General features: G+C 54.7%; 200 protein-coding genes, 2 tRNA genes and 5 pseudogenes (2 of these 207 running past the window's edge). 132 read left to right on the forward strand and 75 right to left on the reverse strand.

Annotated features, from left to right (window positions below; all coding sequences use genetic code 11):
• Together paaK and paaI are read right to left on the reverse strand one after the other, a co-directional pair.
• On the reverse strand, positions 1–806 hold the 5' portion of the coding sequence (gene paaK, locus ACT2B1_RS19455; RefSeq protein WP_171125008.1) for a phenylacetate--CoA ligase PaaK. The gene continues 505 nt to the left of window position 1, outside the view; 806 of the gene's 1,311 nt are visible here — the first part of the coding sequence; the start codon lies at positions 804–806; its stop codon lies off the left edge, out of view.
• A 12-nt stretch (positions 807–818) separates the two neighbouring features.
• Positions 819–1,244 (reverse strand): hydroxyphenylacetyl-CoA thioesterase PaaI, encoded by a 426-nt coding sequence (gene paaI, locus ACT2B1_RS19460; RefSeq protein ID WP_171125010.1) that lies wholly within the window; start codon positions 1,242–1,244, stop codon positions 819–821.
• A gap of 187 nt (positions 1,245–1,431) precedes the next feature.
• Here paaI and paaZ point away from each other — a divergent pair, with 187 nt between their 5' ends.
• The 5 genes from paaZ to ACT2B1_RS19485 all read left to right on the forward strand — a co-directional run bounded on the left by paaZ (position 1,432) and on the right by ACT2B1_RS19485 (position 7,268).
• Positions 1,432–3,477 carry a phenylacetic acid degradation bifunctional protein PaaZ gene (paaZ, locus tag ACT2B1_RS19465; RefSeq protein WP_481669195.1) on the forward strand — a complete coding sequence of 682 codons (2,046 nt, stop codon included), beginning with the start codon at positions 1,432–1,434 and terminating at the stop codon, positions 3,475–3,477.
• Positions 3,478–3,558: 81 nt separating this feature from the next.
• Complete coding sequence (locus ACT2B1_RS19470) at positions 3,559–4,296, forward strand: hypothetical protein (protein ID WP_171239319.1); 738 nt, start codon at positions 3,559–3,561, stop codon at positions 4,294–4,296.
• Positions 4,297–4,408: 112 nt separating this feature from the next.
• Positions 4,409–5,422, forward strand: coding sequence for a TRAP transporter substrate-binding protein (locus tag ACT2B1_RS19475; RefSeq protein WP_481669196.1), 1,014 nt, complete (start codon positions 4,409–4,411; stop codon positions 5,420–5,422).
• On the forward strand, positions 5,419–5,925 hold the full coding sequence (locus ACT2B1_RS19480) for a TRAP transporter small permease (protein WP_171125018.1): 507 nt from the start codon (positions 5,419–5,421) through the stop codon (positions 5,923–5,925). Before ACT2B1_RS19475 ends, ACT2B1_RS19480 begins: the two co-directional genes overlap by 4 nt.
• A 5-nt stretch (positions 5,926–5,930) precedes the next feature.
• Positions 5,931–7,268, forward strand: a complete 1,338-nt coding sequence (locus tag ACT2B1_RS19485) for a TRAP transporter large permease (RefSeq protein WP_481669197.1) — start codon at positions 5,931–5,933, stop codon at positions 7,266–7,268.
• Between the two features lie 63 nt (positions 7,269–7,331).
• Here ACT2B1_RS19485 and ACT2B1_RS19490 read toward each other — a convergent pair whose 3' ends face one another.
• The 7 genes and pseudogenes from ACT2B1_RS19490 to ACT2B1_RS19520 form a co-directional block, all read right to left on the reverse strand.
• Positions 7,332–9,086 (reverse strand): SulP family inorganic anion transporter, encoded by a 1,755-nt coding sequence (locus ACT2B1_RS19490; RefSeq protein WP_481669198.1) that lies wholly within the window; start codon positions 9,084–9,086, stop codon positions 7,332–7,334.
• Positions 9,086–10,766, reverse strand: a pseudogene (locus tag ACT2B1_RS19495) (bifunctional protein tyrosine phosphatase family protein/NAD(P)/FAD-dependent oxidoreductase). The gene ACT2B1_RS19490 and the pseudogene ACT2B1_RS19495 overlap by 1 nt, the downstream one beginning before the upstream one ends.
• 20 nt (positions 10,767–10,786) lie before the next feature.
• Positions 10,787–11,671 (reverse strand): MBL fold metallo-hydrolase, encoded by an 885-nt coding sequence (locus tag ACT2B1_RS19500; protein ID WP_171125026.1) that lies wholly within the window; start codon positions 11,669–11,671, stop codon positions 10,787–10,789.
• A gap of 24 nt (positions 11,672–11,695) precedes the next feature.
• Positions 11,696–12,133 (reverse strand): DUF6691 family protein, encoded by a 438-nt coding sequence (locus ACT2B1_RS19505; RefSeq protein WP_171125028.1) that lies wholly within the window; start codon positions 12,131–12,133, stop codon positions 11,696–11,698.
• A 3-nt stretch (positions 12,134–12,136) separates the two neighbouring features.
• Positions 12,137–12,571 carry a YeeE/YedE family protein gene (locus ACT2B1_RS19510; RefSeq protein WP_254449136.1) on the reverse strand — a complete coding sequence of 145 codons (435 nt, stop codon included), beginning with the start codon at positions 12,569–12,571 and terminating at the stop codon, positions 12,137–12,139.
• Positions 12,568–12,780, reverse strand: a complete 213-nt coding sequence (locus ACT2B1_RS19515; RefSeq protein ID WP_481669199.1) for a YgaP family membrane protein — start codon at positions 12,778–12,780, stop codon at positions 12,568–12,570. The genes ACT2B1_RS19510 and ACT2B1_RS19515 overlap by 4 nt, the downstream gene beginning before the upstream one ends.
• A gap of 107 nt (positions 12,781–12,887) precedes the next feature.
• Complete coding sequence (locus ACT2B1_RS19520; RefSeq protein WP_481669200.1) at positions 12,888–13,556, reverse strand: Crp/Fnr family transcriptional regulator; 669 nt, start codon at positions 13,554–13,556, stop codon at positions 12,888–12,890.
• Positions 13,557–13,740: 184 nt separating this feature from the next.
• On the opposite strand from ACT2B1_RS19520, the gene ACT2B1_RS19525 reads away from it, so the two are divergent.
• The 7 genes from ACT2B1_RS19525 (at position 13,741) to ACT2B1_RS19555 (ending at position 27,266) form a co-directional block, all read left to right on the forward strand.
• The gene (locus ACT2B1_RS19525; protein ID WP_481669201.1) at positions 13,741–15,051 is read left to right on the forward strand and encodes a glycosyltransferase; all 1,311 of its coding nucleotides are present in this window, start codon (positions 13,741–13,743) and stop codon (positions 15,049–15,051) included.
• A 95-nt stretch (positions 15,052–15,146) separates the two neighbouring features.
• The gene (locus tag ACT2B1_RS19530; protein ID WP_481669202.1) at positions 15,147–16,307 is read left to right on the forward strand and encodes an acyl-CoA dehydrogenase family protein; all 1,161 of its coding nucleotides are present in this window, start codon (positions 15,147–15,149) and stop codon (positions 16,305–16,307) included.
• A gap of 94 nt (positions 16,308–16,401) precedes the next feature.
• A complete protein-coding gene (locus ACT2B1_RS19535) occupies positions 16,402–17,550 on the forward strand; it encodes a HupE/UreJ family protein (RefSeq protein WP_171125038.1) in 1,149 nt (382 codons plus the stop codon).
• Complete coding sequence (locus ACT2B1_RS19540) at positions 17,550–19,067, forward strand: amino acid adenylation domain-containing protein (RefSeq protein ID WP_481669203.1); 1,518 nt, start codon at positions 17,550–17,552, stop codon at positions 19,065–19,067. Before ACT2B1_RS19535 ends, ACT2B1_RS19540 begins: the two co-directional genes overlap by 1 nt.
• A complete protein-coding gene (locus ACT2B1_RS19545) occupies positions 19,048–19,314 on the forward strand; it encodes an acyl carrier protein (protein WP_171125042.1) in 267 nt (88 codons plus the stop codon). The genes ACT2B1_RS19540 and ACT2B1_RS19545 overlap by 20 nt, the downstream gene beginning before the upstream one ends.
• Positions 19,315–19,318: 4 nt before the next feature.
• A complete protein-coding gene (locus ACT2B1_RS19550; RefSeq protein WP_481669204.1) occupies positions 19,319–23,431 on the forward strand; it encodes an amino acid adenylation domain-containing protein in 4,113 nt (1,370 codons plus the stop codon).
• 1 nt (position 23,432) lies between these two features.
• Positions 23,433–27,266, forward strand: coding sequence for an amino acid adenylation domain-containing protein (locus tag ACT2B1_RS19555; protein ID WP_481669205.1), 3,834 nt, complete (start codon positions 23,433–23,435; stop codon positions 27,264–27,266).
• 24 nt (positions 27,267–27,290) lie between these two features.
• On the opposite strand, the gene ACT2B1_RS19560 is transcribed toward ACT2B1_RS19555, so the two are convergent.
• Positions 27,291–29,150 carry an adenylate/guanylate cyclase domain-containing protein gene (locus ACT2B1_RS19560; RefSeq protein WP_171125048.1) on the reverse strand — a complete coding sequence of 620 codons (1,860 nt, stop codon included), beginning with the start codon at positions 29,148–29,150 and terminating at the stop codon, positions 27,291–27,293.
• 287 nt (positions 29,151–29,437) lie between these two features.
• Positions 29,438–30,256, reverse strand: a complete 819-nt coding sequence (locus tag ACT2B1_RS19565) for a DUF2189 domain-containing protein (RefSeq protein ID WP_171125050.1) — start codon at positions 30,254–30,256, stop codon at positions 29,438–29,440.
• 173 nt (positions 30,257–30,429) lie between these two features.
• On the opposite strand from ACT2B1_RS19565, the gene ACT2B1_RS19570 reads away from it, so the two are divergent.
• The 3 genes from ACT2B1_RS19570 to ACT2B1_RS19580 are packed head-to-tail and all read left to right on the forward strand — an operon-like array spanning position 30,430 to position 32,843.
• On the forward strand, positions 30,430–31,254 hold the full coding sequence (locus tag ACT2B1_RS19570; RefSeq protein WP_171239306.1) for an ABC transporter substrate-binding protein: 825 nt from the start codon (positions 30,430–30,432) through the stop codon (positions 31,252–31,254).
• Positions 31,255–32,115 carry an amino acid ABC transporter permease gene (locus ACT2B1_RS19575; protein WP_171125054.1) on the forward strand — a complete coding sequence of 287 codons (861 nt, stop codon included), beginning with the start codon at positions 31,255–31,257 and terminating at the stop codon, positions 32,113–32,115. It begins immediately after the preceding gene.
• Positions 32,112–32,843 carry an amino acid ABC transporter ATP-binding protein gene (locus ACT2B1_RS19580; RefSeq protein WP_171239305.1) on the forward strand — a complete coding sequence of 244 codons (732 nt, stop codon included), beginning with the start codon at positions 32,112–32,114 and terminating at the stop codon, positions 32,841–32,843. The genes ACT2B1_RS19575 and ACT2B1_RS19580 overlap by 4 nt, the downstream gene beginning before the upstream one ends.
• A 90-nt stretch (positions 32,844–32,933) precedes the next feature.
• Here the strand turns inward: ACT2B1_RS19580 and ACT2B1_RS19585 are convergent.
• Positions 32,934–33,018: transfer RNA gene (locus ACT2B1_RS19585), tRNA-Leu, on the reverse strand.
• Between the two features lie 376 nt (positions 33,019–33,394).
• On the opposite strand from ACT2B1_RS19585, the gene ACT2B1_RS19590 reads away from it, so the two are divergent.
• The 12 genes from ACT2B1_RS19590 to ACT2B1_RS19645 all read left to right on the forward strand — a co-directional run bounded on the left by ACT2B1_RS19590 (position 33,395) and on the right by ACT2B1_RS19645 (position 49,074).
• A complete protein-coding gene (locus ACT2B1_RS19590; RefSeq protein WP_174825885.1) occupies positions 33,395–33,802 on the forward strand; it encodes a hypothetical protein in 408 nt (135 codons plus the stop codon).
• Between the two features lie 2 nt (positions 33,803–33,804).
• Positions 33,805–35,817: a dynamin family protein gene (locus ACT2B1_RS19595; protein ID WP_481669206.1), complete on the forward strand. Its 2,013-nt coding sequence runs from the start codon at positions 33,805–33,807 to the stop codon at positions 35,815–35,817.
• A gap of 8 nt (positions 35,818–35,825) precedes the next feature.
• A complete protein-coding gene (locus tag ACT2B1_RS19600; RefSeq protein WP_481669207.1) occupies positions 35,826–37,511 on the forward strand; it encodes a dynamin family protein in 1,686 nt (561 codons plus the stop codon).
• Positions 37,512–37,541: 30 nt separating this feature from the next.
• Positions 37,542–37,943, forward strand: a complete 402-nt coding sequence (locus tag ACT2B1_RS19605) for a hypothetical protein (RefSeq protein WP_171123262.1) — start codon at positions 37,542–37,544, stop codon at positions 37,941–37,943.
• Positions 37,944–37,968: 25 nt separating this feature from the next.
• On the forward strand, positions 37,969–38,814 hold the full coding sequence (locus ACT2B1_RS19610; protein WP_481669208.1) for a hypothetical protein: 846 nt from the start codon (positions 37,969–37,971) through the stop codon (positions 38,812–38,814).
• 67 nt (positions 38,815–38,881) lie between these two features.
• Complete coding sequence (locus tag ACT2B1_RS19615; RefSeq protein WP_481669209.1) at positions 38,882–40,924, forward strand: dynamin family protein; 2,043 nt, start codon at positions 38,882–38,884, stop codon at positions 40,922–40,924.
• The gene (locus ACT2B1_RS19620; RefSeq protein ID WP_171239302.1) at positions 40,921–42,207 is read left to right on the forward strand and encodes a dynamin family protein; all 1,287 of its coding nucleotides are present in this window, start codon (positions 40,921–40,923) and stop codon (positions 42,205–42,207) included. Before ACT2B1_RS19615 ends, ACT2B1_RS19620 begins: the two co-directional genes overlap by 4 nt.
• A gap of 338 nt (positions 42,208–42,545) precedes the next feature.
• The gene (locus ACT2B1_RS19625) at positions 42,546–44,678 is read left to right on the forward strand and encodes a protein kinase domain-containing protein (protein ID WP_171125070.1); all 2,133 of its coding nucleotides are present in this window, start codon (positions 42,546–42,548) and stop codon (positions 44,676–44,678) included.
• Positions 44,679–44,886: 208 nt separating this feature from the next.
• Positions 44,887–45,882 (forward strand): FHA domain-containing protein, encoded by a 996-nt coding sequence (locus tag ACT2B1_RS19630; RefSeq protein ID WP_481669210.1) that lies wholly within the window; start codon positions 44,887–44,889, stop codon positions 45,880–45,882.
• A 3-nt stretch (positions 45,883–45,885) separates the two neighbouring features.
• Positions 45,886–46,674, forward strand: coding sequence for a PP2C family protein-serine/threonine phosphatase (locus tag ACT2B1_RS19635; protein WP_481669211.1), 789 nt, complete (start codon positions 45,886–45,888; stop codon positions 46,672–46,674).
• A 19-nt stretch (positions 46,675–46,693) separates the two neighbouring features.
• A complete protein-coding gene (locus ACT2B1_RS19640) occupies positions 46,694–47,923 on the forward strand; it encodes a transporter substrate-binding domain-containing protein (protein WP_171239300.1) in 1,230 nt (409 codons plus the stop codon).
• A 44-nt stretch (positions 47,924–47,967) separates the two neighbouring features.
• On the forward strand, positions 47,968–49,074 hold the full coding sequence (locus ACT2B1_RS19645; RefSeq protein WP_171125077.1) for a transporter substrate-binding domain-containing protein: 1,107 nt from the start codon (positions 47,968–47,970) through the stop codon (positions 49,072–49,074).
• Between the two features lie 163 nt (positions 49,075–49,237).
• On the opposite strand, the gene ACT2B1_RS19650 is transcribed toward ACT2B1_RS19645, so the two are convergent.
• The 5 genes from ACT2B1_RS19650 to ACT2B1_RS19670 all read right to left on the reverse strand — a co-directional run bounded on the left by ACT2B1_RS19650 (position 49,238) and on the right by ACT2B1_RS19670 (position 55,811).
• Complete coding sequence (locus ACT2B1_RS19650; protein ID WP_481669212.1) at positions 49,238–51,451, reverse strand: NADP-dependent isocitrate dehydrogenase; 2,214 nt, start codon at positions 51,449–51,451, stop codon at positions 49,238–49,240.
• A 207-nt stretch (positions 51,452–51,658) separates the two neighbouring features.
• Complete coding sequence (locus tag ACT2B1_RS19655) at positions 51,659–52,684, reverse strand: trans-3-hydroxy-L-proline dehydratase (RefSeq protein WP_171239298.1); 1,026 nt, start codon at positions 52,682–52,684, stop codon at positions 51,659–51,661.
• Positions 52,685–52,693: 9 nt separating this feature from the next.
• Positions 52,694–53,932, reverse strand: a complete 1,239-nt coding sequence (locus ACT2B1_RS19660) for an NAD(P)/FAD-dependent oxidoreductase (protein WP_481669213.1) — start codon at positions 53,930–53,932, stop codon at positions 52,694–52,696.
• Positions 53,929–54,861: a 4-hydroxyproline epimerase gene (locus tag ACT2B1_RS19665; RefSeq protein ID WP_171125085.1), complete on the reverse strand. Its 933-nt coding sequence runs from the start codon at positions 54,859–54,861 to the stop codon at positions 53,929–53,931. Before ACT2B1_RS19665 ends, ACT2B1_RS19660 begins: the two co-directional genes overlap by 4 nt.
• Complete coding sequence (locus ACT2B1_RS19670; protein ID WP_171239296.1) at positions 54,852–55,811, reverse strand: dihydrodipicolinate synthase family protein; 960 nt, start codon at positions 55,809–55,811, stop codon at positions 54,852–54,854. The genes ACT2B1_RS19665 and ACT2B1_RS19670 overlap by 10 nt, the downstream gene beginning before the upstream one ends.
• A 263-nt stretch (positions 55,812–56,074) precedes the next feature.
• Here ACT2B1_RS19670 and ACT2B1_RS19675 point away from each other — a divergent pair, with 263 nt between their 5' ends.
• From ACT2B1_RS19675 to ACT2B1_RS19690, 4 genes and pseudogenes are all read left to right on the forward strand, one after another.
• Positions 56,075–56,755 (forward strand): IS6 family transposase, encoded by a 681-nt coding sequence (locus tag ACT2B1_RS19675; RefSeq protein WP_353392075.1) that lies wholly within the window; start codon positions 56,075–56,077, stop codon positions 56,753–56,755.
• A 55-nt stretch (positions 56,756–56,810) separates the two neighbouring features.
• Positions 56,811–57,287, forward strand: a pseudogene (locus ACT2B1_RS19680) (transposase); the annotation flags it as partial.
• 345 nt (positions 57,288–57,632) lie between these two features.
• Complete coding sequence (locus ACT2B1_RS19685; protein ID WP_353392078.1) at positions 57,633–57,962, forward strand: helix-turn-helix domain-containing protein; 330 nt, start codon at positions 57,633–57,635, stop codon at positions 57,960–57,962.
• A gap of 1 nt (position 57,963) precedes the next feature.
• A complete protein-coding gene (locus tag ACT2B1_RS19690) occupies positions 57,964–59,217 on the forward strand; it encodes a type II toxin-antitoxin system HipA family toxin (protein WP_353392080.1) in 1,254 nt (417 codons plus the stop codon).
• A 94-nt stretch (positions 59,218–59,311) separates the two neighbouring features.
• Here ACT2B1_RS19690 and ACT2B1_RS19695 read toward each other — a convergent pair whose 3' ends face one another.
• Positions 59,312–59,548 (reverse strand): WGR domain-containing protein, encoded by a 237-nt coding sequence (locus ACT2B1_RS19695; protein WP_353392082.1) that lies wholly within the window; start codon positions 59,546–59,548, stop codon positions 59,312–59,314.
• A gap of 886 nt (positions 59,549–60,434) precedes the next feature.
• On the opposite strand from ACT2B1_RS19695, the gene ACT2B1_RS19700 reads away from it, so the two are divergent.
• From ACT2B1_RS19700 to ACT2B1_RS19725, 6 genes are all read left to right on the forward strand, one after another.
• A complete protein-coding gene (locus ACT2B1_RS19700; RefSeq protein WP_481669214.1) occupies positions 60,435–61,100 on the forward strand; it encodes a hypothetical protein in 666 nt (221 codons plus the stop codon).
• Between the two features lie 362 nt (positions 61,101–61,462).
• Positions 61,463–61,942: a hypothetical protein gene (locus tag ACT2B1_RS19705; RefSeq protein ID WP_481669215.1), complete on the forward strand. Its 480-nt coding sequence runs from the start codon at positions 61,463–61,465 to the stop codon at positions 61,940–61,942.
• Complete coding sequence (locus tag ACT2B1_RS19710) at positions 61,929–62,252, forward strand: DUF5983 family protein (RefSeq protein WP_481669216.1); 324 nt, start codon at positions 61,929–61,931, stop codon at positions 62,250–62,252. Before ACT2B1_RS19705 ends, ACT2B1_RS19710 begins: the two co-directional genes overlap by 14 nt.
• Before the next feature lie 481 nt (positions 62,253–62,733).
• Positions 62,734–64,428 carry a hypothetical protein gene (locus ACT2B1_RS19715; protein ID WP_481669217.1) on the forward strand — a complete coding sequence of 565 codons (1,695 nt, stop codon included), beginning with the start codon at positions 62,734–62,736 and terminating at the stop codon, positions 64,426–64,428.
• Positions 64,395–64,925, forward strand: a complete 531-nt coding sequence (locus ACT2B1_RS19720; protein ID WP_481669218.1) for a hypothetical protein — start codon at positions 64,395–64,397, stop codon at positions 64,923–64,925. Before ACT2B1_RS19715 ends, ACT2B1_RS19720 begins: the two co-directional genes overlap by 34 nt.
• Positions 64,926–65,014: 89 nt before the next feature.
• A complete protein-coding gene (locus ACT2B1_RS19725; RefSeq protein ID WP_481669219.1) occupies positions 65,015–66,886 on the forward strand; it encodes an HsdM family class I SAM-dependent methyltransferase in 1,872 nt (623 codons plus the stop codon).
• Positions 66,887–67,511: 625 nt separating this feature from the next.
• Here ACT2B1_RS19725 and ACT2B1_RS19730 read toward each other — a convergent pair.
• Positions 67,512–68,411: a LysR family transcriptional regulator gene (locus ACT2B1_RS19730; RefSeq protein WP_171241280.1), complete on the reverse strand. Its 900-nt coding sequence runs from the start codon at positions 68,409–68,411 to the stop codon at positions 67,512–67,514.
• 96 nt (positions 68,412–68,507) lie between these two features.
• On the opposite strand from ACT2B1_RS19730, the gene ACT2B1_RS19735 reads away from it, so the two are divergent.
• On the forward strand, positions 68,508–69,155 hold the full coding sequence (locus tag ACT2B1_RS19735) for a class I SAM-dependent methyltransferase (RefSeq protein ID WP_171105638.1): 648 nt from the start codon (positions 68,508–68,510) through the stop codon (positions 69,153–69,155).
• A 66-nt stretch (positions 69,156–69,221) separates the two neighbouring features.
• Positions 69,222–69,695: a GNAT family N-acetyltransferase gene (locus ACT2B1_RS19740; protein ID WP_171091915.1), complete on the forward strand. Its 474-nt coding sequence runs from the start codon at positions 69,222–69,224 to the stop codon at positions 69,693–69,695.
• Here ACT2B1_RS19740 and ACT2B1_RS19745 read toward each other — a convergent pair.
• The gene (locus ACT2B1_RS19745) at positions 69,662–70,669 is read right to left on the reverse strand and encodes an AraC family transcriptional regulator (protein ID WP_481669220.1); all 1,008 of its coding nucleotides are present in this window, start codon (positions 70,667–70,669) and stop codon (positions 69,662–69,664) included. The two genes, ACT2B1_RS19740 and ACT2B1_RS19745, sit on opposite strands and share 34 nt — an antisense overlap.
• A gap of 137 nt (positions 70,670–70,806) precedes the next feature.
• On the opposite strand from ACT2B1_RS19745, the gene ACT2B1_RS19750 reads away from it, so the two are divergent.
• The 5 genes from ACT2B1_RS19750 to ACT2B1_RS19770 all read left to right on the forward strand — a co-directional run bounded on the left by ACT2B1_RS19750 (position 70,807) and on the right by ACT2B1_RS19770 (position 75,537).
• Positions 70,807–71,634, forward strand: a complete 828-nt coding sequence (locus ACT2B1_RS19750; RefSeq protein WP_171241276.1) for an NmrA family NAD(P)-binding protein — start codon at positions 70,807–70,809, stop codon at positions 71,632–71,634.
• A 28-nt stretch (positions 71,635–71,662) separates the two neighbouring features.
• The gene (locus ACT2B1_RS19755) at positions 71,663–72,067 is read left to right on the forward strand and encodes a DUF4345 domain-containing protein (protein ID WP_171241275.1); all 405 of its coding nucleotides are present in this window, start codon (positions 71,663–71,665) and stop codon (positions 72,065–72,067) included.
• Between the two features lie 361 nt (positions 72,068–72,428).
• Positions 72,429–73,001 (forward strand): carboxymuconolactone decarboxylase family protein, encoded by a 573-nt coding sequence (locus tag ACT2B1_RS19760; RefSeq protein ID WP_481669221.1) that lies wholly within the window; start codon positions 72,429–72,431, stop codon positions 72,999–73,001.
• Between the two features lie 221 nt (positions 73,002–73,222).
• Positions 73,223–74,002 carry a methyltransferase domain-containing protein gene (locus ACT2B1_RS19765; RefSeq protein ID WP_282121514.1) on the forward strand — a complete coding sequence of 260 codons (780 nt, stop codon included), beginning with the start codon at positions 73,223–73,225 and terminating at the stop codon, positions 74,000–74,002.
• A gap of 521 nt (positions 74,003–74,523) precedes the next feature.
• Positions 74,524–75,537: a LysR family transcriptional regulator gene (locus ACT2B1_RS19770; protein WP_481669222.1), complete on the forward strand. Its 1,014-nt coding sequence runs from the start codon at positions 74,524–74,526 to the stop codon at positions 75,535–75,537.
• A 122-nt stretch (positions 75,538–75,659) separates the two neighbouring features.
• Here ACT2B1_RS19770 and ACT2B1_RS19775 read toward each other — a convergent pair whose 3' ends face one another.
• Entirely contained in the window at positions 75,660–76,580 is a 921-nt protein-coding gene (locus tag ACT2B1_RS19775) for a sulfurtransferase (RefSeq protein WP_282121516.1), read from the reverse strand.
• Positions 76,581–76,846: 266 nt separating this feature from the next.
• Here ACT2B1_RS19775 and ACT2B1_RS19780 point away from each other — a divergent pair, with 266 nt between their 5' ends.
• Positions 76,847–78,127 carry a tetratricopeptide repeat protein gene (locus ACT2B1_RS19780; RefSeq protein WP_481669223.1) on the forward strand — a complete coding sequence of 427 codons (1,281 nt, stop codon included), beginning with the start codon at positions 76,847–76,849 and terminating at the stop codon, positions 78,125–78,127.
• Positions 78,128–78,331: 204 nt separating this feature from the next.
• Here the strand turns inward: ACT2B1_RS19780 and ACT2B1_RS19785 are convergent, their stop codons facing one another.
• Positions 78,332–78,550 (reverse strand): tautomerase family protein, encoded by a 219-nt coding sequence (locus tag ACT2B1_RS19785; protein ID WP_282022462.1) that lies wholly within the window; start codon positions 78,548–78,550, stop codon positions 78,332–78,334.
• A gap of 74 nt (positions 78,551–78,624) precedes the next feature.
• Here ACT2B1_RS19785 and ACT2B1_RS19790 point away from each other — a divergent pair, with 74 nt between their 5' ends.
• From ACT2B1_RS19790 to ACT2B1_RS19855, 14 genes and pseudogenes are all read left to right on the forward strand, one after another.
• Entirely contained in the window at positions 78,625–79,098 is a 474-nt protein-coding gene (locus ACT2B1_RS19790; RefSeq protein WP_481669224.1) for an acyl-CoA thioesterase, read from the forward strand.
• Between the two features lie 639 nt (positions 79,099–79,737).
• Positions 79,738–81,654, forward strand: coding sequence for an adenylate/guanylate cyclase domain-containing protein (locus ACT2B1_RS19795; protein ID WP_481669225.1), 1,917 nt, complete (start codon positions 79,738–79,740; stop codon positions 81,652–81,654).
• A gap of 376 nt (positions 81,655–82,030) precedes the next feature.
• A complete protein-coding gene (locus tag ACT2B1_RS19800) occupies positions 82,031–82,387 on the forward strand; it encodes a cupin domain-containing protein (protein WP_282022465.1) in 357 nt (118 codons plus the stop codon).
• A 149-nt stretch (positions 82,388–82,536) separates the two neighbouring features.
• Positions 82,537–84,264 (forward strand): adenylate/guanylate cyclase domain-containing protein, encoded by a 1,728-nt coding sequence (locus tag ACT2B1_RS19805; RefSeq protein WP_481669226.1) that lies wholly within the window; start codon positions 82,537–82,539, stop codon positions 84,262–84,264.
• A 170-nt stretch (positions 84,265–84,434) separates the two neighbouring features.
• Positions 84,435–85,824: pseudogene (locus tag ACT2B1_RS19810) on the forward strand (IS1182 family transposase).
• A gap of 342 nt (positions 85,825–86,166) precedes the next feature.
• A complete protein-coding gene (locus ACT2B1_RS19815; RefSeq protein ID WP_481669227.1) occupies positions 86,167–86,460 on the forward strand; it encodes a hypothetical protein in 294 nt (97 codons plus the stop codon).
• A gap of 162 nt (positions 86,461–86,622) precedes the next feature.
• Complete coding sequence (locus tag ACT2B1_RS19820; protein ID WP_481669228.1) at positions 86,623–86,877, forward strand: hypothetical protein; 255 nt, start codon at positions 86,623–86,625, stop codon at positions 86,875–86,877.
• A gap of 195 nt (positions 86,878–87,072) precedes the next feature.
• Positions 87,073–87,522: a hypothetical protein gene (locus tag ACT2B1_RS19825; RefSeq protein ID WP_481669229.1), complete on the forward strand. Its 450-nt coding sequence runs from the start codon at positions 87,073–87,075 to the stop codon at positions 87,520–87,522.
• Positions 87,523–87,550: 28 nt separating this feature from the next.
• The gene (locus tag ACT2B1_RS19830) at positions 87,551–87,853 is read left to right on the forward strand and encodes a hypothetical protein (RefSeq protein ID WP_481669230.1); all 303 of its coding nucleotides are present in this window, start codon (positions 87,551–87,553) and stop codon (positions 87,851–87,853) included.
• A gap of 670 nt (positions 87,854–88,523) precedes the next feature.
• Positions 88,524–88,967 (forward strand): lipocalin-like domain-containing protein, encoded by a 444-nt coding sequence (locus ACT2B1_RS19835; RefSeq protein ID WP_481669231.1) that lies wholly within the window; start codon positions 88,524–88,526, stop codon positions 88,965–88,967.
• 362 nt (positions 88,968–89,329) lie between these two features.
• Positions 89,330–90,748 carry a circularly permuted type 2 ATP-grasp protein gene (locus ACT2B1_RS19840; RefSeq protein ID WP_170464173.1) on the forward strand — a complete coding sequence of 473 codons (1,419 nt, stop codon included), beginning with the start codon at positions 89,330–89,332 and terminating at the stop codon, positions 90,746–90,748.
• A gap of 2 nt (positions 90,749–90,750) precedes the next feature.
• Positions 90,751–91,692 carry an alpha-E domain-containing protein gene (locus tag ACT2B1_RS19845; RefSeq protein ID WP_171125968.1) on the forward strand — a complete coding sequence of 314 codons (942 nt, stop codon included), beginning with the start codon at positions 90,751–90,753 and terminating at the stop codon, positions 91,690–91,692.
• 3 nt (positions 91,693–91,695) lie between these two features.
• Complete coding sequence (locus ACT2B1_RS19850; RefSeq protein ID WP_170464169.1) at positions 91,696–92,493, forward strand: transglutaminase family protein; 798 nt, start codon at positions 91,696–91,698, stop codon at positions 92,491–92,493.
• An 11-nt stretch (positions 92,494–92,504) separates the two neighbouring features.
• Positions 92,505–93,254: a proteasome-type protease gene (locus ACT2B1_RS19855; RefSeq protein ID WP_170654239.1), complete on the forward strand. Its 750-nt coding sequence runs from the start codon at positions 92,505–92,507 to the stop codon at positions 93,252–93,254.
• Positions 93,255–93,403: 149 nt separating this feature from the next.
• Here ACT2B1_RS19855 and ACT2B1_RS19860 read toward each other — a convergent pair whose 3' ends face one another.
• On the reverse strand, positions 93,404–93,901 hold the full coding sequence (locus ACT2B1_RS19860) for a lactoylglutathione lyase family protein (RefSeq protein ID WP_481669232.1): 498 nt from the start codon (positions 93,899–93,901) through the stop codon (positions 93,404–93,406).
• 579 nt (positions 93,902–94,480) lie between these two features.
• Between ACT2B1_RS19860 and ACT2B1_RS19865 the strand changes: the two genes are divergently transcribed.
• Entirely contained in the window at positions 94,481–95,002 is a 522-nt protein-coding gene (locus ACT2B1_RS19865; protein WP_481669233.1) for a glutathione peroxidase, read from the forward strand.
• Between the two features lie 138 nt (positions 95,003–95,140).
• Positions 95,141–96,040 carry a hypothetical protein gene (locus ACT2B1_RS19870; protein ID WP_254449147.1) on the forward strand — a complete coding sequence of 300 codons (900 nt, stop codon included), beginning with the start codon at positions 95,141–95,143 and terminating at the stop codon, positions 96,038–96,040.
• Positions 96,041–96,224: 184 nt separating this feature from the next.
• Here the strand turns inward: ACT2B1_RS19870 and ACT2B1_RS19875 are convergent, their stop codons facing one another.
• A complete protein-coding gene (locus ACT2B1_RS19875; protein ID WP_299902282.1) occupies positions 96,225–96,443 on the reverse strand; it encodes a tautomerase family protein in 219 nt (72 codons plus the stop codon).
• Positions 96,444–96,564: 121 nt separating this feature from the next.
• On the opposite strand from ACT2B1_RS19875, the gene ACT2B1_RS19880 reads away from it, so the two are divergent.
• Both ACT2B1_RS19880 and ACT2B1_RS19885 read left to right on the forward strand, forming a co-directional pair.
• A complete protein-coding gene (locus ACT2B1_RS19880) occupies positions 96,565–96,990 on the forward strand; it encodes an acyl-CoA thioesterase (protein ID WP_299902285.1) in 426 nt (141 codons plus the stop codon).
• The gene (locus ACT2B1_RS19885; RefSeq protein WP_481669234.1) at positions 96,969–97,601 is read left to right on the forward strand and encodes an alpha/beta fold hydrolase; all 633 of its coding nucleotides are present in this window, start codon (positions 96,969–96,971) and stop codon (positions 97,599–97,601) included. The genes ACT2B1_RS19880 and ACT2B1_RS19885 overlap by 22 nt, the downstream gene beginning before the upstream one ends.
• Before the next feature lie 225 nt (positions 97,602–97,826).
• Here the strand turns inward: ACT2B1_RS19885 and ACT2B1_RS19890 are convergent, their stop codons facing one another.
• Positions 97,827–98,729, reverse strand: a complete 903-nt coding sequence (locus ACT2B1_RS19890) for a LysR family transcriptional regulator (protein ID WP_481669235.1) — start codon at positions 98,727–98,729, stop codon at positions 97,827–97,829.
• A gap of 90 nt (positions 98,730–98,819) precedes the next feature.
• Between ACT2B1_RS19890 and ACT2B1_RS19895 the strand changes: the two genes are divergently transcribed.
• A complete protein-coding gene (locus ACT2B1_RS19895) occupies positions 98,820–99,548 on the forward strand; it encodes a pirin family protein (protein ID WP_481669236.1) in 729 nt (242 codons plus the stop codon).
• Between the two features lie 18 nt (positions 99,549–99,566).
• Complete coding sequence (locus ACT2B1_RS19900) at positions 99,567–100,157, forward strand: isochorismatase family protein (RefSeq protein ID WP_481669237.1); 591 nt, start codon at positions 99,567–99,569, stop codon at positions 100,155–100,157.
• A gap of 204 nt (positions 100,158–100,361) precedes the next feature.
• Here the strand turns inward: ACT2B1_RS19900 and ACT2B1_RS19905 are convergent, their stop codons facing one another.
• The 9 genes from ACT2B1_RS19905 to ACT2B1_RS19945 all read right to left on the reverse strand — a co-directional run bounded on the left by ACT2B1_RS19905 (position 100,362) and on the right by ACT2B1_RS19945 (position 109,982).
• Positions 100,362–101,288, reverse strand: coding sequence for a DMT family transporter (locus ACT2B1_RS19905; RefSeq protein WP_481669238.1), 927 nt, complete (start codon positions 101,286–101,288; stop codon positions 100,362–100,364).
• Positions 101,289–101,485: 197 nt separating this feature from the next.
• Positions 101,486–102,499, reverse strand: coding sequence for a GlxA family transcriptional regulator (locus ACT2B1_RS19910; protein WP_282121520.1), 1,014 nt, complete (start codon positions 102,497–102,499; stop codon positions 101,486–101,488).
• A gap of 343 nt (positions 102,500–102,842) precedes the next feature.
• Complete coding sequence (locus ACT2B1_RS19915) at positions 102,843–103,547, reverse strand: SDR family NAD(P)-dependent oxidoreductase (RefSeq protein ID WP_282121521.1); 705 nt, start codon at positions 103,545–103,547, stop codon at positions 102,843–102,845.
• 593 nt (positions 103,548–104,140) lie between these two features.
• Positions 104,141–104,794 carry a DUF3299 domain-containing protein gene (locus tag ACT2B1_RS19920; RefSeq protein WP_481669239.1) on the reverse strand — a complete coding sequence of 218 codons (654 nt, stop codon included), beginning with the start codon at positions 104,792–104,794 and terminating at the stop codon, positions 104,141–104,143.
• Positions 104,795–104,812: 18 nt separating this feature from the next.
• A complete protein-coding gene (locus ACT2B1_RS19925; RefSeq protein WP_481669240.1) occupies positions 104,813–106,306 on the reverse strand; it encodes an ABC transporter permease in 1,494 nt (497 codons plus the stop codon).
• The gene (locus ACT2B1_RS19930) at positions 106,306–106,992 is read right to left on the reverse strand and encodes an ABC transporter ATP-binding protein (RefSeq protein ID WP_481669241.1); all 687 of its coding nucleotides are present in this window, start codon (positions 106,990–106,992) and stop codon (positions 106,306–106,308) included. Before ACT2B1_RS19930 ends, ACT2B1_RS19925 begins: the two co-directional genes overlap by 1 nt.
• Positions 106,993–107,021: 29 nt before the next feature.
• Positions 107,022–108,176 carry an HlyD family secretion protein gene (locus ACT2B1_RS19935; RefSeq protein ID WP_481669242.1) on the reverse strand — a complete coding sequence of 385 codons (1,155 nt, stop codon included), beginning with the start codon at positions 108,174–108,176 and terminating at the stop codon, positions 107,022–107,024.
• Positions 108,177–108,214: 38 nt separating this feature from the next.
• Positions 108,215–109,669: a guanitoxin biosynthesis MBL fold metallo-hydrolase GntH gene (gene gntH / locus ACT2B1_RS19940; protein WP_481669243.1), complete on the reverse strand. Its 1,455-nt coding sequence runs from the start codon at positions 109,667–109,669 to the stop codon at positions 108,215–108,217.
• Between the two features lie 4 nt (positions 109,670–109,673).
• A complete protein-coding gene (locus ACT2B1_RS19945; RefSeq protein WP_481669244.1) occupies positions 109,674–109,982 on the reverse strand; it encodes a hypothetical protein in 309 nt (102 codons plus the stop codon).
• A 144-nt stretch (positions 109,983–110,126) separates the two neighbouring features.
• Here ACT2B1_RS19945 and ACT2B1_RS19950 point away from each other — a divergent pair, with 144 nt between their 5' ends.
• Complete coding sequence (locus ACT2B1_RS19950; protein ID WP_481669245.1) at positions 110,127–111,452, forward strand: tetratricopeptide repeat protein; 1,326 nt, start codon at positions 110,127–110,129, stop codon at positions 111,450–111,452.
• 412 nt (positions 111,453–111,864) lie between these two features.
• Here ACT2B1_RS19950 and ACT2B1_RS19955 read toward each other — a convergent pair whose 3' ends face one another.
• From ACT2B1_RS19955 to ACT2B1_RS19975, 5 genes are all read right to left on the reverse strand, one after another.
• Complete coding sequence (locus tag ACT2B1_RS19955; protein ID WP_481669246.1) at positions 111,865–113,145, reverse strand: carbohydrate porin; 1,281 nt, start codon at positions 113,143–113,145, stop codon at positions 111,865–111,867.
• A 13-nt stretch (positions 113,146–113,158) separates the two neighbouring features.
• Positions 113,159–113,560, reverse strand: coding sequence for a hypothetical protein (locus ACT2B1_RS19960; RefSeq protein ID WP_170567597.1), 402 nt, complete (start codon positions 113,558–113,560; stop codon positions 113,159–113,161).
• Between the two features lie 69 nt (positions 113,561–113,629).
• Positions 113,630–115,309 (reverse strand): amidohydrolase family protein, encoded by a 1,680-nt coding sequence (locus ACT2B1_RS19965; protein WP_481669247.1) that lies wholly within the window; start codon positions 115,307–115,309, stop codon positions 113,630–113,632.
• 73 nt (positions 115,310–115,382) lie between these two features.
• On the reverse strand, positions 115,383–116,894 hold the full coding sequence (locus ACT2B1_RS19970) for a metal-dependent hydrolase family protein (protein WP_481669248.1): 1,512 nt from the start codon (positions 116,892–116,894) through the stop codon (positions 115,383–115,385).
• Positions 116,895–116,960: 66 nt separating this feature from the next.
• A complete protein-coding gene (locus ACT2B1_RS19975) occupies positions 116,961–118,352 on the reverse strand; it encodes an amidohydrolase family protein (protein ID WP_170567591.1) in 1,392 nt (463 codons plus the stop codon).
• 183 nt (positions 118,353–118,535) lie between these two features.
• On the opposite strand from ACT2B1_RS19975, the gene ACT2B1_RS19980 reads away from it, so the two are divergent.
• The 4 genes from ACT2B1_RS19980 (at position 118,536) to ACT2B1_RS19995 (ending at position 122,545) form a co-directional block, all read left to right on the forward strand.
• Positions 118,536–119,567: a helix-turn-helix domain-containing protein gene (locus tag ACT2B1_RS19980; protein WP_481669249.1), complete on the forward strand. Its 1,032-nt coding sequence runs from the start codon at positions 118,536–118,538 to the stop codon at positions 119,565–119,567.
• The gene (locus tag ACT2B1_RS19985) at positions 119,564–119,929 is read left to right on the forward strand and encodes a DoxX family protein (protein ID WP_481669250.1); all 366 of its coding nucleotides are present in this window, start codon (positions 119,564–119,566) and stop codon (positions 119,927–119,929) included. The genes ACT2B1_RS19980 and ACT2B1_RS19985 overlap by 4 nt, the downstream gene beginning before the upstream one ends.
• Before the next feature lie 971 nt (positions 119,930–120,900).
• The gene (locus ACT2B1_RS19990) at positions 120,901–121,800 is read left to right on the forward strand and encodes a hypothetical protein (RefSeq protein WP_174834589.1); all 900 of its coding nucleotides are present in this window, start codon (positions 120,901–120,903) and stop codon (positions 121,798–121,800) included.
• Positions 121,801–122,044: 244 nt separating this feature from the next.
• Entirely contained in the window at positions 122,045–122,545 is a 501-nt protein-coding gene (locus ACT2B1_RS19995) for a hypothetical protein (protein WP_481669251.1), read from the forward strand.
• A 10-nt stretch (positions 122,546–122,555) separates the two neighbouring features.
• On the opposite strand, the gene ACT2B1_RS20000 is transcribed toward ACT2B1_RS19995, so the two are convergent.
• The 3 genes from ACT2B1_RS20000 to ACT2B1_RS20010 all read right to left on the reverse strand — a co-directional run bounded on the left by ACT2B1_RS20000 (position 122,556) and on the right by ACT2B1_RS20010 (position 127,425).
• Positions 122,556–125,300, reverse strand: a complete 2,745-nt coding sequence (locus tag ACT2B1_RS20000; RefSeq protein WP_481669036.1) for an AsmA family protein — start codon at positions 125,298–125,300, stop codon at positions 122,556–122,558.
• A gap of 112 nt (positions 125,301–125,412) precedes the next feature.
• Positions 125,413–127,038: a L,D-transpeptidase family protein gene (locus ACT2B1_RS20005; RefSeq protein WP_481669037.1), complete on the reverse strand. Its 1,626-nt coding sequence runs from the start codon at positions 127,036–127,038 to the stop codon at positions 125,413–125,415.
• A gap of 129 nt (positions 127,039–127,167) precedes the next feature.
• Positions 127,168–127,425, reverse strand: coding sequence for a helix-turn-helix transcriptional regulator (locus ACT2B1_RS20010; RefSeq protein WP_481669038.1), 258 nt, complete (start codon positions 127,423–127,425; stop codon positions 127,168–127,170).
• Between the two features lie 92 nt (positions 127,426–127,517).
• Here ACT2B1_RS20010 and ACT2B1_RS20015 point away from each other — a divergent pair, with 92 nt between their 5' ends.
• The gene (locus ACT2B1_RS20015) at positions 127,518–127,658 is read left to right on the forward strand and encodes a hypothetical protein (protein ID WP_481669039.1); all 141 of its coding nucleotides are present in this window, start codon (positions 127,518–127,520) and stop codon (positions 127,656–127,658) included.
• Between the two features lie 260 nt (positions 127,659–127,918).
• Here ACT2B1_RS20015 and ACT2B1_RS20020 read toward each other — a convergent pair whose 3' ends face one another.
• Positions 127,919–129,226: a tetratricopeptide repeat protein gene (locus ACT2B1_RS20020; protein WP_481669040.1), complete on the reverse strand. Its 1,308-nt coding sequence runs from the start codon at positions 129,224–129,226 to the stop codon at positions 127,919–127,921.
• A gap of 169 nt (positions 129,227–129,395) precedes the next feature.
• On the opposite strand from ACT2B1_RS20020, the gene ACT2B1_RS20025 reads away from it, so the two are divergent.
• The 4 genes from ACT2B1_RS20025 to ACT2B1_RS20040 all read left to right on the forward strand — a co-directional run bounded on the left by ACT2B1_RS20025 (position 129,396) and on the right by ACT2B1_RS20040 (position 132,957).
• The gene (locus ACT2B1_RS20025) at positions 129,396–129,638 is read left to right on the forward strand and encodes a hypothetical protein (protein ID WP_029622278.1); all 243 of its coding nucleotides are present in this window, start codon (positions 129,396–129,398) and stop codon (positions 129,636–129,638) included.
• A 21-nt stretch (positions 129,639–129,659) separates the two neighbouring features.
• Positions 129,660–131,300 carry a sulfatase-like hydrolase/transferase gene (locus ACT2B1_RS20030; RefSeq protein ID WP_481669041.1) on the forward strand — a complete coding sequence of 547 codons (1,641 nt, stop codon included), beginning with the start codon at positions 129,660–129,662 and terminating at the stop codon, positions 131,298–131,300.
• 64 nt (positions 131,301–131,364) lie between these two features.
• Positions 131,365–132,114 carry a hypothetical protein gene (locus tag ACT2B1_RS20035; protein WP_029622277.1) on the forward strand — a complete coding sequence of 250 codons (750 nt, stop codon included), beginning with the start codon at positions 131,365–131,367 and terminating at the stop codon, positions 132,112–132,114.
• A 27-nt stretch (positions 132,115–132,141) separates the two neighbouring features.
• The gene (locus ACT2B1_RS20040) at positions 132,142–132,957 is read left to right on the forward strand and encodes a hypothetical protein (RefSeq protein ID WP_481669042.1); all 816 of its coding nucleotides are present in this window, start codon (positions 132,142–132,144) and stop codon (positions 132,955–132,957) included.
• Between the two features lie 570 nt (positions 132,958–133,527).
• Here the strand turns inward: ACT2B1_RS20040 and ACT2B1_RS20045 are convergent.
• Positions 133,528–135,441, reverse strand: a complete 1,914-nt coding sequence (locus tag ACT2B1_RS20045) for a DUF3604 domain-containing protein (protein ID WP_481669043.1) — start codon at positions 135,439–135,441, stop codon at positions 133,528–133,530.
• A gap of 300 nt (positions 135,442–135,741) precedes the next feature.
• Here ACT2B1_RS20045 and ACT2B1_RS20050 point away from each other — a divergent pair, with 300 nt between their 5' ends.
• Positions 135,742–136,488, forward strand: coding sequence for a 6TM ABC transporter family protein (locus ACT2B1_RS20050; RefSeq protein ID WP_481669044.1), 747 nt, complete (start codon positions 135,742–135,744; stop codon positions 136,486–136,488).
• 418 nt (positions 136,489–136,906) lie between these two features.
• Here the strand turns inward: ACT2B1_RS20050 and ACT2B1_RS20055 are convergent, their stop codons facing one another.
• Together ACT2B1_RS20055 and ACT2B1_RS20060 are read right to left on the reverse strand one after the other, a co-directional pair.
• A complete protein-coding gene (locus tag ACT2B1_RS20055; RefSeq protein ID WP_481669045.1) occupies positions 136,907–137,599 on the reverse strand; it encodes a histidine phosphatase family protein in 693 nt (230 codons plus the stop codon).
• A gap of 261 nt (positions 137,600–137,860) precedes the next feature.
• Positions 137,861–138,658: a GNAT family N-acetyltransferase gene (locus ACT2B1_RS20060; protein WP_481669046.1), complete on the reverse strand. Its 798-nt coding sequence runs from the start codon at positions 138,656–138,658 to the stop codon at positions 137,861–137,863.
• A 93-nt stretch (positions 138,659–138,751) separates the two neighbouring features.
• Between ACT2B1_RS20060 and ACT2B1_RS20065 the strand changes: the two are divergent.
• A pseudogene (locus ACT2B1_RS20065) lies at positions 138,752–138,850 on the forward strand (hypothetical protein); the annotation flags it as partial.
• Between the two features lie 233 nt (positions 138,851–139,083).
• Here ACT2B1_RS20065 and ACT2B1_RS20070 read toward each other — a convergent pair.
• From ACT2B1_RS20070 to gntH (ACT2B1_RS20080), 3 genes are all read right to left on the reverse strand, one after another.
• Positions 139,084–140,367 (reverse strand): HupE/UreJ family protein, encoded by a 1,284-nt coding sequence (locus ACT2B1_RS20070; RefSeq protein ID WP_481669047.1) that lies wholly within the window; start codon positions 140,365–140,367, stop codon positions 139,084–139,086.
• The gene (locus tag ACT2B1_RS20075) at positions 140,360–142,138 is read right to left on the reverse strand and encodes a hypothetical protein (RefSeq protein ID WP_481669048.1); all 1,779 of its coding nucleotides are present in this window, start codon (positions 142,136–142,138) and stop codon (positions 140,360–140,362) included. The genes ACT2B1_RS20070 and ACT2B1_RS20075 overlap by 8 nt, the downstream gene beginning before the upstream one ends.
• Positions 142,139–142,238: 100 nt before the next feature.
• Positions 142,239–143,435, reverse strand: coding sequence for a guanitoxin biosynthesis MBL fold metallo-hydrolase GntH (gene gntH, locus ACT2B1_RS20080; RefSeq protein ID WP_282170937.1), 1,197 nt, complete (start codon positions 143,433–143,435; stop codon positions 142,239–142,241).
• A gap of 114 nt (positions 143,436–143,549) precedes the next feature.
• Here gntH (ACT2B1_RS20080) and ACT2B1_RS20085 point away from each other — a divergent pair, with 114 nt between their 5' ends.
• Together ACT2B1_RS20085 and gntH (ACT2B1_RS20090) are read left to right on the forward strand one after the other, a co-directional pair.
• Positions 143,550–144,119, forward strand: coding sequence for a TetR/AcrR family transcriptional regulator (locus ACT2B1_RS20085; protein ID WP_481669049.1), 570 nt, complete (start codon positions 143,550–143,552; stop codon positions 144,117–144,119).
• 206 nt (positions 144,120–144,325) lie between these two features.
• Complete coding sequence (gntH, locus tag ACT2B1_RS20090) at positions 144,326–145,453, forward strand: guanitoxin biosynthesis MBL fold metallo-hydrolase GntH (RefSeq protein ID WP_481669050.1); 1,128 nt, start codon at positions 144,326–144,328, stop codon at positions 145,451–145,453.
• 685 nt (positions 145,454–146,138) lie between these two features.
• On the opposite strand, the gene ACT2B1_RS20095 is transcribed toward gntH (ACT2B1_RS20090), so the two are convergent.
• A complete protein-coding gene (locus ACT2B1_RS20095) occupies positions 146,139–147,545 on the reverse strand; it encodes a metal-dependent hydrolase family protein (protein ID WP_271950340.1) in 1,407 nt (468 codons plus the stop codon).
• A 170-nt stretch (positions 147,546–147,715) separates the two neighbouring features.
• Between ACT2B1_RS20095 and ACT2B1_RS20100 the strand changes: the two genes are divergently transcribed.
• The 3 genes from ACT2B1_RS20100 (at position 147,716) to ACT2B1_RS20110 (ending at position 151,338) form a co-directional block, all read left to right on the forward strand.
• Positions 147,716–148,780 (forward strand): AraC family transcriptional regulator, encoded by a 1,065-nt coding sequence (locus ACT2B1_RS20100; RefSeq protein ID WP_271950342.1) that lies wholly within the window; start codon positions 147,716–147,718, stop codon positions 148,778–148,780.
• 200 nt (positions 148,781–148,980) lie between these two features.
• Positions 148,981–149,757, forward strand: coding sequence for a 2-keto-4-pentenoate hydratase (locus tag ACT2B1_RS20105; RefSeq protein ID WP_481669051.1), 777 nt, complete (start codon positions 148,981–148,983; stop codon positions 149,755–149,757).
• 129 nt (positions 149,758–149,886) lie between these two features.
• Positions 149,887–151,338 (forward strand): DUF2779 domain-containing protein, encoded by a 1,452-nt coding sequence (locus ACT2B1_RS20110; RefSeq protein ID WP_481669052.1) that lies wholly within the window; start codon positions 149,887–149,889, stop codon positions 151,336–151,338.
• Positions 151,339–151,422: 84 nt separating this feature from the next.
• Here the strand turns inward: ACT2B1_RS20110 and ACT2B1_RS20115 are convergent, their stop codons facing one another.
• Complete coding sequence (locus ACT2B1_RS20115) at positions 151,423–152,397, reverse strand: adenylate/guanylate cyclase domain-containing protein (RefSeq protein ID WP_171239239.1); 975 nt, start codon at positions 152,395–152,397, stop codon at positions 151,423–151,425.
• Positions 152,398–152,862: 465 nt separating this feature from the next.
• Here ACT2B1_RS20115 and ACT2B1_RS20120 point away from each other — a divergent pair.
• Positions 152,863–152,956: transfer RNA gene (locus ACT2B1_RS20120), tRNA-OTHER, on the forward strand.
• A 19-nt stretch (positions 152,957–152,975) separates the two neighbouring features.
• Complete coding sequence (locus ACT2B1_RS20125; RefSeq protein WP_171123486.1) at positions 152,976–153,515, forward strand: hypothetical protein; 540 nt, start codon at positions 152,976–152,978, stop codon at positions 153,513–153,515.
• A 364-nt stretch (positions 153,516–153,879) separates the two neighbouring features.
• Here ACT2B1_RS20125 and fcl read toward each other — a convergent pair whose 3' ends face one another.
• Together fcl and gmd are read right to left on the reverse strand one after the other, a co-directional pair.
• Positions 153,880–154,857: a GDP-L-fucose synthase gene (fcl, locus tag ACT2B1_RS20130; RefSeq protein ID WP_481669053.1), complete on the reverse strand. Its 978-nt coding sequence runs from the start codon at positions 154,855–154,857 to the stop codon at positions 153,880–153,882.
• Between the two features lie 10 nt (positions 154,858–154,867).
• A complete protein-coding gene (gene gmd / locus ACT2B1_RS20135) occupies positions 154,868–155,992 on the reverse strand; it encodes a GDP-mannose 4,6-dehydratase (RefSeq protein ID WP_171123490.1) in 1,125 nt (374 codons plus the stop codon).
• Positions 155,993–156,149: 157 nt separating this feature from the next.
• Between gmd and ACT2B1_RS20140 the strand changes: the two genes are divergently transcribed.
• A complete protein-coding gene (locus tag ACT2B1_RS20140) occupies positions 156,150–157,454 on the forward strand; it encodes a UDP-glucose dehydrogenase family protein (protein ID WP_171123491.1) in 1,305 nt (434 codons plus the stop codon).
• Positions 157,455–157,461: 7 nt separating this feature from the next.
• Here ACT2B1_RS20140 and ACT2B1_RS20145 read toward each other — a convergent pair whose 3' ends face one another.
• The gene (locus ACT2B1_RS20145; RefSeq protein ID WP_171123493.1) at positions 157,462–158,346 is read right to left on the reverse strand and encodes a phytanoyl-CoA dioxygenase family protein; all 885 of its coding nucleotides are present in this window, start codon (positions 158,344–158,346) and stop codon (positions 157,462–157,464) included.
• A 105-nt stretch (positions 158,347–158,451) separates the two neighbouring features.
• Between ACT2B1_RS20145 and ACT2B1_RS20150 the strand changes: the two genes are divergently transcribed.
• Positions 158,452–159,342, forward strand: a complete 891-nt coding sequence (locus tag ACT2B1_RS20150) for a LysR family transcriptional regulator (RefSeq protein ID WP_171123495.1) — start codon at positions 158,452–158,454, stop codon at positions 159,340–159,342.
• Here the strand turns inward: ACT2B1_RS20150 and ACT2B1_RS20155 are convergent.
• The gene (locus tag ACT2B1_RS20155) at positions 159,315–160,397 is read right to left on the reverse strand and encodes a helix-turn-helix domain-containing protein (RefSeq protein WP_171212417.1); all 1,083 of its coding nucleotides are present in this window, start codon (positions 160,395–160,397) and stop codon (positions 159,315–159,317) included. The two genes, ACT2B1_RS20150 and ACT2B1_RS20155, sit on opposite strands and share 28 nt — an antisense overlap.
• Before the next feature lie 291 nt (positions 160,398–160,688).
• Here ACT2B1_RS20155 and ACT2B1_RS20160 point away from each other — a divergent pair, with 291 nt between their 5' ends.
• Together ACT2B1_RS20160 and ACT2B1_RS20165 are read left to right on the forward strand one after the other, a co-directional pair.
• Entirely contained in the window at positions 160,689–161,711 is a 1,023-nt protein-coding gene (locus ACT2B1_RS20160; protein ID WP_171123499.1) for an Ldh family oxidoreductase, read from the forward strand.
• A gap of 64 nt (positions 161,712–161,775) precedes the next feature.
• Positions 161,776–164,082, forward strand: coding sequence for a Tex family protein (locus ACT2B1_RS20165; RefSeq protein WP_481669054.1), 2,307 nt, complete (start codon positions 161,776–161,778; stop codon positions 164,080–164,082).
• A 29-nt stretch (positions 164,083–164,111) separates the two neighbouring features.
• Here ACT2B1_RS20165 and ACT2B1_RS20170 read toward each other — a convergent pair whose 3' ends face one another.
• Complete coding sequence (locus ACT2B1_RS20170) at positions 164,112–165,371, reverse strand: replication initiation protein (protein ID WP_171123503.1); 1,260 nt, start codon at positions 165,369–165,371, stop codon at positions 164,112–164,114.
• Positions 165,372–165,949: 578 nt separating this feature from the next.
• Here ACT2B1_RS20170 and ACT2B1_RS20175 point away from each other — a divergent pair.
• From ACT2B1_RS20175 to glnT, 9 genes are all read left to right on the forward strand, one after another.
• A complete protein-coding gene (locus tag ACT2B1_RS20175) occupies positions 165,950–167,335 on the forward strand; it encodes an AAA family ATPase (RefSeq protein ID WP_171124973.1) in 1,386 nt (461 codons plus the stop codon).
• Complete coding sequence (locus tag ACT2B1_RS20180; RefSeq protein ID WP_171124904.1) at positions 167,328–168,395, forward strand: ParB/RepB/Spo0J family partition protein; 1,068 nt, start codon at positions 167,328–167,330, stop codon at positions 168,393–168,395. The genes ACT2B1_RS20175 and ACT2B1_RS20180 overlap by 8 nt, the downstream gene beginning before the upstream one ends.
• Before the next feature lie 263 nt (positions 168,396–168,658).
• Positions 168,659–169,339 carry an IS6 family transposase gene (locus ACT2B1_RS20185; RefSeq protein WP_481669055.1) on the forward strand — a complete coding sequence of 227 codons (681 nt, stop codon included), beginning with the start codon at positions 168,659–168,661 and terminating at the stop codon, positions 169,337–169,339.
• Between the two features lie 164 nt (positions 169,340–169,503).
• Positions 169,504–170,211, forward strand: coding sequence for an IS6 family transposase (locus tag ACT2B1_RS20190; RefSeq protein WP_142638726.1), 708 nt, complete (start codon positions 169,504–169,506; stop codon positions 170,209–170,211).
• A gap of 186 nt (positions 170,212–170,397) precedes the next feature.
• Positions 170,398–171,048, forward strand: a complete 651-nt coding sequence (locus ACT2B1_RS20195) for a helix-turn-helix domain-containing protein (protein ID WP_142638724.1) — start codon at positions 170,398–170,400, stop codon at positions 171,046–171,048.
• Between the two features lie 167 nt (positions 171,049–171,215).
• Complete coding sequence (locus ACT2B1_RS20200) at positions 171,216–172,112, forward strand: class II glutamine amidotransferase (RefSeq protein WP_142638722.1); 897 nt, start codon at positions 171,216–171,218, stop codon at positions 172,110–172,112.
• A gap of 1 nt (position 172,113) precedes the next feature.
• A complete protein-coding gene (locus tag ACT2B1_RS20205) occupies positions 172,114–172,797 on the forward strand; it encodes a GltB/FmdC/FwdC-like GXGXG domain-containing protein (protein ID WP_142638720.1) in 684 nt (227 codons plus the stop codon).
• Between the two features lie 19 nt (positions 172,798–172,816).
• Entirely contained in the window at positions 172,817–174,145 is a 1,329-nt protein-coding gene (locus ACT2B1_RS20210; RefSeq protein ID WP_142638863.1) for an FMN-binding glutamate synthase family protein, read from the forward strand.
• Between the two features lie 78 nt (positions 174,146–174,223).
• A complete protein-coding gene (gene glnT / locus ACT2B1_RS20215; protein WP_142638718.1) occupies positions 174,224–175,552 on the forward strand; it encodes a type III glutamate--ammonia ligase in 1,329 nt (442 codons plus the stop codon).
• 101 nt (positions 175,553–175,653) lie between these two features.
• Here the strand turns inward: glnT and ACT2B1_RS20220 are convergent, their stop codons facing one another.
• The 4 genes from ACT2B1_RS20220 to ACT2B1_RS20235 are packed head-to-tail and all read right to left on the reverse strand — an operon-like array spanning position 175,654 to position 179,576.
• Positions 175,654–176,256 (reverse strand): amino acid synthesis family protein, encoded by a 603-nt coding sequence (locus ACT2B1_RS20220; protein ID WP_010443804.1) that lies wholly within the window; start codon positions 176,254–176,256, stop codon positions 175,654–175,656.
• A gap of 13 nt (positions 176,257–176,269) precedes the next feature.
• Positions 176,270–178,378: a CoA transferase gene (locus tag ACT2B1_RS20225; RefSeq protein WP_481669056.1), complete on the reverse strand. Its 2,109-nt coding sequence runs from the start codon at positions 178,376–178,378 to the stop codon at positions 176,270–176,272.
• Positions 178,375–179,142 (reverse strand): alpha/beta fold hydrolase, encoded by a 768-nt coding sequence (locus tag ACT2B1_RS20230; protein ID WP_245223750.1) that lies wholly within the window; start codon positions 179,140–179,142, stop codon positions 178,375–178,377. Before ACT2B1_RS20230 ends, ACT2B1_RS20225 begins: the two co-directional genes overlap by 4 nt.
• Positions 179,143–179,174: 32 nt before the next feature.
• On the reverse strand, positions 179,175–179,576 hold the full coding sequence (locus ACT2B1_RS20235; protein WP_170418304.1) for a RidA family protein: 402 nt from the start codon (positions 179,574–179,576) through the stop codon (positions 179,175–179,177).
• 143 nt (positions 179,577–179,719) lie between these two features.
• Here ACT2B1_RS20235 and ACT2B1_RS20240 point away from each other — a divergent pair, with 143 nt between their 5' ends.
• The 4 genes from ACT2B1_RS20240 to ACT2B1_RS20255 are packed head-to-tail and all read left to right on the forward strand — an operon-like array spanning position 179,720 to position 184,008.
• On the forward strand, positions 179,720–181,201 hold the full coding sequence (locus ACT2B1_RS20240) for an aldehyde dehydrogenase (RefSeq protein WP_170568169.1): 1,482 nt from the start codon (positions 179,720–179,722) through the stop codon (positions 181,199–181,201).
• A gap of 11 nt (positions 181,202–181,212) precedes the next feature.
• Positions 181,213–182,253, forward strand: coding sequence for an LLM class flavin-dependent oxidoreductase (locus tag ACT2B1_RS20245; RefSeq protein ID WP_170486588.1), 1,041 nt, complete (start codon positions 181,213–181,215; stop codon positions 182,251–182,253).
• A gap of 4 nt (positions 182,254–182,257) precedes the next feature.
• Positions 182,258–183,061 (forward strand): carnitinyl-CoA dehydratase, encoded by an 804-nt coding sequence (locus ACT2B1_RS20250; protein WP_170418313.1) that lies wholly within the window; start codon positions 182,258–182,260, stop codon positions 183,059–183,061.
• Complete coding sequence (locus ACT2B1_RS20255) at positions 183,061–184,008, forward strand: 3-hydroxyacyl-CoA dehydrogenase NAD-binding domain-containing protein (RefSeq protein ID WP_170486587.1); 948 nt, start codon at positions 183,061–183,063, stop codon at positions 184,006–184,008. The genes ACT2B1_RS20250 and ACT2B1_RS20255 overlap by 1 nt, the downstream gene beginning before the upstream one ends.
• Here ACT2B1_RS20255 and ACT2B1_RS20260 read toward each other — a convergent pair.
• Positions 183,990–185,060 (reverse strand): GlxA family transcriptional regulator, encoded by a 1,071-nt coding sequence (locus tag ACT2B1_RS20260; protein WP_170418318.1) that lies wholly within the window; start codon positions 185,058–185,060, stop codon positions 183,990–183,992. The genes ACT2B1_RS20255 and ACT2B1_RS20260 overlap by 19 nt on opposite strands.
• A 119-nt stretch (positions 185,061–185,179) precedes the next feature.
• Here ACT2B1_RS20260 and ACT2B1_RS20265 point away from each other — a divergent pair, with 119 nt between their 5' ends.
• From ACT2B1_RS20265 to ACT2B1_RS20305, 9 genes are all read left to right on the forward strand, one after another.
• On the forward strand, positions 185,180–186,070 hold the full coding sequence (locus tag ACT2B1_RS20265) for a beta-keto acid cleavage family enzyme (protein WP_120981302.1): 891 nt from the start codon (positions 185,180–185,182) through the stop codon (positions 186,068–186,070).
• A complete protein-coding gene (locus ACT2B1_RS20270) occupies positions 186,063–187,064 on the forward strand; it encodes an ABC transporter ATP-binding protein (RefSeq protein ID WP_029622289.1) in 1,002 nt (333 codons plus the stop codon). The genes ACT2B1_RS20265 and ACT2B1_RS20270 overlap by 8 nt, the downstream gene beginning before the upstream one ends.
• A 76-nt stretch (positions 187,065–187,140) precedes the next feature.
• Positions 187,141–188,247: an extracellular solute-binding protein gene (locus ACT2B1_RS20275; protein ID WP_170418321.1), complete on the forward strand. Its 1,107-nt coding sequence runs from the start codon at positions 187,141–187,143 to the stop codon at positions 188,245–188,247.
• Between the two features lie 65 nt (positions 188,248–188,312).
• Positions 188,313–189,161 carry an ABC transporter permease gene (locus ACT2B1_RS20280; RefSeq protein ID WP_010443824.1) on the forward strand — a complete coding sequence of 283 codons (849 nt, stop codon included), beginning with the start codon at positions 188,313–188,315 and terminating at the stop codon, positions 189,159–189,161.
• Positions 189,158–189,955, forward strand: coding sequence for an ABC transporter permease (locus ACT2B1_RS20285; RefSeq protein WP_170486585.1), 798 nt, complete (start codon positions 189,158–189,160; stop codon positions 189,953–189,955). Before ACT2B1_RS20280 ends, ACT2B1_RS20285 begins: the two co-directional genes overlap by 4 nt.
• 11 nt (positions 189,956–189,966) lie before the next feature.
• Positions 189,967–191,127 (forward strand): acyl-CoA dehydrogenase family protein, encoded by a 1,161-nt coding sequence (locus ACT2B1_RS20290; protein ID WP_170463741.1) that lies wholly within the window; start codon positions 189,967–189,969, stop codon positions 191,125–191,127.
• Positions 191,124–193,214 carry an acetate--CoA ligase family protein gene (locus tag ACT2B1_RS20295; RefSeq protein WP_481669057.1) on the forward strand — a complete coding sequence of 697 codons (2,091 nt, stop codon included), beginning with the start codon at positions 191,124–191,126 and terminating at the stop codon, positions 193,212–193,214. The genes ACT2B1_RS20290 and ACT2B1_RS20295 overlap by 4 nt, the downstream gene beginning before the upstream one ends.
• The gene (locus tag ACT2B1_RS20300) at positions 193,211–194,353 is read left to right on the forward strand and encodes a serine hydrolase domain-containing protein (RefSeq protein ID WP_481669058.1); all 1,143 of its coding nucleotides are present in this window, start codon (positions 193,211–193,213) and stop codon (positions 194,351–194,353) included. The genes ACT2B1_RS20295 and ACT2B1_RS20300 overlap by 4 nt, the downstream gene beginning before the upstream one ends.
• 407 nt (positions 194,354–194,760) lie before the next feature.
• Entirely contained in the window at positions 194,761–195,525 is a 765-nt protein-coding gene (locus tag ACT2B1_RS20305; RefSeq protein ID WP_170724910.1) for an SDR family NAD(P)-dependent oxidoreductase, read from the forward strand.
• Here the strand turns inward: ACT2B1_RS20305 and gcvA are convergent.
• A complete protein-coding gene (gene gcvA / locus ACT2B1_RS20310) occupies positions 195,513–196,442 on the reverse strand; it encodes a transcriptional regulator GcvA (RefSeq protein ID WP_170570577.1) in 930 nt (309 codons plus the stop codon). The two genes, ACT2B1_RS20305 and gcvA, sit on opposite strands and share 13 nt — an antisense overlap.
• Before the next feature lie 108 nt (positions 196,443–196,550).
• Here gcvA and ACT2B1_RS20315 point away from each other — a divergent pair, with 108 nt between their 5' ends.
• The gene (locus tag ACT2B1_RS20315; protein WP_254451556.1) at positions 196,551–197,750 is read left to right on the forward strand and encodes a serine hydrolase domain-containing protein; all 1,200 of its coding nucleotides are present in this window, start codon (positions 196,551–196,553) and stop codon (positions 197,748–197,750) included.
• Between the two features lie 7 nt (positions 197,751–197,757).
• On the opposite strand, the gene ACT2B1_RS20320 is transcribed toward ACT2B1_RS20315, so the two are convergent.
• Genes ACT2B1_RS20320 through ACT2B1_RS20330 form a run of 3 tightly spaced genes read right to left on the reverse strand, consistent with a single transcriptional unit; the run spans position 197,758 to position 201,361 of the window.
• Positions 197,758–199,545 carry an ABC transporter ATP-binding protein gene (locus ACT2B1_RS20320; protein WP_481669059.1) on the reverse strand — a complete coding sequence of 596 codons (1,788 nt, stop codon included), beginning with the start codon at positions 199,543–199,545 and terminating at the stop codon, positions 197,758–197,760.
• Positions 199,542–200,417, reverse strand: a complete 876-nt coding sequence (locus ACT2B1_RS20325; protein ID WP_481669060.1) for an ABC transporter permease — start codon at positions 200,415–200,417, stop codon at positions 199,542–199,544. The genes ACT2B1_RS20320 and ACT2B1_RS20325 overlap by 4 nt, the downstream gene beginning before the upstream one ends.
• A complete protein-coding gene (locus tag ACT2B1_RS20330; protein WP_170418369.1) occupies positions 200,414–201,361 on the reverse strand; it encodes an ABC transporter permease in 948 nt (315 codons plus the stop codon). The genes ACT2B1_RS20325 and ACT2B1_RS20330 overlap by 4 nt, the downstream gene beginning before the upstream one ends.
• A gap of 194 nt (positions 201,362–201,555) precedes the next feature.
• On the opposite strand from ACT2B1_RS20330, the gene ACT2B1_RS20335 reads away from it, so the two are divergent.
• From ACT2B1_RS20335 to ACT2B1_RS20400, 14 genes and pseudogenes are all read left to right on the forward strand, one after another.
• Positions 201,556–203,154 (forward strand): fatty acid--CoA ligase, encoded by a 1,599-nt coding sequence (locus tag ACT2B1_RS20335; RefSeq protein WP_481669061.1) that lies wholly within the window; start codon positions 201,556–201,558, stop codon positions 203,152–203,154.
• A 16-nt stretch (positions 203,155–203,170) separates the two neighbouring features.
• Positions 203,171–204,355, forward strand: a complete 1,185-nt coding sequence (locus ACT2B1_RS20340) for an acetyl-CoA C-acyltransferase (RefSeq protein ID WP_481669062.1) — start codon at positions 203,171–203,173, stop codon at positions 204,353–204,355.
• Between the two features lie 120 nt (positions 204,356–204,475).
• On the forward strand, positions 204,476–206,053 hold the full coding sequence (locus tag ACT2B1_RS20345; protein WP_481669063.1) for an ABC transporter substrate-binding protein: 1,578 nt from the start codon (positions 204,476–204,478) through the stop codon (positions 206,051–206,053).
• 103 nt (positions 206,054–206,156) lie between these two features.
• Complete coding sequence (locus ACT2B1_RS20350; protein WP_481669064.1) at positions 206,157–207,260, forward strand: glycine cleavage T C-terminal barrel domain-containing protein; 1,104 nt, start codon at positions 206,157–206,159, stop codon at positions 207,258–207,260.
• 372 nt (positions 207,261–207,632) lie between these two features.
• Positions 207,633–208,313 (forward strand): IS6 family transposase, encoded by a 681-nt coding sequence (locus ACT2B1_RS20355; protein WP_481669055.1) that lies wholly within the window; start codon positions 207,633–207,635, stop codon positions 208,311–208,313.
• A gap of 350 nt (positions 208,314–208,663) precedes the next feature.
• A pseudogene (locus ACT2B1_RS20360) lies at positions 208,664–208,753 on the forward strand (IS5/IS1182 family transposase); the annotation flags it as partial.
• A 96-nt stretch (positions 208,754–208,849) separates the two neighbouring features.
• Positions 208,850–209,976, forward strand: a protein-coding gene (locus ACT2B1_RS20365; protein WP_480721046.1) for an IS3 family transposase whose coding sequence is annotated in 2 segments (ribosomal slippage) — positions 208,850–209,114 and positions 209,114–209,976 — 1,128 coding nt in all. Because the reading frame shifts where the segments join, the coding sequence is not laid out codon by codon here.
• A 46-nt stretch (positions 209,977–210,022) separates the two neighbouring features.
• A complete protein-coding gene (locus ACT2B1_RS20370; RefSeq protein ID WP_481669065.1) occupies positions 210,023–210,379 on the forward strand; it encodes a VOC family protein in 357 nt (118 codons plus the stop codon).
• 144 nt (positions 210,380–210,523) lie between these two features.
• Positions 210,524–210,907 carry a nuclear transport factor 2 family protein gene (locus ACT2B1_RS20375; RefSeq protein ID WP_171123467.1) on the forward strand — a complete coding sequence of 128 codons (384 nt, stop codon included), beginning with the start codon at positions 210,524–210,526 and terminating at the stop codon, positions 210,905–210,907.
• A gap of 136 nt (positions 210,908–211,043) precedes the next feature.
• Positions 211,044–211,547, forward strand: coding sequence for an aggregation factor core (locus ACT2B1_RS20380; RefSeq protein ID WP_171212948.1), 504 nt, complete (start codon positions 211,044–211,046; stop codon positions 211,545–211,547).
• 13 nt (positions 211,548–211,560) lie between these two features.
• The gene (locus ACT2B1_RS20385) at positions 211,561–212,013 is read left to right on the forward strand and encodes a TspO/MBR family protein (protein ID WP_171123463.1); all 453 of its coding nucleotides are present in this window, start codon (positions 211,561–211,563) and stop codon (positions 212,011–212,013) included.
• 11 nt (positions 212,014–212,024) lie between these two features.
• Entirely contained in the window at positions 212,025–212,579 is a 555-nt protein-coding gene (locus ACT2B1_RS20390; RefSeq protein WP_171212949.1) for a CIA30 family protein, read from the forward strand.
• A 124-nt stretch (positions 212,580–212,703) separates the two neighbouring features.
• Positions 212,704–213,876 carry an adenylate/guanylate cyclase domain-containing protein gene (locus ACT2B1_RS20395; RefSeq protein ID WP_481669066.1) on the forward strand — a complete coding sequence of 391 codons (1,173 nt, stop codon included), beginning with the start codon at positions 212,704–212,706 and terminating at the stop codon, positions 213,874–213,876.
• A gap of 44 nt (positions 213,877–213,920) precedes the next feature.
• Positions 213,921–214,688, forward strand: a complete 768-nt coding sequence (locus tag ACT2B1_RS20400; protein WP_371808205.1) for a hypothetical protein — start codon at positions 213,921–213,923, stop codon at positions 214,686–214,688.
• 37 nt (positions 214,689–214,725) lie between these two features.
• On the opposite strand, the gene ACT2B1_RS20405 is transcribed toward ACT2B1_RS20400, so the two are convergent.
• The 5 genes from ACT2B1_RS20405 to ACT2B1_RS20425 form a co-directional block, all read right to left on the reverse strand.
• Positions 214,726–215,175 carry a MarR family winged helix-turn-helix transcriptional regulator gene (locus ACT2B1_RS20405; RefSeq protein WP_171123457.1) on the reverse strand — a complete coding sequence of 150 codons (450 nt, stop codon included), beginning with the start codon at positions 215,173–215,175 and terminating at the stop codon, positions 214,726–214,728.
• Positions 215,165–216,265 (reverse strand): Acg family FMN-binding oxidoreductase, encoded by a 1,101-nt coding sequence (locus ACT2B1_RS20410; RefSeq protein WP_481669067.1) that lies wholly within the window; start codon positions 216,263–216,265, stop codon positions 215,165–215,167. Before ACT2B1_RS20410 ends, ACT2B1_RS20405 begins: the two co-directional genes overlap by 11 nt.
• 213 nt (positions 216,266–216,478) lie before the next feature.
• Positions 216,479–217,156, reverse strand: coding sequence for a GntR family transcriptional regulator (locus ACT2B1_RS20415; RefSeq protein WP_171123453.1), 678 nt, complete (start codon positions 217,154–217,156; stop codon positions 216,479–216,481).
• Entirely contained in the window at positions 217,153–218,184 is a 1,032-nt protein-coding gene (locus ACT2B1_RS20420; RefSeq protein WP_171125200.1) for a Gfo/Idh/MocA family protein, read from the reverse strand. Before ACT2B1_RS20420 ends, ACT2B1_RS20415 begins: the two co-directional genes overlap by 4 nt.
• Positions 218,181–219,269, reverse strand: a complete 1,089-nt coding sequence (locus tag ACT2B1_RS20425; RefSeq protein ID WP_171239264.1) for an isocitrate/isopropylmalate dehydrogenase family protein — start codon at positions 219,267–219,269, stop codon at positions 218,181–218,183. Before ACT2B1_RS20425 ends, ACT2B1_RS20420 begins: the two co-directional genes overlap by 4 nt.
• A gap of 135 nt (positions 219,270–219,404) precedes the next feature.
• Here ACT2B1_RS20425 and ACT2B1_RS20430 point away from each other — a divergent pair, with 135 nt between their 5' ends.
• From ACT2B1_RS20430 to otnC, 7 genes are read left to right on the forward strand one after another with little or no spacing between them, the layout of a single operon-like run.
• The gene (locus tag ACT2B1_RS20430) at positions 219,405–220,412 is read left to right on the forward strand and encodes a Bug family tripartite tricarboxylate transporter substrate binding protein (RefSeq protein ID WP_481669068.1); all 1,008 of its coding nucleotides are present in this window, start codon (positions 219,405–219,407) and stop codon (positions 220,410–220,412) included.
• A 57-nt stretch (positions 220,413–220,469) separates the two neighbouring features.
• On the forward strand, positions 220,470–221,219 hold the full coding sequence (locus ACT2B1_RS20435; RefSeq protein ID WP_171123447.1) for a hypothetical protein: 750 nt from the start codon (positions 220,470–220,472) through the stop codon (positions 221,217–221,219).
• 4 nt (positions 221,220–221,223) lie between these two features.
• Complete coding sequence (locus tag ACT2B1_RS20440; protein WP_171125196.1) at positions 221,224–222,735, forward strand: tripartite tricarboxylate transporter permease; 1,512 nt, start codon at positions 221,224–221,226, stop codon at positions 222,733–222,735.
• A complete protein-coding gene (locus ACT2B1_RS20445; protein ID WP_171123443.1) occupies positions 222,735–223,022 on the forward strand; it encodes a putative quinol monooxygenase in 288 nt (95 codons plus the stop codon). Before ACT2B1_RS20440 ends, ACT2B1_RS20445 begins: the two co-directional genes overlap by 1 nt.
• Positions 223,019–223,816: an N-acyl homoserine lactonase family protein gene (locus tag ACT2B1_RS20450; protein WP_171123441.1), complete on the forward strand. Its 798-nt coding sequence runs from the start codon at positions 223,019–223,021 to the stop codon at positions 223,814–223,816. The genes ACT2B1_RS20445 and ACT2B1_RS20450 overlap by 4 nt, the downstream gene beginning before the upstream one ends.
• Positions 223,813–225,090, forward strand: a complete 1,278-nt coding sequence (otnK, locus tag ACT2B1_RS20455) for a 3-oxo-tetronate kinase (RefSeq protein ID WP_171123439.1) — start codon at positions 223,813–223,815, stop codon at positions 225,088–225,090. The genes ACT2B1_RS20450 and otnK overlap by 4 nt, the downstream gene beginning before the upstream one ends.
• Positions 225,087–225,728: a 3-oxo-tetronate 4-phosphate decarboxylase gene (gene otnC / locus ACT2B1_RS20460; RefSeq protein ID WP_481669069.1), complete on the forward strand. Its 642-nt coding sequence runs from the start codon at positions 225,087–225,089 to the stop codon at positions 225,726–225,728. The genes otnK and otnC overlap by 4 nt, the downstream gene beginning before the upstream one ends.
• Positions 225,729–225,867: 139 nt before the next feature.
• Here otnC and ACT2B1_RS20465 read toward each other — a convergent pair whose 3' ends face one another.
• From ACT2B1_RS20465 to ACT2B1_RS20485, 5 genes are all read right to left on the reverse strand, one after another.
• Positions 225,868–226,380, reverse strand: coding sequence for a hypothetical protein (locus ACT2B1_RS20465; protein ID WP_254429200.1), 513 nt, complete (start codon positions 226,378–226,380; stop codon positions 225,868–225,870).
• 8 nt (positions 226,381–226,388) lie between these two features.
• Positions 226,389–226,805: a DUF2793 domain-containing protein gene (locus ACT2B1_RS20470; RefSeq protein WP_481669070.1), complete on the reverse strand. Its 417-nt coding sequence runs from the start codon at positions 226,803–226,805 to the stop codon at positions 226,389–226,391.
• A gap of 231 nt (positions 226,806–227,036) precedes the next feature.
• Complete coding sequence (galU, locus tag ACT2B1_RS20475; RefSeq protein ID WP_171125188.1) at positions 227,037–227,930, reverse strand: UTP--glucose-1-phosphate uridylyltransferase GalU; 894 nt, start codon at positions 227,928–227,930, stop codon at positions 227,037–227,039.
• Positions 227,931–228,245: 315 nt separating this feature from the next.
• Positions 228,246–230,051, reverse strand: a complete 1,806-nt coding sequence (locus tag ACT2B1_RS20480; RefSeq protein WP_481669071.1) for an ABC transporter ATP-binding protein — start codon at positions 230,049–230,051, stop codon at positions 228,246–228,248.
• Position 230,052: 1 nt separating this feature from the next.
• A protein-coding gene (locus ACT2B1_RS20485) for an ABC transporter permease subunit (protein WP_170389022.1) crosses the window boundary here: on the reverse strand, positions 230,053–230,686 show its 3' portion. 296 nt of this gene lie beyond the right edge of the window; the window shows 634 of its 930 coding nt (coding positions 297–930); its start codon lies off the right edge, out of view; the stop codon is at positions 230,053–230,055.

The following is a 230,686-nucleotide window of genomic DNA, read 5'->3' on the forward strand; positions in this document are numbered from 1 at the left end:
AAATGATCCTCCCAGATGTGTAGGCCGTCCTTGGTCTCGACGCATTCATTGGCCACACCGGGACCCATGATTTCCGACAGGCCATAGATATCAACCGCATGCATGTCAAACGCGGCCTCGACCTCGGCTCGCATCGCGTTGGTCCAGGGTTCGGCACCAAAAATACCAACTTCCAGCGAACTGTCCCGCGGGTCTATTCCGGCGGCATGAAACTGTTCAAGGATGTTGAGCATATAGGACGGGGTCACCATGATCGTACTGGGTTTAAAATCCTGTATCAGCATCACCTGCCGTTCTGTCATTCCGCCCGAAACAGGTACGACCGTGCAATTCAATTCCTCAGCCCCGTAATGAGCGCCAAGCCCGCCGGTGAACAGGCCATAGCCATAAGCAATATGGACGATGTCACCGGGCTTGGTTCCGCTGGCCCTCATCGACCGTGCGACCAGCTTTGCCCAGTTGTCGATATCCCCGCGCGTATACCCGACAACTGTCGGTTTGCCCGTTGTCCCTGATGATGCGTGCACACGCACGATCTGTTCACGCGGGACAGCAAAAAGGCCAAAGGGGTAGTTAGCCCGCAGGTCATCCTTGTAGGTGAATGGGAACTTCGACAGGTCCGCCAGCGATTTCAAATCATCCGGGTGCACCCCTGCGGCATCAAACCTTTGCCGATAAAAGGGGACGTTTTCATATGCGTGCTTTAACGACCATTGCAGCCGTTGCAGTTGCAAGGCGCGAATTTCGTCTGTGGATGCTATTTCGATCGGGTCGAGCCTGTCTCGGGCTGGCGTCAGGTCTTTCATGCTCCTCCTCCCCTATTCCTCGAAAAGCTGGCCCGGAATGGCGCGGGAGCAGCCTCGAAATTCTGCGATCACTGTGTTTTTCTGGTTGGTGACGGTGACGTCATAAATGCCGTTTCGCCCGGTCAAGCTGACTTCGCGCGCCTCGGCGAAAAGCCGGTCACCCAATCGGCCCGGCGCAATGTATGAGATAGTGTTGTGTTGCGCGACGGTGGACTGATTTCTGCTGTTGCAAGCAAACGCAAAGGCGCTATCGGCCAGCATGAAGATCACACCGCCATGGCAGATACCATGTCCGTTGATATGGTGTTTCTCGATCATCATGGACAGTGTCGCCCTGCCCTCATCCACGTCGTCAATGCGCATGCCAACCCAAGGGCTAGCGTTGTCCTCGCGCCACATGGCTTGCGCCGCACGTTCTGCGCGCTCTTTAGGCGTCATGCTTGCGGCCTTTGGAATTTAACAAACAAACGACCAATTTGCCCTTTACCCGGCCCGTGCTTCCCACCGTCATGGACACCACATTCTCCTTGATCTTCCTCCGCCCTGTACTTAAACATTTCATAAACCGACCGGTAGGTCAATTAATGAGTTGAGTCACACCGAACCCAGACGCAAGGACCGCCTCATGACTGTACAAAATGTTGAAAGCTACATCGCCGGACAGTGGATCGGATGCGACAGTTCAGCCCGCGAAATCCACTCGGCCGTAACCGGTGAGTTGATTGGAAGGGCCGGGAACACTGCGCTGGACATTGGGGCCATGTTGGACTTCGCGCGCTCAAAGGGCGGGCCTGCCCTGCGCGGGATGACGTTCCATGATCGTGCGCGCATGCTCAAGGCGTTGGCGGCGCACTTGGGACAGCACAAACAAGCCCTTTATGACATTTCATTCGCGACGGGCGCGACGCAGAAAGATCACCTGATCGACATTGACGGCGGTATCGGCACATTGATGGTCTATGCCAGCAAAGGTCGCCGTGAAATGCCGGACGACACCATCTATTTGGATGGTGAGGTCGAACGGCTGTCCCGGCACGGCACCTTTCTGGGGCAGCATATCTGTACCTCGCTGACCGGAGCGGCCGTTCACATCAATGCCTTCAATTTTCCTGTTTGGGGTATGCTGGAAAAGCTGGCCCCAACGCTTTTGGCTGGGGTTCCCGCAATCATAAAACCGGCGACGGCGACCTGCTATGTTGCCGAACGCTGCGTGAGGATCATGCTGGCTAGCGGCCTGCTGCCAGAAGGCGCCATTCAGTTGATTTCCGGCGGGCTCGGAGACCTGTTGGATCATTTGGGCGGGCAAGACGCCGTCAGCTTCACCGGTTCGGCTGCAACCGCAAAAACGCTTCGCGGCGCATCATGTTTTCAAGGAAATGCAACGCGGTTCATTGCCGAACAAGACAGCCTCAACGCGTCGATCCTCGGCCCGGATGCCGTGGCAGGCACGCCCGAATTTGATCTGTTCATCAAAGAAGCCACCCGCGAAATGACCACCAAGGCAGGCCAGAAATGCACCGCCATTCGCCGCATCATGGCTCCGGCTTCTCAGGTCGTGGCAGTTATTGACGCCCTAAGCAGACGGCTTGGATCGGTCGTCATTGGGGACCCTGCGGCTGAAGAAACACAAATGGGTGCCCTCGTGTCCCAGGCCCAAAGACAGGATGTTCTGGAAAAAGCCGCCCTAATCGGGCAAGAGGCGGACCGCGTTTTCGGAAACCCCGATGGCTTCGTGGTGCATGGAGCGGATCGAGACAAAGGTGCATTTGTCCCGCCGATGCTGTTTCATTGCGCGTCGCCGGACACAGCCAACCTGCTGCATTCGGTCGAGGCGTTCGGCCCCGTTTCAACCGTCATGCCCTATCGCGATCTGGAACACGCGGTCCAGACAGCCAATCGCGGTGGAGGAAGCCTCGTGGCATCGGTTATCACGAACGATCTCGATGTCGCCAGAACTGTCGCCTTGGGTGCTGGGCCGTTCCACGGGCGACTTTATTTCAACAACCGGACCTCGATGAAAGAAAGCACAGGCCATGGGTCACCCCTGCCGCATATGGTGCATGGCGGGCCCGGTCGCGCGGGCGGCGGCGAAGAGATGGGCGGTATTCGCGGCGTGATGCACTACATGCAACGCACCGCCATTCAGGGCAGCCCCGACATCCTGACGGCCATTGGGCGTAAATGGGTGCCGGGTGCAAACGAAATAACCAGTCACGACCATCCGTTCACCCGCACATTCGACGCGCTTGAAATCGGGGAAACCCTGCACACCGCGGAACGTGAAATTACGCTGGACGACATCGAGAACTTTGCCCATTTCACCGGCGACACGTTTTATGCCCACATGGATGATGCAGCGGCCAAGCGGAACCCATTCTTTCCGGGCCGTGTTGCGCACGGTTATCTGCTGCTGAGCTTCGCCGCCGGTCTGTTCGTTCAACCGGACGAGGGACCAGTTTTGGCCAATACAGGGCTGGATAACTTGCGGTTCCTCAAGCCAATTCAGGCGGGAGACAGCATTCGCGTTCGTCTGACCGTGATGCAAAAGTCGCCGCGAAATCAGGACTATGGTGAGGTCCGGTGGAAAGTCACCCTTCTTAACCGCGACGGTGATCTTGCGACCGAATACGAGTTGCTGACCATGAACGCCTATCATCGCGATGAACCTTAGGGTTTTCTCATAGCCACATGGCGCGATGGCGTGATAACTAAGGGGTCAACTTCCATTTAAGCGCTTTGGAAAGACCCGATTTTGACTGCCGCCGACTCCCTGATTGATGACCTGTGCAACCTTGAGCCGATCAAGACATGGTCGTTGATTGTCACGCTGTTTGGCGACCTCAGCGACCACCACATCACGGGCAAGGAGCTAGGCCTGCTGATGGGACATGTCGGCGTAAGAACCGAGGCCATACGGGTCGCGCTGCACCGGCTCAGGAAAGACGGTTGGATTGTGTCGACAAAATCAGGGCGCGAAGTGACCTATAGCCTTTCGGATGTTGGTCTGGCCGAGACACGCGCCGCCTACGAAGATGTTTACAGGCAGGACGTAAAATACCCGCAAGGATGGCAGTTGCTTTTGACCAAAAGTGATTATGCCGCCCCAGGCCCGGCAATTCGCATTGAAAGATCATTGCTGCTGGTGCCTGTCGAAGCTGTTCTAAGCGACGGTGCGGCGCTTGGACTGCAGGCAGATACGGACCATATACCAGACTGGTTTTCAGATCGGATTGTTCCCTCTCAAACTTTGGTTCTGGCGCAAAAGCTTTGTGAAATTGCCGAGCGTCCAGGCATCAGCGATCTGCCACCCCTTTCCTTGGCTGCAGTCCGGCTGCTGCTGCTGCATTACTGGCGCAAAATAGCTTTGCGCAATTCCAGTTGGGCTCATATTTCGATGATCCCGCAAGGACCACTTGCACGGTGCCATCATCGCGTGACCCAGGTGATGGCTGATCTGCCCAGACTGGATCCCGCTGCATTCGCCAATTGACACGACGGCGATTATTTTTCGGAAAATCCGCGCGCCAGTATAGTTGACCGACCGGTTGGTTTATGAAACTGTAGTCCAAAGCTGCACGCAGCTTTTGTTATGGGAGGATAACATGAAACAGACGCTTGCTGCCTTTGGGCTGGGGATTTCCGCATTGCTGGCAGGAACTGCTGCCTGGGCAGAAAAAACAATGGTGGTTTCCTCGTGGTTGCCACCCAGTCACATCGTGAACGAGATCATCTGGCCAGAGTTCATTTCACGCATCGAAGAAGCAACCGATGGTCGTGTAACCGGTGCCATCGAGTATAATCTGGCCTCACCCCCGGCGCAGGCCGACCTGATCGAAGACGGTGGCGCGGATGCGGCCTGGATTTTCCACGGGTATAACCCCGGCCGCTTTGTCACCACCAAACTGATCGAAATTCCGGGTCTTGAAGGTGACTCTGCCGCTGCGTCCGCGGCCCATTGGCGTGCGCACGAGCAATATCTGGCCGCGGCAAATGAACATGACGGCGTTGTTCCGGTTGCCATGATGGTCCATGCCCCGGGTATGTTGCACCTGTCCAAGGAAGTCAGCTCGCTTGACGATGTCGCGGGCCTCAAGATCCGTTCGGGCGGTGGCGTCATGGGGGATGTCCTCAAAGGTCTGAATATGGCGGGCGTTCAGGTTGCCGCGCCTAAGGTATATGAAACGGTTTCAAACGGTGTTGCAGACGGAACATTCTTTCCGGGTGACACGATTGCCATTCTACGCCTGACCGAAGTTCTACCCTACACCTATCGCGTACCGGGTGGATTCTATCGCGGCTCCTTCTCGATCATCATGAGTGAAGAGTTCCTTGAGTTTGTCGGCGAAGAGGATGCCGCAGCTATCCGCGCGGCATTGGGCGAGGATTTCTCGGCCTTCGCGGGCAAGGCCTGGGACGTCGGCAACCAAAGGGGTCTGGATGCGCAGGCTGCTTCAGGGCAGATCATTGACCTTGAAGGTGATGCAGCCGCCCCATTTGAGACACTAGTGCCGCAGATACAGGCATCAGTGCTTGAGGAAGTCTCAGGCAAAGGCGTCGACTCAGAAGCCGCGATGCAACTGATCCGGGACACCATGTCCGAATACAGCGCGAAATGAGCGCACAATCGAATCTAAAACGGGCAAGCCACTGGTTTGCCCGCTTATGTCTATTGGGCAGCGGCCTTTGCCTTATGCTCGTTATGGGCCTGACAGTTGTCGAGGTTATTGGTCGCTATGTCTTCAACGCACCGATTTTCGGGCGTCAGGATCTGGCGCAAATCCTACTGGCATTGTCTATCTTCTTCGCGTTTCCCGTGGTCACCCTTCGACGTGAACAGATTGACGTCGACCTGCTTGACCACCTCTTCACACGACGCGCTGCATTTTGGCGAAACCGTTGTATCGACGCGCTTACATCGCTTTGCTTGCTGACAATGGCAGTGTGGCTGTTCGCGCGCGCGGACAAGGCGCTTGAGCGCGGCGTAACCAGCGAGTTGCTGTTCATCCCAAAATACCCGCTCATTTATTTCATCGCACTCGTCGTGAGCTTGACCGGTGTGTTGTTGGCGGTCAGTGCCATTCTCAAAATCATACAGCCGACCGATCCTGAAGGACTCTGACCAAGATGGAAGTCTCACTGATTGCTTTTGCGCTGGTCATCTTCCTTGTGTTGCTGCGCGTTCCGATCGGCATCGCAATGGGATTTATCGGGGCTGTCGGGTTCGTTTATCTGAGGGACGGGCGCTGGTCCGCAGGGTTGGGCCCGGCAGCAGATTCGATACTGGACGTAACGCAGAACGACGCGCTGTCGGTGATACCGTTGTTTATCTTCATGGGAATGATCGTCGCACAAAGCGGCATGGCGCTGGAATTATACCGCGCCGCCTACACGTTGGTCGGGCGGTTACCGGGCGGTTTGGCGATGTCGACGATTTTGGCCTGCGGTGGCTTTTCTGCTGTATCAGGCTCGTCGCTGGCCACAGCCGCAACCATGTCCAAGGTGGCCCTGCCACCGATGCGAAAGTTTGGCTATCACGATAGTCTGTCCACCGCGTCCGTCGCCGCGGGCGGTACATTGGGCATACTTATCCCACCCAGCATCATCCTGATCATCTACGGGTTTTTGACCGGTCAATCCATCGGGAAACTGTTTTTGGCAGGCATTTTGCCGGGCCTTCTGGGCATACTACTGTATCTGGGCGCCGTCGCCTTCGTCGTCTGGCGCAAGCCCGAGTACGGTCCCGCCGGAGAAAAAAGCTCGTGGACCGAAACACGGCAGGCTTTGCTGCGCGTCCTTCCGATCCTTGCGCTGTTCACGCTGATCATTGGCGGACTATACGGCCGCGTCTTCACCGCAGACGAGGCGGCGGGCGTCGGTGCATTTGGCGCGATCGTCATTTCGGTCCTAATCGGCCGGTTCACGTTCAAGGGGTTGATCGAAGCACTGGTTCAGACGGTAAAAACATCTGTTGGATTGTTCGTCCTTCTGATCGGCGCGGATATCTTCAACCGTTTGATTACACGCGCAAGATTACCGGATGACCTGCTGGCGCTGGTTCAGGGGGCCGGGCTGGAGCCATTCACAATTCTGCTGATCATAATTTTGATCTACATCGTTCTGGGCGCCGTGTTTGAAAGCTTGTCCATGATCACACTGACCGTGCCGGTCTTCGCTCCTTTGATCGCATCCTTGGGGTTTTTCGAAGGCGATGTCACCGGAGAAACCGCCCTGATCTGGTTCGGGATCATCGTCGTGGTGGTGACGGAAATCTCGCTTATCACACCACCCATCGGCCTGAACGTGTTTGTCCTGAGGTCCGTGGTACAAGACGTATCAACCGCAACAATCTTCCGAGGTGTGACGCCATTCTGGGCTGCCGATATCGTAAGGTTGGCCCTTCTGGTGGCCCTTCCTGCCTTGTCGCTGTTCCTGCCCTTAGGCGTTTTCGGGTTCGGACCATAGCTTGTTTGCCCGAACCCTCAACCCCGGCACTGCGCTGTTACGTTCCCGACAGTGCTACGTTGTTCAAGCCGCCGCATTCGGCTGCGGGGAACGGGCAAGGTGATCCCAGGCGTCGAATTGCGACAGGAAAACCTGCCCATTCAGACCCTCAAGAAAACGGGATCGCCTCAGCCGGTCCATCACAGGCCCTTTGACCTCTGACAAATGCAGGCCAACATCCATATCGGCAAGGCGGAGGTTGATGGATTCCAGACTTTCCAACGCTGAATAGTCAACCTCGTTTACAGCCGAGCACATCAGTATAACATGTCGTACTGTACACCCGTCGGGTACTCTGCTTTGAATGTAGTCCTCCAGAAACCTCGCGTTCACGAAATACAGGCTTTCATCAACCCGCAGGTTGACGACCCTGGGGTCGGTCAGAACCGCATGACGCTTGATATTTCTAAAATGCTGGGTGCCAGGAACCAGGCCCACTTCGGCCACATGGGGTTGGGAAGTCTTGTAAAGGTGCAACAGAACAGAAAGCACGACCCCCGACGCCACGCCAACCTCGACCCCAAGAAGAAGGGTCAACAAAATAGTGGCCGCCACAGCCACAAAGTCCGCGCACGAATAGGACCACGTCTTTTTCAGGATCGACAGGTCCACCAGCCCGAGGACTGCAACAATGATCGTGGCCGCCAGCGTCGCCGTCGGCAGAAAGTAGATCAACGGTGTCAACGCCAACGCTGCAACCGCCAAACCGATTGCTGTAAACGCACCGGCGGCGGGTGTCTCAGCACCGGCATCAAAATTAACAACCGAACGAGCAAAACCACCCGTCACCGGAAACCCCCCGGTAAATGCAGCACCCAGATTGGCGGCGCCCAGCCCGATCAGCTCCTGATCCGGGTCAATCCTTTGTCTTCTTTTCGCAGCCAGTGTTTGCGCAACAGAAACGCTTTCGACAAAACCGATTATCGAGATCAGGATTGCCGGAAGAAGCAGCGCTTCGATCAGATCGAAGGACAGGCTGGGCACCGTAAAAGGCGGCAAGCTCTGCGGGACCGCACCGACAATAAGCACCCCTTGATCTGCCAGATCAAATGCCCAAACACTGACCGTTGTCGCGACGACCGCAAAAACCGGACCCGCTTTCGTCAGGATATCAGCCAACAGCGGCGGCGTTCGCAATTTGGTCAATGTCGGTCTCAGGAAGCTGCGCACCCAAAAAAGGAACAGGGTTGCGCTCGTCCCAATCGCCACCGTTACCCAGTTTGTCTGGCTCAGGTGCGACAGGATTGAGCCGAGCATCTCGGGCAGTGTATGGCCATGTGCCTCAATGCCAAGAATGTGCTTTAGCTGGCTGGTCGCAATCAAAATGCCCGAGGCCGTGATGAACCCGGCAATCACCGGGTGGCTCAGGAAATTGGCCAGCAACCCCAGCCGCAGCACACCCATGAGCACCAGAAACCCTCCGGACAGCATAGCCAATGTCAGGGCGGCGGCAGCGTATCCGGCGGTGCCCTGCTCCGCGACCTGCCCGATAACTGAGGCCGTCAAAAGGGACACAACAGCCACAGGCCCAACCGCCAGCGAACGGCTGGTTCCGAAAACCGCATAGAGCATAATCGGAGCGATCGAAGCATAAAGTCCCGCCTCGGGCGGCAGACCGGCCAGCATCGCATAGGCTAGCGATTGCGGGATCAGCATGATCGTCACGATCACCGCCGCGAAAAGGTCGTTTGACAGGGCCGAACGCGAATATGTTCGACCCCAGTCCAATACCGGAAAGTAGCGCCCAATGCCGCGGCCCGAGGTAATTTTGCTAGGCATCAGTTTCCGGTTACCTTGATCTTTTCGGGCTTCGCCAGCCATTCTTTCCCCCGCAGCATCGCCTTCCAGTAGATCGGGGGCAGCAGCCTTTCCTTCAGCAACCAAGCCGCGCGTGACGGTTGAGTTCCATCAATCAGGAACGGGGGAAAACTGGGCTTGAGTGCGCCGCCATATCCAAATTCAGCCAGCACAATTTTACCCCGCTCAACCGTCAACGGACACGACCCATAACCATCGTACTGCGCTACTGCCGAACGACCGGCGATATCTGCCACGATATTGTCTGCAACAACCGGAGCCTGCTTGCGCGCTGCAGCCGCTGTATTGGCATTTGGCGCGTTCATCACATCGCCCAGCGACCAGATGTTGTCGTATGTTTCGTGACGCAGGGTGGCCTGATCCACGTCAACCCAACCAGCCGCGTCGGCCAATGGCGACACCCGGATGAAATCGGGCGCTGTCTGAGGTGGGCAGACGTGGATCATGTCAAATCCGACCTCAATGGTTTCCACGTCTTCACCGGGCCGAGCTATTTCAAAGCGGGCCATTTTTCCCGGCCCGTCCAAAGCGATCAGATTATGAAAGAAGTTCAACGAGGCATCGTATTTCTCAATATATCGTTCAAGCGCGGGCACATAATCCTTCACGCCAAATATTACGCCACCTGCGTTCATGAACTGGATGTCGATATCTTTCAGCACACCCCGGCGGAACCACGCGTCACCCGACAAGTACATCGCCTTTTGCGGCGCACCCGCGCATTTGATTGGCACTGGCGGCTGGGTAAACAACGCCCTGCCCTTCTGCATCTGCTGCACCAGTTTCCACGTATAAGGCGCAAGATCATAACGGTAGTTTGAAGTGACACCATTGCGGCCTAGCGTTTCTTCCAAACCCTCCACTTTGCCCCAGTCAAGCTTGAGGCCCGGGCAAACAACCAACCGGCCGTATTTGACCACGCGGCAACCGTCCAGGATCACGGCATCATTGTCGGGTTCAAAGGCTGCCACGGCTGACTTCAACCAGTGCACACCTTTCGGAATGAGGCTGCCCATGGTTCGCGCCGTGCTCTGAGAGTCTAAAAATTCCACCACCGACCATGGTCCAACCGGGTTGATAATAGTGAATATCAGCGGGGTCGATCACGGCAATATCCAGATCGGAATCTCGTGACTTCAAACTTGCCGCGACAGCGATACCACCGGCACCGCCGCCCACTATGACAACATCAAAGAACGCGTCACCCTTGTCCGTTGGCGTTTTGCCGCCGTTGGCGATGCGGCGCGCTACACCGTTCATGTCATAACCCACCGCCCCAGTTGCCGCGAGGATTTCTGCCATTGGTCGGAGGTTGGATTCATGAAAAGACCACAGCGTAGCCGACCTTGTCCCGGTTCGACAATAGGCCAATACCGGCTTTGGCGCGTCCTGATAGACCCGGCCAAATTCGGCCACGTCCAGATCCCGAACCATACCGCTGGTGATCGGGACATAACGCGCCTCGATCCCCAGTTTCTGTGCCGCGGCTTCGATTTCCTCGAACACTGGCTGGTCAGCGGCTTCTCCATCGGGCCTGTTACACAGGATGCTGCGAAAACCCTTGGCAGCAATCGTCGCGACATCCTCGACCGTGATCTGCGGGCTGACCGAGAGCTGATCCGTGATGTATCTGATATCCATCTGTCTCCTCCCTTTTTCCGTCACAGAGTGTTCACGGGCACTTTGAGCATGGGGTTGCCGTCGGGATCCCGAGGCACTTCGCCCGCTCGCATGTTGACCTGCAACGACGGGATGATGAGCTTGGGCATATCCAGAACCGCGTCACGCTCGGTGCGGAATTTGACGAACTCCTCCTTCGTTTTCCCCCCGCCAACATGGATGTTCAGGGTCTTTTCTTCGCCCACGGTGGTTTCCCACGCAATGTCGCGCCCGTTCGGCCCATAATCGTGGCACATGAAAAGGCGTGTTTCGTCCGGCAGGGACAGCACTTTTTGGATCGAGTCGTACAGAACCCCGGCGTCCCCGCCCGGAAAATCCGCGCGCGCCGACCCCCCATCAGGCATAAACAGCGTATCCCCAACAAAGGCCGCATCCCCCATGACATGAACCATGCAAGCCGGGGTATGGCCCGGTGTATACATCGCGAAGGCCTGCATGTTGCCGATCATGTAAGTATCGCCTTCTTCGAACAGGGCATCGAACTGCGAGCCATCGCGTTGGAACTCTGTGCCTTCGTTGAACACTTTTCCAAACGTGTCCTGTACCACCATGATCTTTGAGCCGATGCCGATCTTTCCACCCAGCTTGCCTTGGATATATGGCGCAGCTGACAGGTGATCCGCGTGAACATGCGTTTCGATGATCCACTCCAATCGCAACCCCTGCGACTGTATCTGGTGGATCAAAGCGTCGGCGTGGTCATAGGTGATCCGGCCTGCGGCATAGTCGATGTCCATAACGCTGTCCACGATGGCGCAGGCCGCTGAAGACGGGTCCTTGACGATGTAGCTGATGGTGTTTGTCGCCACGTCAAAAAAGGCCTGAACATCGGGCTTGGTGTTCAAGTTGATCGGGTAATGAGTCATTGTGTTTACTCCTCCTTTGTCGTGTCAGGCCGTGGTCTGTGCCCGGCGCGCGGTGGTGGATTGAATGGATTTCGCCAACAGGATGCCGACAACCAAGGCAGCGACAAAAGCAAAGACCTGCCATTGCCCCGTCCCCAGCGCGGGCAAGGCGCCGCCCGGGCAAAAACCGGATAAGCCCCATCCAATGCCGAATACTGCCGAACCACCCACAAGCGGCACGTCAATTTCGCGTTTTGTTGGCAGGCTGAACCCGCCCGTGAAGATCGGTGTCTTGCGCCCAAAGACCAGTCGATAGCCAATGAAGGTTGTGACCAGCGCGCCTCCCATCACAAAGATCAACGATGGGTCCCAGCGTCCCGCGACATCAAAAAAGTTGATCACCTTTGCAGGGTTGGCCATGCCCGAAATTGATATTCCAAGACCAAAGACGAGACCGATGAAATATGTGGCGATGAGTTTCATGGATCAGCCTCCAATCACGTGGCGCACGACAAAAACCGTGACGAAGGTGAAAGCCATAAACGTCAACGTCGCCACGATTGATCGCGGGCTAAGTCGCGCCATACCGCAGACACCATGGCCGGATGTGCAACCCGCGCCATAGGTGACTCCAAGCCCGACGATCACCCCACCTACCAGTAGCGCGGGGGTCGATACGGGAACATCAACGGCAGGCATCTGGCCCGAAAACATCCAAAACAGGGTGGGCCCCGTGATCATCCCGGCGACAAGTACCAGTCGCCACGCAAAGTCCTGACGATTGGAAGGCTGGACCAGCCCGGTCAAAATACCTGTCGCCCCCATAACCCGGCCCATGACAAGCATCAGCAGGGTCGACGCGACGCCGATCAGAATGCCTCCGGTCAGAGAGGCAACTGGCGTGAACGCGGTCTCCATCATCCGCAGTCCTTGCAGGTTTTGAGGCCAACAATGTTGTAGATCGGGCAGTTCCCGACAAGGGCGGTTACCGCGAACACCGCAGCGACGATCACTGCCAGCCAAAACAGTAGGCCAGACCCAGCCATGCCGGTGCCAAAGGCCACAAACAAAAGGATAACGGCAACAGCAATGCGCAGGCCGCGATCAAGCTTTCCCATATTGGTGATCATTTCTCACTCCATCGAGACTCAATGGAGCGACACTTGCATAGCCCGGACCCAAGCCTCGGTGACTTGGTCACCAAACTATTCACTTTTTATGTTCGGCGTTATCAGCCTTACATTGCCGAACTGCGCGCCAACTGTTCAAATCCGGCCCTGTTCACCAGATGAACCTCGCCTCGGGACTGTTCGATCCATCCACGGCGGTGAAACTCTGACAACAGTCGCGAGATGACCTCACGCGCCGTTCCCAGTTCAGTCCCCAACACCGCATGGGTGGCGCGAACGACATCGCTATGGTCAGCAAGTTCCAAAAGACGGGCGGCCAGACGGACATCCATCCGTTGAAACACGATGTCATCAATCAGCGTGAACAGGTCTGTTATCCGGCGGGAATAAGCCGCAAAGACGAAATTGCGGAACACATCGGACTTTGCCACCAGCTCGTCAAAAGTTTGTCTCGGTATTGCGACCGCGCTGACATCAGTCTCGGCGATGCCATCTGCAGAATAGTCTTCAAAGGCAAGCATGCATGCGGTTGTCAAAACACAGCTTTCGCCCGCGTGGACGCGATACAAAAAGACCTCGCGCCCTGTTTCGGATTTTTGCTGAACCCGTATCGTACCTTCTAACAACAGCAGAAGATTGTCAGCAGTTTGTCCCGGTGAGAACACCTGCGTACCTGCCGGAACGCTGACAATTTGGCTTCCCTCCTCCAGTCGCGCGCGAATGTCGGCTGGCAATTGGCTCAGCCCTTTGAACCTGTCGATCCACGAAACGTCCATAATCCTGTTCCAGCCTATCTGCTTGACCGCTTTTCGAATGACACGATACATCTTATTTATCGAATATAACAGAGATTCGAAACTGACAGCGCAATACCCAGATCAAATCTTGACTGAAAACAGCGCTAGAATACCTCCAAGTAAATTCACAGGCGCGCGCCTATCTAATGACAGAAGGCAAAACATGTCCAAGCGGCTAGCCATTATATCCAGCGGCTTGAACAGCCCCCTAAGCAGCGCCGTGGAATTTGCACAACAGGCCAGGGACACCGGGTTCAAGATCACTTTTCTTGCTCCGGTATCCTCAGCGTCGATTCTTGCACATGCGGGCTTGGAACATTTCATAATTCCGGGCCCTAAATTTGATGCGTTCACGCCGTTGGTTCCCTCCGAAACCGCGCAGTCAATGACCAGGCAAGAGCGCCTGAAATCGGCCGTAGCTGCGTTTGAAGTTGATGAACTGCAGCGGGACTTGGCCCGTATCTCTGCCGATGCGATATTCGTCGATTGCGAATTACATGCGCATATCGTCGTTGCGATGACGTTGGGTGTTCCGGTCGTCCAATTCAGCAACATGTTTTTGTCACCCCCCAGTCCACAAGCCCCCCCGCTGAACAGGCGCGGCATACCAGGACAAGGGCTTCGCGGTAGCAAGCTTGGCATCTGTTTGCTGTGGGCACAGTTTCTTGCATGGAAAAACCTCAAAATTCTCAGGAACCGGATTTCCAGCAAAAGTACGGACTATCCAACGGCCGTTCAGGAACTGGCCCGACTGCACAATGTGCCGATCTCCAAACTTAGGCGGCGCGTGTGTTGGCAGATGCCGTGGACCTACAAAATCCAGACAGCATTGTTTTTGCCCCAAGCATTGGACCTGCCGACCAAACCCTACGATTACATGTCGTACCTTGGCCCGATGATCATGGAAAACCGGCCACAGAAATATTACGATGCAAATACAGTTGCCCGGTTTTGCGATCCCGCTTTGCGACGCAGGCGGATTTTCGTCGGGTTTGGCACCATGATGAAAACAAAAGGCGATTTGGTCTCCAAACTTTTGACCGTAGCCGAGCGTCATCCAAAATGGCACTTCCTGTTCACCGCTGGCAAAGACTGGGACCACGCCTCTGAATTGCCTGCACCGGACAATGTCGACGTTGTTCCATGGGTCCCGCAACACCGTGTTTTGGAACACGCTGACATGGCCATTATGCATGGAGGCACCGGCAGTTTGGTCGAGGCCGTTGAGACCGCGACCCCGCTTTTGTTATATCCTCATGTCAACGACCAGAAAGGCAGCGCCGCGCGGGTCGTATTTCACCGCATTGGGCGCGCAGGAACGCCCAAAGACCCCATCGACAAGATTGAAGCAGACATCCATGCCGTGCTGGAAGACCGAGACATGGCGCGGAGGTGCCGAGAAATGCAGGCCGAGTGCCGAGCAGAACAGTCCGGCGACACACTAGAGCGGTATTTGCGAACGCTCGTGGGCTGAGGCAATCACCCGCAATGCTAAAGCACAGCACTTTTTTTGATCCTATCGGGACTTGGGCACGTAAAGGTTTCAGAAGCAGTCGATGAACCCTCAAAGTGCACTACAAATCTCAGATCAACGACTTAGGCTCTGACGCCAAAAGCTTTGCGGTCACGCTTCCGGACGTTACCGCCGAAAACCTGCGCGGGGTCTGGAAGACGATTGCCGAGTTCGGAAGTTTCAACTTTGCGGTCCCGTCCGAGTTCGGCGGCTCCGGTAGAACAGCCCAAGAATTTTGCAGCCATTTTTTGGGGTTCGGCGAAGGATGCCGTGACAACGGACTTGCAATGGCCGTGATCTCGCAGATCTGGACCCTGCAAAAACCGCTGATCCGCTTTGGTAGTTCTCAGGTAAAGGCCGCGTATTTGCCTAAATTGCTGGCAGGTGAAACCCTCGGCGCTTTTGCTTTGACCGAATTGGAGGCAGGGTCCGATGCGCTTGCGCTCAGGACACGGGCCGATCGTGTGGACGGCGGCTATGTCTTGAATGGCAGCAAAGCTTTTGTCGGTATGGGGCCAAACTGTGACATCGCAATCGTCTTCGCTCAGACAGACCCGGAAAAAGGCCGCTGGGGGCTATCCGCCTTTGTCGTCCACGCCGAAGACCAAGGATTTATCCGGCATCCGGCTCAGGGCAAACTGGGCTTGAACAGCGTTCCTCTGGGTGAACTGGAGTTCCGGGATTGCCGAATTTCTGAGGACCGGCGACTGGGACCCGAAGGCGCAGGGGCCGCTATCATTCAAACCACCCTGGACTGGGAGCGTTGTTTCATCCTGACATCGCAGGTGGGCGCGATGCGCAGGCAATTGGCTGAGTGTACCGACTTTGCAGCGGCCCGTAACCTGTTTGGACAATCCATTTCCGAGTTCCAGTCCGTCGCTAACCGCATCGCGGATATGCGGGTGCGTTTAGAAACTTGCGAGTTGATGCTGGAGCGCGCTGCAGACCTTTACGACGCTGAAAAACCCCTCACCCAATTCGCGGCCATGGCGAATCTTCACATATCCGAAGCCTTCCTCTGTTCCAGCCTGGACGCGCTCAGAACCCATGGCGGGCGCGGATATCTGGCGGGGGCATCAACTGAACAAGACGCAAGGGACGCGCTGGGTGGCGTGATCTACTCGGGCACCTCGGACATTCAGCGTCAGATCATTGCCAAAATGGAAATTGGCCAGCGGTCCAAACCAAACAAACTGGGAGACTCAACCAATGGCTAACGGCCTTGTTTCAAGCCATAACCACTCATCGCCACGCCAACCCGTATCGTGTGGGTTACATCAACAGGTGTTGGCGTTTGCGGGTCTTTTCCTGATGATGCTGACATCTGTGGCCCATGCCCACAGCTTTAACGAAAGTTATGTGTACTTTGACGTCACCGATGACAGTCTGAGCGGGCGCATCGAAGTAACTCTGACGGACCTGACCCGCGTGCAGCAGGGAACCGCAGAAATCGAGACCCCTCTGACAGAGGAGGAAGTCACCGCCGCGCAGCAGGCTTTCTTCGATTACTTCGAAGAGCGCATGAACCTGTCTTACGAAGGCCGCCCATACGAAGTTGAATTTGATGATATTTCGTTCTTTGGCACGTCCGTAGACACGTTTGCCCAGCTTCACTTTGCCGTTCGCGACATCACTGAGACACCTACAACGATCCAGATGTCGTATGACGGGTTGTTTTCAGATGTCGACCCGACGCATCGGGGATACGCCCTGATCGGAAGCAATTCGCGCAACGGGATGGACGAAAACGAGGCGTATATTTCACTGATCTTTGCGCCCGGTGAGGGTCAGAAAGACCTGTATCTGAATGATGAACCCACCAAGGATATTGCCCTTACCTTTTTCGAACATGGCGTTTGGCATATCTGGCTGGGGTTTGACCATGTCCTGTTCCTGATCACGCTGTTGCTGGGTGCGGTCATGCGGATCGAAAACCAGCGCTGGGTTCCCTCCGAGAGCATTCGGGACAGCCTGCGTGAAACCGTCAAAATCGTCACGGTTTTCACGGTCGCACACACAATCACCCTCTGCCTCGCGACCTTCGAGGTCGTCACTCTGCCGGTCACGCTGGTCGAGGCGGTTATCGCATTCTCGATCGCGGCCGTGGCGATTGGTAACCTGATCCCGAGGTTTCACGCTGGATCGTGGAAAGTCGTGTTCCTGTTCGGTATCTTCCACGGCTTTGGCTTTGCAAACGTGCTGGAACCGCTTGGGCTTGATCCCACCCGCAAAGCGCTTGGCTTGGCGACTTTCAACATCGGGGTCGAGGTCGGGCAGCTTGCGATCGTCCTTGTCCTGTTCCCGATCTTCTTTGCCCTACGTCGTCTGACCGCCTATCGTGTGATCGGCCTGCAATTCGGCTCGGTCGCGTTAATCGCAATCGCGGCATTCTGGTTCTACGAACGAACCGTCGGCTGGTTCCCCGTGTTCGGTGAAACAGTGGCACAGGTTGCCTTCTGATGATCAATCCGGCCCTCCTCGACCACGCTGTCAGGTATCACGCTCGACACACTCCGGATGCTCCGGCTCTGAGTGTGTTGGGCACGGTGACAACCTATGAAACCTTGAACAGCGAAATCGACAGGATAGCGGCCTGTTTGCTGGACCGCGGCGTTCAGATCGGGGACAGAATTGTTTTGTGCACAGCCAAGGGTTTAAAGGCGATTGCGGCCTTGCATGCGATTCTTCGTGTTGGCGGCGTATATGCTCCACTTGACCCGACAGCCCCGGCAAAACGTATTGCAGGGCAAGTTTCGGTAGTTTCTCCCAAATTTGTCCTCGCAGATACGCCCCGGCTCACCCTTTTCGCAGGGGTATTTGCCACGCCTCAGCTCATTGATATTTCTCAGGATTTCCCTGAGGCAAATATGAATGACAAGATGGCAGATCGTCAGCCCCGAAGATCGGAATATGACGCAGCCTATATCCTGATGACCTCGGGCACGACCGGCACACCGAAGGGAATTGTTCACACCCATAAAAGCGGCCTCGCCATCACACGAATGGTTGCCGCACGGTGCCGGCTGACATCAAGCGATCGGATAAGTCACCACACTCCGCTGCATTTCGACATGTCGATTTTCGACGTTTTCTGCACGTTCTTGTCCGGGGCCTGCTGTGTGGTGATCCCGGAAGCCTATACCAAGCTGCCCGCTTCGCTGTCCCAGCTCACGGAACACGAACGTATTTCGGTTTGGTATTCCGTGCCTCACGCCATAATTCAAATGGTCGAGCGAGGCGCTTTGGCAGACCGCAATCTACAAGCCCTGCGCATCGTGATGTTTGCAGGAGAGGCCATGCCGCCTTCTTCCCTCAGTTCGTTTTCAAAACATGCGCCAAACGCAACTTTTCTTAACGCTTACGGGCCAACCGAGACAAACCACTGCACCACTGCTGAGTTCACACATGCCGACCTGGACGGCACCACCCCTTTGCCAATCGGCTTTCCGGAACAAGGGGTCATCGTCCGCATCGGGGCAGAGGCAAACGAAGCAAGCACAGGCGAGCTTCTAATAGCCTCCGATCAAGTAATGTCAGGATACTTGAATGCGCCAGACCTGAACCGGGCAGCCTTTTGTACCTTGCCGGACGAATCCGGGCAGCCAAGGCAATTTTACCGAACCGGCGATATCGTCCGCCGCGCGCAGGACGGTCAACTAATTCTGGTCGGGCGCAAAGACCGTCAGGTCAAGCTGAGGGGCTATCGCATCGAATTGGACGAGGTAGAGCTTGCCCTGGTCAACTGCGCCCAAATCACCGAAGCCGCCGTGATCCTTTTCGAAGGCAAAATCCAAGCCTTTGCAACGGGGCAGACAGGCGTTGATCTGAACGAAATCCGGTCCAATCTGGAGACTGTGTTGCCGCACTATGCTGTCCCAAGCCGGATAGACCTGCTTAGTTCAATGCCACGCACCTCGACCGGAAAGATTAACCGTCAAAAGCTGATAGGAATTGCGAATGCGCAGCGAGCAGCCTGAAACGCATGATCATGCATTGCGCCACTTCGTTCAAACCACCCTTTTGGGTGGTCGGTCGGTGACAGATGACGAGGAATTGTTGCTAAGCGGCATGATCGATTCATTGGGGGTGATGTCGCTGGTTTCGTTCATTGAGCAAACCTATCAGATCGAAGTGCCGTTTGAGGATGTCACCCTTGAGAATATGGGCACGATCAAAACGATCATGGATTTTGCGGAAACGCGGCTAAAAACGCGTGCGGACTGAAAGAATGTCGTATCCTCTGACCGAAAGCCAAACGCTATTTTGGAAGGGCCACCAGCTTCAGCCGGACGTACCCTTGTACAACATGGCCTGGAGGTTCGATCTGCATTTCGCCGTTCAGCCCGAGGTATTCAAGGCCGCATTCCTTGAAACGCTTGAGCTTAACCAAGCACTCAGAACCGCAATACGTGATACACCCGAAGGTCCTGTCCAATTTGCCGTCGAGATGGACGAAGATCTTCTCGAGATCAAAGACCTCAGCGATAATGAAAATCAGCAGGAAACGCTGACTTCGGAATCGGCGGACTGGGTCCAAACCCCTTTTGAACTGACTGAGGGAACGATGCGCAGTCGGTTGGTGAAGTTGGCGAACTCACACTGGGTTTGGCTTGTGTGTCAGCACCACATTGCCTGCGACGCGCAATCAGGCGCACTTATGTTCGAGCAGGTCTCGCAACGCTACGAACGTCTCCAAGGGGGGCATACCGAAAAAGTCGAGAGCCTGCCCAACTTTTTTGAACGTCAGAATTTGCGATCTTCCTCGATGGTCGCGGCACACGTCGCCGCGCCAACGGCCAAAACACCTCCGTACGGCAGCGATCCACAACGAACATTCTCTTCGAAGCGTCTTCGCATACCAGTTGATCCGGCACTTTTCGGTGCTTTGGAGAATGCAATTGCCAGGCCGGAATTCAGACTTTTCACGCCCGAGCTGTCGCGGTTGGCCATCTACCTCACGGCTTTTTTCGCCCATCTTCACAGGATAACGGGCGACGAAGAAATTACGATTGGTCTGCCATCGCACAATCGACTAACGCCGGATGATCGAAGAACGATCGGACTGTTTGTCGAAGTCTTGCCTCTCTCAATCCAATTCGATGCGTCGGACACCCTGCTTGACCTTCACGGCAAGGTAAAAAAGAGGCTGGGCGTTTTCTTGAAACAGGCCAAGCCAGGTGCGGTTTCAAAGATAGACACATCAGGTGTCAGTGCGGTCTGCAACTATATTCAGGCACGCTTTGATGCGTTTGCCGGACACCGCGCCTCGGTCGAATGGCTGCATAGCGGCGCACATGATGCAATCCATTCTCTCAGGCTTCACGTCATCGACTTTGAAGGAAGTGGTGTTCCAAGTCTAAGTCTGGACGTTCAGAACAAAATTCTTGAATCGGTTTCAGAGACCAGCCTTTGCGCACATTTCGTCAAGTTTCTGACGGCCGTGGTTTCAACCCCGGAAAGCCGCGTAACGGCCGTTGCATTCTCGGCCGGACCCGAAGATCTGTCACTTGTTCAAGGCCCGGCGGAACCTCAATCCACACAAGTTTCCGTACTGGAAAGGTTCAGATCACACGTAAGAAACACGCCTGACCTGATTGCCCTATCCCAAGCAGAACACGAGCTAAGTTACGGGCAGCTAGACGAACTCAGCGACCGCATTGCAACCCATTTGAAAGAACTTGGTGTTTCCCGCGGTTCCTGCGTCGCGGTCCATCTACCTCGGTCCATGGATTTTGTGATTGCGGTCATGGGCGTTCTGAAGGCCGGGTGCGCGTTCGTACCAATTGCGACCAACATACCCCCGGCACGCGTGGACGAAATTCTGCTCGGGAGTCGTGCATCCGCTGTATTTGTTACCCCAGAAGACCAGCGTAAGTACCCTTGTAAAAGCATTACGGTCGAGGCCGCCCGCCACGACGACACTGTTGTCAGAGGGGCAATCGAACCCGACGACACCGCATACATTCTGTTTACATCAGGGTCGACAGGTGTACCCAAGGGCGTCGAAGTAAGCCACGAAAACCTAGCGCGATATATTGACTGGGCGGCTCGGTCTTTTGCTAACGACCGTCCTGCTCATTTTGCGTTCTTTTCGTCCGTGTCGTTTGATTTGACCCTGACGTCGCTGTTTGTCCCTTTGATCACTGGCGGGTCGACCAGGGTTTATCCCGAACGCTCTGACCCGGACATGGCCATCCTTGACGTCTTTGCCGAGGATAAAGTCGACATCGTGAAACTGACCCCGTCGCATCTGGCTTTGGCTTGCACGCAAACGCAATCCGTCCGACGCATCGAAACGCTGATACTTGGCGGTGAAAACCTGACATCCGCGCTTTGCCGTCGTGCGCTCAACACCCTGTCACCGTCATTGAAAATTATCAACGAATACGGTCCGACGGAAGCCGTCGTTGGGGCCATGCACCATAGGTTTGACCCCGACGCGGATACGCAGTCGTCAGTTCAGATTGGCCAACCTGCAGTGGGGGTCACGCTGTCTGTTCGGGACGCGGCACTAAATATCTGCCCTTTAGGAGTGACCGGAGAAATCTTGATCAGCGGTCGGCTGGCTGACGGGTATCTGAACAGCCCGTCCCTGACTGCTGAAAAGTTCGTCGACGATCCTTTGAACCTACAGGATAAGCTATATCGGACCGGCGATCTTGGTCGCATCACGAATGATGGGCGTTTTGAATACCTTGGACGCGCGGATCAACAGATCAAGAAAAACGGCGTTCGCTTCGAGACTGCGGAATACGAACAGATTCTGCGCCATTTGCCTGATGTCGACGCGGTGCATGTCACCTTTTCTTCAACCGATCACACCATCGTATCAACGCAGCAGTGCAAGAATTGCGGCCTGACAGACGCTGTTCCCGGGGTGCATTTTGACACGCAAGATATGTGTACGATCTGTGCCGAATTTTACACCTATAAAGACCGCGCCGGGGCTTATTTTCGCGCCGAACCCGAACTTGAGGACAAGATCGCCCAAGCCGTTCGCGCCAGCACTGGCAAATACGATGTCCTCATGATGCTGAGCGGCGGTAAAGACAGTACCTATGCAGCCTATCGACTGGCCGCCTATGGGCCTCGAGTGCTCGCTGTAACTTTGGACAATGGGTATATCTCGGACGAAGCCAAAGAGAACATTCAAAGGGTCGTTGACGACCTGAACTGGGACCACAGGTACCTGTCCACGGACAAAATGAACCAAATCTTCGTAGACAGCCTGAAAACGCATTCCAATGTCTGCCAAGGTTGTTTCAAGGCCCTTTACACACTGGCCTTCCGAACGGCCCTGTCCGAGGGGGCGGCAATGGTCGTCACTGGCCTGTCGCGCGGCCAGTTTTTCGAGACGCGGCTGACGCCTGACCTGTTCCGTAACTCAGCCCCGACTTGCGCGCAACTGGATGAAATGGTTACGCAAGCCCGCAAGACCTATCACGCAGAAGACGACGCAGTATCCCGGCTTTTGCAGACCGACGACCTAAAGGATGGCCGTTTTCTCAGTCAAATCGACGTGCTGGATATCTATCGCTATGTCGATGTGCCTGTTTCGGACATTTATGAGTTCCTCGACACTCAAACCGCATGGAAACGCCCAAGGGACACGGGACGATCGACCAATTGCCTGATCAACGATGCCGGAATCCACGTTCACAAAACGCGGGAAGGGTTTCACAACTATGCTCTGCCCTATTCGTGGGACGTACGAATGGGTCACAAGACACGTGATCAGGCACTGGACGAGCTGAACGATGAAATCGACACGCAAAGAATAGAAGCGATCCTGGAAGAAATCGGATTTGACGAACCTGTTACGCGGGCACCTGCTCTGACGGTTTATGTGGCAGGTCATGATCTGAATGGGTCGCAGGTCTGGGATATCCTTCGCGAACACCTGCAACGCGAGATGTTGCCGGATCAGGTTGTAATCCTGGATGAAATGCCCCTTAATGCCAACGGCAAGGTGGATACTTCTAAGTTGCCCAAGGCCGCGTCAAAAAACCCGCCCCCGGGCAATTACGTCGCACCAGAAACCGAAACGCAACGCCGATTGGCAGCTATCCTTTCCGGTGTTCTAGGCGAAGTAGAGATCAGCGCGACGCGAGATTTCTTTGACTTGGGCGTAGACAGCATCGCCGCAATCGAAGTTGCAATGAAAGCCAATGAGCAAGGCATCAACCTGCCTGCGACTGCGTTATTCGAGTATCGGTCACTCAGGGCATTGGCCTCTTATGCGGACACGTTGCCAGATGACCATGGCAGCGGCGACGATGACGCTCATCTGATCGACTTGGACGACGATGATCTGTCGCGCATAACTGAGGCTTTGGACTGACATGGGGCTTCCCAAAGGCGTTGCAGATATCCTGCCGCTGACCCCGGCCCAGCAGGGAATGCTGTTTCATACTGTGGGTGAGGCAGCCCTGGGGGGACAGTATGTTGCAGTCATCAGTTGCGCCTTGAACGGCCCGCTGGATCCGAACCGCCTTAAACGTGCCTTCAAAGCGATGCTGGCAGGGCGTGATGCGCTTCATGCCGGTTTCGTATGGGAAGGCGTAAAACAACCCGTGCAGGCCGTACGCGAAGAGATCAACCTGCCTTGGACCGAACTTGATTGGAGCGGCGTCAGGAATGTCGATCAGCGGTGGGACGATCTGCTGCGGCTGGAACAAATTCGTCGCTTCGACCTCAAAAAACCACCTTTGATGGCAGTAACCCTGATCAAGTTGTCTGACTCAGCATGGCGACTGGTCTGGACGGCTCACCATTTGATCAGCGACGGATGGTCAACAAGGGTCGCGCTTCAAGATGTGTGTGCATCCTACAGGAATCCAAACGCTGTGCGCGACCAGGCGCCCAGCTTCAAAAGCTACCTCATTTGGCAACGAAAACAAAAAAACCTGACAAATCGAGCGTTTTGGACCGACCAGTTTTCAGGCCTCACAGAACCCAGCACCTTGCAAACCACGGCAACAAGCTCGGAAGCGGCGCTTCAGGAAAGGCGGGTGGAAGAACTGGGTCATGAGCTGATGACTTCGGTCGAGAATCTGGCACGTCAGCTTAAAGTGACTTCAAACGTTATTCTGTCGGCCGCATGGGGTTTGACGCTGCGGCGACTGCTGCAACAAGACGATGTGGTCTTTGGTACGACAACTGCGGGCCGACCACCCGAGATCCCCGGAATTGCAAAGGCCATAGGCGCATTCGTCAATACTCTGCCCGTGCGGTGCAAATTCGACCCTGCGCAGCCGGTTGAGAACTTCCTGCTTGATCACGCGCGCTCAGACCTTGCGCGTCGCAAGCATGAATATGCGTCGCTTGCCGAGGTACAATCCTGTGCGCCGTTTACCAGTGGCACGCCTTTGTTCGATACGCTGTTCGTCAACGAAGGGCTTGCACAATTGGACATGGATTTAGGCGACGTCGACATGACCCGCCTGAAGACAACACAATTCAGCAACTACCCACTTACCCTGTTGGTGACGCCACAAGACAGACTGACTGTCGAACTATACCACGATCCTTCGAGTCTCAGCTCAGAAGACGTGGAGTCCGTGATCACCGATTACAAAGATATCTTGTCAGCAATCACAAATGACCCAAAAGTCGCGGTCAAGAATTTGTTGCGGCAAGCGCAAGACGCCATGAAACCTTCGCCGGAACCGGACAGCGAAGATGTCATTGAACGATTTCTAAGTTGCGCCCGAAACTCGCCCCAAGCAGTAGCGATATCTGATGGCGAGGCTACGCTTACTTATGCGGAACTTTCGCTCGGCGCGCGGAAGATTGCAAAGGCTTTGGTGGATGCCGGGGTCAAAACAACAGACATTGTGCCGGTGGCGTTGCCGCGTGGACCCGCGGCGATCTCGGCCTTCTTAGGCGTTATGATGTCCGGCGCGGCCTATGTCCCTTTGGACTTGGACTACCCGTCGGAGCGTATCTCGCAAGTCCTGAACGCAATCGAAGCCCGTCACATCGTCACCGACCAGATCGGACGCACCAAGCTGCCTGAAACCGGCGCTCACCACGTTTTGCTAAGCTCTTTAGGCAATCCAATGGACAGTGTGGACGTCAGGCGCGGTGAAAGAGCTTACGTCATGTTCACGTCCGGGTCTCAGAGCTTACCCAAAGGGGTCGAGATTACGCGTCGGGGATTGGCACTATCAACCGCCGCAAGAGACACGTACTACAAGGAACGGCCAAGCGTCTTTCTGCTTTTGTCTTCGCTGGCATTCGACAGCTCTGTGGCCGGCATTTATTGGACCTTGTGCTCAGGTGGGCAACTCGTGATCGCGCCAAGGCGTGCCGAACAGGAACCGTTAAAGCTTGGCAAGTTGATTTCCCATCACCGGGTAACGCACACTCTTTGCCTTCCAGGATTGGCGCAGGCGCTTCTTTCGGCGGTTCCAAGTCGCGATCTTGAAAGCCTGAGAACCGTGATCACGGCCGGGGAGCCCTTGCACCCAACCATCGTAAGGCAATTTCGAACGGTTCTTCCGGGTCGCCGATTGGTGAACGAATATGGCCCAACCGAAGCAACCGTCTGGTGCACAGCCTATGATGCGACCAGCCATGTTGAAGATGCGGACATCCCGATCGGCTCTGCAATCCCCGGTACTTGGGTCGGAGTTGTCGACGCGGACGATTGCCCTGTCAGCGCCGGTAAGATTGGCGAAATCGTTGTGGCCGGTCGAACAGTTGCGCGCGGCTATCTGAACAATGCCATTCAAACTCAGGAACGCTTTTTCCATACTGGCTTGAAGGACATACAAGCCTACAGGACTGGAGACTTGGGAATAGCAGATGCGTCAGGGCACATCACATTTCTGGGGCGCAAGGACTCACAGGTCAAAATTCGCGGCCACCGCGTTGAGCTTTCCGAAATAGAAACCGCAGCCAGCACCGTTACACCCAATCAACCCGTCGCGGCTGTCGTGCTTGATCAAGCAGCTTCCAAAAGTATCGCGATCGCAATCGAAGGTCCGGCAGACGAGGCGTTATGTCAGACTGTCAGTGGGCACATCCAGGCAACTTTACCAAGTCCTTTTCATCCAAACCTGGTCGTGAACATCGAAAGGTTCCCGCAACTTCCAAACGGCAAAACAGACCTGCAGACACTGGCCCGAATGGTCTCAGACGTCAGGCAGGTACAGGTCGGCGACCCGCCCGAGGGGGAATTGGAAGGGCTGCTTGCAGAGCTTTTTTCCGACGTGTTACGCACAGCTTGCACCACGCGGGACGCAAATTTCTTTGATATAGGAGGTGACAGCCTGACGACCATCGCCGCCTATGCGAAGGGTCAGGAAATGGGATTGGAGTTTGAACCGACCGACCTGTTCAGTTGTCCCACGGTCGCCGAACTGGCAAAGCGCATCACGGACCGGATGACGAGCGTCACATTTTCTGAAAACGACAGTACAATTCAGGTGTCAAACCCCGGACCCGGTAAGACGACCGTTGTCATCGCGCATTGTTCGGTCCAATTCAGCCGCTATATGGCGCGCAGCCTTGGCCCGGATTATTCCGTTGTCCTCATCCGAAGCCACCGGACACAGGGGATGGACATTCCAGTTGGCAAAACCTTCGATGATCTGGCGTCAGACGCTAAGTCCTACTTGGATCAATCGGAAAACACGGGGCCGATCGTTTTATGCGGATATTCAGCCGGTTGTCCGTTGGTCATGGAACTGGCCCGACAGTTGGGGCAGGACAGGATTAAAGGCTTGGTGCTGCTTGATCCTCCGATAAAAATGGTGGGCGAAGAACCAAAACTGCAGCCGATATTTTTTCGAACATATAAACGCTGGCGATACCTGTTTCGGAATTTCAAACGAAAAGCCAAGGCAAAACACACCCTGCCTGCGACCATGGCCGCGCTGCATGAGCAACCGGATTCAAAAGATCTCCATATTGAAGCTGTAGAAATCTCTCATGGGTTGGCGATCAGTGACTTCCGCGTGCCTAGACTTGACCAACCGGCCCATGTGTTCCTGACGCCCGGCAATCCATCGCTTGCAACTGGCGATGTTCTGGACACGCATTTGCGCCGCAAAACCTGTCACATGCTTGAAATGAAGCACGAAGAGCTCATGCAGCGGCCAGATGCATTTCTGAACATTGCAACCGCGCTGAAGGATCTTCTGGATCAAGGCCCGCCCGGGTCGGGCTAAGAACGTCTGCGCCCCTTGTGCCGATCAATCCTCAAGACCAAGTTCGCGCAACACCTCATACCTGCGTTCAGGTATCGACTGTTCGATATAGGCCAGATCAAAAGGGTGGATACTGGCGATAGAAATCCCTGGCTTTAGCCTTCTTGCCTCAGAAATAAATGCCTGTGCTCTTTCAGTATCGCCGCTCTTCCACGCGGCGACGGCAGGCCAGGTCAGAAATTCAGCCCGGTAAGTTTCGGGTAATACTTCCAAGAAAGCGTCGGTCAAAGCGTTGGCGCGCTCAAATTCGCCAGCGTCAATCAGCGCACCGTATTCGTCCACGATCAGCCACCACAGGGAAACCGGGGTCATGCGCTTTGCTCTGGTAAAATAGGGAAGAGACTCTTCGGCCGCACCTGCATATTTTAATACCCAAGCAGCACTTCGAATGACCCTGGCGTCACCCATCCCCCCCTCCAACGCGAGATGGGCGTATTCCTGCGCCTCTTCCCCTCGGTTCTGTACGACGCGTAATACAGCCAGGTTGGACAGAGTGGCCGGACGCCCGGGGTCGATGTCGAGCGCCATTGCAAGATGATCTTCGGCAAGGGCAAGCGACTCTTTCGGGTCCCTGGAAAATCCAAGCCTAACATCCATGATATGTGTAAATGCCATACCAACCAGCGCATCAACATATCTTGCGTCACGTTCAAGCGCCGCCTGATAATGCTTACGCGCGGTCTTGTTGTCTTCGGCGGTGAAGCGAACCCGATGCGCGCGCCCCTTTGCGTTTTCCGCAAATGCCACAAGGTCATTTGTTTCGCGCAGCGTCACCCTGCCGCCGTCTACCGTCCCGCGGTAAACCTGCTCTAGCACGGACAGAGTAATTTCGTCCTGAATATCAAAGAAATCACCCGATTTTCGGTTAAATGTCTCAGACCAAAGATATTTTCCCGACGTGGCATCAAGTAGCTTGGCCGATATCCTAAGGTCTTCGCCAGATTTCTGGACGCTGCCCTCAAGCACGTAACGAACCCCATAACGCGCCGCGATGTCACGACTGCTAAGGCCCTCACCGCTGTCTTTCGAACTTGTATCCTGACCGATGACCAGCAAGTCCGGCAACTTGGCAAGGTTCGTCGTGATATTCTCGCTTATTCCGTCAGCCAGATACCCATGTTCAGCCTCTCCGGGGCCGATATAGTCAAACGCCAAGACCGCCAGAGAAGAGTCGTCAGGCATGTTCTGCACATACCCGTCCACATCCTGTTGCGCCAAGTTCCCCCGCTGGAACCACCACCACGCGCTAGCGGTAATGAGCAGAGCGATGCCCGCGACAAGCAAGATTGCCGGGCTGATCTGTTCGGATTTGGGCGGCGATGCTGCTTCGGCTCCATTTTCAATCTGGAATGCCCTAATGGATCGAGACAGGTTCTTGACCCGAACTTCACCCAAATCCTTCAGGTTGACATTCAGCTTGTCCCTCACCTGATCCCGTACCGCACGGCTCAGCAATACGCCGCCCGCCGGTGCCAATTGCTCAAGCCGCGCCGCGACGTTAACCCCGTCGCCAAGCAGGTCATCGCCTTCAGGTACGACATCGCCGATGTTTATTCCGATCCGGTAAGCAATACGCCGGTCCGGTGGGATTCTTTCGTTTCGCCGCGCCATCCCGGTTTGCGTATCAATCGCAAACCGAACCGCCTGCACCGCTGAGGGAAACTCGATCAGCAAGCTGTCGCCGGCGGTATTCGCAACGCGACCCGAGTATTTTTCGATCAGGGGATCAAGCAACGCGTCACGGTGAGAACGCTGTGCCGAAAGCGTTCCCTCTTCGTCTGCGGCGACCAATCGCGAGAATCCAGCGATGTCCGCAGCAACTATCGTTGTAAGCCGACGTTCCATATGGGTTTCTCACCCCAAAGGCTAAGCGAGAACCCACAATCGGTCTATACCGTGCCCCGGGCGTCGGCTGAAACATGACAAAACGCTACTGCAACCGCTTGCCAGCGCTTTGTTTTAATATTTATTTTCAATTCATTCCCTCACCCACATCTAGGCAAGAGATCAAAAATCTGGCTAACCCCCTCAAGCCAATTCGATAGGTAATAGGGTTCCGGGTAATGAAATTGGCCGCAACAGTGAATTGTTTTTCGTCGCATATGGATCCAATTCGACCCGACTTGACGACCTCATTCACCTGCCGGAGGCAGAGCCTTTTGATAAAGATGCCAGGTCGTGTGACCAAGGATGGGCAGGGTGAAGATCAGCCCCAGAAACGCTGGAACCAACGACAACAGCATAGTGACCGAAATGATCGCCGCCCAACTGAGCATGACCAGCGGACTTTCCGTCACCACCCGGATTGACGTCAGCATCGCTGTGACGAAATCGGTTTCCCGGTCAAGCAACATGGGCATGGCCACGACCGTCACCGAAAACAGGACGGTTGACAAAAACGCGCCTGCGCAGGTCCCGATTACAAGAAAGGTCCACCCTTGCGGCGTAAAGAATATGGTGTTCAGGAACCCGTCAAAATTCGAAAAAGAGGCATCTTTCAGAATAATCGCCAGCCATAGCCGTATCTGATAGATCCACACCCAGAAAATGAACAGGGTAACAAAGGCCATCCAACCCATTTCACGTTTCCGCTGATTGGCCATGACAGTAAGGATTTCAGACCAGCCAAAGCTCTGACCCTTCTGCAACCGCCGCGACATTTCATATAATCCTGCCGCCGCGAAAGGTGCGACCAAAGGAAAGCCGACGGCGGCGGGAATAATCATCCAAATCTTGCCCAGCCAGACCAGACACCACACGAACAGTATTCCGAAAACCGCGTAGAACAGACCAAAAAAACCGCTCATCACAGGGCGCGCAAGAAAGTCTGAAAACCCGGCTTTCAATGACGCTGAAACGTCCTGCGCAGTCACCTTCCTGACCGCTTGTATAGACGGTTGGGACTGGGCCGGGCTGTCCGGCGGTGTGGAACCTGCGGTTTTGGGCGCCATATCACACTCCTTCCACGCCATGATACTGCGCTCAAGCTTTTGCTTCCAGCCTGTGCGCTGAAATAGACGTCTGTCTTGGAAGCCGGGTGCCCAAGCCCATACGACTGTTGCCCTAGACAAATCTGCCTGCCCGTAAGAACCTGTGCGCAATCAAAAAATAGGGAGTCGTTTAGATGAAACTGATTGCTTGCACGGCTTTGACCGCAATTGTCTCTGCAACCGCAGCGTTTGCTGCAGGCGACGGGACCTGCGCGGCAGGGAAAACACTGACCGAAGGCACGCTGACGATCGCGACCGGAAACCCGGCCTATTATCCTTGGGTTATGAACGACGCGCCAGAAAGCGGCGAAGGGTTTGAAGCCGCTGTCGCCTACGCCATCGCCGAAAAAATGGGTTTCGGGAAAGACAACGTAACGTGGGTCCGCACAAGTTTTGACGAGGCGATCCAGCCCGGAGCCAAGAACTTTGACTTCAACATGCAGCAATACTCGATCACGCCTGAACGCGAGGAAATGGTCGATTTCAGCTTGCCTTACTACACATCTGCCATGGCGGTTCTGACCACCCAGAATGTTGTCGATTCAGGTGCCCAAGCAACGTTGGACAGCCTCAAGGGGCTAAAATGGGGTGCGGTGGCCACCACCACAGCGATTCCCATGCTGAACGAAGTTATCCAGCCCACGGATGAGCCGCTGCTTTACAACGACAACGCCGATGTGAACGCCGCTATCATGGCGGGCCAGATTGATGCCGCACTCTATGACTTGCCGACCGCGCTGTACCTGTCGGCCGTTGTGGTGGAAGGTGGCGCCTTGCTGGGACAGTTCCCTCCGGATCAATCGGAAAGCCCCGACCAGTTCGGCCTTTTGATGGAAGACGGCAGCGCGCTGAGGGAATGTGTCGATGCGGCCATCACGGATCTGACCGAAAGCGGTGAGCTTGCGGCCATAGAAGCGCAATGGTTGTCCGAGGCGACGGGTGTGCCGGTCATCAAATAAATGGACGAAACATCGTTGCAAAAAGGCGTAGCCGAGCGTTCGACCACAACGCCAACGCGTCGCGAAATCTATGAGGCCGGGATACGGCGGCGGTCCAATCGGATCGCCTTGATTTCGACGGTCAGCGTTATCCTAGCGCTCGTCGTTCTAGTTCCGCTCGCCCCCGGTTGGGATGCGGTTCAACGCGCCTTTTTCAACGGCAGGGTGTTCACAGCAACCTTTCCCGGCTTACTAGAAGCCTTTCTTGTGAACGTGATGATCTTTGCGTGGTCCGCGCCGCTGATCGCGATCACTGGCCTTGCCATCGCGCTGTGTCGGGACACCCGCGCGCCCGCGTTTTTTCCACTGCGACTATTCGGGATCGCATATACCGACATCTTCCGCGGCCTGCCTGTCGTACTTGTCATCTACATTATCGGCTTTGGCATACCCGGTCTGGGCCTGCCAAGGCCATGGAACAGCCCGTATATCTGGGGCACCTTGGCACTGGTTCTAGTCTACTCCGCTTACGTGGCCGAGGTAATCCGTTCGGGAATCGACTCGATCCACCATTCACAGCGCGCGGCAGCGGCTTCACTGGGCCTCAGCGATCGGGACACCATGCGCTATGTTGTGCTGCCTCAGGCCATTCGAAATGTGGTTCCCGCCAATATGAACCTCTTCATCGCCCTGCAGAAAGACGTTGCGCTGTTGTCTTTTATCGGCCCGGTCGAGATTTTCCGTCAGGCGGGTGTCTATAAATCACTCTACGCCAATTTCACGCCCTATGTCGGCGCTGCGCTGATCTTTCTGGCACTGACCATACCTGCGACGCGATACGCGGATTACCTGATGAACAAACAAAACAAGGCGCGCACATGACGGCGAAGTTATCCTTGCGCGGGGTACGGAAGCGATTCGACGACCACGAAGTCTGCAAAGGCATTGATCTTGATATCGCTGAAGGTGAGATGGTGTGCCTGATCGGCGCGTCTGGCTCAGGCAAGTCTACGCTTCTGCGCTGTATGAACCTGTTGGAACCGATTGACGATGGTTCGATCTGGCTGGACGGGACAGATATTTCCGAGCCGGGCCTGGACCCTCAGCCTGTACGCCAGAAGATCGGCATAGTCTTTCAAAGCTATAACCTGTTCCCGCATATGACAGCGGCGGAGAACGTGATGCTTGCCCCGCGTCGCGTGCGTGGACTAAGCAGAGAAGACCTACGCACGCGGGTCACGCAACTTTTTACCCGTTTCGGTCTGGGTGAACGGATGGATCACTATCCGGATCAGCTATCAGGGGGACAACAGCAGCGTGTGGCAATCATCCGGGCGCTTGCGATGGAGCCGCAGATCATGCTGTTTGACGAGATTACAAGTGCGCTGGACCCTGAACTGGTCGGCGAAGTTCTAGACGTGCTTCGCGACCTGCGAAAACAGGGGATGACAATGGTTCTTGCTACGCACGAGATGGGCTTTGCACGTGAACTAGCCGACAAGGTGTGTTTCCTTGATGCGGGCCGAATCCTGGAACAAGGCCCGCCAGAAACGCTTTTCTCCAACCCCAGCGAGCCCAGAACCAAGGCCTTTCTTGCCCGCGTACTTTGACGCGGCAATGTGCGGTCTTTCATACTGAGCATTGAAGTTTACCGGACCACGCGTCCTCGCAAACACAGCTATTGTCGTTTGATTTCAAATTGGTGCGGGTGGAGGGACTTGAACCCCCACGCCTTGCGGCGCCAGAACCTAAATCTGGTGCGTCTACCAATTTCGCCACACCCGCACGATGACCGGGTCAATAGCAAAGCTTGAAACCAAGTGCGAGGGGGAAAGTGCACCCGTTCTCAATATTCTTTGTGACCTGGCGGCACCCGTTCTTGGCTTCGCACAAATTGATGCACCAAGAACCGTCTTTCGGTGCGAAAGCAGTCAATAAAACCAGTGTGAAATCATGCAATGCCTTTCTAAGTGAAAGCGCGGCACAGCCACCGCATCACAATTGCGCCACAATTCAAACGCCAAAAAATCTTATTCGCGTCAAACAAATTCCGCCTTGGGGGTCATTGATGTGCATGTGGACTTACTGAGTCTTTTTGCCTTCGGGCGCTGTACGAGTTCTATCTGCTCAACTCAAAAACAAGGGCTTAACCGTGACCAATATGATGACTTCCGCTGCTGCCGAGCAAGACGCTGTTGGTCTTGCACGCGAGAGCTTTCTCGGTGAACTCAAGACCCTGAGCCGCGACCACCCCGACACGGGTTTTGGTGTCGCGCTCCGAACACATTCGGGTGGCCACTATTTGCTTGCTAACTCGCGTATGCCGCTGCCAGAAACCAAATCCGCTGGGTTCCCGACCGGACGCAGCGTAGCTTGTCTGGAGAACAGCGAGCAATTCAGCTCCATCGAAGTCCTGGCTGATGAGACCGCCTTCGACAAGATTTCCCCCAGCGCCGAGGCCGCAATTTTGGGCAACGCCCTGAATTTGATTGCCCGCATTGATCTGCTGACCAGCACCCAAGCCGATCAGGTACAGCATCACATGGCGGCAACAGGAACCGGAGGCTAATCATGGCGCGCAATGACCATCTTCTGTCCGTCGGAAACGAGGCGCTAACGCCCATGACATCGGCGATGGCAGCCCTGACCACGCAGATCGACCAACTGACAGAGGTGGCGGACGCGCGCTCATCCGCCCGTCTTGCCACGCTCAAGACTCGTATGGAAAGCTTCACCGCCAGCGTGACACTGGTTGGGCAAGTCAAGGCCGGCAAGTCCTCGATCGTGAACATTCTGGCCGGGCGCCCTGCCCTTTTGCCGTCTGACGTGAACCCATGGACGTCGGTTGTCACGACGCTGAACATCAATACTCGTACCGAAGGCGACACCAAATCTAAGTTCACATTCTTTGAGCAGGAAGAATGGGATAACCTGATGGTGGGCGGCGGGCGTCTTGGCGAATTGGCCAACCGGGCCGGCGCAGACGACGAAATGGACGACATTCGCCGCCAAATCGGAGAGATGAAGGAGAAGTCCGAAGAACGCCTTGGCAAACACTTCGACCTGATCCTTGGCCAGAGCCATCAGTATGACTATTTCGACGAAGAACTGATCCAGCGTTACGTGTGCCTGGGCGATCAGGATGATCCTGACATCAACCCCAAAACAGGGCGGTTTGCAGATGTTACAAAATCTGCGGAACTGTACATGGATATCCCGCAATACCCGATATCTCTGAAACTCTGCGACACGCCGGGTGTCAACGATACCTTCATGGTGCGCGAGCAGATAACCCTGCGCAGCCTGCGCGGATCCGAGGTGTGCGTCGTTGTTTTGGCCGCAAGTCAGGCCCTGACGACCATGGACATGGCGCTGATGCGGATCATTGCGCAGTTCGAGAACCGTCAGATCATTCTGTTCGTAAACCGGATCGACGAACTGGCCGATCCGGTTAATCAGGTCCCTGAAATTCGCGACCGGATCCAGGACACGTTGAAACAAAACAATATCGACGCAAACACTAGCGTCGTGTTCGGCAGCGCGCTTTGGGCCGAAGCCGCGCTTACGGGCAATCCTGACATTTTGAACGAAGATTCCCGTCAGGCGTTGAACACCTTCTATCTGGCGGCCGGGTTTGGGGATCAGGCCCCGTCTTTGGACAAGATTTGGGCGCTGTCCGGGTTGCCGGATCTGTTGCTGGCCATGAATGAACGCATAGCCGAAGGCGCGGGGCACCGGCTGCTGGAAAGGGTGCGCCACAAGGCGCGCAATATCGCAAGCCAGATCCGCGCAACGGCGGTTGCCAAAACACTGTCAGGCGGCGAAGGCGTTGTCCGCGATCTGGATGGCGTTTCGACCGAAGAGGCCATCGAAAAGGTCACTGAACAATACGAAAAGAAAGCGGCTGATCTGACCTCGTCCCTGCGCGATAAGGTCTTGGAAAGGCTAAAATCTGCCGAGACAAATTTTGTCAAACGCGCGACGGACTCGCTGATTGCGCATCTTGAACAAAACGGTGAGGAAGGGACGTGGCAATACGATCCTGCTGGTTTGAGAACCCTGCAAAAGGCTGCGTATTTCAGCTTTGCGCGCTCCATGCGCAAGGATGCCGGGGCGCTGTATGCATCAGCGGCTTCAGACACTGAAGCACTGTATCAAAAGTTGTTGGGCAACCATTTGGGCGAATTCACGATCGAAGCCCCGATCGTGCCCCGGGTGCCACCGCCATTGGGTATCGGGCGCACCATTGCTCTGGACCTTCAAAGCACATGGTGGCGACGGTGGTGGCAACGCCGAAAAGGGTTCGAGGCATATGCCGCAGATTACACCCGTCTGATTGCATCCGAAGCGAACTCGATAACCAAGGATATCGAAGAAAACCAGATTGCAGCGGTTTTGGAAAACGTCCGTGCCAGCCTGTCTGACTTTATGCGCGAGCAAAAAGAGACATTGCTGAGCATTTCGGCAGCCGCCGAGAATGACCCCAACCGGAACGAAGCGATGATGGCTGGAATGGTGCCGCAAAAATCCCGCGACGACATTCTGGGCGACATTCTCAAAGATCTAAGCAACGAGGCAGCATGAGTATCACCATGGCAAAAGATTTACAAACCCGCTTCGTTTCTACCAAGGCCTGGAATCGTATCGAGCACTGGTCACGGCGCAAACCCATTTTTGCGCTTATGGGAGAGTTCAGCGCCGGTAAATCGACCTTGATGAACTTTCTGCTGCGCTCGCACGCTTTGCCGACGCAGGTGACGGCGACGCAGTTGCCCCCGGTTTGGTTTAGCTGGGGTAAGCAGTCGGCCTATGTGCAACGTCATGACGGCACCCGTCAGGCTATCGGACTGGATCAGTTGGAAACGGTTGGCGTCAACGACGTCCAGTTCATCCGTATTTTCCTTGAATCCGATATTCTGGAAGCTGTTGACCTGATCGACACGCCCGGAATTTCCGACCCGAAGATTTCGGACGACGTCTGGCGCCGCGCCGTCGGGCAAGCAAATGGGGTTCTTTGGTGCACCCATGCGACGCAAGCCTGGCGTGAAACCGAACGTGCGACTTGGGTTTCCCTGCCCGAGCGGCTGCAAAACAACTCGTTGCTATTGGTAACGCGGGCCGATGTGCTGGCTTCGAAGGACCGCCAGAAAGTTCTGCGTCGGGTCAATCGTGAAGCAGGTCACCTGTTCAACCGCTCAATCCTGTTTTCAGCACGCGACGCCATTACCGCACGCGACAAAAGCGGTGACGCCGATCTTTGGGCGCGCAGCGGCGGCGGGAAAATGGTCGACAGCTTCCTGGAGATCACCGAACAGATCATGGACAACCGCGCCGAATTGCTGGCGCGTTACCAGGTCGACAGCAGCCTCGCGATCGCGGAGCCTGTGCAACCGCTGCGGCCAAGAAAGGCAGCAGAAAATGCCGAACAATCAAGGCCGTTGAAACTGGTCGATCCGGTTATCGCCGACAGCGAAGCTGACAACGAAGTCGTCACCAACTTCCCTGTGCGCCCGGCCCGTGTAGAAACCAGAACAGAAGAGACCGCCCGAGCGTCCAGAATTAACTCGGATGAAGCGGATCGCCTGCGGGCTGAAATGGAAACCTCGTCCGAGGTGGCCCCCATCGCTGAAACGCAAGAGCAAGAGGATGACTTGCGCGCCTTTTTCAGGGAAACGCCAAGCCAGAATCTGAACCTGTCTGAAATCCCTTCCGAGTCTTTCGAAGAGGACAGCCTTGAGCTGACTTCAGAGCCTGAAATGGATCAACCGGAAGAAAGTGCGATTGAACCCGACGGGTTCATGGTGTCTCTGGAAGACAGATTGGCGGATACCCCCGAGCAGGCGGAAGACACTGAGGACGCAAGCGGCGAACTGAGTACAGATGCCTCGGTGTCGTCCATTACAGCCCTCATGGCAGAGCAGACGACCGACGGGGAAGATGAATTCGAGCCAGAGCCTGAAAGCAACGGCTTGATAGACATGCAGGTTGTTCCGCTGACCAGTGGTAGTGCAACTGATGCACCCGCTCAGAACGAAAGGCTGGAAGATCTACTAAGTGTCCCGGCGGGATCACCCCTAAGTGCTGCTGCCATGTGGCGCGAGGTTACGGAAGATGAAGACCTGCCAGACGATGCGGAAGGCCTGAAATCAATGTTCCGGTCCTTCCTGCAGGAGTTCGACCAGATTGCGGCAGAACACAGCGCCCGCAAGTCCAAAGATTCGGTGTCCTCCATCCCGAAGCCAAATGACAATAACGGTGCAGAGTGGCATGTGTTGTAGAAAAAATAGGGCAGAAAAACAGGGCACAAGATGTCTATCGAAGCAGCTTTAAATACCGCAATTCATACCATACCCGACTGTATTGCAGCCGGGTATGTCGATATGGAGACCGGGATGTTGCTGGGAACAAGTTTCGCCAGCCCGGAAGACGCAACCGCGCTGGACAGCTTGGCCATAGCGGTGGCCAACCTGTTTCAGGGCCGCGGTGTGCGCGGCTTTGAAGAGCTGTTGCGCGCAAACGGAACCGAGGAAGCCGGGCAGTCGGGATTTGGCGAGATCGCCGTGTTTTCAAAAGATCGTCTGAATATCTTCCTGCGGACCCAAGCCTACCCGGACCACGTGGTCTGTTACACCTGCCGCAACAGCGCCAATGTTGGGTTGGCGCTGACCAAATCGCATCTCAGCCTTGGGCCGGTTGCGGCTGCAGTTTAAGCGCGGATAAAGAGGTCTCGATACTATGGATACAGCGATACTCGATCTGCTCGAAGATATTGGACGCACTTCGGTCGCGCGCCTGAATCCTGCCGTAACGCTTACGGCAGAGACTGCGACCGCCCGTCGTGAGCAGGTCCTTCGCACAATTCGTGGCACGGTTCTGCCCCGCCGCTTGGAATTCACCGCCGCAAGTGGCGATTGCCTTGCTATCGAAGTCAACAGCTCTCGGGTCACGGACGTGTTTCGTGTGCGTTCGGGCCTTGTTCCTGACTTTGAAACGGAAGCACGCGAAAATCTTGCGGAAAAGCTTGCCCAACTTGTATCCGATATCGCCGCCGCACCGGGGCCAATGGAGCTGATCTCTCTGCAACCCGATATCGCGTTGGAGGCTGATGATGTCGGGATCACCTTCCGCGAAATCTCGGACGCATGCCATTCGACCGAGCTTCCTGCGGAGCCCGTCGTCTCGATCGTGCCGGATCATGAAGAAGACGATTTAACCGACACCTCGGACGGGTTGGCCAGCCAATTCTATGCCGGTACCGAGCGTTTCGCGCAGGGACGTGTTCAGATAAACAAGTCTGATGGAGAAGCCATACAAGCGGACGGAACCTGTACCCCCGAACAGCCCATGTATGCCGACAGTGACCTGCTTAAACAATTCGCTGCTGATCTGGCCGGTTGGGACAAGGATACGTCGGCGGAACTGGAACTTCCCCAACTGATCGTCCTGAGACCCTCGGGCGGGAAGGGAACCGCACTGGCGGTCCTGCATGATGGCAGCCAGATCTCGGCAGCCGTGCACGAGGCGCGAAAATTGGGCGCAGTTGTCAGTCTTTGGAAAACTCTCACCGAGGCCGACGCATGAACCGGCCCCTAACATTCAAATTTTCAACGAATTCAATCCTTGATTAGGATTAGCCAGGGTAAGTGTTATGATTGAAAATCAACGACGTGAGTTGATACGCATCGCCGAAGAGATGAACGAGGTCAGCAATGAAGAGACCCAGCAGTTCATCTCGCGGATCGTCAGCGATCTTTCGAACCTGAAGCCGTCTATCGCGTTTGTCGGGCAAATCAAGGCGGGTAAATCCCGGCTGATCAATGGATTTACCGCGCAGGCCGGGTATTTGCCCTCGGACGTAAACCCGTGGACGACTGTAATCACCGACATGCATTTCGGTCACCCGTCCGGGCGAACCGACGGAGCAGAATTCCATTTCTTTGACAATCGCCAGTGGCAGGCCCTTATCGCGGAAGGCGAAGAGCTGCGCAACATGTTCCCCGATGATGAGGACAGCTATAAGCGCGAGATGATCGAAGAGCAGGTCGACGCGATGAAAACCCGCGCCAAGCTGCGCTTGGGTGAAAGTTACAAACATCTGCTGGGCCAGCATCACGATCTGGAAAAACTCACATCCGAAGACTTGGCGCGTTATGTCTGCGCGGGCGATGATCCGTCCGAGGATGGCGTGTATGATCCCGGTTCGGATCGTGGGCTGTACAGTGACATCACGCGCAAGGCCGAGGTGTTTTTCGACATCGGTCATTTCCCGTTTCCGGTGACGGTCACGGACACGCCGGGCGTTAACGATCCCCTTCTGATCCGCGAAGAAATTTCGCGTCAGTATCTTAGGGAATCCGATTTCTTTGTTGTGGTTCTGTCAGCGCATCAGGCACTGTCACGAGCAGACCTGAAACTGTTCCGCCTGATGCAGGCGCTTGAATTGGGTCAGATTGTTGTCTTCATCAACCGCGTCGATGAACTTGGTGGGGGCGCAGATGACGCCACCAAAGTACGTTCCGATGTGATGGACGGGTTGGACAAAGCACTGGGCAACTCTGACATTGATGTTCTGATGGGCAGCGCGCAATGGGCGCATTATGCACTGACCGGCGATGAAACCGGTATTAACCACGACGATGTCCTAGCCTGGTTGCGGGCCCATCCCGAACAGATGAAACAATATCTGGACGGTGTGGAAGAGATCAAACAAGGCCCCGGTCCAATCAGTCGCGAGGGCGTGCTGCGCTTTGCGGCGATGATTGCTTCTGGCCTTCCTGACTTGCGTCGGCATGTGACCAGTGCCCTGAATGACGGGCCCCGGAACGAACATCTTCGCATGGCATGGCAGCACCTTAACAGCTTTGCCCAAGGTGAAGTTGAGCGATCCAAGGCACATCTGCGTGCCATTGACGATGAAACCGCAAACAGCCCGAACACAGGGTCTGAAAACGATAAGACTTTGGCAAACCTTCGGGAATTGGTCAGCAATAAGACCGCTGGAATCGTCAATGATATGGACGAAGTGCTGGCAAATCTGCGTGGCGTCATGGACGACACCGTGGCCGAGGCTGTCTCGGGCGTTGTCAGAGGGCCCGGTGGGGCGTCTCCGTTGCTGGCCAAGGGCGGTGAAACGGAGCTGAACTTTGGACCGCTGCGCGATCGCATGCGCGAACTGGTGCAAGGGGCAACTCAGGTTGTGCGGCAAAGAATGCTTAGCGAATTGTACGCTGTCGACATGCAAAGCAATGCGGCCCTGCGCTCGCTTCCTGGCTGGCAGGACACGACGGACAATCGAATGAATACCAGCGCGGTCAGGTGGTTCCGTCCGGACACCACGGCCCTAACACGGGGCATCACGGTGGAATTACGCGTCACTTGGTTATCGCGTCTGATTTCCAGAAAAAGTGTCGTTTCGCGGGCTGAACAGATGATCGTTCAGGAATTCGAGATGATTGGCGACGATCTGGTGGACACCGCGCGCGCAGACCTGATGGAACGGCTGAATACCGTGCTGGATCACTATCTGGCGTTGTTGGCGGGTCACCTTGAACACCGCTCTGGTACTGGCGACACAAACGCCAGAACCGAGGCTCAGCACGCGTTTGACAGCGCCCAGCGTGTTGCGGATGAACTGGAAGCCGTCTTTGGCCCCGACTCCTCTAACAAGATACTACCCGAGGCTGCGGAATGATCGAATTTCCCCGAACCGAGCAGGAAGTGCGCAAACTCGAGCACTTTCTGACCGTCACAGAAAAACTGCCGTCGGACCCGGTGCTGAACGACCTGCGCGAACGGGCGCTGGCCCACGCCGAGCGGCTTTCAAACGCGGTGAATATCGGTTTTGCGGGCGAATTCGGGGCTGGTAAGTCCAGCCTGGCCAATATGCTGGCCGGGGCGGATATTTTGCCGACCGGGCCGCAGCATCTGAAACTGCCGCTGGTGATCGTGGCCTATGCCGAGGCACCAGAAACCACCGTCGGGTGGTGGGGCAAAGAGCCCAAAGTTTACTCGGGCATCGCGTTGGAAAAGGCAGCGGCGGACAATCCTGATTTTATTTCCGTCGGCTTGAACACCCCCGCCCTGCAAGAGATTTCTCTGTTTGACCTTCCCGGCGCAGGCGCATTGGACGAGTCCTACAAACCAACGCTTGATCTGTTGAAATTCGTCGACTGTGCAATCTGGTGCACCAACGGCACCAGCGCGTGGCGGGAAACCGAGCGTCATCTTTGGTCACAGGTCCCGCAGGAACTACGGGCCAATAGCCTCTTGGCAGTTACTCATGCCGATCTTCCACCCGTCAAAGACGCAATGGATCGGATACTGGCGCGCCTGAACAAGGAAAAGGGCGACATGTTCCGGTCTGTGGTTCCGATTGGAACCCCTGTTGCTGTTCGTGCCATGTCGCAGGAACCTGAACCTGATTTTGCCCTGTGGGAGACCTGCGGGGGCCAAAACCTGGCGGAGCATATACTGGAAATTGCCTCGAACCGGCGCCTGTCGGACATCGAAGCCGCGCGCAGTGATCTTGAGCAGGATCTGATGCCCTATCTAGACTCGCTTGAACCGCCCGAGGCAGAAACGAGCCTACCCGAAATTTCGCCAATTCAAATGACGCTGGAAGCCGCAATGCCGGCGCTGGAAAACCCGATCCTCGAAGACTGGTTAGCCGCGATTGCAAGCATCTACGAAGATCTGAGGGAAAGCTCGGACATCGAACCATCTGCCTTCCTGCATAGTTGTCAGGAAATCGTCGAAGACTTTGCCGAGCGTCTTGAGCAAGGTGGGGAAATCAGCTCTGAGGCCGATTGGATTCCGGGCGAGTTTGAAAAGGCCACTGATCTGTTGCTGTTGCTACAGTTTGAATCCGGTGACGCCCCGCTCAGGGATGCGATCAGCATTCTGGCTCAGCTCAGCGACAACCTTGCATGGGCCGGCAGCCGAGCAGACTCTGTGCAGTCCAAGACCGGCACCTGACTGTTTCGCGCTATAATTGAGCAGTAAGTCAGCGATTCGAAGACCACAGAATCGGGGCGCTATTGTTTCGAAATCAGCCACCAATCATTGCAAAATCGCGATTCAGTCCGCATTTATTGCGCTCCAGATATCAATATTTAGATTTTTTGCACAAGTATACTACTATATTTAGTTTTTCCACAATTCCCGTTCTCAGTGAAGCCATGAGGCGGCCCCAATAAAGTCAAATTTGAAACGTCTAACAGTCTCAAGTGTCCTGCGGTTGTGTTTGGTTGTGAGTTGTTGGGCTGTTTGCCCCGTTAAATGAACCGCAAAATGATTAGAACGGGCGGGAAGAAATGAGCCACAACCAGGCTGTCGATGCGACGCACGACGAACCGAAAATTGAGGGACTTCAACCGGGCGCCAAGCTTTTGCGTGGGCAGTATGAGATCCTGCGCTTTCTCAGCAATGGCGGCTTCGGTATCACCTATCTGGCACGCAACAGCCTTGAGCGGGAAGTCGTCATCAAGGAATGCTATCCGGGGGCGTTGTGCCGCCGAAACGGCGATCTTGTAGAGCCTGTCGAACCTGGATTTGAAAGCGATCTACGCTCGATCATTGATCTGTTCATTCAGGAAGCCCGAAATCACGCGCGCCTTGTCCACCCCAACATCGTCGACGTTCATCAGGTGTTCGAGGACAACAATACCGCCTACATCGCCATGGATTTCATCCAGGGATCCGATCTTCTGGATTATGTCGAAAACCCAGACAACGACGCAGGCCCTGATTTTATCGTTCAGGTGACCGAGAAAATGCTGTCTGCGGTGTCCTTCATTCACCAAAGCGGCATGTTGCACCGGGATATCTCACCCGACAACATTCTGATCGACGAGAATGGTGAGCCCGAGTTGATCGACTTTGGCGCGGCACGGGAACAGGCCGCCAACCAATCCGCCGCCCTTCTGACGCTGCGTGTGATCAAGGATGGCTATTCGCCACACGAATTCTACGTCCGCGGGGCCGAGCAAGGGCCCAGCAGTGATCTGTATGTTCTGGCAGCGACGCTGTATCACGCAATCAGCGGTGAACGCCCGATTGACGGCCAAACGCGTCTGAACGCCTTCAACAACAGTCAGGATGACCCTTACGAGCCTTTGAGCGGTCGATTTAACGGGTATCCGGAGGGTTTCCTGGAAGCGATCGACAAGGCGATGGAAGTCCACGCAACGGATCGTATGCAAAGCGCGCTGGATTGGCTGCGTATGTTCCGTGGTCCGGGCGTGATGTTTGACTCGTTTGATTACCGGCCCGTTTCGGTGATCGTCGCAATGGACCGCAAGGATGAGGCCGAAGAAAAAGCCCGCATCAAGGCCGAAAGCGAAAACGCTGAGGCCGTTGTAACGGCATTGTTGGCCGGAAATTCGGACATTGTTCTGGGCAACGAGGACAAGAAAGAAGATGAACTAGCCCAGTTCACGCCAAAAGAAGAACCACCGGTGGCAGTGGACACTGTCGTTAAAAGCGGATCGGGCGGCAGCGGCAAACTGATTGCAGGCGTCGCGGTCGTCTCTGCAGCGTTGGCCGCCGGTGGGTTTTTCCTGATGTCCGACACGGACAATGCGCCCGCACAAGACGCAACCCAAGACGCAGAAGTATCGCTGGCCCCCAGTATAGAAAATCCCGAGCCCATAGTTGAAGTGTTGTCAGAAGACACTCAGGACGCACCTGAGGTCGCGACAGAACAAGCACCCAAGCAGGTAGAACCCGAGCCAGAACCTATTGAGCAGACCCTGGTTCAACCGGCTGCCACACAAGAGGCAGACGCCCCGGCAGCCGGAACCCCAACCGAAGAAGCCCCCGCCCCGGTGGAAACCGGCACACCTGCGGAAACTCAGGTTGCGTTTTCCCACTGGGACGTTGAAATTCCGTTTCAGACCTCCAAGCGCCGGGCTTCAACGGGCAACGTGATCGCAGTCACGGGCGTAGATGCAACCCGCGACATGTCGATAATCGGTGAATGGGTTCAGCGTGGCGCGGCCATTTACACTTTGAACGGCAAACCGGTTCAGGCTGACGCCACCTTTGCTGCGCAAGTTCTGAACGACCTGAACGTCGATCCTGACGGCTTTATCCGTATCACCGCACGTTATCGGGCGCTAGGGAAGACACGCGCCCAGAACGGACTACTGGCTTTGCCTGCAATTCGCATGGTTGGCCTTGAAAACGGATACGGGTTCGAAATCCGCAATTCGGACGGCGCTTCGTGGACGACAGTCACCGAAACCGTTCCGGCCGATGCGGCAGGCGGTTTGCGGGAAGGCGACGTTTTGGTCTCTGAGGCGCAAACCGGAACTGCAATCGATGGACCGGAAAGCTTGGATACCATCCTGAGCAGCCTTGTTTCTGAAGACAAATCTCAGGCCCGTTTGACGGTGTTAAGAAACGGCGCCGAGGCAGAAGTTGTCATGCAATTGGTGCAGGAGTGATCAGACCGGTTCAATTGTAGTCCGCCAGTGTGTGTTTGCTGAGGGTCGCGCAAAAGTCAGCGCTACCCCGACGGGGACCGGCCCGCCGCGGAAAGTATGAGTGACAAGAGTTTTCAATCATCAGTACCGCTGCGCGATCCTGCGCAGAGGTGAGTAGCAGCCCCACAGGTCAGAAAGCCTGTGCCCAGTAACAAAAGGTGTCGTCACCATGTTCAAATACAAAAGCCCTCTCAGCCGGCTTCTCGAAGGTGCCGGCAAACCTAAAGAAGCAGAAACCGAGGAAGCCACCGCCCCCGAGGCGGAAAAGCCCGAGCCGATTGCAGATTTCAACGCTCTGCGCGAGGCGTTGGCCGGGGGCAATATGTCGTCGTCTGAAACCTACGAAGACAGTGACGAGTTGCTGCCCGAAGACGAGATGCCAGAGTTTACGGAAGAGGCAGACGCCAACGCCGCCGACGATACGGTCGAGGACATGGATGAAATCGTGATGACCGAGGTCATCGCCGAGATTCAGGAAACGCCTGAAAACGAGATGGTATCGGAAGAACCCGAACCAGAGCAGGTTGTGACACTGCATGTCGCGACCGAGGAAACCGTGGTCGCGGAAGAAATCGTCGTCGTCGATGCAACTCCGGAAGACACGGTTGTCGAAGTCGTTTTGGAAGAGCCCGAGGCAGCAATTGAAGAACCTAAGGTGGACGAAATCAAAACCGTCGCTCCAACGCCTGCGCCCGAGCCTGCCTCGGATCGTCGCGGCCGCGTCAAGACAACTTTCCTTGGGTTCGAACGTGCCGATACGCATGTTCAGGACCTGATTGAAACCGCAGAACCGGTCGCCAAAACCGAAGCTGCTGAGCAGACATTTCCCGTTGGATGGCTTGTGGTGACAAGCGGTCCGGGCCGCGGAACAAGCGTCACATTGTCCGAAGGTCTGATGCAGATCGGTCGAAACGATGATCAGGCCATCCAGCTTGATTTTGGTGACACCGGCATCTCTCGCAGCAATCACGCTGTGATCGCCTACGACCCGGAAGATCGCAAATGCTATCTGGGACATGGCGGCAAGGCCAACCTTGTCCGCCTGAACGGTAAACCGGTTCTCAGCACCGTCGCCCTGAACAGCGGAGATCTTATTCGCATCAGCGAAACCACGGTCCGTTTTGCCGCCTTCTGCGACGACGGCTTTGATTGGCGGGATGCCTGATTTATGCTGGCGAACCCGGCATATGACGTTGCGCTGATCCTGGATCAGGGTCAGCGCGAGAATCAGGAAGACGCTGTCGCATCGCGTATGTTCGACGCGTCGGATGCTGCCTATGTTGTCGTTGCAGACGGTATGGGCGGGCACGATGCCGGGGAAGTCGCGGCAGAGTTCGTAATCAATGCCTGGCGCGAAGCACTGGACCCCGAACTTGAAACAAAATCCCCGTCAGAATCCAATCTGATAGACGCTTTGCCGCTTGCGGCAATGCTCGCCAACGCCGCGGTCTCCAATCACTGCGAGGAACAAGGCCAGGGTCTCCAGATGGGCTCGACGCTTTTGGGCGTTTTGATCCTGGGTCGACGGGTATTCTGGATCTCAATCGGTGACAGCCCTCTTTACCTGTACCGGGATGGGACCCTGAGCCAGATCAACGAAGATCATTCCATGGCGCCACTCATTGATGCTCAGGTCACTGAGGGCACACTGACCGAGGATGAGGCCCGAACCCATCCCGATCGCAATCAACTGACATCGGTGATCATGGGCCGGGCCATCCCAAAGGTAGACTGCCCTGAAGACCCCGTGGCCTTAGAAGGCACTGACGTTCTGATCGCAGGCAGCGACGGTCTTCAATACATCACTGATGCGGAAATTCTGGCAGTTCTTCAGGCCAACTCTAATGCGCTGGCGCAGGACATTGCCGACGCCTTGTTACAGGCGGTTAAGGCCAAGAACGACCCTGATCAGGACAATGTATCGATCGGCGTCGTGAAACTCACAAAAAACGAATGAAGGCAAAGCGACAGGAAAAATGAGACCTAATCTTATCATATCCAGCCTGGCACTTGCTGCCGCCGCTGGTGCTGCCTCGGCGCAAGAGGCGTGCTCCACCTATGAAATTCAACGCGGCGACAGTCTTCGCGAGCTGACCATCGAGGTCTATTCCACCGAGGACTTTCGCATAATTTTTGACGCCAACCGCGATGTGATCGGAAACAATCCGAACATCATTCGTGTGGGCGATGTCCTGACCCTGCCTTGTCTCGAAGACATTGGCCGCGCACCAGCCAAACCTCAGACTGAGGCCGAGGCGATGGCTGCGGAAATGGCATCTGAATTGGTCAAGGCCGCCGAAGACCGTGCAGCCAAAGCCATCGCCGAAGCGAAAAAGGCCAGCGATGACGCCGTCATTGCAGCCCGCGCCGAAGCGAAAAAGGAAATCGAAGCCGCGCGCAGCGAAGCAGCTGCTTTGATCCGTAACGCGGATGCTGCCGAACAGCCGGAAATTCGTGACCGTCAATTGTTGCTAATCACCGGTGGCAACTATGCCCCTTTCACGGACGAGGCCCTGCCTCATCGCGGCCTTTATACAAACCTGGTCGAAACGGCGATGCTGCGCGCAGCGCCCGAGCAGGCCTATAAAATTCAGTTCGTGAATGACTGGTCTTCGCATCTGGATCTGCTGATGCCGACACTGGCCTTTGACGCAACCTTCCCTTGGTCGCGCCCCGTTTGCGAAGAACCCGCTGCCTTGTCGGAAAAAGACCGCAACCGCTGCGAAACCTACAATTTCTCGAACCCTTTCTACGAGGTCGTCGATACATTCTTCGCACGTGAGGGGTCGGGTTATGAGCAAACTCTGACTTATGCCGACTTCGCTGGAACCACGATTTGCCGCCCTGAAGGCTGGTCACTGTCGCACATGGACTCAGTCGGTCTTTATGAGCCAGCGATTTCCCTGATGCGCCCGGTATCCCCGGACGACTGCTTTCACGCCTTGATGGACGGCACTACCGACATCGTGGCGATCGAAGCTCATCTGGCCGTCGAAGCGATTGGCCGTCTAGGGTACGAACACCGCATTATCGAAAACCCCAACCTGGCGGCGATCAAGTCGCTTAACGTTATGACCCACAAAGATAATCCAGATGGGGAAGCGATCCTTGAGACGCTCAACCAGGGTCTGGCGATCATGCAGCAATCAGGAGAGTGGCGTGACATCGTCTCAACCGCTCTGCGTCATCAAATGGAAAATGGCTAAGGCCCCAATCGGCCTGACAACACATTAGTCTGGAGGAAGTGGACATGTTTAGTTTCAACCTGAAGAAAGTCGCGCTGTCGGCAACGGCCGTCACCGCCCTGAGCGCCGGGGCCGCCGCCGCGCAGGAAGCCTGTACAAATTACACCGTCGAGGATGGCGACACGATGGCAACAATCGCCATCGCTGCCTACGGCACGTCGAACTATCAGCCGATCTTTAACGCGAACCGTAACGCGATCACGAATCCGAACGCGCTTGAGCCGGGTTTGGTTCTGGCGCTGCCTTGTGAAGACGGCAGCCTGCCCAACGGTCAGAGTGCGCAGGAAATTATCGCAGCCGAAGAACAACGTGCGGCAAGCATCAAGCGTTCGAATGTTTACGCACCGCCGATCAAACTGGTCGCGGGCAATGGCTGGGAACCCTTCACCAGCGAAGGCCTGAGCGGGGGTGGAATTATGACACGCCTGGCGACAACCAGCCTGCAACGCGCTGGCAACAGCCGTGACTATTCGGTGAGCTTTGTGGACGACTGGGGTTCGCATCTGGACACCCTCCTGCCGCTTGGTGCTTTTGACATTTCAATCGCCTGGACCATCCCTGACTGCACCAACCGCACGTATGAGTGGTCCGCTGAAACTGAGGCGCGATGCACACAGTTTGTCGCCTCGGTTCCGGTGTATGATGTTGTTGGCGGTTTCTACACTCTGCCGGAAAACGAATACACAAACGCAACGACCTTCAGCGATCTGGAAGGTGCCACAGTTTGCCGTATGGCCGGATGGAGCATGGTCGTACTTGAAGAAATCGGCCTGAACCGGACCAATACGACTGTCGTTCAGCCCAACACTGCACGTGAATGTCTGGATGCGGTCCTGACCGGGACTGCCGATGTTGCCGCGTTCGAAGTTGAATTGTTCGCAGCAACCATGAAGGACATGGGCCTGACGTCGGCAGATATTGTCGAGAACCCTTACGTGTCCACGCTGTCGTCGATGAGCTTCCTTGCGCATCGCACCAATCCCTTTGCTCGTGAATACATCGCGATGATGAACAAGGGTTTGAACGAAATGCGCGAAAGCGGCGAGTGGTACGCGATCATCTCGGATACGCTGCGGGAACAGAATGAAAAACTGAACGCAGCATCGAATTAAGAAACTGTAACGGGGCTGGCTTGTCGTCAGCCCCGTTTCACAAACCCATTCGCTTGCCGGAGAGGCTATGCGCGCCCCGGCCACAAAAAAAGGGACCGACTTTCAAGGCCGGTCCCTTTTTTGTTGTTTTCCCCTCACGCACTTGAATGAGGGATTTCAGATATCAGTCGATCAAAGCGTTCAGTGTCGCGCTTGGGCGCATGACCTTGGCCGCTTTGGCGGGATCGGTGTGATAGTAACCGCCCAGATCCGCGGCCCCGCCCTGAGCAGACGCCAGTTCGGACAGGATCTTCTCTTCTCCATCCGCCAGAGCTTTGGCCAAAGGCGCGAACTCGGCCGCGAGCTCTGCATCATCAGATTGCGCCGCCAAGGCTTCGGCCCAATAGCGGGCAAACCAATAGTGGCTGTCGCGGTTGTCCGGCTGACCAACCTTGCGGCTGGGTGAACGGTTGTTGTCCAGAATACCCTGCGTTGCGGCTTCGGCTGCGGCGCCCAGAACGCCTGCTTTGGCGTTGCCTTTGCTGTCGGCCAGGAAGTTCAGCGATTCACCCAATGCGCAGAATTCACCCATCGAGTCCCAGCGCAGGTGGCTTTCCTCGACCAGTTGCTGCACATGCTTCGGGGCCGAGCCGCCCGCACCTGTTTCAAACAGACCGCCACCATTCATGAGCTTGACGATGGACAGCATCTTGGCCGAGGTGCCCAGCTCAAGGATAGGGAACAGGTCAGTCAGATAGTCCCGCAGCACATTGCCGGTGATCGCAATCGAGTCATTGCCCGCCGTGATCGTTTCTAGCGACTGGCGGGTGGCTTCGCGCGGTGCCATGATCAGGAACTTGTCGGCTACACCTGCGGCTTCAAGCGCCGGTTTGACGTATTTGATCAGTTCGGCATCATGGGCACGGTTTGCGTCCAGCCAGAAGATTGCCTCGGACCCGGTCAGGCGCTGACGGTCCATGGCCAGTTGAATCCAGTTCTCGATCGGCGCTTTCTTGACGGTGCACGAGCGCCAGATGTCACCCTTTTCGACATCGTGCGAATGCAGCACGTCACCATTGGCCAGTACGATGCGAATGGTGCCATCAGCAGGTGCCTGGAACGTCGTCGGGTGCGAACCGTATTCTTCGGCCTTCTGCGCCATCAGACCGACGTTTGCGACCGCACCGGCAGTCGCTGGGTTCAATGCACCGTTGGCTTTGAAGAAGTTGATCGTCTCGTCATAGACCGGCGAATAGCAGCGATCGGGGATCACGCAGTTTGTGTCGCCCTTGGCCCCGGCCTCATCCCAGCCCTTGCCGCCTGCGCGGATCACGGCGGGCATCGAGGCGTCGATGATCACGTCCGACGGAACGTGCAGGTTGGTGATGCCCTTGTCGCTGTCGACCATGTACATGGACGGACGGTCCGCCTTGATGGCGTCGATTGCAGCCATGATTTCGGCGTTGCCCTTCACGCGGTCCAGCAGGTCGCCCAGACCAGAGTTCGGGTTCACACCCAGCGCGTCCAGTTCAGCGCCGAATTTCTCGAACACGGGGGCCAGCCACGCCTTGACGGCATAGCCAAAGATGATCGGGTCGCTGATCTTCATCATTGTGGCTTTCATGTGCAGAGAGAACATGGTGCCGTCGTTCTTGGTGTCTTCAATGGCATCCGCCAGGAAGGAAGACAGTGCCTTGACCGACATGAACGTCGCATCGGCCACGGTTCCTTCGGCCAGCGGCCATCCGTCTTTGAGAACGGTAACGCTGCCGTCTTTGCCGACGAATTCGATCTTGGCATCCCCGGCCTGAGCCGCGGTGATGGTGGCCGACTTCTCGTTAGCATAGAAGTCATTGCCCGACATGGACGAGACTTTTGTTTTGCTGTCCGAGGCCCACTCACCCATCGAATGCGGGTTCTTCTGAGCATAGTTCTTCACAGCACGTGCGGCGCGGCGGTCGCTGTTGCCTTCGCGCAGAACCGGGTTCACGGCCGAGCCTTTGATCGCATCATAACGGGCGCGGATCGCTTTTTCTTCGTCGGTCGAGGGTTCCTCAGGGTAGTTCGGAATATCATAACCCTGCGCCTGCAGTTCTTCGACGGCCGCAACCAACTGCGGGACCGAGGCTGAGATATTCGGCAGCTTGATCACGTTGGCTTCCGGCGTCTTCACCAATTCACCCAGAGCGGCCAGATCATCGGTAATACGCTGTTCGTCGGTCAGGTTTTCCGGGAAGGTCGCAAGGATGCGGCCAGCCAATGAAATATCCTTGGTGCCAACGCTGACGCCCGCGGCCGAGGCGAACTTGCGAATGATGGGCAGGAACGAGGCGCTGGCCAGCTCGGGCGCTTCGTCTACAATGGTATACAATATGTCGAAGTTCGATTTATCTGCCATATTCTTTTACCTTTTTTAAGCCTTTCGGGGCGTGCGATCCAAGAGTTTGCCACGTTCGCGTGGCGTGGGTGGGGCGCGTTTATCCTACCGCCCCAACGGAGACTCTGATTTGACAGGGCCTCCCTTAAATCACGAATGGCTTGGGATCAATCGCAACAAGCTGCGCATTTTGACACGTTTCGCTGAAAATCGTGAAGCAGACGCATGTCAGACACCCCAGGTATCGCTAAGCCTGTACCCGCCGGGCCATGGATCGTCAGGGTCCAGCATGTGTTGATGAACACCGGTTATCCAACCGCGACCGCCGATTTCAGGAATGATTGCAGCCCGGTCACCAACCCGTGTTTCATCGACAATCTTGCCCGAAAACCGGGACCCGATAATTGAGATCGCCTCGAATGTCTGTCCTACGACCATTTGCCCTTTTGCCATCATCAATGCCATCCGCGCCGACACCGCGGTTCCGGTTGGAGAGCGGTCTACCTTTCCCGGTTGAATGGCCACAGCAGATTTACTGCGTAACCCGGTTTCGGTGGTTTCAAGCGAGCCGCAGAATGCGCAAAATGAGATGTGGTTCCAGTCTTTGTTCGTGGGATGGCTGAAACCAATCTGATCGTTCGCCGCATTCGTTATTGCCACACCCAAACGCGCAATGTCGCGGGCGGCATCTTCCTGGATATCTATCCCAAGCGCAGCCGCATCAACCACAACGAAACTGTCTCCCCCAAATGCGGTATCCACCGTCAAAGTACCGACTCCTGCCACCTCAAGAGGCGCTGCAATCTTGTCGGCATAGCTGGGAAGGTTGCGCACGAAAATCCGCTCGGCTTTGCCGTTCCTGCAATCGGCGCGAACCTGCACCAATCCTCCGGGGGCTTCGAGAACAAGCTGAGTAACCGGTTCCTGCATCGGAATAATCCCGCTATCCAGCAGCACCGTAGCCACACAGATTGAGTTCGACCCTGACATCGGCGGCGTGTCTTCGGGCTCCATAATGATAAAGGCGGCGTCGGCATCCGGGTGCTTGGGCGGCACAAGCAGGTTCACATGGCGAAAGACACCGCCGCGCGGTTCGTTGAGAACAAAGTTCCGCAATGTCTGATCTTGCGCGATGAACGACCGCTGATCCCACAGCGTATCGCCAGGAGGCGGCTGAACCCCACCGACGATAACGTCGCCGACCTCACCTTCTGCATGGGCGGATATGACGTGGATCGTTTTTACACTTCGCATGTCTCTTCCTCAGAACCGTGCCGGAGAGTACGGAGCCAACGAAATCGGCACGTCCCGGTCATCAATGAGTGCCGCGACAAGTTCAGCGGTGCCCGCCGATTGCGTCAGTCCTAGATGCCCGTGGCCAAAGGCATAAATAACGTCAGCCGCGTTTGGAGACCGCCCAATCACGGGCATGCTGTCGGGCAAAGACGGACGAAACCCCATCCACTGAGTGCCACCTTCGGTGTTCAAACCGGGAAGAAACTGCGTCGCCTTCTTCAGCAATGTGTCCGCCCGTTTGAAATTTGGTGGCAAGCTCAGTCCCGCCAACTCGACCGCCCCGCCCACGCGGACGCCGCCGTTGATCCGGCTGGCCACAAAACCGTGACGAGAAAAGGTCAAGTGCATCCGAAGATCAAAGGCCCCATCTGGCAAGGTGGTGTTGTAACCCCGCTCGGTCTCAAGCGGTATGTGATCCCCAAGCGTCCGTGCAAGGTGATGCGACCATGCACCTGCTGCCAGCACGAGTTTTGCGGTGTCAATCGTACCCCCTTGCGTAGTGATACGCACACCGTTTTCCAACGGTGTCAGCGCCCGAATGTCCTGCTGTTCGATCCTGCCTTGTCGGCCACGAAAGGCTTGCGCCAGATGCTCGACCCACTTCTTTGGGTCAATTGTGTTCAGCCAATCCGGCGTAAACCCGGCATGCGTGAAACGTGAACTGAGACCGGGCTGCTTTTCCGCGATCGCTGCCGGACTTTCCAAAAGCTCGAACTTGATGCCATGGGCGCGGCGAACTTCCCATGCTTGCAGGCTGGCGCGGAATTCGGCTTCGGATTCATAAAGCTGCATCTGCCCGTCGCGCTGCATCAGCGGTTCGCCATTGACGGCAGGAAGCAGCCGCTCCAACGCCGCCGCCGACAATCGCATCAGGTTGGCCTGCGCCTCTAACAATCTGGCGTATTGTCCCGGTTGGCTCGCGCGCCAGAACCGGTACATCCAAGGTGCGATTTTGAGCGCATAGGCCGGGGGAATGGACAACGGGCCAAGAGGATCCAGTAGCCATTTCGGGGCTTTTCGCATGATGCCGGGTGTCGCCAGCGGCTCGACCTCGGGGAACGCAAAAGCACCTGCATTTCCGGCCGAGGTTTCAGCCGCAACACCACCCTTGTCCAACACCAGCACCGAATGCCCGCGGCGCTGCAATTCCAGCGCGGTTGTGATACCGATGACACCAGCTCCAATGACAACGACCTGTTCGGTCACAACGCGATCCCAGTCTTGAATGGATCAGCCTTGTCAAAGATCAACGTCGCTTCGGCCATGATGAAAGCCTGCCCAGTAATCGAAGGGATCACACCACCATTCAGGCCGGGTTGGTAAGACAGCCGATACTTACTTCCAATCACACTCTGCTGAACGATTTCCTCTCCCGGAGCCAGAACGCCATCTGCGGCAAGACACGCCAGCCGCGCTGAGCTGCCAGTTCCGCAGGGCGAACGATCATAATTATTGTCAGGGCAAAGAACAAAATTGCGACTGTGAACACTATTATCGGGTGAGGCGTCTTGAAAGATCACGTGATCTATGGGCTCGCCCTGCTCCCCTCCGATACTTTGTGAAACTGAGGCGTCACGGATCGCGATCGTAAGATCTGTCAGCCTGCGGATGTTGCCGGGCTCGACCGGAATCGGGCTTGGGTCAACGATGAAAAACCAGTTGCCACCGTAAGCGACATCGCCGGTTACGGTTCCGTATTCGGGTACTTCGATGGAGATATCGCCGTGGACCCTCCGACTTTCGATATTCGTCACGGTGACCGTATGCGCATCGTGCAGTTCGACCGTGACGATACCGGCAGGCGTTTCGATCCGATGAGATCCAATACCTATGCGCCCCAGATGCCCAAGGGTCACGGTAAGGCCAATTGTTCCATGTCCGCACATGCCAAGAACAGCATCAACATCAAAGAAAATCACACCGGCAACACAGGTCTGATCCACTGGCTCGACCAATAGCGCCCCGACCATGGCCGATTGGCCGCGTGGTTCAAGCATAACCGACCGATAAAACCCCTCGTGATCTTCTGCCAACCTTCGGGCGCGCTCTGACAAGGCGCCCGTGCCCAGATCAGGCGCACCTTCTAGGATAACCCGTGTTGGCTCTCCTCCGGTGTGGCTGTCGATCACGTGCATTCAGCGATCACTCCGCCCTGCTTTGACCAGTTGGCAAACCACGCCTGAAAAAGAGCATATTGCTGCTCGCAGTAATTACGCTGCGCATCCGTCAACTCATCCGTTTCGTTAAAATGCAAACGGTACTCCTGTTCGCCGTTCAGCACCAGTAAGTGCTTGTAATAAAGCACCAGATCAGGCCCTTCGTCAAAGCTGGACAGGACGTGAATCGCCTCGGTCAATTCCTGCGCGCGCACCCGCGCCTCGGCATCCCCTTGCGCCGCTTTCTTGGACAGCGCCGCCAAAAGCAAGGCTTCGCGTGGCAGGGCCGTTCCGATGCCGGTGATCGACCCGGTAGCACCACAATTTACAAATCCGTGGTACACTTCGGTGTCGACTCCGACCATTAACGTCACGTGATCCTCCTGGCTGGTGATGTTTTCAGCGGCATAGCGCAGGTCGTCCTTACCCCCGAATTCCTTGAAGCCGATCAAGTTTGGATGCTCTGCGCGCAGAGCAAAAAACAGGTCAGCCCGGGTCGCGAACCCATAATATGGGCTGTTGTAAATGATCGCCGGGACGTCCGGCGCTGCGTTCAGGATCGCCTTGAAGTGGTTCTTCTGCGCAGTTGGAGAGCTGCCGCGCGATAGAACGCGCGGTATGACCATAAGGCCAACGGCCCCAACTTTCTGCGCATGGGCCGCATGGGCAACGGCTGACTTCGTGTTTATGGCCCCCGTGCCGACAACCACGGGCAAGCCTGCCGCGATGAGGCGCTCAACACCTTCCATCCGCTGCTCGTCCGTCAACAAGGGCCAATCACCCATCGACCCACAATAGACGACTGCCGACATACCAGCGCTGATCATCTGCTGCCCTTTGCGAACCAACGCGTCGAAATTAGGTGTGCGGTCAGCGTTACAGGGGGTCATCAGTGCAGGCATTGTTCCCGTGAACACATTGGTCGACATCCGTGTCATCCTTCCAATCAAACAGTATTCGGGCGCTGGTTTCAGGCCCATTCAACTCGCTCTATCGGATATTGGATACAAAATCCAGCTCTATTACATATGAAAAAACGCGCCATTCTGGTGCCCCGGCGCGTTTCTTCGTTGGACCCGACAATATGTATATTACCGGAGTCTTCCCGGATCTGTTGCAAACTTTTTGCCATTGACGCTCAAAAACGCAGAGAGTGAATAGCGGCCGGTGTAATTCAGCCGAAAGTCAGTTCATGATTTCTTTCAAGGGTGCACAGTATCCGAAAGATGTGATCCTATTCGCAGTATTCTTCTACGTTCGATATGGTGTTTCATACCGTGACCTGGAGGAAATCATGGGTGAGCGCGGTGTTTCGGTGGACCACACTACACTGAACCGCTGGGTGAAGAGATACTCTAGCGCGATTGCCGAGGCCGCGCGTCGCCGCAAAAAATCTTGCGATCGTTCTTGGAGAGTGGACGAGACCTACATCAAGGTGAAAGGGGCGTGGGTATACCTCTACCGAGCTGTCGACAAGCACGGTAAGACGCTTGATTTCATGCTTTCGCAGCGTCGAAACAAACCCGCCGCCACCAAATTCTTTGCCCGGGCACTGGAGGTCAACGGCCTTCCAAGAAAGATTGTCATCGACAAGAGCGGAGCCAACACAGCCGGCATCAAGGCCATAAACAAGATGTTGAAAGGCTTTGGTTGCCCAGTCCAAATTGAAATGGTCCGGCGGAAATACTTGAACAACATTGTGGAACAGGACCACCGTTTCATCAAAAGACGAACTCGCCCGATGCTGGGGTTCAAAGCCTTCGCATCAGCAGCGGCAACGTTGGATGGAATTGAAGTGGCGCACATGATCCGCAAAGGTCAACTCACGCCCGGAATCTGTCCGTTTCGTCAATTTGCAGAACTGGCGGCATAGGCAGCGGGTTCGGTGTCAACTCTTCGTTTAGTCAGAAACTTCGCAACAGAGCCAAGATGGGGCATGGACGCGCTTTGAGTTTGAATATGATGAGGCCAATGATCAGTACATTTGCCCAGAAGGCTTCGCACTGAAACAGTTCCGCCGGAACTACTCCGGTCCTAATCGCGGTAAGAACATCCGCGGCACCCGGAAGTATCGGGCCCTCAAGTCAGATTGTCAGGGTTGCCCATCGAAGGAGAAGTGCTGCCCCAATGCGACCTGCCGATCAATCAGTCGGGAAGAGCACGAGGACGCGCGGGACTTCGCACGCTCCAGCCGGAAGACGAAGGCCTACAAGGTCAGCCGCGACAAACGGAAGAAAGTGGAGATGCTCTTCGCGCATCTGAAGCGCATCCTGAATCTGACCAGGTTGCGACTACGCGGACCGAACGGGGCCAAAGACGAGTTCCTACTCGCAGCTATCGCACAGAACCTCAGAAAACTCGCCAAGCTCAGGCCCAAGACTGTCCAAGCAGAGGCCACGGCATGATCTGAGGCGTCAGTTTAGCCCATCTGAGCATCGACCGGACCAGCTTCCGGCCCAAACAACCCGCGCAGATGCTCGGATGACGAACCCACCATCATTTGCGGCGAGTTCTTCAACAGAATCCGCCCCGACCCGCCAGTGCTGCGCCTACCGCTTCTACAAATCTGAGCTTTGCCATGGTCCTGGTTCTCCAAGCGTTCGCGCCGACGTCCAAAGTTTTGCCAAAATGCAAAGTTGTGCCCGAACCTACACCAAGGGGTTGTATAGGACCCACTTCCCTAATTGGAAGTTGCTTTAAGGTAAGCTTACGCTTATCTTATCCTGCAATACAGTTAAAGGATGTTTACTTTGCCTGCCAGATTCCTGCCGCCTCCGGCAGCCAAACGCACCGTTAGAAAGCTCGGTCTGGACATCAAGGATGCCCGGCTCCGTCGCGGCTTGCCTGCGGGTATCATCGCAGAGCGTGCAGGCATTTCCAAGCCTACCATGGTCAAGGTTGAAAAAGGCGATCCCGGCGTCTCCATCGGCATTTATGCAGCTGTGCTTCAGGCCCTTGGTCTTTTGGACGGGCTTGCCGGCATCGCAGATTCCCAGAACGACCCCACGGGCTCCGCCACCTCCCTTGAGCGCCTGCCGAAACGCGTTCATCTGTCCTCCAGCAAGAAGACCGGAGCTTGAAGTGACACGCGAGGTTGAAATCTTTCTCGACTATGGGGGCGAGATCCGTGCCGTTGGCCTCTTACGCTGCGCGCCCGCACGCGGGACCGAACGTGTCCTCTTCGAGTATGACGCCACATGGCTGGCGCGAAACGACAATTTTCCCATCGACCAGGCCCTTCCTCTAACGGGAGGCATTTTCCCTCCGTCTGCTGGAATGGACATGTTCCCGGTCATCGGGGACACATCCCCGGATCGATGGGGTCGTCGCCTCATGCAGCGCAGAGAGCGCCGATTGGCAAATCAGGAGCAGCGCGCGGCGCGCACCCTGTTTGAGACCGACTATGTGATGGGCGTCTCTGACGTCAGTCGCATCGGCGCACTCCGCATGCGGTGGGCCGGACAGGAAGAATTCCAAGCCTCCACCAATACCGGCGTTCCCGGTCACATCGCCCTTGGCGACCTGCTTGACGTCACGCGCCGTATCGAGGCTGGCGAAGAAACCGACGAAGACATCCAAATGATCTTTGCTCCCGGCGCCTCTCTGGGCGGCGCACGACCCAAATGCTCTGTCCATGACGTGAATGGGCACCTGTCGATCGCTAAATTCCCAAAACAGGACGACGAATACTCGGTTGAGAGATGGGAAGCCATCGCGGCGACGCTTGCGCGGCAGGCCGGCATCAACATGGCATCGCACAGCCTTGAGAACGTCAACAGCGTCCCTGTCTTTCTCAGTCACCGCTATGATCGGAATGAGGATGGCCAGCGCGTGCCCTACACCTCCGCAATGAGCATGACCCAGCACCAAGATGGGGATCACGGTAGCTATCTCGAAATTGTCGACGCCATAACAACGCACGGCTCAAATGCACGAGAGGACCGGGCTGAACTATTTCGACGTCTCATCTTCACAATTCTTGTCAGCAACGTCGATGACCACCTGCGCAACCACGGGTTTCTCTGGGACGGCCAAGGCGGCTGGCACCTTTCACCTGCCTTTGACATCAATCCAACATCACCCTTGGAAAAGCCCCGCGTCCTACAGACCAACATCGATTTCGATGAGGGGACCTGTGACATCAATCTCGCACTGAGCGTCGCAGAAGAATTCGGCCTCTCTACGAAGGATGCACGACAGATCACCTCTGAAGTTGGACAGGCTGTCTCAGCATGGCAAGTTGTTGCACACCAGCACAACACACCCGCGCGAGAGATCGAATTTCTCTCCGGGGCATTTGAGCACGACGACCTCGAGCAAGCGCGAAGGCTATAACCAAGCCCGGTTGCTCTATTTTGCGAGGCGTCAAAATACTTCCAAAAAGTTCGCAAAATCGGTAGCGCCAAACTGACCGGGCGCCACTTATTATTCACTCCGAGCGTGCCCTATAACCACAGCGGTATTTCTGGTCCGCGAGCTTGCCAAGGGCTGCCTTCGCATCCTCTTTTGACGCCGCGTAGTCGACCATCCGTTGCCCTCCGGCTGCCCCAATCCTCCCCCATTCGCGGATCAGACACCACTCACCGAATAGGGTTTGTGCGACGCGCATCACGTAGAACCGCCGCTGCCGTTTTTCGGGATTGATCTTTTCAAGCCGGACAAACATCGAATTCTCCTGCGTCCAGACTACCAATGAAGGAAGAGATTGAAAGATCCCTGGCCTATCTCCAAAAATTTTCGTCCTGATCATGACGTTGCAACCACATCTCAGCCATTACCCGAGCAGCTGACATCGCAGCAATAAACGCGCGCTTGATGGCCGACCGGTCGCAACGCAGGTCAATTGTTCGACGGGCTGAACCATAGCCCCTCCACGGCGCTCTTCTTTCGAACCCGGCACGCCAGTGTTTTGAAGATTCTGCGAAACAACCCGGAGCTCAAGCGGATCGGGGATAACACGGCGGGCATCCGATCCGTCTCCAAAAGCGAGATCCTACAGCTTATCGAAGACGCCATGGCCAACCCCCTGCCCTTCTAACCAATCGACGGAGGTCGGTGACCGAACCGCACCGCACAAGGTGTCCCAAGCGAAGCAAAGACGACTGCGTAGTCCCGAGTCAAACCCCAGCAATAATACTTCGATCCGATTCGATTTTCTGTTCCTCAGAGGGCTATCTCTCCCACGGCACGGGGTGTTTGGATGGAGTTGGGCGTTTCGGATGAGTGGTTAAGTAAAAATTCTCAAAAAAAGTGACAGGCCTCTGAAGGGCCATAGAAGCAAATTGAGCCAATTTCCGGGGTCCGATGACAGATTGCACCCCGAAGGATGAGATTGCTGCTCCAAAAGCTCACAAACGGCTTCCAGGAGTACTAATTTACGTTTGACCCCCAGACAGACAAACTGCTAGTCAACCTATTGTTGTAGAACGATTTTTTTCTTGATCCGATGAATCATGCCCGGGTATTCGGTCCTTGAGCGGTGCTCATCGAGAAGAATGGCACCCTCAAAACCAACCCGCGCCACCTGATGGTGCCAAGAAAAGGAGCAGCCCATGAGGCAGTTAAAAATCACAACGAATGCGACAGACGCGCAGCTGGCAGCCTTGACGGCAAGCATTGAACAATTGTTGCAGAGACGGTCAAAAGCCGTGGCTGAGATCAGCCGTTTGGAGGAACAACGGCAAACCTTTGACCAATGCAACACGGATCAACCAGATACCATTGAAGACAAGATTGGCGGTGTTCGGGCAGAGCTCCAGGACATCGATGCCAGCCTAAAACAATACCGTTCAGAACAGGCCGATCTGGAAAACACACTCGTTCAGCCACTGGCCGAATGCCTGGATCGCGTTAACGGAAAGGCCGCAACCTACACGCTGGGGGCAGGAGACATAATACTGCTCGCAGAAGAGGCAGAGGATGTTCTCAACCAAAAAGGTGTGAAACAGAAAAACCGGGCCGGCACCGAGATTGAATTCCGCCCCGGTGGGAAACAGGCCTCCAACCGGTATGCGAGAATGGCAAGTGCAAGTATCACGACGCGGGTGAAACTGCGCCGGGTCAATGACGGCTGGCGACTGGTTGAAGCGGCCCGGGACCGGTGTTTTGTCAACCAGCCCGAGTTCAGGCAGATCCGCATTCGACCCGCCGCGCATGCTGACATTCTTCGAACCGCAACGGACGGCATCACGATACTGCCCGACGCGGCTGAAACCTGACGCTCCTGCTCTGTCTGCCGCCTGAATCAGGCCACCGACTGACCGATTGTACGACTTGGGCACAGCCAGACAGAGCCTGACTTTCAAACCCTCAATACACACCAGGCACATCGTCCCAACGGATGGTGACGGGACAGCTGTGTCAAAATGAAAGAGATATCATGACGACTCAATCACCAGACCTCCCCACAATCCAAAACCCGATGCAAAGAAAGGGCGGGGTCAACACACCCCAGCTGAAGACACTGGTTCTGGTTCATCCCGGCAGTATGTTCGGAAGCGGTGACTTCAATGTCGGGCCCATGGCCGCCGGAAGGTGCCGGGACCAAATCCGTGATCAATTATTGGCCCATGAAGGGCAATTGATCATCATCGACGGATTTTTGTCCGATGAAATCAACGAAGACTTTGAAGAGGCCATTGAAATCGGTCTGAACAATGCGCTCGTTGCCGCACATCGCGCTGGGAAATTGGAACCTGTGTCTGCAATGCGCCTCTGGGGCTGCGACGCCGGCGAAGAGCCTTTTGACGAATGGGAGAGTTTTGGCAGCGAATGCCTGCCCCGCGTGTTCTCGTGCCAGGAAGCAGCCGCGGAGTTCCTGTGCCAATATCTCATGGCAGACGAGATCGAGGTCACCGGTGCCTGGGCCACAGAGGATGGTCGTTGGGGATGTGTCAACTCCGTCGCTGAGGTGCTGCGGGAAGGTTTGCCGGATACCAGGGTACGAATTTCCGAGACGGCACTGTTCGACGAGTATCGCTCGCGCACCGACACCATCCTTCCGCTCTTCAACCTTGAGCAGGACAACAGCAAAGTTGGAGTCAGCCATGGCCATTCTTGATATGAACATGATCCGGGCGTACTTCATGCTGGATCTTACGACCGCACATCTGCCGCTCGAAACCGTGGAACAGATCAACCGCGGTGAGTTTTATCGCAAGGTTTATTTGCGCAGCGAGTACGGGTTCGTATTTCATATCTCCGAGTATCACGACCTGGGCGAGCGCGAACGTGAACTCAGGGAATGCCCCTGCCCCGCGTTTCGCACGGCACTCAAGATCGCATGGAGATACAATTTGCGCTTCATCATGTACGATCGGGACGCCGAGCCTCACTATGACGTCGAGGAACTGCCCATATACGAGTGGTAAAAAAACCCCGGATCGAAAGATCCGGGGCGTATTAGGGCCGCGCATTGGTGCTCAAGCCCGAGCGAGTTCAGATGAGCACCCGATATTGGTGATGGGAAAACACCAACTGTGCCTTTCCAATATGGTTGGCCCCACGCCCTCTTCAATAGCCTGCCCGGTCGAACAAGAGGAACGTTAACCACTTGTTAAACAGTGTTAAAAACTCACAAACGTTCACCTCTTATAAACTTGAAGCGGGGTTTTCACCTCTCTACTTCCAATCTAAAGAGGCCTCCAATTGCGGGGCTCACTCTTCTCTGCTCAGACGCTCGGCCGCGCTTTGGACAGGGAGAAAACAAAAACGAGCGAGCAGTAGAATGCAAAACCAAACACAAGATACGTGCGACCGAAACGCCTCCGTTTTTGTGCCAGTTCCGGCTCAATCCTTCACTGTTGTCAGGCATCCTGATGACTGGGCTGGCCGGGAAATGGCAAGGCAGGTGTGGCAGCCCTAAGCACAGAAATCCTTTCTCAAGGCACTTTCCATGTCGAACAGTCAGCTGGTTCGCAGGCCTTGCCTGCGCCGCATCGGCTAGCGGGCAAAACCGCCCGTCAAAAAGCTATTGAGACCATCGAAGCCTTTGGCACCCCAAAGAACATGTATATCGGTGTCAACAAGGACACCATTTCGCGCGTTTCGGTTCGCCACGAAGCGCATTGGTGCTGTGAACACCAGAAATACATCAGCCTGAATATTGATTTTGCAGAACACCGCAAGCGGCGCGTCATCGTGATCGACATCGATGACCAGTGGGAAGATGATGCCTGGTTGAAGATCACCGACCTCATACGTGAGGGTGAGATCCCAAAACCCGCCTTTGCCAGCTTCCGCTGGGCCACGAAGAAAAACGAGTCACGGCGGGTCCGGGCGCATTTCGTCTTCCTTCTTCAGTTCCCGGTCAATGAAGGGGACGTCCGTCAAAAGTTTTTCATGAATGTTGTTCTCGAGCATTTCTACGACGTGCTGAAAAGCCATCGGATTCCAGTTGATCGGAACCAGGGTGTCACCTTCAAGAACCCCGCTTCCCGTGAATGGGATGTGTTTCACTTTGCCAACAACCGTCACAGCTTGCGCGATTGGGCGGAAATGTTCGGCATATCCGATCTGGAGAAAAGTGAGCAAAAGGCGATCAATATCGCGCGGCGCAACAGGAAGCGCGCCCGCCGTGCGGCCAGAAAGGCAGGTATAACCGGTAAACGAAACCTCGACGTCTTTGAGATGGCCCGACACAAATGCTACGCCGCCAAATTTCGCTGCGCGAGTTACGAGCAGTTTCACGGCATCGTTTCCGACATCGTGCGGGAAACGCATGACAACATGGGGTACGCCGTTAGACTGTCTGCCAAAGAGCTGGCCCAGATCGCGAAGTCGATTTCCAGGTGGACCTGGGAGAAATACGAGGGCAGCGGATACTGTGAGCGTGACCGAGGCGCTTGTGCGGACCTCCTGGTCGACGGGATGGATCTAGAAGATCGGCAACGTGTCGGTGCCGCTTACAGCCATGACAAGCGCGCACAGAAGGTGATCCGGAAAATCAAGGATGCTTATGACACATTGCTGGCCGAGGGTAAGAAAATCTCCGTCCGTGCCCTGGCAGCCGCAGCCGACCTGTCCGCAACAACGGCCCAGAAGTATCGCAAGATCGTCGAGGCCGGTACCAAGCTTGCATCCAAAGCAGGCGAGGTCTCCCGGGAAATCAAAGAAAGATTGGCCGCAATAGTCTGCCCCACAGACGATACGGCATCCCCAAAGGAACTGTGCCACGATGGTGTATCAGAGTATCCCACTGTGGATCTGCCTCAGGGCCCTACAAAGAGACTAACGCTGAGAAAGCGCAGATCATCCTACCCTCAGCATCGCAACATCGTCGGGGATTGGCCACGGTACAGGCCAAACCATTATCCCTCGGGACAAGTGCAGCCCCGGATCGACCGGGTCCGGCGACCCCGCAGGGTCAATCCAGAAGATCAGCCAGGCCTGGCACCGGCACATATCCTCGCTGCGGCTGGGCTCGTCACAGACGGGGAAACTGCACCAGCCGCTTCAGCAATACGTATCCCGTCCCGGCAAAACTCCACCCGTCCATCAAAAGGAAATCACGCATGGAAAAAACTCACAAAAACACATACATCCTGATCGGCGCCGGCCGGCTATGGATCTCCGACATCCGCTCTTTCGGCACCGCCGGTATTCGAGAACTCATCCTTGAAGAAATCGAAGCGCACAATGGCGATCTGTTTGTTGTGGACGACCTCTTCTCAGAAGGCATTGACGAGTGGTTTGATGATGCCCTTTTTGCCAAACTGAACAGGCTAAGCGAGCTCGGACACAATGTTGGCAGATACTGGGGCTGCGAATCCGATCCTTACCCCTACGACGATTGGCTGGGTTTTGGAGCGGAGGATGAGAAGGTCGTCTTTCCCACTATCGAAAGCGCCGTCCGGTATCTTGGCCAAATTGTCGTGCCCGGCCACATCCAGATTGCAGGCGCATGGCTGGGCGATTCCAGGGCGACGGGCCAGGTCAACGAAGTGCATGAGGCGTTACGAGATGAATTCGGGCACACGGACTTCAAGATAGGCTACAGCGCTTTTGCGGATCCGCTTCGAAGCTTCATACCAGCTGCGGAATAACGATGTATCTCGGGTTTGCCCCTCGCGTTAAACCCGAGATTTACCCCGCGGCTGTAGGCTGAAACGCATTCACAAATGAGTTTCCCACCATGCAGCATTTCAAGCATTTCCCATTAGAATCCCAACGTGTCCTTGTTCCGCCAGAGGAGCTGACCGGCAACGACAACAACGCCCAAAGCGCGGAGTTTTCGGAGCTCCGCACCCGGTTGACTGCGGCAACACGTCAGCTTCGGACAGGGCAAGGCCAAGACATTGCCCGGGACGTTGTGTTTCAGGTGATCGAGAAATGGTGGAGCTGGCAAGCGCAGAACTGCCTGAGCGGCGCCGGGCTCCGAGACCCCGGGTTTCCATTTTCGACACATGCACTCCTGGAAGACGCGGCCCTCGAGGAGTGCATCACCCGATATGCGGGCCTCGCGGCAGCAGTTTCGGCCCCCATGACCGCCTACCAGATCGGCTTGCTCTACACGGCTCTTCTGCCAGGAGACATCAGATCGCGGCAAGGCTTGTTTTTCACGCCACCAGCGCTGGCCAAAAAGCTGGTTGAGATGTCCGGTAAGGCGGGCACCGACTGGTCGGAGGCCCGCGTGCTGGAACCGTCTTGTGGCAGCGGCGTTGTGCTGGTCACGGCCCTGGCGGAAACCCTGCGCTCGATGGAAGATCTCTCTCCCCGGGTCCTCTCCGGGCATCTGGCAGCCAGACTCCAGGCCTGCGACCATGACCCGTTCTGTGCCTGGATTTCCCAGGTCATGGTCGAGTCATGTCTGTTGCCGCGTTTCCGTCATTGCCCGGATGACCTGCCAGAACTGGTCCGGTGCGGGAACACGCTGGAGATGCGTGAAGCCACAAAGTTTGATCTGATCATCGGCAATCCCCCCTTTGGAAAAACCCGGCTCAGCCAGGCACAAAAGAAAACCTACGGGCGCTCCGTTTATGGCCATCCAAACAGGTATGGGCTGTTCCTGGATCACGCCGTGGCAAACACTGCGGATACCGGCGTCATCTGTTTCATAACGCCGACCAGCTACGTGTCGGGACAGTCCTTCAGGAACCTCAGAACCCTCCTGCGCAGCGAGGCACAGCCTCACAGTATCTGCTTTCTCGATCAACGCAGTGGCGTATTTGACGGGGCCAACCAGGCCCTGGCGCTGTCCGTCTTCACCAGAACACGTAGCGAGGATCGCCCACGTGTCGAACGGGTTCACATGACACCGAACGAAAGTCTTGATGTGACCGACCTCGGGGGTTTTCAGCTGCCCGAGGATATCGCCGCCCCCTGGCTCCTGCCGCGCCAGGACGAACATGTTTCCCTGGTTTCGGCCGCATCGAAACTGCCCTGCCGGATGAGGGATTGGGGATACGAAATCAGGACCGGGCCGATGATCTGGAACCGCTACAAAAGGCGGCTGTCCAGCAGGCCCGGTGCGGCAGAATACCCCCTGATCTGGTCGGAGGCCGTACGCCCGGACGGCCGGTTTGAGTGGACGGCGGAGCGAAAGCAGGACCTCAGATGGTTCAGGCTGGAGACTGGAGAAGATCACCTGCGCCAATCGGATCCATGCATCCTGGTTCAGCGCACAACGTCACCGGAGCAAGCCAGGCGTCTGAATGCCGCCCTGTTGTCGCCAGCCTTTCTGCAAGGACATGGATCGGTCGTCATCGAAAACCATCTGAACGTGATTTACCCCGGTAGCGGCACACCGGATGTTCCCCTCGAGATGCTCAACAGATTTCTGAACAGTGACGTCATGGATCAGCTGTTGCGCTGCCTGTCCGGGAGCTGTGCGGTGTCGGCGGCCGAACTCCACGCGCTCCCCCTGCCCTGCCCCTCGGCCTTGGACCGGTTGCATGGGATGCACGATCGCGGTGCCCCGAAGATCGTTATCGAGGCGGAATGCTGGCGGGTCGTTGCCGGGGAGCTTGCAACTTCAAACCAGTTTCCGTCAAAAATCGAAGCCTGATCACACTTCGCTTGCCTGGATATCCTTTCTGGCTGAATTAAGTACCCCTGTTTTACACAAATCACTGCTTTTGTGTAAAACAGGGGTACTTAAATAATTGTTTTTATTGAAATTTACCCTTGCCCTCGGATTTCGGGCATGCGATAAAGGACATGTTCGGGTCGATAAAAGCGATGACTGACAAGCAATCCTTTCATGGGTGGCTACTACAGAAAGTCAGAGAAGCCAGCCGGCAAATATTGGCTGCACTTCAATTTCTGACCTGAAAGCCATGTTTTTGGACGTGGTTACGGGGTGGGTCTCATAGCTCACCCCTTACTTCTATTAACTGCCACCCAATCGCGTGGCGGCGAACCCCAAAAGAGAAGACAAAATCAAAAGTCCGAGGAATCTTCACCGGTGGTGGCCGCCGTTGTCTTTGTCCCGCGTCCGAGAAGCTGTGGATCGTGGAAGGAAACCACCGGGCATCGAATGCGTGTCGGTGCCCCTGCCCTACAGTGGGGTCGCTTAAGGCTGGGGGCGAAATAGTACGCTAGCGCTAGAACGGCCATTCGGAAAACGTGCAGAGAAGGTCTGCAACGAGCCCGAAGCAGACTCCAGTTCACGACACCAGACGAATTCAGGTTCAGAGAATTGTCCGCCGGCCGAGATGGTCTGCAAGCTGATCAAAAACCAACCTGATCCTTCGCGCTGTTTGTAACTCAGAGTGTGTGGCCAACCAGATAGGAAATTTGAATGGCTCGCGTTCGGGCAGAACACGCTCCACACCGGGTGTAAGGGCTGCCACATCGTCTGACATAACACTAATGCCGAAGCCTTGGCGCACAAGCTCCCATGACACTATCCCGCTCTGCGATCCAATCCGAAAATTCTTGCGGGTTACTTCGATGCCAGCCGGATTGAGAAATCCAATCATCGTGTCAACATCGCCAAAGCTGACGAAATCCATCTTAGCAAGTTCGTCTTCATTTCGTGGTCGCCCAACCTGTTCAAGGTATGAAGGGGCAGCGTAAAAATGTGCCGTCGCTTCTGCAACGAGCTTTGCAATCAGGTCCGGCTGTGTCGGGCGCACATGCCGAATTGCGATATCTGCCTCGCGCCGCTGTATGTCTCGTATGTCATTTGCTGCGACAACGTCGATCTCAAGCCGCGGTGCCGCGATCCTGATCTGTTTGAGAATAGGCGGTAGCTGATAGGCTGACATCACGTCGGAAGCAGTGATCCTGACTTGCCCTTCAACTGCTTGTGACTGGCTTGTTGCGGTCAGAGAAATTCTGTTCGCGACATTTGCCATTTCACTGACATGCACCAAAAGCTCAGCACCGGCTGTTGTCAGATTAAGCGACTTGCCAACCCTTTCAAACAAGGTGACGCCTAGCGCCTGTTCCAGCGCGGCGACCTGACGACCCACGGTTGGCTGGGTCTGTTCAAGCACGCGCGCCGCGGCGGAAAACGAGCCTTCTTCTGCCGTTGCAAGAAAAGACCGAGCCTGGTTCCAATCGAAATTGATTGCCTTCCAATTCATGCATTAATGCATAACAGTTCTGCAATATCTGGCAATTTAATAAATTGGCGTTTTAAGATATTGGCTGCGGTGACGCCAAAGGAAAAGAGAAACGATATGGCTACATTATCCAAAGATGCCGCATTTTGGAGCAAGATTTCGCGCAAATATGCGGCTGATCCTATCCGAAATATGGAAGGGTATCTGAACACGCTCGAACGTACAAAGTCCTACCTGAAAGCCGAAGACAGCGTGCTGGAAATCGGCTGTGGAACGGGGTCGACCGCGTTGTTGCTGGCACCGGATGTGGCTCAAATAACTGCCTCCGATCTCGCACCGGGGATGATCGAAATCGCTAACGAAAAACTCGCTGAAGAAGAGCTGGAGAATGTAACGTTCAAAGTGGCCGAGGTTCTGCAGCACGATCCTAACGACGGTTCTTACGACGCTGTCCTCGCACATAATCTGCTGCACCTTGTTCCCGATCTGGGCAAAGCACTCGAACACATTGCGACCCTTACAAAACCCGGTGGAGTATTCATTTCCAAAACCGTCTGCGCTCCGGAGAGTGGAGGGTTGAAATATGGCATGATCAGCCGAATAGCGATCCCGATTATGCAGTTGCTCGGGAAAGCTCCGTTCGTAAATTTTGTGTCCGTAGCTGAACTCCAGCAAGCCATTGAACTTGCGGGCTTCGATATCGTCGAGACGGCGGATCAAGCCGGGTTATTGCTGAGCCGGTACATTGTCGCGAGAAAGCCGTAAAAAAAGCATTCGCGCCATAATTATGTGCATGCAAGGGACAGCTCGGGCCATCAAATTAGTATAATGATGAAAGATGGGATTTCATTTGCACGCCTTTCGGAAATCGATCCGAATGACATTGCGATTCATATGTCCGACCCCCGGGTAGCAGAGCATATGCCGCTTTTGACGTTCAAATGGAGTATCGAGGTCGCAAGAGAGTTTATCACTAAGAAGGAAGGCTACTGGGCGCGGGACGGTCTTGGACATTGGGCGTTTTTGTCAGGCGGTCAGTATGTTGGTTGGGGGGGCTTTCAAAAAGAAGATGACGAGTGGGATTTTGGGTTGGTTTTGCGGCCCGACGCCTTTGGCCTTGGGAAACGGATTTCCAAAATGGCAATCGACTTTGCGATCGCTGACAAACGTATCCCCTTTGTCACGTTTCTGTTGCCACCAAGTCGAAAAAATCTGGGTGCGCTCCGGAAACTCGGCGCCAAACACATAGGCGAGATCGAATACGAAGATGCTCAGTTTCTCAAGTTTCGCCTGGATACGGAGTGAACTCCGTTCTTCCTGATTTTTCCCGGTGGTGCGCCATACACCCGTTTGAAGGCTTTGTTGAACGCAGGCTCTGACAAGTATCCGATGTCAGCGGCAATCTGCGAGATAGGTTGATCGGTGGACACCAACCTTTCTCTGGCCAGGTGCATACGCCACGTTGCAAGATACTGGATTGCCGGAACACCTACCAACTCAGTAAACCGCGCCGCGAAAGCGGATCTGGACATACCAGCAACCTCCGCGAGTGACTCGACTGTCCAAGCCGCAGCAGGCGCACGGTGAGTTGCGACTATCGTGCGCCCGATCTGCGGGTCTCGCGCAGCTTTTAACCAGCCTCGATCCGCATCGGGTGCGCTGTTCAACCAACGACGAATGGCCTCAATGACAACCACATCGGCCAGTCGTGTGATCACGGTTTCGCCGCCCGGTCTCAATTCCCGCGCCTCTTTTGCGATGAATTGCAAAGTTGCCTGTAACCAGCTTCCGGCGTCCTCCTCCCACGGGTCGATTTTGAGTACATCTGGAAGCAAGCGCATCAACATATCACTGGCGGCGTGATCTATTCGGACCAAGCCGTACATGATGCCCGTCTCCGCGCCGCCGCCGCCGTATTCCAGTGTTTCATAAAGCTCGGTTACCTTGCGAATAGGCAACTCCTCCAGCGTTAAAAGCGGCGTGTCTTCTGAGCTAAAGAAACCGACCGGAGCTCCGTTGGTCATCAAGACAAGATCGCCTTTTTCGACCTCGAACGGGTCATCGTCACCGACCTTCATCAAGCACCGCCCGTGTGTGATGACCGCAAAGTTCAGTACACCGGGAAATCCCGGTATCGATACGCCCCAGGGTGCTGTCATGCGAGACTGGCAATAGAATGTGCCAGTGAGTTTCAGAAGATGAAGGATTTCCCCCAGCGGATCGCCGATCGGCTTTGCCAGCGCATCTGGGTCAGGGACATGTGGTTCAACCTTGTTCATGTCGCGACTTTGGCTGAAATTTGGCTCTTCGTCTATACTTTTAGGACGATTGGATAATATTACCGGATTTTGAAGAATAGAATATCTCAATTGACTGTCTAATTTCGGGTCATCAACTGAACTCATGGAGATGACCAATGACACAGCAAACCATTCTTGTACTTGGCGCAACAGGCAAAACCGGATCGCGGATCGCGAAACGTCTGGAAGAAAAAGGGCAGACAGTCCGGCGCGCATCGCGGAACAGTGAAACGCCATTTGACTGGGAACAACCGCAGACCTGGCCCGCAATCCTGGAAGGCGTCTCGTCTGCCTATATTTCTTACTTTCCTGACATCGCTTTTCCAGGTGCGGTTGAGCAAGTCGAAGCCTTCACAGCATTGGCTCGTGAAAAGGGATTACGGCGTTTTGTGCTGCTAACCGGGCGTGGCGAGTTTCATGCGCAACGTGCGGAAGCAGTCGTACGCAATTCCGGAGTTCCGTTCACTATCGTTCGTGCAGCATGGTTTGCACAAAACTTCTCTGAAGGGGCATTGCTTGGTCCGGTCATGGCAGGTGTCTTGCCAATGCCCGCCGGCGATGTACGCGAACCAATCATCGACGTGGACGACATCGCCGATGTTGCCGTAGCTGCTTTGACAGAAGAAGGACACGACGGCGAACTGTACGAAGTCACGGGACCACGTCTCATGACGTTTGCCGACATGGCTGCAGAGCTTTCGCGCGCAATGGGCAAGACTGTGCAATACCTGCCCATTTCATTCGAAGACTTCCACGCGGAAATCGCGCACGCGAATGGCGAGATGATTGCTGATGTGATTACGGACATCGCGCGTGAAACGCTGGACGGGCGCAATGCGAACCTCGCGGACGGGGTCCAGCGTGCGCTTGGACGCGCGCCACGCGACTTCGCCGACTTCGCAAACAAAGCTGAAATGTCTGGCGCGTGGACCAAAGCCGCTTAAGCCAAGCCAAAGGACATTGGAGAAAAACATGAAACTTGAACTTAAACGCAGACTTATCTTAGGTCTGTCCGGATTAACGGCATTTGCCATAGGTCTGGCCATCACTCTGGACCCACGGTCTTTCTACGCCAACTACGGCATCGTACTCTCGCCGCAGCCAAACCTGATGAGCGAGTTGCGTGCACCTGCTGCCAATCTCGCGGTACTTGGCCTGATCATTTTGTGCGGAGCATTTTACCAAAAGTTAGTCCAGGCCTCAGCCTTGCTTGGGGCCACGGTTTTCTCAGCTTTCGCCGTGGGCAGGACAATCAGTTTCGTCCTCGATGGTTGGCCATCCGAAAACATTCTTGCCGCATTTGCGATAGAGGTTTTGCTTGGGGTGTTGTGTTTGTGGGTTGTCGGTGGAAATGCGAAATCTGCAGCGCCGGCCTGAGACGGCTTTGTCCGCGTCTGTTGAGTTCCGACATGGTGCAGCGAAGGTTGATGTTTCCCGAACCAGCCTTTCGTGCCAATCACGGCGAAGGTGTCAGGAAGCCCACTTTGATCGATGCTGCGCGGTGCCCCAATGACGGCGACGCGCAAAACCAGACTTTGCAAATTTACGAGAACGGCTCAAAAGAAATTGCCTTTCACCAAACGGCGAACATTCTGGGGTGTCGTCAGGCAAACTAACCGTTCGCAGTATTCCAACAGAATCTCTGTGCGGAACCCGGAATTGCGTTAAAGTTGCGTAAACAACGTTGGTTCCTCACTTTGAGACGAAATCATCCAAAGCAATATTGAAAGAAAATAGAATGAAACGCCTGTTTCCATCTCTGCCTGAGAACGCGACGCTTGGAAGTGTCTATCAAGCCTTTCCAGACAAACTTTCTCCGCTTTGTGCGTACGAAAGTCTTGTGATGAGGGGCGAGAGCGACCTCTCGGTTGCCGAACGTGAATTAATTGCAGCCTATGTCTCGGGTTTGAATGCTTGTGCGTATTGCCATGGAGCACACATCGTTTTCGCCAAAGCCTACGGAATTGAGGTCGAGACAATCGAGGCACTGATGGAAGATCGCGATACGGCACCCGTCGAGGATCATCTCAAACCGTTACTGGCATACATTGAAAAGCTTACTGTCTCGCCATCACGAATGACGGAAGCCGACGCAAATGCGGTCTACGCGGCAGGCTGGTCGGAGAGTGCGTTGTTCGATGCTATACAGGTCTGTGGTGTCTTTAGTCTCGTGAACCGCTTCATAGAAGGAACAGGTGTCCAAAGTCCTGGCAACGATCCAAGGCAAGCGGATGAGGCCACATTAATCCGATACCGCAGTGACACCTTCTACACCGATTTTGGACGGGAGAATGGCCTCGACATTCCTTGAATTGATGTTGTTTTAACTTTCGAACAGTGACGAAAAACTGGTCCAACAAGAAGTCAGAAGCGTCCTTCGCTCTCGGGGTTGTCCCATTCGTTGGATCAAGTCGGCGCCGTTAGTTATATTGGTGGATCTATGTTCAAGCCTCGATGATCCGTCCGGCTTTTCGTAGATAACCCATTTTCTGATAAGGTTTGGAGACTTGTGGGCTTTGTAAGGGGGGAGAGTTGCTTAAGTTTGACGCTGAGACAACGAGATTACTTGAAATTGCCTATCAGGGAGCTGAGTTGACACGGCGAAGACAGGCTTCATTTGATGCGCTGTGCCCTGCTCCCGGTGAAACTATTTTGGACATTGGTTGTGGCAACGGTCTGTTAACGGCAGAGTTGGCTCGCGCAGTTGGCTCGGATGGTTATGTCATCGGGATCGACCCAAGCGAGGACATGACAGCAGCCGCAAAAGAACGATGCAGCGACTACGCAAACGTGGAGTTTCGTGCAGGTTCCGCAAATCACTTGCCCATTGAGGATGAACGTGCTGACAAGGCCGTCTCGGTACAGGTCTTTGAGTACATCGAAGACGTAGACGGTGCATTGGCTGACACGCTGCGGTGCGTCAAACCCGGTGGGCGCCTTGTCATCAGCGATCTACACTTTGGCAGCTTGATTTGGTTCAGCGACGAGCCCGACAGAATGCAAAAGATGCTGACATCCTGGAACCTGCACTTTGTGAGTGGTTCCGTCCCGGAAAGACTGCCCGCACTGATAAAGGCTCGTGGTGACCGCGTGGAAGATGTCTTGTCGTTCACAATGACAGATCACCAGTTAAAGCCTGATGGTCTCGCAATCATGATGATGCACCTCATGAAGCAATACGCTGTTGCAAATGGCCATGTTGATCCCGCTGTTGCGCAATCGTGGTTTGACGAGCAGCTCAGCCTTGCAAAAGTTGGACGCTTCTTTTTTTCGATGACCCAATTTATCGTCATGGCGCGTAAAAGGGATTGATAGACCGAAATGACTTGGCCTCGGTTCTTCCGCGGGCTCGCTGAAAGGCACGGTTCAAGAGCCCCCCTCAGGTATCGTTGTCGTCGTGATTGGTGCTGCAATCTTTTGTCCGAACTTAATTGTCGCCGTTGAAGCCCCAATGAAGGGCCAGACGTGCAGCCATTGATCAGGCGTTCGAACGACCGCAGCGAAAGACGTAATGCACAGAAGGTCTCGTGTTGGTGCTAACTCTATGGCTACAACACAGGTACGTGGCTGTCACTTCCAGCTTGCAGCTGCCTTTGGTGTGATCCAATCGCCATACCCGGCCGATTGTCACCAAATGTCGTCAGAACCTTCCCGGATACAGATTCATCATGTTCTGCACGTCCAGTTCACTCAAAAATGCGTCCGGATTACTCCAGATCACGTCGTTAATATAGTCGCGTTCTGAGTGAAGATCGTCGGCTGTAGGCCGTGATTCCCGGTTTTCGGGGAGGCCTCTCTTGGTCCAACCAAACAGTCCATCAAATACGGTCCAGATGCTGGGTGACATTGTATGGGAAGCCATCTCATGGTCCTTTTCGAGTTACTTGCGCTGTCGCAACAAGAGTAACTGTTCACCCGTTTTTCTGGTATCCGGCACAAAATTGTGCTGTTCTACAAAAATGAAGAACGGGTTCCGAAATTGGTCGGATATTCGTGTGTTCCTCTCTGTCTTCAGAGAAGGGTCGACGCTTGCGGCCTCCAGAAAGCTAAAGGTCTCCCAACCAACGGTTGCCCGACGCATTGATGTTCTCGAAAGAGAAACAGGCTTGACGCTTTTTGAGCGCGGTACGCACGGGTTCAAACCGACCCCAGAAGCCCTTCGCCTCGTTCCCCTCGCCGAAGCAATCGAGACTTCAGTCCTTGAATTTGCCGATTGCGCGAAAGAATTGACGTCGACACAACCCATCCGTATCACCGCTTACTCAGCAAACTTCTCTGCACGCATGATTGAAATCGTAAACGAGTTTTCCGCCGACAATCAGGATGTCGCATTCGAGTTTTTGTCCAGCGTTCGGGCGCTGGACCTGATGGCGGGCGAGGCCGACATTGCTTTGCGCCTTGCAAGAACTGAACCTGATCCTGACCTGATCTGTCGTAAGATCAGCACGGCCCGCTGGTCTTTGTTCGGCAGCAGAAATTACGCGGACAAATTTGGCTTACCGGGGTCAACGAATGATCTGGCCGGGCATCAGTTTGTTACCTTTCAGCGGGACGACGTACCAAATGTATTCCACGAATGGTTGACCAATCACGTGGAGCCGGACCAGATCGTCATGTCTTTCACTGAACTGGAGCTAATGCATGCGGCGATCAGATCAGGGCAAGGTCTTGGGATCAGTAATGTCAAGCTGGTTGAAGCAGACATGTCTTTTCTCCGATGCTTCGACGAAATCCCCGAACTTGCGGTGCCGCACCTAATGCTCATTTCGCCGGAAGCCTATCGTCGGCCAGAGGTTAGAGGCTTCGTTAAGTTCTTCGCACCTCGATACGCTGCAATCTACAAGTAGTGATCGAGTAAAAAAGAACTGATGCTATACTTTGTGAAACGCGGACAAGCTCTTTTGCATTTAAACGAGTTCAGCGGACAAAGAGAGCGCCGGTTTAAACCATTCCTCTCCGCACAGGGGTTTCAGGACGTTTCAATCGGAAGGCTTTGATCGGCGCTCCACTCAGCCCAAGAACCATCATAGAGGCGCGACTTGTCGAACCCCATGTGGCGAAGCGCAAGGAGACCGCAAGAGGCGGCAATACCGCGACCGCAATACGCGATAACCTCGTCGTCGGTTTGAATTCCCTTGTCCTGATAGTGCTGAAGGAGGCGGAGGCGATCCGCCAACCTGAATGAGCCTCGTTCCTTTAGTTTCGCTGCCCGCTCAGCAATGGGTGTGTGTGCCAAATCCGGATCGATGTTCGATATCGCCGGTATGTTGACGGCACTGGGGATATGTCCCGAGCGACCTCCCCATGTGTGAAGGCCGTCGCCTCGGAAGAGGTCGTTTGGCAGAAAGTCCACAATTCTGACTCCGGGCTTACCTATCGCGTGCAGAACATCAGCTTTGTGGGCAATCCAATTACCCTGCACTGTTGGTTCAAAGTCACCGTGCTCAACGGTTAGATCGCCAGTTTCAGTGGGTCGACTTTCGAGTTTCCATTGCTGCAAGCCGCCGTCCAAGACCTGCACGTTTTTATGTCCATAGTGCGAAAGTGCCCACCAAAGACGCGCGGAAGCCAGCGGAAGCCCGGAGTCATCGTAGACCACGACATGACTGTCGTTGGAAACACCCAACTCGCGCATCTTTTCCCCAAAATCCTCTGGCCCAAGCATCATATCGGGAACGTTCTCAGTGCCGTCTGCAAGCTCTGTCGACATGCCAACATACACTGCGCCAGGAATGTGCTCGGCTTGGAACTCGCTCCTATCGTCATAGGCCACGCCCTTGCCGTTTTCCTCCCTAAACTTCCAGCGAACATCAATGATGCGCAGTTTCGGGTCAGTCAGGTTATTTGCCAACCAAGCCGTATCAATGAGTGGGCGATTGTGTATTACCATCCCTACGTTCTCCTCTAACCGGACGTGGGTCGAGCCGTATGGAATAATCCTCAAAATTGCTTTCGGAGTCCAATTTTGGAAAATCTGGATTTGGTGAAGCAACTATGGTTTGAACGAAATTTCGATGATTTTAGGAGGCTTCTGAAAGAAACTGATGCTGAAATCGTGGCACCTCGAAACGTCGATTTCCTTTGACTCGTTTATGGTTAAGCATGCTCATTTAGCTCACTGACGGACAGGTTTGGAACAGATAGTGGAAGGTTTGGATGCTCGAAGATCGGTACGGAAGCCCGCTAACCACAACATCACAAACTGCACGTGACGCCTATGTTGAAGGCATCGACCGTTTTCTGGGTGCTTTTGACGATGTTGAAGAAGCTTTCCGTTCTGCAATGCAGGCAGATGATAGTTTTGCCATGCCCCATGTTGGCCTTGCACGCTATCTTGTAACCGTCGGGCGCGGACAAGATGCAAAGCGAGAATTAGCCGTCGCAAAGGAACTTTCGCAAGGCGTCAGCCCGCGCGAAGCCGCCCAGATCGACATAATCAGCGATCTCATTGAGGGGCGTGCACCGCAGGCCTACAGGCGCATTCGAGATCACGTCGCAGACCATCCGCGAGATATTTTGCTGGCTCAGACATGTACCAGCGTATTTGGCCTAATAGGGTTTTCAGGTCAGGCAGGGCGCGAGGCAGAGCAGCTTGCCTACACAACCATGTTGAAGCCACACTATGGCGACGACTGGTGGTTTCTCTGCCAGCATGCCTTTGCCCAGATGGAGGCCGGACAGATCGGCCCCGCCGCGGAAAACATCGAACGCGTGCTTGAGTTGAGGCCAGACAGCGCGCACAGTGCACATGTCAGGGCCCATCTCTACTATGAGAACGGGGAGACGGACGCTGGCTACGCTTATCTGCGCGAGTTCTGGCAAGACTATCCCTTCACAGCGTATCTGCACTGCCATCTCAGTTGGCACGTAGCTCTATGGGCGCTTGAGAGCGGCGATGTGACGGGTATGTGGAAGCTGTTTGATGATTACGTTTCCCCCGACCGACCTCCTGCGCCGCCACTGAACGTTCTGACTGATAGTGTGGCAATTGTTCACCGCGCCTTTTTGGCTGGTGAGCAAATTCCTCAGGAGCGTTGGCAACAACTCAGCGACTATGCTGTTCAGTTCTTTCCTTCACCTGGCTTGGCTTTTGCGGATGTTCACGCTGCTCTTGCGCATGCGATGGCTGGAAACAGAGAGCGTCTGGAAACAACCATTGACGGCGCAAAGGGCCCCGCAGGCCCCACCGTTGCCTCTGTCGCAGGCGCATTCCGTGCGTTGGCGGATGGAAATGCGGATGAAGCGATTGAGAAATTTGTAAGTGTCATGTCTGAGCACGAACGCCTAGGCGGCAGCCGGGCGCAACGCGACATTGTCGAGTTTACGTTGGCTCATGCGCTTGCAATTTCTGGGCAATCGAATGAAGCACGACGCATTCTCAACATGCATCGACCGCATACCTCTCACGACCACGCGGTAGCTAGTTTGGCGAGGTAGGATGCCTATGTTCTTTGATGTCCGCTATGAGCGCTTGTCCGCTTCAGGTTCGATGTTGATCAACCGATGTGTCTGCTTCTCGGGCTCTAGAAAGCTCGCTGGTGAAGGTCCGTTTCGGGCTGCGACAAGCCAAGTATGCAACCCGCAGAAATGACTGCTGTGGGCCAAAGCTGCCGAAAACTGACCCGGTCCTAAGATGTTTTGTCAACCGCGGGCGCGCATCTCCAAAGCGTCTTGTGTAGTTAGAAAGTTTCCCGCGTAACCCCATGAACCGCTGCTTACTTCTAGCAACCGGACAGACGTTCCATTTTGTATTGTTTGCCCGGCGACTTCGCCGAAGGCCTTGGTGACATTTTGTATTATCCTGCCTTTTTCTTCTGTCGAAAACACACCTTCAAGCACCTGAATTTCAATTGAGGGCATCGCACACTCCATTTCTTAAGACTTACCAAAATGCTGGTCTATACTTGGCCGATTGTTCCACAAGATGACATGCAATGCCCATTCTTGTAAGAATTCTATGCAATTTCGAGAGGAGCAACCACATGTCAGCAATGGTTTCATTTCGCTCGGTCGTTGATCCAACGGATTGCGATTTTCTTGGACATATGAATGTTTCGAGGTACTTCGCCGCATGTTCCGACGGTGTACTAGCCATTCAATCTGAAATGGGGTTAACCGCAAACGATATGCGTACGGGACGCCGGGTTTCATTCGCCGTTATCAACGCCCAAAGCGATTTCCGCGCAGAGCTTACAGCAGGTGACTCGATACGGCTGGAGACAGAAGTTGTAGCGATTGGCTCTAAATCCATGACCTTTAGGCATCGGCTTTTTCGAGTTGACGGCAACAAGATGGCGTTTGAAACCGAATTCAAATGCGTGCTGCTAAGCCTTGAAACCCGCCAGGCCACAGAGATTCCCGACGATGTTCGCGAACGTGCAACCAAATGGTTGGAGAACCCAACCTGAATGACCAGAAAGTCCCGAAATACCGTGGTCCACTCCGACCAATCTTAGTGCCGTATATCAAACGGCGGCTTTGTCCGGAGACTGTGTAAAAACTCTGACTGTCCGGCGAAATACGCCGAAAACAGCCTCTATGTGTGTTCTCTCGCACTTCTATGAGAGCTTTTGCACAGGCGCCGAAATCGAGCGCGACGAGAGAGCTCATGGGCCGGGGTTTTCATATAGCCTCTCCGCATCGCTAGAATACCAAAGCTTGGTTTTGAAGGTCCGGTTCGGGCTGATTGTGTTGAAATACTCAAAAAACTGGAAAGCCTAAATTTTCTGCGAACCTCGATCAATCGCAATAGATCACCACCGATATCGATGACGAGCGTTGAGACACTCGCTGGCGGCCAGCGACTGATTTAGGCCGACCTTTCGGCTAAAAATTTCAATCGGGCCTGTAAGGGCAATTTTGCATTCGAATTTGCGCGAACTTGGATTTTTTCAACACAATCCGCTGGGAGTATTCGTTCAGGTTCAGTGTTTCAGCAGTTAGGTTCTTTTCGTTTTTTACCGTGGCGTCCACCGATCAAGCGTGCATACCGGATTGAGTTTAGGCGTTTCTTGGAATGACGAACCTTTCTGACGTAAACTTCACCAATGGAACGTCGACTTGCCGCGATCTTGGCCGCTGATGTGGTTGGTTATTCACGCTTGATGGGCGCGAATGAGATCGGCGTTTTGAACGCTCTCAAAGCACTTCGTTCGGAGCTGTTCGATCCGCAGGTCGAGAAACATCATGGTCGCATCGTCAAACTAATGGGTGACGGAACGCTCGTGGAGTTTGCTTCGGTCGTTGATGCAGTGAACTGCGCGACTGAAATCCAAGCGAAACTGGCGAAGAGAAACGGCAACCTGTCTCCTGAAGAGCAGCTTGAATTGAGGATCGGCATAAATCTTGGCGACGTGATGATTGATGGCGATGACCTTTATGGTGACGGTGTCAATATCGCTGCACGGCTTGAGGAGTTGGCGGAGCCTGGTAGCGTTTGCGTGTCCGAAGTTGTTGCAACTCAGGCAGCCGGCAAAGCTAACGTTGGTTTCGAATACTTGGGTGAAACCCGCCTGAAGAACATTTCTGAGCCGGTGCGAATTTATCATGTGAATCCTCAGAGCCGAGCAATCAGCCGCCGCAGCTGGGTTAGGAGCCGTGGCGTTCAGGCGGCAATAGGTGGAGCGCTTCTGATCATTGCGGCATTTGTGGTTTGGCAAGGCATGCATCGCTGGGGGGCCAATGAAGACGTTCCTTTTGACGAGGCTACGGCTCTGACCCGGCCTACAGGTCCTACAATAGCGGTTTTGGCGTTCGAGAACCTAAGTGGAGACCCGTCGAAAGATTACTTGTCCGATGGCATCAGCGAGGATGTGATTATCGAACTCGGACGCTATCGCGACCTCAACGTCTTGTCGCGGCACACCACCTTCTCCTACCGAGGGCAGCACCAGGATGTGCGCGGTATCGGTGAAGCCTTGGGTGCCGAATTCGTGCTTGAAGGTACAGTACGGCAAGCGGGTGATCGTCTGCGGGTAACGGCGCGCCTGATTGACACCCAGAGCAGAGCGCAGGTCTGGTCCGAGGCGTTCGATGAGAAACTTACGACCGCCAATCTTTTCGATGTGCAATCTCGGATCACCGAGCGCGTTGCAGTTGCGATTGGTGACACGCGCGGCGCCATCAGGCGAACAGACGAAAGGCGGGCAAGGGCGAAACCGCCGGAACGGCTGTCGTCGTATGAATGTACTATGTTCTATGACGATCTCTACGATAGACCGGATGCGCAGAAGCGGGTCCAAGGTTGCATTGAAAGGGTAATCAAGGAAGAGCCGGATTATTGGCGCGCCTGGGCGCAGCTGGCCGAGGCATTGCGTGTAGATCTAAGCTTTTTTGGGGATCGCTATGCTGGCACATATGAGGAAAAACTCAACCGAGCTTTGGCTGCCGCCAACGAAGCCAAGGCACTCAACCCAAACTCGGCCCGTGTTCGACTTATCTTGGGTATTCTTCTGCTCATGAATGGGGATCGCGACGGCTTTTTCGCCGAGGCGGAGGACGCGCTCGCTATTGGAGGCGACCGCAGCGTGGAGGCGGAATTCGGCTACTGGCTGGTCTGGACCGGGCGTTTCGATCTGGGCGCGGCGCTTGTACGGCGGGCTATCGACCTCGACCCAGGGTCGACCATCAAGGATTGGCATCAAGCGCTCTCGGAGTACCACTTTCACAAGGGTGAATACGAACTTGCGCTTGCCGAAGCGCGCAAGGGCGTGCTGCTGGATTATTGGTGGTCGATGATCCCCGAAGTCACGGTTCTCGCCAGGCTTGGACGCGCTGACGAACTTGAGCGCGCCCGAAACCGGCTTGAAGCCACGCGTCCCGGCGTGAAAATCGCCGACATTGTTTGGGTGTATCGCCGTTACCAGCGTCCGGACGCTCTTATAGCGCCCTACGTTGATGCCTTCCGGAAGGCAGGATTGCCGGAGGGCACTTATCGAGCATTGGATTTGAACGACCGAGGCTAAATCGTTGTCGGTCCCGGAAGCAGATTGCGCGCTCTAGATTGACTATATTTTGGTCTGAAAAAATGGACCTACTACGGCGTTATTCCGGTGGCCGCTTGGTCCCGCACTTCGGAAACTGAAAGGCAGGGTGAAAAAGCCTGCTCTGGACTGATAGTCGTACTTGCGAGATTTTTTCAATAAAGGCCGCTGGGAAGCGGCCTAAAAAAATTATACCTTAGTAGCTTCAGCGATGGCGAGCGTGTCTTCAATATCTATGCCTAGCAGCGGGTTGTGCCAAAGCCGTCCATGCAGGCGCGAGCCGATTTGTGCTATGATCACAGCTGAGGGAATCAAAAGCCGAGTCATCGATTGATCACCTCGCACCAAGGGAGTTTCAATGAAAACGATGTCTTTCAGGCTGATACCCAACCCAAACGACATGGTGGCCTCGGATTTCACCGATCCTGGCTCCTTCACGACCAGTGATACGAACGAAAGAAACTGGTTCAAGTTTGCAAACGAAGACGAGACTATTCTCTCGGGCGTTTGGGAATGCCCACCCTGTCGTGAAGAGATCGATGCTTATCCGGTACATGAAATGATGACCGTGATTTCTGGGTCCGTAACACTGACGCATCCTGACGGAGACGCCGAGACCTTCACGGCTGGCGATACGTTTTTCATCAAAAAAGGGAGCAGGTTGATCTGGGAGATCACAGAAAAATTGCGGAAGTACTACATGATCGTCTCTTAGGAAGTTCGTATTGCGAAGCGATCCCTGCGATCAACCTATGATAAAAACAAACTCGAAACATACATTCTCCGGTTGCTGCACGAATGGTAGCTATGGGTTGCGAACGGTGTCCTAGAGCCCTGAGCGGGCTTCGTAATCAGCCAGTTGGAGTGAAGAGCCGCATCTACTATTGTCAAAGCATGTCGAGCAAGGGACAACAATTGCAACGAAAGTTGGCGGCAATACTGGCCGCGGATGTCGTTGGATATTCGGCGCTCATGCACAAAGATGAGCAAGCCACACTTCTAATGCTTGATCACCTGGAAAGTGACATTGTCACCCCAACAATAGCGGGCCAATCAGGTCGGGTCGTGAAGAGCATGGGTGATGGTTGGTTGGCGCGATTTGACAGCGCGGCGCAAGCTGTGACCGCCGCAATGCAGCTACAAGAGCAGTTGGCTGAACACTCGTTAATGAACATGCGGATCGGTGTTCATGTGGGAGACATCACAGAAAAAGGTGACGACATCTTGGGTGACGGCGTGAATATTGCCGCGCGCCTTGAGAGAATCGCGCCAACCGGTGGCATCGCTATTTCTGAACCCGTACACTTGAACATTGAACACACTCTGGCAGACGCGTTTAAAGCTGTAGGGAAGAAGAAGCTCAAGAACATCGAGCGCAGCCTGGATGTGTGGATTCACGATGGACCGCACCAGGGCGCATCGCAAAGCTCGCATTCTTTCACAGAGACGAGCTTGCCAAAGCTCTCCATCCATCCTGTGACGTGCAGCGACCAACGCACTGAACTAAAGGAAATGGCCGCAGCTCTCACTTCAGATTTCGGTTCTTATTTTCGAACGATCAACTGGTTAAACGCGGCGATATCCTCCACGGAGCCACCAGAGGGATATACGCTTCGCGGCATGCTGCGTAGACACGGTGACCGATTGCGTTTGGAAGCCCGCTTAAATGACCCTTCTGGTTCTGAAATCTGGACTCAGAAGTTCGACGGTTTGGTCGAAGCTATCTTCGATTGGCAGGACGAGGTCGTAGAAAAGCTGTTGGATGCGGTTAGTGGGATCCTGATTCAGTCTGAGACCGCAAAACTCTCCGCATTGCCAGAAGTCGAACTGACCGCCGAGCAGTGCGTCCTGATGGGCATGATCGCTTGGTCGGATGCCGGTATCGACAGCTACGAAGAGACGTTGGCATATCACGCCAGGGCCATTGAGGCTAAACCAACCCTCGCTGCCGCCTATGCCGAAGCCATTTGGACAATGAATGGCGCAAGAACTTATGATCTTCGTCGCGAGCTGTCATCTTACTATGAGAAATTGCCACGCTGGATCGAGGCCGGACGGCAGATGGCAGGGCAAAGCCCAACGCTTGATCTGAGTGTTGCAGTGGCTGACTACAATGTGGATGGGGATGCGGATCGACTTTCCGTGGCGCTTGAGCAAATCCGGCAACGAGCGCCATTAGATGCCCGCCTGCATTTGTTTATGGGTTGGGGATACAACTGGGCCGGGTTTCCTAAAATGGCATTGAGTTGCTTTCAGACGGCGCTTCGGTTGGGCCGATATGGAGCCGTTTTCGTGGGTGCTTCCGGAGGTGCCGCCACCTCTTGCGTAATGCTTGGTCGAGATCATGATGCTATCGCCTTTGCAGAAGCAGGTCTGCGCTTCTCAAAAAACTATGCCGCGCTCCACAGCACGAGGGCCGCTGCTCACGCAATGCTTGGGGAGCCTGAGAAAGCGTCCGTGGCTTTGGCGCAAATGCTGCAAATGGAACCTAGTGAAACGATTTCGAAGTGGCGTAGCAACGTGGACTATGGCGGTTCTGACGGCGCTGAACGCTATTTTGAGGCACTTCGCCGGGCAGGGTTGCCAGAATAGCGGTGCCGGAACCAAGTCGCGCTGACAAATCCGGCAGATTGATCGCGCATCTTGGTAACTGCAAAGCTCGGGTTTGAATGTCGGGTTTGGGCTTATCTTGTTGAAAAAATCTTCCTTGATCGACGTGCAAGTCGCTGATTTAATTCCTGTACTGAACAGGAGAATGAGCGATGATGGGGCCAAGGCAGCAAGCACAAGGGTCACTGTTCTACGAGTTCTCGGTTGAGGATCATGTCCCGCAAGACCATATTCTTCGAGGTATAGATCGGTTCGTTGAACTGTCTGATATCCGCCGGCACCTTGCTGCGTTCTATAGTTCGACTGGCAGACCGTCCGTTGATCCGGAACTGATGATCCGGATGCTGCTGATAGGCTACGTGATGGGCATCAGGTCCGAGCGACGGCTCTGCGACGAGGTGCATCTCAACCTCGCTTACCGCTGGTTTTGTCGCCTAGATCTCACTGATCCGGTGCCGGACCAGTCGACCTTCTCGAAAAACCGGCACGGTCGTTTCCGAGACAGTGATCTTTTGCGGCATTTGTTCGAGACGGTTGTAGCGCGTTGTATCGAGGAAGGGTTGGCCAGTGGGCAGCGCTTCGCAGCTGACGCCAGCCTGATCCAAGTTGATGCCAACCGGCAGAATTCCTCACCGCAGCGGGATTGGGCACCTGAGAAAATCATCCCTGAAGAAGCACCCCCGCGCCGTTAGGGAATACCTGGATACGTTGGATGACGCCGCCTTCGGTGCAGCAAGTGCGGTGAAACCGAAGTTCACCTCGCACTCCGATCCGGCCTCTCAATGGGCTGGCGCGCGGGGTGGGCCCGCCTATTTTGCCTATTCAGCCAACTATCTGATCGACACGGACAACGGAGTGATCCTGGACGTGGAAGCAACCCGGTCGATCCGCCAAGCTGAGGTTGGCGCGACCCGAACCATGGTCGACCGGGTGCGCGAACGCCACGATCTGAACCCTGAGAGGCTGATCGCAGACACCGCCTATGGCTCTGGACCGATGCTGAGTTGGCTCGTCGATCAAGGCATCGCCCCACATATCCCGGTTATCGACAAATCCGGCCGCAACGATGGAACCTTCGAGCGCACCGACTTCACCTTTGACGTTGAAAACGATGCCTATATCTGCCCTGCTGGCAAGGAACTCAAACAATATCGCCGCGCCTACACAAAACCGAGAAAGCCCAGGCCGGACAAGGATGGGATCCTGCGCTACCGCGCCAGCAAACCCGACTGCGCCGCCTGCATCCTGAAGAGCCGATGCTGCCCGAAAGAGCCACAGCGCAAGGTGACGCGCTCCATCCATGAACCATCCCGAGACGTGGCTCGTGCCATCTCCCAGACCACCCAATATGTAATTTCGTGCAAGCTCAGAAAGAAGGTCGAGATGCTGTTTGCCCATCTCAAGCGCATCCTCGGTCTCGGGCGCCTTCGATTACGTGGCCCATGCGGCGCTCGGGACGAATTCCACCTCGCCGCCACCGCCCAAAACCTCAGAAAACTCACAAGGCTCATCCCGGCTACCCAAAAGATACCCGCTATCTGACCAAGATCTCGGCTGTGCAGATATAAACGACAAACCCAAGAGTTTTTCAACGGAATAGGCTGGGAGCAGACCTTCAGTACGGCGAGCCAAAGCGGTCGCTCACAGCCCAAACCGGGCATTCAAGACCAAGCCTTGCATATCCCAAGAAGTACAAAAAATACAAAATTGATCAACGGAGGCTGCTGCAATCACTGGACGCGAAGCACAATAAGTCAACCAACGCGAACAAAACACAATTGTTGACCAATAGTATCGAAATCGTATTGTTGAATATAGAAAACAATAGGCTTCCGCCGTAAGGCACCTGGAACCAATTCTGTGACAATAGGATTGAGGGGTACTATGAAAAAAATACTTTTGGTCGTTCCAATAGCTACAATTCTTGCCGCCTGCGAAGACAGCAGCACAACTAGCGGCACTTCAGCGACGCCGACTGCCGCGGAACAGGCATGCCTTCGTGATGTCGCAGCAACTACCAACAATCCTGATGTTGCACTGCTCGGTTCAGAGTTTTCTGAAGCCGGAACCCTTGTGCGCGTCGGCGTTGGGCCTGACCGCGCTCCTTGGCAGTGCATCGCCTATAGTGACGGTGCAACAGATGGCATCATGTCGTTATCGGACGAAGGCACTCTCTAGCCTCGCCAAGTTCGCTCAAAACACTTCAAACCCTGAGACACAGTACAGAAGACAGCGCAGTGTCATTTGCCAGTGACAATTAATGGACAACTCCGAACATTGGGGAGAGAACGCGTGGGTAAACTGATATTGGGCTGATCGTTGGAGGTATCGGCGGTGGGTATGTTGGGCATCGGAACTGGCGCAGGCGTAGGTATTGTGACGAGCTTGTCAGCAGGTGGTTGTGGTATCGCCAGCGCTGCCCAGCAGGAGGATCTACTGACTAAAGAGGAAGTGAACCAAGTCTTCAACCGCGCAGTTAGCAATCTGCGGGAATTAACACCGGACACTGAGGGCAGCGGTGAGGCAATTGTCGGTGCAGCAAGCGAATGCGACGGCGTACTGCAAGGTTTACGGGATGCTGCCAAATCCAATTAAATTAGGGAGTTTAGAATGATGCGATTCATAGTTTTAACTTTGTCCCTCTGCGTCTCGCCCGTAGTCGGCTACGCAGCGGAAGTTGGACAGTAGGCGATTGACGGCTGTATCGATCAATTACGTGCTGTCGGCGGGCCCGACGGGCAAGGTGGTACGGTGCTCTCAACGGAGTTTTCCGAAGCAAATTCGCTTGTAATGCTGAAAGATCGCGGCGAGACGGTCTGGCGATGCCTCGTCGCCAACGATGGCCAAGTCGCTGAACTCAGTGTCGCACAGGCCGCAGATGACGGCCAAGGCGCAATGGCCGGTTCAGACGGTGTACCACCGGTCGTTTCGGGAACACAACGTGTCCAGTTCGCAAAAGGCACCAGCGGAGCGGCTTTGTCTGGCACGCTGAACGCAAACACATCAGTCCGATATGTGCTTGGCGCTGCAAATGGCCAGTTTTTAAGGGTGGACGTTAGCTCACGCGGAGGTGCGCTGGACTACGAGATTTTTAATCCTGACGGTTCGCTTCTGCTGGATCTGATCTCTTCAGACACGCCCTATTATGGCCAACTCTGGCAATCCGGCGATCATGTGGTTGAGGTCGTCAACGCCGGGGCGCAACCAGTTACCTTCGATATTGGCATCGGAATTGAGTAATCCCACGACTTTGAAAAGGGAAATGACCATGAAATCTTTTGCTCCTCTAACCATTGGATTTGCTGCCCTGGGCCTCGCGGCCTGTGATGAGCCCAGCCCATCCGCAGCACCAGGTCAACCTGCTGTCGGCAGTGCGTCCGATCTATCTGCGTTCGAGGGTGCCCGCGCGGGGCAAGCGGAAATGGGCATTCAGAACCTCGGCTATGAATTGATCCGCTCCGAAGGTCTCACCTCATATTGGTTCAATCGTGATACGGGTGCCTGCGCACGTATAACGACTGCTGAGGGCCGCTACTCTGATGTCACCATGCTACCATCGCAAGACTGCTAATGGATTGGGTACACGCCATAGTCACGGGGCTTTTGTGTGGCGGTGCGTATTGGGCCATAAGAAGCATGGGATGGTTCGAGAACCGCTCGAAGTTACAGCAGGCGTTAATATTCATTCCGGTCATTTTCGTTTTGGTGTTTATCCTGAACTTGATATGGCCTTCCAGTTGAACGCGGCAGGCTTTGAATAGAGCGACCTATGACCGTGTATCAAACGTCAAATGGCTAACGTGATTAGTGTCGACAAACGCAAGGATCAGAGAAAGAACTCTGCCCGTTCTACTACCCAAACCATTGCGACCAAACTTGCGCATGCGGCAACGACAGCGCGAGAGCCGACCCATACTCTGGTCGAAACGCACATCACTAGCGCGGAACCGAGATCGATATCGAAAAGCTTGATAAGGGACGTTCTGCGCGACTTTGCAAAGTCTGCTATCTGCGCATTCCAGAAATTCGGATCTGACAACGTTGCTGGTGCGGCGAATGGCGGTTTCGTCCGTTGAAATCACCCCGCAGAGTGGTCGTTCGTACCAACTGCCGCGAATGATCGCTTCGAGCCCAGAGTGACCAAACTTGGCTGACCAAGAACTTCCTACTTAACACCAACGGAAGTTCGGCTAGGTTTGGTGGAATTCGGCTAGGTTTGGTGGAATACTGTCTAAACGCTGATGGATACAAGGGGCTTGATTTTGGACAGAAGCGCTTTGATTGGGTCATGGAAAATGCATGCATGGACGCGGCAGTCGGTGACAACGGGTGAAATTACCGATGCACTGGGGCCCGAGCCAATTGGCTATATTGCATACCACGCAGACGGGCGAATGATGGCCACTGTTTTCAGACGAGATCGCCCGAACTCAGGCCGAAATGGCTGGACTGAGAGCGAAAAAGCCCAGCTTTTCGACGACATGCTTGCCTACGTCGCGTCTTATTCGCTCGAAGAAGACCGCGTCGTTCATCATGTTGATGGGTCGTGGAACCCAAACTGGCACGGCGACCTTTCACGTCCATTTGTGCTCGAAGGTGATAGATTGGTGATTAGTGGAGCTCCCGGTATCGACCCCAAGACAGGCGAAGAAGTCGTTTATCGGATGGAATTTACGAAGGTATAGCGCTCTCACGATAGAATAGCCAAAGGTCGGCCCGTATCGGTTTCTGGATACATGTGGCCTAACACAAATGTCTGCTTTGGTCTGCACTGCCGACCTCCGGCGCACTGGGAGGCCTTTGATGGCTGACAGATGTTGTCAGATGACCGCTTTGAGCCCAATGCGGACGTTCAAATGCAGCAAAAACCAGTTACTGTTGAGCGCAAAACATTGAATGTGACTTCAACTGGAAACACAAATAACGCCATATTGTTAAGATCATCACGTTATCCAGTTAGCCTGAAAATTAGACGCTCCTTCCAAAGGCAGCTTTTAACCAAGCCTGAATGACTTGAAAAATCTGATCTATGCGTAAAACTTAAAGAATGAGTGAGTATTTTGACGAAATGTTCAATGGCGATGGATCACTCAGAGGTCCATACGAAGAGATCGGCCGCTGGTTCAACGCGGAAGACGTATCACGACTGAGGGCGAAACAGCGCGAAGCCGAAAAAGTTTTTAGGCTGACGGGCATCACTTTTAACGTATATGGCAAAGCCGAGGCCGAAGAACGTCTAATACCTTTTGATATCGTGCCACGAGTTATTTCAGCTCGGGAATGGCAGCGGTTGGAACGCGGTATCGAACAGCGGGTGCGGGCAATCAACGCATTTCTACATGACATTTACCACCGTCAGGAAATTGTCCGGGCCGGGCGTGTACCTGCTGAAATGATTGCCGGAAACGAGGCCTTCCTGCCGCAGATGCTTGGGGTCTCACCACCCGGTCAGGTCTATACGCACATTGTCGGCGTCGATCTGGTGCGAACCGGCCCAGACGAGTTTTTCGTCCTGGAAGACAATGCTCGTACGCCATCCGGGGTCAGCTATATGCTGGAGAACCGGGAGACGATGCTAAAGATGTTCCCCGAGCTTTTTAGCGCGACGAATGTTCGGAATGTTTCCGACTACCCCCGCAATCTGAGGCGGTCTCTTGCGGCCTGTGCGCCAGCTTGCGCAGACGGAGAACCCACTGTCGCGGTGTTAACCCCCGGCATCTATAACTCAGCCTACTATGAACATGCGTTTCTTGCTGATCAAATGGCCGTGGAATTGGTCGAAGGCCACGACCTTCGCGTTGTCGACGGGCGCGTCTGCATGCGCACCACCAGAGGCTATAAACCCATCGACGTGCTTTATCGCAGGGTTGATGACGACTTCTTGGATCCATTGAATTTCAACCCTGACAGTGCACTGGGTGTGCCAGGCATTCTGGACGTTTATCGCGCAGGCGGCGTCACGATCGCGAACGCACCCGGAACGGGTATTGCCGATGACAAGGCGATCTATTCCTACATGCCCGAGATCGTCGAATTTTACACGGGCGAAAAGCCTCTGCTTCAGAATGTTCCAACCTGGCGATGCAGCGACCCTGTCTCGCTGTCTTACGTCATGGACAACCTGTCCGAGCTTGTTGTGAAAGAAGTGCATGGGTCTGGCGGTTACGGTATGTTGATTGGCCCGACCGCCAGCAAAAAAGAGATTTCTGCTTTCCGGGACAAGCTCAAAGCGCGGCCAGCGAACTATATCGCTCAGCCGACACTGTCTCTTTCAACGGTTCCAATCTTCGCACGTTCAGGGCTGGCCCCTAGACATGTCGACCTTAGGCCGTTTGTTTTGGTGTCTCCCGACGGGATCAAAATCACACCCGGTGGATTGACCCGCGTAGCGCTGAAAAAAGGCTCGCTGGTCGTAAACTCGAGCCAGGGCGGCGGGACCAAAGACACCTGGGTTCTGGAGGACTGACCATGCTGGGAAAAACTGCTGGCGGGTTGTTCTGGATGTCCCGATACCTGGAGCGCGCGGAAAACACGGCCAGGCTGCTGGAGACAGGTCAAAGGATGGCGTTGACCCGGACTAAGAACTCCGCCGAGGAATGGGGGTCAGTTCTGAAAACGGCCGGAGTTCTGGATGGATACCACGCCAAGTACGATGATATTACCAAGGACAACGCTGTTGATTGGGTGCTGCGGGACGCGGACAATCCATCCTCGATCAAGTCGGTTATCAAGCAGGCACGAGACAACGCGCGCCTTGTTCGGACAGCACTGACCCACGATGTGTGGAGTGCTGTAAACGCGACTTGGATGCAGATTGACGAGGTCATGAAGCGCCGCGTGAATGAGCGGGATTTGCCTGCGACGCTGGAACTCATTCGTCAACAGGCGGCTCTGGTTCGCGGTGCCACCTTGGGGACCATGCTGCGCAATGACATTTTCGACTTCACCCGCATTGGCACATTTGTCGAGAGGGCAGACAATACCGGGCGCATTCTGGACGTGAAATACTATGTTCTTCTGCCCACAGCCTTCTCGGTCGGCTCGTCACTGGACAACATCCAATGGGAAAGCATCTTGCGTTCCGTCGGCGCTGGTGGAGGGTATCGAATGACCCATGGTGAGAAAACCCGGCCGTCTGACATTGCGCAGTTTCTGATCTTGGATCAGCGGATGCCTCGCAGTCTTCACTTTTGCTGCAGAAAGATTCAAGAGAACCTGTCATACCTGAAGAAAGACTACGGCTTTGCCGGGCCTTCGTGCGAGGCGTCTAATGCTCTCTACGAAAAATACCTGGATCAGAAGATCTCAGATATCTTTGAAATCGGACTTCACGAATACATTCAGGACTTTCTAGCCGACCTCGGCAACTTAAGCCGTCAGATCGAGATTGATTACCGGTTCTACGAGTAGACAATGAAACTGCACATTCGACACGAGACACGATACGATTTCGACGCACCAGTTCCCTTCGGGTTGCAACAGCTCAGGAAGACACCAAAGTCCTTTCGCAATCAAAGCATCGAAAGTTGGAACACAGAAATCACCGGCGGGCGAAAAGAACTGACGTTTGAAGACTACCACCGTAACACCGTGGAATTGATCAGTTTCGACGCAAACACCCAAAGTATTTCGTTAATCTCTGAAGGCGTTGTTGAGGTGGAAGACATCCACGGCGTCTTGGGGCGTCACGAAGGGTCGACACCCTTGTGGCTGTTCAATAGGGGTACCCCGCAGACAACGCCGGGGAAAGGGGTTGCCGAACTGATTGGCGCGTTACCTAAAGGCGAACCGCTGGAACAGATGCATGCCCTGTCCGAAAACATTCGAACTCAGGTCGCGTATGAAATTGGAAGTTCGCACCCGAGCTGGAGCGCAGAAGATGCCCTCAAAGCTGGGCGTGGCGTGTGTCAGGACCACACTCATATCTTCATTACATGCGCGCGACAGATCGGAGTGCCAGCACGCTATGTATCGGGTTACTTGATGATGAGCGAAACGGAACTGCAGGACGCGACCCATGCCTGGGCCGAAGTGCATTTGGACGGGCTTGGCTGGGTCGGGTTTGACGTTTCAAACGGGATCTCGCCTGACGATCGATACGTCCGCGTCGCAACCGGGCTGGACTATGCCCAAGCCGCACCGGTAATAGGGAATAGAATTGGGACAGCGGGCGAGCAATTGACAGTGCAGTTGCAGGTCGCACAGCAGTAACGGAGAAATTGATGACCTATGCTGTGGGCATGCGGCTGAATCGCGGGCTGGTGTTCATGTCCGATACGCGCACGAATGCAGGCGTGGACAATGTTTCGACCTTCAACAAGATGTTCAATTGGACGGTAGAAGGGGACCGTTCGATCACAATCCTAACGGCTGGAAACCTTGCGACTACTCAGGCCACAATAAGCCTTTTGGAAGAACGAACAAAAGCGCCGGCAGATCGTTCACCATCGATTTTAGAGGCACCGACAATGTTTCAAGTTGCGCAACTGGTCGCGGCTACTCTGAACGACGTCATCGAGGAGCATGCCCGGTCCGGTCAGCAAGCTGACAGCGCTTTTCACGCGACGCTCATTGTTGGAGGCCAGATCAACGGCGGCCCGTCTCGCCTGTTTTTGATCTACCCTGAAGGCAATTTTATCGAGGCCGGCGACGACACCCCGTTCTTTCAGATCGGTGAAACAAAATATGGCCGTCCTATTCTGGTGCGAGCCTACGATCCGGAAATGAGTTTTCCAGAAACCGTGAAACTCTTGCTTGTCAGTTTTGACTCCACGATTAAGGCCAATCTGTCTGTCGGTGCTCCGCTCGACCTGCTTCTCTACGATGAAGACAGCCTTGACGGCGGTACGCGGTCAAGATTCGAGTCCGACGACCAGTACTTTCGCATTGTTTCCGACGGATGGGGAGATGCGTTGAAGTCGGCCTTGGCCAAACTTCCTGAATACAAATCGGGGCGAAAGTCAAACGATTGAGCGTCCGCTTTGTCCGCAAAGCGGTCGTTGAAGCGAATTGAAACTAGCGATCGCTCAGACCTCAAAGCAGTCGCTCAAAAACTTGAGAGGCGCTGCAACGCAGAGAACGGTTATTTGGAGCCAAAGCAGCCTTCAAATTGAATTGTTTCTCATTTGTAAGCACCGGACGAATACGTCAATTCATAGGAATGGCTGTATAGTTCGAAAGCAATACCGAATGGATCTTCAACATAGACCATCCGGTAAGGTTTATCGCCCGGATAATAGTAACGAATGGGCATCCGCTGCTTTCCCCCTGCCGCTACGATTTTTTCCACCAGACCTTCCACGTCGGGATCTTGGATACAAAAGTGAAATGTCCCATTGCGCCGGTAGTCCATGTTGTTTTCAGGCGCATAATTCCCGTCGAACTCGAAAATCTCAATCCCAACGCGATCCGCAGTCGCCATGTGAGCTATGCGCAGTTTTTTCCATTCTGGTCCAAAGACGTCCGTGCACATTACACCAATATCGCTATCATCCTCGAGAACGTCTGTCGGCGGCATGATGACGTAGAAGCCAAATACCTCGGAATAAAATTTTACGGCTTCATCAACGTCTGGCACAGAAAGCCCTATGTGAGAAAAGGATCGAGGTGTGTGCGACATTGTAGTTCCTTTCAACTATTTTGGACCAAGGTTCAGTTTCAATAAAATGATCTGCAAGTAGAAGTCTGCCTAACAAAGGAAAAGTCAAATTGTGATTGCCGAATTCACAGCTGCTGCCAGCAAATTGATTGACCCTTCAGCGTTGATCCACGGGTAGATATCTGCCCGGTATTGAAAGCGACCACGTCAGCAATGCAGGCGTTGTTGTTTAGCCTGCAGAAAACGTCTTCTTCTTTATTGTGTCTAAAGCCCGTCGTAGCGCGGAAGTTCAAAGTACAGAGGTTCAAATTACAGTATTGCGCTTCGCAAAGTGCCGAGTGCATTACTAGTTCTGGTATGATTTTCTGCGTCCCAGCGACGACCGATTTCAAATATATTCGGGTAAAGCCATTTTGACGTTGCCACTGAGGAACAAGATAATTTTTGAAAATGGGCCTGAATTGAGCTTTCGAACTTCCCCAATTTTCTATCTCTGAGTTGCGACCGCCGGCAGTTGCACGCGGCCCGCGCGCTATGTCCACAAAATGAAATCCGTCCGCATTGTTCTTCCGTATCCAACTATGAAAATGGAGGTGTGGAATGTTACGGATAATTGTGCTTTGCGGCTTGCTATTGCTAGGCGAACAAGTGCGCGCCCTTGAACTTGACGCGAAGTTTGACTCGATTGACGGGGGAACCTTGTCTTTGTCAGATTGGAACGGTCAACCGGTTCTAGTTGTCAATACGGCATCCCAATGCGCGTTCACCCGTCAATACCGGGGGCTTCAAGACCTTTATGATAGGTATCGCAACCGCGGATTGGTTGTTGTCGTGGTCCCTTCGGATGACTTCAAGCAAGAACTGGCCACCAACGACGAAGTGCGCGATTTCTGCGAACTGCAATACGGAATCGATTTGCCGATGAGCGTGATAACACACGTGACCGGCCCTGACGCTCACCCTTTCTTCCGGTCCTTGAAAGAGGAGGAAGGATTCATGCCAAGGTGGAATTTCAACAAGGTCTTGATCGGCCCCGATGGCACAGTCGTAGAAACCTACAGGTCAACCGTTGATCCGCTTTCGGCGTCCATTACGAACAAGATCGAGGAACTCCTGCCATGAAAAACCGCTCCAGACGGATCACACTACCCATTCGTCACAAAACGCAAGCACCCAGATGATTGTGCGGGTATCGGACTTGAACCGCTCGTCGAGCAATGGCATCCCAAAAGGAAACCAGTCTCACGTGGAAAATGTCAGATGAAAAACCTTCTTCTAACGTGCTGCTTTGGATTTGTTTTTCTTGGGTTCACCGCGTTTCCGTCGGCTGCCCAGCCTCGGTTAGGATGGGCGTATCAGGTTGATGGGCTTGCCGCGTTTCAAGGGGATGCGGATTTGAGTGGCGGTGGGAAGTTCTCTGCAAGTCGAGCGTTTCTACGTGCTACCGCACTTTACAATCTAGAAGGCGGAAGCAGCGTTGGGCTTTCCACCAGCTTTGGCAAGCTGGATTATAATTTCAGCCAATCTAACAACCAGCCTTGGGAAAACATCCGGGACCTTCGCGTAGCTGTTCCTGTCCGGTTTCGTGTGGGGGATACAACAACGGTTTTTGTTTCGCCACAGATCAGGTGGGACTACCAAAGCGGGGCCTCCTCATCTGACGGTAGAACCTACGGTGTTTTTGCAGGTATTGCATGGCAACTGAACGAGCGCCTAACGATAGGTCCGGCCTTTGGCGCGTTTTCTGAATTTGACGAAAGCGGTACTGATTTTTTTCCGGCTCTGCTTATCGACTGGGACATAAATGACCGCTGGAATTTGAACACTGGCTCTGGTGTCGGAGCAACGCAAGGCCCCGGGTTGTCGCTGAGCTACGCTCTAAATGAGGCTATCGACCTTTCGTTGACCGCACGCTCAGAGAGAATTCGTTTCAGGTTAGATGGGGATGGCCTCGCCCCGGATGGGGTGGGTGAAGATAAGAGTATCCCTGTAGTTCTTTCTCTTGGGTACAATCCGAATCCTGGGGTTTCAATGAGCGTGTTTGCGGGCGCAGAATTTGATGGCCGCCTGACTTTAGATGATGCGAACGGAGTAGAAATCAGTCGGCAAAGGTATGACACTGCACCATTGGTTGGGCTGGCGGTTAGGGTCAGGTTCTGATCACGGCATCGAGCCAGTTTGCCATATGTGTGGGGAGGTTTTCTCGCGTCTGAGCTGAACCACTGCTTTGTCCGCACTGCCGCCGTTGACCAGGTCGGGACAGCTCATATGCCCAACAAAAACTGTCAGATGACCACTGTGAGCCCAAAGCTGCCGAAAACTGACCCGGTCCTAAGATGCTTTGTCAACCACGGGCGCGCATCTCCAAAGCGTCTTTTGTTGTTAGAATGTTTCCCGCGTAACCCCATGAGCCGCTGCTCACTTCTAGCAACCGGACAGACGTTCCATTTTGTATTGTTTGCCCGGCGACTTCTCCAAAGGCCTTGGTGACATTTTGTATTATCCTGCCTTTTTCTTCTGCCGAAAACACGCCTTCAAGCACCTGAATTTCAATTGAGGGCATCGCACACTCCATTTCACAAGACTTACCAAAATGCTGATCTATACTCGGCCGATTGTTCCACAAGATGACATGCAATGCCCATTCTAGTAAGAAACCAACGCAGTTCGAGAGGAGCATCCACATGTCAGCAATGGTTTCATTTCGCTCGGTCGTTGATCCAACGGATTGCGATTTTCTTGGACATATGAATGTTTCGAGGTACTTCGCCGCATGTTCCGACGGTGTACTAGCCATTCAATCTGAAATGGGGTTAACCGCAAACGATATGCGAACGGGACGCCGGGTTTCATTCGCTGTAGTCAACGCACAAAGCGATTTCCGCGCAGAGCTTACCGCTGGCGACTCGATACGGCTGGAGACGGAAGTTTTAGCGATTGGCTCTAAATCCATGACCTTTAGACATCGGCTTTTTCGAGCTGACGGCAACAAGATGGCGTTTGAAACCGAATTCAAGTGCGTACTGCTAAGCCTCGAGACCCGCCAAGCTACAGAGATACCCGACGATGTTCGCGAACGTGCAACCAAATGGTTGGAGAACCCAACCTGAATGACCAGAAAGTCCCGACACTGACAGGGTTGGGTGAACGTGCGCACCTCGTGAGTGACGAAACCGATCTGGCCATGCATATCGAGGATGTCCTGGGAGTGATCACGTGCGAAGAACTCTCCGACATTGTTTTGTGCGGTCATAGCTATGGCGGCATGGTTGTCACCGGAGTTGCGGATAGAGCGCCCGACCACATTCGCTCACTTGTGTACCTCGATGCGCTCGTGCCGGACGATGGGCAGGCGGCCTTGGACGTTTTGCCTGCGGATATCGCGGCAGGGCTTCGTGATAGCGACGTCGATGGCAAAGTCGCGCCGGGCCCAGCGGAGGCTTTTTCGGTGAATGGAGCAGACTGTGCGTGGGTGGACCGCCGAAATGTCGCCCAACCAATCAAGACATTTGAGCAACCGATTCAACTGGTGAGCGGCGGAGCCAAGGTGTTAAAGCGGACCTACATCTATGCCACCGGCTGGGTCCCAGGGCTTGGCCAACCGTTTTTTGAGCGATACCAGCATCAGTCGGGGTGGACAGCAATTTCGGTGCCATTCGGGCACTACGTGATGATCGATAGGCCTGAAGACTTGGTCCGAATTCTAATGTCCGCAATTTGAACGTGGCCGTCGATTCTTGCACGAGTGGGCAGACAGCGAAATCGCCCGTATAAGAATGGTTATTGCTTCCTTCCCGATTGTCCTACTTCAACCACCGCTTCGGGGAAGATGTTGCACATCAATACGTCAACCAGGAGGTCTCGCACCATTAAATTTTTAGCGGCTTGTTGATTTGAGCTAAGTGGATTCCACGTACCGTCATACAGCTCAGTCGAGATTGACTGGCTACAACAGATGTGCGGATTTTAGTGCCTCCATAACGTATTGCCGAACCGCAGCGACCTGCGGAGCGGCCAAGCGTTCAAGGCGGCAAAGTAAATTCAGGGGAACTGGTTCGGTAGACCATTCAGGAAGAAGGCGCACGAGGTTGCCAGCGCGTTCATCCTGTTGCGCCAGCAATGTGGGCAGCATGGCAACTGCATGCCCCGTTAAAACTGCTGTAATTGCGAGCTCCATCGTATTGACTCGCAAGCCGACGGGCGGCGCAACGGCCTCACTTTGACCTGCTTCGTTCTTGAATAGCCATTTGCCTGATTCTTGTGTGCGCAAAACGCATGACACCGAGAGTAAATCAGCAGGCTGGTTGACGGTTCTCATCCGCTCCAATAGCAGCGGGCTCGCGTAAGGTGCCCGCTGCGCTGGCGGTAAGGCTGCCGAGATGAACCGTCCTTTATCGGCGGGGCCGGTCCTGAATGCCAGATCGATGTCTTCTGTCGCAAAATCCGACCTGGAATCGTCTGCATGAAGCTCAAGTTCGACATTTGGATAGCGGGATTGAAGCCCAGTCAGGAGCGGGACAAATACGGTGCCAAGCAGGCTATTGGGGCCCGAGACCGACACTCGACCAGCAATCTTCCCGCCTCTGGCGAAGCCAAGCTCTGCCTCTGCCTCAAGCGCTGCGTCAACAGGCACCGTGCAGATCTCGAATATTCTGCGCCCGGCTGAGGTCGGGGTCACCGCCCGACCTGACCGGTCCAGCAATACCAGCCCCAATTCAGCTTCGAACAGCGCAAGCTTCTGACTGATCGATGATTTCGTGGTGTTCAGCTCTGCCGCTGCTGCACTCATCGAGCCAGCACGAACAGTAGCCACCAGGGCCTTGGCGCAGGAATAGAATCTATCGTTCATAATTACGAACAGTAGTTAACAAAGGGATCATTTTCCAGAACGAATGGAGTCCCTAAATTCTGTCCCAGCGAACAGGCCAGGATATGAGAAATGCAGACAGATACGGTCTACCACCCCGCCGCGACACGAGAGTTCAAGGACTTCGGCTTCATGCAAGCGTATATGTCGTTTAAGCCGCATCTGGAAGCAGGGCGGCGCAGGTTCGGCCCGCTGATCACAATCGATGACGGCACGCTGTCCCCCGGCGCCAAGGGATTTGGCCTGCATCCGCATCAGGATGTCGAGGTGGTTACCTTCATGGTAGACGGAGAGGTGTCACATATCGATCCGGTGGTGCCCGTTCACAACGGCACTGTAAAAGCGAAGGGCCTTCAGGTGATCTCCGCTGGCACCGGTATCCTCCACAACGAAGTGAACAACTCGCGGACAATGCCGATGCGAGCTCTGCAAATCTGGTTCGAGCCGCAATTCGAAGGGTTGGCGCCGGCTTATTCCAGCAAAGAGCTGGAAACCGCGGACCACACCAATCGGTTCCAGCTGGTGCTGTCGCCCGACGGTGCCGAAGGCTCCCTTGTTGTACAGCAGGAAGTGCGTCTCAGTTACGGCAAAATGGACCGCCACGGCGTGCTGAGTTTCAATCCGCACAGCCCTGATCGCAGCCTCTACATCTTTATGATCGAAGGCGAGGCAACTGTTACTGGCTTCCCCCTTGGCAAAGGAGATGGGCTGGGACTGCTCCGCTCCGGAAACCTGGAGATTACGGTCTCAGCCGAAGCCGAACTCCTGATCTTCGATCTGCCCGCTTCCGAAATCTCTTAACCAGAAAAGGACATCAACATGACCTCCCCGAAAACGACCCCCGACAACGCAGCCATCGTTCTGATCGACCATCAGGTCGGCACAATGAATTGGGCAAAATCCGTTGACCGCGATCTGATCGAAGCTAACACCCGCGCCCTCGCGCGGACGGCGACCGAGCTTGGCATGCCGCTGGTGTTGACCTCCAGCATGGAAGACAACATGCAGGGGCCGCTGATGCCCACACTGGAAGAGATCGCGCCAGATGCCTTCGCCGCGCGTATCAAACGCCCCGGCGTAGTGAACTGCTGGTATGACAGCGCCTTTGCAGATGCCTGCCGCAACACCGGACGCAAGCATTTCATCATGGCAGGCATCACCACCGACGTGTGCCTTGCCCCGCCCGCAATCAGCGCCGCCGACGAAGGCTTTGCTGTGACCGCTGTGGTCGATGCCTCCGGTTCCCCGACTGCGCTGACGGATGAGATGGCGTTCCGGAAGATGGAGCGCGGCGGTGTCGACCTCACCACAACCAGCGCGCTGCTGGCAGAGCTTGCGGTCAATTGGGCTAGCGAGACCGGCCAGAAAATCATGCAGATCCTTGGTGAGGAAATCCTGAGCCGCGGATAAACTCTCCGATCCGTCACAAACGATACGGGAGCTGCCGCCCTATCACAGGGCGGCAGCTATTCGCGTTCGAATGCCGTTCAGAATGAAGTAGCAAATGACCTTTTCTTTGCGCAGGAAACTGCAAAGTCTAGTTGCGAAGGTCCGGATTGGGCTGCCACCAGTCTATCAAACTGACTGTAGAAAATGGTAAATCTGAGCCCGGTACTACTGCTTCGGCGATTTCGCGAGAACGGCAGATACTGTGTGCGTCTTGCGGCTTCTAGTGATCGCGATTGCACCCAGAACTAACGCACATGCCAAGGCTTGAGGTAAAGTAATGGTTTCGCCAAAGGCTAGAAATCCAACAGCAAACATCGTGGGTAACTCTATGCTTCCGACCACCGCAGTTTGAGAAGCCCCAATTACGGGTGAGCAAATCGTATAGATAAGTTGGGGCACGAACGCGGTGACAAATCCAATACCAACAATGAGAAGCCAATCGGATTGTTCCCCCGGGAGCAGCTCTCCAACTTGAGCGCCAAGGATGAGCGGCGCAAGGCCCAGTACAGACCCCAGAGAAACTGACGCGATGCGTGCCAATGGCGCAATCCGTGACAACCTGTGTACGAGGACGCAGATTCCGAAGCCAAACCCAAATGGAGCAGCAAGGGATAGCAGCAGAGTTGGTAGGTGCTCCGCATGCACTGATGCGGGCGAGCCAGCAATGACGGCTGCCACCACAATCAGACCAGAGGCCAACAATGCGCGCCTCGTTGGTGCATCAGCGAACACGGCCCAAGCAATGATCAGAGTGAATACTGGATAGGTCATGTAAAGCACACCCACTGTCGATGCGGGCAACTTCTCCAGCGCCGTAACATACCCGATCCATCCAAGCCCCATTACGGCTCCAGCTGAAAGGCCCCAAGTGATCACTCGCCATTCTTTTCGGTGCAAAATGAGAACAGGAAGCAGAAGAATCGCCGCAACAATGTAGCGGTAGAATGCGACTGCATAGGGTGCGACGCCCTGTTCGGTCAGGCTGCGGCTGAAATAGGGAACCAGTCCGAAACAGATTGAAGCAAAAAGAACACCAAAAACTGCAAGTGCGTAAGGGATGGACGGTCGATTTCGCGCAGATGTCGTTGCCATAATCTGGAGTTATCACGCATTTTCTATTTCGTCTTTAGAGATTCGAAGAACGACAGCTTTGTCCGCATCTAAGAGAATGCAAAGCCTAGTTGAGAATGCCCGCTTCGGGCTGCGAGCAGTCACTTATGTGTAAGGCCGTGAAAGGCGACACCGAGCCCTAAGCGATCAATAGGATTGCCAATCTTAAACACCGTCCATCAGGAGTAGTTTGAGAACCGAGACAGGCCGAACATTTTGCGGTGCTCGACAGGAGTCAGTCCTGTCTTTCGTTTGAACAACCTCCTAAACGAAGGCGTATCGGCATATCCGACTGCTTCTCCGACCTCCACCACGGAGCAGTCGGTAGTTTCAAGCAACTGGCGGGCTTCTTCAATTCGCAGCGCCAAAACGTAATCTTGCGGTGACTTACTCGTTGCTTTGCGAAAGCGTCGTGCAAACGTAGTTGGCGACAACCCGGAACGTTTAGCCATTTCTGCGACTGGGTTATCGACGGAGTAATTGTCGGAAATCCATAACTGAGCCTGTGAGATTATGGCGTCAGCATGAGGTGCCGTAGTGATCATTGAACTGAATGGTGACTGAAGTTCTCCGCGGTTGGCCATAAGCCAGACTTTTGCTGCCCGCACCGCCTTTTGCGTGCCGCCGTAATGCGCGATCAGGAACGTTGCGAGTTCCTGCCACCCGGTTGTCCCACCCGACGTAACGGGTCCGCGGGACGCATCGGCAAAGCAAAGGCCGCGGTCGATGCGGAGCCGCACATTCGGATAGAGCCTTCGAAAAAGGCCTTCCCAAGCCCAATGTGTGGTCGCTTCAACCCCATCCAAAATACCTATTTCCGCCAAATAGACCGCCCCTGTACAGGCTGACACGATACGCGTCTTGGCCAAGTCGCGCTTAGCAAGCCACGCTAAACAAGGATGTAGTTCGGGGTCGAGCCGGTCGTGCGGTGAAAGTGTCAGTCCAGGTACGACAATAATATCAGCGTCGTCTGCGTTCTTAAATGTCTGGTCTGGCACGATCCATATGCCACTTCCGCAACGAAACCCTTCAATGTTCGGGCCAACGAGACTGACGTCAAACACCGGCATAGGCTCCTCGCCGCTCACTAAATGTTCCCAGTCCCGCCCAGCGGCCACCAAAGTGTCGTACAGGCCAAACACGCTGGAGGCGCTGGTTTCTGGGGTGGCAACGATTTGAACCGAATATGGCATCGGCAAAATTCCCAAAGTGGTGAATTTGCCCCCTTATTAGCCGTTCCGCCACTCACGCAAAACGAAAAATGTCGTGCAGTCTTCAAAGGCACGAAGTTCGCTGGAGGTGTTAGCGATGATGAAAGCAGTTTGGAGATTATTTTTTGACCGTGAAAAGCCGATCTTTTTGAGGAGACTAGCGCTCGGAAAACTTAGCCGAACAGATGACCAAGGAAGAGGAACCGACAACTGCAAAGTGACGGAAGAGATGTGGAAATCGGTGATCTATATTGGACCAGGCTGTTCACTGGTGAGAGACCGTTAGTTTGAGCAATTTCGATGTCAACTTCGGGTTGTCAGAGAGCTACCACTTTTCTCCGAAGGGTCGAATGTCGAGCTCGAATGTCCAAGCCGACTTGTCTTGTCGGGCCAACATCAGAGCCGTCTCCGCAATCCGCTCTGGCTTGATAAAGAAGTCGTCGGGTTCATCTGGAGCAAAGTTCGTCCGTGTGTCCTCGGTGTCGATCACACCGTCGATAACGAGATACGCCACATGTATGCCCCGCGGGCCGAGCTGCTTGGCCAGTGCATTTGCCAGCGTACGTTGGGCAGACTTTGAAGGAGCAAATACCGTCGTCCAAACGTTCCCACGAAGTGCAGCGGTCGCGCCCGAAACGATGATCACACCGGAACCACGTTCGGACATCTGAGGTCCTAGAAGCTTTGCGGTGGCAAAAAGACCAAGAGCCCCTACGCGCCAGCTCTGCTCGAACTCGATCTCCGAAACGTCTTCAAGCGTTCCAAACTGTGCGAGGTCTGCGTTGTAAATAACGACATCAATTTCCCCTAGGTCGCTCTGGACTGCGGTAAGCGCTTTTTTCAAGCTATCCGGGTCTCCGGCGTCGCATCTGTAGAATCGAACTGACGTATCAGTTGAACCCTCGTCACCGATTGTGGCGCCCGAACGGCTCAGCAGTGCGAGAGAGTAACCGGCATGCTTGAAAATCTCAGCGTATGCGGCGCCCAATCCAGGGCCAAAACCGATGATGACGCAAACCTTGCCATCCATGACCTCTTCTCCTTACAGCTTTCGTCTCTCTGCAATCGTAGCACAAAACTCTTTTGGTTCGTTTGATGAGGGACAGCAAAGTTCGCAAAGCCAGAATTGCAAAGGCTTGTTTTGAATGTCGGGTTTGGGCTGAGATCGGTCCTCAGAAACGATTGAGCCAACGGCAAATTTGTCCCGCAAAGCGGTTATTGATGCACTGCGCAGCGAACGGCTGCTTTGAGCCCGAACTAACGGATGCCGCGACACGCATGAAAGGCGGCTTACAAGCGCGGTATGCGAGTCGATTAAGAACTCTGATCAATAAGTCAAAAAGACAACATGATCGATCAAGAGCAATGAAAAAGAGTTCTCGCTACTTATGATAAGCTGATTAACCAGCGAGCGTTGCCGGGTGTACTTGTGAAACCCATGCGCGCGGATTGGTGTGGTCACAAAATGGCGGATCTTGACAAAAAAATCGCCGTATTGATCATCAAGGAGCTCCAGAAGAGATTTGCAGCGTCACATCTGCACGAACCAAAGATCCTGATACAGGGGTGCGGTGCAAAGATTTATCCCGGTGAAGCCATAGAACGGACCTCTAGTCTGACTGATCAGTCATAGATTTCTACCGACAGCGCATCCATCGCATATGAGGTTTCGATATTTGCCTGGCCGTCCACGTAATTGAGTGACTGGGACCTGCTCAGTGCCCGCATTTCCCCGCTTATCCAGACTGGCTTATATAACTCGTCGATTTCGAAGCCTTGTTCGTATCGCACGTAAACCATCTGATTGGCTGGAGGTGGTGGTGTGTGGATGCAGGCTCCAACTGTCGGAACCAGAAGGAATTCGACCGCCTTCTGGTCGACAATATCCAGGGGAAGGAGATAGCCAGGAAGACGCACGTTCTCCCCCAAAAGATCAAGATTCGGTTCGCGCGAGGCAATCAACCGTTGGTTCATCACAATTTCGCGTTGTTCAAACAACCAATCTGGGTCAAGACCTTGAGATACAAGATCTTCGCGGATCTGAACCGCTTCGGCACGCTTCTCGTCATCCGCAGTGTCCGCATGCAGAACCTCAATCCGGTAAAGCATGGCCAACGCATTGATCTGAGAATATTCTAGGGTGGCAAATGGATCCTGGTAAGGCTGCTCTTCAGGAAGGAGATCTTGCCAACTTATGTTGCGCGGATCCGCTGCAAGAAGAGGCCCCGCAATCGCAAGGGCGAATAAGATATTCAGAAATTGCGTAATGGTCTTCATTTCAGCGGGTCCTCTTATTTAAAGCCGCACCGACAGCCCGTCTGATAGCGTCATTCGGTACACCCTTAGCGCAGGTATAATACTGGCAAGAAGACCAGAGCAGAAAACGATGGCTATGAGAAGAACCTCGCGAATGCTTGGCAGGCCAACACCGATGCGAAGCCCAAAATTTGCAGCGAGAACCGGATCTATCACGAGCGTGAGAGCGCTGAGCGCGATTACTCCAAGCACGATGCCGGCCGACAACAATAAAACGGCTTCAAGCAAGATCAGGGAAAAAACGCCGGCTGGTGTTGCGCCCACGGATCGAAGGATCGCAAATTCACGCCGCCGGTTGTCGAGCGAAGCAGACAACATGACCACCATGCCAATCATTCCAGCCACTGCCACAGCGCCTGCCATCAGACGCAGCGCAGTCTCGGCAGTGCTGGTAATCGACCAAAGTTGCAACAGCGCGACATTAGGGAGAACAGCAGTCAGTGCCTCGTCGCGATGGTCTGCAAGTTGCCGTTGAACTGAAAGCACCGCCGTTTTCTCCTCCAGCCCGGCAAAAATCGCGTTGATGGTCCCCGGTTCATGATAATCGCCACCGTGATCGTGCCCGCCAGAGGTCCTGAAAGCTTCCACCTCGTCTTCATGGTCGCTTTCGTGGGTATGACTGTCGTCATGTTCCTGATGCCCTTCTTCGTGCTCGTAAGGCTCGCCGTGCTCCGCATAGTCATCGTCTTGTCCATGGCCGTCGCCGTGATCCACATGCCCGTCCGCAAATTCGCTGTCCGCGTGATCTTCATTATGGGAATGCTCGGTGGAATGGTCTTCGTGTTCTTCGGCGACTTCAGGTGCATCGACCAAAACGAACGGGTCCGCAACCGCTACTGCCGGTTCTTCGTGTAAGGCGTCAAAACCCTCGAGCGAGACAAAAACCATTCGGTCAACGGCCGTCCCGGTATGTCCCAGCACGCCGGTCACTGTGAAAGGCGCTTCGTCGTGGACATCAAAGGCGACTTCCCCTGAGCCATGGGCATTCACGATTTCAGTACCTGACGTGTACCCGAAAGCCTGAGCAACCTTTGCTCCAATCACTGCGCCATCTGGAGACTGAAACGGAACACCTTCAGCGAATTTCAGTTGCTGGCCGCCACTATGACGAAAGTGATCAAAATATTGCTCGGACGTTCCGATCACAGGATATCCACGATGGTTGTCACCCATCATGATCGGCACTGTCCAGCTTATCTGGGGCAGATCTTCGATCATCTCGTAGCTGTCCCAGCTGATACCAGCGCCAGTTGTGCCGACACCAAAAACCGTTGCCATCAGGATCTGCACATCGTTTCCGCGTGCCGCAATGATCAGGTCGATCCCTGATGCAGATTTGGCAAAACCCGCTCGTGCCTCAGTTCGCAGCCGTTCAACCCCAACAATCAAAGCCACGCTCAAGGCAATGCTAAGAACAGTCAACGCAGCGATAAAGCGGCGATTGAGAAGGCTTTTAAAACAAAGATTGAACATCACGTTTTGCACGCGTTCAGCATCGGCAAGTCAACGCTCCGATCGAAGTGTCTTTCCAGGCTGCGATCATGGCTGACAAATAGCAAACTCGCCCCTGATGCTTTACATTCCTTCAGCAACAGCTGGACAAACGAGTCTTTGGTTTCCTCATCCAAAGCCGAGGTGGGTTCATCCGCCAAAACTACTTCAGGCGCCCCTATCAGAGCACGCGCCGCCGCAACGCGTTGTTGCTGCCCAACACTCAGTGCGCTGGCAGGTCGATTGATCAGCTCAGCATCCTCGAGACCCAGCTCACTTAGCAACCGTGTTGCGGTAGCTTTGGGGTCTGGCCCCGACCGATTGCGCCGTTGCGCTGAAAACCGGCAGGGCAGCAACGTGTTTTCAAGCGCACTGAGCCAAGGCAAGAGATTAAAGACCTGGAAAACAATCCCCAAATGATCCACGCGAAAACGGTCACGATCACCTCCGGCCAAAGCCCCGACATCCGTGCCTGCAACGCGAACCGCGCTTTGCGGTACATCGATCACGCCAGCAATTGCCGAGAGCAACGTGGTCTTTCCGCTGCCACTGGGCCCTCTCATAAACACGCTTTCCCCGGCCTCAAGATCGAAGCTATCGACTGAGAGAACCGGGTCAGATTGTCCGGGCCACCGAAACACCAAGGATTCGAGCTCTACAGTTTTCATTGATGGCACAGATGCTTTGGCTTGGTTTTTCAAAGATAATTGAGCTTTTTAGTGATCCAGAAAAGGATCTCTGCCAAAACACCAATGGCTCCGGCTTTGTCTGTCTTGACCAAAGCTGTTCCTGACGTTCCAAATTGCAAGGAATTACTGTCTGCATCTGCAGGTAGTTCAACCAATACAATGTAGCTGGATATCCCGGCTAGTTCGCGCAATGAGGGAAGACCTGATCTTAGATCAACAGTCCCTTCGACAGTTCCGACCGGAAAATCGGAAATACGGCCGGTAATTTCTTCACCGGGTTCCGTTCTAAAAGCAAGCCGGATTTCATCACCGACCGAAACATTAGCGCGACTAGATTGGGGCAGAGTAGCAATTACTGCATAGTCCCCAGGTTTGACAAAAGTTATTGCCCCTTGTAGCGGAGTGGCGCGGTTACCTGGCCGTAGTGATACAGCCGTGACAACGCCGTTTCCCGGCGCTTTTACAACTGTTTGCTCTAAATCCCAAAGAGCTTGCGCAAGTGTCTGTTCGGCCTCCACAACACCTGCGTCACGCCCGTCGATCTTCGCGGCGATACGCCGCTCAAGGCTTGTCTTCCGGGCTTCTGCTGCGCGGATATTCGCGGTCAACTGGTCGATGGTTGATACAGCTTCTTGCAGTTGGAACGTGGTTGATGCCCCGCGTTCTTCCAAACGGATGATGTCATCACGACGCTGAATTCCGAAAGTCAGCTGAGCAGTCAGGGATTCAATCTCGGCCTCGGCAGCTGATAAATCTGATACCAGTTGGTCGGCAGATGACTTTGCAGTTTCCAAAACAGCTTCGAGCCGGGAAACCTCGGCTTTGAAAACTTCATTATCTATCCGGAATAGGGTCTCGCCCTTTGCGATTTCCTGGTTTGGCTCCACAACGACTTCTGTAACCGTGCCCGCCACGTTCGGAGCAATATTCGTTGAAACACCCTGAATGGATACCGGGCCAGTCGGAGTTGTGTGGTTCAGCGCACCGATGACCACCAGAGCGATAACAGCAGCTACACCATAAACCAGAGTTTTCCAGAATCCATTCCAGGGGAGAAGGTGAAACTTGGAAAAGACCAGCCAGACTATTCCAAAGTAGAGGCCAAGTACGATTAACAAGACTTCATTCCTTCGTGATGTTTCCAGAAAAGCTCGGACGACCACCCGAACTTACGAGTGATCGCCCTGTTTGTCATGATAACTTAGTTGTCACCTTGCTCTTCCAACACTTTGCGGTTGGCTTCACGATGGCGCCACGCCGCGCCCATACTCTCTTTCAGATTTTCGGGAAGCGCTTCCAGAGGAACAACAAGATCGTCATCAACTGGCCACTCGGTCAGCAGCTCAGGATGATATCCCTCGGGATAGTACAGCTTAGGATCGATCTCCATATCGCGCACGTAGGGTTCTTGAATGTCTTCGCGCCGATGGGGTGGCTTCGGCACGATCAACTGACCATTGCTAAAGTCAAACTGCGGTGCTCGTGAGTTTGGGAACTCGGGTAAGATGCCTTCTCGAACCCATATCTGATCTTTGGTGACGTTCACAACGATCCCGTCAGGCGCTCCAAAGTGATAGGGGCCTTTCCAGTGCTCTCGGATTTCCGCCACGGTTTCCTCGATCTGATAGGGGTCATAGCTCATGTGAGTGTTCATCAAAAGCCTGGGTTGCACTAGGTTGGCAATGTAGCCGGCCGCATAGCTGGGCGTGTGATGGGTATCGACGGTATAACGCCCGAGGAATGGCGGCACGCCTTGAACTCCGGATGAGATTTCGATGATTTCCTGCTGCTGTTCCGTGACGAAGACATCACAGCCTTTGGCAAAAGGAATATCGATCATGTTGGGTCGACCGTCACCTGTCCAGATGAAGCACATGCCATTCCAATCCATCCGGTATCCAGACGCACCGTCCTTGGCATGGCTTCTTTGCCAGTGTGTGACTTTGACCCCGTCTTCATCATAGATCACGCCGCCATTGTCACGGAAATCAAATTCGTTGACTTCGATGTCCCAACCTTTGCCAACGGGAAAGACGCTGAACGCATCCCGGTGCCAGCCGGTCATCATTTTCATGCCTTCTACCATAGTTGCGGTGCCGTACTCTTTGGTGCGGCCGGATGGACCGTGGACCGTCAACTGCTCGTGCCATCCACCGGCCCAGGTTCCGAACATCCACAGGTACGGCAACCCACCAAAGTGGTCTACGTGCAGGTGCGTGATGAATACATCAGTAATTTCATTCAGTGCATATCCACTGGCAATGATGTTCGCTGGTGAGCCCTCACCAATGTCAAACATGAAAATCTTACCGTTACCCAACTCAACAAGAATCGCCGTATTCATTTGCCCAGGGCGAATGAACGGAGCAGATCCCATGAAGATAATTCTCATCTCGTTGGGCTGTACATCTTCGGTGCGTGGGAACCAGTTTGCCGCACTTTTCAGCCACGGTTGAGGAGAGATGCCCTCAAAGGTCAGACCCTCTTTCCAACGTCCCATTGGGACGCCGCCAGTCAGTGCGGCCTCAATATCTTCTTGGGATGAGGGCTCCTGTACCGGAGGAGCCTGACCGAACGCACTTGTGGCGAATAATGTCGCTGCGACGGCGAGTGCGCTGAGTGACTTAATTGACTTCCTCTGTCTGTCTTGCAGCATATTTTCAGTCCTTTGTTCGAGCCTGGGTGAATATGGGAACCACTTCTGAAATGGCTTTCGGGACAACCTCTGAATTGGTGAATCGAGAGAGATGCTCGGCGATTTCCTCGGCTAGCCCGTCTAGGCTTTCGGTGACAGGATCGATCAGACATGGTGACGTCTGCTCATTGACCTTCCGGGCCCTCTCCAACTCGGTTGATAGCAACTCGAAGTCACCGCAAAGTGCCTCGAATCCACGATGGTTTTTTCGCATGACGCGGATGCGGCTGATTTGGTCCGGAAAAGCGAGCTCTAGTAAGTTGATGTCCGTCATTGCCCTGGCGCCTAATCCCTCTCTGGGCACCAGGCTGAGGGCACATCGCGCAACGCGGAAGGGTTACACCGTGAAATTAGGGTGACATTCAAATATTCATTTGACAGTATGGAGTTGAAAATACAGAGAAACTTGAAGTTTCAGATGCCCGACAGAGAATTGACCCTTGATCCGGAACGTCACGCGACCCGTGTGAAGTACGCGCTGGACCAAGTATTGGCGAGTGACATATTTGGCAAGGCGGAACGCCTTCGGAATTTTCTGAGCTACGTCGTCGAAGAGGCCATTGCGGGTAGATCCGAGGCTATTCTTGGCAAAACAATCGCTCAGGATGTTTACTTCAAGAGTTTTGCCAGTGATGACGGCCACATCAACGTTGTTCGTGTGGATGCGGGGCGGTTACGGCGAAAACTTCAGCAGTACTATGAAACGGCAGGTGCTGAAGACGATCTGCGCATTCACATTGATAGCGGCGGCTACGCGCCTTGGTTCGAGGACCGGTCTGGTACAATTCAGAGCAATGTCGATCATACGCCATTCAGGCCAGGAATACCCTGGCTGATTGGCATCCCTGCTGTCACCATAGCGATCATTGCTCTTGCTTACGTCTTGGGCGGGCGCATGGAACAGGTTGTTGATCTAAACCCAAAGACATCCGCGCGCTCACTTGAGCGACAGGCTCTATCCGCTAAATCACCTGCTGCAGTACAGGCGTCAAATTACTGCGATCAAGCTCGGGGCCTGCTCTTTCCAATCGCAACTATCGATAACCAGATCCTGGCCAGCGACATTTTTAGAATGGCAATAAATGAGGCTCCCGATTTTTACTGTGGATATGCCGGATTGGCCCATAGTCTGGGAACTCAGGCTCTACTAACGCGAGGCGAGGAAGAGCGTGACGCGCTGATACTGAATTCAGGACAAATGGCACAGAAAGCTGTGGACATTGCGCCCTCAAACGGCTGGAGCCAATCGGCAATGGCATGGGTATCTTACGTTTCTCGCGACTATGTCAGAGCATTGGAATATTCAGCACTCGCCCAGTCGCTTCGACCCAATGACGGAAACGTTCTGGACTTTCGCGGCGTGATACTACTGGTTATGGGTCGCTTTGAAGAAGCGTATGACGTCAGCGACCCAAGCCACCCCAGAGAGATAGGAAGTCATCGGTTTGCCCACAGGAACATTCACGCGGTTGCCAGTTTTCACATCGGTGAGTTTAGGGAAGCAATCGCGTCTTTGAAATTTGCGAGTGACAATGGGGACCCGGTCAGCGCGCTCTCTTTGGTTTATTTGGCGGCTGCCTATCAAAGTTTGGGTGAATTCGAAGAAGCAAAGGCAACACTAAAACAACTTAAACAGTCCTGGCCAGAGTTCAGGCCAGATCTTGTACTAGCTGTGTTTTATTCCAGTCCAGACTTATCAGAAGAGGTGATTTCAGCCTTAACGGATGCGGGATGGCGGTTTTAAGATATTCCTTTTTGAGCCATGGTTGGAGACAGGCCCACGTACGTAAAGTGTGTTTTACCGCCAACACAAGAGAACATATCTTGGTAGTGTTAACGTACGCCGAAAGCGGTCATCGGAATTTGTTGTAGCTAACGGCAGCTTTGTCCCGCACAGCGGACGCTAATGCCAAGTGCAGCGAATGACCGCTTTGAGCCCAATGCAGACACGTTTCTATCAAACATCATCTGTCACGAAGGGCGGAAAGCCGACATTCCCCCGGCTCTGAGTAAACGCCCTGTTTTGTCTCGTGCAGCCATATTCGGGCGGATGAAGTGACGGCTAGCATTGGGAAAACGGGGGTGGCCCACTCACCTGCCACCCCCTTCGTTCGGAACGAAAATGCACCCCGAACAGAAAAAACAGAAGTCCTTCGCTAAAGATTGACCCTTAGCCGCAATCCAAAGACCAGCGGGTCGTTCGGATTCGATCCAGGGTTTTTGAGATATTGGACGTCTGCTGTCAGAGCCAGATTGTCGGCCAGATCCAGACGATAAAACGCTTCAATGGTCGTTTGGTTGGGCAAGCCCGGAGTCGTGAGGTCGGCAACTGTGGCGGCTAAGCCGAAGAGGTCGTCATAGGTGCCCGGTCGCCACATCAGACCTGCATTGACCGCACGCTCTGCCAGCGCGCCGCCGCCATTGGACCATCCCAGTCGCCCAAAGATCATCAGCTGATTTTCGAAAGTATGGTTAGCGGAAACCGTCCCGCCATATGTCTCGGGTACGCCGGCCTTTTGGCGCTCATCCGTGTGAAACATCCCAAGATGCACGTTGGTTAGGAACCGCTTCGACCGCTGCGGTGTCCAGCCGATCTCGGCATACTTGTAGAACTCAGACCCTCCGGGGAACCATTCTACATCGGTGAGAGACCCATTAGCATCACTGACCAAACCCAGCGCATAGAACTGGTCGGTCAGATAACCCCCTGCCGCGATGCCAAAACCCGGGTCAGGGATTGGCAGAACCGGGCTGAACAGGATCGAGTAATTCGAGAACGTCGTTCTCGGGTTAACGTAGCCGAGAATGTCGGAGTAATCGCCCGGGTCGATCCGTCCCACGGCAACCCCTCCACGTCCGCCTGCGAAGGCTTGCTGCCAGTAGGCAACCGACAAGGTCGTGTCCGTGTCGCTGAATGTGACGGCAGTGGCTCCTTGATATCCAATTTGCGCAGCCATGGCGGAGGGTGCAATCGGCTGACCCAGCCGGTGTCGGTTCTCAAGGATAAAGACCAGACTACCGGGGTTTTCACCGCCCCGGTCTGCCAGTTCCCACGTCCCAATCATCCTGAGCTGACCCGACGCGGCCGCGTCCTGCCCGGTCAGGCTGTGCGAGCTGCGTTGGTAGAGGGCCTGGTAGTCAAAGCTAAGCGCCAGTCCGGTGTTCTCCCGAAAACGCCCCAATGCTGTTTCGGTTGGATCAAGACTGCGATCCAGCCCGGGCCAGCGCGAGTCCTCCAGCCTGCGCAGCCTGTCCTGCTCCTGTTGGGCACTGGCCGAGCCCGGTCCGCCCAGCGAGGTCTGAGCGGCAGCTTCAAGACCGGACTGTGCGACTGGTTCTTCGGCCACCGCGATGTTGCCTGAGATTGTGAAGACCGCTGCCACCACGATCATTAAAACCGGTGACAGGTTATTGCTCGGACCCTGAGGAAATGACATTCTCACTGACAGGTCACTTCATATCATCCTGCGCTTTGATCTCCGGCACACGGGCGAGGGCCTCGGCCATGTCGGCGCTGTTCATCAACTCGATCATCTGATAGTCGTCCAGCAGCCCGTCGCCGAGACGGCTGACATAGAAGGCCTGGATAAAGGTGGGATCGTCCGGCAGGGAAACCGTGATGTAGTTCTTCCCGTTTCCAAGCCCCCAGTAGTAGCTCAGAAGTTCGCCCCCGAGCGCCTCGATCCCTCCTTTGACCGTGGCAGCGCGGTCCCCCGGATTGGCGATCTGCATCTCCCAGGCCGCACTGTTGGACGTGCCGATGAACAAAAAGGTGCGCATGTCTTTCGTGTCTTCGGCCGCCACCGCTGCTGCGGAATGGCAGAAGGCCACAGAGAGTAGGAACTTGTTCATTTTGCTACCTGAATTTCTTGCATATCTTTTGAAAGAGGCAGCTTCGCCGCCCCTGACCGTTCCATGGTGTTACTGCTCGGGGGCTCCGGGGATGGTCTCCTCCAATGCGGCAGGGCGATCCGGGAATTCGGAATGCTCGTCCTCGGGGGTCTCGATGTCGGCATGCCAGGAGAATTCCTTGTCTCCAAGGTCCAATTCGACGTCGTCTCCTGCGATGACAGGGTAGCGGATCGGCTGTCCGGGCCTCAGGTCGGTATTGGCGACGCTGTCATCAATGATGATCTGCCCGCTGACCAGCACGTAGGGGATGCCCTTTGTGAAGGATCCGTTCATGCCCTTCTTCATCGAAGACGTCTCGGTGATCGTATCGGGGTTGAAGATCGTGATGTCCGCGATCATGCCCTCCTGCATACGGCCGCGCTCCTGCATCGCCCCAAGGCCCACTTTGGAGAAGTATTTGGCCGGGATGTAGGAAGCGTTGTTGACCAACTCCATCAGCGGAATGCCCTGCTCGCGCGCTTCGCGGAACACGATGCCATAGGTGCCCGCGTTGCGCGGGTGACCGCCATATTCTTTGAAGTCTGCTTCGATTGGCAACGGCTCCCCGTCAACGGTAAACCCGACAATGTCGTTGGCGATGGCAATATCCTTCATGTGGATCCAACGCTTGAGGTCCGCTTCGGGACGGACCGTGATGAAGATCGGCTTGCTTGGATCCTCTTTCTGCTGGCGAAAGAATTCTTCATCCGTCTCGTAAAGCTCACCGGTGCTGGTATCGAAGATGTCGCGTGTCGGCACAATATTGTTAGCCTCGATTTTGTCCGGCAGCAGTTGCGGGGTCGCGATATTCGGGTTTCCGGTGATGGCCGGATAGTACTCGGCAAAGATGTTCATTCCCTGCTGCTGAAGGCGGCGCGCCAGCTCATAGATCTCTTCCCAGCCCTGGTTCTGGATATGAGACAGGATCAGCGCCCCGTCCAAAGCAACCGCATTGGCAATCACTTCGTTTGCGCCCAGCGAGTAATAAAGCGGCAGGCTTTCGGTTGGGCCAAACCGCGTATGAGCCCCAAAGTAACGATTGTACTTCTTCGCCAGCTTCTGAAGCGCGAAAATCTCCTTCGGGTAGGTGTTATAGCCCATATAGCCGACCGTGGTGTTCACGGTGATCGCTCCGGCGCGAAGGCCCTTGTCATACATGGCCATGACCTGAGCCAGCTGGTTCTTTGAAGGGACATCCAGCGCCCAGCTGGCATGCCCGTCCTCTTCCTCGGCTGCGCCGCGGGATTTGAGGATGTAGGTCGGGTCGGATGCCAGTTCGACAGGAACCATGTCCATGATCACACGGCGGATTTCCTCGTGCCCCATGCCGGAGCCGTAGTTCAGAAAGGAGATCCCCTCATACTTGTCGTAGAACAGGTCGGCGTCAGCCACGCCGCTTTCGGTGTCGAGAATCGTGGTGGTCCCATCATGGGCCATCATCTTCTGGTCGAACCCACCGAATGAATGCGAGTGTGTGTTGATGAAACCCGGCGCGACGACGTGGTCGGACACGTCGATCTCTCTTTTGCCGGAGATTGCATCCTCGGTGATCGCCGTGATCCTGTCGCCTGTCACGCAGACATTGCGCACCGCATCGAAATTGGTTTCCGGGTCCATGACCCGCCCATTCAGGATGGCAACGTCGCAGTCCTGGGCGAACGCCGCAGAGCCGCAGAGCGCCAAAAGTGAAGCAAGGGTCAGATGTTTCATCTGTGGTCCTTTCAAGGTTGTGTTCTTCGAAAGAAAACGCGGGGCGGACGAGGGAGACCGCCCCGCGCTCTCCTCAGTCGAGCGTGTTCTTGTAGATCGCGCCGTCTTTCATGATGACGCGAATGCTCGGGACATCCTGTCCGCGCGGTTCGGCATCGAACCAGGAATCGACAGCGCCGATGGCCGAAATGTCTTCGAGTGGGTTCCCGTCGACGATGAGAATATCGGCATAAGCGCCTTCCTCAATCACGCCGAGCTTGCCTTCGGGATACGGATTGCCCCGCCCGGTCAGCGCCGCCAGTTCGCCGCCGTTCGAGGTCATCATCTGCAATGCCCAGAGGTTGCCGAACTCCCGCGCGACAAAGGCCTTCGTGAAGTCCATCGACTGCCGGTAGGGAACGCCGGTTAACAAAACATAATCGGAATCAAACACCATCTTCGGCTTGTATTTTCTTACAAGATCCATCAACTGCTTGCTGTTTTCCCGCAACCAAAGGAACTTCGCCGTTGGCGGAAAGGTCGGGTCCTGGTGCATCGGATGTTCCAGCGCCTCGGGAGCCAGTGCCGTCAGGTTGGGCGAAAAGAACGCCTCTTTCTCGACCAGTTTCTGCATCGTCGGTTCGGTAATGGTCAGGCCGTGATCCACCACTTTGACGCCAAGATCGAGCGCACGCGACAGATCGCTGTCCATGAAGACATGCATGGCGACGTATGAGTCCATATCGCCTGCAACCTCTACTGCAGCAGAAATCTCTTCGTTTGTGAAAGCAGACTGATATATCGGGTCCTTGATCGATGTCACGCCACCGCTGACCATGATCTTGAGATAGTTTGCCCCTAAAGCAAAATTCCTCCTCGCACCCTGAAGCACCTCGGCGGGCCCGTCCACCAATCTGGTGATCTCCAGTCGCTCAAGATTGCTCTCGTTCTTGCGCTGACCAGCGATACCCCAGTCGCCGTGTCCGCCCGTTTGGCTAAGGCATGCGCCGGAGGAATAAATTCTTGGGCCGGGAAGTGATCCTTCATCAATAACCGCTCTCAGCCCACCATGAGCGCCGCACATATCGCGAACCGTTGTAAAGCCCATCGCCAACATTTCCTGCGCGAATGCGGCAGCACGTGCGCCAATCTCTTCCCATGTGGTGTCCTGAAGCCCCGGGATAGTCCCGTTCTTGTACATGTTCACATGCACATGGCTGTCGATAAGCCCAGGCATGAGCGTACGACCGTCTCCGTCAATGACGGTAACGTTCACTTCTTTGGTCTCGATGCCGCGTTCTGTCTGGACGGTGAAGGAGTAGCCATCGATTCCACCGACTGGATCAGGCAACCGCTTGGATCCCCCGGTGCGCACATCGACTTCCCACTTCCCGCCCTCAGGAATGTCAGCGTCAATCTTGTGAATCTTGTTGCCTACCACGAGCACGTCGACGTCCTTGAGTCCGTCATTCACACCATCAAACACCATGACGTTTTTGAAGAGTGTAACTGGGGGGATATCAACCGCGGCCTCCTGTGCAAAAGCCGCGCTCGTTGCGAGAGCGACTGCGCTGGCCATCATTGTGGATTTGCCAAGGTATTTCATTTGCTTCCGTTCCATCGATAGTCAGGGATGCGCGGGATGCCGAGGTAGGAACATCCCGCGCGACACTCAGTCGAGAGTGTTCTTGTAGATCACGCCGTCTTTCATGATGACCTTCAGGTTGGTGTCTGGCTCGGCCAGCAGCAGGATGTCCTCCAGCGGGTTGCCATCGACCAGCAGGAGATCTGCATAGGCACCTTCCTCGACCACGCCGAGCGGGCCATCCTGATACGGATTGTTCAGGCCGGTCAGACGGTTCATCCGCGCGCCGTTCGATGTAGCCATGCGAAGGATGTCGAACGGCTTGAAGTTGGCCTCGTGCAGGTACTTGAACTCGTCGCTCATCTTCTTGTCCTGCTCGAGCGTCTGGTCCCAGTTGTTGATGAGATCCGTGCCCAGTGTGTAGAGATCGATCATGCCCGGAGTGGTCTGGATCACCTCGATCATATTGGCCGCGGCATCCCGCACGCTCTTCCATTTCTTGAAGGACGCCGGCGTGTAAAAGGCTTCCGCCTGTTCGGTCGTCACTGAGTAAACCGGTGCTACTGCCGTCGCGAACATGATCTGCTTGTCGACCATGATCTCGGCGGCCTCCTTGGTCAGGAACGGAATGTGCTCAACGGTCTTGGCGCCATTGTCGATGCAGTTACGGATCGCCTGTTCTGTGAACACATGGCAGGTGACATAGGTGCCCCATTGCTCGGCGGTCTTGACCGCCATCTGGATCTCGTCGGCCTGGTACTGAAGCGAATGCAGCGGGTCGAACTCGGAGGTGACCCCGCCACTGACCATGACCTTAATCTGGGTGGCACCGCGACGCAGATTCTCGCGCACGGCCATGCGGATCTGTTCGGGTCCGTCCGCGATAATGCTCATTTCGGTATCGACCCAGTGGGACGGTCCCTGGCCGGAGAGGGTCGGATGCCGGTCGTTCAGCTTGCGGAAATCGGCGTGGCCGGATGTCTGGGTGATAAAGGCTTCCGAGGAATAGATCCGCGGGCCGGGCGCCATGCCGCTGTCGATGATCCGGGCGATGGACTTGGCCGGGCCACCGAGGTCTCGGACAGTGGTGAACCCATTCATCAGGATGCGCTCGGACCGGATAGTGGCGACCCCGCCAAGATGGAAGGGCGTGATGTTCTGGCGCAACCCGTCACTGAGCGGATTGAACACCAAGAGATGTACATGCTGGTCATGCATCCCCGGCATCAGCGTGCGTCCGCCGCCGTCGATGATCCGGGCGTTGGCCACGGCCAGCGGTTCAGTCGAGACCTCGGCGATCAGATTGTCGATGACCAGCACATTGGCGTTTTCGATCCGCGCCTCGTTCACGCCGTCAAAGACATGCACGTTGGTGAAAAGGATCGGAAAACTCTCCTCCTGTGCCACGGTGTGCGTGGGTGACAGAAGACCAGCGGCAAGGATCGCAGCCGTCAGAACGTGAGCCAGTTTTGGGACCATGAAGGCGTTCCTTTTGACGAATCACTGATGTTGCTATTCCAACGTCATTTTAGGGAACGCACGGATTATTGCCTGACACCTTGTCAGGCGCTGGAAATTAGTTTTGGCAAACTGCAAGGTTTGAAAAGTTTTCGGTAGGATTCTCCGGGGCCTCCGTCCTAGCTTTGAGGATCAGGAGGCGTGATGACAGGCGGACGCAGCAAGAAATCGGACAAATCGTTGCCGCTTGTCAGGGCTTCCGTTGCGGGCCCTGTTGTTGCCGCCCTTCGCAAGGTGAGCATCGAACCTGCGTTTGTGCTCGATCCGCTAGGGCTGAACGAAGCGCAGGTGATGGACCGTCAGAATTTCGTGCCACACGACACCGTCTACCGGATTTTTCAGGCGGTGGCCGACGCCACATCTCCGGAGTTTTGCGCCCAGGTCGGCCAGTCGGTCGACCTTGTTCGGTTTCTTCCGCTTGGCGACATTCTGGCGGAGGCGCTTACACTCGGGGATTTCTTCACAAGGTTTACGCAAGCCGTTTCTAAGGAATCCAATGCGGTCACGCAGTCGCTCTTCGTTGAAGAAGAGCATGCGTATTTCAGTGCCAAACGAAACTTTACTGTCACAGTTTCGCCGGCTCAGGCTGACGCGTTTCTGGCCAGCATCTGGATATCGCTGTTGCACCGGGTTCTGGATTTCAGATGGGACCCCCACCAGATCGTTCTGCGGGTCTGCGAACCGGACGCCCTTCCCAAGCAATTTCATGGCGTCAAGGCAATCGAGTGCGGACCACAGGGGTTTTCGATCAGGTTTCCGTCCAACTGGCTAAGCTACCGGCTGACGCAGGAAGTATTAGAGAACCCACCAGATTTCAGGATTAAAGACAATGATCTGGCAGCGCCGCTGGACTTTCTCGCGGGACTGGAAGGCCTGATAAAAGTTCATCTGGCTGAACCGGCATTTGGTGTCGACGAGTTGGCCGACCTCTGCGGCTTTCATCGCGAAACGCTCAACAACCGGCTGAAGCCCTATGGCCTGACAGCCTCCCGGGTGATCGCGCGTATCAGACAGGCAGAAGCTGAACACCTTCTTGCGGAGGACAACTCGTCCGTTGGCGATACAGCGCAAAGGCTCGGCTACGCCGACCCCACAGCGTTCTCACGGGCGTTTCGGAAATGGACCGGAATGTCCCCGGCAGCCTTCAAACGATCAAAGAGGGAGAACCAGCAATGATCCTAAACCTCCTCATCGGTCTTCTGTCGGCGTTCTTCCTGTTCGCGTCATCGATCAAGATCTTCGGCTGGCAGAGAAAGATCTTTTCGGTCCAGCTGGAAATGTTCGAAAGCTACGGGCTCAACCGGCAGATCATGTTTCTGGTCGGCTGTGCCGAGTTGTTCGGGGCCATAGCCATCTGGCTTCAATCGTCCTGGGTCGGCCCGCTTGGTGCGCTCGCCCTGCTGAGCACGTCTCTCGGCGCGATCTTCTGCCATCTCGTGTTCGACACGTGGAAACAAGGAGTTCCCGCGATGATAACAGCATCGCTATCAGCCATAGTTCTGAGCAATGGGTACGCTGGACTTCTAGACGTTCTTTGAGCTCAAAGGCCCTCCCATTCGTGATGACTTGACGTACAATGAAGTCCGGAAACGGCTGGTTGCCGTCGTTGCGTTTTACCGCGTCAGTGACCGGAAAGTCCGCATGGCAGCCGTTCGTCAAATCGGATCGAATGACCGCTCCGAACCCATTTCGGACACTCCAACTCGAACCAACCTTCGGGTATGCGTTATTTTTGGGCCGATGGCGGCGACAAGGTGATCTTTCGAAAGGCACTTGATGCACCACCGACCGAACCAGCATTGGAAGGTCCGGTCGGTCGCTCTGAATAACGGAAACTCATTACACCCCCATCTTCAAAAAGACCCGCATCGTTCGGAGGGAAACCAAGTGAACAACGCGGGCTGTAGTTTTGGGGTGTTGTTGTTACGGTACTGATCGAAGGATGGATCAAAGTACCCCGCGCCACCTTTATCTGGGATGATAGGCAACGCGGGGAGATAATCTGACCATGGGACTAGCCAGACTATGTCGAATGTGCGGTTAGCCGCTGGTAGTCAGCCAAGTTGGCATGAGCGCAAATTCTGTCCGCTACTCTCCAAGTTCGTTACCCGCCATTTGCACAGCGCGGCCACGTTTTTCGACGCGGAGGTTTAGGCCGAAACAAGCAAGAAATTCTCAAGCGCGCGAGAGCAAACTTATTGGCGCGCGTAAAATTACTTGAATTGTTGCTTTTTAGATTCAAGTATTCGCATGCGTGGCAAATTTGTATTATCTCTGCTGCTCGCGCATTCGCCAGATTTGTCTGGTTGCCTCCCGGAGATTCTAGTGAGTGGTTTCGTCGGGAGGCCATTATTTTCGGTTCAATGTTCAACAAATTAGAGGCCTGTGCGTTACCAAGCTACTGAAGCAATATGGCTGCTTTGATCCGCGGAGCAGATTTTATTGGGCTTGAAACGCTCGTTCAGGAATGGCAACCCAGCATGAATCAGCGTCACGTGGGAAACGCCAAATGAAAAACCTTTTTCTAACGTGCTGCTTTGGAGCTATTTCTCTAGGATTTGCAGCGATACCTTCAGCCGCGCAGCACCGGCTAGGTTGGGCATATCAGGTTGATGGGCTTGCTGCGTTTCAAGGGGACGCGGATTTAAGTAACGGTGGCGAATTCTCTGCAAGCCGAGCTTTTCTACGCGCTACCGCACTTTACAATCTGGAAGGAGGAAACTCCATTGGGCTTTCAACCAGCTTCGGCAAGCTGGACTATAGCTTTAGTCAATCGAACAACCAGCCATGGGAGAATATCCGTGACTTGCGCGTTGCTGTTCCCATGCGATTTCGTGCGAGCGATAGAGCAACAGTTTTTGTGTCACCACAGATCAGGTGGGATTATCAAAGTGGAGCTTCCGCATCTGATGGTAGGACCTACGGTGTTTTCGCGGGTATTGCTTGGCAACTTAACGAGCGCCTGACGATAGGACCGGCCTTTGGCGCGTTCTCTCAATTTGATGATGGTGGTACCGATTTTTTTCCGGCCCTTCTGATCGATTGGGACCTAAATGATCGCTGGAACTTGAACACTGGTTCAGGGATTGGAGCGACACAAGGCCCCGGGTTGACGCTGAGCTACACGTTGACTGAGACCATAGACCTTTCCTTAACCGCACGATCGGAGAGAATTCGATTCAGGTTGGATGGGGAAGGTCTCGCGCCAGACGGGGTGGGCGAAGACAAGAGTGTCCCCGTCGTACTTTCCGTTGGATACAACCCAAATCCTGGTGTTTCATTGAGCGTATTCGCAGGCGCAGAATTTGACGGCCGCCTTACGCTAGATGATGCGAATGGAGCAGAAATAAGTCGCCAGAGCTACGATACTGCGCCATTGGTTGGACTGGCGTTTAGGGTCAGGTTCTGATCACAGCATTGACCAGGTTTGCCAGTTGCGTGGGAATTGCTCTTGTGGCTGAGTTCGAACGTCCGCTTTGTCCGCAAAGTAGACGTTAAAGCAAGTTGCAGCGAACGACCGCACCGAGCAGGAAGCAGGCTCCACCGTTGCGCTCCAACAACTTGTGTCCTGAATAAGCTTCTTCTGTATCGTTTGATTGATCTTCTTTGATCGGTAGGATGGGTAAACCTTCAAAACTAATCTGGGGTTAAAAATGTACAGGTATGTGCTGACAACATTGGCTCTGTTTTTTGCAAGCTTACTTCATGCCGCTGGTATGGAGCGGTGGGGTGAAACCGGCGACTGGACAATCCTGATTGATCCCGAAAAGGGCAACGGCTGTCTCGCATGGAAGCCCTTTGAAAATGACATGACCGTTGAAATCGGCGCAGCACCCAATCAGGCCGGCGGCTTTTTTGCCGCTTTTAATCCGGCCTGGGTTCAAATCGAAGATGGGGCGACCGGGGTCGTACAGTTCGATTTTGGTGATGCGAAGTTTGAAGGCGAAGCGGTGGGTATCTTCAAAAATGGCGTGCCCGGTGGTTACGCCTTTTTCGACAACCCGGCATTTGTAACCGAGTTTGGAAAACGCCAAAGTGTCACGATTATTGGTGAAAGCGGGGCTGAGGTTGAACTAGATCTCAGCGGGTCTGCAAAAGCAATCGAAGCGGTTCTGGCGTGTCAGGCCGAACAGCCGGAACCACTGAAGAACTAGGTGCGTCCGATTACTGCAATTGATTGATGTCTGGCACGCAGGGTTGCCTGTCGGCAGGCATAGCATCAGCGCCTTCAGGGGCCTTGTTTCTGGACCCGCCCACATCAAGCTTGAACTTTGGCGACGAAAGCTGGCCAGTCACATTAAAGGGCCAGGCGCTTCGGGATAGGGGTTTGCCAACGCGCCGCGGCTCCGCTCTTATTGCTATCGTATCATTCAGCCAATCCACTTGCCCCCTTGCAACCAATTGAACCGATCCTGTTTCTATTACGATGGAATTTGAACTGACTTGTCCGGCCTGGATATCAACCGGGGCAACGACGCAATTTATGTCGGTGTAGCCTTTTCTGAACTCCTCTGAAAACAGCCAGGGGAAAATGCCCAGCCCCGCCAGTTCCAATAAGCTGGTGCTGATATAGCCCTGCGACATCGACAAAGACGCGTTGCCGCGCATCGAGTTGATGAAGGCCTTGCCCGAGGCAGTATTGCCAGAAACGTTGAACTCACCGCTCAAACGGCCATAGGCATCAATTCCAATTCCCAATTCATCAAGGATTTCACCAAATTCCCATCCTGAGGTCGATCCTGAAAATGAAAGCCAATCAGGTGAGTCAATCAGGTCCATGACCGCCCGCAGGCTGAAGTTTCCGCCGCCATAAGACATCTGAAGAGGTCCGAAATCCACGGTTCCTTCTTTGGCAGACATTTGGCTGGAAACAGATGTTACGCCTTGTTGGCCTAAAATCTCTTTGAATTCGATTTGTACCTCGACGTCAGCTTCTCTTAGCACGCGTTGCACATCCAGAAGATCGGCAGGTTTCCCTTTTTCCTTTGGCAACACCAGGGGCTGGACATCTGTCTCCTTCGGCAAAACCAAGGGCTGAACTTCGGCGTCAGTTTCTTTTGAGGCCTCGCCCACCAAGCTTTTAAGTTGGTCCAACACGGCAGTCAGGTTCTTCAGGTCGTTGAGATCGAGCTTTTCACTCGTGATGTTGCCACGGACGACGGATGCACCTTCGGGAAACTGTGCATCCAAGGCTGCAAGAAGATGCGAAGACCCGGCCTCGAACTGGATTGCGGCATCAAAGTCTTCACCCTGCCTGGAGGTTTCAGCATCGATAGCGAGTGCTCCGATTTCAACAGGTTGCAGGTTGAGCGCGGTCAGAAACTGGGCACCGTCGTCGACATCCAGTTCCACATCGAAATCGAGACCGGCCAGACCTTTGAGTTCGTTGACAGATAGTGCGAGATCGAGCGCCCATAGTTCGGTGCCATAGTTCGTAGCATTGAACCTATTGAGAGAAACCGGGCCGCCTGTATTGGATATGTTGAAATCAGCCTCGATACCGCCGAATTGGTCAACGTAGCTTTTATCGAGGTTGGGAAAAATCAACTTGGCGGGCCCGTTCAGCTCCCCATCGAAAGTTACGTCCTGAAGCTGAAGCAGATCTAGAATTTCCCCCTCGGCTTTCAGGACAGGCTCTTCAATTGGACCGGCTTGCAGCGCGATGCCCAGCATGGCGAGCCGGCCGTCCGGCATGCGACGAATGGTTTCGATAGAGGCTGGACCGATTACGTCTAAACCCTGGTCAAACGCATTTGTTTGAAAAAGTAGCTTCTCGAATTCGAAGGACGTCAGAGATCCGACCATATGCATTTCAAAGCCGGTGAATTTCAGCTCTTGGATACTTTTTGCTGCTGGCGGCGGCTGTCCTTCAGGATGAAGCCGCGCATTGAAAAGCAGATCGACGCCCTGAGCGGTGTAGAGGTCATCTATTGAACCCTCAGCTTCAAGTTTCTGCCCTCCCTCCAAGCTTACGGTGGTTGTAAACGCTTCGATTTTTAGGGCGTCTTGGGACACGAGTTCAGCTTGCAACTGGCCATTGCCTTCCAAAACACGTTCCAATCCAATGACATCCAGAAAATCGCCGAATTCTCCGGTGTCCATCTCCAATACAGCTCGATAGCCACCACCTTCGTCTTCCGTGAAGGGTTCGCCATCATAGCTCACGGTCATTTCTCCAAAACTGGCCCGCGTCGTAAATGGCGCGGCGCGAGGGTAGTCGCCATCGATTTTGAAACCCTGACCGTTGACGGAGCCGGAACCAAAGACCTTTGTTCGTTGCCCATTGTCGACTAGTGCGAGCGCGAGTGACTGGAGGTCAAATACAAACGAGAAGCCCGAGACCTTGTCGTCGATGTTTAACCCGATAGACGTGAAACTGACGTTCTTGTCGCTCAGAAAGTTCAGGATCCCACTGCCTTCAGTGTCGCTTTCATTGATCCTATCAGCGCTAGCGACGTCTGTTTGATCATCCTCTGATACAGTTTCCTCGGATACCGGCTTGGGTGTTGGCCTGTTTTTTCGCCAGCTTGTTGTGCCGTCTGCGGCTGTAAGAATATTCGCTTGGAGGCCTTCCACTACCAGATTGTCAAAATGCAGACGTCCATTGGTCAATGCGGCAATGTCCAACTCCAGTTCCAGCAGGTTCAATTCTACAAGTGGTGACTCCGGCATTGTCTGGCTCGGGATGACCACCCCGCCGACGTAAATGTGACTAATGCGTCCAAGCGCGACGCTTACATCATCGTTGACCAATAGAGGCCGACCAATTTGTTCCGATAGTACTCTTTCTACAAGGCCACGTCGCATGTCCGAGAACATCGGAGCAGCAAGCAACAACCAGACAAAAGCGATTGCAGCGAAGGCTAGAAATGCAACAAGCCCAACTATTCTTACAAGCCAAACCCTCATGTGCTCCCCTATTGCAGCTCACACTGCTTCGAATTTCCGCCAATTAGAAGTCACCAATACTACTGGCAATTTAGCACGCTTAGAATTGCGTATCTCTTTTAGGATGACGTGTTCATCGGTCCAAAGCCGCAAGTATTCGAGCATCTCGCTCGTAAGGGTCCTCGCGGAAATGAACGGTCCCATCTTCGACCCACGCAGTCCAATAGGTCAAAAGGACCGGCATGGGCTCGGGTAGGTTAACTCGCGTTGTCTTCCCGCTATCCAGGATGGATTGCATCTTTTGCCGGCTCCAGTTCGGCTCTCCCTCCATCAAAAGGCTGGCAAATTCGAATGGATACTCAAGACGCACGCAGCCTGAACTTAGGTTTCGCTCATTTCGGTCGAAGAGACTGCGGTCGTTGGTGTCATGCAAGTACACTGCGTATTCGTTAGGAAACATGAACTTGACTAATCCTAACGCATTGTCTGGACCCGGTTGCTGAACCAAAGTGACGCCAGGGTTCTTTGCCCCCCAGTTCACAGCGTTGGCAGGAATCGTCTGCCCGTCTTTGTTCCGAACTACATAATTGTTGCGCGCCAGATAGGCTGGATCCTTGCGGATGCGCGAAAGCTTATCCTTCCGAAAAATCGAGGCGGGAACAGTCCAAGTCGGATTGAATTCCATGTATTCAATGTCATCTCGGAACACTGGGGTTTTTCGGTAGGCTGATCCTGTGATCGACCGAGTGGTCCAAAGCGTCCCATCGGACGTGACCAAGTAAGTACGAGCGCCTGCAATGTTTACTAGCACGAACTCTTCGTCGATTTCGCGCATGAGCCAGCGGCCTCGTTCCAGGCTGAGCCGCAATTTATCTATGCGATCTTCGACAGGTTTGTTGAGAGACGCGAAGGTCTTACCACCAACGACGCCATCTGCCTCCAAGCCGTGACGATTTTGAAAGGTTTTTACCTGTCGCACCAAATGATCGTCATAAACCCAAGCTGGATTTATACCGCTTTGGCTGATTTCTGGAAATTCATTTGTTCCATCGTAGCCTTCTGTCGCTAACCTTTTGCGCAGTTCGGCGACGGCAGGATCCACCATTTCCGGCTTCAGAACCGTTTCTTCGGGGACTGTGTTCCAGCCTCCCTTTGATGCGATAGCTCTGTATTTGCTCAATGCATCAACGAGCATCGTATATTGCGCGTTGTCGATATCGATGCGTTCAATTAAAGCGCTGAAGCCTTCATCTTGAAGATAGTGGCTCAATACAACGGAAGGGTCTTGTTGTATTACTGGCTTTGAGAAATTCCAAGCGTCGTCTAGCGCATTTGGATCGACTTTTCCAAACACCAAATGGTGTACGAGTTTTACGGCCGCGTCAGTCGCCAGAATATCGAATAAAGCTCGACTGGAGGCATCGCCATCCTGTGAGGCTTTGAATGCGAATCGAAGCTCTTCTAGTTTGAAGTCACTCGGCGTAAAACCCTGATCAATTGCTCCGTCCAACTCCTCAAAAAGCTCGTCAACCAATTCAAAACTGGTCCAAGCTGGCGTAAATTCTCTGTCCGTATAGAAACGAGGTACAAGGATTTCTGCGTCCAAACTCTTGCTGTTTGAAAGTGTACTACTCGCATTCGTATTTGACCGCAGCAGCGCTTTTATCTGCTCCGAGACTTGGTCTGCTGCGCCCAAGTTAGGGCATGTTATCAGCGTTGCGGTTAGTGCAGTTGCAACCGCTGATCTAAGAACTTTCACCATCCCCTCCTGAATAGTCAATCTATATGTGGTTGCTGCAACACAGGATACTCCAACATTTTGTATAATCAAATCGTAATTTATTGTTCTCAGATTGTGCTCGCAAAGCGGACCTACTTCACGGGCATATCATCGAACATCGAGGTCGTGCTTTAACCGGCAAGGCGACGATCCAAACCAACGGCGACACGTTCGTGTAAACGCACTTGGGTTTTTGTAGCCCAAGTTCTTTCCGATATCTGTTATAGAAAGGCGCCCCTCGGTCAGCCATTGCTCCGCCTGACGCATTTTCGCGCTGTCTACGAGATTTGCTCCTGTCGTGCCGTGTCTTGCAAGTTCTCTTTGAAGCGTTTTGGGATGCAAACCGATGAATTTTGGTCTGGTCATCTTATGAAATTCTAGTTCAGGCAACGTCCAAGACTGCTGAATTGCTCGCGCTTTCAGGAAAACTTAATCCATACGTTGATGGCCCGTTGGGCGTGATATCGGAGGGAGCTTATGCCGATATTCTACTAGTGGAAGGCAATCCAGTTGAAGACGTAACTATCCTCGTCGACTATGAGAAAAACATCGATTTCATCATGAAGGATGGGGTGATCTACAAGAACGCACTCGAATGAGAGTCGCGCGGAGTGAACTTACCTCGGCACTCCGCGCACCTTTCCAATCGAAAACTCTTCAGATTTGACCGCAGCGATTAGCAACTTTGCCCGCTTCGCGCTGTTTACAAAGCCTATTTGTGAATGTCTGCTTCTGCTTGTGTGCGGTCCTCCGGTGAAAGCGGGCCAATGGCAGCAAAGTCCGCAAATTAGACGTTCAAGCAAGTTGTAGCGAACGACCGCATTGCGAGAAATAGCGGCCGCAATTCGAATTCAAACTCCTAACTTGGTGGCTTCCAATTGGCCTGTCTCATTGCGTTACCAAGGTCTTCCCCGTATTGCGGATTTGCAAAAAGCTTCTCAAACAGCGCACCCACGCGACTGTCAGGCCACTCGCGTGACAGTTGTTCAGATAGAGTCTGAGCTTCAGCCTTATTCCCCAACATCTGATGTGACGCCATTAGGTAAGCAACGGTTACAGGTCCGACAGGGCCGCCTTTTTCCGTTACTCGTTCAAAGGCTGACACAGCGCCTTCATAGTCCTTCATATGGAACTTTGCTGACCCCATCGCGTTCTGAAACACATAACCCCGCTCTAGTTTGATTTTTGAAAGTGCGTCCTCGCTAATTTCTACGACTTGTTCAAATGAACCGGAATAGAGAAGAACCAGCGAGACGAACTCCAAAACATGTACGTCGTGCGGTGCCAAACGCCGTGCTCTTTGCGCAAATTCTATGGCCTCAGGCCAGTTTCCCTTGGCAAACTTGACCCAGGCCATTGCGGACTGACTCCACCCCGTTTCCGGGGCCAACTCGATGGCCCTGTTTGCCTGAGCGTCGGCGTAGTTCAACATTTCCTTAGCTAGGTCGGCATCTGATGTAAGCACAGCAATTGTCGCAGCGACCTGCGCAGCGCCTGCATGACCGCCGAAGTAGCTTTCGTCGTTTTCAATTGCCCCCTTGAATATGGTTAAGGCCGCGTCAAGACGCGCAGGTTCCAAGGCCGGAAAGATTAGATCACGACCAGTATTGGCCAGATTTACAGCCTGAAGGCGCATAGGGGATGCATCAAATATGGCGCTGCGCTCGTCACGACTCAGTCCGTCGGCTGGCGAACCGACTGGATCCGCCAGTTTTTTCGATAGCACCACAACAGCAACGACAAAACAGGCTAGAACGAAGAGGCCGGCAACTCCAACGAACGGGCGACGCCAAGTGTTTGCTCTGATTTCCGACCCAGCCGGAGGAGGCTGAAACGTCTCGGGCGACCTGACCAGAATCTCAGGTGCATAGCCGCCCTTTGGCAGGTCGAATATCGTGCCTTCTTCGAGACCGTCTTTGGCATAGTATTCGGCAAGCTTGCGACGCAGTCGACCAGCATCGACCCGAACCACGTTTTCACGGCGCGACATCTCTGACGGAGTCCCACCATAAACATCCATGGCGATGGTCTTGGCACGAATATCATCGGCCCGACCGTTGAGCAATTCTTCGACCACATACACCAAAAAGTCCTGCAATCGCTGCGAACCCGCGAAGGTCGAAGATTTGACAAGCCGCTGAAGTGCCGCCCGAACATCTTTGGGCACAGGTGACCCGCCCTCATTCAGTGCAGTAGATGTGTCTTTGGTTAAATCCATATTTTCAGTAAGTTACGCATTAGATTACACCGTATTATGCCCCGATAAACCTTTTGTGGGAAGTGAATTCGGCGAAAACTCAGGGCAGTCTGCTGATCCATCGAATGAGTCATCGCAATTGGAACGTTACGCCTTTGATACCCTGTTTCCCGATCACCAAACCGCAATTGCGGATTTACGGCGCGCGGATACGGAATTCGATGAGATCTGCCGCGACTATCAGCTTCTATGTGACGAGTTTCTGTCAATGAACTCGGAGCCGGGAAGCCACTCGTACCAATTCGCCTGCGATATCCGCGATACCCTGGATGGTCTTCGGGATGAAATCCTCCAATCGCTGCGGCGCGCAGGAAAGATGTAATCCATAGGGGAAGGGATACCGATGAGATCATTATTGAAACATGCCTCAGCCATGGTGCTGATAGCTGGCGCGGGTTTTGCCCAAGATGCGCCCATCATCCATGATGGAGAGTTTGAGTTCTTGCGCGCACAGTTTGGAGAGCAATGGGATGCGCAGGACACCGAGATTGAGGCGAAACTTGCCGAGATCCGCGACGCCAATGGCGGCCAGCCGCCCAATATCCTGTATATCCTGATCGACGATGTCAGCTTCGGTCAAATGGGTAACCGGACGATGAACTACGTCACCGGTTTCGATACGCCCAACATCAACGACTTTGCCACCGAAGGTATGTCCTTGATGAGGATGTATACTGAGCCATCCTGCACACCGACACGAACGGCCATGTTGACCGGTCGTCATCCGGTGCGCGCCGGCGTTGAAGAGGTCAAAGTTGCGCTGGTTGGCGAAGGTCTTGCAGCTGAAGAAGTCACGATTGCCGAGATCCTGAAGGAAGAAGGATACAACACTGCGCATGTTGGGAAATGGCACCAGGGCGATATTGAGCAGGCCTATCCGCACAACCAAGGGTTTGATTGGGCCGCATTCCCCTTGCATCAGCAGGTTCAACTCAGCCTGATGACCCGGGATGCTATGGTTGCCAACAACATGCTTGGCTTCCATCCATCCGGTCAGTCCAACCAATTCCAGCTGGATGAGCGATTCAAGCCCTACGGTCTGGTAACCGGCGTTGAAGGGGAAGTAGGCGGCTTGGCTCGCGAAGTCGACATGGCGCCGGGCGAAGAATGGACACAGGCCAAATACGAAGAAATGAACCTGCGCTATCAGCGACAGGCACTGGAACAGCTAGACCGCCTCGCCTCGCAGGACGACCCATTCTTTATGCAATACTGGCCACTCTATCCGCTGAATTTTGCTTATCCGGATCAAGCCGTTTCCCGCAATGGTGGCTTTCATGCCGACAAGTTGCAGGTTCTGGACGGCTGGATCGGTGAGGTTCTGGCTAAGCTGGATGAAACTGGCAAGGCGAACAACACCGTCGTCATGATCATGGCTGACAATGGCTTGATGTATCACTACGAAGGAACGTCCGGTCTGAACCAGTTGATTTATCGCGGCGGCAAGACGCAGCACCTTGAAGGCGGTGTGCGAACTGACGCGTTCATCCGCTGGCCCGGCGCTATTGAGCCAGGTAGTGCAGCAGGTGACATCGTGCATGTATCTGACCTGTTCACCACCTTCGCGCGGATCGCAGGCGCAACTGACCGCATCCCGCGCGACCGCGTGATCGACGGCATTGACCAGACTGCGCTGCTACTTGAAGGTGAAGGCAACTCGCGTCGCGACTACGTCTATGTGTACGAAGGGCCCGTGTTGCGTTCAGTCGTGAAGCAAGAGTTCAAAATGCATTTGCCGGCCCCCGGTCAGCCCGGAGCTGCGGCCCCCGTGTTCAATGTCTATCGCGACCCACGTGAAGAACATCCGCTTGTCGGGTATTCATTATGGTCCGGTGCATCATTCCAAGACATGGTGAAGCGGCATGAGAAAACCATTGCAAAACACCCGCATCTGCCGCTGGGCAAGGGTGTGCCGTATGAAGGTATTGAGAACCTTCGTCCCGAAAGCGAGTTGACCCGAGAAGTCTTCTCCAGCTGGCAATGATGAAGGTAGACGGCGGCGAGAACCTGTCGCCGTCTAACCTGACCATCCAACTTCTCCCAGGTGTATGATGTTACGCAACTTCCATTGTCTTGTTCCTCTGATCTATGCACTGGTCGTGGTAGGCTCTGCTTCCGAAGCTGAGGAAAACGCGTCAAATCCATTGGCTGCGATTAACAACACCGACATTCGATATCAGTACTTCGATTTGGCACGGGGTGCAGACCGTCAGGATGCCTTTGTCGATGGTGCATACATGTTACGCCCCGATCTAAAACTAAAATACGAGCTCCACTACAATTCAACGAATGCTACTGGCGAAAGGTTCAACGGGTTCGAAAAGACAAGCTTCAAGCTGATCTACTTTCCCTCACAGAAACCCTTGAATGACACCTGGAGCGTGAAGTCCGCACTTGGTTTGGAGTGGATCCTCGATTTTGGTGACCCTGACGAAGGCATCGGCACCGGGTCGGATCAGATAGCCCCATTTGGTGGGTTCGCATTTGCAAACACTAATACTGGGCTGACTCTGATCCCTCTGGTCCAGCACTTTGCTTCATATAACGGTTCGACCGATGTCAGCCAGACTGCGATGCGCCTTATTGCGCTTCAGCCATTTGGTGACGGGTATTGGGTCAAAGCAGATATCAAAGCTCCATACGATTGGGAAAATGATGCGTGGCCCGCGACCGCAGAATTCCAGATCGGTAAGAACCTCAGCCCTGGAATTGCCCTCTACGCAGATGTGTTGGTCGGTATTGGTGCTGACAGACCCTACGACCAAGGTGCCGGGATAGGTCTCAGATTCAACTACTAACCGCCGCCAATATGCAAGGAAACTCCGATGCTCCATCTCAGATTAATTAGCACACTCGTATTTCTGTCCGGCGTATTATCTATGCCCGGGCATTCCCGCGCTCAGTCTCTACCTGCGCCAGGTCAAAACGAAACAGGCTGGCGGCATGAAGCCTCATTCTATCTGTTCACACCCCTAAGAACCACAGGTACGTCAACCGTGGCTGGACAATCCGCGGAATTGGATCTGGACCTTGGTGACGTCCTGGATGTGCTCGATTTCGCGGCAGCCGGCCGGTACGAGGCTTGGAACGGGGATTTTGGGATCATCGTTGATGCGAATTATGTGGGGATCGAAAAGGATACCACATTGCCTGGCCCTCTCGGTGCCGGGATTAACGTCGACGTTCGTCAAAAATGGTTTGGTGTGCTGGGGGCTTACCGTGTTGCAAATGGCGTGTACGGTAGCAGGAGCCAGCGATATGCAATCGATCTCCAAGGCGGTCTGAGGTACAACTCCATTCGTCAGGAAATTGACCTAACTACCCCGGGACCGAGAAATCCACCTACATTGGGCGGAGATCAGGGCTGGATCGAACCAGTAGTCGGAATACGCGGAATGTGGCGGGTAAACCAGAAATGGACTGGGATTGCGTCTTTGGAACTTGGCGGGTTCGGTGCCGGTGGAAATGATCTCCAGGTTGGCGCAAACGTTGGTTTCGACTATCAGCCGTGGGAGAAAGCTGCGCTCACATTCGGATATCGTTACTTTAGCGTAGACTATAGTGACACTTTGAGTTCCGGTGAATTCGCCTATGATGTCGACCAGCATGGTCCATACATTGGAATCAAGTACTTTTTCTAACGAATGGGCGTGAAACAAGTTCCATAAGAAACGAACAGGGCCGGAAACTCGCGCTGCGTCAACTCTGTCGCTAGTCTGACCACGGCTCGGGGACATGTGCTTGATCGCACTAAGGTCGATCTACGCCGGCATCAAGTGCAACTGCAAAGCGCGGTTACCTCCAGCATTTGGTTAGCGAAAAAACTCGGTTTTGATTGTCTCCTCTGGGCTGCAAATAGTCCTTGATTGTTCAGCCTTCGATGGCGACTTTGTCCGCAAAACGGTCATTCAGACAGAACGCAGCGAACGGCTGCTCTGAACCCTTACCTACCAAATGTTGCACAATGCATGATCGGGAGAGAAGCGCAGAAAGCTGACGTTGCAAAGCTCAGCTTGCGGCCAAACAACGGTTATTGCCAGAGGATCAAATACGTCGACCCTTTCATCAGACTGGACTTTCGTTTCATCCGCTTAATCGGGCAACGGGCCCACTCGTGGCAAGGAGCGTCTCATCCAATGCGGCTGTTTATCGGCAACACCATTGAGGTTCCAAGCTGCCCAAGAGAAAATTGGCCGTGTAAACTAAGTCAACTATTCAGCGCTGTACCAAATCGGTGACGTATAGGCACGGTCTTGGACTTCTGCCGGGACGGCCTCAGGCAGCGGTATATCGTAAAAAGCAGCGTCTATAGTCGTCCAGCGTGGCTTTGGAATTTCGATAACTCTCACGTAGTAAAACGCGTTGTTACCCGGATCAAAATCCGGGTCTTGCCAATACCCGGAAAGCTCCACGGACCCGATCGAGTTGCTGTATGTCGCGTTTTCTACATCCACTGTCGAACCCACCGGTTCACGCGCGCGGCCATCCTCTCCGATCTCTCGATCACCCGAGACGGCCACGTCATAAATCCGCTCATGGGTTTCGCCACTCTGGTCGATCCAGCCCTTGATGATTTGAACACGGTCTAGATTTGCGCCATCTGGATCGCGCAGCGCCCGGATCAGGAAACCGGGGGTGGCCCCATCTGGCGCGTTCTTCAGATCTCCGCCCATTGGCACGCCTTTTTGATACCCGTTGGAAACAAAATCCGAGGCATTGAGATCATCAGCATCAAAACCCCAACCGCCAAAGACCCGGACCCGCATTCTCGGCCCGGTCGTGGCGTAGGCTTCCTTGCGCTTGATCGCGCCGTGGACTTCTTCACGCGTGTTTTCGCGGGCCCAGACAGCCGTGAGACCCGCCGCCAATTCCTGCGCTGTGAGGATACGCAATGCCGGGTCTTCGGCAGGGATCACATCAAAGTTGTGGCGGTTTTTCGAGGGTTCAGTGTGCTGGTACTTGCCAAAGTAATTGTCTTCTCGTGTGGTCGGCAGCGCTGTGTGAGTATCCGTGGTCCCGTAAAAGCCAAACTTGAACGGGTTCACGCCTGTTTCCCGCTCAACCTCTAGCCCAACCTTCAAGGCAGAGCGCCCATATTCATAGCGCAACATGTCCGGCGTCTTTGCGACGGTGCCCGAGATGTTCGCCACGTCCCAGGTTTCGAAATCCGCAAATTCGTCATCCGGCGACAGGTAGGGGTGCGTTTCCTCATCACCCTTGATCTGGGTCACCTCGTGCATTGGCTCCCAACGAATGCGTTTCGCGGCGTATTCCGCGTCCATGGGTGTTCCGTCAAACTTGGTCGGTGCAAACATTATTCCGTTCGAGATGTTGCCGTTATGCGGGATGGAAACGGCGCTTCCGCCCGTCGCCTCTTCATAGGCGGCCAGATAGTCCCATAGCGGTTCGGGGTCTTCGCTTTCAAAGAACGTAAACGGTCGCGTTTGACTGGTCTCTTCGGCTCCGTCCCCAAAGATCACGACACGGTGTAGGTTGTCGCCCCGGGGCGTCGATGTCCATTCATACCCGGCCAGCGATGTGAACACGCCTGGCTCGTAATAGTCGTCGACCGTTTCAACAATCTGCTTCCACAGGTCACCGTCCAGACCCAGGCCAGCGGTGGGATCGCGGCCTTCGATCGACGCGATTTCGATGATATCGGCAAACGCGGCCATGCGTCCTTCCTGCCCGGAATTGAACCTTTCATAGGTCAGCCGCCCCCAGTCGTCCGCCAACAGCCGGGGGTCTGCCGCGCGAATAGCGGTCGCAAGCCCCAACATTTCCGCGTGTTCGGTGATGGCAAGGAAGTCGAGAGGCCGGATAAGCTGTACCGGCTGTCCGGTGTTTGAGGTTACCCTCTCTCCCTTGGCCACGCGAAAGGCGTCATGGATATTCAAAGACGTTCCCACAAGCCCCGCGTCGAACGAGATTTCTGTGTGAAAATGCAGATCGCCAAATAGAACCTGATCAGGATAGGATCGGTCAACAAAAGGAGAGTAAGTCTGCGACGGGACGACAGTATCCGGCGGGACTTCGCCCTCAAATCCAACGGCTTGTGATCCCAGAAAAAGCGCCAAGGCAATGGTCGTATGTGGCAAAAACTTGGGTTCAAAATGAAATCTCATGGCTGACCTCCAGACAGCAGACCCAAAGCCGCAGTGTAGGGAGAAGTGTGCGAAAAATCAAATATTCACGTAGGTGAGACGCCTACCGCAAGTCCTTGCGCACGGGTCTGACCCCAAGGTTTTCACGGCCGTAGCACCGCCGGTCCGAAGCGCATCTTTAAGTAAGAATGGAATTGAGTGTTACAGTGCGTTCACGACACAAAACCTGCTTCTTTCAGTAAGGGTACCAGAAAAAAATTGGGGGAACGTGAAGTGATTGAGTTTTATAAATCCATTTGGAGAACAACGGGACAGCGTCAGGTGGTTAATATCTTGCTGTCGCTGGCCATTGCCGCCCTAGCGGCGTTTCCTCTGAACTACCAGAAGGAGATCGTGAACGGTCTGACCGAAAAGAATATAAGGCCCGAGGGCTTGCTGTGGCTTGGAGCGGCGATGGGCGGAGTGATTACCCTAAGCCTCGCGCTGAAATGGGTGCTGGGATATCTTTCAAGCGTTCTTGGCGAAGACATGATCCGCAAGCTGCGCAAACGTATTTGCAGTCTTTCTCGCGAAAACTCCTCTGGTTCAGAGGCAGTGGCCTATGGTGCCAAAGCCACAATGGTGTCGGCCGAAGCCGAACAAGTGGGAAAGTTCTCGGGAAGCGCTTTGTCTGAACCCATCGTACAGGCCGGAACCCTTGTCGTGATTGTCGGGTATATTGCAGCCAATCAACCCTCTCTGGGGCTGATTGCAATCGGTATGATTGTCCCTCAGGTGTTTATAGTTCTGCTTGTTCAGACTCGCGTGAACTCACTTGTGTCAGAAAGGGTTCGCACATTGCGCAAAGCCACAAACTGGCTTGTTGACCCTGATCGCTCGGCCGTGGAAATCACACCTAAATTTGACGAGATCTACGATACCCGTTCTCGGATATTGTCTGGAAGCTGTCTTCGAAATTTGTACTCAGCGCCATTAACGGAGCCGGGACGGTGGGGGTTCTTGTCGTGGGCGGTTGGCAGGTCCTGGAAGGCAATACGGATGTCGGCACAGTCGTCGCCGCCACTGTAGGTTTGACACGCCTTCAGGGCCCGACGCGGCAGCTGATTGCCTTTTATCGACAGGTCAGTGCAACAGCTGTGAAGTTTGAACTGCTGCGGGAAGCAGGCGTCAATATGGCTGACGTTTCCGATTGAACTTTGTACGTCTGAGTTGCCTTCTGGTTGTTTCAACGGTTGATAGCTAAAGCCAATAAAACCGGTTTTGTCTTTGCCTTGATTGCCGTCGTAGTCGTATAACTTATTGAAAAAAAACGTTCTTTCTACGACTTTGTCGCCTTGAAAGCAGGCATTCCTTCAAGATCAACAAAAGGCTGCTTGGTCCGCAACTCTGCCGTTCAGCAGATTTCTGCAAACGTCGGCTGTCGTTCAATGCAGACCTTCAGGCGATATTCCTCGGAATGACCACCAACAATGACCGCTTTCCGATCCTAAGCCGTCATCTGACTAAAAAACTCAGATGACCGACTTAAGCCCAATGTGCCGGGTTCTGCACAAGGCACCAATGACCGCTTGTTTGGCCTGCAGCTACTCCACCAACACCTCCGTGCGATCCCGCAGCTCGAAAAACCATCCTGAGGTTCATTTAGATCAAAAACCTGATGCTGAGAGAGGTCAGAATAAATTCCTCGAAGAACTCGCGAGGTCAGACCGTGACAAACAACCAAGTTGGTTTCTGCGAATGATGCTTCCTCGCACCATGCATATACCCGTGTGTGTACATCTGCATAGGACTCACCAGAAGGTGCAGGAACGTTCCACTTGTCGTCCGAACGCTTTTGCCACTCTTCGGGGTAACGAGCTTTGATCTCCGAGGTGGTCAACCCCTCCCACATTCCAAAGCTGCATTCCATCAATCGAGGCTCAAAGACGACGGCCTGCTCGGGAACTCCAATATCCTTAGTCACTATCAAAGCCGTTTGCCGCGCTCGGCCAAGCGGGCTGGCAAAAACCGCGACTTCTCCGTCGAGACACAATCGCTTCCGCAACCGCTTTGCGTTTTTTTGTGCCTGAAATTTACCTCTCTGCGTAAGAGGCGAGTCGAGGTGACCCTGCCTTCTGCCTTGCACATTCCATTCAGTTTCGCCGTGACGAAGTAGATAAATAGCGGTGTTAGAATCCATACCAGATTGGGCTCCGTTTATTTGCCCAGAGGATCATTCTTTCTTAGGCTCATCAATACAAAGGTGCCTTTGGTGCAACCGCAGCGAATTGTCGCTTTTGTCCGCTTTGGGCTGCGACCCGTCAACCATGTAAACCGCAGAGAACGGCAACATTGGAACCCAAGTGAGACTAGAGTTTACCCCGTTTTTCCTTCTTCAAGGAACTAACTCAGGCTCTTGGTAGCACTGATTACACAATGCGACCGTAGACAGCCGGATGGGTCACTTGGTTAACCGATCTTCTGAGTATACGAGAGGGTCTATGATCGCGACTATGTCGCTTCCACTGTCCTCCAAGCCAAGTCTTTCGCATAGCCGTGCAGAGGGAATGTTGCCCGGAGCGATGCCTGTCTTGAACCCTGTGGCCCCAAGCTTTTCATGCGAGTGAATTAGAGCTATCGCCCCCAAGACTTTTGCAATGCCCTCGCCCATGCGTTCAGGTTTGGTCGAGAGTTGCCCCCATTGTGCGCGACTATGCAGCCGACTGCTGGAGGGATGACACAGAACTGAGCCCGCAGTTGCGACTGGGGCACCTGATTTATCAACGACGACCATAGCAAACCCGGGACGAGACAATCCGCGCATCACCGTACCTATTGGCGGTAAAACACCGTGGCTCAACGCGACTTCCGCGAAAGCTTCAAGCCATTCTGGCGGAGAGCTGCGATCAATCACTCGTATGGATAAATCTTCGGGCAACGCCTGAGTTGCGACCACTTGTCGAGCGGCTTCGACGCAGTTCAGACCGCCAAGATAGCAAGCAATCGTGTCGGTCTTTAAACCCTCGCTTTCAATTCGTTCGCGTACCGTCGCAACCTCCTCACGCGGTATGCTTTCTATCGCCGTGATGCCAAGAATTCGGGCCATTGCGACGGCATCATCCAACGCCCCAGTATATTCGTTGGCAATCTGTATACCACGCCCATGGCTACAAAACCGAGGGTCGTCAACCAACAGCTGCATAAGATGCTCGCCCATGGTTGACATGCGTCGTTGTGCTTCACTTCCGAATACTTCCATGAGATTTCCCTCGAAGTACCACAGGACAGTTCGGAGATGATCGTTTGATAGGGGTCGTGTCGTCAAGCGGACGTCACGCGCAAGACTGCGACACAAAGAGGGTATTGGCAATGGGCGAATGGCAGCTATGTCCACGTAGCAGTCGTTCACGCCGGGTGCAGCGAACGTCCGCTGCGAGCCCAAATTGATTGATGCTGCGCGAAGCTCCAATGACAGCAATGCGCAGAAAGCAGACTTTGCAAAGTCCGGCGTGCGGCCCTAACCCTTCTGCGGTTCAGCTACTGCTTCGTCATACGAAGGTAGATACTACAGTACGTTACCTATGCGCCGTTCGCTTTCCGAAACCAACCGTGCTCGAAATCGCGGCAGCATCTGAAAAAAGACCAAACCGAACGCTGTCATTGGGTTGGAAGCAGTAGTCCTTTCTAAATCGTAATCAATGATAGAAAATCTATTCCGCGTTCGAAAGTCCACCAACTTGCGATAGCTGCACATACGATTGCAATCGAAACTCTCAACGACATTTCGGGTGTCGGACCTAGTTTCGCGAAGAAGTGCAGCAATGGCCAGATCACAAGAACAATAGCGAGCTGACCAACTTCAACACCAACATTAAACGCCAGCAGGCTCTGCCAGATGTTAGGCGACGTCACCTGAAGTATTTCATGTAAAACGAAACTGAAGCCCAAGCCATGAAGAAGACCCATAAGTACCGTTACGACAAAGACCTTTTTGTTAGAGTTCCTTTCCAACTTATCCCGTCTAACGGCCAGAAAGGCCGCGTAGACGATGGACAAGGCAATCCCGGTTTCGACAAATGGCACAAACCAGGCTCCTGACGGCACATACCCGAAAAATCCAAGGGACAGAGTTACGCTATGGCCTACCGTAAAGCCGGTGACTCGCCACAGAAGTGCGCTTAGACCGGGGGCACCAATCACCAGGCAGATAACAAATAGCACGTGGTCGATGCCTTCCAGGATGTGTCGCAGGCCTTCCCAAACGAAAGTTACGATCCCTGAGAGCCGGGACCTGGAAACCTGCACCGGTTCTTCCATCAGGCCTCGGGTTCGAAAGACTAGCGGATCGCTTGATCCATAGTCCAGAATGAGATTGGCGGTCATTTCCTGATCAGGCAGGCCTGGGTCCAAAGAACTGGAGATGGCGTAGGAGGTCGGCGCATTTTCCAATTCATACCAGAGCGTGACATCCACAATAACGTCACCAACATAAACTGGCGGGTCATCCTGTATGGTCGTTCCCGCTGACACAGATTGCTGGGCTTCGCTCAGCGTCGCAAAACCCGGCTCCTCACCTACTTTGTGAATGGTCACGGATTCAACGTCGCCCAAAACCCGCGTACCCGTGATTTCGATGATCGTACCGGTTTCCACGATGCGCCCAAGGCCAAGCGGGTTTTCAGCGATTTGTGAGGAGTCGACAAAATGAACCACCTGACCATCCTCAAGCGCATTTGTCGTGAAAGGAGCCGCTTCAGGAAGGCCGTCCTCACCCTTTTTGCCGATTTTGTCCGCCACTAGATAAGGCATGGGCGTTCGCAAATAGATGCGCAGACCGTCGCTTGTGTGTTCTACGTGAAAAATACGAACATTGAGGTTCAGCAGAAAATGCGCCTGGCTGGCGACCGCAGCCAAGATCAAACAGGTCGTTATCCAAATCAACAACACCTTGTTCAGTCGGTTAAACATCCGGTGCGCGCGCCCCCATTACAGTGATACCCGTAAGATTCCAAACGCCTCTTTCGGGACGGAACTCGACCCTTGCCCGATACTCCACCCGACGACGATGATCATGGCCCCAGTGACCTGCTCGGGCGTCTACAATCCACTTGGCAACCCCTTCGAAAGCACCGGTTATCTTAATGTCGCCTTCCACGATTACGACATCGGTCACTTCGGCGATCTGCGCGCGACTTCCGCCAGGCACACGAATGGCAAGGTTTGTTTCGAGTTCAGCAGCGACGTCTGTGAGGGCCGTGTTCCTGACAATTGACTCTAGCGCTTTGCGACGTGCTTCTGGTGAGACCTCAAGCGCGGCCACATACGAGTTCGCCAAAAGTAGGGAAAAAATTTCAGAAGCCATCTGTTCTCTGGATGGGCCCGCTATTGGATTTTGAAACGGAATTTGCATTTCGTGCCGAAAGGCAACCCCTGCAACTAAACTGGCAGCCGCCAGCAGGACGAACCCGATCCGTCGGCTTTTTAGGGGCGACAAGAGCGCGCCCACGCCTGCACCAAGCGCAACAGCGACAGCCAGTACAGTCCAAATCGGCAGAAAGAAAACTCCCGTCGCCTGTACCCGCGCAACTTCAGGGTCGACGTAGCGTTTCAAATGGTTGATCCAACTTACCTCTGGATCTTCAGGAGTAGCCCAATCCAGGAAAGGACCGGCAACATCTGTCAATGTCACAGGCACATGCTGAATGGTTTGGTCGAACATATCCCATGTGACAGTCGCCTCTTCGGGCAGAGTCGAAATCGGATAGGACAATATCAAGCCTGCAAAAGTCGTGTCGGTCAGAAGCGTCGGAGAGCCCTCAACGATTTGAACTCCTGTTTCGCCCAGTGTCAGAAATGCGCCCCTGACAGAGGTGGGCTGAATCGGCTCCCCCGCGATGGTGACCGGATTACGAGTTTCGAACGCTTCCAGCGCAGCGTCGAGTATTGTTTCCTGCTGAGATAGGTCCAGTTTGGAGCCCGTGCCAATATCCATGTCTATCCAGGGCGCAAGTTCCCGCAGCCGGATAAGGATCTCGTGGCGAACCTCGCGTGGCGCAACGTACAGAAAAGACGTTGTGCCGCTTTGAGCTGACCGATTGAGATTCGCGTTGGTGAACGCGGTGAGCCATGGGTCGGACCAATCAATCTCAAGTCGCGCGTCACTATCGAAGTAACTGAATTTGGTGACAGGGACGGCGCGATCAAAAACCATGAAACCGATTGATGTGGCAGGCTTATCCTCCTGGGGTGTCGGAGGGCGAAAGATCAGGGTCTCGGGGCGCGCGCCGTCAAAACCGAAGAAAGCTTCGATGTAGATAACTTTCGAATCTTCAGGAGGAGCAGGAAATATGCGCCCGGTAATGGGATCGGTCCTTCCAGCCAAGGGGGATGCGCGGTCAATTCTCTCACGGTTCTCGGCAGTCACAAATTCGAACGTCAAAGGTGGTCCTTCGGCGCGGCTTACCGAAATGCCTTCGGATTCGCGGACAAACGCAGCTTGATGTGTAGCCACTGTCGGGTGGAGGTCCTGCAATACCTCGGTCGGCAGAAACGACGCAAAAGCTTCAAAATCCTCGGGGTAGACTTCAATCTCAAGTCGAACACCGTCGTTTTCCACCCGAAAGATTGCGATATTTCTGGCGACCTCCGCCCCGCTATACGGAATGACGTCACCTATTGCAGAGCTGCCTATCACCAAAGCGGCGAACAACGTCAGAAGGCATCGGATTTGGATCAACAACTTGGCCAGCTTCCTTCGCGGCGTCAAACTAAGTACAAAAACTGTGTCATTTCCGTCTTGTGCAGCTCATTATCGAGCCGCACCAAAACGTGTCATTACGTCAGTTTTGATCCGGCATAGGCGGTGGCGTGTAACCGTCCCATTTACCTGCTTGGACCTTGTCCGACGGTTCTTTTTCCTTTGAACGCTGTGCATCGATGTATTCGTCGCTTACTGCGGGCGGCAACGCATAGTCATCCACGCTCGCCTCGCGTACGACGATCTGGTCTTTGGTTACGTTGATCACCTGAAGATCACGTGCCAGCGTGAGTGGCCCATCGTAAGTCGACCGCACACCCTCCAGAATCGCCTGATAGTTTTCTGGTGAAAGCACGGAGTGATATCCCAAGGCCATACGCGGTTGGACGGCAGACATGACCTTTCCGAATGCCGCTGGCTCGGAATGGACGCGCGTGGCGACATATGTCGCTTGCGTCATGTCCCAGCCAAAATACGGTGCCAGCGCATCAGGTGGCAGGAAAGCCTCGTGGGAAGCAAGATCGGCTCCTTTGGCATATTCGACATACCACTTGTTCGGGTAGGTATCTCCGCCAAAAACGTATTTCAGCCCATTCCACTCAAGGGAATAGCTGACGGAACCGTCGAGACTATGGATCGCAGGCCAGGAACGAATGGTGACACCGTTGTCTTGATAAACGATCTCGTTTTCCTGCATGTAGTCGAACTCGGTGACTTCGAGCTTGGCGCCCTCATCCGGCAACGCGCCCGTTCGCGTAGCAAGGTCCCACGCATAGGCTTTTGACATACCCTCAACGTAGGCTTTTGTTCCAAGTTCATCTTCTGATCCCGTGGGGCCATAGATGTGAAGCGGTGTATAACGACCTGATAACCATCCACCAACGTGCAGCCCCATAAAGTCCCCAACATGATCAACATGCAGGTGGCTGAAGAAAACTTTGTCGATCTTCGAAAAATCCGGGCGCAGCGAGAACAAGTTTCCCGTTGATCCGGTGCCGACGTCGAACAGAAAGACATCACCGTTGCCCAATTCCACATAAAACGAAATTGAAACGGCGGCCTTTGTCTGGTTTGGCATACCTGTCCCTAACGCGGTTATCCGCATCTCATCTTCGCCAAGTATTTCAGTATTGGGGAAATAGGATGCCGGATAAACACCATCTTCAATGGGGGCAGCCGTTCGACCCGTGGGCAACATATTCTGCGCTGTGGCGGTTCCAGCTACCGCGATCCCCATTGCAAAAACCAAAGCCGTTGCGGAATTGAGCAAGCTATTCATAGTTCCCCCTCCATTTTGAAATAGTCATTCAGCACACAAATTCGTGAGCTCCCCATTCTCCGTAGACATCTCTACGGTAGGTCCATAGACTGCTCTATGTCAATAGAGGTGCCTATGGAAGCTGAGCCAAGGATAATTGAAAAACGGGAAAAGGCGTCACGGGAAGATTGGCTGCTTGCGACACTGGACGTTCTGAGGGAGCGGGGAATCGAAGGTGTGAAAGTTGTTGCAATTGCCCGCAGGCTTGGCCTGACCAGTGGAAGTTTCTATTGGCATTTTCGGAACTTAAAGGATCTTCTCGACTCGGTTCTGCTATTTTGGGAAGACGCTCTAACTGGTCATATCATCGAAGACGCACTTCAGTTCCAGGGACCGCCGGAAGAGCGGATAAGGGTATTGATGCATCAGGTTATCCGCGAAGACGCTTCCAGGCCGGATGGAGCTATCGCGGTCTGGGCAAAATCCGATGCCGATGCCGCACAATGCTATAAGCGTGCTATTAAACGACGATTTGAATTTTCTACATGGCTGTTCCAAGAGCTCGGTTTTGCACCCCCTGATGCTGAGATTCGAGGCCGGATGATGGTCATGACCCTGATGGGTGAGACAACGAACGATCTGAAACTGCAAGAAAATTGGCCGAGTGTAATTGACCGGCACTGGCGAGTTTTGGTGGACAAATAGCTTCCCATCGATTGGGTTGAACAACGCCATTTTCGATCAATTTTGCAGCTTTTGTCTCCGAGCTGATTGAAGCGTTGATTTTGTACACATTGGTGTCACACGTTGGGCTCCTGCGGGTCCGTTCCGTGTCCAATGGCTATCGATTTCGGGCTGATGGTATTTCGTAGTATCCTTATCGAAATCAAAAATTTTTGGGGGGACTAAGTGTGCGATTGAATCTGATATCAACTCTAGGCTTGGCATTTGCTTCGATATGCTCAACTGCGGCTTCTGACAGTGCGCTGGAGGCGCGAAAGTTCTATTATCCGAATACTGAACCACTTGGTGAAGCGGAGATGCGCGTTGTCTCGTTGGGTACTGGAACGCCCAATTTTCGACACTCCCAGGCGTCTGCATCATGGTTGGTCGAACTTGGGAACGGCGATAAATTTCTATTCGATGTCGGGACTGGTTCGTTAGCCAATTTGGCAGCCTTGGAGATTCCGTACACGTATCTCGACAAAGTGTTCATCAGTCACCTGCACGTAGATCATATCGGAGACCTGGATGCGCTTTTTGTCGGCGGATGGGTTTCCAACCGGACTGTGCCATTACAGGTCTGGGGGCCAAGTGGACTGGAACCAGAGTATGGAACCGCGGCGGCAATGGACGGGCTTCAAAAAATGCTAGCGTGGGACGTGGCTGGACGTCGCGGAAACATGCCCTCCGCGGGAGGCCATCTAAAGGTAACTGAGTTCGACTATTCGAAGACGCAGGTGGTTTATGAGAACGATGGTGTGGTCATACGCTCCTGGCCCGCGATACACGGCATTGACGGTTCCGTGTCATACAGCGTGGAATGGAACGGGCTTAAGTTTGTCTATTCGGGTGACACCAACCCAAACAAGTGGTTCGTAGAAAACGCCAAAGAGGCTGATCTCGTCATCCATGAATGTTACCTAACGGTACAACAATTTATCGACATAAAGAACTACGATCCCGAACGTGCTCGTTTGGTTGCAACGGTAGTTCACACACCACCGGATGCGTGCGGCAAGCTATTTTCGGCTATCGAGCCTCGGCACGCGATTGCCTATCATACATTTGCCGATTTCGACATCGCCCCCGATACAATTGCGGCAATTCGAATGACCTATGATGGGCCGCTTACCTTGGCTCAAGATATGCTCGTCTGGAACATTTCGGCGGAGTCAGTAACCGTTCGAGAAGTTATAGGGTCAGACAATCCGTTGCCAGTTGCCCCCCCGACACCCGCCGGGCCACCTGACCCAAGTGAACGAACAGAATTGTCAGATTGGCTCAACGCAGGCCGACTCGACCTTGGCCAGGAGTAACCTGCGAGAAGCAATTCTTGCCAAACTGGGTTTGAGAAATCGGCAAAGCCCACATACTTGTGGTGAAGAACCTTTTGCCGATCATTCGGCAAGGGTCCGCGTTATCTGCTCTTGGATTGTAGGGCCAGATCGCGGCGGAAGACTGGCTTGGATTTAGCCGAAGTCCGCTGGATTAAACGACCGGCCTGGGAAAATCTGCCGCCCGCCGAATGATCGCAAGCGCAAAGGTTTTCTGTGTGAGAGAAAGCTGCGTGGGTAAAAGGCGGATTTGTTGCGCGTCTCGATTGTCGAAGCTGAACGCTGCGATAGGTCCGTACGAAATTCCGCGCAATCAACGCGGGTGAAGGACTGGTTCGGTGAAAACCGCTGCGTTGCCGAACTTTTGGCCCGCAGCAGCAACGACTTTCTGAGTCAGCAATAGCTGCGTGGGCAAAAGGCCGATTTGTCCGCTCCAAGGACTTCCAAAGCTCAGTAATGAATGTCCGGTTTGGGCTGGATGCGGACTCCGCGACAATGAATGCGAACGGCCGCTCTGAGCCCAAAGTGACGGCTACAGAGGGACAGGTTGAATGTCCGCTAAAGATGTTTAGCACATGTAGAAGGCTCTGAAAATCAATTCACCGTAACATTCACAGGGGCGAGGTCGCGCAGGGTGGCCGAGGTAGGCCACCACCCTGCGCTATACTCAGTTCAGAGTATTCTTGTAGATCACGCCATCTTTCATGATCAGTCGCATCGTCGGGATGTCACGAGGACGCGGTTCGGCGTCGTACCATTTCTCGTTGCCGCCGATGACACTGATGTCTTCAAGAGGGTTTCCATCGACAATGAGAACGTCGGCGTAAGCGCCTTCGACAATCACACCAAGAGGACCTTCGAGGTAAGGGTTGGCTTTTCCCGAGTATGCCAGAAGCTCCCCTGCCGAAGAGGTTGCCGCAACAAGCATCGCGTGGTTTCCAAATAGGTGGGCATGGAACCATTTCTCATAGTCCAGCTGGGTTCGCAGCAACTCTCCCGTGGCAAACACGACGTCGGACTGAAAGGCCATCTTAGGACGGATCGCCTTGACGTTCTCGACGAAGTCCTTGGATTGATCGGTCGCAAGTGCCAGCTTGTCCTGATTTGCCTTGGTTTGCAGGCCGGGATTTTGTTCCAGATAGGGCGAGATACCGGTCATCTGCGAAACAAGGAAAACGTCATTGTCTTTCATGAGCTGCAGCGTCTCGGGGCTGGCGAAAAACCCGTGCTCGATGCTTTTTACGCCGGCCTCGACGGCCCGCACGATCCCTTCATCCGAAAAAACATGAACGCCGACATATGTGTCCCAATCGGCGGCAACGCGTACTGCTGCGTCAAGTTCTTCGGGCTGGTATTGCAGAGTGTGCAGCGGATCCAGGATCGAGGCGACGCCGCCCCCGGCCATCAGCTTGATCTGCGTTGCCCCCTGGGACAGGTTCTGCCGTACGGCTGTCATGACGCCATCCACACCATCAGCGACATATGTGATGCCGAGCCGTTGCGCGCTGCTGTCATTGGCATAGGGCGGCAGGTTCGGGTTTCGCTGTGACGCGTTGCGAAAATCACCATGCCCCGAGGTTTGCGACACAAAGGCGCCACTCGGGTATATGCGCGGCCCTTCAACCAGCCCCGCGTCAACAGTTTTCTTCAGACCGGAACCTCCGCCACCCATTTCGCGGACGCTGGTAAACCCGCTGTAGAGATACTCGTTGGCCATATGCGCAGCCCGAGGACCGATTTCGTCCCACGCGCCACCCTCCATGCCGCCAACACCACCGGGCATGTTCATGTAGAGGTGCGTGTGCGCATCAATCAGCCCAGGCATCAAAGTGCGTCCATCGCAGTCAATCTGGTTTGCCCCTTTTGCCTCAAGCGACGTATCGCCGACAGCCGAAATCAGATTGCCTTCAATCAGAATATTTTGCCCTTCAATCAAGGTTTCGGTGAGACCATCAAACACCGCACAGTTCGTGAATAGAACCAGTGCCGGTGAAGCCTCTTCCTGAGCGAGCGACGACGTAGCCGTTGCTGTCGCGAGCAAAACCCCCGCAACAGATTGTAGAGTAATTTTCATTTCCATCTCCCATTGGATCAGCCCCCCCGCTCGGGGCGTTTGAACTGAGAGACAGTATAACGAGTGACGGAACTCTCGCCTGTCTTCGAGGTGCGCGAAGGACAGTATTTTGCCCCATAGGGACAATTTTGAGCAATTTTTTTCCCTTTTAATTGTTCTGCGTCGCTAGAATGAAACTGAACATCAAAGCGAACCCTGGATCGATGAAGCACACTTTACCACTCGTAAAACTGAGCGTTTTGCGCCCCTTCGCCATGGAACTCCGCGAATGCGGCATTGAGCCGGAACCAGTGTTCGAGAGCGTCGGATTAACTGAGAGTGCAATCTTTGAGGCTGACCTCTCAGTTCACGTCATGGTCATCCACCAGTTTGTCGAGAACGCCGCCAAGTCTGCCGAAGATCCCTTTTTTGGGGCCCGCGTTGGAAGCAAACTCGATGTTCAGGGTTGGACGATACTTGAGGACGCTGAGGCGCGCGCGACAACGGTTGGAGACTTCCTGTCGATCTTTATCGCGCGGTCCAACGAGATTGCCAGTTCTGTCACAGAACATCTTAATATAGTCGGCCAAACTGCAGTTTTTGGAGAGACGCGATCTTTTGCACCCCAAATTCTGCCCGCTCAGAACGACGCATTCATGGTGGCGCTCGGCTTGGCCGTTCTCCGGCGGGCTCTACGCAACCGGCTGGACCCATCGAAAGTAACAGTTACTGTAAGCGACCCCAAGGTTCTGCCATCGGAATTCGACCTGATGCACCCAATGAAGGGGAACAGAATGGGGTTCAGTATTCACTTTCCGTCGTCTTGGTTGTCCCTAAAACTGGATCCTGCGTCATCCAGTTTAGCCACGGAGGAAAAATCCGGCACGGCTGCCGACGGGTTTGTTCAATCTTTTAGGCAAATGCTCCGGGCGCACATCGAACAGATTGACCTTAGCGCTTCAAAATGTGCGGCTCTCGCATCGATGAGCCAGCACAAGCTGAAACGACGACTAGCTGAGAACGGGACCAATATTACCAACGAGATAAGCTTCGTGAGGCAGCAATACGCAAGAGAGGTTCTAGTCACGACCAGTAGGTCGGTTTCCGATATCGCTACAGCGCTGGGGTTCACGGATGCCGCCAATTTCGCTCGAGCCTTCCGCCGCGCAAACGGCATGACGCCAACCGCTTTTAGAAAATTGCAGGAAGTCGAGAACGGCGAAAAAACTGAGTTGCTCGCCGAACCGGACACTTAACCTGGCGGGTTCAACGGCGGCTTCGTCCGCATTGCAGTCGTTGCTCCGATTATGTCGAACATCCGCTGATAGTAGAAACTGCCGTTTAAATTCGAGACACTTCATAGGTCCTGAACCTAGACTTAGGCGGAGATCACCATCCCGGTTCTTCAAAACCTCGCTTGCATCGCAATCCAGCCGTCGGCGCGTATAATGCGAATATGACAAGAGATATTGAAGCTAACGCTCAGAAAATCGCTGATGCCCTGAACTCTGCCCAGCAGATACCTAAACTGTCTTCAGAGGCAGTACAGCTGACGCTGGATGACGCTTATTCGATTGCAAGTCGCGTCCGAAAGCTTCAGGGCAAAAAGAGAGTTGGTAGAAAAGTCGGCTTCACGAACCGCGCGATTTGGCTTGTTTATGGTGTAGATCAACCCATTTGGGGAGAGGTTCACGCAGATGGGCTGTTTTCGACTGATCAGCCGGTAAACTTGGCAAGGTATTCAGAACCGAGGATTGAACCAGAAATCGTACTCGGCCTTAGACATACACCGACGGCTGAAATGAACGATGAGCAGTTGGCAGGTTGCGTGGAGTGGGTCGCTCCAGGATTTGAAATCGTCCAATCGATTTATCCCAACTGGAAATTCTCGGTCGAAGACTCAATCGCAGCACAAGGATTGCACGGCTGCCTTGTTCTTGGCGACAAAATCGAGGCGACGCATGATATCTTGACCGGCTTGGCCGAAGTGCCACTAGCGTTGTTCAAGGGCGCCGAGGCTATCGAGGCCGGCAAGGGTGAAAACGCGCTTGGGGGCCCAATCAAAGTCCTGGCTCATCTTGTGTCTCTGCTTTCCAAAGACGACCAGCTTCAAAGAGGCGAGCTAGTCACAACTGGCACATTGACGGACGCATGGCCAGTGTCTCCGGGTGAAGAATGGTCAGCTGGTTTTGGTGGCGTGATGGACACCGAGCTCTCGGTGCGATTTACATGAGGCTTTGGTAGAGTGGTGACGCCGACTGCACCAAAGAAATGTTGCTCTCAATAGCTGACCATGATGGTCTTCCACTGGTTTCACCAATTCTGAAATGCAAATTACACGATGCTATCCAAATCAGACTACATGTTGTTTCTCAGGCACCCTGCCTGGCTCTGGATCAAGAAACATGCCAGGCATCTGTTGCCGCCAATTGACCCTTCGTTGCAAGCACGCTTTGATGAGGGGCACGCGTTTGAGCCTTATGCAGAGGAGCTTTTTGGTGATCTCGTTCGCCTCGGTTTTTCAGATTTTTCAGAATACCAGGCTCTGCCCGCGCGTACTTTGGAGGCTTGGAGAAACGGTGCAAACGCAGTGGCGCAGGGACGCTATGAAGATGGAAACATAACTTGCATCTCCGACATCGTGAGCCGCAGTGATGATGGGTACGTTCTGACAGAGATCAAGAGCGGGACTTCTGCAAAGCCCGAGCACACTTTTGATCTCGCATTCCAGCGTGTCGTGCTTGAGGCGGTCGGGTTCCCCATTGCGCGCTGCGAAGTGGCACATGTGAACCGTGATTACGTCAGAAACGGCGAAATCAATCCTCAAGAGCTTGTCAGAATCACTGACATCACGGATGCGGTGACTGAGCAGCTCGAAAAAACACGCACACGTATCGATCAGGCATTGAGCGTCGTTGCCAGCGGTACGATGCCTGATCCGTCCCCGGAACGTGCGCGCCTTAAATCCTATGGTGAATGGCTGGAGATCCGCGAGAAGCTAGACACTCCAATCGTGCAAGACAGCATCCACCGCCTTCCGTTCATGAACGCGGAAAAAGCCTCAGAACTCATCGCAGACGGGATCACAAAGATTGACGAGATCAGTGATCCATCTGTGTTGGGCAAGTCGACGCAACGCTACTTGAGAGCAGTGGCGAACGGTGCACGCACAATCGATCATCAGGAGTTAAGCAGGTTTCTGAGCGAGATTGTGTATCCGGTTTACTATTTTGACTACGAGACATCTCAGAGTTTGCTGCCACCCTGGGAAGGAACGCGCCCCTATCAGCAAGTGGCTTTCCAGTATTCCTTGCATATCCAGCATGAGGCTGGCGGAGAAATCGAGCACAGGGAGTATCTCCACCGAGACGCCACTAACCCGATGCCAGCCTTACTGAATAGACTTCGTGAGGACATGGGGGACGTTGGCTCTGTAGTGGTTTGGTATGCCCCGTTCGAAAAATCGCGCAATACGGAAATGGCAGAAACTTATCCAGAGCACGCAGAGTTCCTGGAAGGTCTAAATGCACGGGTTGTAGATCTGATGAAGCCGTTTGCGGATGAAGTGATCAACGATCCTGCGTTCAAGGGTAGCGCCTCTATCAAGGCCGTTCTTCCAGCGTTTTTGCCAGAACTTTCATACGATGATCTGGACATCAAAGAGGGGGCGAGCGCGTCTCGCCTTTGGAAGGACGTAACACTGACCGAACCGGATGATCCAGCGCGCGAGAAGGTCTATTCTGATCTTGTGGCGTATTGCACGCGCGACACCTGGGCAATGGTCGCAATTCATCGGGAATTGTTGGCTATGTGAGCTGTGGTGCGTGCCGCAAGACTTTTGCGACTGAGCTCTGCGGGGTATCTGTGTGATCCGTCGGCGTTAAGGCAACCGCAACACTCAATCTTGCCACTCCAACCGATACAAGACGTGGTGACCGCTTAGACCTTTCAGGAGTCTGGGTTCTATTTCAGAAAACGAGAAATCGGTTCGTCCTCCGACCATGGCGCGAGTCGCATCTGAAACGAGTATCTCGCCTGCCGCACCAACGGTCGTTATGCGTGACGCTTTGTTGACCACAGTACCGAAAAAATCTCCACGAGATTGCACGACATCACCAGTGTGAATTCCAATCCGAACACCGAAAGATGGCTCCGCGGATACCGATGCAATGGCCTTCTGAATCTTGACAGCGGCCGTCAGTGCTTCTTTCGCGGACGGAAAGACGGATAACGTTCCGTCTCCAAGGGATTTCACGAACTGGCCATGATGCTTTTCAATGATCGCCGCCAAGACTTGGAAGTGGTTTTCGATCAGCACCGACCAACGCTGATCGCCCAACGCCTCCGCCAACGTTGTACTGCCTTCTACATCAGTGAAAAGTACTGAAGCCAAACCTTCGGTTTGGATCAGCTCGGGTCCATCTTCGCGCGCAGCATCAACCAGTTTTTGGATGGCCAGCTGCTCTTTACCCACGAGTTCAATATTTGGAGTTGGCACTGAAGCGTGGCGATTGATGATCTTCCAGGCTGCTCCCTCCAGGACAAAAATCAGAACGGTGCGGTAAAAGACGGCTTCATCAAAGCCGACGAACTGAATCTTGTGGACGAAGGATGACCATCCCGTCTCTCCGTTTTCGAAGGCCTCAGCTTCAACTTCTTCAAAAACGACGGGTGCCGGGATCTCCGCGAAAAAGCCGCTAACCCCATCGCGAACTGCTTGCCCGCTCCAAAACTCACCTTCGCCGGTTCCAACGAACCTTAGCTCATCTGATTTCGACAGAAAATCCTGCAACTCGTCAGTATTCTTCTTGGTTCTGAGTATTTCATACCAACGCCTGGAAACTGCCAGCAGTTCAGGAGAGGAACGTATCATCACAAATTACTCGAGACGCTAAATGGAATGAGACTTACAAGGTCTTGCAACCGGTATCTCCATTTTTCGAAAGATGCGGGTCAATGCTGCCGCTGAGGTTTGGTCAGATCAAGACTTTTGTATTTCTCCAGAACACAGCGCATCAGACGCAGATCAAAAAACGCGCGTCGAGTCAGAGCGTATTATCGATTGAGTTTCTAAGTTCGAGTCCGGATCACAGGGCATCGAATCGCTTCGCTGTCTGAGAGCAACTCGTCGCTGTACTGACCCGCAAAATAGGATGCTTCATTCTTTTTGGCACACGCTAACCTAGAAGGTTCCCAGAACTACGCGGTGAATTTCGAAGTGCAGCACGCTCCGTCTTGACATGGTTATGCGAACTGGTTCAGCTTGCGGTCATGACGTTCACACGCATCCACTGCCATCGAATATCGGCCTGAGGTCGATAACCCACGCGAAATCCGCGGGAGGCAGCATTGGTATGCGGGCGAGGCTTATATCCTTGTAATTGCTCCAGATTAGAGTGCACGAGTCGGTTCGATTCCGACGCCTCCTACCATCCTCTGGAGGTGTCCGACATGGCGGACGAAGTCACGAACGCAATTGATTTCAAAGACAAAGATCAGGATGAAATTGATGGTCTCATGGAAAGTGTCGATCTAACTACCTACGGTCTGGAACGGGTGAAGATTGGTCATACTATAGGCCTGGATGACTCTGGCAGTGAGATTGATCCGCCAAATCCAAATCCCCGAGGTGGTCACGATGACCCAGAAAAAGACCCTTTAGACATGATCGTAGCCGCCTTCAACGAACGCTATTTCAATGGTTGGGATGCGACACCGGAGGAGCAAAGAATCAAGCTGATCAACATCCTCAACCACGCAATGAGCGACCCTGCATTTCAGAACAAGGTTGTATCCAACCCTGACGAACAAAATCGACGCATCGCCAGTGAAGCACTATTTGAAAAAGCAATGCGCAACGAACGTCGGCGAGAAATCGACCTTTACAAGAAGTACGCCTCAGATGACGATTTCAAATCAGGTCTTCACGAAGCTCTCATGCGCATGATGGAACAAGTTCTAAAGTCAGGAGACCACAGACCCGTAGGATAAACCTAGTGGTTTGTTGAGCTCAGCAATGCGCAAAACCCACCGGAAGCACACACCTGCAACTCTATCCTTGCCTTAAGTCTAGAACTCAAGGATCGCCCAATAGCAGAAATGCCGTCGGCATTCTGCACTTCTGAGTTGAAATCGCGCAAACTAATGCGCAAATCATGCAGACTTATGGGGTTCGTGCACGTTTGTGCGCGCCCCTACACACCCGCTTTCTAGGGATTGATGCACCGTCGGACTTGCAGGTGGTGTACAAAGTCTTTTCGGTCAACTCTGATCCGGGTCTGCACGCGCCTGCGCTTATTGCCATTGGCCGCTGGCGGTAACGCCAGCAATGCCGCCCGGACACTGGTTTGGGCGGCTATTTGGCCCGAATGTCAGCATCGCCCTGTTCAAGAAACCATGCGTAGGTCTCTCGTATTCCCTCTTCGAGGTTGACCTGCGCGCGCCACCCCATGTCGGCAAGCCGGGACACATCCATCAGTTTGCGCATTGTCCCATCTGGTTTGCTGGCATCCTGCGTGATCCGCCCGGTGAATCCGACCGTCTTGGCAACCATTGCTGCCAGTTCAGCGATCGAGATATCTTCTCCGCACCCTACGTTTATGTGGCTCAGCATGGGTTGCGTATTCTCTTCATAAACATCGCGGGGCAAGTCGAGTACAAACAGCGATGCCTCGGCCATGTCATCCACATGCAAAAACTCTCGACGCGGTTTACCAGTACCCCAGATAACCACCCCGTCCAACCCGTCCCGATGCGCTTCGTGGAAACGGCGGATCAAAGCAGGCAGCACATGACTGTTTTCCGGGTGAAAGTTATCACCGGGCCCATACAGGTTTGTCGGCATGACCGAACGATAATCGACCCCGTGCTGTCGATTATAGCTTTCGCACAGTTTGATTCCGGCGATTTTTGCTACTGCGTAAGGTTCATTGGTCGGCTCCAATACGCCAGTCAGCAGGGCGTCTTCGCGCATGGGCTGTGCGACAGCACGCGGATAGATGCACGAGCTACCCAGTTGCAGCAATGAGGTAACGCCTGCGGCAAATGCCTGATGGATGACATTACACTCGATCATCATGTTTTCATAAATGAAGTCGGCAGGGTACGTATTATTCGCGTGAATTCCGCCCACTTTGGCCGCAGCGAGAATGACCACATCGGGGCGTTCCGTTTGCATGAAGTCCCGCACAGCAGACTGGTTGGTCAGGTCCAGTTCCGCGTGGGTGCGCGTGATCAGCGACAGCGCTTCACCCGCCGCTTGGCGATTTTTTAGACGGCGCAGGATCGCGCCTCCGACCATACCGCGATGCCCGGCAACATAGATTTTACGCATATGCCCCTCCTCAGCCATTTTCCAGACTGACAGGCAGATCGAACCCATGCTCTTTCAACAGGGCGTGGCGTCTGGCTGTTTTGAGGTCTTCCGACACCATTTCGGCGCACATTTCCTGAACGGTCAGTTCCGGCTCCCACCCCAGTTTGTTTTTGGCATTTGACGGGTCACCCAAAAGGGTTTCAACTTCGGCAGGGCGGAAATACTGAGGATCGATCCGCATAACTACGTCGCCCTGTTTCAGCGCCGGTGCCTTATCGCCGCGCACGGACTTAACGGTTGCGATCTCATCCACACCGTCGCCCGTGAACTCAAGCGAAACTCCCAACTCGTCAGCCGACAATTCGATAAACTGCCGGACGGAATACTGAACCCCGGTGGCAATGACGAAGTCTTCGGGCTGATCCTGTTGCAACATCAGCCACTGCATCCGCACATAGTCCTTGGCGTGGCCCCAATCCCGCAGGCTGTCGATATTGCCCATATACAGGCAGTCCTCGAGGCCCTGCGCAATATTCGCAAGACCGCGGGTGATCTTGCGTGTCACAAAGGTTTCGCCCCGGCGCGGGCTTTCATGATTGAACAAGATACCGTTGCACGCATACATTCCATAGGCTTCGCGGTAGTTCACCGTGATCCAGTAAGAATACAGTTTGGCCACCGCATAGGGTGATCGCGGATGGAACGGCGTGGTTTCACGCTGTGGGGTTTCCTGAACCAGACCATACAATTCGGATGTCGATGCCTGATAGAACCGTGTTTTCTTTTCCAGACCCAGAAACCGGATGGCTTCCAGCAAGCGCAGCGTGCCGATCGCATCCACGTCGGCCGTGTATTCAGGCGATTCAAAGCTAACCGCCACATGAGATTGCGCACCAAGGTTATAAACCTCGTCCGGCTGAACCTCCTGAATGATTCGGGTCAGGTTGGATGTATCGCTCAGGTCACCATAATGCAGGTGCAAACGCGGGTTGGGGACGTGCGGATCCTGGTAGATATGATCTATGCGCTGCGTATTGAACGAGGACGCCCGGCGCTTGATACCGTGAACTTCATAGCCTTTTTCCAGCAAAAATTCGGCCAGATATGATCCATCCTGCCCTGTAATACCGGTTATAAGTGCAGTTTTTGTCATCGTCGCGTTCCACAAAACTCAATCTGGCTGATTGCACTCTCAGAAACAGCAAGATACCCCGGATTGCAAGCCAAGGCCGTCAGCAAGCGTTGAAAGCGGCGGAACTTTCCTGCGTGAAAACGCGCCAGGTCCGTCATTTCGGAGAAAGGAAACAAAGATGCGTATAGCGATGATCGGAACCGGATATGTCGGTTTGGTATCGGGCGTGTGTTTCTCGGATTTTGGCCATGACGTGATTTGCGTTGATAAAGCCGCCCAGAAGATCGAAATGCTGCAGGCAGGTAAAGTTCCCATCTATGAGCCCGGGCTTGACGCGCTGATGGCAAAAAACGTGGCCTCAGGCCGCCTGAGCTTTACCACCGACCTTACAGCTGCGGTCGATGGTGCTGACGCAGTCTTTATCGCGGTCGGAACTCCGACCCGCCGGGGCGATGGCCACGCCGATCTGACATATGTCATGGCCGCAGCAGAAGAGATTGCTCAGGCCGTAACGGGCTATACCGTCATTGTCACCAAATCGACAGTTCCAGTCGGGACGAACCGCCAAGTTCATGCGGTTGTTTCAGGCGCCAATCCCAGTGCTGATTTTGACGTCGCCTCAAATCCCGAATTCCTGCGTGAGGGGGCGGCGATTGACGATTTCATGCGACCCGATCGGGTTGTCGTGGGCGTCGAAAGTGAACGCGCCGCCGAAGTCATGGCCGAGATCTATCGCCCGCTTTACCTACGGGATTTCCCAATTCTGACAACGGATCTGGAAAGCGCCGAGATGATAAAATATGCGGCGAATGCATTTCTGGCCACAAAGATCACCTTCATCAATGAAATCGCAGGACTGTGCGAGCGCGTGAATGCCGACGTCAAAGAAGTTGCCCGCGGCATCGGTCTGGATGGTCGGATTGGCAACAAATTCCTACATGCCGGCCCCGGCTATGGAGGTTCGTGTTTTCCCAAGGACACCGCCGCTCTGGCCCGGATCGGGCAGGAACATGCATATCCCATGCAAATCACCGAAACGGTTATTCGTGTGAATGACGGGGTCAAAAAGCGGATGATCGAGAAGATCCGCGACGCGTGTAATGACAGCTTCAATCAAAAAACCGTTGCTGTCCTCGGCGTGACCTTCAAACCAAACACAGACGATATGCGTGATGCCCCGTCGCTGGCGATCATACCGGCCCTGATCGGCGGCGGCGCGACGGTTCGCGTGGTCGATCCGCAAGGCCGCGCCGAGGGCGAAGCCTTGCTTCCCGGTGTTGAATGGTGTGACGATCCCTACTCTGCTGCTGAAGGCGCAGATGTTGTCGTTCTGCTGACCGAGTGGAACGAATTCCGCGCGCTTAACCTGCCGGAACTTGCGGCTGCGATGAAGTCGCCGCAGATGGTCGATCTGCGCAACATCTATTCCAAACGGGCGGCCCTGAAAGCCGGGTTTCAAAGCTACGTCGGCGTTGGCCGGTAAACACCGCTTAGGTCGCCGCATAAAGCGGAACCGAATTGTCAGCGCCTTGCGCCAGTGCCTTGCTTTGATCCTGTCGTACTTTTTCATAGAGGGCGAGCGCCTCTTTCGAGAACAGTGCTTTTGGGGGCTCAACGTGCAGAAAATTACTTTGTGCGTCCCTTCCCCGCGCCGGCATCGCGTAATCACGTTCGGCAACAAGCTGCCTTGCATTTGGGTTCAGATACCGGATCGCCAGACCAATTCGCCGATCGTCTGACCGGTTCGGGCCCGAACCATGTATCGTCAACCCGTGGTGCAAGGACATTTGTCCGGGCGTCAATTCGATGTGGGTCTTGTCTTCTTCGGCAACTTCGACAGCGATCTCTTGTCCGCGCGACAGCAGGTTGGTTTCCGAATATGTATCGTTATGCGGCAGAATCGGATTCTTGTGGCTTGCCCGCACGAAATCCATGCATCCGCTTTCTACGGTTGCGGGCGATAGAGCGATCCACGCAGTCACCTGATCCGGTGTTTCGCCCATACCCCAATATGTCAGGTCCTGATGCGTCCCGACCGTGTGCTTGGTCCCAGGTTCTTTAACAAAAAACTCGGCGGACCAGATCATGATGTCCGGCCCCAATACACCCTGAACCACATCCAGAACACGTGCATCCAGCGCAATGCGCGCGGCCATCGGCATGACCAGATGTGCGTTCACCCGTTTGTAGGTATTCAACGGCAGCGGAAGATCCGCGTCTTGCCAATCTCGTTCAATCCCTTCGAACTCGGCGCGTATCTCAGACGCTTCTTGCTCGGAAAATACACTCAGAGGAAACAGGAAGCCGTCTTCCCAATAGCGGGCCGATTGCGTTTGGGTCAGCGTGGACTGATGTTTGGCGCTTTGATCGGCCATGCGTGTTCCTCCCCGATGCATGATTGGAAAAGGATAAGACAGAGTTTGAATTTCACAGAACGCGAACTCTTGCCCGTCAGGCTAAGTTCAGCTTAGCCTATTCACATGGCGACCCGTATCCCGTCCTTGAATTGGTTGCGCGTGTTCGAGGCGGCCGCACGAACCGAGAGTTTCTCCCGCGCGGCCGCACAGTTGAACATGTCAGCCGCAGCCGTCAGCCAACAGGTTAAGGCGCTGGAAACGCAGCTTGGGACACCCTTGTTCCATCGCCATGCCCATTCCGTCACCCTAACCGAAGCTGGTCGTGCTTATTTGCCGTCGGTTCAGCAATCGCTTTTGATGCTTGAAACTGCGACGACCGGACTGTTTGGGGAAACAAGGGAACAACGGCTTTATGTTCAATCTGTGCTGTTGTTCGCGCATGGGATCCTGGCTGCAGGTTTGCCGGACTTTCACGCGTCATATCCGCAGATCAACTTGTCACTGACCACCGGAAACGTGACCTCGGACTTTTCCAACCGGTTTACCGACCTTCAGATCGTTTTTGGAAACCCGTCCCTGTTTGGAACCGAGGGCGATGAATTGCTTCGCGAACACCTTTACCCGGTTGCGCCACCGGACGTGGCGACCCAGATAAGTCAGCCACAAGACCTGTTCAAGTTTACTCTGATCGAAGTGTCTACGCACCGAGCAAGCTGGCCACACCTTTTCGAAGCCCTTCGATTGCCCGCAGGACAAGCCCAGTACTTCTTCGCTGATAATTCAATCATGGCCGCAGAACTGTCCGCCAGCGGAGGCGGCATCGCGCTGGCCCGCGCCCCGGCGTCAGGTCGGATCATGTCGTTGTCTGGTCTGGTGCCATGTCTGGACGGGGTCACAGTCCCAGGCCAAGAGGCGTATCACCTGATATACCAGTCACGCGCAGCCTTGCGGCCTTCGGCTCGCGCCTTTCGCGAGTGGATCATGGACTACAGCGCCGCAGTCCAGACCCTATAACGTCCCTGCCCCGTCACTTCGCGAATCAAACCCCGATCCGTAAAGCGATCTATGTTGCGCTGAACCGCCGCGCGAGAAGCTTGTGTCAGCTCTTGTGCCAATGGCGCTGAAACCATGGGCCATGACCTGAGAACATCAATCAACAAGGGCGGCGTGCGCCCGCTCAGGTCGTGTATGGCGTCACGGGCACGGTCCTCCCACGCGTTCACGCGATCAAGGTGCAATAGACCCGCCAGAACCGCCTGCCCCGCCCCGTTGATCCACGCCGAGAGCTTTTCATCCGTCGCCCCCACCCCACGCAAGGCTCCGGGCCCAGACAGCGCCAGTGGCATGAACATCGCTCCGCCCCGGCCCATAGTCGCGCCATGCCGGGCGGCGATGATTGCGGCTTCGGTGTCCTGCCCAACCCTTTGAGACAGCGCTCGCCAAGCATGAAACCCGATTGCAGCCTGCGTGACCGGATGCAGGCCCTCGGCGTTCTCCATCACTTCGGCCAGATCGGCAACCGCTTCGGGAACCTCTTCGATCCCCTGAGCCAGTCGATCCAGAAACGCAGTCAGACCCGAGGCCCATCCCCCTTCCGACGGACCCGCCCCCGAGGTTAGTCGTCGGACAGCCCAGCCTGCGCGAAACAGCGCCTGCACATCGTCTCCGGTCGCCCCAATGCGCAAACCCGTCCATAAAGCCAGCCGATCGACACTGATGCGATCACCGGTCCACCACCCCAGATCCGACACATCCATAAGAGCCAACCGATGTGTCCAACCTGTTGGGCCGGCCCTCAGACGCTCGTCCAACGCGCCAAACGTGGCGGCCAGGTCTGCCAGCTCGAAAGAAAGTTCGGCCTGCGCCGCACGCCAATCGCGTGGATCAAACAGCAGGCGACGATCGGCCTTAGGTCCCGGTAGCAGGAAGTCTTCTTCTACCTCTCCATCACCATCGTCGGGCAGAAACCAAAGATCATCCTCTTCCGACGGGTCGGCATCATAGATGCTTGGAGGCCCGAGCGTAGTGTCGTCCTCATCCTGGTCCGGCCTGACAGGGTCTGATGTCATGGCCGCTATATTTCTGTTAATTGCGATCCTTCACAAGGCGTTTTCGAACACCGAAAGAAATCAGCTTCTGAAAGTCCGGGTGTAAAGTTCCAGCAGACATTACAGATCGGCCTGTTCGTCAGTGATGATAGGCATAAACCCACGCCGTTTCCGCGATCCGGTGGCGTTGGTCATCTGTAATGTTTTCGCAAAACTGCAATCAAAAACGCAGGGGTGGTCGCTAAATCCGGTTCCCTTTGACCGACTTGCCGCGCTATCTCTTTCGCATCGCAAGTCGAGGAGATGCAGCGCATGAGCGAGACGGTCAAACTAAATCTGGAAGACATCCAAACCCTGTGTCAGACCGTTTTGGCCAAGTCAGGTTTCGGGCCTGATCATGCACAGGCCATCACCGAGACATTGGCCACTTGCCAGTTTGACGATTGCCAGTCTCATGGGCTTTTCCGGCTTTTCATGTGCGCCGAAACGATGAAGGCCGGAAAGATCGACGGGCACGCCGCGCCTGTTGTGACCCCCTCCGACAACGCAATTGTCCGCGTAGATGCCCAAGGCGGAATATCCCTGCTGGCATTCCAGAGCGCCCTGCCGGTTCTGATCGAAAAAACCCATACCCACGGAATCGCAGCAATGGTCATAAACCGATGCTATCATTTCTCTGCATTGTGGCCAGAAGTCGAGCGCTTATCCTCGGCTGGTCTTGCGGCTATGGCCATGGTGCCCAGCCATTCATGGGTGGCCCCGGCAGGCGGCACCCGGGGCAGCTTGGGGACAAACCCGCTGGCATTCAGTTGGCCTCGTTCTGGCAAAGATCCCTTTACCTTCGATTTCGCCACAAGCGCCTTTGCGCGTGGAGAGATTGAGTTGTACCGCCGGGCCGGAAAACCATTGCCGGAAGGCGTGGCCATAGACAAGGACGGAAACCCGACAACAGACCCGCAGGCTGCAATGGAAGGGGCGATGTTGACGTTCGGCAGCTACAAGGGATCAGCCCTTTCGATCATGATCGAGTTGCTGGCCGGGCCTTTGATCGACGATCTTACCAGTCTTGAAAGTATGGAATTCGCCGAAGGTGAAGGCGGGGCCCCCTATCACGGCGAGATCATCTTGGCCTTTGACCCTGCCCAGTTCAGCGGCGGTCGCGTGTCGGAAAATGACGCGCGGGCCGAGCGGCTGTTTTCGGACATTTCCGATCAGGGGGCACGCCTGCCATCCCAGCGCCGCTATGCTGCCCGCAGTCGGAATATGGCCCGAGGCTTTGTAGAGGTTTCGAAATCGCTTTACGACGATCTACAAGTCCTTGCCCAACAAGTCTGACGCCACTTCCCCTTGGCGAAGTGGCTGGCTAAGAAGGTTCTCCAATCAATTTCAGGAGACCCAATTGGACCGCATCGCTCGCACCATAGCCACCGAAATCAGCGCACGGCCCGAACAAGTCGAAGCAGCCGTCAAATTATTGGACGAAGGCGCCACTGTCCCGTTTGTAGCGCGCTATCGCAAAGAGGCGACAGGCGGGCTGGACGACACGCAATTGCGCGCGCTTTCCGACCGCCTGACATATTTGCGAGAACTGCAGGCGCGTCGCGATACGATTCTGAATACGATCAAGGATCAGGGCAAACTGACTGACGATCTTGCCAAGTCGATTATACAGGCCGAAACCAAGGCACAGTTGGAAGACATCTACCTGCCCTATAAGCCCAAACGCCGCACTAAGGCGATGATTGCCCGAGAAAACGGGCTTGAGCCGCTTGCAGACGCCATTCTTGCAGACAGGACCGCAGACCCGGACGTGTTGGCATTGGGATACCTGACTGAAACGATTGTAACGACAAAGGACGCATTGAACGGTGCTCGTGACATCATCACCGAGCGGTTGACCGAAAATGCCGTATTGCTGGGTGAGCTTCGAGCATTCATGCACCAAGAGGCATTACTGTCAGCCAAGGTGATCGAAGGCAAACAGCAAGAAGGCGCAAAGTTCAGAGATTATTTTGATCATTCCGAACTATGGGCGAACACCCCCTCGCACAGGGCACTAGCCATGTTGCGCGCGTCCAAGGAAGAAATTGTGACACTGGATATCGCGCCGAACTCCGAAGATGGGGCTGCACGGGCGGAAGCCATCGTAGCTGCGCATCTCCATACGCGTACTGATGCGCCTGGCGACGTCTGGCTGCGCAAGGTCGCTGGCTGGACCTGGCGCGTCAAACTATCCTTGTCGATGATGGTAGAGATGATGGCGGAGCTGCGCAGCCGCGCGCAAGATGAGGCAATTCTTGTTTTTTCATTCAATCTCAAAGACTTACTGTTTTCCGCACCTGCCGGAACCAAGGCGACGTTGGGTTTGGACCCCGGAATTCGCACCGGAGTAAAGGCGGCAGTCGTCGATTCAACTGGAAAAGTGCTTGAGACAGAAACACTTTACCCGTTTCAGCCCAAGAATGACCTTGACGGCGCGAAACACACAATCCTGAGTCTTGTGCGCGCGCACAATATCGAGCTGATCGCCATTGGTAACGGAACCGCAAGCCGGGAAACCGAAAGGCTTGTTTCTGATGCATTAAAGCATATTCCAAAGACTGAAAATACGCCGACAAAGGTTGTCGTGTCCGAAGCTGGTGCTTCTGTCTATTCGGCCTCTGAACTTGCCGCGCGTGAGTTCCCGGATCTGGACGTGTCATTGCGAGGCGCTGTTTCGATAGCACGCAGGTTGCAGGATCCCCTGGCTGAACTGGTGAAGATCGAACCAAAGTCGATTGGGGTCGGACAATATCAGCACGACGTCGATCAGCATCGGTTGTCACAGTCTCTGGACACGGTCATCGAAGACGTCGTGAACGCAGTCGGCGTTGATCTGAATACGGCCTCAGCTCCCCTGCTCTCACGTGTCTCTGGTTTGGGGCCTGTTTTGGCGGACTCAATCGTTGCCCATCGTGATGTGCATGGCGCATTTAAATCTAGAAACGACTTGTTGAACGTCGCGCGCCTAGGCCCCCGAGCCTTTGAACAATGCGCTGGCTTCCTTCGCATTCTAAATGGGTCCGAGCCGCTGGATGCGTCTTCGGTACATCCAGAAGCCTATAAGGTTGCCCGACGGGTCGTCTCTGCCTGTGGACGGGATATTCGTCAGATCATGGGGCAAGAAGGTGCCTTGAAAAACCTGCAAGCCGAGCGCTTTACCGATGACAAGTTCGGCCTTCCCACTGTTCAGGACATTTTCACGGAACTTGAAAAGCCTGGGCGCGACCCTCGACCAAGCTTTGTCACGGCTTCGTTCAAGGACGGGGTCGAGGATATTTCAGACCTTAGACCCGGAATGAAGTTGGAGGGGACGGTTACAAATGTCGCGGCCTTTGGGGCGTTCGTCGACATCGGCGTTCATCAGGATGGATTGGTTCATGTGAGCCAACTGGCGGATCGGTTCGTCAAAGACCCTCACGAAATAGTTCAGACGGGCCAAGTCGTGAAAGTCACCGTCGTCGACATTGATGTCAATCGAAAGCGAATTGGCCTGAGCATGCGCAAAACCAGAACGGCGTCGGACAATCAAAAACACGACGGCAAGAGTACATCGAGACAAACCCGTAAATCTGAGCAAAACGAAAAGCAACGCGCAAAAAATGACAATAAAGCGCATCACGGCGCACTTGGCGATGCGCTTCGATCAGCGATGAAGAAGCAGTGAGGTCTGTGGCCTCCAATAATTCGCCTCTTCTATTCGAAAGCCTCTGGCTCCAGCTCCTCCCAAAAAGAAAAAATCCTAGTGGCGTTCAGGCCTGAGCGCCACCCATGCGAACGGAAATGTTCGCGATCTAGATCATTGTCCAAGCCTGCCATAAACAGTCTCTTGTCAGCGTCGCGTTGCGTTGGGTTTCGCCGCGAAACCAGCTCTTCTACCACGGAGAGTTTTCTGGACCTTTCGGTGCGTTCCGCAGCACGGGCGGCATAGGCCTTTTCTTCCTGAACTTTTTCTTCCTGCCTCAGTCGCGCGGATTCAATCGCTTCGGGACTTGGGGCAACCTGCGCTTCTTCGATTGGCGGCTTGTAGTCATCACGCAAGGCAGCGGACAGGTACCCGAGAGTAGACTTCACACCCCCCTGCCCTGTTACATAATCCAACTTTTGCTGAACATATTTTTCACCATGTTCAGCGATCCACTGCCGCGCCAGCCGGTCTGAGACCCCTTGCTTACGAAGTGTCTTGTAAACCGCCAGATTTCGCACACCATCGCTATCGTCGATTTCGAACATAGCTTTCTGCGGGTTCCCTTTAATCCGGAACCTTATGTCCGTAACAGAACGCCCCTTTTTTAGAAATTCTGGCTCAATAAGTATATCCGAGCTTTTATTTACTTCATTGACGGCTGGCTTGATTATCTTTGCGTTTAAATGTTTGAAGCTGCTGTAGTAGTCGCTGCCATCAACGCCCATGAGTTTTCTGAACACATCCAAGGACCACCATCCTGTGGATCCGGTCCTTACAAAACGATAACAGTTTTCATAAAGCGCCAACCCATGACCGGAACTGAAATTGCGTTGGATTTGCACATTGATCAAAGCATAGATCTTTGGGTCGTAGAGTTTCTGCGCCAGCGCGGGCGAGTAGGCATATTCACAAACACCACTTTTTAGCTTTGCAAAGCTAAGCAGCGAAGAAACGCCCCACTCTTGCCGGCCTTGCTCATCCAACATGTCCCATTCTGCGACGGTCTCCGCCAAAGCACGCAAACTTGCGCGCAATGTATCAAAATCATTGGAGTTATAACCAACCATCATGGCAAGTGTGCGTGCATCTATCGTGTGCGTAGATGCAGAAGTCAGCGCATCGTATGCATTGAGTAGCAGCACGTTAGAAAGCTTGCGTTGTAGCAGCGTGAGTTTACCGCTGATATGTATCGCGGCCACATTCTTTTTTACCGTCTCCCGACGCAAAGCGCCTGAAAGGTGGTCCATGTCCAATTGTGTTTCCGGCATGATTCTGCCTGACTGCTCGTTTCAGTATTTGTGGCACGAAGGGTACCCAAAGATCAATCACCTTTAGGTACCCAAATACAGTGTGAGGCAGTTCCTGCAAACGGGTACCTTATTGTCGCGCGCAGAAAGTTATCCCCAGAAAAAGACCTCAGGCGACTCTCAACGCAATCGTACACTCTAACCAGCGGTAAGAAATGCGCATGAATAGGGTCTGAAACTCAAGAAAATCAGCCAACCCGAGAATCGGTGCATGTCGTACCGAGTCCTGCCACCCTTGGTCCCGTAACTTGGCACCTTTTAGCCTGAGTATTGGTGCCCATTAACCTGTAAACAGGTACCAAGTAGCGAGTAAGTCTTTGGTTTTATTTGTTTTATTTTTCGCAAAGTAATTGAACTATCTAAAAAATAGAAACTATTTGTTGTGCTTATTTTCAATATTCCGAAAGTTTCGCGGCGAAACTCGATCAATTCTTGATTTTCTGTGGACAACTTCAGGGCCAAGGATAGCTTTTGTGGAAAATGTGCGCTACCTTGCGCTATATACGCCGCTAAGGCGAACATTTCCTGAGGCCCAGACAGTGAACAAATCCAACCCTCCTCAACTACCACCCTATTTGAATCTCGATCCGAAAGAAGCAGCAAGTAAGTTACCGGACCCTATAGGGACTTCTCGATTCGCAAAAGCCGCAGCATTCTGCACGAAAGGCAGAGAGGATTTAGCGCGTAGAGGTTACGCACCTGACGGCGAAAAACGGCTCCGCCGCTTTTCAATCTGGGAGATAACAAAATATCTCATTCCAGTCGCACCAGCGCACCTAAGGCGAGTACTCAAGGCGAACCCAGACCTTCCACAGGGTGAAGGCGAAACGGGGTCCAAGTGGTTTTCCTTGGAAGAGGTTCTGACGTTGCGAAAGCACTTTGCGGCGGGAGGTGTCAGCACCAAGGAATATTTGCCATATCGACCTGAGGGGTTGCCAGCAAAGGTTGTTGCAGTCGCAAATTTCAAGGGGGGTGTCGGGAAAACATCCACTGCAGCTCATCTTGCCATGTCCGCCGCCTTGGATGGATACCGTGTTCTGGTGATTGACCTCGACAGCCAAGGGTCGATGACGTCCATCTTGGGGGGTAACGTCGCAGACGAGTGGCAGACTGTGTTTCCACTGATTGCAAAAGATTACGCACAGGCCGTCCAGCAGGAAAACCGAGTTCGGAATGCGGCTGGACAATCAGAAATTCCGCTGGATGAGACCTTGAATGAAGCTCTTAAGACTGGTCCGAGCGACGTAATACAAAAAACCCATTGGCCCAACATCGATCTTATTGGCGCTCAGCTTAACTTGTATTGGGCAGAATTTCAGATACCGGTCTGGCGAATGGGTTTGCGGAGTTGGCCGTTGTGGGATGGCTTGACCAATTTCCTGCATCAGGACGGAGTTTTGGACGACTATGACATAGTGTTCTTGGATACCCCTCCTGCACTTGGGTACCTTACGATCAACGCTCTGGCTGCGGCGGATATTTTGTTGGTGCCCCTTGGGGCTTCATTCTTGGAGTTCGATTCGACCGGTCGATTTTTCGACATGCTGTACACGACCTTCGCGAGTATAGAGGATGGAGAGAACGCCGCTCAGCGAGCAGCGGGGCTTCCAGAACTTAAGTTCGAATGGGACGTTGTCAGAGCAATCATTACTCGATTTGATGCCAGTCAACAGACCGATATGGCAAATGTGATCCAGGCCTATTTCGGGGATTTCATGAACGCCTATAGACAGGACTACACCGCTTTGGTCGGGCAAGCCGGTGAGCAGGTCAATGGCATTTACGAAGCGGACTACCGGGACTTCAATCGCGATACTTATGTGAGGGGTCGCGAAACCTTCGACAGAACTTATGCGGAATTCAAAGAGGTTCTGATCGGGTGTTGGTGGCGGGATACCCATATGGGAGACAAGGCAGATGGCTAAACGCAGAAGATTGTCCGCTCCGGACACAACAGAGTTGGAGCAGATGGAGGCAGGTTTCGCGGCGAAACCCTCACTGAATCCATTTGAGGCAAAAGGGGCTACGCCTCCAATTGCCAAGGTTGCTGCCGAAGCCGCCACATTAAACAGCATGGCTTCCGTCACGGATAGGGTGGCACTGGCTCAGGACCAAGGAGATGCAGCGCGTTGGCGTGATGCCCAGGAAACCGGGCTCGTTGCGGAAATGATTCCGCTAGATCAGATAGATGCTGACTTTATCCGCAGGGACCGTATGGTCGAAGACGATGAGGCCATGAATGAATTGTTGGATTCACTGCGTTCGCATGGCCTGAGAACGCCGGTCGAGGTAACAAAGAACGAAGACGGTTTTGGGCTCATCTCAGGATACCGAAGGCTCAAAGCGTTCCGACTGCTTGCCGATACGGACAGTTCTTTTTCGTCGATCCCGGCCTTTGTGCGAGAGGCGGGTTCGGGGCAGGGCGCCTATATTTCAATGGTGGAAGAGAATGAGATTCGGTCAAATCTGACCCCATATGAACGTGGGCGAGTAGCTGTTCTGGCAGCAGGGCAGGGGGTCTTCGACTCCACCGAGGCCGCGGTTGATGCACTATTTGCAGCTGCTTCTAAGGCAAAGCGATCCAAAGTAAGAAGTTTTGCGATCGTTCATGAGGCGCTGGGTGATCTCCTGCAGCATCCAGTTAGTCTTACGGAAAAAGCCGGTTTGAAATTGGCCGCTGCGCTTCGATCCGGCGCGCAGCCAAAGTTGCGCCAAGTGCTGGCGGACGCCGGCACGCTTGAAATGCGCGAAGAGTGGGCGCTGCTGGAAGAAGCCTTGAAATCAGAGCCGAAGCCGACAAAGGAGAAAGCGCGTGGTGGACGTCCGCGACAAGTCTTGCATCTGAAACCTGTGCAGCTTCCTGGAGGCGGAAAAGTCTCAGCAGAGCTTTCCTCGACGGAAGTGCGGATCAAAATCAGTTTGCAGGATGTCTCAGTTGACGAGGCCGAAGAACTAGTGAAGCAAATAGCGGAACACCTTAGTTAGTTTGGTGGGGAGCCTCATCTACAGTAACCACCCGTTCTGCAATTTCACTCAGGAGCGTCGATTTGGGTCATTGCCAGGTGGTGCGCAAAAGTGGATAATAAAGATTATTATGTATTGAGCGGGTAATGTGGCTTAAGATTGAAAAACGGATATGTCCTAGACGACAGCTTGTTGATGCGGTTCCGTTGCAAACTTTCGGCCATTGACGCTTTCGGAATTACCGAGTGAATGACTGTCGGTCGTGTCAAGTCGAAAGCCCGCTCATGATTTCCTTCAAAGGTGCCCAGTATCCGAAAGATGTGATCCTATTCGCAGTATTCTTCTACGTTCGATACGGCGTTTCCTACCGCGATCTGGAAGAGATCATGGCAGAGCGAGGTGTTTCCGTCGATCACACCACGCTGAACCGCTGGGTGACACGATACTCTTGCGCAATCGCTGAAACAGCACGCCGCCGCAAAGGCAAATGCGACCGCTCCTGGCGAATGGATGAAACGTATATTAAAGTAAAGGGATCATGGGTTTACCTCTACCGAGCGGTCGACAAACACGGCAAAACGCTTGATTTCATGCTTTCAAACCGTCGGAACAAGCCTGCCGCCACCAAATTCTTCGCCCGGATGTTGGAGGTCAATGGTCTACCGCGAAAGATTGTCATCGACAAAAGCGGAGCCAACACAGCTGGTATCAAGGCGATCAACAAAATGCTGAAAAGCTTTGGCTGCCCGATCCCGATTGAGATGGTGAGGCGGAAATACCTGAACAACATCGTGGAACAAGACCATCGTTTCATCAAAAGACGCATCCGGCCAATGCTAGGGTTCAAGGCGTTCGCTTCAGCGGCAGCAACCCTCGACGGAATCGAAGTGGCACACATGATCCGCAAAGGTCAAATCACGCCCGGAGTCTGTCCGTTTCGTCAATTTGCAGAGCTGGCCGCTTAACCCGCCGGTACAATGCTATCGCTGTCGCCAGTCAAAACTTCGCAACAGATACTGTGTCGCAAACTTTGGGTCTGGATTGACGAGCATATAGATTTTGACGTTTGTTGGGTTTTGTCAGAAGAACTTGGGTTGAGGCGGGTAGGGTGCTCTCGTAGCCTTCGTGCATGATTAAACAGTCACCATTCAAGTACTTCAAGACCAGTCCAGACGTCATTCGTTTGGCTGTAATGCTGTACGTTCGGTTCCCATTGTCGCTTCGAAACGTGGAAGATCTATTGAATGAACGGGGAATTGAAGTGAGCCACGAAACCGTCCGATATTGGTGGAACAGGTTCGGTCCGATGTTTGCTGCTGAGATCAGACGGAGGCGAGTTCAGCAGCTGCGCGCGTTCTCCAAATGGAAGTGGCACGTGGACGAGGTTTTCGTGAAGGTGAATGGCAAGCGGCATTATCTTTGGCGGGCTGTTGATCACGAAGGCGAGGTGCTGGAAGCCGTTGTCATCAAACGTCGAAACAAGCAGGCAGCATTGAAATTCCTCAAGAAATTGATGAAACGACACGGTACAGCGGATAAAGTTGTAACGGATCGCTTCGCGTCATACAGGGCCGCTCTCAGAGAGCTTGGTGCAACCGAAAAACAGCAGACGGGCAGGTGGCTCAACAACCGCGTCGAGAATTCACACCTTCTTTTCCGACGACGCGAACGCGCCATGCAACGTTTCAGGCGCATGCGAAGTTTACAGAAATTCGCCTCCATCCATTTCTCCATCTACAACCACTTCAACCAGGAAAGATCGCTAACCAGCAGAGATACCTTCAAGCTGGCACGCACCGCCGCTCTCGCTGAGTGGCGCGAACTTGGTGCGGCATAAATGGCAGCTATACTGGCCTAGCTGAGACTTGTTCGAATTTGTCTGACAGCACCTTCCAGGCGTTTTGAGATGCAAGTCCGGCGGATACTATGGTGAATAAAAATTTCCTGGCAAGACCAGCTACACAAAACGGTCGCTCTTATGTCATGGTTGGTTCAAACACCACAAGCGATCAAGAGGACCGCGATGGCGCAGGCGGAAACCACCGATGAAAAAGCGATCCTGTCGCAGGATCCGCATAAGGTTCGGGACATTGGTGAGAAGAATCTGGAAACCGCAATCGGACGCGAAATTAGGGCGTTGCGATTGCAGCAGGGGATCACGATAGCCGAATTATCCGCTCTGACTGGCCTGTCGATCAGCATGCTGTCCAAAATCGAAAACGGGGCGACCTCACCGTCGCTGACCACGCTGCAATCTTTAGCAGATGCGCTTAGCACGCCGATTACCTCTTTTTTTCGCCGCTATGAAGAAACCCGAAACGCAGTGCATACCAAAGCGGGTGAGGGGGTCGAAACCGAGCGGGCGGGCACACGGGCCGGGCATCAGTATAACCTTCTGGGCCATCTTGGGGCTAATGCCAGTGGCGTGGTGGTCGAGCCCTATCTGATCACGCTAACCGAGGAATCTGACCGGTTCCCGACATTCCAGCATGACGGGATCGAGATGCTTTATATGCTCGAAGGTGAGGTGGATTATCGCCACGGCGACAGCATTTATGCCCTGAAGCCCGGTGACACGCTTTTCTTTGATGCCGACGCGCCGCACGGGCCAGAAGTTCTGGTGAAGCTGCCAGCGAAATACCTGTCGATCATTTCTTATCGGCAGACCAGCTAAGTCTTGCCTATTGTTCTTCGAGCCGGGCGGCCATCGGTCCTAGCGGTTGGCGGATGTGAGTGTCTCGCGCGATAGTTTCCCCACATGAATATTTATTTCTTATAGTTGTTTTTCTCGCCTCGCGCTGTTAGCGTCGGGCTCGATGAAATTTCATAGGGCAAAAGCTGATGTGTGGAATTGTCGGTCTGTTTCTCAAGGACAAGACATTGGAGCCCAAGCTGGGCTCGATGCTGACGGATATGCTGGTCACAATGACCGACCGGGGCCCGGACAGCGCAGGGATCGCAATCTATGGGGCCGAGGCCGCCGGGGCCGCGAAGCTGACAGTGCAGTCGGACAAGCCTGAGGAGGACTTCGCCGCGCTTGCCGCTGATCTGGGGGCGGCGATCGAGGCGCAGGTTACTCTGCAGGCCAATGACACGCATGCGATTCTGGAACTGGACAGCACGAAGGTGGAACAGGCCCGCCAAGCGGTGCGCGATCTGCGTCCCGGTCTGCGCGTGATGTCAGACGGCGCCGCGATTGAGATCTACAAAGAGGTCGGCCTGCCCAAAGACGTGGCAGATCGCTTCAACCTGTCGACCATGGGCGGCAGCCACGGGATCGGTCATACGCGCATGGCAACGGAATCCGCTGTGACCACGGAAGGCGCGCACCCGTTCAACACCGGCGCGGATCAGTGTTTGGTTCACAATGGATCGCTGTCGAACCACAATGCACTGCGCCGCAAGCTCAAGCGCGAAGGCGTGCGGGTTGAGTCGATGAACGACACCGAAGTGGGCGCGGCGTACCTGACCTGGAGGATGCAGAACGGCGCGACTCTGGGTGAGGCGCTGGAAAGCAGCTTGGAGGATCTCGACGGGTTCTTCACATTCGTGGTCGGCACAAAGGATGGGTTCGGCGTGGTGCGCGATCCCATCGCTTGCAAACCTGCGGTTATGGCCGAGACTGATCAATACGTGGCCTTTGGCAGCGAATACCGCGCGCTAGTAAACCTGCCGGGCATCGAAGACGCCAAGGTCTGGGAACCCGAACCCGCAACCGTCTATTTCTGGAGCCACTGAGATGCAGACCTATGATGTTGCAGAAAACGGCCTGCGGGGTTTGAATGCGGCCCTTCAGGCGCAAAGCGACGAAACGAACCAAACCAGTTGGGAAGTGCAGAATCCAAAAGGCAGCCACGCGATTGCCGTGGGTTTGGACGCACCGATTGAAGTGACCGTCAAAGGCTCGACCGGGTACTATTGCGCAGGGATGAACCTACAGGCGACCATCCGGGTTGAGGGCTCGGTCGGGCCGGGAGTGGCCGAAAACATGATGTCTGGCACCGTTGTCGTCGAAGGCGACGCCAGCCAATATGCGGGCGCGACCGGGCATGGTGGGCTTCTGGTGATCAAAGGCAATGCCAGCTCGCGCTGCGGGATTTCGATGAAAGGCATCGACATCGTTGTGCATGGCAATATCGGCCATATGTCCGCGTTCATGGCACAAGCAGGCAATTTGGTTGTGTGCGGCGATGCAGGCGATGCGCTTGGAGACTCGCTGTACGAAGCACGGCTGTTTGTGCGTGGCTCGGTCAAGAGCCTGGGCGCGGATTGCATCGAAAAAGAGATGCGGCCTGAGCATATCGAAATTTTGACTGACCTACTGAAGCGTGCCGGATCGGACGCCAAGCCCGAAGAGTTCAAGCGCTATGGCTCGGCGCGTCAGCTCTATAACTTCGACGTCGACAACGCTGCCGCGTACTGAGGACATGGGAATGAAAGATATGGATCAGAACATCCCCCGCACCATGCCGATTCAGTCGGCGACCTTTACAAATCCGATCAACGCGGAAATCCGACGGGCGGCGGCCACAGGTATCTACGACATTCGTGGTGGCGGTGCGAAACGCAAGGTGCCGCATTTCGACGATCTGCTGTTTCTGGGGGCGTCCGTCTCGCGTTATCCGCTGGAAGGGTACCGTGAGCGGTGCGATACCTCGGTGACGCTCGGTACACGTTTTGCCAAAAAGCCGATTGAGCTGGATATCCCTATCACGATCGCGGGTATGAGCTTTGGTGCATTGTCCGGTCCGGCAAAAGAGGCTCTGGGCCGGGGCGCTTCGATGGCTGGGACGTCAACGACCACCGGTGACGGTGGCATGACACCTGAAGAGCGCGGGCATTCTTCGAAGCTGGTCTATCAGTATTTGCCGTCGCGCTATGGCATGAACCCCAATGATCTGCGCAAGGCGGATGCGATTGAGATCGTCGTAGGGCAGGGGGCCAAACCCGGCGGCGGCGGCATGCTGCTGGGTCAGAAGATCAGCGACCGCGTGGCTGAAATGCGTACCTTGCCCAAAGGGATTGACCAGCGTTCGGCCTGTCGTCACCCGGACTGGACCGGGCCGGATGATCTGGAGATCAAGATCCTCGAACTGCGTGAGATCACCGGCTGGCAGGTGCCGATCTATGTGAAGGTCGGCGCGACGCGGCCCTATTATGACACTGCGCTGGCGGTGAAAGCCGGGGCCGATGTCGTGGTGATGGACGGGATGCAGGGCGGCACCGCTGCCACGCAGGACGTGTTCATCGAACATGTCGGCATTCCGACGCTGGCCTGTATCCGCCCTGCTGTTCAGGCGTTGCAGGACCTGGGTGTGCACCGCGAGGTGCAACTGGTGATTTCGGGCGGTATCCGCACCGGGGCCGATGTGGCCAAGGCGATGGCATTGGGCGCGGACGCGGTGGCCATCGGTACTGCAGCCCTGATCGCTTTGGGCGACAATGACCCGAAATGGGAGGCCGAGTATCAGAAGCTGGGCACCACAACCGGGGCCTATGACGATTGGCACGAAGGGAAGGACCCTGCGGGCATCACCACGCAAGATCCGGCACTGGCTGCGCGTCTGGATCCGGTCGAGGCCGGTCGTCGCCTGCGCAACTATCTGAAGGTGATGACCTTGGAGGCGCAGACCATCGCACGCGCCTGCGGTCACAATCACCTGCACAATCTGGAGCCCGAGGACCTCTGCGCCTTGACGATGGAGGCGGCTGCGATGGCCAAAGTGCCGTTGGCGGGCACCGACTGGTATCCGGGCAAAGCCGTGTTCTGAACTGCAAACAATACGAAGGCGCGGCCCAAAAGGGCGGCGCCTTTCTTCTTTGAACCAACTGGGAAAGGGAAGGTGACCATGACAACAGATCTGGCAGCTTTCGCCAAGGAAAAAGGCGTCAAGTATTTCATGATTTCGTTCACCGATCTGTTCGGTGGGCAGCGGGCCAAATTGGTTCCTGCGCAAGCGATTGCCGACATGCAAGAGGAAGGGGCGGGTTTCGCGGGCTTCGCCACCTATCTCGACATGACCCCGGCGCATCCCGACATGCTGGCTGTGCCTGACCCGTCTTCGGTCATCCAACTGCCGTGGAAACCCGAGGTCGCCTGGGTTGCGGGCAATTGCGTTATGGAGGGCGAGGATGTCGCCCAAGCGCCCCGCAACGTCTTGCGCCGCCTGATCGACGAGGCCGCCGCCGAGGGCATGCATGTGAAAACCGGTATCGAGGCCGAATTCTTCCTACTGACCCCGGATGGTGAACAGATCAGCGACCCGTTCGATACCGCCGAAAAGCCCTGTTACGACCAGCAGGCGGTGATGCGCCGCTATGATGTCGTGCGTGAGATCTGCGACTACATGCTGGACCTGGGCTGGGGTCCGTATCAGAACGACCACGAGGATGCCAACGGCCAGTTCGAGATGAACTGGGAATTTGACGATGCACTGCGCACCGCCGACAAACACTCCTTCTTCAAGTTCATGACCAAATCGGTGGCCGAGAAGCACGGCTTCCGCGCTACTTTTATGCCTAAGCCGGTCGAAGGTCTGACGGGCAATGGCTGCCATGCCCATATCTCGGTTTGGGATGCGCCCGGTGCGGATGCCGCAACCAATGTGTTTGCCGGTAAAGGTGACGGTCCAACGGGCGAGGTTGGCCTGAGCGAGAGGGGCAAGCATTTCCTCGGCGGGATCATGAAGCACGCCAGTGCGCTGGCGGCGATCACCAACCCGACCGTGAACTCCTACAAACGCATCAACGCGCCGCGCACGATGTCAGGTGCCACGTGGGCTCCGAATACCGTAACATGGACGGGCAACAACCGCACCCATATGGTTCGCGTTCCCGGGCCGGGCCGGTTCGAGCTGCGTCTGGCCGATGGTGCGACAAACCCCTACCTGCTGCAGGCCGTGATCATCGCGGCGGGCCTGTCGGGTATCCGCTCAAAGGCGGATCCGGGCCGGCGCTATGACATCGACATGTACGCCGAGGGCCACACGGTCAAAGACGCGCCCAAGCTGCCGTCGAACATGCTGGATGCGCTGCGCGAATACGACAAAGATGCCGGGCTAAAAGCGGCCCTAGGCGAGGAATTCTCGGCCGCTTACCTGAAGATGAAGCATCAGGAGTGGAATTCGTTTGTCAGCCATTTCTCGCGATGGGAAAAAGAGCATACGCTGGATATCTAACCACGTTGTCAAGATTGCGGGAATAGACTTGGAGCCGGTTCTATTGCGAAATTTCGGTTGGGTGAATCCAATTACCTGATACGCACCATCATCGTAACAAACTAGACCCCAGCCGGATTCTCCACATCCCTTCCCAAGGCAGCGAGATCTGAGTATCGGTCGCCGATCCGGTGGTGCGGGCGACCACGGGTAGATGCCCCCAGAGCCACAACAAGCTCATCCACATCCGGCGCGTCGTAAATCGAGAACTGCACTGTCAGGTAATGCGACCGCCGCCCGGTATCATGTTTGTCCATCAGCGGGATCTGAATTTGGGTGTTCGCGGGCCCTCGCGTGTTTGTGAAACCGAGATAGCTTTTTGCACCCACTGCCTCACGATAATAATTTCCGTACTGCAGGGTGTGAATAAGCGCGGAGGCATGTTCAATCTCACAACTTGTCCCGGCGATACAGGCTTTTCCGTAGGCTTCTATCGCATCGCCTGACCCCGCCAGAGCGATCAGTCTGTTGGTGAGCATCTCTCCCAGAACTGGCGCCATGCGCTGAATCTCTGGTGAAAGATCATCGACAAAGCCACGTCCTGCCCAAGGGTTTCTGACCACCGCTGCCACGCCGATCATGCGCAACACGGGTTCCGAAGGTCGGCCTCCTTCTGTGTGAATATCCTCATCAAAGGTGACTACCTTGCGCAATTCGGGGATCATATTGCTTCTCCTGTCAAACGTGATAGCTGTGGTGCCCGGTCGGTGTGTGTACGACGCCTTCGACTTCAGTTCCGTGGTAGAAACCAAATGTACCGTGGCTGTTTTCCTTTGCGTAACGGCGCAACATCGAATTTTCAGCCCCGTCGCGTACGCGTTCCAGCGGCAAGTCGCCGAGATCAAAGTACTGCATGCCGTCAGGGGGCTGCCCATGAACGCTTCCGTGGTAGATGATCCGCTGCGTCCCGCTTTTGGATATTCGATAAACCGCATAAGGATGCGCCAGCTCTACAATCAAATCTCGGTTTGACAGATCAGTGATCAGCCCATCTGCAGAATTGTTATTTGCAGGAGCAACCGGCACTGAAATGTGCCCGCTTTTGTCAACGGAGAGTAGGACCCGATCTTCGTTGGCCAGTACCGCTCCGACGGTCACACCACCTGCAGTGGCGGCCTCTGTCAGGGCACTGTTGAGCCCCAAATCGAAATAGGCACCGCGAAAGTAGCCCAGCGGATGTCCCTCGCGCGTTTCGAAATCCTCCACGCGGCCGATCAGGATCAGATGGTCACCAGCATCGACCAAACGGTGTCGGGCACAGCTGAACCGGGCGAGCGCGCCGTCTATCGTGGGCATGTTCCGCGCGTCAGGTTGCCAGGCTGCAATGTCGAATTTTTTGGCTGATTGAGACGCGAAAAGGCCCGAGATTTCTTTTTGGTCGTCCGACAAGACGTTGACCGTGAAATAATCCGCCTGCAGGAAGGTTTCAAAGGACAAGGCCTGCTTACCGACACAAACCAAGAGTAGAGGTGGGTCGAGAGAAACGGAGGTAAATGAGTTCGCCGTGAACCCGCGCGGGGTCCCGTCCGGCTGCCGGGTAGTTACCACTGTCACACCGGTGGCAAAGCGCCCGAAGGCGTCGCGCAGCGCCTTCCCGGCTAAGGGTTCCGTCGACTCCGGTGGGGGCAATCCTTCCAGAATGCTATTGTGCTCACCTAGCGCAGGAGGGGTCGTCAGTGCACCTTGGCGGTGCCGACCGAACCGCAACGGGTTTGCTGCCACGATCCAAGGTTCATGTCCCGCATCCGGATGCGGGACCTTCGCCAGCATGCCGCGGCTGGCTACATGAGGGTCGGCCGCGATGTCCGAGATAGTGTTCATCGGGCCGAACGGGACCTGGCCACCCAGTGTTGCCGTCAATTGGTCCTTAGTCCGTTGTCGGGTCCAATCGCTTACAATTTGGTTGACTTCGGAAGCATGGTTGGCCCGGGCCGACCTTGTGGAGAAGCGGTCATCTTGTCCAAGTGACGGTTGCCCCATCAGCCGTGTCAAAAGCTGCCAAAACGCATCATCGACAATACCAAGCGCGATGTGGCCATCGGCTGCCGGGTAGAGGCCAAACGGGGAAAGGAATGGATGCCCGTTGCCTTCCGGTCCGGGCACCTCTCCTGTCACGTCATGCAAGTAAACCATTCTTTCGCAGAGCGAGATCATGGCATCATACATGGCCACATCCACAAACTGCCCTTTGCCCGTCGCTTCGGCCTCGCGCAGGGCCGCCATGATACCGAAAGCCATCATCATGCCGGTGAATATGTCACCCACCCCGGGTCCGGTCTTGGTGGGTGTGTCAGCATTCGGTCCGGTGACGGACATCAGACCGCCCATGGCCTGCGCAACCACATCGTACGAAGGCCAGTTGGCATAGGGGCTTTGGCCTGTGCGCGGGTCGCCAAAGCCACGGATCGCGGCATAGACGAGCCGGGGGTTGTCGGCAGCAAGGCTTTCATAAGACAGGCCAAGGCGATCCATTACGCCCGGGCGGAAATTCTCGACGATGACATCCGCCGTTGCCGCAAGTTCTCGAAAAGTCGCGCAGCCCTCCGGCGATTTCAGATCAAGCTGCACGCTTTTCTTGCCGCGGTTCAGACTTACAAAGTAGCCGGCCCAGGCATGATCCGGATCGTCTTGACGGAACGGTCCGTTGCCGCGGCTGGTGTCGCCATGCTTGCTTTCGATCTTGATCACCTCGGCCCCGTGATCCGCCAAATGCATTGTACAATAGGGACCTGAAAGCATCCGGCTCAAATCCAACACACGCAGGCCTTTGAGGATTTGGGTGCTCATGGCTTCAGATCCAGATTGTTGAGAAAGCTGCGGAGTGGCTTGTTCACAGCGTCCGGGTCTTCGGCAAGTGCCATATGCCGCAGTCCCGGGAGGATAAGTGCACTGCCCCCCGCAATCTCGCTTGCGATGGCATTCGCCATCTCTGGCCCGTTGCCGAAATCCTCATCACCCGTAATCACCAGCGCAGGGCAAGAAATTGGCGGGCTTGGCGCAACAATTTCGTCGATACCATCGGCCAGCACGCGATAGATGGTGTGGTAAGTTGCTTTGTCATTGGCCATGACCCAGTCACGAACCGTGTTCATCATACGAGGGTTGGACTGACGAAGCGCCTCGGTGAACCATCGGTCCAGCGCGGCTTCGACCGTTGCTTTTGGTCCGTCCAGCCGTGCCTGTTCTACCCGTTTCAAAATTGCCTCTTGTGCAGCATCGGTCCGTTTATGTGGGGAATGCAGGATCACCAGAGCTGAAACCCGTTGTGGCACATCCTGGGCAAACCGACGCGCGATCATGCCACCCAACGAGAACCCTGCGATAACCGCGCTTTGGATGGCGCAGTGGTCCAGCAAGCTCTCTAGCTGTCGTGAAAACATTGAAAGGCTGGGGCGTTCGGGTGGCGGGGCACTTTGCCCATGACCATATAGATCATAGGTGAGAACGCGAAAGCGATCAGACAGTGCAGGGATCGTCCATTGCCAGCAATCCTGGTTCAGGCCCAGCCCATGGATCATTACCACAACAGGCGCACCTTCTGGTCCTGTCATTTTTAAATGGGTTCCGTCTGGTGCTATGCCCATCAGGATTGGTCCTTGAGGGGGCGATAGGCTACGACTTCGACCTCAACGCGGGCATCCACCAGAAGATCGCTGACCACAGCCGACCGGGTTGGAGGCTCAACCGGAAAATAGTCGGCGTAGACGGCGTTAAATCCAGGGAAATCGTCGCGCTCCCGCAGCCAGACCATGGCCTTGATGACATCGTCGCGGGTGCAGCCTGCCTTGGCTAGTGTCTTGGTGATGTCGTCCAAAACTGCGCGGGTCTGCTCTTCGACGGTGCCATCGGTCATAGGCACGCCGTCTCGCATAGGAATTTGCCCTGTCAGAAAAACGAAATCACCTGCCCGAATGGCGCGGGACAGCGACAGAACCCGTCCGCCAATTTCCAGTGGACCTCCGATAACCTGCTTTTTGCTACCCATTTCCAAGCCTCCCTTTGGAACAGCCTGCACCCATGATCGGATGCGAGACCCGGATTTTTCGACAGACTGCGTCGTATTTTCATAACCCTGAGGCGCGAAAGCAGACATGAATAGGGAGGCAACAATCAGGGGGGAGGCACGCCATGGCTGATGTCAAAAACTATCAGATGCTGATTGATGGCGACTGGGTCGACGCTGCGGATGGCGGTACTTTTGACAGCGTCAACCCAGCCAATGGTGAGGTCTGGAGCCGTGTTCCAGAGGCAACTGAGGATGATATCAACCGCGCAGTCACCGCGGCGCACACTGCTTTTAGCAGCGGCCCCTGGGCGCGGATGACACCGACCGAGCGCGGCAAATGCCTGCGCAAGCTGGGCGATCTTCTGGCGGATCATTCCGAAGAGCTGGGACGAACTGAATCCATCGACACCGGCAAGATGCTCAAGGAAACGCGTTGGCAAGCCAAGTACATTGCCGAGTTTTTCCACTTTTTTGCTGGGTGTGCGGATAAGGTAAGCGGCGAGACACTGCCCATCGACAAACCTGACATGTTTGTCTTTACCAAGCGCGAACCTCTGGGCGTGGTTGCTGCCGTGGTGCCCTGGAATTCGCAATTGTTCCTTGTAGCGGTCAAGATCGGCCCGGCATTGGCTGCCGGGAATACGGTTGTTCTAAAAGCATCCGAACATGCCAGCGCGGCCATGCTGGAGTTTGGGCGACTTGTCGAAATGGCCGGTATCCCGCCTGGTGTGGTCAACATCGTAACGGGTCATGGTGAGCCCTGTGGACGGGCTTTGACCGGGCATCCACTGGTGGCGCGCGTCTCTTTTACCGGTGGCCCAAATGCCGCGCGCCATGTGCTGGAAAACGCAAAACGCAACTTTGCCGAGGTCTCATTGGAACTGGGCGGCAAGTCGCCCTTCATTGTTTTTGATGACGCCAATATCGAAAGTGCAGTCAATGCCTCGATTGCCGGTATCTTTGGCGCGACAGGGCAAAGCTGCGTCGCCGGATCGCGGCTCTACTTGCACGAGGACATCGCGGATGAGTTTCTCGACAGGATGGTGGCGCAGGCGCAGCAGATCCTCATTGGCGATCCACTGGCCGAGGAAACTCAGATGGGGCCGCTTTGCACCCCTGGACAGTTGGACCACATCCAACGCGAGGTTGCCTTCGCTCAGGAAGAGGGCGGCACAGTTCTGGTGGGGGGCAAGCAGCCGGAAGGCAAAGCAGGGCTATATTTCGAGCCAACCATCATCGACTGCCCACGGCAGGATCTGCGTATCGTCGATACAGAGCTTTTCGGCCCTGTACTTTGCGTCCAGCGTTTTAAGACCGAATCTGAGGTGCTGGAACTGGCCAACGATACCGAACATGGGCTGGCGGCGGGCATCTTTACCACCGACGGCGCGCGATCCTTGCGCATGGCAAATGCGGTGCGTGCCGGCATCGTCTGGGTGAACACCTACCGTGTTGTGTCGCCGATAGCGGAGTTTGGTGGCGTTAAAGGATCAGGCTATGGCCGCGAAAGCGGGTTCCAGGCGATCTACGATTACACCCGGCCCAAGACGGTCTGGATGAACACATCGGATGAGCCGATGGCGAACCCGTTTGTAATGCGCTGAGGGAGGTGAGCATGAAATTCCAACTTGCCGTAAACATGGAGCGGATCGACAACAGTCTTGATATGAAAGACGTCGCGCGCCACACATTGGAGATGGTGCAAATCGCCGAGGATGGCGGTTTCGATATCGTTTGGGCTGCTGAGCATCACGCGCTGGAAATGACGATTGCGCCCAACCCGTTCCAACTGCTGACTTGGTGGTCATCCGAGACCAGCCGGATCCGGCTTGGTACGGCGGTGGCGACCGCTGCGTACTGGCACCCGATTAACCTGGCCGGTGAAGCCGCGATGCTGGATCTTTTAAGCGGCGGTCGGTTGGAGTTTGGTATCGGGTCAGGTGCCTATCAGCGCGAGTTCGATCGCATGAAGCCGGGCCTCAAGCAATCTGATGCGTGGCGCTATATGCAAGAGATGCTGCCCACGGTGCGCGAGTTGTGGAAGGGCGATTATGCGCATGAAGGCGAATATTGGCAATTCCCGACATCAACCTCGGTGCCCAAACCATTGCAAGCCGAGGTTCCGGTTTGGGTCGCGGCGCGCTCGCCGATCACCTATGACTACGCCATGCGTGAACGCTGCCACGTGAATTGCTGGCCTTTCACCCGCCCGTTCGCTGAGGCCGAGCTGTACAAAAAGCAACTCGATGAGGCGATTGAAAAAGCGGATAATGGCTGGGTGCCACGTTTTGCGCTGATGCGCCATTCCTGCGTTTACGACAATGCGGCCGATGGCGAAAACGCGATGAAGGCGGTGCGACGATTGCTGAGCCAGTTCGAAAACCTCTATCGCAATTTGGGCGATGTCAAAGATGGTTTTCCTGCTTCCATTCCGCTGGATCAGTTGGAGGGCCGGGAACAGTATGATCCCTTGATGCTGGAAGAAAACCTAATGTTCGGTTCACCTGAGCGTGTGATTGGAAAGCTCAAGAAATATCAGGGGCTCGGTGTGAACGAGTTCATCTACTATGCCTCGATGGGGCTTGATCACGCGGCGCAGCAGCGATCCTTGCGCATGTTCTGCGACGAGGTCATGCCGGAATTCAAGGAGGACTGAAGCAATGGCAGAAGGGGTCAAAACACACCGCGACGGCCACGTTCTGGAAATCACACTAGAGCGGGGCAAAGTAAACGCCATCGACGTTCCCACCAGTCAGGCCTTGGCCGCGGCGTTTCAGGAGTTGCACGAGGACAAGGACTTGCGTTGCGCGATTCTGACCGGGGGCGGAGATCGAATTTTCTCGGCCGGTTGGGATTTGAAGGCCCTGAACGAGGGCGAAATGCAGCTCGACAACTGGTGGGAAAGTGATGACTACGGGTTCGGCGGGTTCACGGGTCTGACCGAGAATTGGGCGCTCAATAAGCCGGTTATCGCGGCCATAAACGGTCTGGCAATCGGTGGTGGGTTCGAAATGGCCATGGCCTGTGATCTTTTGATCGCGGCGGACCATGTGGAGTTTGGCCTACCTGAAATGCCTTTGGGCATCGTTCCAGATGCGGGGGCACTGCAACGCCTGCCTCGAAGAATACCGCACAACATCGCGATGGAGATGTTTCTGTTGGGCCGTCGGATGACCGCGACGGAGGCGGCGCATTACGGGTTGGTCAACAAGGTGGTTCCAAAGGATCAATTGATGGCGGCGGCCCGGGAATGGGCGGCCTCGATTGCCTGGTCGGCGCCTCTTGCAATGCAATCTGTCAAGGAAGTGCAGCGCGAGATCGAGTGCGTGCCGCTGGAACAGGCCTTTCACAAGATGCGCACCGATCCGATGCCGATCTACCGCAAGATGCTGAAATCTGATGACGCGGCCGAAGGTGTCGCGGCTTTTGTCGAAAAGCGTGAACCCAAATTCAAGGGTGAGTGATGTATCCTGACCCCTCATCGATCACCCGCATCACCAGCATTGGAGCCGGCCCCATCGGCGGCGGCTGGGCAGCGCATTTTCTTGCGCGCGGTTATGATGTGACCGCCTATTTGCATGACGCGAGCGAATCCGATGCCTTTCACGCAATCTTACGCACTGCTTGGAAGAGCTTGACGGACTTGGGGCTTGCCGCCGGCGCGTCGCTTGACCGCTTGCGCATCGTTACAGATTTGGAGGCTGCGCTGGACGGCGCCGAATTTGTGCAGGAAAGCGCGCCCGAGCGTCTTGAGATCAAGCAGGCACTTTATCAACGACTCGGGCTCATTTTGCCAACAGACGTCGTGATTGGCTCTTCCACGTCCGGCTTGATGATGACCGACATCCAAGCGACTTGCGCGACACCGGAACGCTGTGTGATCGGCCATCCCTTCAATCCACCATATTTGCTACCACTGGTCGAAATCGTGGGCGGCGAACAGACATCACCAGAGGCGGTGGCTTGGGCCGGGGAATTCTACGAAATAGCGGGCAAGGCCCCGTTGATGATGAAAAAAGAGATCCCCGGCTTTGTCGCGACCCGACTGCAAGAGGCGCTTTGGCGAGAGGCCCTGCATATGGTCGCCAATGGAGAGGCAACGCCGGAAGACATCGACATCGCACTCATGAACGGCCCGGCGCCTCGTATGGTCTCGCAGGGTCAGTGTATGGCTTTTCACGTGGCCTGTGGTGCCGGAGGCATGGCCACCAACCTGGATCAGTTCGGCCCGGCGCTTAAACTGCCCTGGACCCGGTTGGAGGCACCTGAGCTGACGAAGGAATTGCGCGATCGCATGGTCGATGGCTGCAACGCTGTCGCCGGCGACCGAGATTTCGAGGACATGGCAGCCCAACGAGATCGCGAAATAGTTGCAGTGCTGAATGCTCTGCGTCAGTCCCGCGGGGGATAACCTTGAGCGGGCACGTTGTTCAGAATGGACAAGAAATCCGAGAGAGAGCCGGGCCAGCTGGGTGCCGGCTCGCTTTTCGGCCATGCCTCACGGTATTCGGATGGGCGCCGGCCGAAGAATTTACCGAATGAATAGGCAAAATGTGACAGTGTATTGAATCCTGATGCGGTGGCAATCTCGCGTACACTGAGGTCGGTCGAAATCAACAGTAGGCGAGCATTCTGCAATCGGCGCAATAAGCCGAATTGCACCACGGTACAGCCCACGTGTTTCTTGAATTGGCGTTCCAGTTGACGCTGAGAAACACCCAGAACATCAGCGATTTGGGGCACTTTGAGCGGCTCTTCTATGTTTTCTTCGATCAGGGTCATCGCTTCTCGGATCAACGGAAGCATGGTTTCCGTGCTCCGGCCCATGGTGCTGCGCTGGGGTGAGGCGGCGTCGCGAATGGGGTGATGCAGCATCTGGTCTGCAATCTCCCCCGAAAAGCCGCTGTCGCTGATGGATTCAATCAGCCTTAGCATCAGATCGACCCCAGCCAACCCGCCCGCGCACGTCATTACCTTGCCGTCAATAGTGAACAGACACTCATGGACATCGACCCGATCAAAGGATTCCCGGAACCCGCTCAACCACGACCAGTGAATAGTCGCAGGTTTGCCGTCCAACAGGCCTGCACGTGCGACGATGTAGCTGCCCAATTCAACGCCGCAAACAGTTTCGCCTGCGCGTGCGCGTTTTCGCAACCAGGTGAGTAAAGCGGTGTTTTCGTAGTGTTCAGTACCCCAACTGCCCAACACAAACACAAAACCTGCCGGAGTGAGGCTCCCGTAGTCGGTGTCAACTGCGGTCGTCATGCCATTGCTGGCAACAATCTCAGGACCGTCGAACGAGACGATGTCCCAGGAAAACATCGGTTCTGGCGCCAGGTAATTTGCGATCCGCATGGTTTCGATCATGGTGATCAGCGTGGTCAGGTTGAAACGCGGGACAACGACAAATACGGCATGCCGTTTAGCCCGAGCCATATGCGTTGTGATGTCGACATGCATTGGTTTTACCAAGAAGCTTTAGGTCAGATTTTTCGCCATTCTAGCCTAATCTGTGGCGGATAATCGACATCTTTATCCGTCAATCGCGCGGCAATCTAGGTAAAAAGGGGGGCTCGGATATGACCTACGAAGTTGTGCTGACCTGCGCAGTTACCGGTGCGGGAGATACGACCGGCAAGAGCTCTCACGTGCCGGTGACCCCGAAAGAAATTGCTGATGCGGCAATCGAAGCCGCCAGGGCAGGGGCCTCTGCCGCGCATGTGCATGCGCGTGATCCTGAAACGGGGCAGGGCTCGCGCGATCCGGCGCTCTTCAAGGAAATCGTGGATCGAATACGCGAAAGCGATACGGATGTGGTCATCAATGTTACGGCAGGTATGGGGGGCGATTGGATTTCAGACCCGTCCAATCCCGCCATGCCCGGTCCGGGCACCGACATGATCGGACCAGAAGAACGGCTGGCCCATATCAAGGAATGCCTGCCTGAAATCTGCTCTCTCGATTGTGGCACGCTGAATTTTTCCGACACGGACATGATCTATATTTCCACGCCACCTACACTGCGTCGGATGGCGGCACTGGTTCAGGAATGGGGTGTGAAGCCCGAGCTTGAGGTCTTTGATCTCGGCCATATCCGATTTGCCAAGGCGATGGTGGAGGAGGGGCTGATTGATGCTCCGCCGATGTTCCAGTTGTGCCTTGGAATTCCATGGGGGGCCGATCAAACGGTGGAAACCATGGCGGCCATGAAGGCGCAACTGCCCGTAGGCGCCAGCTGGGCCAGTTTTGGGATTGGGCGGGGGCAGATGCCGATGGCAGCCGCAGCTGTCGCGCTTGGCGGGAATGTGCGTGTCGGTCTTGAGGACAACATCTACCTTGATCGCGGGGTTCTGGCGACAAACGGCCAGCTTGTCACCCGCGCCCGAGAGATTATCGAACGGATGGGTGGGCGGATCCTGACACCGCAAGAGTCGCGCAACAAGCTGAACCTGAGGGGGGCGGATGGCTGATCCAACCCAAACCGGTAGCTTGCAAATTCGCAATGTCTCCAAGTTTTTTGGTCAGTTCCGTGCTGTCAACGACATCTGCCTGGATATCCGAAATGGAGAGTTCCTGACGCTGTTGGGCCCGTCGGGATCGGGCAAAACCACCTTGTTGATGATGATCGCCGGGTTTCTCGACATATCGAAAGGAGAGATTGCGCTGGACGGTGCGTCCATCTCGAATGTGCCCGCCGAAAAGCGCAATTTCGGCATGGTGTTTCAAGGATATGCTTTGTTCCCCCATATGACTGTTCGCGACAACGTAGGTTATGCGCTAAGCGTGCGTAAACGCCCCGCCGACGAAATTCGGAACCGTGTCGACGAGATGCTGGAGCTGGTTCAGCTTCAGGAGTTTGCAGATCGCAAACCGGGGCAATTGTCTGGTGGTCAGCAACAGCGTGTGGCCCTTGCACGTGCCTTGTGTTTTGCGCCGCCTGTGCTGTTGCTGGACGAACCGCTGGGAGCGCTGGACAAAAAGCTGCGTGTCGAAGTGCAGGAGCAGCTCAAGGACATTCATCGCCGCGTTGGCACTACCTTCATCTATGTCACGCATGATCAGGAAGAGGCACTGTCGATGTCTGACCGCATCGTGATCATGCGCGACGGCGCGATCGAGCAGGTCGGAACGCCAAAAGAGCTGTACGAGCGCCCGATCAATCAGTTCACCGCCAGTTTCCTCGGGAAATCGAACTTTATTCATCAAAACGGAAAGGTCTTTGCCCTGCGCCCGGAAAAAATTGATCTGATGCCTGGCAACGAAAACACCGAGGCCCGGATGAGGGGCGCCATTCGCAGCATCACCTATTTCGGCTCGATGCAGCGGATCATCGTGGACACCGACGAAGGGGCCGAGATTGAGGTAGATATCGACGTCTGGCGCAACGCCTCTGATCTGACAGAGGGGGTGCGGGTGGATTTGCTTTGGAAGGACTCAGCAGCAGTGGAGCTACAAACGGGCTAGGCACCCCAACACAGAACGCCCAGAGGCGTCATGACCGAAAGCCGGGTCAAATCTCGGATCAAATGGGAGGAAGAAAATGCACGATAAACAATTCAAAAAGGAAATGCTTGCCGAAAGTGCCCAGGCGTTTAGGGCTGGCCGTATGGACCGGCGCACGTTTCTTGCGCTTTGCGGTGCCTCGGGTGTTGCAATGAATGCGGTACTGGCGGGCGACGCCGAAGCGGCGGCAGACCATGTCGTGATGTGGAACTGGGGCGGCCAATCCGAAGAATGCCATGGCTCGGCCATCGGTGAGGCCTTTACCGCCAAAACCGGCAAAGGTTTGAAGTTTGATACCTCTGGTCCGCTGGAAGGCAAGATCAAGGAAATGGTCGACAGTGGCAATGTGACTGCCGATGTGGCGGATGCGGACTTATTCAACGCCGTGTCACTTGGACCAACCGGGCATCTGGAGCCGATTGACTATTCCGTGGTGTCCAAGGATAAAACGCTGCCCGGCTATGCGCTGGAATATGGGGTGTCGATCATCCTCTACGGGTATGCCTTTGTGTATGACACTGAAGCCTATGGCGATAATCCACCGCAAAACTGGGCCGATTTCTTTGATACCGAGAAATTCCCCGGGACCCGTGCGCTTTACAAATGGGCAAATGGGTCGCTCGAGGCCGCATTGATGGCCGATGGCGTCGCTGGCAGCGATCTCTACCCGCTTGATATGGACCGCGCTTTGAACAAAATCCAGTCGATCAAAGATGACAGCCTTTACTGGGGCTCGGGATCGGAAGTTCACTCGATGGTGGTCAACAACGAGGTCTCGATGGCGATCATCTGGCAGAACCGAGGTCGCAACATCGAAAACGACACCGATGGCCAGTACAAGTTGGTGAACAATCAGGCGATGGCGATGCCGGGGGCGTATATCGTGCCCAAGGGCAACCCGGCGGGTGCCGCAGTCATGGATTTCATCGCCACGGCGCAGGACATACCAGCGCAGTTGGCGCTGTTGGATTGCCTTGGCATGACCCCGTCGAATCCCGAGGCCTTTGGCCAGATCCCCGAGGACCAACAGCCTTATGCGATAACCTCGGCCATGAACATCGACAAGATCGTCTACAACGATCCTGAATGGTGGGGTAAAAACGGCGGCGACGCGGTGAATGCCTTCCTCGAAGCGATCAGCTGATCGCTTTAGCTTATGGTCACCCGATCCTAAGGGTCGGGTTGCCAAACCCATGTCGAAAGCTCTGGATGCAAGCCTTAAACCGTCATATCCACCCAGGATGGCTGATTATCGCGCCTTTGCTGCTGATGGTGGTCGCGCTCTATCTGGGGCCGATCCTGAATATCCTTTGGCTGAGCGTGACAGACCCCGAGCCCGGGTTCGGCAACTATGCCAAGCTGACGGAAGGTGACGCCCTGATCCGCATTGTCTGGACCACGGTACGCATCTGCATCATCACGACGGTCTTCAGCGTCATTTTCGGCTATTCCATCGCCTACGCGATGGTGCACTGCCATCAACGCCAGAAGACTTACATGCTGACCCTGCTATTGGTGTCGTTCTGGATCTCCATCCTCGTACGCACCTTCGCCTGGCTCATGTTGCTGGGACGCAAGGGGCTGGTCAATGTCACATTGGAAGACATCGGCCTAGTTGCTGAACCCATCGCCTTCATGCGCAACGAGTTGGGCGTTCTGATTGGAATGGTGCATTACATGATCCCCTATGCGGTGTTGCCATTGCTGGTCTCGATGCAATCCATTGATCAGAGGGTGATGGACGCCTCGCGCAACCTGGGGGCCAGCGGAAGCCAGACCTTCTGGCGGGTCTACCTGCCCATGACCATGCCGGGGCTTGTGGCTTCGACCCTGTTGGTCTTTATCCTCAGCCTCGGGTTTTATGTCACCCCGGCCGTGTTGGGCGGCGGCAAGGTGCTGATGGTGGCAGAATACATCTCGGTTCAATTGCTGGTGACTTTGAAGTGGGGCACGGCGGCGATGCTGGCGGCCATCATGCTGTTTGGCGTTCTGGCGATGCTTTGGATCATGTCGCGGTTCATGAAGCTGAGCACGGTGTTCGGGGGGGCAGCGCGATGAAGCCGGGCCTGTTCTCATTTTTCAACCGCGTGGGGGCATGGGTGCTGCTGTTGTTTCTAGTGACACCGGCCCTGATCGCCATCCCTGTTTCGTTGACGCCGAAACGCTTTTTGTCCATGCCGCAGGGCGAGTATTCTCTGCGTCATTTCGAGAAGCTGTTCACCAGTGAGGAATGGCTGTCGAGTTTTTTCCAAAGTGGCGTGATTGCCCTGTCCTGCTCCGCATTAGCGACGCTTTTAGGCACGCTTTGTGCGATCGGTCTATGGCGGGTGTCATCGCGGTACAGCGAATTGGTTCGCGCCTTTCTGCTGCTGCCTTTGATCATACCGCAGATTATTTCCGCCATGGCGTTCTATCGGTTGTGGATCCCTCTGGGTCTATTGGACAGCTACGCCGGTTTGATCCTTGCGCATACAATCCTGGCAGCCCCAATGGTGCTGATCACGGTCAGCGCGTCTTTGGCAACGTTTGATCCCAAGCTTGAACAAGCCTCCAAGAATCTCGGGGCCTCCAACTGGACCACCATGCGCCGGGTGATCCTGCCTTCGATCAGGCCGGGGGTTTTTGCCGGGGCGCTCTTTGCCTTTATCCTCAGCTGGGATGAAATCGTGGTGACCTTGTTCATCTCGAAATACAGCGTTTACACGCTGCCGCGCCGCATGTGGAACGGCATCCGTGAAAACACCGATCCGACAGTGGCTGCCGCTGCCGTGATCCTGATTGCCATCACCCTGATTGCCTTTGCCGTTTCTGCGATTCTGTCGCGGCGAAACACGCGGGCTCAGGCAGAATGAATGAGGCTGCCATGAATCTGGAAACCAGTCACGAAACAGAGCTTCTGGTTAGCACTGTTCGCCGATTTGTCGAAACAGAGATGTATCCGCATGAAGAAGAGGTGGACCGCTTAGGCTATGTGCCCGAGGAGATCGGCCGCCAGATTGAGGCGAGGTCGCATGAATTGGGCCTCTTCGCCTGCAACCTGCCCGAAGAGGTCGGTGGCGGAGGGCTGGGATATGGACCCATGTCCCTGATCGAGCGGGAATACGGCCGTACAAGCCATGCGCTACAAAGCTGGGCGGCGCGCCCGACGGAATTGCTGATGGCCTGCGAAGGAGACCAGCGTGAGCGATATTTGCTTCCTGCCGTGCGCGGTGAAAAGCGTGAGCTCTTTGCCTTGACAGAGCCTGACGCAGGTTCGGATGTCATGGGGATGAAGACCAATGCGATACGCGACGGGGATGACTGGATCCTGAATGGATCCAAACACTTTATCTCCGGTCCCTGCATGCCGGATTTCGCGATTGTATTTGCTGCAACTGGCACAGATGAAACACCACGCGGCCCACGCAAACGGGTGACGGCTTTTCTGGTCGATGTGGGCCTTCCGGGGTTCGACTGCCGCGAAGGGACGCATTGCGTCAGCTATCGCGGTTACAAGACTTTTGAGTTGAGTTTCGACAATGTGCGTCTTGGTCCGGACCAGATCCTGGGCGAAGAGGGTCGCGGGCTTGAGCTGTCGGGAAAGTGGCTCGGCATGGGGCGTATCTGGGTCGGTGCGACCTGCTGCGGTAAGGCCGAACGCATCCTTGACCTGGCGACCGAGTGGGCCGCAACGCGCAAGCAATTCGGTAAACCGATCGGTACGTTTCAGGCCACCGGCTTCCGTTTGGCGGACGGTGCGATGACGTTGCGCGCGGCCGATCTGATGGTGCAAGACGCCGTTGCACGTGCCGAAGCGGGTGTCATGGGTGATGCAGATGCGGCAATGGTCAAGGTTTACTGCTCAGAGATGCTCAACAAGATCGCCGATGATGCCGTTCAGATTTTTGGTGGCATGGGATTGATGGAGGAAATGCCGATCCAACGGTTCTGGCGCGATAGCCGATTGGAGCGTATTTGGGACGGCACCAGCGAAATCCAACGCCACATCATCACCAGGTCCATCCTGAGGCCACTTGGCGCATGACGCCGGCGCGGCGCGAAAATCTTGAGCGTCTCTTAAAGCCGCGCCACATCGCGTTTATTGGTGGACGTGATGCGACCATTGCCGTGCGCGAAGCCCGCCGGCGTGGATTTCAAGGGCAAATGTGGGCCGTTAATCCCAAACGCGCCGATCTGGATGGCGTGGGCTGTGTTCCCAGCATCTCGGACCTGCCGGAGCCACCTGATGCCGTCTATCTCGCTATCCCTGCGGCCGGGGTGACTGATGCCCTGAGAGAATTGGAACAGATGGGTGCAGGTGGTGTCGTTTGTTTTTCCGCGGGCTTCAAGGAAACTGGCGACATACAATCGGAACGAGATCTGATCGAAGTCGCCGGAGATATGGCTCTGATCGGCCCAAACTGCTATGGCATGATCAACTATATCGACAATGCCGCTCTTTGGTCATTTGAACATGGCGGCTGGTCGCCGGGATACGGTGCAGCGATCGTTACCCAGTCCGGTATGTTCTCATCCGACATCACAATGAGCGCGCGTTCCTTGCCAATGGCCTATATGGTTTCTGCAGGCAATCAGGCGGTCTTGGGGATTGAGGAATTCCTGGATGCCTTTGCTGAAGACCCGGCTGTGCGCGCCATTGGATTGCACATCGAAGGGTTGCGTGACATTGCTGCTTTTGAACGCGCCGCGCTGAAAGCCCTGGATCGGGGGGTTCCGGTTGTCGCACTGAAGACCGGCAATTCCGCCATTGGGGCGACTCTGACGGTCAGTCACACCGGCTCTCTGTCTGGTTCGAGCGAGCTTTATCAGGCACTGTTTGATCGCACCGGGGTGATCGACGTCACCAGCCCGTCGCAGTTTCTGGAAACACTGAAGTACCTCTGCGTAGCAGGCGCGCCGCAAGGCAGGCGTGTCGCTGGCTTTACCTGTTCTGGGGGCGGGGCGACGATGCTGGCAGATCACTCGGAAAGGATTGGTGTGTGCTTTCCCAAAGTGGGCTCTGCAGGGCAGGAAAGCCTGACCAGTTTGCTGCCTGAGATCGCGACGGTTTCCAACCCGCTGGACTATACGACCCCGATCTGGGGACAGGGCGATAAGACTTACCCGGTTTTTGCCACGGCGCTATCGGCCCTCAACGCGGATCTGGCTGTTCTGGTGCAGGACTACCCGGCAGAAGGGTTGGACGCGTCCAAGATCTACTACCAGAACGATGCTGCAGCTTTTGCGCAGGCCGCTCAGGAACACTCCGTCCCGGCAGCGATCTGCGCGACCCTACCTGAAAATCTTGATCGTGGAACCCGCAGGCATCTCATAGAACTGGGGGTTGCGCCTATGCAGGGTATTCATGAGACGTTGAATGCCATGCGCGACGCAATTTGGTGGTCCGAAGCAAGGGCGCGGACAAGGATTGACCGGCCTGCTGCCTTGCGACCCGGTGCAACTATCTCGAACCCAGTAGTATTGACCGAAGACAAAGGTAAATCCTGGCTCAGGCAAAGGGCTGTTTCTGTGCCAAACGGACATGTCTGCAACGCGGCCGAGGCAGCTGGCGTTGCGCAGGATATCGGCTATCCGGTCGCGCTGAAAATGATGTCACCAAGCTTGCCTCACAAGACCGAAGCGGGCGCGGTCGCTTTGGGGATCAAGGATGCGGAGGGGCTGTCCTCGGCGATCAAGGCAATGATGGCAACGGTTGCGGCTTATGACCGCGCGGCGGTGACGGATCGCTTCCTGATCGAAGCCATGTCGCCCAAGCCGCTTGCAGAGCTGATCGTCACGCTGCGTGCTGATCCGCAATTTGGTCCCAGCTTGGTGATTGGTAGCGGCGGTGTTTTGACCGAGTTGGTCCGAGATGCGCGCACTGTATTGTTGCCTGCCTCAAAAGACGAGATCGAGCGCGCATTGTGTTCGCTCCGTGTAGCTCGACTGTTGGAAGGGTACCGGGGCAGTCAAAAAGCGGATATTCCGCGAATTTCGGATGCGCTGCACCGGTTTTGTGCGGCCTTCCTAGAGGCGCGCAGCCAGGTCGCAGAGGTCGAGATCAACCCGATGTTTGTCTACCCAGATCACATCGTCGCCGTTGATGCCCTGATCCAGGTGCCCCGGTCATGAGCAGGAATAGGATCATACCCAATCCCGATCTGGCTGTTGGAGACGACAACAAGCAACGGTGGAACCAGCCGGAATTTCGCCGGCATGGGTTCCACAACGCATATCGGCTGTTCCGCCGATGTCTCATGGTGCGTTCCAGAGAGGTTTTGCAGCTGGAAGCCGCCGAGCAGAATCTGTGCGCCCGAGTGCCTGAACTGGCACAAATGCTTGCCCATCCGGCGTTCTCTGCGTTCTGCTGTTTAAAGAACGACAAGATCATTCTGGAAAAAGCCGCAAATGACTTTTCGACCTCAGCGCCGCATTCCATCCAGTCGGTGACAAAGCTACACATCCACTTAATCATAGGTCGTCTGCTTGCACAGGGGCTGTTGTCATTGGACGCGCGGGTCCGCGACTATCTGCCGGGTATCGGCAGCGGGTATGCCGAGGCCAGCATTCAATCTTTGCTCGACATGAACGTCGATAACGACTTCACCGAGGATTATGCTGACCCCGCTGCCGACTGCTATACTGAAGAGGTCGCCCTGGGTTGGCGCTTGCCCGGCGAGGGTGAAAAGGAAATCACGCTTGCGGAATTTGCGGCCTCGATCACTGGTTTCAGGGTAAACTCGGGGGTGCGACAAGCCGACTATAAATCCGCGAACACGGATGTCCTGACCCTGATAGCGGCCGAGGTTTCGCCCATTCCACTAGCTGAACAAATCGAAGAAATTGTTGATGCGGCAGGATACGAGGGCGCCTTTCACATCAGCCTCAGCAAGGACGGGCACCCAGCGTTTTCTGGTGGCGGTTGCCTAAGCGTGCGCGACCTCGCGCGGTTCGGGTTGCTACTGGCGCGGGAAGGCCGCGACCTGCACGGTCGACCTATGGCCAACATCGGTTTCCTGCAAGAAACTCTGATCCGCCGCGCGCCAGCGATGACATCACCCAAGAATTGGCTCAAGTACTCAAACCAGACCATGACCGACGGTCGATTAATCGGTCATGCTGGCTATGGAGGGCAGTTCCTCATGGTGGATATGGTCACCGGCACCAGCTGTGCATTCTTAAGTGTGCTGGAGAATGACTCGGGTTACGATGACACCTATATGGGAGAGCTGGCCACAACGCTTCGAGACGTCTGCCTTTCTGTCATTTGACGGGTTTGCAGTTGCCGAGCTAAGTGTCAGCGGGGAAGGCACGGATTGGCCGCTTTGCAGTCCTTGACCTGGGCCGAATCTTTTAGAGTGATCCGACCCACTCTTCGAGCATCCAGTTTCGATCACCTAAACTGAACTTCTTCTCAGCGCGGCATTTACGTCTGTCGGGATATCCTGCCGAAGTTGTCAACAAGGCATGTCGCGGGTGTAACTCAACCCGCTCGAAGTCGCTTATCGCGGAGCAATTGTTCGAAACAACAGCGCAGGTTTGTGACCCGACCGTCCCGACGTATTGCACTGCACGCGGAGGCAAAATGATTTTTGGTTGGCCAAAGGGTAAATAGAACTTCGATGTTTACCTTCTGGTTCTGGGTTAAGAAGTTTTGAACAAACGGAGATTATCACGCATGGATATTGAAGGACTATCTGCGATCGTGACCGGGGCAGGATCAGGACTGGGGCTTGCTACTGCACAGGCGCTCAGCAAAGCCGGAGCACGAGTTACCTTGCTGGACCTCGATGAAGTTCGGGTAAAAAACGCGGCAGCGGAAATCGGCGCGCTTGGCATAGGTTGTGATGTTATCAACAGTTCTGCGGTCGAGGCCGCTTTGGATCTGGCCGAAGACCGGAGCGGACCAATTCGCATAGTTGTCAACTGTGCGGGCATCCCCGGCGGTATGCGACTTGTCGGACGGGACGGTCCAGTTGATATGGAAGCTTTCGCGAGGGTGATCAACGTCAACCTGATGGGAACCGTCAGCGTCATGACGAAATGCGCAGCCCGGATGATGCAGCAGGAGCCGCTCAATCAAGATGGCGAGCGCGGGATTATCATCAACACAGGCTCGATTACTTCAATCGAGGGTCAAATTGGGCAGGGGGCTTATGTGGCTTCAAAGGGCGCGATTGCCAGTCTGACATTGCAGGCCGCCCGTGAATTCATGCCCCGCGGAGTGCGGGTCATGACAATTGCGCCCGGATTATTTCGCACTCCGATCGCTGATCATATTCCGCAGGAGGTAATCGACGGGATGCTAGATGGCCGGATGTTTCCAAACAGGTTTGGCGAGCCCGCGGAATTTGGGCGCCTTGCCGTTAACATCATCCAAAACCCTATGTTGAACGGCGAGACCATTCGTCTTGACGCAGGCGTGCGGCTTCAAGCCGGATAGGTCTCTCGAATGCGCTTGTTTTCGAGGTCGTTTTCTGACGTCTCGATCAGCCACTCGCGAAAATTTTGGGCATCAGGATGGTCGCGATCCGCTTCCGGTGCGATCAAGTAGAAAGCCTCCTGCAGGGGCGCTTCGAGCTCGAAGGGTTCAACAAGTCGTCCGCGCTCGATCTCGACGCCGCACATTGAGGACCGTGCTAAAGCTACACCGCCACCACGAGAGGCAAACTCGAAAGCAAGCAGCGAGGTGTCGAACTGTAACCCCTGGCCCGAGTTGACACCGCTTGCCTTTGCATAACGCAACCAGTCAGCCCAACCCTCCTCGTAACCGAGCACGTGTAGCAGGCGATGGTGGGCAAGATCATCTGGTTTGCGGATCGCTTTGGAACCCTCAAGCAAAATTGGAGAGCAAACCGGTTTGATCACCTCCCAAGTTAACCGGTCGGCTTTGTATCCTGGCCACTTCCCTGTGCCGTATTGGATATCGAGATCAAACCGCTCATTGTCGAACTGATCTCCCCATACACTTGAGACCAGACGCACTTCAGTGTCCGGGTGGCGGTCAAAGAATCCCTGAAGTCGCGGCGCGATCCAGTTAACTGAATACCCGACCGGCGCCCGCACGGTCAGGACTTCGGAGCGCCGCAGGCCAAACACTTCCTCGGTTCCCGCGGCCAGGCGTTCAAAGCCGTCTCTGACCTTCGGTAGATAGGCGGCGCCCACTTTGGTCAGGACCAGACTTCTGGGTTTGCGCTCAAAGAGCGGCTCGCGCAAGTAATGCTCCAGCAATTTCACTTGTTTGCTGATCGCTGCTTGTGTCAGGTTCAGTTCCTGCGCCGCATGGGTAAAGCTCAGATGCCTGGCCGACGCTTCGAATGCGCGCAGCCAGGTCAGGTGGGGAAGTCGCCGTGTGCTCATGGCCAACTCAAGCATAATTTCAGTTAGGTTATAGATAGATTATCCATCGCTTGAACGCCAAGAGAATCTCGGTGCAGATTGACGTTGAGACAATATGGAGCTGACGACTTGCAACCAGAAGATACCTTGGGATTAGACCCGATTAAGCTGTCGCGCATCACCAATTGGATGAACGCCCATGTGCATGACGGACGCCTTTCTGGTCTGGCTGTGCAAATATCTCGCCGGGGAAAGATATGTTTTTCGGAGCGTGCGGGATTTGCCGATGCAAAGTCGAAGCGGCCTGTATTACCTGATACTATTTGGCGCATTTATTCGATGACCAAACCTGTGACCTCGCTCGCCCTGCTTATGCTCTACGAAGAAGGGGCGTTTCAACTGGATCAGCCCGTTTGCGACTTTCTCCCAGGTTTCTCAAACCCGCAGGTCTGGAAGGGTCCTGGTCACGCTCTGAACGAGACCGAGCCAGCTGACCGGGGTATTACAATCCATGATCTTCTCACACACCAGGCGGGGATCGTCTATGGTGATCCGCAGGGAAACGAGCTGGAGCGTGCCCTTTCGGATAGCGGTCTCGATTTTGACAGAGGTCTTACGACGATGGCGGAAGCTGTTGAAGTGCTAGCCAGTTTTCCCTTGGCCTTTCAGCCGGGTGACCGTTGGTTTTATGGCCTTTCGACGGATGTTCTCGGCCATTTGATCGAGGTTATCAGTGGTCAGACTCTCGGAGAATTTCTTAAGACACGGATCTTTGATCCGCTCGGAATGGTGGACACAGGCTTCGCCGTATCGGCCGATAAGTCTGGCCGCTTGGCCACGCTCTATGACCGCGCGCCAGGCGGCTTTGTTGCTTCTGATGATCAGCAAGGTTTCATTGCGCCGGTTACCTTGGAAAGCGGGGGCGGTGGGCTGCTCTCCACAATGGACGACTACCAGCGTTTTGCAACGATGCTTCTTCGGCGCGGCAGATGTGACGGAGGCAGGTTATTGGGGCGCAAGGCTTTTGATCTAATGGTATGCAATCACATGGGCGGCGATTTGGCGAGCCGGGGACAGGCTCATTTCAGCGAAACTACCTTTGAGGGGGTTGGCTTCGGACTCGGTGTGTCGGTGATGTTAGACCCGGCGCGGGCCAAGATCATCGGCTCACCCGGTGAATTTGCCTGGGGCGGTATGGCCTCGACCGCCTTTTGGGTGGACCCGATCGAGGAGATGACTGTGATACTTATGACGCAGCTAATTCCTTCGAGCGCCTATACTCTGCGCCGTGAGCTGAGAGTTCTGAGTTACCAGGCGCTGGTGGACTGAGGCGACGTCAGCCTAGGGGCAGGTTCGTCTGGGTCAAATGGCAAGCGATGCTCAATCCACCGGGTAGGTCAAGCAAAGGTGGAGTCCGAGTATCACATGTTCCCGCAATGATATGGGTGCAGCGGTTGGCGAAGGGGCAGCCCCGCGCACCGATTTCGACGCTGCCAGCACTAGCCGCCTTTGCCTCGCTTGTATCTGCCACGCCTTCCAGCCAGCCTTGGCGCATCTCGGGCACCGAAGATAGCAACAGCTTTGTGTAGGGGTGAAAAGGCGGGCGAAAAACCGCTTTTGATGGTCCCTTTTCGACGACACGTCCGGCATACAGTACAACCACCTCATCGGCGAAAGAAGCTACGGTGGAAAGATCGTGACTGATGAACATGTAGGCGACGCCCAGTTTGTCCTTCAGCGATTTCAGGAGTTCGATCACACCTGCGGCCACCACGGTGTCCAGCGCCGAAGTCACCTCGTCACAAAGGATCACCTTGGGCTCGGCGGCAAGCGCGCGAGCGAGATTAATGCGTTGCTTTTGCCCACCAGACAGCTCTCCGGGATATCGGGAGGCGAAATCGCGAGGAAGATCGACCAGTTCCAAGAGGTCGCCGACCTTCTGCGCGCGTGCGCGCCCCTTGAGGTTCAGATAGAATTCCAGCGGACGGCCCAGGATATCGCTGATCCGTTGCCGAGGATTTAGCGCCGTGTCAGCCATTTGAAAGACGATCTGGCAATCCTTGAGCGTTTCAATCGACCGATCCTTCACTGCTGGAGCGGCGGTATTGCCATCGAGTTGGACTTCTCCGCCCTTTAACGGTGTGAGGCCCGCAACAACTCGGGCAAGTGTGCTTTTTCCACAACCACTTTCGCCAATTACGCCCACGACCGAAGCGGCAGGTACATCGACGGATACATCAGAGAGAATGGTCAGAGCGCCATAACCCGCAGTCACGTTCCGTGCCGAAATCACCGGCCTCTGAGCCAGATCTGTCTCCACGTGATCCACCAAGTGTGGAGCAGGACGGACAGCCTCCATCAGTGTGCGAGTGTACTCGTGCTGTGGGTGATGCAAGATCTGATCCGTTGTGCCTTCCTCGACCATCTCGCCGTTTTTTAGCACTAGAATTCGGTCAGCCACCTGCGAGACTACGGCGAGATCATGTGTGACATAAATCGCGGCGGTACCCTGATCGCGGATAATGTCCTTAAAGGCTTTCAGCACCTCGATCTGGGTCGTTACGTCAAGCGCAGTGGTGGGTTCGTCGAGTATCAGAAGGTCGGGTCCACAGGACATGGCCATTGCAGCCATCAAGCGCTGCAACTGACCGCCCGAAACCTGATGTGGAAACTTGTCGCCGACGGTTTCCGCGGCGGGCAAGTCAAGTTTGCGGTAAAGCTCTATTGCATTCGCGGTCAGAGTTTCGGCATCTCCGGTGCCATGCCAAAGAGGTGCCTCGATAACTTGCTTGCCGATCCTAAGCGCAGGGTTGAAGCTGGCTGCCGCCGATTGTGCCACGTAAGACACTTCGTCCCCGCGCAAGCTGTGGCGGTCGCGTGGGGGCAATTTCATAATGTCCCGTCCGTTCAGCCAGACTTCACCCCCTGAGATGCGACATCCGGGGCGGGCAAAACCCATTGATGCCAGAGAGATTGTAGATTTGCCCGAGCCGCTTTCGCCAATGAGTGCCAACACTTCGCCCTCGGCGACGCTCATGGACACGCCCTTGACAATTGGCACATAGTTACCGCCTGGGGGGCGTCCCTCGACGCGCAGGTCCTTGATGGTCAGAATGTCGGTCATTGGTCGATCTTCTCCAGAACAGTTTCGCCTTGCTGGCGCTGTTGGAACCAGTCAACAAGCAGGTTCATGGAAACGGTCAAGGAGGCAATGCATGCAGCTGGTATAAGCGCTGCGGACGAACCGAGGAACAGCCCCCCCACGTTTTCCTGCACCATGAGCCCCCAGTCGGCCGCAGGTTCATGCACTCCTAGGCCAAGAAACGACAGGCCCGAAAGGAACAGGATCGAAAAGGTGAATCGAAGGCCAAACTCGGCAATCAAGGGGGCCATGGAATTGGGTAAGATCTCACGTGTCAGAATCCACCAGGTGCCTTCGCCCCGCGCACGGGCAGCCTCGACAAAATCCATAACGCCGATGTCATAGCCAAGTGCTCGAGAGACACGGAATACGCTGGTCGAGAGGACCAACCCAACAGTCAGAACAAGCACTGTGATAGAAGTACCGAAGGCGCCTATGACAACCAAAGCCAATAGGGTGGAGGGGAAAGCCATGAATGCCTCGACAACGCGGCTTACTACGATATCGAACCAGCCTCTCAGAATCGCGGCGGCAAAACCGAGTGCGACGCCGAATAAAAAAGAGATCATGGTGGTGACAAGTGCCAGCAACAGCGTTGTACGTACTCCATAGATCAGGCGGGACAATACATCTCGTCCCAGCTTGTCAGTACCCAGCAAACCGCCTTCGCCTATCGGTGCAAAGGTCTGGCCTGAGATGATTTCGGCTTCACCATGGGGTGCGATCCATGGCCCAAAAAACGCAAGGATGAGCCAGAACAGCAGCACCGCGCCGGCAATACCTGCAGTCCAGGTCAGGCGCAGGCCCGCAAAGACGGAGGCCCGGGGAGTGGGGATATCGGTTGCTTCGCTCATTTTGGGTACCTTAAGCGCGGGTTCGCCATGATGGACAGGACGTCGGCCAGTAGATTCAGAAGGATATAGACAGTGCCAAAAATCATTGCACAGGCCTGGATGAGTGGAATGTCCCTCAGAGTGACACCGTCGACCAGAAGCCGCGTTAAGCCGGGTACGCCAAACACGGTTTCAACGATAATGACACCGGACACCATGTAACTCAGATTAAGTGCAATAACCGTGAAGATCGGCGACAGCGCGTTAGGCAGCGCGTGGCGCAAAACCAGCCTACGCTTGGGCAAGCCCTTGAGTGCTGCCATCTCCAAGTATGGGGAGGTGAAGATGTTGATGACGGACGAACGTGTCATCCGCATCATGTGCGCCAGAACGGCAAAACTGAGGGTGGCTACGGGGAGAGCCAAGGCCCGGAAATTCTGCCAGAAATCAAAGTAGGGCCGCGTGTTGGCTGACGCGGAGAGCCACTTTAGTTCGACTGCAAAAACTTTCATCAGAATGAGACCAATGAAGAATTCAGGCACTGCAATCAACGCAAGTGTGGTCATGGCAAGAGTTTTGTCGATCCGGCCACCGGCGCGCATCGCGGACCAAAGGCCAAGAGCCAAAGACATCGGAACCGAGATTGCCGCTGCCAAAAGCGCAAGCCGCAGAGTGTTCCACATACGGCTTTCTATCATGTCAGCCACAGGTCGCTTGGTGGCCAATGATGTCCCCAGATCCCCTTGAATCATACCGCCCAGCCAATCGAGATAACGCACTACTGCAGGGCGGTTGAGTCCCATCTCTTCGCGAAGCGCGGTAAGCGATTCTTCGGTGCGGCTTTGTCCTAGAATGGCTTCAGCAACGTCGCCCGGAAGGATTTCCGTCGCGCCGAAGATAATGATGGAAGCAAGGAGCAAGGTTAGTAAACCCTGAGCCAGGCGGGTCAGAATAATTCGGTACACCTTGGTCCTCCCTTCAAGGCTTCCGGCATATTCGGCGCAAGCTTGAAGCGAGACAAACAACCATAGCGACCAGATTGGGGTCGTTTTGGTTATAGCAAAGGCATGTGTATTCTTTTGTTTGGGCAAAGACCGAGATTTTGTTGTTTGTTCCGCAGGGCTGGAGAACGCAAAGACTGGGGCGATCGGAGATGCCCATGACTGCCTATTCCTACCCATTGTTGATCAAGCAAATCCTCGCCACGCCGCTGGCAAACACGCCAGATCAGGAGATCGTACACGCCGATACGAAGCGGTATGACTACCGCACTTTTGCCAGGCGCGTCGGCCAGGCTGCAGGGGCGTTGCGCTCACTTGGCGTGGGTGAGGGTAGCGTTGTGGCCGTTCTGGATTGGGACAGCCATCGGTATCTCGAGTGTTTCTTTGCTATTCCGATGATCGGGGCCACGCTGCATACCGTGAACATCCGATTGTCGCCGGATCAGATCCTCTACACGATCAACCATGCAGAGGACGACGTAATCCTGTGCCACGTCGACTTTTTGCCACTTCTACTCGAGATCTCTGAGCGGATCGAGCGGCCTTGGCGGTTGGTAATCCTCAGCGACGATGGGGTGTTCCCCGAGGTGGAGTCCTCGGAAGGCGAGTACGAGGCCCTGCTGCAGCAGTGCGAACCGGAGCAAGAATTCCCGGATTTTGACGAGAATATCCGAGCGACGCTTTTCTACACGACCGGTACCACAGGTGATCCCAAGGGGGTCAGCTACTCCCAGCGCCAACTGGTTTTGCACACAATGGCGGTCGCGGCCGGATTAGGCCCGGTACCAGGCGGCGGGCTGAACCGAAGCGATGTCTACATGCCGATAACCCCGCTGTTTCATGTGCATGGTTGGGGCATACCCTATGTCGCCACATTGATGGGCCTTAAACAAGTCTATCCTGGTCGTTACGATCCCGCCCGCCTGTTGGGGCTAATCGAAAAGCACGGTGTTACGTTCTCGCATTGTGTACCGACGATACTTGCGATGCTTCTGAATGCATCTGAAGTCGCGCAAACAGATCTCAGCAACTGGAAGGTCATCATAGGCGGTTCTGCTCTGTCCGAAGGTCTGGCAAGGCAGGCATTAGAGCACGGAGTTGACGTGCACGCTGCCTATGGCATGTCAGAGACCTGTCCGTTCCTAACAGTGGCGGACATGATGGCCACGCGGGACCCGCAAACACCGCTGAGTGCTCGGATTGCAACAGGAAAACCCGCGCCATTTGTGCAAATCCGTGTGGTTGATGGGGATATGAACGATGCCCCTCGCGATGGAAGGACGACGGGAGAAATTGTGGCGCGCGCGCCCTGGCTAACTCAAGGTTATCTGAAAAACGAGGCCGGGACGGGGGCACTTTGGCAAGGCGGCTGGCTGCATACTGGAGATGTCGGGTTCATCGACGAAACGGGCACGTTGCGGATCACCGACCGGGTTAAAGATGTGATCAAGACCGGAGGCGAATGGGTGTCTTCGCTTGAACTGGAAAACCTCGCGAGCACCGTTGAAGGTGTGAGTGAAGCGGCCGCCATTGGCGTTCCAGACACGAAATGGGGGGAACGCCCTATGCTGATTGTTACCTGCTGTGATGAAACCGAAAAAACCTACGACCGTCTTCGTATGGCGTTCGATGTGGCGGTGGACCAAGGGGCGATTTCGAAATGGGCGATCCCAGACCGGATTGAGTTTACCGACAGCTTGCCAAGAACGTCGGTTGGCAAGCTGGACAAGAAGGCCCTTAGGGCCCGGTTCATCTAATAGGAAGGTTCGTGATATGAAAGATGTCGTTGTCGTATCAACCGCTCGAACACCCATAGGGTCGGCATTCAAGGGTGCCTTCAATAACTCGAAGTCGCCGACACTCGCTGGATACGCCATACGAGCCGCCGTCAGTCGGGCCGGTATCGATCCAGCAGAGGTAGAAGATGTGGTGCTGGGATCGGTCCTGACCGCTGGGACTGCCGGCCTGAACATCGCCCGCCTGGCAGCGCTTGCAGGTGGTCTCCCGGCAACGGCGGCAGCCCAAACTCTCGATCGTCAATGTGCCTCGGGCCTGATGGCCGTTGCCACAGCGGCAAAACAGATTTCGGTCGACGGAATGGGCATTGTCGTGGCGGGAGGACAAGAGAATATTTCCGCGGTGCAGGCCAGGTATTTCGACTGGGTCATGGACGAAAAAGACCCAGCCGTAGTCCAAGCCTCAGAGCACGCGTATATGCCGATGCTTGTAACCGCCGAAAATGTAGCGCGACTGCACGGGGTAACTCGTGAGGCACAGGATGAATTCGCGGCACTGTCGCAAACGCGCACTGTCGCCGCCCAGGCTGCAGGGGCATTCGACGATGAAATCGTACCTGTAACAGCGACCAAGCTGGTCAAAAACCGCGAATCTGGCGAAATTACCGAAGAAACCGTTACGATTAGGCAAGACGAAGGCAACCGGCCGGGAACGACAATCGAAACGCTTGCGGGGCTGAAGCCGGTTGTTGAAGCCGGTGTCGTGACCGCAGGAAACGCGAGCCAATTGGCCGACGGGGCATCGGCCTGTGTGCTGATGTCGGCCCGTATGGCCGAACGGCGCGGCTTCGCTCCACTAGGCGTATACCGGGGCCTTGCTGTGGCAGGTTGCGCTCCGGAGGAGATGGGCATGGGACCAGTTTATGCTGTTCCGAAGCTACTGGAGCGTGCCGGATTGAAAGTGGATGACGTTGGTCTTTGGGAATTGAACGAGGCATTCGCAGCCCAGGCCATTCCCTGCCGGGATCAGCTGGGTATTGACCCCGAAAGGCTAAACGTGAATGGCGGCGCGATTTCCGTCGGTCACCCCTATGGAATGACTGGCTCCCGGTTGGTTGGCCACGCGTTGATTGAGGCGAAGCGGCGCGGGGTTCGGTATGTTGTCGTCACCATGTGCGTCGGCGGTGGTATGGGTGCAGCCGGGCTTTTCGAAGTCTGCTGACATTTCCATAACCTCAGTTATGGCAATGTCATGGAATCGGTTGTTTGTGTACCGGGTGCCGTCCGCTCAAACTTCGATGAACAGCGGGTGCAACCCGCATCGGTCATCTGGGAGGAAAAAATGTCCGACATCGATAGCTTGGTACGCCAATATAAGGCGGGATCGCTCAGTCGTCGCGGTTTTTTCAAACGCGCAGGCGCTTTTGGTTTATTGGTGCCCACAGCCAGCGGCATTCTTGCCCAGGCAGGTCCCGCATACGCTCAGTCGCCAACACGCGGTGGTTGGCTGCGGATCGCGCAGGGCAACACCGATGATACCCTAGAGCCCGTCAGGATGACGGATACTTCGGATGCAGTCTACGGCAATTGCGTCTACCAGCGATTGACTCGTTTGCTACCCTCGCTTGAGGTCGAAGGCGACGCTGCAGAGGAATGGAGTGTCAACGATGCAGCTACCGAATGGACATTCAAGTTGCGCGATGGCCTAGTTTTCCAAAACGGTCAGAACGTCACCTCAGCCGATGTAGTCGAAAGCCTGTCGCGCCACATTGCCGAGGGTTCGGAATCGCCTGCCAAGGCTCTGCTTTCGACAGTCACTGCAATCGATGCACCCGATGCTATGACCGTAAAGATCACCTTGTCCTCGGGCAATGCAGACCTGCCGGTGATCATGTCAGACTACCATCTGTCCATCCATCCAGCCGGGCACAGCGATTTCACGAATGCAATTGGCTCCGGCCCGTTCAAGGTGATGGAATTCATTCCCGGCGAGCGAGTGGTTTTCGAACGTTTCGAAAACTACTATGAGGACGGTAAGCCTTACCTAGATGGCTTGGATTTCATCCCTGTTCCGGACGCAAACGCAATGTTGAGCGCGTTGTTAGCGGGGGATGTAGACTCCGTATACGACGTTCCGGCCTTCGCTGTTGATCAGCTCAACTCCAACGACGCTGTGACGCTTCACAATACACCGACTGGTTCGTTTACCAACATGGTGATGATGGTGGACCGCGCTCCGACAAATGACGCGAATTTCCGTAAAGGTGTCAAACACGCGTTGGACCGTGAACTTGTTTTGAACCAGGTGTTCAAGGGAATAGGTACTATTTCAGCAGACACACCGATTGGCCCGACCTACAAGTACTGGTGCCCGGACGTAAAGCCTGCCGAATACGATCCCGACAAGGCAAAGTTCTACTTCGACAAGGCAGGGGTTTCGGGCTTCGACCTCCATACGTCCGAGACTGCTGGGAATTCGGCAAACGACATTGCCTTGACTTTCCAGCAATCTGCAAAGGGAGCGGTAGATGTAAATGTGATAAAAACCCCATCGGACGGGTACTGGACCCACACCTGGATGCAGAAACCAATGACCATGTCGGGCTGGAACGCTCGACCTACTGTCGATGCCTTCCTGACCATCGCTCACATGAAGGGTGGCAGTTGGAACGAGACCATGTGGGGATCTGACGAATTCGATTCCATGATCCTGGCGGCCCGCGCCGAATTGGATGAGGCAAAACGCGCGCAGATGTATTGCGACATGTTGCATATGATGAACGACGATGGCGGCTTTGTGAACGCCGTGTTCCAGAACCAACTTGAGGCAACAGCAGAAAACGTCATGGGGTACACACCCCATCCGGTTGGAACTCTTGGTGGGTTTGGTCAGACTCTACGTAATATCTGGCTTACCTAAGGCTGCTTTCTCCCCGTCAGTGGCACCAGTCAACTGACCTTGGGTCGCCGGTTCCACCCGGACCGGCGGCCTTCTCTTGTCTCCCTTAAATCGCGATCAAGCCATGTTCTCTATTTCTCCGTCCACGCGTCTGCGCACATCACCCTTCTATGAGGCCACCTTGGCCGATGGTGTGTGTGCCATGACAACTTACAATCACATGTTGATGCCGACCTCCTATGGCAGCCCAGAGGAGGAGTACTGGCGCATCATCAACGATGTCTCGATGTGGGATGTTGCGGTAGAGCGGCAAGTGCAGCTAAAGGGCCCAGATGCCGGGCGTCTGGCGCAAATCCTTGCGCCGCGAGACCTGTCAAAATGCAAGATGGGCCAAGGCAAGTATGTTCCACTTTGCAACCACCATGGCGTGCTTATCAACGATCCAATCCTACTGAAGCTGGACCAAGACCGCTACTGGCTGTCTATCGCGGACAGCAATATCTGGTTCTGGGCCGAAGCCGTCGCACGAGAGCGCGGATTGGATGTGGAAGTCAGTGAGCCTGATGTCTCACCTCTGGCCGTGCAGGGTCCCAAGGCGGAAACTGTGGTTGCCTCGATCTTTGGTGATTGGGTGCGAGACCTGAAATACTTCTGGTTCCGGGAAACCGAAATTGACGGTATTCCGGTCGCCGTCGCCCGGTCGGGCTGGTCCAAACAAGGTGGGTTCGAGATTTACCTGATGGATAGTGCCAAAGGCACTGCACTCTGGAACATCGTCAAAGAGGCCGGCCAGCCACACGGTATTGGTCCAGGGAACCCCAACTGGAGTGAGCGAGTCGAGAGCGGTCTCGTTTCCTATGGAGGCGACACCGATGGACAGACCAATCCCTACGAAGTCCGCATGGGCAAATATGTGGACTTGCATGTGCCTGACGACACGATTGGGATCGATGCGCTGCGCCGTATTGCGGATGAGGGGCCGAAACGGCATCAGTTGGGGGTTGTGCTGGACGCTGGCAGTCCTGCAAATCCAGAATTCACTTGGAACAACATAGAGAAAGGGGGGGTAAAAATTGGTGATTTGACGACGTGCGCCTGGTCTTTCCGGATGAAAAAGAATATCGGCTTTGCTCTGGTCTCGGTCGATGCCGAACCCGGCGACAGGGTCATGGTAAAACGTGTCGCTGGACCGGTTGGCGGAACGCTTTGCGAGTTGCCTTTTCTCTGAGAGCACGACGGACCTGGTCACTAAATCGGAACGGCAAATTCCGATTATTCAACGCACCGATGTACTTTTTGTGAGGTCCGGGCCGGATGGGCTTGCGGCTTCACTGGCCGCGGAGGTCTGCCTTGTAATCAGAATTGGGTGATTTGGTGGGAACATCAATAAATTACTGCTGCAACGGTCCACCGAAGATACAGGTGTGGATTCCGGTTCGGTGCGGGATCGTATCACAAACCCTTCTGCCCGAGTCGGTACCAAATACCGATTGCGGCCCTAACGGACATCTTGACGGTTCCGTTGCAAACTTTCGGCCATTGACGCTTTCGGAATTACCGAGTGAATGACTGTCGGTCGTGTCAAGTCGAAAGCCCGCTCATGATTTCCTTCAAAGGTGCCCAGTATCCGAAAGATGTGATCCTATTCGCAGTATTCTTCTACGTTCGATACGGCGTTTCCTACCGCGATCTGGAAGAGATCATGGCAGAGCGAGGTGTTTCCGTCGATCACACCACGCTGAACCGCTGGGTGACACGATACTCTTGCGCAATCGCTGAAACAGCACGCCGCCGCAAAGGCAAATGCGACCGCTCCTGGCGAATGGATGAAACGTATATTAAAGTAAAGGGATCATGGGTTTACCTCTACCGAGCGGTCGACAAACACGGCAAAACGCTTGATTTCATGCTTTCAAACCGTCGGAACAAGCCTGCCGCCACCAAATTCTTCGCCCGGATGTTGGAGGTCAATGGTCTACCGCGAAAGATTGTCATCGACAAAAGCGGAGCCAACACAGCTGGTATCAAGGCGATCAACAAAATGCTGAAAAGCTTTGGCTGCCCGATCCCGATTGAGATGGTGAGGCGGAAATACCTGAACAACATCGTGGAACAAGACCATCGTTTCATCAAAAGACGCATCCGGCCAATGCTAGGGTTCAAGGCGTTCGCTTCAGCGGCAGCAACCCTCGACGGAATCGAAGTGGCACACATGATCCGCAAAGGTCAAATCACGCCCGGAGTCTGTCCGTTTCGTCAATTTGCAGAGCTGGCCGCTTAACCCGCCGGTACAATGCTATCGCTGTCGCCAGTCAAAACTTCGCAACAGATACTGTTGATGCTGCTTCCACATACCGGTGAATTACATCCGGAATTTATTAACCACAAATATGTTCATGATTTCGTTCAAAGACGCCCAATATCCTGAAGATGTAATGCCTTAGGCTGTGTTCTTTTGCGCCAGAAACAACGTGCCCTAACCGTGATCAGCAAGAGGTTAAGGCAGAACACCGCTCCATTTTCCAGCGGCTTATTTTGTGGACATCATGCAAACCAGTGAATTCGGCGTGAGAAGTCGACAATGTGGGATTCGGGCCAAACCCAGAACGAATACCAGACTACCCGGGGTGCAAGGACTGGAGGCGCGTGTCGATACATAATGATCGCTGTCCCAGAGTCTTCCACTCCGTAATCGCCCTCGCGGCAACCGTCATCTATTAGTTGTATGTCCCGACCCTAACTCACAGTGGTGTAGACATACTGAGCCTCCCCCACTGAACTGGTCCACCGTTATGTTTAGGAAACGGAGGACCACGAATGGCAAACAAGAGACCAAAGCCCGAAGAGATTGTCTCGAAGTTACGGCAGGTTGAAGTTCTGATGGGGCAAGGCATGTCCCGTCTTGATGCGATCAGGCAGATCGGCGTTGTTGAACAAACCTATTACCGCTGGAGAAAGAAGTACGGTGGAATGGGTGTAGATCAGTTGAAAGAACTCAAGCGGCTTCAGAAAGAGAACGAGCGACTGAGACGCGCGGTTTCAGATCTGACGCTGGACAAACTGATCCTGACGGAAGCCGCAAAGGGAAACTACTGAGCCCCGCTCGTCGTCGTGCCTGCATCGATCATGTTCGTAGCCATCTGAACGTTTCCGAGAGACGCGCCTGCCGCGTGCTTGGACAACACCGGTCCACGCAACGGCGTGTCCCAGAAGGTCGCGCAGACGAAGACCGATTGGTGGCCGACATGATCGAGCTGACCCGTCAATACGGTCGATATGGCTATCGCAGGATCGCTGCACTGCTGAGAGAGGCTGGCTGGTCTGTCAGTGATGGGCGGATTGAACGGCTTTGGCGACGGGAGGGGCTGAAAGTGCCAGTGAAACAACCGAAGAAAGGACGGCTCTGGCTGAACGATGGGTCGTGTGTTCGGCTACGGCCAGAGTTTCGCAACCATGTTTGGTCGTATGACTTCGTCCATTGCCGAACCGATGATGGAAAAGCCTTCCGAACGCTGAACATCCTTGATGAATACAGTAGGGAATGCTTGGCAATCAGGGTCGAGCGGAAACTGAACTCGACCGATGTAATCGACGTTCTGACGGATCTGTTCATACTTCGCGGCGTGCCGAGTTTCATACGTTCTGACAATGGGCCGGAATTTGTCGCCCAGGCTGTCCGAGACTGGATTGCTGCCGTCGGCGCCAAGACGGCTTACATCGAACCCGGCAGCCCATGGGAGAACGGATATTGTGAAAGCTTCAATGGCCGGTTCAGGGATGAGCTACTCAACGGAGAGATCTTCTACAGCTTGCGCGAAGCACAAATCCTGATCGAACAATGGAGAAAACACTACAACACAAAACGACCCCACAGTGCTCTGGGTTACCGCCCGCCAGCGCCCGAAACCATCATCCCGATGGATCACAGGCCGATGATGCACTAACAATCAACTTGGACCAGTCAGTTGAGGCTGCTCACGGCTGGATCATGTGAACATCGTGACGACTAGGTTGCCTGACATGGTTGCTTGGTATGAAGAGGTCCTGGGTTTGAAACTCGGGACCCGCCCTGATTTTCCGTTCCCCGGAGCTTGGTTGTATGCGGGTGATCACGCAGTGGTTCATCTTGTTGGTCACGAGGGAACGCCAAATGTCGGCTCCGAAGTGAAGCTCAAGCTCGAGCATTTTGCGCTCTCAGCCACAGGCTTGAGCGCATTCGAAGAAAAACTGAGCTCGAATCAGATCAAGTACCGCAAAACTGACGTCCCGGGCGCCCGAATGGTCCAAATCCATGTGGCCGATCCTGATGGAAATCACATTCACATAGACTTTGAAGAAATCGAGTAAGGGACAACCACTCGAAATAGTCGGAACGCAAAACTAAACTCGTAAATTCTTGCCGATTAGTGATCGAGATCATTACTGGGTTGCTTCCAAGAATTACCCGGACCAACATTTTTGGGCGGTACAAGCGTCGAATTGGAGATCAGCATGCTGGACCTCGAAACCAACAAGAAGAATGTCATTGCTTTCTACGAAATGATGTTCAATGAGTGTCGGCCTGCGGAAGCCATAGATATCTTTGTTGGTGATACCTATACGCAGCACAACCCGCATGTTGGCGACGGCAAGCAAGCGTTTATCGAATATTTCGAGCGCATGGCCGCCGAATATCCGGGAAAGCGTGTGGATATCAAACGTGCGTTTGCTGAAGACGACCACGTTGTTCTGCATTGCCACCAAATCTGGCCTGATGGTCTCGAGTACGCAGGTATCGATATTTTTCGCCTGGATGCTGAAGGTAAGGTTGTCGAACACTGGGATGTTCTTCAGGAGGTTCCGGCAAACAGCGAGAATGACAATGGCATGTTTTGACTTAACCGTTCTGACAGCGGTGCATGGAGCTTTGAAAGCTCCTGTCGGCTAAACCACGATAGTCAGAGGGCATAAGTCTGATCCAAGAAACCCGCCGAAGCGTATCTATCAAGAACCCTTTAGCAAGGAGATAAATATGCTCCCGAAGAGTATTCTCGCGGCGACCCTTGGATTATTTGCAGCTACTTCGCTTCAAGCCGGTGTACAAATTCGCTTTATAGAAGGAGCACCCAAGGACCGTTTTGTTCTGACAAACGTTGGAGCTTGCGAAGTAGAAGCCTCGATCCTCAAAATTGACTTGTCGAAATCTGCGGGACGTCTGATTTTCGACGTTACTGAAAAGGGTGCGGGCGTCGAGGTCTTCCAGCCTCTCGAATTCGTTGAGGGTGCGGATGCTCTGCGGCAAATTCCAGCGGTCGTGGACGGGCAAGATACAATAGAACTTGAAATCGCCTCCCTCGCAGCCGGGGACACACTCGCCTTTACCATCGATGTCGATGATACTATCGGGCAACGCGAAATCACTGTTACAGGCTCGGAGATCGAAGGCGCCACGGTGTCCTATACCGTTGCGGAAGAGACCAGTACTGCGACCTTCTCTTCGGACGCGCTTGTAAACGTGACGACCAGGGACTGCTGAAAGCCATCCTACAATGTCGAATTGGTTGATCCGCATAGCATTCCTCGCGCTTATGTTGGGAGGCGGCATTCTGATCGGAACACTGACCGCACCTGGCGAATGGTATGCGCAGCTCTCTAAACCGGCTTTCAATCCACCAAATTGGATTTTTGGGCCGGTTTGGACGGTGCTTTATGTGTTGATCGCCATGGCGGGTTGGCGTCAGTTTGAAGCAGATCGAAGCTCGACCGCCATGAAGCTGTGGTGGGCGCAGATGAGTTTGAACTTTTTGTGGTCGCCAGCCTTTTTCGTAATGCAACTGCCGTGGTTTGCCCTTGTGATCATTGTCGCGTTGTTGGCTGTGATCGTCATGTTCATTGCTCGGGTCAGGAATTCAGATCGGGTTTCCGCACTGGCTTTCCTGCCGTACTTTGCATGGGTCGCATTTGCCACGGCGCTGAACCTCTCCATTGCGATACTGAACTGACAAGGAACAATATGCGTGCAAACTTCATCGGGCTTGTTTCAGGTTTTGTTATCATCGGATGCACAATGGCTCAGGCTGATGAAAAACTGACTGAAGACTTTTCCAAGTCTCCGGAGACGCGTTGGGACTACGTTGCCGACACCGTCATGGGAGGAGTTTCCTCAGGACAGGTGCAGTTTCGTTCGGAAGGTGATGTTGCATTCGCGCGGCTGACCGGAACCGTGAGTACAGAAAACAACGGGGGCTTCATCCAGTTCCGACGCAAGTTGTCTGAGCGACTAGATGAGGCTGTATCAGGCGTCAAGCTATTGGTACGGGGGAACGGCGAGCAATACTTCGTTCACCTCAGAACACGTGGCACGGTGCTTCCGTGGCAATACTACCAGGCCGCGTTCGCAACTTCTGAAGACTGGACCGAAGTCTATTTGCCTCTGTCAGGCTTCAAGGCTTCAGGTGCCATGTTGCGCGCTATTCCCGATGCGGATGCAATAACCTCATTTGGGGTTGTAGCCTTCGGGCACGATCATGAGGCCAGCGTAGATGTCAGCGAGATTGGTTTCTACTGAAGGTCGCCCGGGTGCAACGCTCCAATCTTCGTTGAACCAGCCAGATCAGGCGACTCAAAAAAGCATGCGACAATGCAAATCCAATAGCCTTTGCTCATCCTTTGCAAGCGACTAACTTGGGTACATGGAAGAAGTCACCCGACTAACCGAATGGATGATTACAGAAGGTCGTAGCTCCGGCGATCCTGTAAAAGTGGTGTCACACTTTTGTTCCTCCTTGGTCGAAGCCGGAGTTCCGCTGTGGCGAGTAAACATTGGCCAACGCTTTGCCAATCCATTGCTTATTGCTTGGGGCGTGGTTTGGACGCCCAACGGCACCGACAGCTACGATGTCACCCATGAGACGACGTTGACGGATGGTTATGTTGGGAGCTCATTTGAGTATATTCTGGCGAATAGAAAGCCGCTTCACAAAAGTCTTCAGCAACTGGACTCAGAAACAGAGCATTCATCCTATTTGGAGTTTGCAGAGCAAGGCGGCACCGACTACTACGCTACTTTGCTTTATTATGGTGATGGATCGCTGCATGGTTGCACGTTCATTACACAGGCGCCGGATGGATTCTCGACGGAACATCTAAGGCTGATTGAAGCGGTCTTACCGACCCTTTCTTGCGCCTTGGAACCTGTGACGATGCGAAAATCGTCTAAAGGTCTACTTCGAACTTATTTAGGAGATGGGCCTTCCGAGGCAGTCTGGAGCGGAAACATCAAGCGCGGTGAGCGAACAACTCTGGATGCCGTGGTTATGTTCTCTGATCTGCGAGGTTTTACGGCATTTTCCGAAACCTCTACGGAAGAAGAAGTCTTCGACACGCTCAGCGACTATTTTGATCTGGTGGTCAACGCCGTGGAAGACAACGGTGGAGACGTCCTCAAGTTTATGGGTGATGGCATCCTGTCGATCTTCACTATCGAAGCTCAAAAAAACCATGCCGACCGTTGCAGAATGGCGGCTCTTGCAGCGCAGAGTGTGCTGAGTGGTTTGAACGCTCTCAACACTAGACGAGACGAGTTCCAAAAACCGCCCTTGGACATTGGAATTGGGATCAACGTTGGGCAGGTCAGCTACGGTAACATCGGCAGCCCCGGCAGGCTTGATTTTACGGTTTTGGGTGGTGCGGTGAACGTCGCAAGCCGAATTGAAAACTTAACAAAATCAATTGGTCAGAGAGTGTTGGCGACGTTAGCCGTTGCAAGTGCTTCACCGAACATGTTCGTTAGCTGTGGGGATCACGAAATACGTGGCCTTGCTCAGCCCATTGAGCTGTTCTTTCTCACTGAAGGGGCGCAATAATCAGGTATTTTTTTAAACAACATACCTTTCCGGGAGCATTCTGAGTGTTTGCAAGAACCATTGCCTTACTGATCTGCGCTGGGGCTTCTCCGTCCACGGCATTGGAGCTTCGCGAAACTGGGCGCTACGAGCTCAACCAACCGGCAAGCCTTGACTACGATCCAACGTTTTGTGGCTTGTGGATTGCCAACGAGGGGCCCGAGGCCATTCTCGTTACATTGCAAGGTGATGAGTTGCGCCGCATATCCAGCGATCTCTTCCGTATCAAGGCAATTGCTATCGAAGGAGATCACTTGTTGGTAGGCGACGGTCTTGGCAGCCTCCAACGTGTCACGAAGGAAGGAGTCACTTTAGGAGCACCCTTTGAACTTGAAGGTGGATTTGCGGATACCGAAGGGATCGCGATCAATGCAAAGGGGCAGATCGTGACCGTAGAAGATGATCCGGAACGGTTGTCCTGGTTCACTTCAGAAGGCGTCCTTACGGCAAGGTTGGATACCATGAAGCTCTCTCCCCCCTTAAGCGAGGCACAGGGCATCGCAATTGACCCACGAACCGGTCACATGTTGATCGTTGATGACTGGGAAGGGTCAAACAGCCTGTATGAGTTCACGGCAGATGGCCAACTGCTCGCCCAGCAAAGCCTGTTGGAATTCGGAACTGACCCGGAAGGCATCGCCATTAGGCCGGGATCTAACCAACTGTTCGTGGCGTTCGACGGTGGCGCGAAGATTGTGACATTTGACTACACACCCACCTTGCCTGAAGGATCGCCGCCTCTGCCTCCGGGCGCGGATTGTATGATCTTTTGAGAATTTGGCTGCTTGCTTGGGGCGATGCAGGTTACGGCTAGTCGCGCTCGTTGTCTAGCGTTTCACGTATGAGCGTCAAATTGGGTAAAGACCTATGGAACGGTTCGGGCCCGAGTTCGGACAAAACTGGAGCCAGGGCTTCAGACATCCGTTCCATAGAAGCTTTCAAAAACTCCGCGCCTTGCGGCGTGGACCGGGCAATTTTCGAACGCTTGTCATCGGGGTTGGTTTCAAGGGTAATCAGGGCATGATTTTCTAGGCTCGCGAGCATGTGCGTCATCGACGTCTTGGGCACTTGAAAAGCGTTCGACAGCTGTAGTGGCGTTTCCCCCTCGGGGCGCCGGACCAGGTGGCCCAATATGCCAAACTGGGTAGCGGTCATTCTGCCAGGTAAGAACGCTTCAAGCTTGGTCGAGATCAGCTGGTTGATGATCCCGACCTCGGTGAAGAACCGGTAGACTTCGTTGGTCTCATCTTCAGGCTTCATTCAGAATTCGTGTCTCCAGAGGCCAACGGGGCGTGGCAATTGGTTCAGGCCCATACCCCAAACGCAACAACATTTGCACCGTGTGGCCTGGTGACGCAAGAAGCTCATGCGCAAGATCGTATTCATCGGCCATCTCGGGATATTCCTGAAGGGCCTGACTGACCGGATGCACGCCCAGACCCATTTCGGTTGTCTTCAGGTAGAAACGCATCAATTGACGTCCGGCTTCGAGTTGATCGCTTCGCGTGTTTGTAGCTGTCGTGAGTACTGCGTATTGCGCCGTCGCGTCTAGCATAGCGAAGTAGCCTCGCATGTGAGACTGAGTGCCTGGGTGGTCAACATTCATAAGGGTCTCATTGTCCAATAGGCCAGTAAGTCGCAGCGTTTCCAGCATGGGATCGCGTAACTCAATCCCGTCCGGGTTGGCGTTGATTTCTGCTTTCCCGATCCGCATGAGGTCGACGGATTCTTTCAGGGTCTGCGGCGTTCGCATTTCGATTTCAAATGCGCGTTTCGTGAGGTCTCGAACACGGGCCACTAGATCCTCATCGGAAATTAAAGTGGCATAGTTTTCAAGGACCGACACTTCCGTCTCGGACAGCCGCTGTTCAGTGTACGGTTCTTTGTTGGAATGCCGTTTGAGGATTTGATCTGATAGTGGATCGGGTGCTCCGCCAGAAACAAACACTGCTTCTGCGATTGGTCCGTCATCCCCATCAGGCAGTAACTTGACCTCGGTATCAAATCCCTGTGCACCTGCCGCCAGGACCATCGTCTCAACAAATGCGCCGAGGCCAATATAGAGCTGGCGGTGGTAAGGATCGGTTTCCGGAAGCTCGCGATCTGTATCACGGTGGATGCGCACCTTGTCTTGCCCAACCAACTCGACCAGCCAAGGTTGCAAGTTGTGCGGGTTAGGGGCGAGAATCGCGTAGGACAAAGCGGCTTTGCGGGGGTCGTCATATGGTTGTGGCGTCCACGGAGCCAGCGCGTCATGCGGTGCGCGTGTCGCTAGGAACCCAACCGCGCCCGTTGCCGCCAGTATTGTGCCTCCGCCTAGAATCTTGAGAAAACGTCTTCGATTTGGCATCTTGAGTCTCCAGTAGTACGATATCGAACTAATATAATTCGAAATCGTACTATTTCAACTCCATTGATGCAGTGGTTGGTTGAGTGACCTGAAAAAAGTAAATCAGAACAGCCGGCCTCTACGATAGACTGCCGTGTTAGACAGGTGTTCGGAGAGTCTTTTGTGCCTAAAAAAGCAGCTATTCTAGTTGATTAACGACCGGATGCGAGAAAATCAGAGGCTGTTAAGCCGATGCTTTTCGAGTATCCCGCAAAGCATAGCCTGTGCTTGCAGCCTGTGTTCTCGATGGCGTTCACGGGCGGCATCTGGACGACCTTCACTAATCGCTTGAAAAACAACCCGGTGATCTTCGTTGGATTTAACGGGCAGGGGCCTGATGAACAACGTCGTTGCACGCGCGCGGCGGACTTGGTCGCTCATCATGGCAACAATCGCTTCGACTCGTTGGTTGCCGCCCAACCGAACGAGCTCTTGATGAAACAACTCGTCTGCCTCTGCCCACGCTTCAAGGTCTTCGGCTTCGATGGCTTGGTCCATCTTCGCAATTGATCCAGCGAGTACCGCCAGTTCATCTTCTGAATAACCCGCTTCGGCAGCGCGCTGTGCCGCGAGACTCTCAAGTTCCGTAAGGATGTCGTAGATTTCACGCATATCATCTGATGAAACAGGCAGTATCCGAACGCCCTTTCGGGGTCGCATTTCCAGCAACCCCTTACTTTCCAACATCAGCGCAGCTTCCCGTATCGGGGTGCGGGACATGCCAAGGGTCTCGGCGAGTTCCGACTCCAGATGGTCAGTTCCGGCCGCAAGTTCGCCAGACAGGATCATCCGCCGCAAATCCCTAACAGCGCGTTGTGTATTGGAAAGAGTTTTTGCGTCCTGATCCTTCACGGTGTCTCCAGGTTGATTTTTCGTCCTTCCGCAGCTGAGAGGTAGATATTCTCTTCAATGCGGATCACATCCAAATAGTCTCGGGCCGTGTTTTCCAAAGGCGTGCCCAGTAGAAGGCCCGAAATGACGTGACTTTGCAAGGCGTGAACGCAGTCTCCTCCAAATCCATCATGATCGCTTGGAGGTAGAATCTGCTGTCTCTCCTGTTTTCCAAACGCGCGGAGGTCAACGGAACCGTCGCCGTAAAGAACTAGTGATCCTTCCGTTCCTTCGATGAGAGCTTCGCCCATGGTCTGACGCGGGTTTTTGGCGCTATGGTCAAGGCATCTGTTGCCATCGAACAGAGCTTTCAAACCTTTGGGGTGGTCAAACAGGATGTAACCTGCATCCTCGCCCGAGATAACGGGGTTAACTTGGCGCAAGTCCGCATAAACTGCGCTGGGCGCATCGAACAAAAATCGGAATGTGTCTACCCAGTGAACCGCTGTCTCATGAACTAGGAAACGTGGCATTTTTTGAAAGTACGGCTGCCGGTCCAGGTAGGCTCGCGGTCCCTGTCCGTCGCCGGGCCGAAGCCGGAAAGTCGCTTGTAGAGGTGTTCCAATTCGACCCTCGGTCATCGCCACCTTGATTGCACGATACCAAGGCTGAAAGCGAAAATTCTCATGTACGACAATGGTTGCACCTACCGCTTCAGCCTCTGAAACGATCTTCTCCGCTTCATCCAGAGACATGCAGAAAGGTTTTTGGCAGATCAGCCATTTTATGCCCGAATGCAGCGCAGTTCGAATGGCGTCGGCCTGCGCCACAGGTGGAAGAATGATGTCCACGAGATCTGGTTTTTCCGCCTCCAGCATTTTTGACAGATCATCGTAAGCGGCCAGTCCTGTTTTCTTCGCCTTGTTGATATCACGGTTGCAGGATGCAATCAGATCCGCTCTGGGCATTCGGGACCAACTTTCGTAGTGGAACCTACTGAAATACCCCGCACCCACACACGCGACCCTGATGGCTTGTTGAGTATTCATGCCCGCAATGCTTCCAATACCGATGAGGCTGCGTCCTGCGTTCCGGCGGTGCCACCTAGGTCACGCGTCAGGTTCTGTCCGTTCGCAGTCACCTTTTCCACGGCTTCACGCAACCGTTCGCCGTCGTTGGACAGGCCTGGGTGATCATGGGTCAACCCCAACCATTCAAGCATCATTGCTGCGGACAGGATCATCGCAAAGGGGTTGGCAATACCCTGTCCTGCAATGTCTGGAGCGGAACCATGGCAGGGTTGGAACACAGCGTGATTCAATCCGATATCCGCTGACGGAGCCAGTCCAAGACCGCCCATGAGACCTGCACCAAGGTCGGAGAGGATGTCTCCGAACATGTTCTCGGTCACCATGACATCGAACTCCCAAGGTTTTTGGACCATCCACAGTGCGGTGGCATCAACATAAGCATGGTCTGCCTGCAAATCGGGATGGTGGGCGGCTTCTGCATCAAACATCGATCTGAAGAATGCAAAGGCGCGGAATACATTGGCTTTGTCGACACATGTAACTCGACCCTGACCGCGCCCGGTTCTTTTGCGGTTCTGGGCGAGTTCAAACGCGAAACGGAACAGCTTTTCGGACACCTCACGAGTGATCAACAGAGTTTCACGTGCTTCGTCTTCGGTAACTTCGCCAGCGCCTTGGGTGAAGAACAGTCCTTCTGTGCTTTCGCGTATCAAGACAAAGTCGATCTCTTTTCCGGGAGGCAGCGCCAAGGGGGTCATTTGTCCACTGCTTACCTTTACTGGTCGTACACCAGCGAAAAGTCCCAGTTGCTTTCGCAGATCGATTTGCGGTGAAATCTCGGTTCCGTCAGGGTATCGAACATCTGGTAAGCCCATTGCAGACAGCAGAATCGCGTCAGCGTTGCGTGCAGTTTCGAGTGATCCAGCCGGAAACGATTCTCCAGTTTTGGCGTAGTGGCCTGCACCTGCCGGCGCGTCTGTAAACGCCAGTTCGTAGGTGCGGTTGCCGAGCGAGAGGTGGTGCAGAATTTCAAGCGTAGGGCCCATAATTTCAGGGCCGATCCCATCCCCGTGGAACACTGCGACATCGTAAGTCTTTTTCATTTTGGCCCGCTTCCTTCCCGTTTCGCATTAATAGCGCGATAGCAGCTTCCACTACAGTCCGTTGACAGCGCATTCTTTAATGTATACGCAAATAAATGCAATAATAAACGCAAAGTTGTTTGGGAGGACTTGGAAATGAAACGAAAACTAGGGCGGTTGGTGGCCGCGGCGGTGTTGGCGACCGGTATTACAGGGACGGCGTCTGCGCAGGATTACCCCTATCGTGATATCACCACAGCTGTGGTCTGGGGGGCCGGTGGCGGGACGGACACAATTAACCGTATGATCATGGCCGAGATGGAAAATCACCTTCCGGTCTCGATCAATGTGATCAATCAAACAGGTGGGGTCGCGGGCTCCAACGGCATGGTCTACGTCATGAACCAACCGGACGATGGCTACACATTGGTTGGTCTGTCAGAGTCTAACGTCACCGCTGCCGTGCAGGGTGGTTGGGATAAGAAATTTGATTTTTGGTATCCGTTTATCGTTGGCGGATCACCTGATCTGATCTCGGTTCCGGCAGACAGCCCTTACAATACTCTGGAAGAACTGGTCGACGCTGCGAAAGCTGCTCCTGGGACTATTCCGGCTGCGGCTTCCGGCGCAGGTTCGATCCACCACTTGAACCTTCTGGCCATCGAAAAAGGATCCGGTGCAGAATTCAAGTTTGTTCCATACAAAGGCTCAGCGCCAGGGCAGGAAGCAGCGATAGCAGGTGAAGTTGCGTTGGTTGTGACTTCTCTAGCTGAACAGGCCGCGTTGATCGAAGGCGGTCAACTTAAACCGCTTGCGATGTTGACGCCCGAAGATGCGCAGATTGCAGGGGCAACAGTGCCTTCTGCCTTTGGCATTTATGACGGTCTCGATCAGTATTTGCCGCTCAAGCAGGCCATCGGGTTTGCAGTTCACAGTTCAGCCGGGGACGACGTAAAGGCCGCGCTTGGTAATGCCTTCGAGCAAGCGATTGCCTCCGACACCGTCGCTGAATGGGCCACTGCAAACAATTATGATGTCGGTGGTCAACACGGCGAAGAAGCTCAAGAGCTGTTTGCGAACCTCGAAGCTACCTTTGCATATACCTTGCAAGATCTGGGCGCAGCGACCGTAGATCCGGCATCGCTGGGTATCGAGAAGCCATAATCCTATCACTTTTTCAAGGGCGCGCCTGATCGCGCCCTTTCTGACAAGAGGCAGGCAATGGACAAACCTGACGATACACTGATCATGCGGGCGCGCGATTTCTGGGCATCGATTGGTCTAATAGCAATTTCCACTTTTTTCCTTTGGAAGACGTCGGACATCCCGCTTTGGGGTGAAAACCGCGCAGGTGTAAATGGGTCTGATTGGTACAACTCGGCAGCAATTGTACCGCTGTTCATCTTCGGTGGATTGCTTGTCTTGTCCTTCGTGTTGCTGGCGATTTCGATCCGTTCAGGAGGAGCCCAACACGCGCTCAGTGCTTTAGGGGTCGGATGGGATAAGTCGGAAGCCTATCGAGCTTCAACCATAGGCCTGATTCTTCTTGCATATGTCGTCGGGCTGGTTCCCAGAGTGGACTTCATTCTGTGCTCTGGGTTGCTGATCACGGCTTTGACTTACGGTTACTACGGGGGTCATGCGCGGCGTGCTTTGGTGGCTTGTATAGCAGTTGTCGTCGCCGGTTTGTTTGCGTTCGCCGTGTTTCCTGCTCAGGCGGATTGGAATGCACACGCTGATGATTGGTTCACACTGGCCTTGTGGGTGGCGTTAACACTAGTGGTATTGACCAAAGCGGCTTCAGAGCGCGTTTTGCGGTTCGTTCCATTGGTGGCAATACTTGCCCCGCTCATCCTCGTTTGTGCGATGGCCTTTGTTTTCCGGCAGAACGTGCCCGCGCGCGGCGGGCTGATCTTCAAGCAAATCGAATACCACTACTACGTGACGCTTCGTCCGCTATGGAAAGACTGACCGGATGGACTTTATCCTTTCGCAACTGGCTGGGTTTGGGACCGCATTCGTGGGCCTGGCAGTAGACCCGCTGACCTATCTGTATCTGATCGCTTCCGTGTTCCTGGGCATCACGTTCGGCGCACTGCCCGGCCTTACGGCAACCCTGGCTGTGACGATCCTGACGGGTTTCTTCGGCAACAAAATCCCGCTCGACTATTCGCTCATCGCTTTGCTCGGGGCCTATGTCGGCGCGATTTACGGCGGCTCTTACCCGTCTATTTTGCTGAACATTCCGGGCACGGCAGCCAGCGCGGCGACGGCCATGGATGGCTACCCACTGGCCAAAGCGGGTCGAGGGGGCGAAGCACTAGGGCTGACCACGACGGCCAGCTTCATTGGCACAGTTATCGGGACCATCACGCTTTTGATTTTCGTGTGGGCTCTGCTCTTGGTTTCAAAGAACATCGCAAGCCCGGAGAAAGCATTGCTGGCCCTGTTCGGCATTCTGCTTTCTGGCACTTTAATGAGCGAAGACCTGGTGATTAAGGGATGGATCGCCGGTTTGATCGGGCTTGCGATGTCCATGGTGGGGCTCGACCCTCTGTTGTCTGAGCCGCGCTATACTTTCGGCTGGTCCTATCTGATGAGCGGGTTTCAGGTCGTCCCAGTTTTGATGGGGGCCTTTGCCATTCCCCAAATCATTGACGGTTTGAGGCACGTTGAGGCCGGGAAAGTTCTGGCCCTGAAAGGTCGCATCCTTCCGAACCTACGCTCCATCCTACGCTATCTACCGACCATTGGCCGGTCTGGGGTGATCGGGACCGGGGTAGGAGCGCTTCCTGGCGTGGGTGAAGATGTCGCCGGTTGGGTCAGCTACGGTGTCGGCAAGACCGTATCTGCCGAGGGCGACAAGTTTGGAAAAGGGTCATTGGAAGGTCTGCTGTGCTCTGAAACAGCAAATAACGCCTGCATTGGGGGGGCGCTGATCCCGCTTTTGGTTTTGGGCATTCCCGGTTCACCACCCGCCGCGGCTTTGATGGGGGCTTTCAAGATCAACAACGTGATCCCAGGTCCGACGATAGACCCCGAGATCATTCTGCGCGTGGTTGCAATTTTAGTGCTGGCCTCCCTGACAATGTTCTTAATGGGCCTGTTCACTGCTCGGGTCTTTATCAAAATACTCGCCATCCCGCAGACCATCTTCTTGCCCGTCGTTATGGTTCTGACAACCATCGGGTCTTTCAGCGTCGGCGGCGGCATCAATGATCTTTACCTGATGCTTGGCGTCGGCGCTGTTGCCTATTTCATGAGCCTCATGAAGTACCCAATCGCGCCGTTGGTGATAGGCGTTATTCTGGGCAGCCTGTTTGACGAAACCTTTCGTCGGTCGCTGTTCCTGTCGGATGGGGATCCTTCGGTCTTCTTTTCTCGGCCTGGTGCGGCCATTCTGCTGGTGCTCAACATTGGTCTGATCCTCAGCCAACTGCCCGTCGCGAAACGCGCGTTCTCACGCCTAAAAGGAATTTCAGTCTGATGTTTGCGGTTACTGTCACCTTCACTCTCAAGCCCGGTAACAGAGATATCTTCTTGCCGCTTATGGTCGAAAACGCTTCAACTTCTTTGCGTGAAGAAATCGGATGCCGGCAGTTTGACGTATGTCTCGGCGACGATCCTGAGACAGTTTTTCTCTATGAGGTTTATGATGACAGCGTGGCGTTCTCTGCCCACCTAGAAAGCGCGCATTTTCAGTCCTTTGATACGGCAGTGGCTGATATGATCGCCACCAAGGTGGTTCAGCATTATTCCGAGGTTATCCGATGAACGATTGGGAAATTCACGCCGTGAAATACGCGGATCGCAACGCCCGGACGCGAGCTGATAGTTTCATCATCGATGATAATCACGATGCTCCCCATGCGATGGACTATTTCGTTTGGGTGCTCAAACGCGGCAACAAAGTCATTCTGGTCGATACTGGCTACGACTCCGATGAGGCCGCCGCTCGTGGTCGTCCCATCGCGATGGACCCTCGCGAAGCTCTGCGGCCACTAGGCATCGCGCCGGAAGCGGTGACTGAGGTCATCGTGACCCACCTTCATTATGACCACGCAGGGGGGCTGCATATGTTCCCTAACGCGAAGTTGCACATGCAGTCGGCGGAAATGGCCTTCGCTACAGGTCCCTGCATGTGCCACGATCACCTGCGTGCTCCTTTCACGGCTGACCATGTCTGCGAGGTCGTAAAGCGTCTCTATTCGGGCAAAGTCGTGTTCTACGACGGAGAAGCCGAGATTGCAGATGGGGTCACGGTGCACTGCATCGGTGGGCATTCGCGCGGGTTGCAATGCGTTCGCGTAAGAACGGCAGCCGGGTGGATGGTACTCGCCTCTGATGCCTCGCATTATTATGAGAATTTCATGGCGCGCAAAGCTTTTCCTATCGTCGTCGATTTGCAAGACATGATGGACGGCTTCAAGACACTCGAGAGGTTGGCCTCGCGTCCTAGGCTTATCGTGCCCGGCCATGATCCACTTGTGCGTGAGGTATTTCCCGTAGGCGCGGCACCGCATATCCATAGGCTGGATCCAGGGCCGACGCGGGACATTGAACTATGAAAATCGGTGTCATAGCGGACGACTTCACTGGTGCGAGCGACATTGCGAACACCTTGGCGAAGGGCGTTGAGCCAGAAGGTGGGTTACGAACGGCTCAGTTCCCGGGTATTCCGATGACCCCGGCCAGCGAAGAGATCGAAGCGGGTGTGATCTCGCTCAAGAGCCGCACGGCACCGGTCGAGGAAGCGGTTGCAGACAGTCTGAGTGCCTTGAGGTGGCTCGTGGACCAAGGATGCCAGCAGTTCATCTTCAAATATTGCTCGACATTCGATTCCACGATGGAAGGAAATATCGCCCCCGTTGCGGAAGCGCTGGCCAACGAACTGGGCGCGCAAAAAGTGATTTTCTGCCCGGCCTTTCCTACAACGGGACGCACGGTCTATCACGGTCATCTTTTTGTGCTCGGCAGGCTGTTGAACGAGTCCGGGATGGAAAATCACCCCCTTACTCCGATGACGGATGCCAACATTAGGCGTTGGTTGCAGCATCAGACCGAAGAAGCGGTTGGGTCGGTGCCAGTTGACACCGTGAAGCAGGGACCAGAGGCGATTTCTGATGCATTGCGGAACGCAGACGGGCGCTTTGTGATCGGTGATGCGATTTCGGATGAAGATTTGTTGGCCTGGGGCGAAGCTCTAAAGGATGCCAAGCTCATTACTGGGGGATCGGGTATAGCGCTGGGTCTACCAAGAAACTTCCTGAGAGAGGCTTCATCCAAAAGTGTTGGCATTGCGTTCACTGGTATCGCAGGGCCCGCCGCTATCCTTGCAGGGTCTTGTTCAGGTGCGACACGCGGGCAGATCGATGTTCATGCGGAATCCAATCCGACGTTCGTCATTGATGTTCCAGGTGTCATGTCCGGGGATGTAACCACGCAAACGCTTCTGGATTTCTTTGAAACGCATCCGGGTCAGGCGCCGCTCGCGTATTCATCAGGAAGCCCGGATGATGTGCGCGCGATCCAAAACAAATTCGGTCAGGACGCTGTGGCGGAAAAGCTGGACAATCTCTTTGCGGATACAGCACGAGAACTTGTTCAGAAGAGCTACAAGCGATTGGTGGTGGCTGGAGGAGAGACGTCGGGAGCTGTCGCCAAGGCTGTCTCTGAGGCACTGGGGTCTCCGGCCATGTCAATTGGTCCAGAGATCGACCCGGGCGTACCTGTCCTGAGCGTCGGAAAAACTGAACCCATTGCGCTGGCTCTAAAATCTGGAAACTTTGGCGCTCCGGACTTTTTCGCGAAGGCTCTCAGAATGATGGAGGCCGGCAAATGAGTTCTGAAGAAAAGGCATTACGACAGCAAATGTCGGAGCTGTGTGCCTCACTGTTTGCACGTGGCTTTTCCGTTGGCACTGCGGGCAATGTCTCCGCGCGTTTACATGACGGGATCCTCATGACGCCAACAAATTCCACCTTGGGCGATATCGACCCCGAGCGCATCGCCAAGATTGATTTGGATGGCAACCACGTCTCGGGAGACAAGCCGACCAAGGAAGTCTTTCTGCATCAAGCTTTCTATGAGACAAGACCAGAAGCGGGCGCCGTGGTTCATCTGCATTCGACCTGGGCCACCGCACTGTCGTGTCTGGAAGACACCGATCCAGACGACTGTATTCCACCGCTTACGCCATACGTGGTGATGCGCGTCGGCACGGTCAAACTGGTTCCATACGTCAAGCCGGGTGATCCGAAATCAGGTGATCTGATCCGTAAACTGGGCGGCAAATTTAGTGCTGTTCTGTTGGCCAATCACGGACCAGTCGTATCGGGAAAGGACCTCTTCTCGGTGGTCTGTGCAGCAGAAGAGTTAGAAGAAACAGCCAAGCTGCTCGTGGCATTGCGGGACATGCCAACCCGGATGTTGGATGCAGCACAAGTCGCAGAACTCAAAAAGACTTTCGGAAGGATGTAATTCGACACCGAAATGGGGGCGTGCAAACTTTTGGGCAAATCGTGCAAAATTGTGCGCAAATACGGCGCAAAGTTATGGGCAAGCACACTTGAAATTGATGAACGAAATCAATAGCAGGAGCGCAGCGTTATGAGCGCGCCTACAGGGTGGTGGTGCTGCCACTACCGCTGATAACTGGAGTGGAGCCCGCTGCAAATGCAATAGGAAACGACCAGACGTCGGTCCCGTTGGCAAACAGAGAACCGTCTGACGCTGTGCAGGAAGTCGGGTTCAGTGTCGCGGTGCAGATTTGCGTGCCGTCTGCAAACCGAACATAGTCCCCGTCAGGTGTTGTTCCGCGTTCAATGACCGCTCCGGTCGGTACGTCGCCATTTGAAGATACTGTGCCCAACAGGTTGCCGGGGCCGTAGCCGAAGTCTGCGCGCATCAGGCGACCCGGCGTTGTATCATCTGAACTGTTTTGAACGGCTGCACCGCTTGCAATGGCAGAGGCCGGGTCAAAGCTGAGTGCGTCGGTCCAGTTGCTTCCGTCTGGTGAGACCTTGATGGAAAATCCTGTGCTGCCGGACAGCCCCATTTCTGCGTGCCCTGTCCAATTCGATTGAAACAGCAAAGATGCAGTTTCGGCCGCGTTGGCCTTGTTGATCTTCAACTGATGACCTAGCCCATCATGGCTGAGCAACGACGCGGCAGACCGAACGGCAGCCGGTTTGTCTCGTCATATGTCGCGGAAATACCAATCCCTTTCAGGTTTTGGGTTGCAATAGGGGCATCCACCCAGTCTGACCCGTCCCAGACGATCAGCCGGGATTGGCTTTCATCCCATGCGCGCCATCCTGATACGGGGCTTACGAAATGCCACGCATTGTCCAGCCACGCGGCCAGTTTGCCAGCTTGCCCTGCCCAGTCACCCGTAGGCGCCGCCCCCAGAGCGTGAACTTCTCGCTGATCCGGTGCGGGCGGAGGATTGATTGCGCCTGCCGAGGCGACGCTCAACTGTACGATGACGTCCAGTTTCCTGAGTGCTTCATTATGCGTGACGTGTTTCTGCGCTTGCGGCTGTTGAATAAATGGCAAGTCCAGTCGGGGTGAGTTTTGTGATACGGGGTCCTCCTGTGGCTGTCGAAATGACATACGCAATGCGGGCCACAGTGAGTGCAGAGATGTGAATCCTTCCCGACTTGCACGAACGCATCAGAAAAGAATCGTTAATTCTTGGGGATTGGACCCGGTCGGCACGGGGCAGGTTTCAGTTTCTGCCACCAGCCCGGCGCTTGGACATAGGTAACCGTGTACGTTAGGCGGCCGTTACTGAGCCGCCTTGTCCGAAGAGATCACTTCGTGAATGTATTCACGCAGGTCGTCACGCAGATCTTCGCGAGACAGTGCATATGCGACCGTTGCCTGCAGGAAGCCGGACTTCGAGCCGCAGTCAAAACGCTGACCTTCGAACTTGTAGCCAAAAACCGGAACACCGTTTCCGATATCTTCGGCGATCGCATCGGTAAGCTGGATTTCGCCACCGCTGCCTTTTTTCTTCTGGTTCAGGTTATACAGAACCGATGGTCCCAGGATATAGCGCCCGATCACGGCCAGGTTGGACGGCGCGTCCTCTGGTTTGGGTTTTTCCACCATGCCCCGGGTGCGCACGACGGATCCGATATTCTCACCAACATCCAGCACACCATAAGATTGGGTTTTTTCATGCGGAACTTCCATGGCCGCAACCATATTGCCGCCGGTTTCTTGGTAGGCTTCGACCATCTGCTGCAAACAGGGCTTGTCGGCGGCGATCACGTCGTCTGGCAGCATAACGGCAAAAGGCTCGTCCCCGATCAGGCGGCGCGCGCACCACACGGCGTGCCCAAGACCCAGCGCCTTGTGCTGGCGGATATAGGCAATCGCTCCGCTTTCCATGTTGGTGGCATTGAGTGTTTCAAGAAGGTCCGTCTTGCCTTTGGCCTTTAGTTCTTGCTCAAGGATGTGGTTGTGGTCGAAATAGTCTTCTAGCGCGGATTTTCCCCGCGAAGTTACGAAAATAAACTCGGTGATACCGGCCGCACGCGCCTCGTCGATCGCATATTGAACCAGTGGCCGGTCGACCAGCGTCATGATCTCTTTGGGGACGGATTTAGTTGCTGGCAAAAAGCGTGTACCCAGACCCGCAACTGGAAAAATCGCCTTGGTGACCTTGCGTGCCATGTTACCTCTCAAGTTAAAAAAAATTTGCCCGAAAATCGCTTTGCTCTCGTGGCTTCGTCTTAGGCTGTGCGCGCAGAATGATCAACGCCGTTTGATGCAGGATGCTGCGTCATGGGAAATGGTGCCATCACGAAGATTGGGAGTCAAAATGAACTGCGGCAACATGCAGCGGGAAAGCTGAGTATTTATGCCAAAAAGGAAACAATAATATCAAATAGTGGAATATTGTTTGCCTACTATCTGATTGATTTGTTCAATCCCTAAGCGGAATTGAAAAACGCCCGAAGTCTGTAGACAGGTGTCGGGCGTCTTTGCTTACGCGTTGGCCATGATTGCCTCAAGTGGATCGTGTTCGGCCACGAAATGATCGGGCTTCACCTCGTTTAATTGAGGCACATAGTCTGTCTGCCCTGCAGACAAACGGCTGGGCAGGAACCTCAACGCCGCTTTCGGATCCATTGGTGAAGGAAGTTCACCCGGCAGTTTAAGCCTCTGGCGGCTACGCTCGACATCCGGGTCCGGGATTGGCACCGCCGAGATCAAGGACTTGGTGTACGGGTGAATAGGTTCGGAACAAATGGCCTCACCATCACCCAATTCGACGATCCGGCCGAGATACATAACCATGATCCGGTTTGATACGGCACGAACCACGGACAAGTCGTGGCTGATGAAGATCATCGACAGGCCAAACTCCTGCTGGAGTTCGCGCAACAATTCGACAATCTGGGCCTGAATCGAAACGTCCAGCGCGGATACGGCCTCATCACAAATGATCAGCTTGGGCTTGTTGATCATCGCCCGCGCGATACCGACCCTTTGGTTTTGGCCGCCGGATAGTTCATGCGGATAGCGGTTGATCATGTTTGCTTTCAGGCCAACCCTCTCCATCATCTCGGCAACCATCTTCTTACGCTCCCGCTCTGTCAGGTCGGGGCGATAGGTCTTAAGTGGTTCAGCGATCGAAGCTGAGATTGTCATTCTGGGATCCAGACTGGCCAGCGGGTCTTGGAACACGATCTGCAAATCCTTGCGGTATTTGTTCAGTTCCGCCCGCTTTAGTCCAACGATGGGATGACCCAGCCAACTGACATTACCGCCGCTGGGTTCTATAAGCTGTAGTACGGCGCGCGCCAATGTCGACTTGCCGCAGCCCGACTCACCTACGACTCCCAAGGTTTCGCCCTTGCGGATGTCGAAGGTCACACCATCAACGGCTTTCAGAGGTACCTTGCGTCCGAACAGGCCGCCAGAGACATGGATTGGGAAGTGCACCTTGACGTCATCGACCTTAAGCAAAGGTTCTTCGGTTTTACCAAGCGCCTTGGGTGCGTCCCCAGCATCAATGCGCGGCATCGCTTCCAGCAGGGTACGTGTGTATTCGTGCTGCGGTGCGCGAAAGATTTCGCGCGTGTCGCCAGCTTCGACAAACTGTCCCAGACGCATCACCTGAATACGGTCGCACATACGCGCAACAACACCCATATCATGCGTGATCAGGGCGATGGCCGTGCCTTCGTCCTTCTGCAGGCGGACCATCAGGTCCAAAATGTCCGCCTGAACCGTTACATCCAGTGCCGTTGTCGGTTCATCCGCGATCAGCAGTTTGGGACTACACAGCATCGACATTGCGATCATGACACGCTGACGCATGCCGCCCGACAGTTCATGCGGGTATTGGTCCAGACGTCGCTTTGCCTCGGGGATGCGAACACGATCCAGCCATTCAAGACACCGGGCACGGGCTGCGTTTCCTTGCAAGCCTTCGTGAACCTGTAGCACTTCGCGCATTTGCTGGCCGATCCGCAAATGCGGAGTCAATGCGGTCAGCGGATCCTGAAAGATCATGCCAACGTCGTCGCCCCGGATCTGGTTCAGCTTGTTCACGGGCAGGTTCAGGATTTCCTTGCCATTCAGCAAAGCCGACCCGCTGGCGCGCCCGGCCGGAGGCAGCAGCCCCATCGCAGCCATAAACGTCTGGCTTTTACCCGATCCGCTTTCGCCAACGATGCCCAAACACTCGCCTGGATTGATGTCAAAGCTGATGCCCTTGACGGCTTCGACAACACCATCCGGTGTATCGAATTGCACGCTCAGGTCCTTTACAGAAAACAAACTCATATCAGCGATCCTTCGGGTCTAAGGCGTCACGCAGGCCATCGCCGATGAAGAACATCGTGATGATGATGGCGACGTAGAATGTCAGGGGGAACATCAATTGCCAGAGGGTTCCATAGCCCATAGTACCAGCACCCTCGGCGATCAGACGGCCGAGTGAGGTATAGGGTTCCGAAATTCCCAAACCCAGGAACGAGATAAAGCTTTCGGTCAGGATCATCTCGGGCACCAGCAACGAGGCGTAGACAATCACAACACCCAACAGGTTCGGCAGGATGTGGCGATACATGATGGTGAACTCACTAACGCCAGCGGCGCGTGCGGCCTCAATGAATTCGCGGTTTTTCAGGGTTAGTGTCTGCCCGCGAACGATCCGCGCCATTGTCAACCACCCCACCGCGCCTAGGGCGATGAACAGCATAAAGAACGACCGGCCCGCCACAACCAGAAGCAGGATGATGACAAGCGTGGCCGGGATCGCCAGCAAGATGTCAACGAAGCGCATCATGATGCCGTCGGTGCGGCCACCGATATACCCAGCCGCAATCCCATAGCAGGTTCCTACGATCAGCGCGGTCGCGGCCCCGATCAGCCCCACCAAAAGCGATGTGGTGGTCGCCTGAATGACACGGCTGTAC

Source organism: Ruegeria sp. S263 (assembly GCF_056780525.1).

Coding starts and splice junctions, on each gene's coding strand:
- ACT2B1_RS19675 (WP_353392075.1), top strand. CDS start 56,075: ATGATTTCTTTCAAGGGTGCACAGTATCCGAAAGATGTGATCCTATTC.
- ACT2B1_RS19480 (WP_171125018.1), top strand. CDS start 5,419: ATGAGCGCACAATCGAATCTAAAACGGGCAAGCCACTGGTTTGCCCGC.
- ACT2B1_RS19610 (WP_481669208.1), top strand. CDS start 37,969: ATGGATACAGCGATACTCGATCTGCTCGAAGATATTGGACGCACTTCG.
- ACT2B1_RS20335 (WP_481669061.1), top strand. CDS start 201,556: ATGACTGCCTATTCCTACCCATTGTTGATCAAGCAAATCCTCGCCACG.
- ACT2B1_RS19555 (WP_481669205.1), top strand. CDS start 23,433: ATGGGGCTTCCCAAAGGCGTTGCAGATATCCTGCCGCTGACCCCGGCC.
- ACT2B1_RS20340 (WP_481669062.1), top strand. CDS start 203,171: ATGAAAGATGTCGTTGTCGTATCAACCGCTCGAACACCCATAGGGTCG.
- ACT2B1_RS20440 (WP_171125196.1), top strand. CDS start 221,224: ATGGACTTTATCCTTTCGCAACTGGCTGGGTTTGGGACCGCATTCGTG.
- ACT2B1_RS20205 (WP_142638720.1), top strand. CDS start 172,114: ATGCAGACCTATGATGTTGCAGAAAACGGCCTGCGGGGTTTGAATGCG.
- ACT2B1_RS19640 (WP_171239300.1), top strand. CDS start 46,694: ATGAGACCTAATCTTATCATATCCAGCCTGGCACTTGCTGCCGCCGCT.
- ACT2B1_RS20045 (WP_481669043.1), bottom strand. CDS start 135,441: ATGAGATTTCATTTTGAACCCAAGTTTTTGCCACATACGACCATTGCC.
- ACT2B1_RS20390 (WP_171212949.1), top strand. CDS start 212,025: ATGCGTGCAAACTTCATCGGGCTTGTTTCAGGTTTTGTTATCATCGGA.
- ACT2B1_RS20280 (WP_010443824.1), top strand. CDS start 188,313: ATGCAAGCCTTAAACCGTCATATCCACCCAGGATGGCTGATTATCGCG.
- ACT2B1_RS19820 (WP_481669228.1), top strand. CDS start 86,623: ATGTTGGGCATCGGAACTGGCGCAGGCGTAGGTATTGTGACGAGCTTG.
- ACT2B1_RS20125 (WP_171123486.1), top strand. CDS start 152,976: ATGGCGGACGAAGTCACGAACGCAATTGATTTCAAAGACAAAGATCAG.
- ACT2B1_RS20220 (WP_010443804.1), bottom strand. CDS start 176,256: ATGATCCCCGAATTGCGCAAGGTAGTCACCTTTGATGAGGATATTCAC.
- ACT2B1_RS19575 (WP_171125054.1), top strand. CDS start 31,255: ATGGACGAAACATCGTTGCAAAAAGGCGTAGCCGAGCGTTCGACCACA.
- ACT2B1_RS20425 (WP_171239264.1), bottom strand. CDS start 219,269: ATGAAAAAGACTTACGATGTCGCAGTGTTCCACGGGGATGGGATCGGC.
- ACT2B1_RS19990 (WP_174834589.1), top strand. CDS start 120,901: ATGAAAAACCTTTTTCTAACGTGCTGCTTTGGAGCTATTTCTCTAGGA.
- paaI (WP_171125010.1), bottom strand. CDS start 1,244: ATGACGCCTAAAGAGCGCGCAGAACGTGCGGCGCAAGCCATGTGGCGC.
- ACT2B1_RS19905 (WP_481669238.1), bottom strand. CDS start 101,288: ATGGCAACGACATCTGCGCGAAATCGACCGTCCATCCCTTACGCACTT.
- ACT2B1_RS20350 (WP_481669064.1), top strand. CDS start 206,157: ATGTTCTCTATTTCTCCGTCCACGCGTCTGCGCACATCACCCTTCTAT.
- ACT2B1_RS19600 (WP_481669207.1), top strand. CDS start 35,826: ATGGCAAAAGATTTACAAACCCGCTTCGTTTCTACCAAGGCCTGGAAT.
- ACT2B1_RS20060 (WP_481669046.1), bottom strand. CDS start 138,658: ATGGAAGTATTCGGAAGTGAAGCACAACGACGCATGTCAACCATGGGC.
- ACT2B1_RS20255 (WP_170486587.1), top strand. CDS start 183,061: ATGTATCCTGACCCCTCATCGATCACCCGCATCACCAGCATTGGAGCC.
- ACT2B1_RS20320 (WP_481669059.1), bottom strand. CDS start 199,545: ATGACCGACATTCTGACCATCAAGGACCTGCGCGTCGAGGGACGCCCC.
- ACT2B1_RS19960 (WP_170567597.1), bottom strand. CDS start 113,560: ATGAACAAGTTCCTACTCTCTGTGGCCTTCTGCCATTCCGCAGCAGCG.
- ACT2B1_RS19635 (WP_481669211.1), top strand. CDS start 45,886: ATGCTGGCGAACCCGGCATATGACGTTGCGCTGATCCTGGATCAGGGT.
- ACT2B1_RS19550 (WP_481669204.1), top strand. CDS start 19,319: ATGTCGTATCCTCTGACCGAAAGCCAAACGCTATTTTGGAAGGGCCAC.
- ACT2B1_RS19750 (WP_171241276.1), top strand. CDS start 70,807: ATGACACAGCAAACCATTCTTGTACTTGGCGCAACAGGCAAAACCGGA.
- ACT2B1_RS20265 (WP_120981302.1), top strand. CDS start 185,180: ATGACCTACGAAGTTGTGCTGACCTGCGCAGTTACCGGTGCGGGAGAT.
- ACT2B1_RS20055 (WP_481669045.1), bottom strand. CDS start 137,599: ATGGATTCTAACACCGCTATTTATCTACTTCGTCACGGCGAAACTGAA.
- ACT2B1_RS19545 (WP_171125042.1), top strand. CDS start 19,048: ATGCGCAGCGAGCAGCCTGAAACGCATGATCATGCATTGCGCCACTTC.
- ACT2B1_RS20285 (WP_170486585.1), top strand. CDS start 189,158: ATGAAGCCGGGCCTGTTCTCATTTTTCAACCGCGTGGGGGCATGGGTG.
- ACT2B1_RS20035 (WP_029622277.1), top strand. CDS start 131,365: ATGATGTTACGCAACTTCCATTGTCTTGTTCCTCTGATCTATGCACTG.
- otnC (WP_481669069.1), top strand. CDS start 225,087: ATGAGTTCTGAAGAAAAGGCATTACGACAGCAAATGTCGGAGCTGTGT.
- ACT2B1_RS19620 (WP_171239302.1), top strand. CDS start 40,921: ATGATCGAATTTCCCCGAACCGAGCAGGAAGTGCGCAAACTCGAGCAC.
- ACT2B1_RS19880 (WP_299902285.1), top strand. CDS start 96,565: ATGTCAGCAATGGTTTCATTTCGCTCGGTCGTTGATCCAACGGATTGC.
- ACT2B1_RS19825 (WP_481669229.1), top strand. CDS start 87,073: ATGCTGAAAGATCGCGGCGAGACGGTCTGGCGATGCCTCGTCGCCAAC.
- ACT2B1_RS20155 (WP_171212417.1), bottom strand. CDS start 160,397: ATGACATCAGACCCTGTCAGGCCGGACCAGGATGAGGACGACACTACG.
- galU (WP_171125188.1), bottom strand. CDS start 227,930: ATGGCACGCAAGGTCACCAAGGCGATTTTTCCAGTTGCGGGTCTGGGT.
- ACT2B1_RS20275 (WP_170418321.1), top strand. CDS start 187,141: ATGCACGATAAACAATTCAAAAAGGAAATGCTTGCCGAAAGTGCCCAG.
- ACT2B1_RS20355 (WP_481669055.1), top strand. CDS start 207,633: ATGATTTCCTTCAAAGGTGCCCAGTATCCGAAAGATGTGATCCTATTC.
- ACT2B1_RS20030 (WP_481669041.1), top strand. CDS start 129,660: ATGAGATCATTATTGAAACATGCCTCAGCCATGGTGCTGATAGCTGGC.
- ACT2B1_RS20450 (WP_171123441.1), top strand. CDS start 223,019: ATGAACGATTGGGAAATTCACGCCGTGAAATACGCGGATCGCAACGCC.
- ACT2B1_RS19925 (WP_481669240.1), bottom strand. CDS start 106,306: ATGTTCAATCTTTGTTTTAAAAGCCTTCTCAATCGCCGCTTTATCGCT.
- ACT2B1_RS19955 (WP_481669246.1), bottom strand. CDS start 113,145: ATGTCATTTCCTCAGGGTCCGAGCAATAACCTGTCACCGGTTTTAATG.
- ACT2B1_RS20070 (WP_481669047.1), bottom strand. CDS start 140,367: ATGTTTAACCGACTGAACAAGGTGTTGTTGATTTGGATAACGACCTGT.
- ACT2B1_RS20325 (WP_481669060.1), bottom strand. CDS start 200,417: ATGAGCGAAGCAACCGATATCCCCACTCCCCGGGCCTCCGTCTTTGCG.
- ACT2B1_RS20375 (WP_171123467.1), top strand. CDS start 210,524: ATGCTGGACCTCGAAACCAACAAGAAGAATGTCATTGCTTTCTACGAA.
- ACT2B1_RS19890 (WP_481669235.1), bottom strand. CDS start 98,729: ATGAACGATAGATTCTATTCCTGCGCCAAGGCCCTGGTGGCTACTGTT.
- ACT2B1_RS19520 (WP_481669200.1), bottom strand. CDS start 13,556: ATGGACGTTTCGTGGATCGACAGGTTCAAAGGGCTGAGCCAATTGCCA.
- ACT2B1_RS20300 (WP_481669058.1), top strand. CDS start 193,211: ATGAGCAGGAATAGGATCATACCCAATCCCGATCTGGCTGTTGGAGAC.
- ACT2B1_RS19595 (WP_481669206.1), top strand. CDS start 33,805: ATGGCGCGCAATGACCATCTTCTGTCCGTCGGAAACGAGGCGCTAACG.
- ACT2B1_RS19700 (WP_481669214.1), top strand. CDS start 60,435: ATGAGGCAGTTAAAAATCACAACGAATGCGACAGACGCGCAGCTGGCA.
- ACT2B1_RS20200 (WP_142638722.1), top strand. CDS start 171,216: ATGTGTGGAATTGTCGGTCTGTTTCTCAAGGACAAGACATTGGAGCCC.
- ACT2B1_RS19655 (WP_171239298.1), bottom strand. CDS start 52,684: ATGCGAAGTGTAAAAACGATCCACGTCATATCCGCCCATGCAGAAGGT.
- ACT2B1_RS20230 (WP_245223750.1), bottom strand. CDS start 179,142: ATGACAGGACCAGAAGGTGCGCCTGTTGTGGTAATGATCCATGGGCTG.
- ACT2B1_RS19760 (WP_481669221.1), top strand. CDS start 72,429: ATGAAACGCCTGTTTCCATCTCTGCCTGAGAACGCGACGCTTGGAAGT.
- ACT2B1_RS20270 (WP_029622289.1), top strand. CDS start 186,063: ATGGCTGATCCAACCCAAACCGGTAGCTTGCAAATTCGCAATGTCTCC.
- ACT2B1_RS19795 (WP_481669225.1), top strand. CDS start 79,738: ATGGAACGTCGACTTGCCGCGATCTTGGCCGCTGATGTGGTTGGTTAT.
- ACT2B1_RS19920 (WP_481669239.1), bottom strand. CDS start 104,794: ATGAAGACCATTACGCAATTTCTGAATATCTTATTCGCCCTTGCGATT.
- ACT2B1_RS20100 (WP_271950342.1), top strand. CDS start 147,716: ATGAAACTGAACATCAAAGCGAACCCTGGATCGATGAAGCACACTTTA.
- ACT2B1_RS19565 (WP_171125050.1), bottom strand. CDS start 30,256: ATGGCGCCCAAAACCGCAGGTTCCACACCGCCGGACAGCCCGGCCCAG.
- ACT2B1_RS19490 (WP_481669198.1), bottom strand. CDS start 9,086: ATGCCTAGCAAAATTACCTCGGGCCGCGGCATTGGGCGCTACTTTCCG.
- paaZ (WP_481669195.1), top strand. CDS start 1,432: ATGACTGTACAAAATGTTGAAAGCTACATCGCCGGACAGTGGATCGGA.
- ACT2B1_RS19835 (WP_481669231.1), top strand. CDS start 88,524: ATGGATACAAGGGGCTTGATTTTGGACAGAAGCGCTTTGATTGGGTCA.
- ACT2B1_RS19630 (WP_481669210.1), top strand. CDS start 44,887: ATGTTCAAATACAAAAGCCCTCTCAGCCGGCTTCTCGAAGGTGCCGGC.
- ACT2B1_RS19730 (WP_171241280.1), bottom strand. CDS start 68,411: ATGAATTGGAAGGCAATCAATTTCGATTGGAACCAGGCTCGGTCTTTT.
- ACT2B1_RS19735 (WP_171105638.1), top strand. CDS start 68,508: ATGGCTACATTATCCAAAGATGCCGCATTTTGGAGCAAGATTTCGCGC.
- ACT2B1_RS20170 (WP_171123503.1), bottom strand. CDS start 165,371: ATGCCGGAAACACAATTGGACATGGACCACCTTTCAGGCGCTTTGCGT.
- ACT2B1_RS20260 (WP_170418318.1), bottom strand. CDS start 185,060: ATGCATGTCGACATCACAACGCATATGGCTCGGGCTAAACGGCATGCC.
- ACT2B1_RS20480 (WP_481669071.1), bottom strand. CDS start 230,051: ATGAGTTTGTTTTCTGTAAAGGACCTGAGCGTGCAATTCGATACACCG.
- ACT2B1_RS20345 (WP_481669063.1), top strand. CDS start 204,476: ATGTCCGACATCGATAGCTTGGTACGCCAATATAAGGCGGGATCGCTC.
- ACT2B1_RS19775 (WP_282121516.1), bottom strand. CDS start 76,580: ATGGTAATACACAATCGCCCACTCATTGATACGGCTTGGTTGGCAAAT.
- ACT2B1_RS19980 (WP_481669249.1), top strand. CDS start 118,536: ATGACAGGCGGACGCAGCAAGAAATCGGACAAATCGTTGCCGCTTGTC.
- ACT2B1_RS20405 (WP_171123457.1), bottom strand. CDS start 215,175: ATGAAGCCTGAAGATGAGACCAACGAAGTCTACCGGTTCTTCACCGAG.
- ACT2B1_RS20305 (WP_170724910.1), top strand. CDS start 194,761: ATGGATATTGAAGGACTATCTGCGATCGTGACCGGGGCAGGATCAGGA.
- ACT2B1_RS20110 (WP_481669052.1), top strand. CDS start 149,887: ATGTTGTTTCTCAGGCACCCTGCCTGGCTCTGGATCAAGAAACATGCC.
- ACT2B1_RS20395 (WP_481669066.1), top strand. CDS start 212,704: ATGGAAGAAGTCACCCGACTAACCGAATGGATGATTACAGAAGGTCGT.
- ACT2B1_RS20240 (WP_170568169.1), top strand. CDS start 179,720: ATGGCTGATGTCAAAAACTATCAGATGCTGATTGATGGCGACTGGGTC.
- ACT2B1_RS19970 (WP_481669248.1), bottom strand. CDS start 116,894: ATGAAATACCTTGGCAAATCCACAATGATGGCCAGCGCAGTCGCTCTC.
- ACT2B1_RS20010 (WP_481669038.1), bottom strand. CDS start 127,425: ATGACCAGACCAAAATTCATCGGTTTGCATCCCAAAACGCTTCAAAGA.
- ACT2B1_RS20140 (WP_171123491.1), top strand. CDS start 156,150: ATGCGTATAGCGATGATCGGAACCGGATATGTCGGTTTGGTATCGGGC.
- ACT2B1_RS19745 (WP_481669220.1), bottom strand. CDS start 70,669: ATGAACAAGGTTGAACCACATGTCCCTGACCCAGATGCGCTGGCAAAG.
- gntH (WP_481669243.1), bottom strand. CDS start 109,669: ATGCTGCAAGACAGACAGAGGAAGTCAATTAAGTCACTCAGCGCACTC.
- ACT2B1_RS20445 (WP_171123443.1), top strand. CDS start 222,735: ATGTTTGCGGTTACTGTCACCTTCACTCTCAAGCCCGGTAACAGAGAT.
- ACT2B1_RS19535 (WP_171125038.1), top strand. CDS start 16,402: ATGATGCTGACATCTGTGGCCCATGCCCACAGCTTTAACGAAAGTTAT.
- ACT2B1_RS19725 (WP_481669219.1), top strand. CDS start 65,015: ATGCAGCATTTCAAGCATTTCCCATTAGAATCCCAACGTGTCCTTGTT.
- ACT2B1_RS20115 (WP_171239239.1), bottom strand. CDS start 152,397: ATGATACGTTCCTCTCCTGAACTGCTGGCAGTTTCCAGGCGTTGGTAT.
- ACT2B1_RS19755 (WP_171241275.1), top strand. CDS start 71,663: ATGAAACTTGAACTTAAACGCAGACTTATCTTAGGTCTGTCCGGATTA.
- ACT2B1_RS19840 (WP_170464173.1), top strand. CDS start 89,330: ATGAGTGAGTATTTTGACGAAATGTTCAATGGCGATGGATCACTCAGA.
- ACT2B1_RS19800 (WP_282022465.1), top strand. CDS start 82,031: ATGAAAACGATGTCTTTCAGGCTGATACCCAACCCAAACGACATGGTG.
- ACT2B1_RS20235 (WP_170418304.1), bottom strand. CDS start 179,576: ATGGGTAGCAAAAAGCAGGTTATCGGAGGTCCACTGGAAATTGGCGGA.
- ACT2B1_RS20095 (WP_271950340.1), bottom strand. CDS start 147,545: ATGAAAATTACTCTACAATCTGTTGCGGGGGTTTTGCTCGCGACAGCA.
- ACT2B1_RS20380 (WP_171212948.1), top strand. CDS start 211,044: ATGCTCCCGAAGAGTATTCTCGCGGCGACCCTTGGATTATTTGCAGCT.
- glnT (WP_142638718.1), top strand. CDS start 174,224: ATGACAACAGATCTGGCAGCTTTCGCCAAGGAAAAAGGCGTCAAGTAT.
- ACT2B1_RS19995 (WP_481669251.1), top strand. CDS start 122,045: ATGTACAGGTATGTGCTGACAACATTGGCTCTGTTTTTTGCAAGCTTA.
- ACT2B1_RS20410 (WP_481669067.1), bottom strand. CDS start 216,265: ATGCCAAATCGAAGACGTTTTCTCAAGATTCTAGGCGGAGGCACAATA.
- ACT2B1_RS19525 (WP_481669201.1), top strand. CDS start 13,741: ATGTCCAAGCGGCTAGCCATTATATCCAGCGGCTTGAACAGCCCCCTA.
- ACT2B1_RS19510 (WP_254449136.1), bottom strand. CDS start 12,571: ATGATGGAGACCGCGTTCACGCCAGTTGCCTCTCTGACCGGAGGCATT.
- ACT2B1_RS20245 (WP_170486588.1), top strand. CDS start 181,213: ATGAAATTCCAACTTGCCGTAAACATGGAGCGGATCGACAACAGTCTT.
- ACT2B1_RS20195 (WP_142638724.1), top strand. CDS start 170,398: ATGGCGCAGGCGGAAACCACCGATGAAAAAGCGATCCTGTCGCAGGAT.
- ACT2B1_RS20295 (WP_481669057.1), top strand. CDS start 191,124: ATGACGCCGGCGCGGCGCGAAAATCTTGAGCGTCTCTTAAAGCCGCGC.
- ACT2B1_RS20040 (WP_481669042.1), top strand. CDS start 132,142: ATGCTCCATCTCAGATTAATTAGCACACTCGTATTTCTGTCCGGCGTA.
- ACT2B1_RS20290 (WP_170463741.1), top strand. CDS start 189,967: ATGAATCTGGAAACCAGTCACGAAACAGAGCTTCTGGTTAGCACTGTT.
- ACT2B1_RS19865 (WP_481669233.1), top strand. CDS start 94,481: ATGTTACGGATAATTGTGCTTTGCGGCTTGCTATTGCTAGGCGAACAA.
- ACT2B1_RS19770 (WP_481669222.1), top strand. CDS start 74,524: ATGCTGGGTGACATTGTATGGGAAGCCATCTCATGGTCCTTTTCGAGT.
- ACT2B1_RS19900 (WP_481669237.1), top strand. CDS start 99,567: ATGACCTCCCCGAAAACGACCCCCGACAACGCAGCCATCGTTCTGATC.
- ACT2B1_RS20145 (WP_171123493.1), bottom strand. CDS start 158,346: ATGGCCGATCAAAGCGCCAAACATCAGTCCACGCTGACCCAAACGCAA.
- ACT2B1_RS19505 (WP_171125028.1), bottom strand. CDS start 12,133: ATGAAACTCATCGCCACATATTTCATCGGTCTCGTCTTTGGTCTTGGA.
- ACT2B1_RS19670 (WP_171239296.1), bottom strand. CDS start 55,811: ATGTCGACCAATGTGTTCACGGGAACAATGCCTGCACTGATGACCCCC.
- otnK (WP_171123439.1), top strand. CDS start 223,813: ATGAAAATCGGTGTCATAGCGGACGACTTCACTGGTGCGAGCGACATT.
- ACT2B1_RS19625 (WP_171125070.1), top strand. CDS start 42,546: ATGAGCCACAACCAGGCTGTCGATGCGACGCACGACGAACCGAAAATT.
- ACT2B1_RS19815 (WP_481669227.1), top strand. CDS start 86,167: ATGAAAAAAATACTTTTGGTCGTTCCAATAGCTACAATTCTTGCCGCC.
- ACT2B1_RS19580 (WP_171239305.1), top strand. CDS start 32,112: ATGACGGCGAAGTTATCCTTGCGCGGGGTACGGAAGCGATTCGACGAC.
- ACT2B1_RS19615 (WP_481669209.1), top strand. CDS start 38,882: ATGATTGAAAATCAACGACGTGAGTTGATACGCATCGCCGAAGAGATG.
- ACT2B1_RS19665 (WP_171125085.1), bottom strand. CDS start 54,861: ATGCACGTGATCGACAGCCACACCGGAGGAGAGCCAACACGGGTTATC.
- fcl (WP_481669053.1), bottom strand. CDS start 154,857: ATGCGTAAAATCTATGTTGCCGGGCATCGCGGTATGGTCGGAGGCGCG.
- ACT2B1_RS19875 (WP_299902282.1), bottom strand. CDS start 96,443: ATGCCCTCAATTGAAATTCAGGTGCTTGAAGGCGTGTTTTCGGCAGAA.
- ACT2B1_RS19720 (WP_481669218.1), top strand. CDS start 64,395: ATGGAAAAAACTCACAAAAACACATACATCCTGATCGGCGCCGGCCGG.
- ACT2B1_RS20435 (WP_171123447.1), top strand. CDS start 220,470: ATGGACAAACCTGACGATACACTGATCATGCGGGCGCGCGATTTCTGG.
- ACT2B1_RS19855 (WP_170654239.1), top strand. CDS start 92,505: ATGACCTATGCTGTGGGCATGCGGCTGAATCGCGGGCTGGTGTTCATG.
- ACT2B1_RS19860 (WP_481669232.1), bottom strand. CDS start 93,901: ATGTCGCACACACCTCGATCCTTTTCTCACATAGGGCTTTCTGTGCCA.
- ACT2B1_RS20430 (WP_481669068.1), top strand. CDS start 219,405: ATGAAACGAAAACTAGGGCGGTTGGTGGCCGCGGCGGTGTTGGCGACC.
- ACT2B1_RS19975 (WP_170567591.1), bottom strand. CDS start 118,352: ATGGTCCCAAAACTGGCTCACGTTCTGACGGCTGCGATCCTTGCCGCT.
- ACT2B1_RS19985 (WP_481669250.1), top strand. CDS start 119,564: ATGATCCTAAACCTCCTCATCGGTCTTCTGTCGGCGTTCTTCCTGTTC.
- ACT2B1_RS19945 (WP_481669244.1), bottom strand. CDS start 109,982: ATGACGGACATCAACTTACTAGAGCTCGCTTTTCCGGACCAAATCAGC.
- ACT2B1_RS20085 (WP_481669049.1), top strand. CDS start 143,550: ATGGAAGCTGAGCCAAGGATAATTGAAAAACGGGAAAAGGCGTCACGG.
- ACT2B1_RS20190 (WP_142638726.1), top strand. CDS start 169,504: ATGATTAAACAGTCACCATTCAAGTACTTCAAGACCAGTCCAGACGTC.
- ACT2B1_RS19910 (WP_282121520.1), bottom strand. CDS start 102,499: ATGCCATATTCGGTTCAAATCGTTGCCACCCCAGAAACCAGCGCCTCC.
- ACT2B1_RS19515 (WP_481669199.1), bottom strand. CDS start 12,780: ATGATCACCAATATGGGAAAGCTTGATCGCGGCCTGCGCATTGCTGTT.
- ACT2B1_RS20160 (WP_171123499.1), top strand. CDS start 160,689: ATGAGCGAGACGGTCAAACTAAATCTGGAAGACATCCAAACCCTGTGT.
- ACT2B1_RS19965 (WP_481669247.1), bottom strand. CDS start 115,309: ATGAAACATCTGACCCTTGCTTCACTTTTGGCGCTCTGCGGCTCTGCG.
- ACT2B1_RS20180 (WP_171124904.1), top strand. CDS start 167,328: ATGGCTAAACGCAGAAGATTGTCCGCTCCGGACACAACAGAGTTGGAG.
- ACT2B1_RS19950 (WP_481669245.1), top strand. CDS start 110,127: ATGCCCGACAGAGAATTGACCCTTGATCCGGAACGTCACGCGACCCGT.
- ACT2B1_RS19500 (WP_171125026.1), bottom strand. CDS start 11,671: ATGACTCATTACCCGATCAACTTGAACACCAAGCCCGATGTTCAGGCC.
- ACT2B1_RS19560 (WP_171125048.1), bottom strand. CDS start 29,150: ATGGAACGTCGGCTTACAACGATAGTTGCTGCGGACATCGCTGGATTC.
- ACT2B1_RS20150 (WP_171123495.1), top strand. CDS start 158,452: ATGGCGACCCGTATCCCGTCCTTGAATTGGTTGCGCGTGTTCGAGGCG.
- ACT2B1_RS19695 (WP_353392082.1), bottom strand. CDS start 59,548: ATGTTTGTCCGGCTTGAAAAGATCAATCCCGAAAAACGGCAGCGGCGG.
- ACT2B1_RS20210 (WP_142638863.1), top strand. CDS start 172,817: ATGGATCAGAACATCCCCCGCACCATGCCGATTCAGTCGGCGACCTTT.
- ACT2B1_RS19895 (WP_481669236.1), top strand. CDS start 98,820: ATGCAGACAGATACGGTCTACCACCCCGCCGCGACACGAGAGTTCAAG.
- ACT2B1_RS19790 (WP_481669224.1), top strand. CDS start 78,625: ATGCCCATTCTTGTAAGAATTCTATGCAATTTCGAGAGGAGCAACCAC.
- ACT2B1_RS19570 (WP_171239306.1), top strand. CDS start 30,430: ATGAAACTGATTGCTTGCACGGCTTTGACCGCAATTGTCTCTGCAACC.
- ACT2B1_RS20185 (WP_481669055.1), top strand. CDS start 168,659: ATGATTTCCTTCAAAGGTGCCCAGTATCCGAAAGATGTGATCCTATTC.
- ACT2B1_RS19605 (WP_171123262.1), top strand. CDS start 37,542: ATGTCTATCGAAGCAGCTTTAAATACCGCAATTCATACCATACCCGAC.
- ACT2B1_RS19845 (WP_171125968.1), top strand. CDS start 90,751: ATGCTGGGAAAAACTGCTGGCGGGTTGTTCTGGATGTCCCGATACCTG.
- ACT2B1_RS20385 (WP_171123463.1), top strand. CDS start 211,561: ATGTCGAATTGGTTGATCCGCATAGCATTCCTCGCGCTTATGTTGGGA.
- gmd (WP_171123490.1), bottom strand. CDS start 155,992: ATGACAAAAACTGCACTTATAACCGGTATTACAGGGCAGGATGGATCA.
- ACT2B1_RS20250 (WP_170418313.1), top strand. CDS start 182,258: ATGGCAGAAGGGGTCAAAACACACCGCGACGGCCACGTTCTGGAAATC.
- gcvA (WP_170570577.1), bottom strand. CDS start 196,442: ATGAGCACACGGCGACTTCCCCACCTGACCTGGCTGCGCGCATTCGAA.
- ACT2B1_RS19740 (WP_171091915.1), top strand. CDS start 69,222: ATGAAAGATGGGATTTCATTTGCACGCCTTTCGGAAATCGATCCGAAT.
- ACT2B1_RS19780 (WP_481669223.1), top strand. CDS start 76,847: ATGCTCGAAGATCGGTACGGAAGCCCGCTAACCACAACATCACAAACT.
- ACT2B1_RS19650 (WP_481669212.1), bottom strand. CDS start 51,451: ATGGCAGATAAATCGAACTTCGACATATTGTATACCATTGTAGACGAA.
- ACT2B1_RS19885 (WP_481669234.1), top strand. CDS start 96,969: ATGGTTGGAGAACCCAACCTGAATGACCAGAAAGTCCCGACACTGACA.
- ACT2B1_RS20225 (WP_481669056.1), bottom strand. CDS start 178,378: ATGAGCACCCAAATCCTCAAAGGCCTGCGTGTGTTGGATTTGAGCCGG.
- ACT2B1_RS19830 (WP_481669230.1), top strand. CDS start 87,551: ATGAAATCTTTTGCTCCTCTAACCATTGGATTTGCTGCCCTGGGCCTC.
- ACT2B1_RS19915 (WP_282121521.1), bottom strand. CDS start 103,547: ATGGATGGCAAGGTTTGCGTCATCATCGGTTTTGGCCCTGGATTGGGC.
- ACT2B1_RS19540 (WP_481669203.1), top strand. CDS start 17,550: ATGATCAATCCGGCCCTCCTCGACCACGCTGTCAGGTATCACGCTCGA.
- ACT2B1_RS19785 (WP_282022462.1), bottom strand. CDS start 78,550: ATGCCCTCAATTGAAATTCAGGTGCTTGAAGGTGTGTTTTCGACAGAA.
- ACT2B1_RS19850 (WP_170464169.1), top strand. CDS start 91,696: ATGAAACTGCACATTCGACACGAGACACGATACGATTTCGACGCACCA.
- ACT2B1_RS19590 (WP_174825885.1), top strand. CDS start 33,395: ATGATGACTTCCGCTGCTGCCGAGCAAGACGCTGTTGGTCTTGCACGC.
- ACT2B1_RS20000 (WP_481669036.1), bottom strand. CDS start 125,300: ATGAGGGTTTGGCTTGTAAGAATAGTTGGGCTTGTTGCATTTCTAGCC.
- ACT2B1_RS19930 (WP_481669241.1), bottom strand. CDS start 106,992: ATGAAAACTGTAGAGCTCGAATCCTTGGTGTTTCGGTGGCCCGGACAA.
- ACT2B1_RS20105 (WP_481669051.1), top strand. CDS start 148,981: ATGACAAGAGATATTGAAGCTAACGCTCAGAAAATCGCTGATGCCCTG.
- ACT2B1_RS19870 (WP_254449147.1), top strand. CDS start 95,141: ATGAAAAACCTTCTTCTAACGTGCTGCTTTGGATTTGTTTTTCTTGGG.
- ACT2B1_RS20420 (WP_171125200.1), bottom strand. CDS start 218,184: ATGAATACTCAACAAGCCATCAGGGTCGCGTGTGTGGGTGCGGGGTAT.
- ACT2B1_RS19710 (WP_481669216.1), top strand. CDS start 61,929: ATGGCCATTCTTGATATGAACATGATCCGGGCGTACTTCATGCTGGAT.
- ACT2B1_RS19645 (WP_171125077.1), top strand. CDS start 47,968: ATGTTTAGTTTCAACCTGAAGAAAGTCGCGCTGTCGGCAACGGCCGTC.
- gntH (WP_282170937.1), bottom strand. CDS start 143,435: ATGAATAGCTTGCTCAATTCCGCAACGGCTTTGGTTTTTGCAATGGGG.
- ACT2B1_RS19475 (WP_481669196.1), top strand. CDS start 4,409: ATGAAACAGACGCTTGCTGCCTTTGGGCTGGGGATTTCCGCATTGCTG.
- ACT2B1_RS19485 (WP_481669197.1), top strand. CDS start 5,931: ATGGAAGTCTCACTGATTGCTTTTGCGCTGGTCATCTTCCTTGTGTTG.